Source organism: Streptomyces sp. NPDC043726, assembly GCF_056436565.1.
On record NZ_JBWKCI010000003.1, the window covers coordinates 509,207 to 702,674 of the forward strand.

The 193,468-nt window shown below is 70.8% G+C and carries 173 protein-coding genes, 13 tRNA genes, 1 other RNA gene and 2 pseudogenes (1 of these 189 only partly in view); 87 read left to right on the forward strand and 102 right to left on the reverse strand.

Features of this window, described 5'->3' with window-relative positions:
• Together AC068Z_RS11260 and AC068Z_RS11265 are read left to right on the forward strand one after the other, a co-directional pair.
• Window positions 1-586, forward strand: the 3' portion of a protein-coding gene (locus AC068Z_RS11260; RefSeq protein ID WP_478554366.1) for a ParB/RepB/Spo0J family partition protein. 503 nt of this gene lie to the left of the window's left edge; only the last 586 of its 1,089 coding nucleotides appear in the window; its start codon lies beyond the left edge, outside the window; it ends in the stop codon at window positions 584-586.
• Window positions 587-905: 319 nt separating this feature from the next.
• Window positions 906-1,523 (forward strand): GNAT family N-acetyltransferase, encoded by a 618-nt coding sequence (locus tag AC068Z_RS11265; RefSeq protein WP_478554367.1) that lies wholly within the window; start codon window positions 906-908, stop codon window positions 1,521-1,523.
• Between the two features lie 80 nt (window positions 1,524-1,603).
• Here AC068Z_RS11265 and trxA read toward each other — a convergent pair whose 3' ends face one another.
• From trxA to AC068Z_RS11300, 7 genes are all read right to left on the reverse strand, one after another.
• Window positions 1,604-1,936: a thioredoxin gene (gene trxA / locus AC068Z_RS11270; RefSeq protein WP_186287959.1), complete on the reverse strand. Its 333-nt coding sequence runs from the start codon at window positions 1,934-1,936 to the stop codon at window positions 1,604-1,606.
• 45 nt (window positions 1,937-1,981) lie between these two features.
• On the reverse strand, window positions 1,982-2,953 hold the full coding sequence (gene trxB / locus AC068Z_RS11275; RefSeq protein ID WP_478554368.1) for a thioredoxin-disulfide reductase: 972 nt from the start codon (window positions 2,951-2,953) through the stop codon (window positions 1,982-1,984).
• A 142-nt stretch (window positions 2,954-3,095) separates the two neighbouring features.
• Window positions 3,096-3,989: an anti-sigma factor gene (locus tag AC068Z_RS11280; protein ID WP_478554369.1), complete on the reverse strand. Its 894-nt coding sequence runs from the start codon at window positions 3,987-3,989 to the stop codon at window positions 3,096-3,098.
• On the reverse strand, window positions 3,986-4,711 hold the full coding sequence (sigM, locus tag AC068Z_RS11285) for an RNA polymerase sigma factor SigM (protein WP_478554370.1): 726 nt from the start codon (window positions 4,709-4,711) through the stop codon (window positions 3,986-3,988). The genes AC068Z_RS11280 and sigM overlap by 4 nt, the downstream gene beginning before the upstream one ends.
• Window positions 4,712-4,732: 21 nt before the next feature.
• Complete coding sequence (locus tag AC068Z_RS11290) at window positions 4,733-6,430, reverse strand: protein kinase family protein (RefSeq protein ID WP_478554371.1); 1,698 nt, start codon at window positions 6,428-6,430, stop codon at window positions 4,733-4,735.
• Window positions 6,431-6,548: 118 nt separating this feature from the next.
• Window positions 6,549-8,828, reverse strand: a complete 2,280-nt coding sequence (gene murJ / locus AC068Z_RS11295) for a murein biosynthesis integral membrane protein MurJ (RefSeq protein WP_478554372.1) — start codon at window positions 8,826-8,828, stop codon at window positions 6,549-6,551.
• 44 nt (window positions 8,829-8,872) lie between these two features.
• A complete protein-coding gene (locus AC068Z_RS11300; RefSeq protein ID WP_478554373.1) occupies window positions 8,873-11,242 on the reverse strand; it encodes a DUF6049 family protein in 2,370 nt (789 codons plus the stop codon).
• 212 nt (window positions 11,243-11,454) lie between these two features.
• On the opposite strand from AC068Z_RS11300, the gene AC068Z_RS11305 reads away from it, so the two are divergent.
• Window positions 11,455-12,900 carry a CCA tRNA nucleotidyltransferase gene (locus tag AC068Z_RS11305; protein ID WP_478554374.1) on the forward strand — a complete coding sequence of 482 codons (1,446 nt, stop codon included), beginning with the start codon at window positions 11,455-11,457 and terminating at the stop codon, window positions 12,898-12,900.
• A gap of 101 nt (window positions 12,901-13,001) precedes the next feature.
• Here AC068Z_RS11305 and AC068Z_RS11310 read toward each other — a convergent pair whose 3' ends face one another.
• The 4 genes from AC068Z_RS11310 to AC068Z_RS11325 form a co-directional block, all read right to left on the reverse strand.
• A complete protein-coding gene (locus AC068Z_RS11310; protein WP_478554375.1) occupies window positions 13,002-13,496 on the reverse strand; it encodes an LppU/SCO3897 family protein in 495 nt (164 codons plus the stop codon).
• 124 nt (window positions 13,497-13,620) lie between these two features.
• Complete coding sequence (locus AC068Z_RS11315; RefSeq protein WP_478554376.1) at window positions 13,621-14,883, reverse strand: MFS transporter; 1,263 nt, start codon at window positions 14,881-14,883, stop codon at window positions 13,621-13,623.
• Between the two features lie 93 nt (window positions 14,884-14,976).
• The gene (locus AC068Z_RS11320) at window positions 14,977-16,059 is read right to left on the reverse strand and encodes an inositol-3-phosphate synthase (protein WP_451718164.1); all 1,083 of its coding nucleotides are present in this window, start codon (window positions 16,057-16,059) and stop codon (window positions 14,977-14,979) included.
• Window positions 16,060-16,103: 44 nt separating this feature from the next.
• Window positions 16,104-16,787, reverse strand: a complete 684-nt coding sequence (locus AC068Z_RS11325) for a PadR family transcriptional regulator (RefSeq protein ID WP_478554377.1) — start codon at window positions 16,785-16,787, stop codon at window positions 16,104-16,106.
• A 356-nt stretch (window positions 16,788-17,143) separates the two neighbouring features.
• On the opposite strand from AC068Z_RS11325, the gene AC068Z_RS11330 reads away from it, so the two are divergent.
• Window positions 17,144-19,846 (forward strand): transglycosylase domain-containing protein, encoded by a 2,703-nt coding sequence (locus tag AC068Z_RS11330; RefSeq protein ID WP_478554378.1) that lies wholly within the window; start codon window positions 17,144-17,146, stop codon window positions 19,844-19,846.
• Window positions 19,847-19,990: 144 nt separating this feature from the next.
• Window positions 19,991-21,484 (forward strand): glycosyltransferase family 87 protein, encoded by a 1,494-nt coding sequence (locus tag AC068Z_RS11335; RefSeq protein WP_478554379.1) that lies wholly within the window; start codon window positions 19,991-19,993, stop codon window positions 21,482-21,484.
• Window positions 21,485-21,648: 164 nt separating this feature from the next.
• Here AC068Z_RS11335 and AC068Z_RS11340 read toward each other — a convergent pair whose 3' ends face one another.
• The 3 genes from AC068Z_RS11340 to AC068Z_RS11350 form a co-directional block, all read right to left on the reverse strand.
• Window positions 21,649-22,680, reverse strand: coding sequence for an alanine racemase (locus AC068Z_RS11340; protein ID WP_478554380.1), 1,032 nt, complete (start codon window positions 22,678-22,680; stop codon window positions 21,649-21,651).
• Window positions 22,681-22,772: 92 nt separating this feature from the next.
• Window positions 22,773-23,894 (reverse strand): peptidoglycan bridge formation glycyltransferase FemX, encoded by a 1,122-nt coding sequence (femX, locus tag AC068Z_RS11345; protein ID WP_451718152.1) that lies wholly within the window; start codon window positions 23,892-23,894, stop codon window positions 22,773-22,775.
• A 178-nt stretch (window positions 23,895-24,072) separates the two neighbouring features.
• Entirely contained in the window at window positions 24,073-24,387 is a 315-nt protein-coding gene (locus AC068Z_RS11350) for a hypothetical protein (RefSeq protein ID WP_478554381.1), read from the reverse strand.
• Window positions 24,388-24,651: 264 nt separating this feature from the next.
• Between AC068Z_RS11350 and rpsF the strand changes: the two genes are divergently transcribed.
• The 4 genes from rpsF (at window position 24,652) to rplI (ending at window position 26,386) form a co-directional block, all read left to right on the forward strand.
• Window positions 24,652-24,942, forward strand: coding sequence for a 30S ribosomal protein S6 (rpsF, locus tag AC068Z_RS11355; protein WP_003956532.1), 291 nt, complete (start codon window positions 24,652-24,654; stop codon window positions 24,940-24,942).
• 75 nt (window positions 24,943-25,017) lie between these two features.
• Window positions 25,018-25,611: a single-stranded DNA-binding protein gene (locus AC068Z_RS11360; RefSeq protein ID WP_478554382.1), complete on the forward strand. Its 594-nt coding sequence runs from the start codon at window positions 25,018-25,020 to the stop codon at window positions 25,609-25,611.
• A 73-nt stretch (window positions 25,612-25,684) separates the two neighbouring features.
• On the forward strand, window positions 25,685-25,921 hold the full coding sequence (gene rpsR, locus AC068Z_RS11365) for a 30S ribosomal protein S18 (RefSeq protein WP_003949403.1): 237 nt from the start codon (window positions 25,685-25,687) through the stop codon (window positions 25,919-25,921).
• A gap of 18 nt (window positions 25,922-25,939) precedes the next feature.
• Window positions 25,940-26,386: a 50S ribosomal protein L9 gene (gene rplI / locus AC068Z_RS11370; protein ID WP_478554383.1), complete on the forward strand. Its 447-nt coding sequence runs from the start codon at window positions 25,940-25,942 to the stop codon at window positions 26,384-26,386.
• 172 nt (window positions 26,387-26,558) lie between these two features.
• Here the strand turns inward: rplI and AC068Z_RS11375 are convergent, their stop codons facing one another.
• The gene (locus tag AC068Z_RS11375) at window positions 26,559-27,896 is read right to left on the reverse strand and encodes an MATE family efflux transporter (RefSeq protein ID WP_478554384.1); all 1,338 of its coding nucleotides are present in this window, start codon (window positions 27,894-27,896) and stop codon (window positions 26,559-26,561) included.
• A gap of 460 nt (window positions 27,897-28,356) precedes the next feature.
• On the opposite strand from AC068Z_RS11375, the gene dnaB reads away from it, so the two are divergent.
• Together dnaB and AC068Z_RS11385 are read left to right on the forward strand one after the other, a co-directional pair.
• The gene (gene dnaB, locus AC068Z_RS11380) at window positions 28,357-29,835 is read left to right on the forward strand and encodes a replicative DNA helicase (protein ID WP_015659280.1); all 1,479 of its coding nucleotides are present in this window, start codon (window positions 28,357-28,359) and stop codon (window positions 29,833-29,835) included.
• Between the two features lie 55 nt (window positions 29,836-29,890).
• Window positions 29,891-31,276, forward strand: a complete 1,386-nt coding sequence (locus AC068Z_RS11385; RefSeq protein WP_478554385.1) for a serine hydrolase domain-containing protein — start codon at window positions 29,891-29,893, stop codon at window positions 31,274-31,276.
• Between the two features lie 80 nt (window positions 31,277-31,356).
• Here the strand turns inward: AC068Z_RS11385 and AC068Z_RS11390 are convergent, their stop codons facing one another.
• On the reverse strand, window positions 31,357-31,809 hold the full coding sequence (locus AC068Z_RS11390; RefSeq protein ID WP_478554386.1) for an N-acetyltransferase family protein: 453 nt from the start codon (window positions 31,807-31,809) through the stop codon (window positions 31,357-31,359).
• Window positions 31,810-31,979: 170 nt separating this feature from the next.
• Here AC068Z_RS11390 and AC068Z_RS11395 point away from each other — a divergent pair, with 170 nt between their 5' ends.
• The gene (locus AC068Z_RS11395) at window positions 31,980-33,182 is read left to right on the forward strand and encodes an MFS transporter (protein WP_478554387.1); all 1,203 of its coding nucleotides are present in this window, start codon (window positions 31,980-31,982) and stop codon (window positions 33,180-33,182) included.
• Window positions 33,183-33,243: 61 nt separating this feature from the next.
• On the opposite strand, the gene AC068Z_RS11400 is transcribed toward AC068Z_RS11395, so the two are convergent.
• Window positions 33,244-34,110, reverse strand: a complete 867-nt coding sequence (locus AC068Z_RS11400; protein WP_478554388.1) for a GNAT family N-acetyltransferase — start codon at window positions 34,108-34,110, stop codon at window positions 33,244-33,246.
• 676 nt (window positions 34,111-34,786) lie between these two features.
• On the opposite strand from AC068Z_RS11400, the gene AC068Z_RS11405 reads away from it, so the two are divergent.
• On the forward strand, window positions 34,787-36,205 hold the full coding sequence (locus tag AC068Z_RS11405) for a globin domain-containing protein (RefSeq protein WP_478554389.1): 1,419 nt from the start codon (window positions 34,787-34,789) through the stop codon (window positions 36,203-36,205).
• A 2-nt stretch (window positions 36,206-36,207) separates the two neighbouring features.
• Here AC068Z_RS11405 and AC068Z_RS11410 read toward each other — a convergent pair whose 3' ends face one another.
• The 5 genes from AC068Z_RS11410 to AC068Z_RS11430 form a co-directional block, all read right to left on the reverse strand.
• Window positions 36,208-36,690 carry an NUDIX domain-containing protein gene (locus AC068Z_RS11410; RefSeq protein ID WP_478554390.1) on the reverse strand — a complete coding sequence of 161 codons (483 nt, stop codon included), beginning with the start codon at window positions 36,688-36,690 and terminating at the stop codon, window positions 36,208-36,210.
• 88 nt (window positions 36,691-36,778) lie between these two features.
• A complete protein-coding gene (locus AC068Z_RS11415) occupies window positions 36,779-37,684 on the reverse strand; it encodes a LysR family transcriptional regulator (RefSeq protein ID WP_478554391.1) in 906 nt (301 codons plus the stop codon).
• Window positions 37,685-37,890: 206 nt separating this feature from the next.
• Window positions 37,891-39,042: a cystathionine gamma-lyase gene (locus AC068Z_RS11420; protein ID WP_478554392.1), complete on the reverse strand. Its 1,152-nt coding sequence runs from the start codon at window positions 39,040-39,042 to the stop codon at window positions 37,891-37,893.
• Entirely contained in the window at window positions 39,039-39,530 is a 492-nt protein-coding gene (locus tag AC068Z_RS11425; protein WP_478554393.1) for a low molecular weight protein-tyrosine-phosphatase, read from the reverse strand. Before AC068Z_RS11425 ends, AC068Z_RS11420 begins: the two co-directional genes overlap by 4 nt.
• Window positions 39,531-39,536: 6 nt before the next feature.
• Window positions 39,537-39,914, reverse strand: coding sequence for a phage holin family protein (locus AC068Z_RS11430; protein WP_478554394.1), 378 nt, complete (start codon window positions 39,912-39,914; stop codon window positions 39,537-39,539).
• A gap of 60 nt (window positions 39,915-39,974) precedes the next feature.
• On the opposite strand from AC068Z_RS11430, the gene AC068Z_RS11435 reads away from it, so the two are divergent.
• The 4 genes from AC068Z_RS11435 to AC068Z_RS11450 all read left to right on the forward strand — a co-directional run bounded on the left by AC068Z_RS11435 (window position 39,975) and on the right by AC068Z_RS11450 (window position 42,329).
• Entirely contained in the window at window positions 39,975-40,292 is a 318-nt protein-coding gene (locus AC068Z_RS11435) for a cupin domain-containing protein (protein ID WP_478554395.1), read from the forward strand.
• A 182-nt stretch (window positions 40,293-40,474) separates the two neighbouring features.
• Complete coding sequence (locus AC068Z_RS11440) at window positions 40,475-40,687, forward strand: DUF5326 family protein (protein WP_451718111.1); 213 nt, start codon at window positions 40,475-40,477, stop codon at window positions 40,685-40,687.
• A gap of 254 nt (window positions 40,688-40,941) precedes the next feature.
• On the forward strand, window positions 40,942-41,790 hold the full coding sequence (locus AC068Z_RS11445; protein WP_478554396.1) for an IclR family transcriptional regulator: 849 nt from the start codon (window positions 40,942-40,944) through the stop codon (window positions 41,788-41,790).
• 101 nt (window positions 41,791-41,891) lie between these two features.
• The gene (locus AC068Z_RS11450; RefSeq protein ID WP_451718106.1) at window positions 41,892-42,329 is read left to right on the forward strand and encodes an SsgA family sporulation/cell division regulator; all 438 of its coding nucleotides are present in this window, start codon (window positions 41,892-41,894) and stop codon (window positions 42,327-42,329) included.
• Window positions 42,330-42,525: 196 nt separating this feature from the next.
• On the opposite strand, the gene AC068Z_RS11455 is transcribed toward AC068Z_RS11450, so the two are convergent.
• Complete coding sequence (locus AC068Z_RS11455) at window positions 42,526-43,920, reverse strand: YibE/F family protein (protein WP_478554397.1); 1,395 nt, start codon at window positions 43,918-43,920, stop codon at window positions 42,526-42,528.
• Window positions 43,921-44,170: 250 nt separating this feature from the next.
• Here AC068Z_RS11455 and thiC point away from each other — a divergent pair, with 250 nt between their 5' ends.
• Both thiC and AC068Z_RS11465 read left to right on the forward strand, forming a co-directional pair.
• Window positions 44,171-45,958, forward strand: coding sequence for a phosphomethylpyrimidine synthase ThiC (thiC, locus tag AC068Z_RS11460; RefSeq protein ID WP_478554398.1), 1,788 nt, complete (start codon window positions 44,171-44,173; stop codon window positions 45,956-45,958).
• Between the two features lie 147 nt (window positions 45,959-46,105).
• On the forward strand, window positions 46,106-47,548 hold the full coding sequence (locus tag AC068Z_RS11465) for a VWA domain-containing protein (RefSeq protein ID WP_478554399.1): 1,443 nt from the start codon (window positions 46,106-46,108) through the stop codon (window positions 47,546-47,548).
• Window positions 47,549-47,666: 118 nt separating this feature from the next.
• On the opposite strand, the gene AC068Z_RS11470 is transcribed toward AC068Z_RS11465, so the two are convergent.
• The 3 genes from AC068Z_RS11470 to AC068Z_RS11480 all read right to left on the reverse strand — a co-directional run bounded on the left by AC068Z_RS11470 (window position 47,667) and on the right by AC068Z_RS11480 (window position 51,121).
• Window positions 47,667-48,536: a hypothetical protein gene (locus AC068Z_RS11470; RefSeq protein WP_478554400.1), complete on the reverse strand. Its 870-nt coding sequence runs from the start codon at window positions 48,534-48,536 to the stop codon at window positions 47,667-47,669.
• Between the two features lie 194 nt (window positions 48,537-48,730).
• Window positions 48,731-49,807: a metallophosphoesterase gene (locus AC068Z_RS11475; RefSeq protein ID WP_478554401.1), complete on the reverse strand. Its 1,077-nt coding sequence runs from the start codon at window positions 49,805-49,807 to the stop codon at window positions 48,731-48,733.
• 201 nt (window positions 49,808-50,008) lie between these two features.
• Window positions 50,009-51,121 (reverse strand): LacI family DNA-binding transcriptional regulator, encoded by a 1,113-nt coding sequence (locus tag AC068Z_RS11480; protein WP_041819657.1) that lies wholly within the window; start codon window positions 51,119-51,121, stop codon window positions 50,009-50,011.
• Window positions 51,122-51,560: 439 nt separating this feature from the next.
• Here AC068Z_RS11480 and hisC point away from each other — a divergent pair, with 439 nt between their 5' ends.
• Window positions 51,561-52,640 (forward strand): histidinol-phosphate transaminase, encoded by a 1,080-nt coding sequence (gene hisC, locus AC068Z_RS11485; RefSeq protein WP_478554402.1) that lies wholly within the window; start codon window positions 51,561-51,563, stop codon window positions 52,638-52,640.
• Between the two features lie 37 nt (window positions 52,641-52,677).
• Here the strand turns inward: hisC and AC068Z_RS11490 are convergent, their stop codons facing one another.
• The gene (locus tag AC068Z_RS11490; RefSeq protein ID WP_478554403.1) at window positions 52,678-53,052 is read right to left on the reverse strand and encodes a cyclophilin-like fold protein; all 375 of its coding nucleotides are present in this window, start codon (window positions 53,050-53,052) and stop codon (window positions 52,678-52,680) included.
• Window positions 53,053-53,260: 208 nt separating this feature from the next.
• Here AC068Z_RS11490 and AC068Z_RS11495 point away from each other — a divergent pair, with 208 nt between their 5' ends.
• The 4 genes from AC068Z_RS11495 to AC068Z_RS11510 all read left to right on the forward strand — a co-directional run bounded on the left by AC068Z_RS11495 (window position 53,261) and on the right by AC068Z_RS11510 (window position 60,580).
• Window positions 53,261-54,769, forward strand: a complete 1,509-nt coding sequence (locus AC068Z_RS11495; RefSeq protein WP_478554404.1) for a cytochrome ubiquinol oxidase subunit I — start codon at window positions 53,261-53,263, stop codon at window positions 54,767-54,769.
• Window positions 54,770-54,789: 20 nt separating this feature from the next.
• Complete coding sequence (gene cydB, locus AC068Z_RS11500) at window positions 54,790-55,797, forward strand: cytochrome d ubiquinol oxidase subunit II (protein ID WP_478554405.1); 1,008 nt, start codon at window positions 54,790-54,792, stop codon at window positions 55,795-55,797.
• A gap of 12 nt (window positions 55,798-55,809) precedes the next feature.
• Window positions 55,810-59,301 carry a thiol reductant ABC exporter subunit CydD gene (gene cydD / locus AC068Z_RS11505; protein ID WP_478554406.1) on the forward strand — a complete coding sequence of 1,164 codons (3,492 nt, stop codon included), beginning with the start codon at window positions 55,810-55,812 and terminating at the stop codon, window positions 59,299-59,301.
• A gap of 208 nt (window positions 59,302-59,509) precedes the next feature.
• Window positions 59,510-60,580 (forward strand): M23 family metallopeptidase, encoded by a 1,071-nt coding sequence (locus tag AC068Z_RS11510; protein ID WP_478554407.1) that lies wholly within the window; start codon window positions 59,510-59,512, stop codon window positions 60,578-60,580.
• A 14-nt stretch (window positions 60,581-60,594) separates the two neighbouring features.
• Here the strand turns inward: AC068Z_RS11510 and AC068Z_RS11515 are convergent, their stop codons facing one another.
• The 5 genes from AC068Z_RS11515 to AC068Z_RS11535 form a co-directional block, all read right to left on the reverse strand.
• On the reverse strand, window positions 60,595-61,479 hold the full coding sequence (locus tag AC068Z_RS11515) for a Cof-type HAD-IIB family hydrolase (protein ID WP_478554408.1): 885 nt from the start codon (window positions 61,477-61,479) through the stop codon (window positions 60,595-60,597).
• A gap of 135 nt (window positions 61,480-61,614) precedes the next feature.
• Window positions 61,615-62,517: an LLM class flavin-dependent oxidoreductase gene (locus AC068Z_RS11520; protein ID WP_478554409.1), complete on the reverse strand. Its 903-nt coding sequence runs from the start codon at window positions 62,515-62,517 to the stop codon at window positions 61,615-61,617.
• A 41-nt stretch (window positions 62,518-62,558) separates the two neighbouring features.
• On the reverse strand, window positions 62,559-63,119 hold the full coding sequence (locus AC068Z_RS11525) for an RNA 2'-phosphotransferase (protein WP_478554542.1): 561 nt from the start codon (window positions 63,117-63,119) through the stop codon (window positions 62,559-62,561).
• 158 nt (window positions 63,120-63,277) lie between these two features.
• Complete coding sequence (locus AC068Z_RS11530) at window positions 63,278-65,035, reverse strand: SDR family oxidoreductase (RefSeq protein WP_478554410.1); 1,758 nt, start codon at window positions 65,033-65,035, stop codon at window positions 63,278-63,280.
• Window positions 65,035-65,877 (reverse strand): M24 family metallopeptidase, encoded by an 843-nt coding sequence (locus AC068Z_RS11535; protein WP_478554411.1) that lies wholly within the window; start codon window positions 65,875-65,877, stop codon window positions 65,035-65,037. The genes AC068Z_RS11530 and AC068Z_RS11535 overlap by 1 nt, the downstream gene beginning before the upstream one ends.
• 204 nt (window positions 65,878-66,081) lie before the next feature.
• Here AC068Z_RS11535 and AC068Z_RS11540 point away from each other — a divergent pair, with 204 nt between their 5' ends.
• From AC068Z_RS11540 to AC068Z_RS11565, 6 genes are all read left to right on the forward strand, one after another.
• Window positions 66,082-67,053 (forward strand): ABC transporter ATP-binding protein, encoded by a 972-nt coding sequence (locus AC068Z_RS11540; protein WP_478554543.1) that lies wholly within the window; start codon window positions 66,082-66,084, stop codon window positions 67,051-67,053.
• Window positions 67,043-67,951, forward strand: coding sequence for an ABC transporter permease (locus AC068Z_RS11545; protein WP_478554412.1), 909 nt, complete (start codon window positions 67,043-67,045; stop codon window positions 67,949-67,951). Before AC068Z_RS11540 ends, AC068Z_RS11545 begins: the two co-directional genes overlap by 11 nt.
• The gene (locus AC068Z_RS11550; protein WP_478554413.1) at window positions 67,948-68,859 is read left to right on the forward strand and encodes an ABC transporter ATP-binding protein; all 912 of its coding nucleotides are present in this window, start codon (window positions 67,948-67,950) and stop codon (window positions 68,857-68,859) included. The genes AC068Z_RS11545 and AC068Z_RS11550 overlap by 4 nt, the downstream gene beginning before the upstream one ends.
• A 10-nt stretch (window positions 68,860-68,869) precedes the next feature.
• Complete coding sequence (locus tag AC068Z_RS11555) at window positions 68,870-69,589, forward strand: ABC transporter permease (protein WP_451718053.1); 720 nt, start codon at window positions 68,870-68,872, stop codon at window positions 69,587-69,589.
• 87 nt (window positions 69,590-69,676) lie between these two features.
• Window positions 69,677-69,931 (forward strand): SGM_3592 family protein, encoded by a 255-nt coding sequence (locus tag AC068Z_RS11560; protein ID WP_478554544.1) that lies wholly within the window; start codon window positions 69,677-69,679, stop codon window positions 69,929-69,931.
• A gap of 256 nt (window positions 69,932-70,187) precedes the next feature.
• A tRNA-Ser gene (locus tag AC068Z_RS11565) sits at window positions 70,188-70,272 on the forward strand.
• A gap of 126 nt (window positions 70,273-70,398) precedes the next feature.
• On the opposite strand, the gene AC068Z_RS11570 is transcribed toward AC068Z_RS11565, so the two are convergent.
• From AC068Z_RS11570 to AC068Z_RS11610, 9 genes are all read right to left on the reverse strand, one after another.
• Window positions 70,399-71,202 (reverse strand): HAD family hydrolase, encoded by an 804-nt coding sequence (locus AC068Z_RS11570; protein ID WP_478554414.1) that lies wholly within the window; start codon window positions 71,200-71,202, stop codon window positions 70,399-70,401.
• Window positions 71,199-72,476, reverse strand: coding sequence for a serine--tRNA ligase (gene serS, locus AC068Z_RS11575; protein WP_478554415.1), 1,278 nt, complete (start codon window positions 72,474-72,476; stop codon window positions 71,199-71,201). Before serS ends, AC068Z_RS11570 begins: the two co-directional genes overlap by 4 nt.
• A 587-nt stretch (window positions 72,477-73,063) precedes the next feature.
• Window positions 73,064-73,996, reverse strand: a complete 933-nt coding sequence (gene pheA / locus AC068Z_RS11580) for a prephenate dehydratase (RefSeq protein WP_478554416.1) — start codon at window positions 73,994-73,996, stop codon at window positions 73,064-73,066.
• Between the two features lie 68 nt (window positions 73,997-74,064).
• Complete coding sequence (efeB, locus tag AC068Z_RS11585) at window positions 74,065-75,360, reverse strand: iron uptake transporter deferrochelatase/peroxidase subunit (RefSeq protein WP_478554417.1); 1,296 nt, start codon at window positions 75,358-75,360, stop codon at window positions 74,065-74,067.
• A 5-nt stretch (window positions 75,361-75,365) separates the two neighbouring features.
• Window positions 75,366-77,282 (reverse strand): copper resistance CopC/CopD family protein, encoded by a 1,917-nt coding sequence (locus AC068Z_RS11590; protein ID WP_478554418.1) that lies wholly within the window; start codon window positions 77,280-77,282, stop codon window positions 75,366-75,368.
• Between the two features lie 15 nt (window positions 77,283-77,297).
• On the reverse strand, window positions 77,298-77,750 hold the full coding sequence (locus tag AC068Z_RS11595; RefSeq protein ID WP_478554419.1) for a copper chaperone PCu(A)C: 453 nt from the start codon (window positions 77,748-77,750) through the stop codon (window positions 77,298-77,300).
• Window positions 77,747-78,397, reverse strand: a complete 651-nt coding sequence (locus AC068Z_RS11600) for an SCO family protein (protein WP_478554420.1) — start codon at window positions 78,395-78,397, stop codon at window positions 77,747-77,749. The genes AC068Z_RS11595 and AC068Z_RS11600 overlap by 4 nt, the downstream gene beginning before the upstream one ends.
• 81 nt (window positions 78,398-78,478) lie before the next feature.
• Window positions 78,479-79,219, reverse strand: a complete 741-nt coding sequence (locus tag AC068Z_RS11605; RefSeq protein ID WP_478554421.1) for a YcnI family copper-binding membrane protein — start codon at window positions 79,217-79,219, stop codon at window positions 78,479-78,481.
• A gap of 145 nt (window positions 79,220-79,364) precedes the next feature.
• Window positions 79,365-80,162, reverse strand: coding sequence for a hypothetical protein (locus AC068Z_RS11610; protein WP_478554422.1), 798 nt, complete (start codon window positions 80,160-80,162; stop codon window positions 79,365-79,367).
• A 251-nt stretch (window positions 80,163-80,413) separates the two neighbouring features.
• Between AC068Z_RS11610 and AC068Z_RS11615 the strand changes: the two genes are divergently transcribed.
• Both AC068Z_RS11615 and AC068Z_RS11620 read left to right on the forward strand, forming a co-directional pair.
• A complete protein-coding gene (locus tag AC068Z_RS11615; RefSeq protein WP_478554423.1) occupies window positions 80,414-80,872 on the forward strand; it encodes an ATP-binding protein in 459 nt (152 codons plus the stop codon).
• A 273-nt stretch (window positions 80,873-81,145) separates the two neighbouring features.
• A complete protein-coding gene (locus tag AC068Z_RS11620; RefSeq protein WP_478554424.1) occupies window positions 81,146-82,069 on the forward strand; it encodes a helix-turn-helix transcriptional regulator in 924 nt (307 codons plus the stop codon).
• On the opposite strand, the gene AC068Z_RS11625 is transcribed toward AC068Z_RS11620, so the two are convergent.
• The 9 genes from AC068Z_RS11625 to AC068Z_RS11665 form a co-directional block, all read right to left on the reverse strand.
• Window positions 82,036-82,437 (reverse strand): nuclear transport factor 2 family protein, encoded by a 402-nt coding sequence (locus tag AC068Z_RS11625; RefSeq protein ID WP_478554425.1) that lies wholly within the window; start codon window positions 82,435-82,437, stop codon window positions 82,036-82,038. The two genes, AC068Z_RS11620 and AC068Z_RS11625, sit on opposite strands and share 34 nt — an antisense overlap.
• On the reverse strand, window positions 82,434-83,945 hold the full coding sequence (locus tag AC068Z_RS11630; protein WP_478554426.1) for an FAD-dependent monooxygenase: 1,512 nt from the start codon (window positions 83,943-83,945) through the stop codon (window positions 82,434-82,436). The genes AC068Z_RS11625 and AC068Z_RS11630 overlap by 4 nt, the downstream gene beginning before the upstream one ends.
• The gene (locus AC068Z_RS11635; protein ID WP_478554427.1) at window positions 83,942-85,498 is read right to left on the reverse strand and encodes an MFS transporter; all 1,557 of its coding nucleotides are present in this window, start codon (window positions 85,496-85,498) and stop codon (window positions 83,942-83,944) included. The genes AC068Z_RS11630 and AC068Z_RS11635 overlap by 4 nt, the downstream gene beginning before the upstream one ends.
• A gap of 60 nt (window positions 85,499-85,558) precedes the next feature.
• Window positions 85,559-86,860 carry an MFS transporter gene (locus AC068Z_RS11640; protein WP_478554428.1) on the reverse strand — a complete coding sequence of 434 codons (1,302 nt, stop codon included), beginning with the start codon at window positions 86,858-86,860 and terminating at the stop codon, window positions 85,559-85,561.
• Complete coding sequence (locus tag AC068Z_RS11645; protein ID WP_478554429.1) at window positions 86,857-87,792, reverse strand: NADP-dependent oxidoreductase; 936 nt, start codon at window positions 87,790-87,792, stop codon at window positions 86,857-86,859. The genes AC068Z_RS11640 and AC068Z_RS11645 overlap by 4 nt, the downstream gene beginning before the upstream one ends.
• Window positions 87,789-88,028: an acyl carrier protein gene (locus AC068Z_RS11650; protein ID WP_451718011.1), complete on the reverse strand. Its 240-nt coding sequence runs from the start codon at window positions 88,026-88,028 to the stop codon at window positions 87,789-87,791. The genes AC068Z_RS11645 and AC068Z_RS11650 overlap by 4 nt, the downstream gene beginning before the upstream one ends.
• A 149-nt stretch (window positions 88,029-88,177) precedes the next feature.
• Window positions 88,178-89,299 carry a beta-ketoacyl-ACP synthase III gene (locus AC068Z_RS11655; protein WP_478554430.1) on the reverse strand — a complete coding sequence of 374 codons (1,122 nt, stop codon included), beginning with the start codon at window positions 89,297-89,299 and terminating at the stop codon, window positions 88,178-88,180.
• Window positions 89,300-89,328: 29 nt separating this feature from the next.
• Complete coding sequence (locus AC068Z_RS11660; protein ID WP_478554431.1) at window positions 89,329-90,042, reverse strand: AAA family ATPase; 714 nt, start codon at window positions 90,040-90,042, stop codon at window positions 89,329-89,331.
• Between the two features lie 34 nt (window positions 90,043-90,076).
• Window positions 90,077-91,090, reverse strand: a complete 1,014-nt coding sequence (locus AC068Z_RS11665) for an AvrD family protein (protein ID WP_478554545.1) — start codon at window positions 91,088-91,090, stop codon at window positions 90,077-90,079.
• Between the two features lie 229 nt (window positions 91,091-91,319).
• Between AC068Z_RS11665 and AC068Z_RS11670 the strand changes: the two genes are divergently transcribed.
• The 6 genes from AC068Z_RS11670 (at window position 91,320) to AC068Z_RS11695 (ending at window position 95,590) form a co-directional block, all read left to right on the forward strand.
• Window positions 91,320-91,766: a hotdog fold thioesterase gene (locus tag AC068Z_RS11670; protein WP_478554432.1), complete on the forward strand. Its 447-nt coding sequence runs from the start codon at window positions 91,320-91,322 to the stop codon at window positions 91,764-91,766.
• 57 nt (window positions 91,767-91,823) lie between these two features.
• Window positions 91,824-92,570, forward strand: a complete 747-nt coding sequence (locus AC068Z_RS11675; RefSeq protein ID WP_478554433.1) for a dienelactone hydrolase family protein — start codon at window positions 91,824-91,826, stop codon at window positions 92,568-92,570.
• Complete coding sequence (locus AC068Z_RS11680) at window positions 92,567-93,043, forward strand: carboxymuconolactone decarboxylase family protein (RefSeq protein ID WP_478554434.1); 477 nt, start codon at window positions 92,567-92,569, stop codon at window positions 93,041-93,043. Before AC068Z_RS11675 ends, AC068Z_RS11680 begins: the two co-directional genes overlap by 4 nt.
• A gap of 79 nt (window positions 93,044-93,122) precedes the next feature.
• Complete coding sequence (locus AC068Z_RS11685) at window positions 93,123-93,833, forward strand: HAD family hydrolase (RefSeq protein WP_478554435.1); 711 nt, start codon at window positions 93,123-93,125, stop codon at window positions 93,831-93,833.
• 26 nt (window positions 93,834-93,859) lie between these two features.
• The gene (locus tag AC068Z_RS11690; RefSeq protein ID WP_478554436.1) at window positions 93,860-94,771 is read left to right on the forward strand and encodes an intradiol ring-cleavage dioxygenase; all 912 of its coding nucleotides are present in this window, start codon (window positions 93,860-93,862) and stop codon (window positions 94,769-94,771) included.
• A 9-nt stretch (window positions 94,772-94,780) separates the two neighbouring features.
• Window positions 94,781-95,590: a triphosphoribosyl-dephospho-CoA synthase gene (locus AC068Z_RS11695; protein ID WP_478554437.1), complete on the forward strand. Its 810-nt coding sequence runs from the start codon at window positions 94,781-94,783 to the stop codon at window positions 95,588-95,590.
• Here the strand turns inward: AC068Z_RS11695 and AC068Z_RS11700 are convergent.
• The 4 genes from AC068Z_RS11700 to AC068Z_RS11715 all read right to left on the reverse strand — a co-directional run bounded on the left by AC068Z_RS11700 (window position 95,563) and on the right by AC068Z_RS11715 (window position 101,413).
• Complete coding sequence (locus AC068Z_RS11700) at window positions 95,563-96,783, reverse strand: MFS transporter (protein ID WP_478554438.1); 1,221 nt, start codon at window positions 96,781-96,783, stop codon at window positions 95,563-95,565. The two genes, AC068Z_RS11695 and AC068Z_RS11700, sit on opposite strands and share 28 nt — an antisense overlap.
• Before the next feature lie 68 nt (window positions 96,784-96,851).
• Window positions 96,852-98,195, reverse strand: coding sequence for a MocR-like pyridoxine biosynthesis transcription factor PdxR (gene pdxR / locus AC068Z_RS11705; RefSeq protein WP_478554439.1), 1,344 nt, complete (start codon window positions 98,193-98,195; stop codon window positions 96,852-96,854).
• A 110-nt stretch (window positions 98,196-98,305) separates the two neighbouring features.
• Complete coding sequence (locus AC068Z_RS11710) at window positions 98,306-99,763, reverse strand: aminopeptidase P family protein (protein ID WP_478554440.1); 1,458 nt, start codon at window positions 99,761-99,763, stop codon at window positions 98,306-98,308.
• Between the two features lie 111 nt (window positions 99,764-99,874).
• Window positions 99,875-101,413: a PP2C family protein-serine/threonine phosphatase gene (locus AC068Z_RS11715; protein WP_478554441.1), complete on the reverse strand. Its 1,539-nt coding sequence runs from the start codon at window positions 101,411-101,413 to the stop codon at window positions 99,875-99,877.
• A 504-nt stretch (window positions 101,414-101,917) separates the two neighbouring features.
• On the opposite strand from AC068Z_RS11715, the gene AC068Z_RS11720 reads away from it, so the two are divergent.
• Together AC068Z_RS11720 and AC068Z_RS11725 are read left to right on the forward strand one after the other, a co-directional pair.
• Window positions 101,918-102,583 carry a bifunctional DNA primase/polymerase gene (locus AC068Z_RS11720; protein ID WP_478554442.1) on the forward strand — a complete coding sequence of 222 codons (666 nt, stop codon included), beginning with the start codon at window positions 101,918-101,920 and terminating at the stop codon, window positions 102,581-102,583.
• Window positions 102,584-102,639: 56 nt separating this feature from the next.
• The gene (locus AC068Z_RS11725) at window positions 102,640-103,179 is read left to right on the forward strand and encodes a hypothetical protein (RefSeq protein ID WP_478554443.1); all 540 of its coding nucleotides are present in this window, start codon (window positions 102,640-102,642) and stop codon (window positions 103,177-103,179) included.
• A gap of 265 nt (window positions 103,180-103,444) precedes the next feature.
• Here the strand turns inward: AC068Z_RS11725 and AC068Z_RS11730 are convergent, their stop codons facing one another.
• From AC068Z_RS11730 to AC068Z_RS11740, 3 genes are all read right to left on the reverse strand, one after another.
• Window positions 103,445-104,410: a DUF5926 family protein gene (locus AC068Z_RS11730; RefSeq protein ID WP_478554444.1), complete on the reverse strand. Its 966-nt coding sequence runs from the start codon at window positions 104,408-104,410 to the stop codon at window positions 103,445-103,447.
• A gap of 111 nt (window positions 104,411-104,521) precedes the next feature.
• On the reverse strand, window positions 104,522-105,160 hold the full coding sequence (locus AC068Z_RS11735; protein ID WP_478554445.1) for an ATP-binding protein: 639 nt from the start codon (window positions 105,158-105,160) through the stop codon (window positions 104,522-104,524).
• Window positions 105,161-105,310: 150 nt separating this feature from the next.
• Complete coding sequence (locus AC068Z_RS11740; RefSeq protein ID WP_478554446.1) at window positions 105,311-106,120, reverse strand: glycerophosphodiester phosphodiesterase; 810 nt, start codon at window positions 106,118-106,120, stop codon at window positions 105,311-105,313.
• A gap of 255 nt (window positions 106,121-106,375) precedes the next feature.
• Between AC068Z_RS11740 and AC068Z_RS11745 the strand changes: the two genes are divergently transcribed.
• Complete coding sequence (locus tag AC068Z_RS11745; protein WP_478554447.1) at window positions 106,376-107,875, forward strand: S1C family serine protease; 1,500 nt, start codon at window positions 106,376-106,378, stop codon at window positions 107,873-107,875.
• Between the two features lie 52 nt (window positions 107,876-107,927).
• Window positions 107,928-108,014 (forward strand) — tRNA-Ser (locus AC068Z_RS11750).
• 458 nt (window positions 108,015-108,472) lie between these two features.
• Here AC068Z_RS11750 and AC068Z_RS11755 read toward each other — a convergent pair.
• Window positions 108,473-108,763 (reverse strand): annotated as a pseudogene (locus tag AC068Z_RS11755) (DinB family protein); the annotation flags it as partial.
• A 93-nt stretch (window positions 108,764-108,856) separates the two neighbouring features.
• Window positions 108,857-109,726, reverse strand: coding sequence for a bifunctional DNA primase/polymerase (locus tag AC068Z_RS11760; protein ID WP_478554448.1), 870 nt, complete (start codon window positions 109,724-109,726; stop codon window positions 108,857-108,859).
• 358 nt (window positions 109,727-110,084) lie between these two features.
• Here AC068Z_RS11760 and AC068Z_RS11765 point away from each other — a divergent pair, with 358 nt between their 5' ends.
• From AC068Z_RS11765 to AC068Z_RS11790, 6 genes are all read left to right on the forward strand, one after another.
• Window positions 110,085-110,411, forward strand: coding sequence for a hypothetical protein (locus tag AC068Z_RS11765; RefSeq protein WP_478554449.1), 327 nt, complete (start codon window positions 110,085-110,087; stop codon window positions 110,409-110,411).
• Window positions 110,412-110,592: 181 nt separating this feature from the next.
• Complete coding sequence (locus AC068Z_RS11770) at window positions 110,593-111,513, forward strand: bifunctional MaoC family dehydratase N-terminal/OB-fold nucleic acid binding domain-containing protein (RefSeq protein WP_478554450.1); 921 nt, start codon at window positions 110,593-110,595, stop codon at window positions 111,511-111,513.
• Window positions 111,510-111,899: a MaoC family dehydratase gene (locus tag AC068Z_RS11775; RefSeq protein ID WP_478554451.1), complete on the forward strand. Its 390-nt coding sequence runs from the start codon at window positions 111,510-111,512 to the stop codon at window positions 111,897-111,899. The genes AC068Z_RS11770 and AC068Z_RS11775 overlap by 4 nt, the downstream gene beginning before the upstream one ends.
• Window positions 111,896-113,035, forward strand: a complete 1,140-nt coding sequence (locus AC068Z_RS11780) for a lipid-transfer protein (RefSeq protein WP_478554452.1) — start codon at window positions 111,896-111,898, stop codon at window positions 113,033-113,035. Before AC068Z_RS11775 ends, AC068Z_RS11780 begins: the two co-directional genes overlap by 4 nt.
• A gap of 174 nt (window positions 113,036-113,209) precedes the next feature.
• The gene (locus tag AC068Z_RS11785) at window positions 113,210-113,767 is read left to right on the forward strand and encodes a SigE family RNA polymerase sigma factor (protein WP_478554453.1); all 558 of its coding nucleotides are present in this window, start codon (window positions 113,210-113,212) and stop codon (window positions 113,765-113,767) included.
• A gap of 128 nt (window positions 113,768-113,895) precedes the next feature.
• The gene (locus AC068Z_RS11790) at window positions 113,896-115,554 is read left to right on the forward strand and encodes a long-chain fatty acid--CoA ligase (protein WP_478554454.1); all 1,659 of its coding nucleotides are present in this window, start codon (window positions 113,896-113,898) and stop codon (window positions 115,552-115,554) included.
• A gap of 65 nt (window positions 115,555-115,619) precedes the next feature.
• On the opposite strand, the gene AC068Z_RS11795 is transcribed toward AC068Z_RS11790, so the two are convergent.
• Together AC068Z_RS11795 and AC068Z_RS11800 are read right to left on the reverse strand one after the other, a co-directional pair.
• A complete protein-coding gene (locus AC068Z_RS11795) occupies window positions 115,620-120,197 on the reverse strand; it encodes a PAS domain-containing protein (protein WP_478554455.1) in 4,578 nt (1,525 codons plus the stop codon).
• 246 nt (window positions 120,198-120,443) lie between these two features.
• Complete coding sequence (locus AC068Z_RS11800; RefSeq protein WP_478554456.1) at window positions 120,444-120,944, reverse strand: SSI family serine proteinase inhibitor; 501 nt, start codon at window positions 120,942-120,944, stop codon at window positions 120,444-120,446.
• A 172-nt stretch (window positions 120,945-121,116) separates the two neighbouring features.
• On the opposite strand from AC068Z_RS11800, the gene AC068Z_RS11805 reads away from it, so the two are divergent.
• From AC068Z_RS11805 to AC068Z_RS11815, 3 genes are all read left to right on the forward strand, one after another.
• A tRNA-Ser gene (locus tag AC068Z_RS11805) sits at window positions 121,117-121,207 on the forward strand.
• 175 nt (window positions 121,208-121,382) lie between these two features.
• Window positions 121,383-121,455, forward strand: a tRNA-Arg gene (locus tag AC068Z_RS11810).
• A gap of 74 nt (window positions 121,456-121,529) precedes the next feature.
• The gene (locus tag AC068Z_RS11815; protein ID WP_478554457.1) at window positions 121,530-122,183 is read left to right on the forward strand and encodes a signal protein; all 654 of its coding nucleotides are present in this window, start codon (window positions 121,530-121,532) and stop codon (window positions 122,181-122,183) included.
• On the opposite strand, the gene AC068Z_RS11820 is transcribed toward AC068Z_RS11815, so the two are convergent.
• Window positions 122,156-122,680, reverse strand: a complete 525-nt coding sequence (locus AC068Z_RS11820) for a GtrA family protein (protein WP_478554458.1) — start codon at window positions 122,678-122,680, stop codon at window positions 122,156-122,158. The two genes, AC068Z_RS11815 and AC068Z_RS11820, sit on opposite strands and share 28 nt — an antisense overlap.
• A 160-nt stretch (window positions 122,681-122,840) precedes the next feature.
• A complete protein-coding gene (locus AC068Z_RS11825) occupies window positions 122,841-123,674 on the reverse strand; it encodes an NAD(P)H-binding protein (protein ID WP_478554459.1) in 834 nt (277 codons plus the stop codon).
• Window positions 123,675-123,776: 102 nt separating this feature from the next.
• Between AC068Z_RS11825 and AC068Z_RS11830 the strand changes: the two genes are divergently transcribed.
• Window positions 123,777-124,187: a winged helix-turn-helix transcriptional regulator gene (locus AC068Z_RS11830; protein ID WP_478554460.1), complete on the forward strand. Its 411-nt coding sequence runs from the start codon at window positions 123,777-123,779 to the stop codon at window positions 124,185-124,187.
• 16 nt (window positions 124,188-124,203) lie between these two features.
• On the opposite strand, the gene AC068Z_RS11835 is transcribed toward AC068Z_RS11830, so the two are convergent.
• Complete coding sequence (locus AC068Z_RS11835) at window positions 124,204-124,683, reverse strand: MarR family winged helix-turn-helix transcriptional regulator (protein WP_478554461.1); 480 nt, start codon at window positions 124,681-124,683, stop codon at window positions 124,204-124,206.
• 108 nt (window positions 124,684-124,791) lie between these two features.
• Here AC068Z_RS11835 and AC068Z_RS11840 point away from each other — a divergent pair, with 108 nt between their 5' ends.
• The 9 genes from AC068Z_RS11840 (at window position 124,792) to AC068Z_RS11880 (ending at window position 135,671) form a co-directional block, all read left to right on the forward strand.
• Entirely contained in the window at window positions 124,792-125,163 is a 372-nt protein-coding gene (locus tag AC068Z_RS11840) for an HGxxPAAW family protein (RefSeq protein WP_478554546.1), read from the forward strand.
• Window positions 125,164-125,229: 66 nt separating this feature from the next.
• Window positions 125,230-126,168 (forward strand): BRO-N domain-containing protein, encoded by a 939-nt coding sequence (locus AC068Z_RS11845; RefSeq protein WP_478554462.1) that lies wholly within the window; start codon window positions 125,230-125,232, stop codon window positions 126,166-126,168.
• A gap of 128 nt (window positions 126,169-126,296) precedes the next feature.
• Entirely contained in the window at window positions 126,297-127,169 is an 873-nt protein-coding gene (locus AC068Z_RS11850; RefSeq protein ID WP_478554463.1) for a DUF2797 domain-containing protein, read from the forward strand.
• Window positions 127,170-127,305: 136 nt separating this feature from the next.
• Window positions 127,306-128,046: a response regulator transcription factor gene (locus tag AC068Z_RS11855; RefSeq protein ID WP_194078854.1), complete on the forward strand. Its 741-nt coding sequence runs from the start codon at window positions 127,306-127,308 to the stop codon at window positions 128,044-128,046.
• Complete coding sequence (locus tag AC068Z_RS11860) at window positions 128,043-129,677, forward strand: ATP-binding protein (RefSeq protein WP_478554464.1); 1,635 nt, start codon at window positions 128,043-128,045, stop codon at window positions 129,675-129,677. The genes AC068Z_RS11855 and AC068Z_RS11860 overlap by 4 nt, the downstream gene beginning before the upstream one ends.
• A gap of 14 nt (window positions 129,678-129,691) precedes the next feature.
• The gene (locus tag AC068Z_RS11865; RefSeq protein WP_478554465.1) at window positions 129,692-131,161 is read left to right on the forward strand and encodes a bifunctional glycosyltransferase family 2/GtrA family protein; all 1,470 of its coding nucleotides are present in this window, start codon (window positions 129,692-129,694) and stop codon (window positions 131,159-131,161) included.
• Entirely contained in the window at window positions 131,158-133,299 is a 2,142-nt protein-coding gene (locus AC068Z_RS11870) for an ArnT family glycosyltransferase (protein ID WP_478554466.1), read from the forward strand. The genes AC068Z_RS11865 and AC068Z_RS11870 overlap by 4 nt, the downstream gene beginning before the upstream one ends.
• 73 nt (window positions 133,300-133,372) lie before the next feature.
• The gene (locus AC068Z_RS11875) at window positions 133,373-134,881 is read left to right on the forward strand and encodes an MFS transporter (protein WP_478554467.1); all 1,509 of its coding nucleotides are present in this window, start codon (window positions 133,373-133,375) and stop codon (window positions 134,879-134,881) included.
• A 37-nt stretch (window positions 134,882-134,918) separates the two neighbouring features.
• Complete coding sequence (locus AC068Z_RS11880; protein ID WP_478554468.1) at window positions 134,919-135,671, forward strand: TetR/AcrR family transcriptional regulator; 753 nt, start codon at window positions 134,919-134,921, stop codon at window positions 135,669-135,671.
• Here the strand turns inward: AC068Z_RS11880 and AC068Z_RS11885 are convergent.
• From AC068Z_RS11885 to AC068Z_RS11900, 4 genes are all read right to left on the reverse strand, one after another.
• Window positions 135,668-136,138: a PPOX class F420-dependent oxidoreductase gene (locus AC068Z_RS11885; RefSeq protein ID WP_478554469.1), complete on the reverse strand. Its 471-nt coding sequence runs from the start codon at window positions 136,136-136,138 to the stop codon at window positions 135,668-135,670. The two genes, AC068Z_RS11880 and AC068Z_RS11885, sit on opposite strands and share 4 nt — an antisense overlap.
• Before the next feature lie 9 nt (window positions 136,139-136,147).
• Entirely contained in the window at window positions 136,148-136,978 is an 831-nt protein-coding gene (locus AC068Z_RS11890) for a YceI family protein (RefSeq protein WP_478554470.1), read from the reverse strand.
• Between the two features lie 84 nt (window positions 136,979-137,062).
• The gene (locus tag AC068Z_RS11895; RefSeq protein WP_478554471.1) at window positions 137,063-139,453 is read right to left on the reverse strand and encodes an MFS transporter; all 2,391 of its coding nucleotides are present in this window, start codon (window positions 139,451-139,453) and stop codon (window positions 137,063-137,065) included.
• Between the two features lie 92 nt (window positions 139,454-139,545).
• Window positions 139,546-140,007: a MarR family winged helix-turn-helix transcriptional regulator gene (locus AC068Z_RS11900; protein ID WP_478554472.1), complete on the reverse strand. Its 462-nt coding sequence runs from the start codon at window positions 140,005-140,007 to the stop codon at window positions 139,546-139,548.
• A 206-nt stretch (window positions 140,008-140,213) separates the two neighbouring features.
• Here AC068Z_RS11900 and AC068Z_RS11905 point away from each other — a divergent pair, with 206 nt between their 5' ends.
• Entirely contained in the window at window positions 140,214-140,408 is a 195-nt protein-coding gene (locus AC068Z_RS11905; protein ID WP_478554473.1) for a hypothetical protein, read from the forward strand.
• Window positions 140,409-140,412: 4 nt separating this feature from the next.
• Here AC068Z_RS11905 and AC068Z_RS11910 read toward each other — a convergent pair whose 3' ends face one another.
• The 9 genes from AC068Z_RS11910 to AC068Z_RS11950 form a co-directional block, all read right to left on the reverse strand.
• On the reverse strand, window positions 140,413-141,111 hold the full coding sequence (locus AC068Z_RS11910; RefSeq protein WP_478554474.1) for a hypothetical protein: 699 nt from the start codon (window positions 141,109-141,111) through the stop codon (window positions 140,413-140,415).
• A 38-nt stretch (window positions 141,112-141,149) separates the two neighbouring features.
• A complete protein-coding gene (locus AC068Z_RS11915; protein WP_478554475.1) occupies window positions 141,150-142,031 on the reverse strand; it encodes an RNA polymerase sigma factor SigF in 882 nt (293 codons plus the stop codon).
• A 317-nt stretch (window positions 142,032-142,348) separates the two neighbouring features.
• On the reverse strand, window positions 142,349-143,200 hold the full coding sequence (locus AC068Z_RS11920; RefSeq protein WP_478554476.1) for an RNA polymerase sigma factor SigF: 852 nt from the start codon (window positions 143,198-143,200) through the stop codon (window positions 142,349-142,351).
• Window positions 143,201-143,347: 147 nt separating this feature from the next.
• Entirely contained in the window at window positions 143,348-143,641 is a 294-nt protein-coding gene (locus AC068Z_RS11925; protein WP_478554547.1) for a Dabb family protein, read from the reverse strand.
• Window positions 143,641-143,817: a hypothetical protein gene (locus AC068Z_RS11930; protein WP_478554477.1), complete on the reverse strand. Its 177-nt coding sequence runs from the start codon at window positions 143,815-143,817 to the stop codon at window positions 143,641-143,643. Before AC068Z_RS11930 ends, AC068Z_RS11925 begins: the two co-directional genes overlap by 1 nt.
• Window positions 143,818-143,944: 127 nt before the next feature.
• Window positions 143,945-144,029 (reverse strand) — tRNA-Ser (locus tag AC068Z_RS11935).
• A gap of 56 nt (window positions 144,030-144,085) precedes the next feature.
• A complete protein-coding gene (gene tadA / locus AC068Z_RS11940; RefSeq protein WP_451717879.1) occupies window positions 144,086-144,517 on the reverse strand; it encodes a tRNA adenosine(34) deaminase TadA in 432 nt (143 codons plus the stop codon).
• Between the two features lie 56 nt (window positions 144,518-144,573).
• The gene (locus AC068Z_RS11945; protein ID WP_451718651.1) at window positions 144,574-145,101 is read right to left on the reverse strand and encodes a tRNA adenosine deaminase-associated protein; all 528 of its coding nucleotides are present in this window, start codon (window positions 145,099-145,101) and stop codon (window positions 144,574-144,576) included.
• A 231-nt stretch (window positions 145,102-145,332) separates the two neighbouring features.
• Window positions 145,333-145,518, reverse strand: a complete 186-nt coding sequence (locus AC068Z_RS11950; protein ID WP_478554478.1) for a hypothetical protein — start codon at window positions 145,516-145,518, stop codon at window positions 145,333-145,335.
• A gap of 93 nt (window positions 145,519-145,611) precedes the next feature.
• Between AC068Z_RS11950 and upp the strand changes: the two genes are divergently transcribed.
• On the forward strand, window positions 145,612-146,247 hold the full coding sequence (upp, locus tag AC068Z_RS11955; RefSeq protein WP_451717873.1) for a uracil phosphoribosyltransferase: 636 nt from the start codon (window positions 145,612-145,614) through the stop codon (window positions 146,245-146,247).
• A 113-nt stretch (window positions 146,248-146,360) separates the two neighbouring features.
• Here upp and AC068Z_RS11960 read toward each other — a convergent pair whose 3' ends face one another.
• Both AC068Z_RS11960 and AC068Z_RS11965 read right to left on the reverse strand, forming a co-directional pair.
• The gene (locus AC068Z_RS11960) at window positions 146,361-147,005 is read right to left on the reverse strand and encodes a LytR C-terminal domain-containing protein (protein ID WP_478554479.1); all 645 of its coding nucleotides are present in this window, start codon (window positions 147,003-147,005) and stop codon (window positions 146,361-146,363) included.
• 159 nt (window positions 147,006-147,164) lie between these two features.
• Entirely contained in the window at window positions 147,165-147,461 is a 297-nt protein-coding gene (locus AC068Z_RS11965; RefSeq protein WP_003999914.1) for a type II toxin-antitoxin system VapB family antitoxin, read from the reverse strand.
• A 104-nt stretch (window positions 147,462-147,565) separates the two neighbouring features.
• On the opposite strand from AC068Z_RS11965, the gene AC068Z_RS11970 reads away from it, so the two are divergent.
• A complete protein-coding gene (locus tag AC068Z_RS11970) occupies window positions 147,566-149,146 on the forward strand; it encodes a helicase HerA-like domain-containing protein (protein ID WP_478554480.1) in 1,581 nt (526 codons plus the stop codon).
• 187 nt (window positions 149,147-149,333) lie between these two features.
• On the opposite strand, the gene AC068Z_RS11975 is transcribed toward AC068Z_RS11970, so the two are convergent.
• The 4 genes from AC068Z_RS11975 to AC068Z_RS11990 form a co-directional block, all read right to left on the reverse strand.
• The gene (locus tag AC068Z_RS11975; protein ID WP_478554481.1) at window positions 149,334-149,633 is read right to left on the reverse strand and encodes a hypothetical protein; all 300 of its coding nucleotides are present in this window, start codon (window positions 149,631-149,633) and stop codon (window positions 149,334-149,336) included.
• 79 nt (window positions 149,634-149,712) lie between these two features.
• Window positions 149,713-150,381 (reverse strand): HdeD family acid-resistance protein, encoded by a 669-nt coding sequence (locus tag AC068Z_RS11980; RefSeq protein WP_478554482.1) that lies wholly within the window; start codon window positions 150,379-150,381, stop codon window positions 149,713-149,715.
• A 55-nt stretch (window positions 150,382-150,436) separates the two neighbouring features.
• Window positions 150,437-151,030 carry an HhH-GPD-type base excision DNA repair protein gene (locus tag AC068Z_RS11985; RefSeq protein WP_478554483.1) on the reverse strand — a complete coding sequence of 198 codons (594 nt, stop codon included), beginning with the start codon at window positions 151,028-151,030 and terminating at the stop codon, window positions 150,437-150,439.
• Window positions 151,031-151,054: 24 nt separating this feature from the next.
• On the reverse strand, window positions 151,055-151,765 hold the full coding sequence (locus AC068Z_RS11990) for a siderophore-interacting protein (RefSeq protein WP_478554484.1): 711 nt from the start codon (window positions 151,763-151,765) through the stop codon (window positions 151,055-151,057).
• A gap of 88 nt (window positions 151,766-151,853) precedes the next feature.
• Here AC068Z_RS11990 and AC068Z_RS11995 point away from each other — a divergent pair, with 88 nt between their 5' ends.
• The 5 genes from AC068Z_RS11995 (at window position 151,854) to AC068Z_RS12015 (ending at window position 157,460) form a co-directional block, all read left to right on the forward strand.
• Window positions 151,854-153,908 (forward strand): penicillin acylase family protein, encoded by a 2,055-nt coding sequence (locus AC068Z_RS11995; RefSeq protein WP_478554485.1) that lies wholly within the window; start codon window positions 151,854-151,856, stop codon window positions 153,906-153,908.
• The gene (locus AC068Z_RS12000) at window positions 153,901-154,500 is read left to right on the forward strand and encodes a GNAT family N-acetyltransferase (RefSeq protein ID WP_478554486.1); all 600 of its coding nucleotides are present in this window, start codon (window positions 153,901-153,903) and stop codon (window positions 154,498-154,500) included. The genes AC068Z_RS11995 and AC068Z_RS12000 overlap by 8 nt, the downstream gene beginning before the upstream one ends.
• A complete protein-coding gene (locus tag AC068Z_RS12005) occupies window positions 154,497-154,976 on the forward strand; it encodes a cupin domain-containing protein (RefSeq protein ID WP_478554487.1) in 480 nt (159 codons plus the stop codon). Before AC068Z_RS12000 ends, AC068Z_RS12005 begins: the two co-directional genes overlap by 4 nt.
• Entirely contained in the window at window positions 154,973-155,725 is a 753-nt protein-coding gene (locus AC068Z_RS12010; RefSeq protein WP_478554488.1) for an SDR family NAD(P)-dependent oxidoreductase, read from the forward strand. Before AC068Z_RS12005 ends, AC068Z_RS12010 begins: the two co-directional genes overlap by 4 nt.
• A gap of 124 nt (window positions 155,726-155,849) precedes the next feature.
• Window positions 155,850-157,460 carry a copper resistance CopC/CopD family protein gene (locus AC068Z_RS12015; protein WP_478554548.1) on the forward strand — a complete coding sequence of 537 codons (1,611 nt, stop codon included), beginning with the start codon at window positions 155,850-155,852 and terminating at the stop codon, window positions 157,458-157,460.
• A gap of 4 nt (window positions 157,461-157,464) precedes the next feature.
• On the opposite strand, the gene AC068Z_RS12020 is transcribed toward AC068Z_RS12015, so the two are convergent.
• Both AC068Z_RS12020 and AC068Z_RS12025 read right to left on the reverse strand, forming a co-directional pair.
• Complete coding sequence (locus tag AC068Z_RS12020) at window positions 157,465-157,983, reverse strand: DUF4396 domain-containing protein (RefSeq protein WP_478554489.1); 519 nt, start codon at window positions 157,981-157,983, stop codon at window positions 157,465-157,467.
• Window positions 157,984-158,396: 413 nt separating this feature from the next.
• Window positions 158,397-158,484, reverse strand: a tRNA-Ser gene (locus tag AC068Z_RS12025).
• A 72-nt stretch (window positions 158,485-158,556) separates the two neighbouring features.
• Here AC068Z_RS12025 and ffs point away from each other — a divergent pair.
• From ffs to AC068Z_RS12055, 6 genes are all read left to right on the forward strand, one after another.
• Window positions 158,557-158,655, forward strand: an RNA gene (gene ffs / locus AC068Z_RS12030) — signal recognition particle sRNA small type.
• Between the two features lie 43 nt (window positions 158,656-158,698).
• Window positions 158,699-160,981 (forward strand): DNA polymerase III subunit gamma and tau, encoded by a 2,283-nt coding sequence (locus AC068Z_RS12035; RefSeq protein ID WP_478554490.1) that lies wholly within the window; start codon window positions 158,699-158,701, stop codon window positions 160,979-160,981.
• A gap of 161 nt (window positions 160,982-161,142) precedes the next feature.
• Complete coding sequence (gene purD, locus AC068Z_RS12040) at window positions 161,143-162,393, forward strand: phosphoribosylamine--glycine ligase (protein WP_478554491.1); 1,251 nt, start codon at window positions 161,143-161,145, stop codon at window positions 162,391-162,393.
• Between the two features lie 314 nt (window positions 162,394-162,707).
• Window positions 162,708-164,501, forward strand: coding sequence for a hypothetical protein (locus AC068Z_RS12045; protein ID WP_478554549.1), 1,794 nt, complete (start codon window positions 162,708-162,710; stop codon window positions 164,499-164,501).
• Between the two features lie 245 nt (window positions 164,502-164,746).
• Complete coding sequence (locus AC068Z_RS12050; RefSeq protein ID WP_478554492.1) at window positions 164,747-166,252, forward strand: N,N-dimethylformamidase beta subunit family domain-containing protein; 1,506 nt, start codon at window positions 164,747-164,749, stop codon at window positions 166,250-166,252.
• Between the two features lie 104 nt (window positions 166,253-166,356).
• Complete coding sequence (locus AC068Z_RS12055) at window positions 166,357-167,256, forward strand: phosphoribosylaminoimidazolesuccinocarboxamide synthase (RefSeq protein WP_478554493.1); 900 nt, start codon at window positions 166,357-166,359, stop codon at window positions 167,254-167,256.
• A 56-nt stretch (window positions 167,257-167,312) separates the two neighbouring features.
• Here AC068Z_RS12055 and AC068Z_RS12060 read toward each other — a convergent pair.
• From AC068Z_RS12060 to AC068Z_RS12095, 8 genes are all read right to left on the reverse strand, one after another.
• Window positions 167,313-167,385 (reverse strand) — tRNA-Gly (locus AC068Z_RS12060).
• A gap of 23 nt (window positions 167,386-167,408) precedes the next feature.
• The gene (locus AC068Z_RS12065; RefSeq protein ID WP_478554494.1) at window positions 167,409-168,026 is read right to left on the reverse strand and encodes a response regulator; all 618 of its coding nucleotides are present in this window, start codon (window positions 168,024-168,026) and stop codon (window positions 167,409-167,411) included.
• Entirely contained in the window at window positions 168,023-169,270 is a 1,248-nt protein-coding gene (locus tag AC068Z_RS12070) for a sensor histidine kinase (protein ID WP_478554550.1), read from the reverse strand. The genes AC068Z_RS12065 and AC068Z_RS12070 overlap by 4 nt, the downstream gene beginning before the upstream one ends.
• Window positions 169,252-170,028, reverse strand: a complete 777-nt coding sequence (locus AC068Z_RS12075) for an ABC transporter permease (RefSeq protein WP_478554495.1) — start codon at window positions 170,026-170,028, stop codon at window positions 169,252-169,254. Before AC068Z_RS12075 ends, AC068Z_RS12070 begins: the two co-directional genes overlap by 19 nt.
• Window positions 170,025-170,981: an ABC transporter ATP-binding protein gene (locus AC068Z_RS12080; protein WP_478554496.1), complete on the reverse strand. Its 957-nt coding sequence runs from the start codon at window positions 170,979-170,981 to the stop codon at window positions 170,025-170,027. The genes AC068Z_RS12075 and AC068Z_RS12080 overlap by 4 nt, the downstream gene beginning before the upstream one ends.
• A gap of 136 nt (window positions 170,982-171,117) precedes the next feature.
• Window positions 171,118-171,190 (reverse strand) — tRNA-Gly (locus tag AC068Z_RS12085).
• An 80-nt stretch (window positions 171,191-171,270) separates the two neighbouring features.
• Window positions 171,271-171,342, reverse strand: a tRNA-Gly gene (locus AC068Z_RS12090).
• 137 nt (window positions 171,343-171,479) lie between these two features.
• Window positions 171,480-171,797, reverse strand: coding sequence for a histone-like nucleoid-structuring protein Lsr2 (locus AC068Z_RS12095; RefSeq protein WP_041821757.1), 318 nt, complete (start codon window positions 171,795-171,797; stop codon window positions 171,480-171,482).
• A 280-nt stretch (window positions 171,798-172,077) separates the two neighbouring features.
• Between AC068Z_RS12095 and purS the strand changes: the two genes are divergently transcribed.
• The 7 genes from purS (at window position 172,078) to purM (ending at window position 179,807) form a co-directional block, all read left to right on the forward strand.
• Window positions 172,078-172,341 carry a phosphoribosylformylglycinamidine synthase subunit PurS gene (purS, locus tag AC068Z_RS12100; protein ID WP_015659417.1) on the forward strand — a complete coding sequence of 88 codons (264 nt, stop codon included), beginning with the start codon at window positions 172,078-172,080 and terminating at the stop codon, window positions 172,339-172,341.
• Entirely contained in the window at window positions 172,338-173,018 is a 681-nt protein-coding gene (purQ, locus tag AC068Z_RS12105; RefSeq protein WP_451717814.1) for a phosphoribosylformylglycinamidine synthase subunit PurQ, read from the forward strand. The genes purS and purQ overlap by 4 nt, the downstream gene beginning before the upstream one ends.
• On the forward strand, window positions 173,015-175,273 hold the full coding sequence (gene purL / locus AC068Z_RS12110) for a phosphoribosylformylglycinamidine synthase subunit PurL (RefSeq protein ID WP_478554497.1): 2,259 nt from the start codon (window positions 173,015-173,017) through the stop codon (window positions 175,271-175,273). Before purQ ends, purL begins: the two co-directional genes overlap by 4 nt.
• 75 nt (window positions 175,274-175,348) lie before the next feature.
• On the forward strand, window positions 175,349-176,146 hold the full coding sequence (locus tag AC068Z_RS12115) for a maleylpyruvate isomerase family mycothiol-dependent enzyme (protein WP_478554498.1): 798 nt from the start codon (window positions 175,349-175,351) through the stop codon (window positions 176,144-176,146).
• Window positions 176,147-176,205: 59 nt separating this feature from the next.
• The gene (locus AC068Z_RS12120) at window positions 176,206-177,126 is read left to right on the forward strand and encodes an META domain-containing protein (RefSeq protein ID WP_478554499.1); all 921 of its coding nucleotides are present in this window, start codon (window positions 176,206-176,208) and stop codon (window positions 177,124-177,126) included.
• A gap of 57 nt (window positions 177,127-177,183) precedes the next feature.
• Window positions 177,184-178,710: an amidophosphoribosyltransferase gene (gene purF, locus AC068Z_RS12125; protein WP_478554500.1), complete on the forward strand. Its 1,527-nt coding sequence runs from the start codon at window positions 177,184-177,186 to the stop codon at window positions 178,708-178,710.
• A 32-nt stretch (window positions 178,711-178,742) separates the two neighbouring features.
• Window positions 178,743-179,807: a phosphoribosylformylglycinamidine cyclo-ligase gene (gene purM / locus AC068Z_RS12130; protein WP_478554501.1), complete on the forward strand. Its 1,065-nt coding sequence runs from the start codon at window positions 178,743-178,745 to the stop codon at window positions 179,805-179,807.
• Between the two features lie 83 nt (window positions 179,808-179,890).
• Here purM and AC068Z_RS12135 read toward each other — a convergent pair whose 3' ends face one another.
• Entirely contained in the window at window positions 179,891-180,145 is a 255-nt protein-coding gene (locus AC068Z_RS12135) for a DUF3073 domain-containing protein (protein ID WP_478554502.1), read from the reverse strand.
• A 297-nt stretch (window positions 180,146-180,442) separates the two neighbouring features.
• Entirely contained in the window at window positions 180,443-181,549 is a 1,107-nt protein-coding gene (locus tag AC068Z_RS12140; protein WP_478554503.1) for a Leu/Phe/Val dehydrogenase, read from the reverse strand.
• 221 nt (window positions 181,550-181,770) lie between these two features.
• On the opposite strand from AC068Z_RS12140, the gene AC068Z_RS12145 reads away from it, so the two are divergent.
• A complete protein-coding gene (locus tag AC068Z_RS12145) occupies window positions 181,771-182,613 on the forward strand; it encodes a DUF8083 family protein (RefSeq protein WP_478554504.1) in 843 nt (280 codons plus the stop codon).
• A gap of 548 nt (window positions 182,614-183,161) precedes the next feature.
• Window positions 183,162-183,368, forward strand: coding sequence for a developmental transcriptional regulator BldC (bldC, locus tag AC068Z_RS12150; RefSeq protein WP_003949541.1), 207 nt, complete (start codon window positions 183,162-183,164; stop codon window positions 183,366-183,368).
• A 451-nt stretch (window positions 183,369-183,819) separates the two neighbouring features.
• Here bldC and AC068Z_RS12155 read toward each other — a convergent pair whose 3' ends face one another.
• The 7 genes from AC068Z_RS12155 to AC068Z_RS12185 all read right to left on the reverse strand — a co-directional run bounded on the left by AC068Z_RS12155 (window position 183,820) and on the right by AC068Z_RS12185 (window position 190,417).
• Window positions 183,820-184,014, reverse strand: a complete 195-nt coding sequence (locus AC068Z_RS12155; protein WP_478554505.1) for a DUF6274 family protein — start codon at window positions 184,012-184,014, stop codon at window positions 183,820-183,822.
• Between the two features lie 220 nt (window positions 184,015-184,234).
• Window positions 184,235-184,309, reverse strand: a tRNA-Asp gene (locus AC068Z_RS12160).
• 95 nt (window positions 184,310-184,404) lie between these two features.
• Complete coding sequence (hrpA, locus tag AC068Z_RS12165; RefSeq protein ID WP_478554506.1) at window positions 184,405-188,349, reverse strand: ATP-dependent RNA helicase HrpA; 3,945 nt, start codon at window positions 188,347-188,349, stop codon at window positions 184,405-184,407.
• Window positions 188,350-188,499: 150 nt separating this feature from the next.
• Window positions 188,500-188,573: transfer RNA gene (locus AC068Z_RS12170), tRNA-Phe, on the reverse strand.
• Between the two features lie 24 nt (window positions 188,574-188,597).
• A tRNA-Asp gene (locus AC068Z_RS12175) sits at window positions 188,598-188,672 on the reverse strand.
• A 41-nt stretch (window positions 188,673-188,713) separates the two neighbouring features.
• Window positions 188,714-188,786 (reverse strand) — tRNA-Glu (locus tag AC068Z_RS12180).
• A gap of 80 nt (window positions 188,787-188,866) precedes the next feature.
• Window positions 188,867-190,417 carry a metallophosphoesterase family protein gene (locus AC068Z_RS12185; RefSeq protein ID WP_478554507.1) on the reverse strand — a complete coding sequence of 517 codons (1,551 nt, stop codon included), beginning with the start codon at window positions 190,415-190,417 and terminating at the stop codon, window positions 188,867-188,869.
• An 84-nt stretch (window positions 190,418-190,501) separates the two neighbouring features.
• On the opposite strand from AC068Z_RS12185, the gene AC068Z_RS12190 reads away from it, so the two are divergent.
• The 3 genes and pseudogenes from AC068Z_RS12190 to AC068Z_RS12200 all read left to right on the forward strand — a co-directional run.
• On the forward strand, window positions 190,502-190,852 hold the full coding sequence (locus AC068Z_RS12190) for a metallopeptidase family protein (RefSeq protein ID WP_359067165.1): 351 nt from the start codon (window positions 190,502-190,504) through the stop codon (window positions 190,850-190,852).
• Window positions 190,853-190,941: 89 nt separating this feature from the next.
• Window positions 190,942-191,484, forward strand: a complete 543-nt coding sequence (locus AC068Z_RS12195) for a hypothetical protein (protein ID WP_478554508.1) — start codon at window positions 190,942-190,944, stop codon at window positions 191,482-191,484.
• A 285-nt stretch (window positions 191,485-191,769) separates the two neighbouring features.
• Window positions 191,770-193,468 (forward strand): annotated as a pseudogene (locus AC068Z_RS12200) (DEAD/DEAH box helicase); the annotation flags it as partial.

Sequence of the window (193,468 nt, forward strand, 5' to 3'; positions counted from 1 at the left end):
GCTGGAGAACCTGCACCGCGCCCAGCTGAACCCACTGGAAGAGGCCGCCGCCTACGACCAGTTGCTGAAGGACTTCAACTGCACGCACGACCAGCTGGCGGACCGCATCGGCCGGTCCCGCCCGCAGGTCTCCAACACCCTGCGGCTGCTGAAGCTTTCGCCGAGGGTCCAGAACCGGGTGGCGGCGGGTGTGCTCTCCGCCGGGCACGCGCGGGCGCTGCTCTCCGTGGAGGACCCGGAGGAGCAGGAGCGGCTGGCTCACCGAGTCGTGGCCGAGGGCCTGTCCGTCCGGTCCATCGAGGAGATCGTGACCTTGATGGGCTCCCGGGTCCAGAAGGCCCCGAGGTCCAAGGGGCCGCGCGCCGGTGGCCGGGTCTCCCCGGCGCTGACCGACCTCGCGACCCGGCTCTCGGATCGGTTCGAGACGCGGGTGAAGGTCGAGCTCGGTCAGAAGAAGGGCAAGATCACCGTCGAGTTCGCCTCGCCGGACGATCTTGAGCGGATCCTCAACACGCTCGCCCCGGGCGAGCGGCTCGCTCTCCAGAAGAGCCTGATGGAGGACGGCGCGGAGGACACCGAGGACTGATCTCGGGGGCCATGTGCCGTGGTCGGCAGACGAAGGGCGGGTCGTGTCCGGTGAGTACCGGAAGACGGCCCGCCCTTTGCACTTTGGCGGTATCGAGGTAATCGCATCATGGATACGATGCGATCGGGTATGGCGCATCCACTTGGCGGCACCTCTCAGGGGAGGCAGGGGCCATGCGAACGGTGAGCCGGACCGGACTGGTGAGCGCGGGCCTGGGCCTGGGCGCGGTCGGCGGATTCGTCGGCAGCCTGCTCAGGGAAAGGAACGCCCTGACAGCCGCCCGTGACGCAGCGGGCGAGGGAAGCGAGGATCAGCCTTCATGGGGCGTCGGCTCGTACCGCTCACGCTGGACAACCTTCAGGACCTTCCCCAGCGTTGCCGGTCGTGTGTCTTCTGGGAGCTGGATCCCGTCAGTGGCAAAGCCGCGGTAGCCGCCGGCACCTCGGCGCTCGAGAAGGAATCCTGGATCTCCGCCGTCCTGCTGGACTGGGGTTCCTGCGGACGGGTCGTCTATGTCGACGACGCCCCGGTCGGGTTCGTGCTGTACGCGCCTCCGGCCTACGTCCCCCGCTCCACCGCGTTTCCCACGAGCCCGGTCTCGCCCGACGCCGTGCAGTTGATGACGGCGTTCATCCTGCCGGGGTACCAGGGACAAGGGCTGGGGCGGGTGATGGTCCAGACCGTCGCGAAGGATCTGCTGCGCCGGGGCTTCAAGGCGATCGAGGCCTTCGGGGACGCGCGCTGGAAGGAGCCCGCGTGTGTGCTCCCGGCCGACCACCTGTTGGCGGTGGGCTTCAAGACGGTACGGCCGCACCCGACTTATCCGCGGCTGAGGCTGGAGCTGCGGACGACGCTGTCCTGGAAGGAAGACGTGGAGATGGCACTGGACCGCTTGCTGGGGGCCGTGCAGAAGGAACCCGCGCTGCGACCGCTGTGACGTACGGCTGGTCCTCCCGGACAAGCGAATGGGCCAACCCTCGGGGGGTTGGCCCATTCGTGTTTCACGTGAAACAACGCCTACTCGGCGATGAAGTCCTCGAGGTCGCGGAGGATCGCGGCCTTCGGCTTCGCGCCGACGATGGTCTTGGCGACCTCGCCGTTCTGGTAGACGTTCAGCGTCGGGATGGACATGACGCCGTACTTGGCGGCCGTACCCGGGTTCTCGTCGATGTTCAGCTTGACGATCTCGATCTTGTCGCCGTACTCGGCGGCAATGGCCTCGAGAGACGGCGCGATCTGGCGGCACGGACCGCACCAGGCGGCCCAGAAGTCCACCAGGACGGGCTTGTCGCTCTTGATGACGTCCTGCTCGAAGGAGTCGTCGGTCACATTCTTCAGGGTGCCGGCCACGGCGGGCTCCTTAACTGGTTGGTGCGTGGGGCGGGTGGGTGAGGGTCAGACGGCGGCGGTCTTCTCGGGCTCGGCCTTCTCCTCGTCCGCCAGGGCGGCGAGGAAACGCTCCGCGTCGAGGGCGGCGGAGCAGCCGGTACCGGCCGCCGTGATCGCCTGGCGGTAGGTGTGGTCGACCACGTCGCCGGCGCCGAAGACGCCGGTCAGGTTGGTGCGAGTAGAGGGGGCGTCCACCTTGAGGTAGCCCTCCTCGTCCAGCTCCAGCTGGCCCTTGAAGAGCTCGGTGCGCGGGTCGTGGCCGATCGCGATGAACAGGCCGGTCACCGCGAGGTCGGAGAGCTCGCCCGTCTTGACGTTGCGCAGCTTCAGACCCGAGAGCTTCTGGTCGCCCTGGACCTCGGCGACCTCGCTGTCCCACACGAACTTGATCTTCGGGTCGGCGAAAGCGCGGTCCTGCATGGCCTTGGAGGCGCGCAGGGTGTCGCGGCGGTGGACGATCGTCACGGACTTGGCGAAGCGCGAGAGGAAGGTTGCCTCCTCCATCGCGGTGTCGCCGCCGCCGATCACGGCGATGTCCTGGTCCTTGAAGAAGAACCCGTCACAGGTGGCGCACCAGGAGACGCCGCGGCCGGACAGGGCGTCCTCGTTCGGCAGGCCGAGCTTGCGGTGCTGGGAGCCGGTGGTGACGATGACGGCCTTGGCGCGGTGAACGGTGCCCGCGGTGTCGGTGACGGTCTTGATCTCGCCGGAGAGGTCCACGGAGACGATGTCGTCCGGAATCAGCTCGGCGCCGAAGCGCTCGGCCTGGCCGCGCATGTTGTCCATGAGCTCGGGGCCCATGATGCCGTCCTGGAAGCCGGGGAAGTTCTCGACCTCGGTGGTGTTCATCAGCGCGCCACCGGCGGTGACGGCACCTTCGAACACCAGCGGCTTCAGCGACGCGCGCGCGGTGTAGAGCGCCGCCGTGTAGCCGGCGGGCCCGGAGCCGATGATGATCACGTTACGGACGTCGCTCACGGCTTGATTCCTCGTCTCTGGACTGCGTCATAGGTCCGGCGGGAGCCCCTTTCAGAGCTCTCACCCCACCCAACGGATCCTAAGGGGCGCGCATTCCCGCTGTGTCCGGGCACACGAAGGGGCGACGCCTGACAGACGTGGGTCAGCGGCTGTAGGTGTGGGTCAGCAGGACCTCGCCCTTGCCCACGGAAGGATCGCTCACGCAGGTCGCGTCCACGATGTAGGCGGTGACCTTGCCGGCGTCCTCGGAGTCGGACAGCACCACGAGCAGGGCCTCGGTGCCCTGATAGGTGCCTTCCTCCGTGGCGAGGGCGGGGTCGTCCCGCCCGATGCCTTCCTGGACGCAGCCGGGGACCGTCGGCTGCTTGAAGACGTGCGGTTCCTTGGAGGGGGGATGGGACTGCGTACCCATGCTGTGGTTGGGGGAGCGTCGGGTGCCCGTCGACGACTCGGCGAGGAGGTCGGTGACCTGTTTCTCCAGCGTGGTCGCGGCGAAGGTGTCCGCGGCGGTGGACTGGTCCCCGCCCGCCTCGCCGGGCGAGCCGTCGTTCAGTGACGCGAGCAGCGCGGAGCCGAGTCCGAGGGCGGCCACCGTGAAGACGGTGCCGAGGACGGCGACGCGACGGCGTCCGCCTCGGCGGTGCTCCTTGCGGCCGGGACCGGTGGAGGAGGTACGGGCGCGGCCCGCGGGACGGTCGGCGGTGACCGATGTTTCACGTGAAACACGCGTGCCGTCGTCGAGGTTCTGTGGGGCGGAGGGCGCGGTCTCCTCGGGAGCCGTGGCGTTCAGCAGCGCCTCGGCGGCCAGGGCGGCGTCGATCCGTCCCGCGACGTCGGCCGGCATGCGCGGCGGCCCCGGCAGTGTCCCGAGCAGCCCGCGGATCTCCTCCAGCGACGCGTAGACGTCCGCGCACAGCTCGCACTCGTCCAGGTGCCGTCGTACGTCGGTGCTCCGGCTCGTGGTCAGCAGGCCCTCGCTGAGGTCGGAGAGTTCGGTGACTTCCGGGTGCCCGGCCGTGTCTGTCGTCGACGTCACGCTCGCCCACCTCCGCCCTTCACAGCAGCTGAATCATTCGGCCCGGCCTCGCCCGGACGCCCGGCATGCGGTCCCGCTGCCGGTGGGACGGATGTCCCCTCCTCGCGGTTCCGCCCCTGACCCGCCCCTCTTCCGTCACCGGCGTTTTCCGGCCGCAGATGGGTGAGGAGCGGCAGCAGTCTGGCTCTGCCCCGGGCGCAGCGGCTCTTGACCGTCCCGGTGGGCACGTCGAGGATCCGGGCGGCCTCGGCGACGGGGTACCCCTGCATGTCGACCAGCACGAGGGCCGCCCGCTGATCGGGCGGAAGGGTGCCGAGGGCCTCCAGCAGCTGCCGGTGGAGGTCCTTGCGCTCCGCGGGGGCGGCGGCCGACTCGTGCGGCTCCAGGAGCTGCTCCAGCCGCTCGGTGTCGTCGACGGGAGAGGTCTTGCGGGAGGCCGCCTTGCGCGCCCGGTCCAGGCAGGCGTTCACCGTGATCCGGTGCAGCCAGGTCGTGACGGCCGACTGACCGCGGAAGGTGTGGGCGGCCCGGTAGGCGGAGACCAGCGCGTCCTGAACGGCGTCGGCGGCCTCCTCGCGGTCGCCCAGGGTGCGCAGGGCTACGGCCCAGAGGCGGTCACGATGACGGCGCACCAACTCGGCGAAGGCGTCGGGGTCCCCCTCCACATGGCGGGCCAGGAGGTCCTGATCGCTCGTGTCGCCGTATGCGATGCCGTCTGCCATCGGACCCCCTCCCTCGCAGCCTCAGCTGGTGACCTTGACGTCGAGCACCCGTCCGCGCCACTTGCCGTCGTCGGCCTGTATCGGCAGCTCGGTCAGCCACACCAGCAGATACCGGGACTTGAGCGCCTCGTCCGGCTTGAGCGTCACCGTCGTGCCGGAGCCGTCGGCGGCCTTGGTGTAGCCGTCCAGGGACGTCGGCATGGTGCCGGCGTCGCCGGAGGCGGCGAGCAGCTCGACGGAGGTGCTCCCCATGAAGCTGACGGTCACCTTGCCGACCTGCTGGACCTTGCCGAGGTCGAGGATGACACCGACGCCGGGCTTCAGGTTGCCGAACTTGGCACCCTCGTAATAGCTGGTCTGCCAGTACGAGTTCGGGTCGTCGTCGTAGACCTTGTACACGTCCTCCGGGTACTCGGAGCCGTCGGTGCCGTTCGGGTCGAAGTCGTGGGCGTCCTGGATCGCGATCGGCTTGCCGACGGTCGGCTTCTTCGGGCTCTTGTCGTCGCCGTCGGTCGTCTGCGTCTGGTTGGTGTCGTTGGACTTGCCCTGGTCCATGAGGGCGTCCGCGAGCTGCCAGCTGCCCAGGCCCAGGGCGGCGATGAGGAGCGCCGACACGGCCCACTTCAACGCCCTGCCCGTACGGCTCTGGAGCGGGGGCGGCGGGGTCGGGACGGGCTGGGTGGCGCCGGGGTGCGGGGCCTGGCGGCCGTACGTGCCCTGCTGGTACGTCGTGCGCTGGTACTCCGGGGGCGCGGTGAACGTCGGCTCCGGCGGGCGGATGCGGGGCATCTCGCTGATCGCCTTCACCAGCTCCTCCGGCGTGGTGCACGCGGACTCGTGGCGGGAGGCGGTCGCGCCGTCGTTGGCGAGCGCGCGCATGGACAGCTCGGACAGGCCCCGGTGGACTCCGGCCCGCACCTGGTCGGGGGCGATCAGGCCCACGTCCTTGGGCAGCCCGGAGAGGCCGTAGGCGTCGCTCTCGTACGGCCAGCGCTGGGTGAGCGCCGCGTACAGCAGGGCGCCGATGGCCTCGGTGTCGGTGCGTTGCGGGGTGTCCGAACTGATGCCGCGCAGCGCGGCGTTGACGGCGAGTCCGCGGATCCGCCACTGCCCGGAAGACGTCCGCAGCACCGCGTTGGGGTTCAGCCGCAGATGAGCGAGACCCTCCCGGTGTGCGGCGGCCATGGCGGCGGCGACCTGGGAGACCATCTGGTAGCCGTCGTACGGCTCCAGGGGGCCCGAGGAGAGCAGGGTGGTCAGCTCGGTGGCGTCGGGCAGCCACTCGTGGACGACGTAGACGAGGTCGTTCTCCTCGACGGCGTCCAGCACCTGGACGAAGCGGGGGTCGCCGAGCAGCGCGGAGGAACGGGCCGCGGCCAGCACGGAGCGGGCCCTTGTGTGGTCCGCGGGCAGGATGTGGACGCCCACGGCACGCCGCAGCTTCTCGTCCACCGCGCGCCAACTGCTGAAGCCGTCCAGACGGGTGACGCACTCCTCGAGGCGGTAGCGTCTGGCGAGCTTGTGACCGCTGTGCAGTTCGGGTGGTGAGGCTTTCCCGGAACCGTCGGTCCCGCCACTCCCCTGTGCCTCGTCGGTGTCCGTGTCCCGCTCCCGATTCTTGACCACCCCGTCGGACGTGGACTGGTCCGCCTGTGCGGTCAGCGACTTGTCGCCGCTGTTGTCTGCCACGTCGACGGCAGCCGTGCTCCGTTCCGCCACCGTCGCTCCTGCCTCCCCATCCGTTGCGCGCTCTGAGACGCCGAGACCAATTGTGCCCACAGTCCGCCGCTATGCACGACACGCGGTGGCGGACGATGGTTGTGCGCGTACCCCCGCTTCAGCGCCCCAGACGCCCCCGGACCATCCCGACCAGCGAGTTCAGCTCCTCGATTCGCATCTTGCGGGCGAACACGAAGAAGATCCCGAGCAGGACCGCTCCACCGACCACCAGGGCGGCCAACGAGCCGACCACGCCCTGGCCGAGGGCGTTGCCGATGCCGTAGCAGGCCGCGCCGCTGAGCAGGGCCGCGGGCACCGAGGCGATGCAGAGTCTGGCGTACGTCCGCAGCACGCGGGCGCCGTCGAGGTCGCCGCCGAGCCGCTTGCGTAGACGGCTCCAGGCGACGCCCACGCCGATGGCGTACGCGAGGCCGTACGAGGCGGCCATGCCGACCACGGCCCAGCGTGCGGGGAGGACGACGAAACAGGCGGCGGAGGCGGCGGCGTTGACCGCCGCCACGATGACCGTGTTGTAGAAGGGCGTGCGCGTGTCCTCGTAGGCGTAGAACGCGCGCAGGACGACGTACTGCACTGAGTACGGGACCAGGCCGAGGCCGAAGGCCATCAGCATGTACCCCATGTTGGTGGCCTCACTGGTGCCCGAGGAGCCGAAGATCAGCGTGCACATCGGGATGCCGAGGGCGACGAAGCCGAAGGCGATCGGCACGATCGCCACGGCCGTCGTGCGCAGGCCCTGCGAGATGTCGTCGCGGACGGCCCCGGCGTCCTCCTCGGCCGCCGAGCGGGACAGGCGCGGCAGCAGGGCGGCCATCAGCGAGACCGTGATGATCGCCTGCGGGAGCCCCCAGATGAGCTGGGCGTTGGCGTAGGCGGCGAAGCCGGTGCCGTCGACGGGCGATTCGGTGCCGGCCGCCGTGGAGAGCTGGGAGACGACGATGGCCCCGGCCTGGTTGGCGAGGACGAACAGCACGGTCCACTTGGCGAGCGTGACGGCCTTGCCGAGGCCGTGGCCCTTCCAGTCGAACCGCAGGCGCAGCCGGAACCCGGTCTCGCGCAGGTAGGGGATCATCGCCAGGGCCTGGACGACCAGGCCGAGGAGGACGCCGATGCCGAGCAGCCGCTGGCCCTCCGGCGGGATGTTCGTGACCGTCATGCCCGAGTCGGCGGCGGTGCCGTAGACCCACATGAACATGCCCAGGGTCACGATGATGACGATGTTGTTGAGGACCGGGGTCCACATCATCGCGCCGAACTTCCCGCGGGCGTTGAGGATCTGCCCCATCACCACGTGGATGCCCATGAAGAAGATCGAGGGCAGGAAGTACTGGACGAAGGTGATGCCGACCTCGTTGGCCGCCGGGTCGCTGGCGACCGAGTCGGACAGCATCCGGATCAGCAGCGGCGCGGCGAAGACCGAGAGCACGGTGAGCGCGCCGAGCGCCACCATGACGAGGGTCAGCAGCCGGTTGGCGTAGGCCTCGCCGCCGTCCTCGTCCTCCTTCATCGCGCGCACGAGCTGGGGCACGAAGACGGAGTTGAGACCGCCGCCGACGGTCAGGATGTAGATCATCGTCGGCAGCTGGTAGGCGACCTGGAAGGTGTCGCCGAGCAGTCCGACGCCGAGCGCCGAGACGATGAGCGCGGAGCGGATGAACCCGGTGAGCCGGGACACCATCGTGCCCGCCGCCATCACCGCGCTCGACTTCAGCAGTCCGCCCGCCCTGCCGGCCTTCTTCGCCGGAGCCGGGGAGGCCGCGGTCGCGGGTGCCGGTTCAGCCGGCGGTGGTACGGGGGCGGTGCCGAGGTTCATGGTCGCGTCGGTCGCGGGCACGGCGGCCGGCTGTGGCTGCTGGTACTGCCCGGGCGCCGCCGCGGGGCCCGGCACCGACGGGGGCTCGTAGGGCTGGCGTGCGCCGCCCTGCTGCTGGTCCCTGAACAGGTGCGCGAAGGCGTCCGGCTCGTGCCGCTCCTCGGCGGAGTGCGTGACCAGGTCGTCGACGCCCACGTACTGCGTGGTGCGCGGGTCGTCGCCGTACGGCAGGTACTGGGTCGCGCCGTCGGGCTCGGGCGCGGGGGTCTGGGCCCACACGTGCGGGTCGGGGGCGTACGGCGACTGCTGGGGCTGGGCGTAGAGCGGCTGCTGCGGGTAGGTACCGGGGGGCGGCGGGGGGTGCGCGGCGCGGTCGTAGAGGGCCTCGGCGACCGGGTCCTGGGCCGAGAGGTCCTGCGCGCGGTAGGGGTCCTGGTCGTAGGCGTCCTGGAGGTACATGTCCGCGGGGGGCTGCGGCGGTACCTGGCCGTGCTCGGGCGGCGGGCCCTCGGGGTGGCCCGAGCCGCCCGCGGCCTGGCCGCGGTCACCGTCGTACGGCGCGTTCATGGTTACCCCACCTCATCGTCCCGGGCCCACCGGCCACGACATCCTCAACGGTCCACTCTCTCACCCGTGCCGGACGGGTCCGCGCTTTCCGCTGGGGTGTCAGCTGTCGGGTCACTCGGCTGCTCCGGGTCGCCTGCCCCGGCACCGGATCCGGACTCCTCCGTAGGACGGGCGTCGGGGCCCTCGGGGTTCTCCGGGGTGTCCTCGGCCTCGCCGGAGGCGTCGGGACCGTGCTTCCGGGCGTCGCGGGCCGCGCGCTTGCGCTGCGTGTACATCCGGAAGCCGGCGAGGACGAGAAGGAGGAAGCCGCCGCCGATGACCAGCATGACCGTGGCGGTGAACTCGGTCACCTTCACGTTGAACTTGACCGGGTCGCCGTACTTCTGCCCGTCCTCCGTGTAGAGCTGGGCGATCACCTCGGCCTGGCCGTTGGCCTCGGCGGAGGTGGTGAACTTCACCGTCTGGCTGTGCCCGCCGGAGACCGCGACCGGCTGCTCGTCGTAGGCGGCGCCGCCGATCTTCAGGCGCCTCGGGCTGGTCGAGGTGAGCCGCAGTACCAGGTCGTCGACGCCCTGCACGAGGTTGTTCTGCACGGTCACGGGGATCGTGGCGCTGCGCCCGGAGAGCTTGGTCTCGGACTTCTCGATGAGGCTGACCTGTTCGGCCAGGGACTCCAGGTACCGCTCCATGCCGTCGCGGTACTCGGCCGCCTCGGTGGCCCGGCCCCGCCACGACGTGGACATCTCGCGGTTCATGGCGCGCCCGAAGGGGGTCACCACCCGGGACTCGTCGCTGAGGACGACCTTGAACCTGTCGAGCTTCTCCTCGGTGGCCGCGATCTGCTCGAAGGCGGACCGCTGCAGCTCCTGCTTGCGCAGACCGGAGGGGTACGCGGACCGCGACGGGATCTTCGTGGTGGCACCCGGGTCCGGCTTGGCCGCGGCGGCCGTCGTGAGGTCCTGAGACTCGGTCCAGCCACCGCCTTGAAGGGCCGTGACCGCCTCCGCCAGCGCCCGGGCCTGGCCGGCCGTGGGCATGCGCTGCGGGGCGACCACGATGCTGCGCTGGTCGTCCGTCTGGAGGTTCAGCGCCAGGCTCTGGGCCAGGAAGCGCTGCACGGCGAGGGTCGAGGTGGAGGCCCTCGCCATGTCGCCCTGGAAGGCCGTGGACAGCCGGGCGTCCGCGACCACCGCCGTCGTACCGCCGCCGATGGGGCGGGCCGCCGAGGGCGTGTATGTCAGACCGGCCGTCTCCTGGAGGCTGTCGCTGCGCGCGATCACCTTGTCCGCTCCGGCGGACGTGGCGACCTTGACGATCGAGGGGTCCACAGCGCCGTCCACGGGCCAGGCGAAGTCGGTCGTCGGCTCCACGTGCAGGATCGAGTCGACGGTGTCGGCGGCGACGTCGGTCGCCTCCTTCAGGTGGCCGAGCGATCCGGTGACGTTCGCGCCGTTGTGGGCGAGGGAGGCCAGGTCGGGGTCGGCGAAGGGCAGGGCGACGACCTCGTCGTCCGCCACCGCGTCCTGCACGTCGGCGAGCCACCGCTTGGCGAGCTCCTGGTCGGCGCGGGTGCCGGCGGTGGTGGTTCCGTCCTCGCCCTGGACGCGGTAGCTGCGGGTCATGGCGTCCACGGAGGCCAGCAGGTCCGGGTCGACCACCCAGGTGACGTCGAGGTCCTTGCCGAGGGAGACCAGCTGCCCCAGGCGGCCGCCCGGGGCGATCTCCTTGGCGAGGGCGTTGTCCCGGAAGACCGGCGTCTGCGACTCGTTCGACCCCGTCTGCGCCGTCATGTGGACGGTGGAGATCAGCGGCCACAGCACGGTCGTCTTCGTCTGGGTGTCGGCCTCGTCCGGCTGGTACGGCAGGAAGGTCCGCTGGACGCCGAGCACCTGGGACCAGGGCTGCGCGGGGGTCTCGCCGGACAGGGAGACGGCGAGCTGGTAGATGCCGTTGCCGCCGAGATCCAGTTCGTCGACCGGCACGGAGATGCTGAAGGGCTCCGAGACGCCCGGAGTGAGCTTGGGGAATTTCGCGACGTACTTGTCGCCCACCGGCAGCCCGTCGGTGCCCGGCTGGGAGCCGGTGGCCTTGGCGGCGGTGTCGATGCCGGAGCGCGTGGTCAGCTCCTGTCCCACCCGCAGATCCACCTGGGCGTCGCTGACGGCCTGCTTGCCCTTGTTGGTCACCGTGCCGGAGACGGTCAGCGTGTCGCCGTCCCCGGGGATGCTCGGGGTGAGCGAGTCCACAGCGACGGCGACCGTCTCGTCGGTCTCGGCGGCCTGGGCGGGGGACGCCGCGGGCAGCTGGAGGAGCCCCGCCAGCAGGGGGGCACCGGCGAGCATCGCCCCGGTGCGCCGCAGCCACCGGCGGGCAGGTGAGGCACTCGTCCCCTGGAAGTCTGCCGCCTCGGCCACGCGCTCGCCCGTCCCTCGTCGTCGTCAGTGGTCGTCGGAATGTGCGTCCACGCATGGTAACGATGCGCGCTGAGGGGAAGTGCCGCGGACTGCGCCACAAGATCGGCCCGCGACGGTGGCCTGTCCCGTATGTGCCCGTATAAAGGGGACCGGGTTTGTGCACGTTCAATGGAGGCGCTGGGGGCCGTTCCGGCCACGTACCCTCTTTTGTTGTGCCGAACGCCAACGAAGACAACCTCAGCGTCCTGAGCCAGGTGCAGCACCGCGCGGTGAGTGAACTGCTGCGGGTCGCGCCTGTCGCCGACGACCTCGCCCGCCGCTTCAAGGAGGCCGGGTTCTCCCTCGCCCTGGTCGGCGGGTCGGTCCGGGACGCGCTGCTCGGCCGGCTCGGCAACGACCTGGACTTCACGACCGACGCCCGGCCCGAGGACGTCCTCAAGATCGTGCGGCCGTGGGCGGACGCCGTCTGGGAGGTCGGGATCGCGTTCGGCACCGTCGGGGCACAGAAGGACGGCTACCAGATCGAGGTCACGACCTATCGGTCCGAGGCGTACGACAGGACCTCCCGCAAGCCGGAGGTCTCGTACGGCGACTCCATCGAGCAGGATCTGGTCCGCCGCGACTTCACGGTGAACGCGATGGCCGTCGCGCTGCCGGAGAAGGAGTTCATTGATCCGCACGGCGGGCTGGGTGACCTCGCGGAGCGGGTGCTGCGCACCCCGGGCACGCCCGAGGAGTCCTTCTCCGACGATCCGCTGCGGATGATGCGGGCGGCGCGGTTCGCGGCACAGCTCGACTTCGAGGTGGCTCCCGAGGTCGTCACGGCGATGAAGGAGATGTCGGAGCGCATCGAGATCGTCTCGGCGGAGCGGGTGCGCGACGAGCTGAACAAGCTGATCCTCTCGGCGCACCCCCGCAAGGGCCTGACGCTGCTCGTGGACACCGGGCTCGGTGAGCGGGTGCTGCCCGAGCTGCCGGCCCTGCGGCTGGAGAGCGACGAGCACCACCGGCACAAGGACGTCTACGAGCACACGCTGATCGTCCTGGAGCAGGCGATGGCGCTGGAGGAGAACGGTCCCGACCTGACCCTCCGGCTGGCCGCGCTGCTGCACGACATCGGCAAGCCGCGCACGCGCCGCTTCGAGCAGGACGGCCGGGTCTCGTTCCACCACCATGAGGTGGTCGGCGCGAAGATGACCAAGAAGCGGATGACGGCCCTGAAGTACTCCAACGAGCTGGTGAAGGACGTCTCGCGGTTGGTCGAACTCCACCTGCGCTTCCACGGCTACGGCACCGGGGAGTGGACGGACTCCGCGGTCCGCCGCTATGTGCGGGACGCGGGCCCGCTGCTCGACCGGCTGCACAAGCTGACCCGCTCGGACTGCACGACCCGCAACAAGCGCAAGGCCGCCGCCCTCTCCCGGGCGTACGACGGCCTGGAGGAGCGCATCGCCCAGCTCCAGGAGCAGGAGGAGCTCGACGCGATCCGCCCGGACCTCGACGGCAACGACATCATGCAGATCCTGGGCGTGGCCCCGGGCCCGCTCGTCGGCCGGGCCTACCAGCACATGCTGGAACTGCGCCTGGAGAACGGCCCGATGGAACACGACGCGGCGGTGTCGGCCCTGAAGGATTGGTGGGCCGAGCAGCAGGCCTGAGGACATGAAACGGGGTCATGTTTCACGTGAAACATGACCCCGGGCATGTGAGAGGGGGCGGTGTTTCACGTGAAACACCGCCCCCTCTCGCTGTCTGCCTACTACTTGTAGTCCTTCAGGCAGAGCAGGAAGTCGCTGCCGTCACCGGACTCGGTGTAGACGTACTGGAAGTCCTTCGCCTTGGACTCGCACTGCGTCTCCGCCGTCAGGCCGCTGAACGAGCCCTCGATCTTGGCGAGCACCTCGTACTCGGCCTCGGAGGAGCTGCACTCCACGACCTCGAGGTCCGGGTTGTTGTCGTCGGTGCTGCCGCGGTGCATGCAGTCGCCCACAGCGGCGGTGTTGGCGTCGTCCCGGCTCGCTATGAAGCCGCCGATGATGACGGAGACGACGGCCACGCCGATGACGATGTTCTTGATCGTCTTGAAGCTGAGCTTGCGGCGGGGCTGCTCCGGCGGGACCGGGGCGTACGGGGCCGCGCCCTGCTGCGGGAAGCCCGGCTGCTGCGGGTACGGGGCCTGGCCCTGGGGCTGCTGGGCGTAAGGGTTCTGGCCCTGAGCAAACGGGTTCTGGCCCTGGGGCGGCGGAGTGGTCACTTGGGGGTCCCCCTAGGAACATGAATGAGTGACGCGAACGGAGCGCGCATAAGACTCACGTAAGTTATCGGGCCCCACTGACACACCAGTAGTCAGGAGGGGCTCTGTGGCATTGATGTGACACTTACCGGCGCTCAAAGCGGGCCATAGCCACAGCAACCGCTCCGTAGATAACGGCGACCGTTACCACCAACGGCACCGAGCGGCCGTCCGGCGGCAGTATCAGGGCGGCCACTCCGGCGGCGCTGACGAAGGCGACGTTGAACAGGACGTCGTAGAAGGAGAAAACCCGGCCGCGGAAGCCGTCCTCGACTGAGGACTGGACGATGGTGTCCGTGGCGATCTTCGCGCCCTGCGTGCTCAGTCCCAGCACGAACGCGGCCGCCAGCATGGGGGCCGTGGCGAACGGCAGCCCCAACGCCGGTTCCAGCACGGCGGCGACGCCGGCGCACACCACGATCCAGCGCCCGGGACCGAGCCGTCGTGCCGCCCACGGCGTCAGCACGGCCGCCACGAAGAATCCGGCGCCGGAGATGCCCAACGCCAGCCCCAGCAGGGCGAGTCCCTCGTCCGTGGTGGTGGAGAAGGAGTACCGGCAGAGCATCAGCAGCATCACCAGCAGGGCGCCGTAGCAGAAGCGCATCAGGGTCATCGCGGCCAGCGCCCAGGTCGCCTCCCTGCGGGCCGGCGCCGCCAGATGACGTACCGCCGACCCCAGATCGCGCGCGGTCTCGGCCAGGGCCGTGCGCAGCCCGGGCCGCACCAACTCCCGGTCGGGGCCCAGCAGATCCCGTGACATCCGCAGCGAGGCCAGCGCCGCGCAGAGATACAGGGCCGCGCCGAGCAGCACGACGGCGGCGTCGGAGTCCGACACCAACAGTCGTACGACGAAGGCGAGACCGCCGCCCAGTGTCGCCGCGAGTGTTCCGGCTGTCGGGGAGAGGGAGTTGGCCATCACCAGTCGCTCCTCGTCGACCACGCGCGGGAGGGCCGCGGACAGGCCGGACAGGACGAAGCGGTTGACGGCGGTGACGCACAGGGCGGAGGCGTAGAACAGCCAGTCCGGGACCTGGCTGACCATCAGGACGGCTGTGGCGCAGGCCAGCAGGGCGCGCAGGAGGCTGCCGTAGAGGAAGACCTGGCGGCGTTCCCAGCGGTCGAGGAGGACACCGGCGAAGGGGCCGACGAGGGAGTACGGCAGGAGCAGGACCGCCATCGCGGAGGCGATCGCGGCGGGCGAGGTCTGCTTCTCGGGGGAGAAGACGACGTAGGTGGCGAGCGCGACCTGATAGACGCCGTCGGCGCCCTGGGAGAGCAGCCGGAGGGCGAGCAGGCGCCTGAAGTTCCGAAAACGCAGCAGGACGCGCAGGTCGCGGGCGACGGACATGGGGCTCAGCCTCACATACGGGAAGGTCCCCGGGCCGTATGACCCGGGGACCCTTCTCGGCCCTGGCAGGAGCAGATTCGAGGAGCGGCCTGCTTAGCGCTCGACCTCGCCCTTGATGAACTTCTCGACGTTCTCGAAGGCCTCGTCGTCGAAGTACTGCACCGGCGGGGACTTCATGAAGTACGAGGACGCCGACAGGATCGGGCCACCGATGCCACGGTCCTTGGCGATCTTCGCAGCGCGGAGGGCGTCGATGATGACACCCGCGGAGTTCGGGGAGTCCCAGACCTCGAGCTTGTACTCCAGGTTCAGGGGGACGTCACCGAACGCGCGGCCCTCGAGGCGGACGTAGGCCCACTTGCGGTCGTCGAGCCACGCGACGTAGTCGGACGGGCCGATGTGGACGTTCTTCTCGCCGAGGTCCCGGTCGGGGATCTGCGAGGTGACTGCCTGCGTCTTGGAGATCTTCTTGGACTCGAGGCGGTCCCGCTCGAGCATGTTCTTGAAGTCCATGTTGCCGCCGACGTTCAGCTGCATGGTGCGCTCCAGGCGCACGCCACGGTCCTCGAACAGCTTCGCCATGACGCGGTGCGTGATGGTGGCGCCGACCTGCGACTTGATGTCGTCACCGACGATCGGGACGCCCGCCTCGGTGAACTTGTCCGCCCACTCCTTGGTGCCGGCGATGAAGACCGGGAGGGCGTTGACGAAGGCGACCTTGGCGTCGATGGCGCACTGGGCGTAGAACTTCGCCGCGTCCTCGGAGCCGACGGGCAGGTAGCAGACGAGGACGTCGACCTGCTTGTCCTTGAGGATCTGGACGACGTCGACCGGCTCCTCGGCGGACTCCTCGATGGTCTGGCGGTAGTACTTGCCGAGACCGTCGAGGGTGTGGCCGCGCTGGACGGTCACACCGGAGTGCGGCACGTCGCAGATCTTGATGGTGTTGTTCTCGGAGGCGCCGATGGCGTCAGCGAGGTCGAGGCCGACCTTCTTCGCGTCGACGTCGAAGGCCGCGACGAACTCCACGTCACCGACGTGGTAGTCGCCGAACTGGACGTGCATGAGGCCCGGGACCTTGGACGCCGGGTCGGCGTCCTTGTAGTACTCGACGCCCTGCACCAGCGACGCGGCGCAGTTGCCCACGCCGACGATGGCTACGCGAACCGAACCCATTCCGGTTGCTCCCTGTGTGTACGAGTGAGGCTCTGAGTGAGCGCTCACGTGGCGGTGTCGTCGGGCGTATCCGTCCCGGGGTCGTCCCCGGGTCGGGGCAGGCCGCCCGTCGATCCATGTGTGGTGTCCTGCTGAGCGGGCCCCCCGGTGGCGGACCCCTTGAGGTCCCTCCCGGCCCGCTCGCTCTCGATGAGCTCGTTCAGCCAGCGCACTTCGCGCTCCACGGACTCCATGCCGTGGCGCTGGAGCTCAAGCGTGTAGTCGTCGAGGCGCTCCCGGGTGCGCGCCAGGGAGGCGCGCATCTTCTCCAGACGCTCCTCCAGGCGGCTGCGTCGGCCCTCCAGCACGCGCATGCGGACATCGCGCGAGGTCTGCCCGAAGAAGGCGAACCGGGCGGCGAAGTGCTCGTCCTCGTACGCGTCGGGGCCGGTCTGGGAGAGCAGATCCTCGAAGTGCTCCTTACCTTCCGCCGTCAACCTGTAGACGATCTTGGCGCGGCGGCCGGCGAGGGACGCTGCGAGGGCGTCCTCGGGGGCGTTCCCCGGCTCCTCGATCAACCAGCCGTTGGCGACCAGCGTCTTGAGGCAGGGGTAGAGGGTTCCGTAGCTGAACGCCCGGAACACGCCCAGTGACGTGTTGAGTCGTTTGCGCAGCTCATAGCCGTGCATCGGGGACTCGCGGAGCAGGCCGAGTACGGCGAACTCAAGGATCCCGGAACGCCGGCTCATCCTCTCGCCTCCTCGTGCTTATCTCGCGCTGATGTATCGACTCGATACATCAAGACGATAGAACGGCCTTCCGGATGCGACAAGAGGGAGGATGGTGAACGGGATCACATCACTGATTCATGGGATGCGATGTGCCTGATTTGGGGTGAACTTCGGGGCTAGGCAGGTTTTGACGGTGCGTAGTCTGTGCGCCATGCACACCACCGGGAACCAAGTGACGTCTGGGGGCGTCGTCGTCCTCGGTGCAGTACGGGTGAATGCGGAAGCGACCACATCCGTACTTCGGGGGGACCGGAAACCTGCCGCCGTTTCCAGGCGCGTCACACGGGTGCGCCTGCCCTAGGAGTAATCGTTCGATGAGCGAGCACCGTCGCAAACCGCCGCAGCCGCAGGAAGGCGGACGTGCCGCGGCCCGACGCGGCCAGCCCGGCCCGTCCTCCGGCCGCCGCGCGGCTCCGCGAGGCGCCACCGGGTCTCCCGCCGACTCCTATGGGACGAGTTCCCATGGGTCGGTCCCCCACGGGTCGGGTGGTGAGGAGCGTCCGTTCGGCGGCCGCGCCGAAGCCCGCCGTGCCGCCCAGCGAAGCGGGGGCGGACGCCGTAGAGCAGCCGAGCCCGGCGGGGGCGGCCGACGCGGCGCTCCGGGCGGCCCGACCGGTCCCGGCAGGGGCAGGGGACGGGCCACGGCTCCCGGCAAGAAGCGGATCATCGACTATCCGCGCGCGGGCAAGTACGGCTGGCGCCGCTGGATGCCCTCCTGGAAGCTCGTGTCCGGACTGTGCCTGGGCTTCTTCGGCAGCCTGGTGGCCATCGCGGGCATCGGCTACGCGATGGTGGGCGTTCCGGAGGTGGCCAAGACCGCCGAGGCCCAGAACAACGTCTTCTACTGGTCCGACGGCTCGCAGATGGTCGCCACGGGTGGTGAGACCAACCGCCAGATCGTGGAGCTCGACCAGATCCCCGAGGACATGCGCAACGCGGTCATCTCCCAGGAGAACAAGACCTTCTACACCGACAGCGGCATCGACCCCAAGGGCATCGCCCGGGCCGTGCTGAACATGGCACGGGGCGGCGAGACACAGGGTGGTTCCACCATCACCCAGCAGTTCGTCAAGAACGCGATGCTGGACGACCAGTCCCAGACGATCTCCCGCAAGTTCCAGGAGATCATGGTGTCGGTCAAGGTGGGCGCCAAGTTGTCCAAGGACGACATCCTGGCCGGCTACCTGAACTCCGCGTACTACGGCCGTGGCGCCTACGGCATCCAGGCCGCCTCGCGGGCGTACTTCAACAAGGACTCGATCGACCTCAACGCCGGGCAGTGCGCCTTCCTTTCGGCCATGCTCAAGGGCGCCACGTACTACGACCCCGCGGGCGCGACGTCCATCGACCAGGCCGCGACGCCCGAGGCGAACACCAAGCGGGCCACGATCCAGATGCAGGACACCCTGGACAAGATGGTCGAGTACGGCCACCTCAGCGCCTCCGAGCGGGACAAGTACACCGAGCTTCCGAGGGTCCAGAACCCCCGCTCCAACACCGCGCTGAGCGGCCAGGTCGGCTATCTCGTCGACCTCGCCAAGGCGTACGTGGTCAACAACACGAACATCACCCCCGAAGATCTGCAGCAGGGCGGCTACTCGATCTACACGACCTTCGACAAGAAGAAGGTCAAGGAACTCGAGTCCGCGGTGAAGAAGGTCGAGAAGGCCAACATCGATCCCAAGAAGCGCCCGAAGACGGACACGCACGTCCAGTTCGGCGGGGCTTCGGTGGACCCGGAGACGGGTGCCATCAGGGCGATCTACGGCGGTTCGGACGCGACCAAGCACTTCACCAACAACGCCGATGTCACCGGCGCCCAGGTCGGTTCGACGTTCAAGCCGTTCGTCCTCGCGGCGGCGATGAAGTGGGGCGTCCGTGACCCGGAGGGTGGTGAGACGCAGGCACAGGACGAGCGGACCAAGGTCTCCCCGAAGAGCCTGTACAGCGGCCAGAACGACCTCAAGATCAAGAACTACGACGGGTCGGTCTGGCAGGACGACAAGGGCAAGGAGTGGCTCCAGGCCAACGACGGCGACGAGTCGCTCGGCGACCCGCCGAACTACCAGATCGACCTGCGCACGGCGATGCAGTTCTCGGCGAACTCCGCCTTCGTGCAGCTCGGCATGGACGTCGGCCTGGACAAGGTGAAGGAGGCCGCGGTCGACGCGGGCATCAAGGAGGACACCCTGACGGGTACCACCTTCCCGTCCTTCTCCATCGGCATCTCCGAGCCCAGTGCGATCCGCATGGCGGGCTCGTACGCCACCTTCGCGGCCAGCGGCAAGCAGCGCGATCCGTACTCCGTGACCGAGGTCAAGAGCGCGGACGGCACGGTCTACAAGCACAAGGACGAGACGAAGCAGGCCTTCACCGCCCAGGTGGCCGACAACGTCACGGACGTCCTGAAGACCGTGGTCGAGAAGGGTACGGGTACCAACGCCCAGCTGACGGGCCGCGAGGTCGCCGGCAAGACCGGTACGACCGACGGCAACAAGTCGGCCTGGTTCGTCGGGTACACCCCGCAGCTGTCGACCGCGATCAGCATGTTCCGGTACCCGGACGACGAGACGGTCAAGAACCGCAAGTTCCTGGAGATGTACGGCACGGGTGACCAGGAATCGATCCACGGCGCCTCGTTCCCGGCCGAGATCTGGCACGACTACATGGAACAGGCGCTGAAGGGCGAGCCGGCGAAGGCCTTCCCCACCCCGGAGCCCATCGGCGAGGTCATCAACGACGTCCCGTCCCCGACGCCCACTCCCACGCCCACGGAGACGGAGGAGGCCAGTCCGACGCCGAGCCCGACGCCGACCAGGACCAAGCCCAATCCGAAGCCCTCGGAGACCGTGCCGGACTGCGGGTTCTTCGGCTGCGAGGAGACCGGCGGGACCGACACCGGCGGTACTGACGGAGGCGTGACGACGTCGCCGTCGCCGACGGAGACCGGGGACACCGGAGACAACAACGGCAACGGCAACGGCAATGGAGGCCTCTTCGGCGGCAATACCGGCTAGCCCGAGCGGCCGGGAACGCGGAGGGTGTCCGATTCGGCGCCCTATCGCCCGGCGCGGGTGTTTCACGTGAAACATGGGCCGTCGCACCGACCAGGTGCGGCGGCCCACGGCGTGTTCCCAGGCGCGTACGGCAGGATGTGCCCCATGCCCAGCGCAGAGACGACGCGAGCGAGCGTGCACGAGCCGGACCCGGTACGGCCCACCAAGGACGACGAGGTGGCCCGCAGCGGCAGTGAGCTGATCGGCGGCCCCGTCGGACGGTTCGCCCTGCTGGGGACGTCGTGGTGGACCCCCGTGCGGATCATCGCGCTCGTCGCGATCGGCATGTTCGCCCTCGGCCTGGTCCAGAAGGCGCCCTGCTACAACGGCGCCTGGTTCTTCGGCGCCAGCTCGCAGTACACGCACGCCTGCTACTCCGACATCCCGCACCTCTACCAGGGGCGTGGCTTCGCGGACGGTCTTGTGCCGTACTTCGACAAGCTCTCCGGCGATATGGAGTACCTCGAGTACCCGGTGCTCACCGGCGTGTTCATGGAGGTGGCGTCCTGGCTCACACCGGGCAGCGGCAGCATCCAGCACCAGGAGCAGTGGTACTGGATGGTCAACGCGGGGATGCTGATGGCCTGCGCGGCCGTCATCGCCGTCTGTGTGACCCGTACGCACGCCCGGCGCCCCTGGGACGGACTGCTGGTCGCGCTGGCACCGGCCTTCGCGCTGACCGCGACCATCAACTGGGACCTGCTGGCCGTCGCCCTGACGGCCGCCGCGATGCTGATGTGGTCGCGGGGCCGTTCCGTCGCCTTCGGCGTCCTCCTGGGGCTCGCCACGGCCGCCAAGCTCTATCCTGTCTTCCTGCTCGGCGCGCTGTTCGTGCTGTGCTGGCGCGCGGGCAAGTGGCGGGACTTCGGCAAGGCGCTGGGCGCCACAGTGATCGCCTGGGTCGTCGTGAACGGGCCGGTGATGCTGCTCGCCTTCGACGGCTGGTCGAAGTTCTACACGTTCAGCCAGGAGCGGGGAGTCGACTTCGGGTCCTTCTGGCTGATCCTGGCCCAGAACTCCAGCGACCCGCTGAGCACCGACACCGTCAACACCTTCGCCACGCTGCTGATGCTGCTGTGCTGTGCCGGGGTCGCCGCGCTCGCGCTCACCGCCCCGCGCCGGCCGCGTTTCGCCCAGCTCGCGTTCCTGATCGTCGCGGCGTTCATCCTCACCAACAAGGTCTACTCCCCGCAGTACGTCCTGTGGCTGATCCCGCTGGCCGCGCTGGCCCGTCCGAAGTGGCGTGACTTCCTGATCTGGCAGGCCTGCGAGGTGGCGTACTTCCTGGGGATCTGGATGTACCTCGCGTACACGACCAGCGGAGACGCCCACAAGGGACTGCCGACCGACGGCTACCACTGGGCCATCGGCGTGCACCTGCTCGGCACGCTGTACCTGTGCGCCGTGGTCGTCCGCGACATCCTCATGCCCGAGCGGGACGTGGTGCGCCGGGCGGGCGACGACGATCCCTCGGGCGGGGTGCTCGACGGGGCGGAGGACGCCTTCGTGTTCGGGGCCGCGGCCCATCCCCCCAAGCACGCGGCCCACTTCGACGGGCCGCAGGTGGAGTGGGGCGGCCCGGAGGACCGTTCGCTCTGAGCGAACGAGGGCTGGGGGGGCGTAGGAGAGGCGCTGGGGGACGCGAGAGGCCGTGCACGGGAGAACCGTGCACGGCCTTCTTGTTGCCTTGTGGAGGCGGCCTTGTGAGGGCGCGTTGTGGGGCGGCCTTGTGGGGGGCGGCCCTGTGCCTTTTGCGGTGACGCTCAGCGGTCGACGATGCGGTCGAACTGGGTGGTGGTGTGGCGCAGATGGGCCACCAGCTCGTCGCCGACCTTCGGCTCCGGGGCGTCCGACGGGACGAACAGGATGGAGACCTGCATGTGCGGCGGCTCGGCGAACCAGCGCTGCTTGCCGCCCCAGACGAACGGAGAAAGGTTCCGGTTGACCGTGGCGAGGCCGGCCCGGGCGACGCCCTTGGCGCGCGGCATGACGCCGTGCAGCGCCTTGGGGGCCTCCAGACCCACCCCGTGCGAGGTTCCGCCCGCCACGACGACCAGGAAGCCGTCGGAGGCCGCCTTCTGCTGCCGGTAGCCGAAGCGGTCGCCCTTGGAGACGCGGGTGACGTCCAGGACCGCGCCGCCGTACTGCGTGGCGTCGTGGTCCCCCAGCCACAGCCGGGTGCCGATACGGGCCCGGAAGCGGGTCTGCGGGAACTGCTGCTGCAGGCGGGCCAGTTCCTCGGCCTTGAGGTGGCTGACGAACATCGTGTGCAGCGGCAGGCGGGCCGCGCGCAGCCGGTCCATCCAGCCGATGACCTCCTCGACGGCGTCCGAGCCGTCGGTGCGGTCCAGGGGCAGGTGGATGGCGAAGCCCTCCAGCCGGACGTTCTCTATGGCGGCGTGCAACTGCGCCAGTTCCTGCTCGCTCACGCCGTGCCGCTTCATCGAGGACATCACCTCGATGACGACCCGGGCCCCCACGAGGCCGTACACGCCATCGATCGAGGACACCGAGCGGATGACCCGGTCGGGCAGCGGGACGGGCTCCTCGCCGCGCCGGTACGGCGTCAGCACCAGCAGGTCGCCGCCGAACCAGTCCTTGATGCGCGCGGCCTCGTACGTCGTGCCCACGGCGAGGACGTCCGAGCCCAGCCGGGTGGCCTCCTCCGCCAGACGTTCGTGTCCGAAGCCGTAGCCGTTGCCCTTGCAGACCGGGACGAGGCCCGGGAACTGCTCCTGCACGTGCTTGTGGTGCGCCCGCCAGCGCGCGGTGTCGACGTAGAGCGTGAGCGCCATGGCCGGACCTGGAACCTTTCTGGTGGCTGCGGTGTATCAGAGGTATGGAAGCTATCGAAGCAAATGCCCGTGGTTCGGCACCCGTCCGTGACTCAGCGGCGCGACATGTAGATGTCGAGCGCCTTGTGGAGCAGCTTGTTGAGCGGGAAGTCCCACTCGCCGAGGTACTCGGCCGCCTGGCCGCCGGTGCCCACCTTGAACTGGATCAGGCCGAAGAGGTGGTCGGACTCGTCCAGCGAGTCGGAGATGCCGCGCAGGTCGTAGACGGTCGCGCCGAGCGCGTAGGCGTCGCGCAGCATCCGCCACTGCATCGCGTTCGAGGGCCGGACCTCACGGCCGATGTTGTCGGAGGCGCCGTAGGAGTACCAGACGTGTCCGCCGACCACCAGCATCGTCGCGGCGGCCAGGTTCACGCCGTTGTGCCGGGCGAAGTACAGCCGCATGCGGTTGGGGTCCTCGGTGTTGAGGGCCGTCCACATGCGCTGGAAGTACCCCAGCGGGCGGGGCCGGAAGTGGTCGCGCACGGCCGTGATCTCGTACAGCCGCTGCCATTCCTCGAGGTCGTGGTAACCGCCCTGGACGACCTCGACGCCGGCCTTCTCGGCCTTCTTGATGTTGCGGCGCCACAGCTGGTTGAAGTTCTTGTGGACCTCTTCCAGGGACCGGTTGGCCAGCGGCACCTGGTAGACGTAGCGGGGCTGCACGTCGCCGAAGCCGGCGCCGCCGTCCTCGCCCTGCTGCCAGCCCATACGGCGGAGCTTGTCGGCGACCTCGAAGGCGCGCGGCTCGATGAAGTCGGCCTCGATGTCGCGCAGCCGCTTCACGTCCGGGTTCTGGATGCCGGCCTTGATGGAGCCCGCCTCCCAGCGCCGGATGATCACCGGCGGGCCCATCTTCACGGAGAAGGCGCCCTGCTGCTTCAGGTGCGCGAGCATCGGTTCCAGCCAGTCGGTCAGATTCGGCGCGAACCAGTTGATGACCGGGCCCTCGGGCAGATAGGCGAGGTAACGCTTGATCTTGGGCAGCTGCCGGTAGAGGACCAGGCCCGCGCCGACCATCTCGCCGGTACGGTCGTCGAACCACCCGAGGTTCTCGGAGCGCCACTCCGCCTTGACGTCAGCCCAGGCCGGAACCTGCATGTGGCTCGCCGCCGGCAGGCTCTGGATGTAGGCCAGATGCTGCTCGCGACTGATCGTCCTCAGGGTCAGGCTCATTCGGGGCGCTCCTCGGGCTGGTGTGTCCCCATGGGTTCAGGGGCTCCGGCTCTCGCGCCGAAGCCTACTGCGCCTCGCGAGCGGCCCGACCGGGCGTACGGAAGCTTCGCCCCGGCCTGTCGGCCGCCGGGGCGCTGTGGGATGGGGTCGGAGGGGTGCGGGGAGAGTGGCTACGGCCTCAGCCGACGACCCCGCCGAAGAGGCCTCCGTGCGCCATGCCCAGGAAGAAGCCGATGGCCGAGGCGCCCAGGCCCAGGATCAGGCCGAAGCGTTCCCGCGTCGTCTCCGAGACCCACTGGCCGTAGGCGCCGGTGGCGATTCCCACCAGGCCGGTCCAGGAGCTGAGCAGATGCAGGTCGTGGAACATCGCCGTGACGAAGGAAATGACGCCCAGCACCAGGGTCACCGCGAGCAGGGTGTCCTGGAGGGGGTGAGGTTTCCCGTCCGTGGCGAAGAGGCCTCCGACGGTGTTGGGTCGCATTGTCTGTGCCATAGGGCACCTCCTGCGGAAGGCGGCGCATCGTAGCGCCATACACACCCGATGTATCCAGATTGTCGGCGTTCACGGCCGGATTTCAACCGGAAGCGGGTGTGCGGGTACTCTGTACCGTCTGCAGCCGTGTCTGCCCATGCCACGACCAGGGACTTCCGAGAGGGACCCCGATTGTCAGTGGCGGCGGATACCGTTGCGTACGCATCACAACCCTCCTGCCACGGAACGACCGTGGCCGCTGAGTCCAAAGGAGGTGGGTTCCACATGCGTCACTACGAGGTGATGGTCATCCTCGACCCCGATCTGGAGGAGCGCGCTGTCGCCCCCCTGATCGAGAACTTCCTCTCCGTCGTCCGTGAGGGCAACGGCAAGGTGGAGAAGGTCGACACCTGGGGCCGTCGTCGTCTCGCGTACGAGATCAAGAAGAAGCCCGAGGGCATCTACTCGGTCATCGACCTGCAGGCCGAGCCTGCGGTCGTCAAGGAGCTCGACCGCCAGATGAACCTGAACGAGTCGGTCCTCCGGACCAAGGTCCTCCGCCCCGAGACCCACTGAGCTTCCGCTCAGCCGATCTCGGGATTCGAGTAGCAGCACAAGCAGCCAGCAGCAAACCCGCCGAGAGGTTCCCCCATGGCAGGCGAGACCGTCATCACGGTCGTCGGCAATCTTGTCGATGACCCCGAGCTGCGCTTCACCCCTTCCGGTGCGGCGGTCGCGAAGTTCCGTGTCGCGTCCACTCCCCGCACCTTCGACCGTCAGACCAACGAGTGGAAGGACGGCGAGAGCCTGTTCCTGACCTGCTCGGTCTGGCGTCAGGCGGCGGAGAACGTCGCCGAGTCGCTCCAGCGAGGCATGCGCGTCATCGTGCAGGGCCGGCTGAAGCAGCGGTCCTACGAGGACCGTGAGGGCGTCAAGCGCACGGTCTACGAGCTGGACGTCGAGGAAGTCGGCGCCAGCCTGCGCAACGCCACGGCCAAGGTCACCAAGACCGCCGGCCGCGGTGGCCAGGGCGGTGGCTTCGGCGGCGGTGGCGGTGGCGGCCAGGGTGGCGGCGGCTGGGGCGGTGGCCCCGGCGGCGGTCAGCAGGGCGGCGGCGCTCCCGCCGACGACCCGTGGGCGACCGGCGCTCCCGCCGGTGGCCAGCAGGGCGGCGGCGGTGGCTGGGGTGGAAACTCCGGCGGCGGTGGCGGCGGTGGCGGCTACTCGGACGAGCCCCCCTTCTAGATCCCCGGGCCTTGTGCCCGTTGATCGAGGGCGGGTCGTATCCCAAACTTCTTGATCACACAGGAGAAACACCATGGCGAAGCCGCCTGTGCGCAAGCCGAAGAAGAAGGTCTGCGCTTTCTGCAAGGACAAGGTCACGTACGTGGACTACAAGGACACGAACATGCTGCGGAAGTTCATTTCCGACCGCGGCAAGATCCGTGCCCGCCGCGTGACCGGCAACTGCACGCAGCACCAGCGTGACGTCGCCACGGCCGTGAAGAACAGCCGTGAGATGGCGCTGCTGCCCTACACGTCCACCGCGCGATAAGGGAAGGGTGACCGAAACATGAAGATCATCCTCACCCACGAGGTCTCCGGCCTCGGTGCCGCGGGCGACGTCGTCGACGTCAAGGACGGCTACGCTCGCAACTACCTGATCCCGCGGAACTTCGCGATCCGTTGGACCAAGGGTGGCGAGAAGGACGTCGAGCAGATCCGTCGTGCTCGCAAGATCCACGAGATCCAGACCATCGAGCAGGCCAACTCTGTGAAGGCCCAGCTCGAGGGCGTCAAGGTCCGTCTGGCCGTCCGCTCCGGCGACGCCGGTCGTCTCTTCGGTTCCGTCACCCCGGCCGACATCGCCTCGGCGATCAAGGCTTCCGGTGGCCCCGAGGTCGACAAGCGCCGCATCGAGCTGACCGCTCCGATCAAGACCCTGGGCGCCCACGAGACGTCCGTGCGTCTGCACCCCGAGGTTGCCGCCAAGGTCAACATCGAGGTCGTCGCGGCCTGACGCTGCGCTCGGTTCGAGCAGTCTGTGAGAAGGGGTCGTACCCGCAGGGGTGCGGCCCCTTCCGCCTGTCCGAGGGCGCGTTGCTCGGGGGCGTGGTGTTCGGGACGTGGTGTTCGGGGCGTGGTCCAGCGGGGCCATGTTTCACGTGAAACGTCGGTTTCACGTGAAACGGTCAGCGCGTCGCGCCGGTGACCAGCCAGCGGCCCGATCGGGTCCGCAGCCAGAGCGTCAGCATGCGTACCGTCATCATCAGTGTCATGGCGGCCCACAGGGCCGTGAGTCCACCGCCCAGGACGGGGACGAGCAGGGCGACCGGAGTGAAGACCGCCAAGGTGATCACCATCGCCCCTGCCAGATAGGGACCGTCCCCGGCGCCCATGAGGACTCCGTCCAGGGTGAACACCACACCGGAGATCGGCTGGGACAGGGCGACGATCACCAGAGCGGGCAGAGCGGCGTCCTTGACCATGGGGTCGCTGGTGAACAGGGGCAGGAACAGCGGGCGGGAGAGCAGGACCAGCAGGCCGAGCACGATTCCGACCGCTATGCCCCACTCCACCATGCGGCGGCACGCCTGACGGGCGCCCTCGGCGTCACCGGCTCCCAGATAGCGTCCGATGATGGCCTGGCCGGCGATCGCGATGGCGTCGAGGGCGAAGGCCAGCAGGCTCCACAGCGACAGGATGATCTGGTGCGCGGCGATGTCGGCATCGCCCAGGCGGGCGGCGACCGCGGTGGCGATCATCAGGATCGCCCGCAGCGACAGCGTGCGTACGAGCAGCGGGACACCGGCCTGGGCGGAGGCCTTGATGCCGGCCGCGTCGGGGCGCAGCGAGGCCTGGTGCTCGCGGGCTCCCCGGACGACGACCACGAGATAGGCCGCGGCCATGCCCCACTGGGCGAGGACGGTGCCCCAGGCGGAGCCCGCGATGCCGAGGTCGGCGCCGTAGACGAGGCCGACATTGAGGGCGGCGTTGGCGACGAAGCCCGCGCCGGCGACGTAGAGCGGTGTCCTCGTGTCCTGGAGGCCCCGCAGGACGCCGGTGGCGGCGAGCACGACGAGCATGGCCGGGATGCCGAGGGCCGAGATTCTCAGATAGGTGGTCGCGTAGGGGGCGGCTGTGTCGGAGGCGCCGAAGAGGTCCACGAGGAACGGGGCCGACGGCAGGACGAGGGCGATGACGGCGACGCCGAGGACGACGGCCAGCCAAATGCCGTCCATGCCCTGGCGGATGGCGGCCCGGAGATCGCCCGCTCCGACACGGCGGGCGACGGCCGCGGTGGTGGCGTAGGCCAGGAAGACGAAGATGCTCACGGCGGTCACCAGGAGCGCGGAGGCGATGCCGAGACCGGCGAGCTGGGCGGTGCCGAGGTGGCCGACGATCGCGCTGTCGGCGATGACGAACAGGGGCTCGGCGACCAGGGCACCGAAGGCCGGGACGGCCAGGGCGACGATCTCTCGATCGTGCCGACGGCGGATGGCCTTGGGGGTCGCGGGAGCCTGTGTCATGAGCACTAATCTAATCGTCCACAGGTAAGAGATGCAATCGGTCACTGACCCTTACTCGACGTCTGGGGATGTGTGCTTTCGCATACCGTTCGATGTGATCTTGGGCCGACTGGGGAAGTTTTTCTTCTGCACAGCCGGTGGACGGGAAAAGTGCAGGTCAGGGCCAGTGCTCCGGAAATGGGCGCAGCTTGTTCACAGGGCTGTCCACCGTGTCGTGCACAGGTTTTGCGGAGTTCTCCACAGCATCCGGGCCGTCGTCCACATGGCCTGTGGATAACCAGATTGGCTGACGGTGGCCGGGGGCCTACCGTGGTCCGGCGCCCGCTCCGTCCGTCGGCCGTGAAAACGGCACAAAACCGACGCGCTAGAAACGGAGTTGGGCTTCTCGTTTTGTCAGTGCCGTGCCGTAGAACAGAGAGGCACGGCGAGGTCCGCTCGGCGGACGGGAGGAGGTGGCTCGGTGAGCATTTCCGAGCCCTTGGACGACCCGTGGGCCGACAGCGGGCCCAGTGATCGTCTGCCCGCTTCCCGGCGCCGCGGTGACGGAGGCCGGGGCCGCGACGAGCAGCACGACCGCGGCCGGGAGAACGGCGAGTGGGACGGCGGCGGTTCGGCCTTCGAGCGGGTGCCGCCCCAGGACCTCGACGCGGAGCAGTCCGTCCTCGGCGGCATGCTCCTGTCCAAGGACGCCATCGCGGACGTGGTCGAGGTCCTCAAGGGCCACGACTTCTACAAGCCCGCACACGAGACGATCTTCCAGGCGATCCTCGACGTCTACGCCAAGGGCGAGCCGGCCGACCCGATCACCATCGCCGCCGAACTCACCAAACGGGGTGAGATCAACAAGGTCGGCGGCGCCTCCTATCTGCACACCCTGGTCCAGACGGTCCCGACGGCGGCGAACGCCGAGTACTACGCCGAGATCGTGCACGAGCGGGCCGTCCTGCGCCGCCTCGTCGAGGCCGGCACCCGCATCACCCAGATGGGATACGCGGCGGACGACGACGTCGACGAGATCGTCAATCGCGCCCAGGCCGAGATCTACGCGGTCACCGAGCAGCGCACCAGCGAGGACTACCTCCCGCTCGGCGACATCATGGAGGGCGCGCTCGACGAGATCGAGGCGATCGGCTCGCGCACCGGCGAGATGACCGGTGTGCCGACCGGCTTCACCGACCTCGACTCGCTCACCAACGGTCTGCACCCTGGCCAGATGATCGTCATCGCGGCCCGTCCCGCCATGGGTAAGTCCACACTCGCCCTGGACTTCGCGCGGGCGGCGTCGATCAAGCACAACCTCGCGAGCGTCATCTTCTCCCTCGAAATGGGGCGCAACGAGATCGCGATGCGTCTGCTGTCGGCCGAGGCGCGGGTCGCCCTGCACCACATGCGCTCCGGCACCATGACGGACGAGGACTGGACGCGCCTCGCGCGCCGGATGCCCGAGGTCTCGGCCGCACCCCTCTACATCGACGACTCCCCGAACCTGTCGATGATGGAGATCCGCGCGAAGTGCCGTCGGCTGAAGCAGCGAAACGACATCAAGCTCGTGATCATCGACTATCTGCAACTGATGCAGTCCGGTGGCTCCAAGCGATCCGAGAGCCGTCAGCAGGAGGTCTCGGACATGTCCCGAAACCTCAAGCTGCTGGCCAAGGAGCTGGAGGTCCCGGTGATCGCGCTCTCCCAGCTCAACCGTGGACCCGAGCAGCGCACGGACAAGAAGCCGATGGTGTCCGACCTGCGTGAGTCCGGCTCCATCGAGCAGGACGCGGACATGGTCATCCTGCTGCACCGTGAGGACGCCTACGAGAAGGAGTCCCCGCGCGCGGGCGAGGCGGACATCATCGTCGGCAAGCACCGTAACGGTCCGACGGCGACGATCACCGTGGCCTTCCAGGGCCACTACTCCCGCTTCGTCGACATGGCACAGACCTGATCCACCGGCACTTATGCGCTCGACTCCCCGAGGTCGCTCGGGGTGGACTGGGGGCATGACGACATCTCAGGAAGAGTTGCTGCCCGGTACGCGACGGGCGCTGCTGCACCGGATCGCCGTGGCCCAGTCCGAGGGGCGTGCGCCCTCGCTGGTCGCGACGGTCGTACGGGACGGGCGGGTGGTGTGGCACGGGGCCCGCACCTCGGTCGAGGGGCACGGGCCGGACGAGAACGTGCAGTACCGGATCGGCTCGATCACCAAGACCTTCACGGCCGTTCTGGTGCTGCGGCTGCGCGACGAGGGGCTGCTCGACCTCGGCGACCCGTTGGAGAAGCATCTGCCCGGGACGGGAGCGGGGGAGGCCACCGTCGCCGAACTCCTCGCCCATACGGGCGGCCTGGCCGCGGAGTCCCCGGGCCCCTGGTGGGAGCGGACGCCCGGTTCGTTGCGGCCCGAGCTCTCCGACGTGCTGGGCGAACAGCCCCTCCTGCATCCCGTCGGCCGCCGCCACCACTACTCCAACCCCGGCTACACCCTGCTGGGCGCGCTGGTGGAGAAGCTCCGCGGGGAGCCCTGGGAGGACGTGCTGCGGCGTGAAGTGCTCGAACCCCTGGGCCTGAACCGCACGAGCGGGCGGCCGCAGGCGCCGCACGCGGGTGGCTGGGCGGTGCACCCCTGGGCCGATGTGATGCTTCCGGAACCCTCGGAGGACCTCGGGCGGATGGCTCCGGCCGGGCAACTGTGGTCCACGACGGCCGACTTGGCGCGGTTCGCCGTGTTCCTGGCCAAGGGGGACGACCGGGTGCTGAGCGCGGCGACCGTACGGGAGATGCGCACGCCCGCCGCGCCCGGCGAGGCCGCGGACGTCACCGACGGGGCCGCGTACGGGCTGGGACTGCAGATCCAGCACCGGCACGGCCGCCTGCTCGCGGGGCACGCGGGATCGTTGCCCGGCTTCCTGGCGAGCCTGCTCTTCAGCGAGAGCGACGACGTCGCGGCGGTGGTGCTCGCCAACTGCACCTCGGGACCGCCGCTCTCCCTGGTCGCCGCCGACCTCGTACGCATCGTGGCCGAGGCGGAGCCGCGGATCCCCGAGCCCTGGCGGCCGCTGACCGAAGCCGATCCGGCCGTGCTGGAGTTGGCGGGGCAGTGGTACTGGGGGACGTACGGCTTCGCGCTGAGGGTGACGGCCGACGGGCTCGTCTCGCTGGAGCCGCTGTCCGGCACCGGCCGTCGTTCGCGGTTCCGGGCGAACGGCGACGGTACGTGGACCGGACTGGAGGGCTATTACGCCGGAGAGCGCCTGGAGGCCGTACGGCGGCCTGACGGGAGCGTGAGCCACCTCGACCTCGGGTCGTTCGTGTTCACGCGTCAGCCGTACGACGAGGGGGCTCCGGTGCCGGGTGGGGTGGACCCGGACGGGTGGAGCGGCATCAAGTAGTCAGGGGGCGCCCTGTTTCACGTGAAACAGGGCGCCGGTGTCCGTCACAGGGCCGGTGTCCGTCACAGGGCCGGTGTCCGTCACAGGGTGAGCTTGAAGCCCACGTGGGAGGCCGTGAATCCGAGCCGCTCGTAGAAGCGGTGGGCGTCGGTGCGGGAGGCGTCCGACGTCAGCTGGACCAGGCGGCAGTCCTGGCGCCGGGACTCCTCGACCGCCCATTCGATGAACTGCGTGCCCAGACCGCTGCCCCGCTCGTCGGCGTGGATGCGGACGGCCTCGATGATCGAGCGGGTCGCGCCCTTGCGGGAGAGCCCGGGGATGATCGTGAGCTGGAGGGTGCCGACCACCTGTCCTTCGCGCTCGGCCACCACGAGGTGCTGGTTGGGATCGCGGCGCAGGCGTTCCAGGGCCGGCAGGTAAGGGGTCAGATCGTCGGGTGACTCACGCTGGGCGCCCAGCGGGTCGTCGGCCAGCATCGCGACGATCGCCGGAAGGTCGTCGGCGACGGCGGGACGTATTTCGAGGTCTCCCATGGTGCTCAGCCTATGCGGGCGGCCGAACGCGGGCGGGGCCGGTCGGCCGGCCCTCCTCCGGGGGCTTCAGCTCAGGCCGCAATTGCCGTCGCTTGCAAATATAAGGCGCACGCAAGTATTGTGGGGTCACGTAAAGCTCTCCTGCAATCTTCTGGAAGGTGGCACCCCCCATGCCGCTCGCCCTCCTGGCCCTGGCGATCGGGGCCTTCGGAATCGGAACCACGGAGTTCGTGATCATGGGCCTGCTGCCCGAGGTCGCGGGTGACTTCGGGGTCTCCATCCCCACCGCCGGCCTGCTGGTGACCGGCTACGCGCTCGGTGTGGTGGCCGGAGCACCGCTGATGACCGTCCTCGGCACCAAGGTCTCCCGCAAGCGGATGCTGATGCTGCTGATGGGCCTGTTCATCGCCGGGAACCTGCTGTCCGCGCTCGCGCCCACCTTCTCCGTCATGCTGATCGGCCGGGTGGTCGCCTCGCTCGCCCACGGCGCCTTCTTCGGCATCGGTTCGGTCGTCGCCGCCGAGCTGGTCGCCCCGGACAAGAAGGCCGGCGCCATCGCGATGATGTTCACCGGCCTCACCGTCGCCAACGTGGTCGGTGTCCCGCTCGGCACCTTCGTCGGACAGTCCATCGGCTGGCGCGTCACCTTCGGGATCGTCGCCGCCCTCGGGGTGATCGGTCTCGCCGGGATCGCCCGGCTCGTCCCCGAGATGCCCAGGCCGGAAGGCGTACGGCTGCGTCATGAGCTGGCCGCCTTCAAGAACGCCCAGGTGTTGCTCGCGATGGCGATGACCGTCCTCGGCTTCGGCGGGGTCTTCGCCGCGATCACCTACATCGCGCCGATGATGACCCACGTCGCCGGTTTCGCCGACGGCTCGGTCACCTGGCTGCTGGTCCTCTTCGGGCTCGGGATGGTCGGCGGCAACCTCGTCGGCGGCAGGTTCGCCGACCGTGCCCTGATGCCCCTGCTGTACGTCTCGCTGGGCGCCCTCGCCGTCGTGCTGGCCCTGTTCACCCTCACCGCACACCACAAGGTCCTCGCGGCCGTCACGATCGCGCTCATCGGCGCCCTGGGCTTCGCCACCGTCCCGCCGCTGCAGAAGCGCGTCCTGGACCAGGCCCACGGTGCCCCGACCCTGGCCTCCGCGGTCAACATCGGCGCCTTCAACCTCGGCAACGCGCTCTCGGCGTGGCTCGGCGGCCTCGTCATCGCGGGCGGCCTCGGCTACACCTCCCCCAACTGGGTCGGAGCCGCTCTCGCCGCAGCCGCGCTGCTCCTGGCCGTCCTCTCGGCGGCCCTGGAGCGCAGGGACCGCGGGCCCAGCGCGGTCGTGGCCGGATCCGCGCCGGCCGAAGCCCTCGCCCACCACTGACCGACCTGGAAACGCCGGTTCCCGAACCCCACGGGAACCGGCGTCGTCGTGCCCGCGAGGCTCATCCCGCCGCCACCGTCAGCGGGGCGAACCGGCGCGTCCAGTCCCCGGGCAGCTCCGGGATGCCGTACGTCATCACCGAGTTGAAGGCGACCGAGGCCAGGCCCCGCTCCTTGGCCCAGCTCAGCAGCTCTTCGTGCCGTACGTCGATGTCGGTGCGCAGGGGGCGGTCGGTGTGGGTGGCCAGGGAGGCGATCAGGGCCTGAGCGGTCCTCGTGTCCTGGGCGATCAGCGGTCCCACGACATGGGTGTCCATGTTGGGCCAGGCGGCCGCGTACCCGGTGATCCGGCCGTCCTCCTCGGCGACCCTCAGATGGTCGGCGAAGGCGGGGAGCCGGGTGATGAGCGGGGTGCGGTCGGAGCCGAAGACCTCTTCGTCGAGCCGGAGGATCGCGGTGAGGTCCTCGGCGGTGGCCGCACGGGTGGGGATCGCCGACTCCGGTCCTCGGGGCGTGAAGTGCCCGCGCAGCATCTCCGCCCGGCCGGTGGCCTTGAAGCCGAGCTCCTCGTAGAGCGGGCGGCCGTTCGGCGTCGCGTGGAGGGTGAGAGGGGTGGTGCCGTACGCCGCCAGGACGTGCCGCATCAGTCGACGTCCGATGCCCTGACGGGCGTGCCGTTCGGCGACCAGCACCATGCCGACGGCCGCAAGATCGGGGGCGTCGTGAGGGCCGTAGCGGGTGACCACACAGGCACTCACGAGTCCGCCCTCGGGGTCGTCGATTCCGTACCCCCTGCCCGCGGTGAGGAGGAAGCCCCACTTGTGTTCCTCGCGGGGCCACCCCCGGTTCTCGGACAGGTCGGCGCAGGCGGTGAGGTCGCGCGGCGTCAGACGGCGGATGGGCAGAGCGGCGGGCGAAGGAGTCGGCACGCAGGTCAGGCTGTCCGACCGGCGGGCTCGCCGTCCACCTGTTTCCGAGGAGACGTGCGAGCTTTTGGCCACGTAGTACGGCAGCGACCGAGGCGGCCCGCGGGCGCGGGCCGTTTCACGTGAAACCTTCGCATCTGTACCGACCACCGTGCGGCGAACGCTGGTCGGTCTCCGACCGGTCACGCGACTCCCCGCTGCCTGGGCAGGGATCTGGGGGAAGCCTGTGAATTGGTGCGGCGCGCCCGGCAATTGAACGAGAACGCGGCTTCGCCCCTGGTCAATCGGTGACCGGGGAAGGGGGGACTTGTGTGCGCGGCGCTGGCCGGTAGGGTCGACTCCGGTTCGCATCCGGGACGGAACTCCGGGACCGGCACACACGAGTCGTGCGAACCGCGAGCAGGGCACGGCAGCCTAACGGGACGGAGAGATCGAAGACCCGCATTTACGCCTATGCGGCCGGGGTATGCGTGCCCGGTGGAATGCTGCGGAGAGAGAACTGCGGCCAATGTCACACTCTTCCCTTACTTGTCCGTACACGGTGTGGATACGGGTTGAATGTGGCCGCAGTGGCCAGGGCGACGAACGGGAAAGCAAGCCGTCCGCGGGGAAAGCAGGCAGCTTCCGGACGCGGAAGTGCGCAGACCGACCGAAAGATGTTCGAGGCGAGGCACACACCATGGACGCTCCGACGACCACGTCGGCCGACAACGGCACTTCCGGCGGGGGCGGCTGGTTCACGCCCCACCAGCAGCCGTCGCCGGACCAGGGCAGCGCGCCGGAGCCGGCCCGGCCCTCGGAGCCCGCGGCCTCCCCGACCGAACCCCGTGTCCCCGTCCAGCGCTCGGATCAGGCGCCCTCGGGCCGGCCGTTCCCGGGCCGTGCCCACTCGGACCAGCCCTTCCCGGGCCACGCCCCCTCGGGCCCGCAGCCCCCAAGCCCCGCACCCTCCGGCCCGGCACACTCGGCCCCGGCTCAGCAGGCCTCCCCGGACGCCGTCCTCGTGCGCCGGACGATGGCCGAGGTCGGCCCCGTCGCCGACAAGGTGACGTCGTACTTCTACGCGCTGCTCTTCGTGCGCCACCCCGACCTGCGCTCCCTCTTCCCGGCCGCGATGGACACCCAACGGGACCGGCTGCTCAAGGCGCTGCTCACGGCCGCCGAGCACATCGACAACACCGAGGTCCTGGTCGCGTATCTGCAGAACCTCGGCCGGGGCCACCGCAAGTACGGCACCCGCGCCGAGCACTACCCGGCGGTGGGCGAGTGCCTCATCGGCGCGCTGAGCAGGTACGCCTCGGCCGTCTGGGACGCGGAGACGGAGGCGGCCTGGGTCCGGACGTACACGACGATCTCGCAGGTGATGATCGACGCGGCGGCCGCGGACGGGCTGCGCGCTCCCGCCTGGTGGTACGCGGAGGTCGTCGCGCACGACCTGAGGACTCCGGACGTCGCGGTCGTCACCGTCCGCCCGGACCAGCCCTACCCCTTCCTCGCCGGGCAGTACACGAGCCTGGAGACGCCCTGGTGGCCGCGGATATGGCGGCACTACTCCTTCGCCTCGGCGCCCCGCTCCGACGGCCTGCTGTCGTTCCATGTGAAGGCGGTCCCGGCGGGGTGGGTGTCGAACGCGCTGGTGCACCGGGCCCGCCCCGGCGACATCGTCCGGCTCGGTCCGCCGGCCGGTTCGATGACCGTGGACCACACGACCGACAGCGGACTGCTCTGCCTGGGCGGCGGCACCGGCATAGCCCCCATCAAGGCGCTCGTCGAGGACGTGGCCGAGCACGGCGAGCGGCGCCCGGTCGAGGTGTTCTACGGCGCCCGCAGCGACCACGACCTGTACGACATCGACACGATGCTCAGGCTCCAGCAGTCCCACCCCTGGCTGGCGGTCCGCCCGGTGGTGGACCGGCACGGACTGGTCCAGCTTCCCGACGCCATCCGGGAGTTCGGTCCCTGGTACGAGTACGACGCCTATGTGTCGGGGCCACCTGGGATGATCCGCAGCGGTGTGGACGTCCTCAGGGACATCGGCGTCCCCTCGGAGCGCATACGCCATGACGCGCTGGAGGAACTCGCCGCCGTCGGGGGCTGAGCTCAGCCCAGGTCCGGTGCGTGCATCGCCCGTACGCCCTCGATGTTGCCGTCCAGATAGTGGCGCAGCGACAGCGGGACGAGGTGGACGGAGGCGATGCCGACGCGGGTGAACGGCACCCGCACGATCTCGTACTCGCCCACCGGCTCGTCGACCTCAGGGCCGTGCCGCAGGGACGGGTCCATGGACTCCAGACGGCAGACGAAGAAGTGCTGCACCTTCACTCCGGTCGCGCCGCCGTCCTCGCCGATGTGCTCGACGGTGTCGACGAAACAGGGCACCACATCGATGACCTTGGCGCCGAGCTCCTCGTACACCTCGCGGTGCAGAGCCTCCACCACGGTCGTGTCCGTGGGCTCGACCCCGCCGCCGGGAGTGAGCCAGTAAGGATCCATGCCCGGCTTGGTGCGCTTGATCAGGATCAGGTCGTCACCGTCCAGCAGAACGGCGCGGGCGGTGCGCTTGACCACGGGTCGGACGGTCATGGAGGAAATGTGGCCCGGCTGGTTCCACGTGAAACATCGCGAAACGTCACGAGGTGAGCTCTACGGGTGACGGCCGGGGGCGTGGGCCTCAGCACCACTCCGCCGCCGACTGCAACAGCCACTCATGGGCACGCGCGATGTGCGGCATCGCCAGCGTGCCGGTGCGCACCACCAGGAAGTACGTCCGCAGCGGCGGCACCGCGGGTTCGTGCAGGGCGACGACCTCACCGCGCTCCAGCGCGGGCGCGCAGAGATAGCGGGGCAGCACCGCGAGCCCGGCGCCCGCGACCGCGCAGGCCAGCACCGCGCGCAGATCGGGCACGATGACGGTTCCCGCGACGGCCGGGCGCGAGTCGAAGACAGAGGCCCAGTAGCGCGAGACGAAGGGCAGCGACTCGTGCACCTCGATCACCGGAACACCCTCCGGCGCGGGCGCGCCATTGCGGCGGGGCGCTCCGGAACCGATCTTCTCGGCCCAGCGCGGGGCCGCGAGCAGGACGTGCACTTCGTCGCAGAGCGGAGTCGCGGTGAGCAGAGCGCCCCGCGGACGGGCCGTGGTGATGGCCAGATCATGATGTCCGGCGGCCAACCCCTCCAGCGTCTCCTCGGCGTTGCCGAAGGAGGCCCGCAGCGCGAAGCCCCGGCCGTCCTCGCCGGTCAGCTCGGTGAGCGCGGGCAGCGCCCGTTCCGCGGTGAACTCGGGAGGCCCCGCGAGATGCAGGGTCCGCACCGAGGACTCGTCGTCCAGGCCGGTCTCGGTGATCTCGACCAGGGCGTCCAGGTGCGGCGCGGCCTTGTGCGCGAGTTCGTCGCCGATGGTCGTCGGGGTCACGCCCCTGGCCTGGCGGAGGAACAGCGGGCGGCCCAGCTGCCGTTCGAGGGTCCGGATCTGGGAGGTCACGGCGGGCTGGGAGAGGCCCAGCAGGGCGGCGGCGCGGGTGAAGGAGCCGGCCCGGTGCACCGTCACGAAGGTGCGCAGCAAGGCCAAGTCCATGGCACACCCTCCCCTTCTCCGCCCTCCCTCAGCCCCCCGGCCGCGCCCAACTATAAATAAGTCGATAGGTCTCTGTCGCTACTGTGATTGGACACTGACACAGAGTCAACTAGCCTTGTTCGCGCGGTTCTTCGCGCGCGGAACCGAGGACGGTCCGAGCCACGAGGGGGGAGGCTCGGACCGTCCGTCGAGCGTAGGCGTACCCCTCATCGAGCTGTCCGGTGCGCGGACTCGTCCAGCGCACGCAGCACGTCCGCCACCAGGTCCTCGGGGTCCTCCGCACCGACCGAGAGCCTGATGAAGCCCTCCGGTACCGCGTCCCCTCCCCAGCGCCCGCGCCGCTCCGCCGTGGACCGCACTCCGCCGAAGCTGGTCGCGTCGTCCACGAGCCGCAGCGCGTCGAGAAAACGGTCGGCACGCGCGCGTGAGGGGAGCGTGAAGGAGACCACGCACCCATGGCGGCGCATCTGCCGTACGGCGGTCGCGTGCGCCGGGTCGTCCGGCAGCCCCGGGTAGCGCACCCCGAGCTCCTCCGGCCAGTCCCGCAGCGCCTCGGCGACCGCGAGGGCGGTGGCGTTCTGCCGGTCCACCCGCAACTGGAGCGTGGCCAGGGACCGGTGCGCGAGCCACGCCTCCATGGGACCGGGGATGGCGCCGACGATCTTGCGCCAGCGGCGGACGGCGGCCATCGGCTCGCCGCCGCGTCCACAGACGTATCCGAGGAGGATGTCGCCGTGCCCGGTGAGCTGCTTGGTGCCGCTCGCCACCGAGAAGTCGGCGCCGAGCTCCAGCGGGCGCTGCCCGAGCGGTGTGGCGAGTGTGTTGTCCACGGCGACGAGAGCGCCACGCGCGTGCGCCGCCTCGACGAGCCGCCGGATGTCGCAGACGTCCAGGCCCGGGTTGGAGGGCGTCTCGATCCACAGCAGCCGTGCGCCGTCGAGGACGTCGAGCTGGGCGTCGCCGCCCGTCGGCGCGGTGCGCACCTCGACGCCGTACGCCTCCAGTTGCTCGCGCACCAGGGGCAGCGCCTGGTAGCCGTCGCTGGGCAGCACGACCGCCTCCCCGGCGCGCAGCTGCGAGAAGAGGACGGAGGAGACGGCGGCCATCCCGGAGGCGAAGACGAGCGTCTCGACGCCTTCCTCGTCCGGCGCCTCCAACTCGCCCACGGCCCGTTCCAGACGGGTCCAGGTCGGGTTCTCGTCGCGGCCGTAGGTGTACGGCCCGGTGGGGTCGCCCGGGAGATGGAAGTGGGCCGCGAACACCGGCCCCGGCAGCGTGGGCTCGTACTTGACCGGCTCGGGCAGACCGGCACGCACCGCGCGCGTGCCGTCGCCCGGGCCCCGCGCGGGCTCGCTCATGCCGCCCGCTCCTCCGCCTTCTCGCGCACCGCGGCGAGCAGCCCGGTGCTCGCCGCCTCGACCATCGCCAGACACTCCTCGAAGCCCTCCATGCCCCCGTAGTAGGGATCGGGGACGTCGAGATCGTCGTCGGCGGTGGGGTCGTACGAGCGCAACAGCCGTACCTTCGCCGCGTCCTGCTCGGTCGGGGCGAGCCGGCGCAGCGCCTTCAGGTGCCCCTCGTCGAGCGCCACGACCAGGTCCAGGCAGGCGAACCAGGAGGCCTGGAACTGCCGTGCGGTGTGCCCGCCCTCGTAGCCGTTCGCCTCCAGCACGGCGACCGTGCGCGGGTCGGCCGGGTCGCCCTCGTGCCAGCCGCCCGTGCCGGCGCTGTCGATCTCGACCAGGCCGTCGAGGCCGGCCTCCGCCACGCGCGCCCGGAAGACGGACTCGGCCATCGGGGAGCGGCAGATGTTGCCCGTGCAGACGAAGCAGACGCGGTACGACATCGGCGCTCAGTCCCCGTCGGGCAGGGCGACGTTGAGCGCCCAGGAGACGATCGAGATGATCAGGCCGCCGAGGACGGCGGTCCAGAAGCCCTCGACATGGAAGCTCAGGTCGAACACATCGGCGAGCCAGGAGGTCAGCAGCAGCATCAGCGCGTTCACGACCAGGGTGAACAGGCCGAGCGTGAGGATGAGCAGCGGCAGGCTCAGCAGGTTCACGACCGGCTTCACCAGGAAGTTGACCAGGCCGAAGATCAGTGCGACCAGCAGCAGGGTGCCGGCCTTCTTGCCCGTGCTGTCACCGGTGAGGGTGATCTTGTCCAGCAGCCATACGGCGACCGCCAGGGCGCCCGCGTTGGCGATCGTCTTGACTACGAAATTCTTCATGTGTCTGATCGTGGCAGACGAGATCGGAATCGAGCAGAGGGACGAGGGCGAACGACAGCGATGAAGGCATTCCGGCTGGATGAACTGGAGGCGGAGCGCGCCGCCAACGAGGGCGCCTACCTGCAGTTTCTGCGGGAGCGGAACATGTCGGTCGGTCTGTACGCGCTCGACGCGGGCGAGCACGATCCACAGAAGCCGCACAACCAGGACGAGGTCTACTTCGTTGTGAGCGGCCGCGCCGCGATCACCGTCGGCCTGGAGACGACGCAGGTGGCGCGGGGCAGCGTGGTGTACGTGCCCGCCGGTGTGGCCCACAAGTTCCATCACATCAGCGAGGATCTGCGGGTGCTCGTGGTGTTCTCTCCGCCCGAGAGCTGAGGGTCCGCCCCCGGATTCCCTAGGGGATCGATCAGGGGAGGACGGGGGGCGCGACGCGCCCGTCGGCCCCCTTCACGGCCCTAGCATCGAAGGCGGACAAGGACAGACGGGTCCGCGGACAGAGCGCGGGCCGTCCGATCGGACCCGGCACTGCGACGGGCGGAGAGGTAAGGACGAGGGCGATGGGTGAGATCTTCGCGGGACTTCCGTGGTGGGTGAAGTGGATCGCGGTGCCGGTCATCGCCCTGGTCGTGTTCGGCGGGCTGATAGCGAGCGTCGTCGGCTTCGTCATCGGGCTGCTGTTCAAGGTGCTGGTCTTCGTCGCGCTGGTGGGCGGACTGATCTACGTCGTACGGAAGTTCACCGCCAGTTCCTCTTCGCGGGGCGACTTCTGACGGAGCCGAGGGTGACCGGCGCGACCGGCGAGAGTAACCGGCGCGACCGGTCGGGGAATGCGAGGGGCAACCGCTGAGCGGTAACCAGAATCGTCGGTTCCCTCGGCCGAGGGAAGTTTTCCGGCAGGCCGTCTGCGAGCGGTGACGGACGAATAGAGTCCGGAAAATCGACGCGGGGACATCCCCCGTGAGCGGCGTACACCCCCACCCGTGTTCCCCGCACGGGCTGCCCCCTCGCGCTACGGGAGTGACCCTTGGCCACGGTTGACACCGCCTATCCCGCCACCGGAACCTGCGCCCGGCCTCCGACCCAGCCGACGGCCCAGGACTCCGCGAGCCCGCCCCACCCCGCCCAGTCGGCGACCCTCATCGGATCCGTCCAGCGCGCCATGCGCCTGCTGGAGTCCGTCGCCGAGCATGAGCACGGAGCCCCCGCCAAGCAACTGGCCAGGGAGAACGGTCTGGCGCTGCCGACCGCCTACCACCTGTTGCGCACCCTCGTCCACGAGGGCTATCTCCGGCGCGACAAGGGCCTGTTCTTCCTCGGGGAGGCGGCCGAACGGCTGGGCAGCAGCGGAGCACAGGAGAAACGTCGCACCACGGTGGCCGACGCGCTCGCGCACTGGCGGGACGCCATCGGCGTACCCGTGTACTACGCGTTGTACCGCGAGGGCGAGATCGAGGTCATGGGCGTCTCCGACACCCCGGGCAACCCGGCGGTAGAGGAGTGGGCCGACTTCCGCGAGACCGGGCACGCGCACGCCATCGGGCAGTGTCTGCTGGCCCAGGTGGACGAGGCCACGCGCCGGGACCACCTGGATCGCTATCCGGTGCAGCCCATCACCCCGTACACCGTGTGCGACGACCACACCCTGCTCCGGCGCCTCGACCGCATGCGGCGGATGGAGCTGGTGACCGAACGGCAGGAGTACGCGCTGGGGACGGTGTGCGCCGCCATTCCGATCACTGTCGGTAACACCGCTGCGACGCTGGCTCTTTCCCTGCCGGTCCACCAGGCGGGCCGACTGCTGGACGCGGCACGGCAGTTGCAGGCCGAGATCGCTCGGCACCTCGGGTCACTGGCGATCTCTATCAGTATCTGAAAACTCACTCCTTGTGATCTGCCGTGTACTTTCAGCAAGATGCCATCAAGTGCCAGGTGGATCATTCCTGGCCAAAACGACGGCAGATGACGGGGTAGGCGATGCGCGAGTCCGTACAGGCAGAGGTCATGATGAGCTTCCTCGTCTCCGAGGAGCTCTCCTTCCGCATCCCGGTGGAGTTGCGGTACGAGACCTACGATCCCTACGCCGTGCGGCTGACCTTCCATCTGCCCGGAGACGCCCCGGTGACCTGGGCGTTCGGGCGGGAGCTGATGATCGACGGGGTGGGACGGCCGTGCGGGGAGGGTGATGTGCGGGTCGCGCCCGCCGACCCCGACACCCTCGGCGATGTGCTGATCCGCCTTCAGGTCGGCGGCGATCACGCCCTGTTCCGTTCCTCCTCGGCGCCGCTGATCGCCTTCCTCGACCGCACCGACAAGCTGGTGCCGCTCGGCCAGGAGGGCGCGCTCTCCGACTTCGACGCGAGCCTGGACGAGGCCCTGGACCGCATCCTGGCGGAGGAGCAGAGCGCCGGCTGAAGCGTTACGGCTGGGCCGCGTGGGGTGCCGTAACGCTTCAGCGAGGGCTGTGGGGTTGTGCAGGAACGCTTCTTCTCCGAGCGGAAGCCTCCTGCCGCACAGCCCAGCGGGAGCCTCCAGCCCGCACAGCCCAGCGGAAGTCTCCAGCCCGCACAGTCCAGCGGAAGCCTCCTGCCGGCACAGCCGCGCGCCGGCGTCACCGCTTCCGTCGCCGCCCCCGCCCGCCACGCGCCGGAGGAGGCCCGCCGGTGGCCGTCGCGAGCTGCTTCTCGGGACGGTCCGTCGAGACCATGAGCGCCGCCAGGGCCGTCGTGACCGGAACCGAGGCGACCAGGCCGATCGAGCCGACCAGCGTGCGCACGATCTCCTCCGCCACCAACTCGCTGTTGGCGACCGTGCCCACGCTGCTCTCCGCGATCGAGAAGAGCAGCAGCAGCGGCAGCGCGGCGCCCGCGTAGGCGAGGACGAGGGTGTTGACGACGGAGGCGATGTGGTCGCGGCCGATGCGGATGCCGGCGCGGTACAGCCCGCGCCAGCCCATCGTGGGGTTGGCCTCGTGCAGCTCCCAGACCGCCGAGGTCTGGGTGACCGTCACATCGTCGAGGACACCGAGCGAGCCGATGATGATGCCCGCGAGCAGCAGACCGCTCATGTCGATCTCCGGGTACAGCCCGTGGATCAGACCGGTGTTGTCGTCGGTGTTGCCGGTGAGTGAGGCCCAGTCGATGAAGACGGAACCGAGGAGGCCGATCAGCAGCAGCGAGATCAGCGTGCCGAGCACCGCCACCGACGTACGGGCCGACAGGCCATGGCACATGTAGAGGGCGATCAGCATGATGGCGCTCGCCCCGACGACCGCCACGACCAGCGGGTTCGAGCCCTGGAGGATGGCGGGCAGGATGAACATGGTCAGCACCAGGAAGCTGATGGCCAGTGCGACCAGCGCCATGACCCCGCGCAGCCGGCCCACCACCACGACGGCGAGCGCGAAGATACCGGCGAGCACCGCCATGGGGACCCGGCGGTTGACGTCGGCGACGGCGTACTGGAGGTCCTTGGGCGCCGAGGGCTCGTAGGCCACCACGACCTTCTGGCCCTCGTGCAGCTGCCGGGACTGGTCCGGCTGCACGATCTCGGTGAAGGTACGGCCCTCGTCCTTGCCGGTGTCGACGCGGACCGTCGCCTTCTTGCAGGTGCCGTCGGCCTGTTGCTGGGCCGAGGAGCCCTCGGCCGTGGAGGTGTCGCCGGTCGGGGGGACTCCGGAGGCGTTCACCGACGAGCAGCTGACCTCCTCGACCTTGGTGACGGTCGCCTGCTCGGTCTGCCGGTCGAAGCCGACGCCGGTCCGCTCGTGCGGCGGTGCTCCGCCCGGCCACAGCACCACGAGCCCGACGACCACCGCGGCGGCGAACGGGATGAGGATCGCCGCGATCACCTTGCGCAGGTGCTGGGAGACCGGCGCCGCCGGACCGTGGGAGTGGCTGTGGGAGTGGCCGTGTCCGTGCCCCTGCCCGTCACCGCCGCCGGTGGAGCCGGAGCCGGGGCCGCGCGGCGGCTCGGGGGGGAACGGGGGTTCATGCGTCGAGGTCACCGACCGATCATCGCAAGAACGACAGGGGCCCCCTGTTCACCGCGCCCGAATTGACGCTAGCGTGGGGGCACCTTTGTACACGCGGGAGCTCGGAGCACCGGGCTGAGAGGGCGCTGACCTCCGTCCCAGCGATGTTTCACGTGGAACGTCACATGCGAGTGACTTTCCACACGGAGCATCGGCAGACGGATACGGCTGCGTCGACCGCCGAACCTGTTACCGGGTAATGCCGGCGTAGGGAGTAGGTCTCATGACCATCAAGGACGCACGCACGCCTGCCTCCGTTCAGGACGACACGTCCCAGGAGGCCGGGAAGTCCATCGGCTGGCACAAGGCGTACGTCGAGGGCTCGCGCCCCGACCTACGGGTGCCGGTCCGCCAGGTGCACCTCACCAACGGGCAGTCCGTCACGCTGTACGACACCTCCGGCCCGTACACCGATCCGCTCGTCGACACCGACGTCCGCCGGGGCCTGGCTCCGCTCCGGGAGAACTGGATCATCGCCCGCGGCGACACCGAGGAGTACGCGGGCCGTCCCGTCCGGCCCGAGGACGACGGGATCAAGCACACCTCGCCGCGAGGCGGCAATCTGCGCAACCTCGACGCGGTCTTCCCCGGCCGCCCCCGGCTGCCCCGCCGGGGCCGGGACGGACAGGCGGTCACCCAGCTCGCGTACGCGCGCCGGGGCGAGATCACGCCCGAGATGGAGTACGTGGCCATCCGGGAGAACGTCTCGCCCGAGGTGGTCCGCGAGGAGATCGCGGCCGGGCGTGCGGTGCTGCCCGCGAACGTCAACCACCCGGAGATCGAGCCGATGATCATCGGCAAGCGGTTCCTGGTGAAGGTCAACGCCAACATCGGCAACTCCGCGGTGACCTCCTCCATCGAGGAGGAGGTGGAGAAGATGACCTGGGCGACCCGCTGGGGCGCCGACACGGTCATGGACCTCTCCACCGGCCGCAACATCCACACCACCCGCGAGTGGGTGCTGCGCAACTCCCCCGTCCCCATCGGCACCGTGCCGCTCTACCAGGCGCTCGAGAAGGTCGACGGCAAGGCCGAGGAGCTGACCTGGGAGATCTACAAGGACACGGTCATCGAGCAGGCCGAACAGGGCGTGGACTACATGACGGTCCACGCGGGCGTCCGTCTGCCGTACGTACCGCTGACGGCCAACCGGAAGACCGGCATCGTCTCGCGCGGTGGCTCGATCATGGCCGCGTGGTGCCTCGCGCACCACAAGGAGAGCTTCCTGTACGAGAACTTCGAGGAGCTCTGCGAGATCCTCGCCGCCTACGACGTCACGTACTCGCTCGGTGACGGGCTGCGGCCCGGCTCGATCGCGGACGCCAACGACGAGGCGCAGTTCGCCGAGCTGCGCACGCTCGGGGAGCTCAACCGGATCGCGAAGCGGCACAACGTGCAGACCATGATCGAGGGCCCGGGCCATGTCCCGATGCACAAGATCAAGGAGAACATCGACCTCCAGCAGGAGATCTGCGAGGAGGCCCCGTTCTACACGCTCGGCCCGCTGACCACGGACGTCGCCCCGGCGTACGACCACATCACCTCCGGCATCGGTGCCGCGATGATCGCCTGGTGGGGCACGGCCATGCTCTGCTACGTCACGCCCAAGGAGCACCTGGGCCTGCCCAACCGGGACGACGTCAAGACCGGCGTCATCACCTACAAGATCGCCGCCCACGCGGCCGACCTCGCCAAGGGCCACCCCGGCGCCCAGGACTGGGACGACGCCCTGTCGGACGCCCGCTTCGAGTTCCGCTGGGAGGACCAGTTCAACCTGGCCCTCGACCCGGACACGGCCCGGGAGTTCCACGACGAGACCCTCCCGGCGGAGCCCGCCAAGACCGCGCACTTCTGCTCCATGTGCGGTCCGAAGTTCTGCTCGATGAAGATCTCCCAGGACATCCGCCGTCAGCACGGCAGTACGGCGGGGGAGATCGAGGAGGGCATGGCCCAGAAGTCCAAGGAGTTCGCGGCCGCGGGCAACCGCGTGTATCTGCCGCTCGCGGACTGACACCCCGAACTCGGGTCCACGTCAGCCGGGGCCGGGCGTTTCACGTGAAACACCCGGCCCCTCGGCCGCACCGACGCCCGCGTGCCCTTCGCCCCTCGCCGGCCGGAGCCCTTCCGGGGGCGGCGGATCAGTCGGCACACTGATCCCATGACAGCACTGAGCAAGGGCGCCAACCTTCCTGTAGACGCCACGGCGGTCCGCGTGGAGCTGACCTGGTCCGACGGGCCGGGTGTGCCCGACGTGGACGCGTCGGCGCTGCTGCTCACCGCGGCGGGGCGCGTGCGCGATGACGGGGACTTCGTCTTCTACAACCAGCCGCATCACGCGTCGAAGGCCGTGAGCCATCTGGGCAAGCAGCGGGGCGCGGGCACCACGACCGACACCGTAGGTGTGGAACTCGGGTCGCTGGAACCGGTCGTGGAGCGGATCGTGCTGTGCGCCTCGGCCGACGGCGGCACGTTCGGGCAGGTCCCGGGACTGAGGATGACGCTCGTCGACGAGCGCAGTGGCGCCGAGATCGCGCACTTCGTGATGGAGGCCGGGACGGAGACCGCCTTCATCGGCGGGGAGCTCTATCTGCGCCAGGGGAAGTGGAAGTTTCGGGCCGTGGGGCAGGGCTACGCCTCCGGACTGGCCGGGCTGGCCACGGACTTCGGCATCACGGTGGACGAGGAGGAGGCGGCCGCCCCGACGCCGGCACCCGCCCCGACGCCGGCACCCGCCCCCGCCGTACCGACGGCGCCGCCCATCCCCTCCGCACCGACGGCACCCCCCGTCGCGCCGCCCGCGCCCGCCCCGACTCCCGCCACCCCCTCCACCTCCCCCAACCTGACCAAGGGCGAGGAGCGGCTGCCGGTAGACATGCGCAAGCGGCTGGACCTGCGCAAGCAGCAGGTCGCGGTCAGTCTCACCAAGCACGGCGCGACCGGGGTCGTCGCCCGCGTCATCCTCGTCCTGGACGCCTCCGGCTCCATGTCGTTCCTGTACTCGCGGGGTGTCGTCGCGGACGTGGTGGAGCGCATGGCCGCGGTGGCCGCGCAGTTGGACGACGACGGCGAGATGCAGGCCTGGACGTTCGCCTCGAACCCGGCCCGGCTGCCCGACTTCCGGATCGGTGAGCTGCCGGAGTGGACGCGGCTGCACGTGCGGTGCGGTGAGTTGAGCCTCTTCGGCGGCAGGAAGAGGAAGAAGGGACTGGACGACAGCCAGGTCGACATGCGCGCGGTCGGCATCCAGAACGAGGAACAGAAGGTGATCGCCGAAGTCCGCGACTTCGTACGGCAGCACCCTGTATCCGTGCCCACCCTGGTGCTGTTCTTCTCCGACGGCGGCATCTACCGCAACGCCCAGATCGAGAAGGAGCTCAGGGCCGCGGTCGAGGAGCCGATCTTCTGGCAGTTCGTGGGCCTCGGCAAGTCCGATTACGGCGTCCTGGAGCGCTTCGACACCCTGCCCGGCCGCCGCGTCGACAACGTCGGCTTCTTCGCGGTGGACGACATCAGCTCGGTCCCGGACCCAGAGCTCTACGACCGTCTGCTGTCGGAGTTCCCGCGGTGGACGGTGGCCGCACGCAGCGCCGGCATCCTCTGAGCAGTCCGCGCGCGAACCGGACGACCCTGCGCGGGGCACCCCGGAAGAGCCGCCGCCGAGCACCCCGGACGTTCGGCTTGCGCTCCCCGCGACGGGGGCGCAAGCCGAGGGACCAGGGTCACTCCGGCTGGTGCTCCGGGCCCCCGAAATCCGGGCTGGTGTAGTCCGGACTGGTGAAGCTCGGGCGGGGGCCCGAGGTGGGACCCTCGCCGGGGCTGCTGAAGCCCGGGCGGTCGTAACCGAGGTTCGGGATACGGCTGGTCGGCGCCTTGGGTGCGGTGCGGTGCAGGGCCGCGGTCCCGGGGTCGGCCAGGGCGTCCCGCAGGAACGGCAGGATGCCGCGCTCCAGCAGGGCTTCTCGCCAGGCTTCCCTGGCCCGGGTCACCTCGGTGCCCAGCTCTCCGTAGGGGCCGGTGTCGAGCGCCGGCCGGTTGCGCAGAGCGGTGAGCAGCAGTCCGACGGCGGCGACGAGGATCGCTGCCGCCGTCACCGCGCCGAACACCCACCCGGTGGTGAGCATCGTCTGGGCGAACGCCGGCTCAGGGGTGAGCATCTTCAGGATGTACCCCACGAGCAGGAAGATCGCCGCGGCGATTCCGGCGAGGACGGGAGTGAGGACGGCCGCGACGGCGACGACACCCGCGCCGGCGGTCTCGGCGGTGGCCTCTCCCATGGTGGCGGCGAGCCCCATCGCGCCCGATCCCGACTCGCTGGAGCCGGACTCGCGGACGGACGACGGGGTGGACGGCGCCGGCTGGCGCAGTTCCTCGCGGACCTTCACGTAGTGCTGGTACTCGGTCGCCGCGGCCGCCGTGATGATCGCGGTGGCGTTGAGCGCCATGGTGCGCAGCTGTTCAGAGTTGAGCCGCTGTCCGACAGCGGCCAGTTCCGGTCGGGTCGGTGCGGAGCGCAGCGCCTCATCGAGGATCCGCTCGTACTCCTGGCGGTCCTCACTGTGCAGGTGCTGCGGAACGCTGTTCATGTGCATCCCCCGATGCTCCGTAGGGCTTGGGGCTCGCATGGCGACGAGCCGTCGGGCAGAAACGGAGGGGAGCCTGCTACGGATAAGCCGATGGTAGAGCGGTGACGGCACACGGTGACAGGGGGTTTCCAGAAATTGGCCCCTGGCCTGCGTTTCGTTCACGGTCGTTCCGGCCCGGGGGACACCTGCCCCCGGAACGGTCAGATATCCAGGGGGAGTTGCTGGACCAGCAGTTTTCCGGCCATGGTCACCCCGCCGTCCATCGCGATGGCCAGACCGTCGGCGTAGACGTGCGGTCCCTCGACCACCGGGCCGCCGTTGTCCTCGCCGTCCTCGGAACCGACCTCGCCCAGCAGATAGGGAATCGGGCTGTGCCCGTGAACGATGCGGGTACCCCCGTACGTATCGAGCAGGGAACGCACATGGTCGGCGCCGCCCTCGTCGCGGAAGGAGAAGCGCCTGGTGAACTTGCGGAACAGGTCCCAGCACTCGTCCGCGTCGTTACGGGTGAGCGTCTCGCGGACGGTGTCGTTGACCTCTTCGATGGAGTGGCCGTAGTCCAGGTAGGCGGTGGTGTCGGAGTGGACGAGCAGATGCCCGTCGACCTCCTCCATGGCGTCGAGCCGGGCCATCCACTGCAGATGGTGGTCCTGGAGACGGTCCATGTCGGTCTTCTGGCCGCCGTTGAGCAGCCAGGCCGCCTGGAAGGTGGCGGTGCCCGCGCCGGAGTTGACGGGGGTGTCGGAGAACCGCTTGGCACCGAGCAGCAGCAGCTCGTGGTTGCCCATCAGGGCTTTGCAGTAGCCGCCGGCCGCTGCCGCCTCGGCGGACAGCCGCATCACGAGGTCGATGACGCCGATGCCGTCCGGGCCGCGGTCGGTGAAGTCACCGAGGAACCAGAGCCGGGCCGTGCCCGCACACCAGTTGCCCGCGGAGTCGACCAGGCCCTTCTCCTGGAGAGCGGCCATCAGTTCGTCGAGGTAGCCGTGCACATCGCCCACGACGAAGAGCGGACCTGCGCCGCCGGACGGCTGCGGCACCGCCGCCGCCACCGGCTCGACGGTCACCTGAAGCGTGTCACCGCGGTTGATCACCGGCAGGTCGCGCTGGGTCGGGGTGTACCCCTCGGGGTAGGTCTCCTCCATCGGCGGCGCGATGTCGCCCGGGTGCATGCCGGGGGCGTACGGAGCGGTCTCGTGGACGTACGCGGGTACCCGGAAGTCGCGCAACGTCGCCGTCCGCTCCACCTCGGGTCCCTGACCGGCCCCCTGAGTCATCAGACCCCTCCACCATCGCGCCGCATCTGCACCGCATCGGACTGCCTGGTCGCAGCGGCCCGCGGTGTCGTGGGCCCATCATAGGAATGCCGATCGCGCCATGTGATGACCCAGGGGTGGTGAATCAGAGCAACGCTCCGGTTCACCGCGGCTTTCGCCCCGGTTGGGCAGGGCTTCTACCGTCTGCCTTCCGGTGCGGTTCTACTGCTCCTCGGGCGACCGGGGCGGACTGACGGTCGTCCTCGGCGGACGTCGCTGGGACGAGGTACGGACGATCAGCTCGGTCGGTATCACCTGCTCGACCGGTTGGTCCGATTCGACCCCCTCGATGGCGTCGATGAGGAGCTGCACCACCGCCGTGCCGATCCGGCGCGGTTTGAGCGAGAGCGTGGTGATGGGCGGCTCGGTGTTGGCGTACACGGTGGATTCGCTGCAACAGACCAGAAGCAGGTCGTCCGGTACGCGCAGTCCGTAGCGGCGGGCGGCGGCGAGCAGGTCGGTGCCGTTCGGGTCGAACAGGCCGTAGACGGCGTCCGGGCGGTCGGGGCGGGCCAGCAGCCGGTCGGCGGCCACGGCACCGGCACACGGGTCGTGGGCCGGGTACGCCTCGTACACCGGGTCCTGTCCGACCCGCTCGCACCAGCGGAGGTAGGCGGTGGTGGACAGATGGGTGTACGTGTCCGTCGTCGTCCCGGTCAGCAGGCCGATCCGGCGGGCGCCGGCGTCGGCCAGGTGGTCCAGGATGCCGAGGACGGCGGCCTCGTGGTCGTTGTCGACCCACGCGGTGACCGGCAGCGAGCCGACCGGTCGGCCGTCGGAGACGACCGGCAGCCCCTGTCGCACCAGCTCGCTGACCACCGGGTCCTGGTCGGACGGGTCGATGACGACCGTGCCGTCCAGGGCGACGTTCGACCACACGTCGTGGCGGGAGGTCGCGGGGAGGATCACGAGGGCGTAGCCGCGGGCGAGCGCGGCCGAGGTGGCGGCTCTGGCCATCTCGGCGAAGTACGCGAACTCGGTGAAGGTGAAAGGTTCATCCCCGTACGTCGTCACGGTCAGGCCGATGAGTCCTGACTTGCCGGTACGGAGGGTTCGGGCCGCGGCCGACGGGCGGTAGCCCAGCCGGTCGGCGACTTCGCGGACGTGGCGTCGGGTGGCGTCGGGGAGCCGGCCCTTGCCGTTGAGGGCGTCGGAAACGGTCGTGATGGACACTCCGGCGGCGGCGGCGACGTCTCTGATGCCTGCCCGGCCCGGCCGGTTGCCCCGGCGGGCGGTTTCCGCGCGGCTCACCTGGTGCTTCCCTGCTGCTGTCATGGCGAGCCGATAGTAGGGCTCATGCGGTGGGGTAGTGCGGACGCATATGCAGCGGTTGACAGGCACGTTTCTGCAAGGTCATGGACCGTCAATTACATTGGATTGAAAGGGAGTTAAGCGCTCCCATAGCAATGTGTAACTTGTCGGAGTGCGCACACCTGCCAAGGTTCCGATGTTTCGAAGAGGTCTCAACTCACCTTCACGGGTGATGCGCGCCACGGCGCGAGCCACCGGCGCATAGATATATGTGCGACGCGCCCCCGATTCGTACGGCTTCGCGCTGTGATGCCCCTGATGCCGGTGTGACGGACGGGGTCCGGAGCCCCGCGATACGAAGGTCTGCTCTCACCTGTACGCAGCCGGGCCGAATCCTCATAAGGTGAGAAGCATTGGAAGCCGGTGGTGACGATGGCCGCCGGTGGTCGCGAGGAGGACTGCGGTGAGCGAGACGAGCCCCAAGCTGCGCGCCGAGCTGGAGGGTATCCCCACCTACAAGCCGGGCAAGCCCGCCGCGGCCGGCGGCCCGGTCGCCTACAAGCTGTCCTCCAACGAGAACCCCTATCCGCCGCTGCCCGGGGTGATGGAGAGCGTGACGGCCGCGGCCGCCGCCTTCAACCGCTACCCGGACATGGCGTGCACGGGCCTGATGAACGAGCTCTCCGAGCGCTTCGGCGTCCCGCTCTCCCACCTGTCCACCGGCACCGGCTCGGTCGGCGTCGCCCAGCAGCTGCTCCAGGCCACCTCGGGCCCCGGCGACGAGGTCATCTACGCCTGGCGCTCCTTCGAGGCGTACCCGATCATCACGCAGATCAGCGGCGCGACCTCGGTGCGGGTGCCGCTGACCCCCGGTGACGTGCACGACCTGGACGCGATGGCCGACGCGATCACCGAGCGGACCCGGCTGATTTTCGTCTGCAACCCCAACAACCCCACCGGCACGGTCGTGAAGCGACCCGAGCTGGAGCGGTTCCTGGACCGGGTGCCCGGCGATGTGCTGGTGGTGCTGGACGAGGCCTACCGCGAGTTCATCCGCGACCCCGACGTGCCGGACGGCGTGGAGATCTACCGGGACCGGCCGAACGTCTGCGTCCTGCGCACCTTCTCCAAGGCGTACGGCCTCGCCGGGCTCCGGGTCGGCTTCGCCATCGCCCATGAGCCGGTCGCGGCGGCCCTGCGCAAGACCGCGGTGCCCTTCGGCGTCAGCCAGCTCGCACAGGACGCGGCGGTGGCCTCGCTGCGGGCGGAGGACGAACTGCTGGGCCGGGTGGGCTCGCTGGTGTGTGAGCGCAATCGCGTGGTCGACGCGCTGCGCGCTCAGGGCTGGACGGTGCCCGAGACCCAGGCGAACTTCGTGTGGCTGCGGCTGGGGGAGCGCACGGCCGACTTCGCGGCGGCGTGCGAGCGGCACGGTGTGGTGGTCCGGCCGTTCGCGGGCGAGGGTGTGCGGGTGACGATCGGCGAGACCGAGGCGAACGACATCTTCCTGAAGGTGACGGAAGGGTTCCGCAAGGAGCTGTAGCTCTCCCGCCGTCGGTCGGTCCGACCGGGCGGGAGCGCTAGTCCTCCACCGCTTCCACCCGGACGGGATCCCCGTTCCGTACGGTCGCCAGCAGTCGCGGGTCCCCGTCGAGGCGGCCCAGGACGTTGCACGGGCTCGCGAGGCGGCATTCGTCGCCTCGCGAGATCGGGGTGGGGCCGTAGGGGAAGGCGAGGGCGTCCCCGTCCGTCCAGAAGGCCACCGTGCCCGGCTCGACGACCTGCCGGGCGTCGGTTTCACGTGGAACCTGGACGCCGGTGTCGAAGTAGACCTCCTCGCCCCAGGTGCGGGCGGTGGAGGCGAGCGGCAGGGCCTTGGCGAGGGCCTGGGTGGTCGGGGTGTCGTCGAGTGTCGCGGTGAGGTGTCCCGCGGGCCAGGAGATCCGTATCTGCATGAGGGGCAATTCAACAAGATGTTGAATTCGCTGCCAAGACCCTGACGGTGAGGCGCTAGGGGGACCCCCCTGCGCATGTCGAAAATCAGTACGTCATAATTGCTTGTGAATGTGAACGCGTTCACAAGCGTGTCCGGATTGATCCCGTGATGAGCGGGACATCAGGGGCAAACTGCCGCTGTACCGGCGACGTAAGGAGACTGACGACGTGGACCTGGCTCTGGCGCCGGAGACACTGGCGCGATGGCAGTTCGGCATCACCACCGTCTACCACTTCCTCTTCGTCCCCCTGACGATCTCTCTCGCCGCCCTGACGGCCGGCCTGCAGACCGCCTGGGTGCGCACGGAGAAGGAGAAGTACCTCAGGGCCACCAAGTTCTGGGGCAAGCTCTTCCTGATCAACATCGCGATGGGTGTCGTCACCGGCATCGTGCAGGAGTTCCAGTTCGGCATGAACTGGTCCGACTACTCCCGCTTCGTCGGTGACGTCTTCGGCGCTCCGCTCGCCTTCGAGGCCCTGATCGCCTTCTTCTTCGAGTCCACCTTCATCGGTCTGTGGATCTTCGGCTGGGACAAGCTGCCGAAGAGGATCCACCTCGCCTGCATGTGGATGGTGTCGATCGGCACGATCCTGTCGGCCTACTTCATCCTCGCGGCCAACTCGTGGATGCAGCACCCGGTCGGCTACCGGATCAACGAGGCCAAGGGCCGGGCCGAGCTCACCGATTTCTGGCTGGTTCTGACCCAGAACACCGCGCTGGCCCAGGCCTTCCACACGCTCTCCGCCGCCTTCCTCACCGGTGGCGCGTTCATGGTCGGCATCTCCGCCTTCCACCTGCTGCGCAAGAAGCACATCCGCGAGATGAAGACCTCGCTGCGGCTCGGCCTGGTCACCGTCGCCGTCGGCGGTCTGCTCACGGCGGTCAGCGGTGACGTCCTCGGCAAGATCATGTACGAGCAGCAGCCGATGAAGATGGCCGCCGCCGAGGCCCTGTGGGACGGCGAGGCGCCGGCGCCCTTCTCGGTCTTCGCCTACGGCGACGTCGAAAAGGGCCACAACACGGTCGCCATAGAGATCCCGGGCCTGCTGTCCTTCCTGGCCAAGGACGACTTCAGCTCCTACGTCCCGGGCATCAACGACGTACAGAAGGCCGAGGAGGCGCAGTTCGGGCCCGGCGACTACCGGCCCAACATCCCCGTCGCCTACTGGGGCTTCCGCTGGATGATCGGCTTCGGCATGACGTCGTTCACCATCGGCCTCGCAGGACTCTGGCTGACCCGCAAGAAGTTCATGCTCCCGCAGCACCTGCGGGTCGGTGACGACGAGGTGCCGAACCTGGTCCTGTTCCGCAAGAAGGCACTCGGCCCGAAACTCACCCAGTGGTACTGGCGCATCGCGATCTGGACCCTGGCCTTCCCGCTGATCGCCAACTCCTGGGGCTGGATCTTCACCGAGATGGGCCGCCAGCCGTGGGTGGTCTACGGCGTCCTGCGCACCCGTGACGCGGTCTCCCCCGGGGTCTCCCAGGGCGAGGTGCTCACCTCGATGATCGTCTTCACGACGCTCTACGCGATCCTCGCCGTCGTCGAGGTCAAGCTGCTCGCCAAGTACGTCAAGGCCGGCCCGCCCGAGCTCACGGAGGCCGACCTCAACCCGCCCACGAAGATCGGCGGCGACTCGGCGGACGCCGACAAGCCGATGGCCTTCTCGTACTAGGCCGAGGGAGCTGAACAGTCATGGAACTGCACGACGTCTGGTTCGTCCTGATCGCCGTCCTGTGGACCGGCTACTTCTTCCTGGAGGGCTTCGACTTCGGGGTCGGCGTCCTCACCAAGCTGCTGGCCCGGAACCGGCCCGAGAAGCGGGTCCTGATCAACACCATCGGCCCGGTCTGGGACGGCAACGAGGTGTGGCTGCTCACCGCGGGCGGCGCGACCTTCGCCGCCTTCCCCGAGTGGTACGCGACCCTCTTCTCCGGCTTCTATCTGCCCCTGCTGGTCATCCTGGTCTCCCTGATCGTCCGGGGCGTGGCCTTCGAGTACCGGGCCAAGCGGCCGGAGGAGAACTGGCAGCGCAACTGGGAGACAGCGATCTTCTGGACCTCGCTGATCCCGGCGTTCCTGTGGGGTGTGGCCTTCGGCAACATCGTGCGGGGCGTGAAGCTCGACAGTAGCCACGAGTACGTCGGTGACGTCTGGGACCTGCTCAACCCGTACGCCCTCCTCGGCGGCCTGGTGACGCTGACGCTGTTCACCTTCCACGGCTCGGTGTTCGTGGCGCTGAAGACGGTCGGGGACATCCGGGAGCGGGCACGCAGGCTGGCCCTCCAGGTCGGTCTCGCCACGGCCGTACTGGCCCTGGTCTTCCTGCTGTGGACGCAGGTCGAGAACGGTGACGGGCAGAGCCTGGTCGCCCTCGTCGCCGCGGTGAGCGCGCTGGTGGCGGCGCTGGCGGCCAATCAGGCCGGGCGCGAGGGCTGGGCGTTCGCGCTGTCCGGTGTCACCATCGTGGCCGCCGTGGCGATGCTGTTCCTCACGCTCTTCCCGAACGTCATGCCCTCCTCGCTCAATGAGGAGTGGAGCCTGACGGTCACCAACGCCTCGTCGAGCCCGTACACCCTGAAGATCATGACCTGGTGCGCCGTGATCGCCACACCGATCGTCATGCTCTACCAGGGCTGGACGTACTGGGTGTTCCGCAAGCGGATCGGGACGCAGCACATCGCCGCCGACGTCACTCACTGAGGTGTGTTTCACGTGAAACCGATCGATCCGCGTCTCCTGCGCTACGCCCGGGCCACCCGCTTGTTCCTGACGGCCGTGGTCGGCCTGGGCGTCGTCGGGGCGCTGCTGGTCGTCGCGCAGGCGATGCTCATCGCCGAAGTGGTGGTGGGGGCCTTCCAGCACGGGCTGTCGGTGAGCGGACTCACCACTCCCCTGCTGCTGTTGGGGGCCGTCGCGGTCGGCCGGGCGGTGGTGGCCTGGCTGACCGAGCTGGCCGCGCACCGGGCGAGCGCGGCGGTGAAGTCGGAGCTGCGGGGGCGGCTGCTGGAGCGAGCCGCCGCCCTCGGACCGGGGTGGCTGAGCGGGCAGCGGACCGGTTCGCTGGTCGCCCTCGCCACGCGCGGTGTCGACGCCCTCGACGACTACTTCTCGCGCTATCTGCCGCAGTTGGGGCTCGCGGTGGTGGTGCCGGTGGCGGTGCTCGCGCGGATCGTCACCGAGGACTGGGTCTCGGCGGCCATCATCGTCGGGACCCTGCCCCTCATCCCGGTCTTCATGATGCTGATCGGCTGGGCCACGCAGTCCCGGATGGACCGCCAGTGGCGGCTGCTGTCCCGGCTGTCCGGGCACTTCCTGGACGTCGTCGCGGGACTGCCCACGCTGAAGGTGTTCGGCCGGGCCAAGGCGCAGGCCGACTCGATCCGCCGGATCACCGGCGAGTACCGGCAGGCGACGATGCGGACGCTGCGCATCGCGTTCCTGTCCTCCTTCGCGCTGGAACTGCTGGCCACGATCTCCGTCGCGCTGGTCGCGGTGACGATCGGCATGCGGCTCGTGCACGGCGAGATGCACCTGTACGACGGCCTCGTCATCCTCGTCCTGGCCCCCGAGGCGTATCTGCCGCTGCGGCAGGTGGGCGCGCAGTATCACGCCGCAGCGGAAGGACTCGCCGCCGCGGAGGAGATCTTCGAGGTGCTGGAGACGCCGGTCCCGGCGTCGGGGAGCGCGGCTGTCCCCACGGGCGCGGTGGCGTTCGAGGGGGTCACCGTCCGGTACCCCGGGCGCTCCGGGGACGCGGTGTCGGACATGTCCTTCGACGTCGAACCCGGCGAGACCGTGGCGCTGGTCGGGCCGAGCGGCGCGGGCAAGTCGACGCTGCTGAACGTCCTTCTGGGGTTCGTACGGCCGACCGAGGGGCGGGTGCGGATCGGGGGAGCCGATCTCGCCTCGGTGGACTTGGAGGCGTGGCGCTCGCGGATCGCGTGGGTGCCGCAGCGCCCGCACCTCTTCGCCGGGACGATCGCCGAGAACGTACGGCTGGCGCGGCCCGACGCGGACGACGCCGCCGTGACACGGGCGCTGGCGGACGCCGGGGCACTGGAGTTCGTGACCGCGCTGCCCGAAGGTGCGGACACCCTGCTGGGTGAGGACGGCACCGGGCTCTCCGCCGGGCAGCGGCAACGGCTCGCGCTGGCCCGGGCGTTCCTCGCGGACCGGCCCGTGCTGCTGCTCGACGAGCCGACGGCGGCGCTGGACGGAGCCACCGAGGCGGAGGTCGTGGCGGCCGTACGACGGCTGGCGGCCGGGCGGACGGTCCTGCTGGTGGTGCACCGGCCGGCACTGCTGGGGGTGGTGGACCGGGTGGTGCGGCTGACGGAGGCCGCCGCCGTACCGGCTCCGGTGGCACCGGTCGGAACCAAGCCGCCCGCGGCGCACGCCATCGAGGAAGCGGTGGCGGAGACCCCGGCCGCCGAGGTGACACCGGCACCGGCGACGGGCGGGGTTCTCACCCGCGTGCGGGCCATGTCCGGTGCCCGGCGCGGCAGGCTCGCGCTCGCTCTGCTGCTCGCCAGTCTCGCGCTCGGGAGTGCCGTCGGGCTGATGGCGACCTCCGGGTGGCTCATCTCGCGGGCCTCGCAGCAGCCGCCCGTGCTGTATCTCATGGTCGCCGTGACGGCGACACGTGCGTTCGGGATCGGGCGGGCCGTGTTCCGGTACGCCGAGCGGCTGGTGTCGCACGACGCCGTGCTGCGGATGCTCGCCGACACCCGGGTCGCCGTCTACCGGCGCCTGGAGCGGCTCGCGCCCGCCGGACTGCGCACGGCCCGGCGCGGCGACCTGCTCTCCCGGCTCGTCGCCGATGTGGACGCGCTTCAGGACTACTGGCTGCGCTGGCTGCTGCCCGCCGGTGCCGCGACCGTCGTCTCCGCCGTGTCCGTCGGTTTCACGGCCTGGCTCCTGCCCGAGGCGGGCGCGGTCCTCGCCGCGGGACTGCTCGCGGCCGGCGTCGGCGTCCCCCTTCTCACCGGTGCCGTCGCCCGACGCGCCGAGCGCCGACTGGCCCCCGCCCGGGGCGTGCTGGCGACCCGCGTCACCGATCTGCTCACCGGAACCGCCGAGCTGACCGTCGCCGGCGCCCTGCCCGCCCGTACCGCCGAGGCACGGCGGGCCGACGGGACCCTCACCCGGATCGCCTCCCGCGCCGCCACCGCCACCGCGCTCGGCGACGGACTCACCGCGCTGCTCTCGGGCCTCACCGTCGCCGCCACGGCCCTCGTGGGCGCCCAGGCGGTCGCCGACGGACGGCTGAGCGGGGTCGCCATGGCCGTGGTCGTCCTCACCCCGCTCGCCGCCTTCGAGGCCGTCCTCACGCTGCCGCTCGCCGTGCAGTACCGGCAGCGGGTGCGCAGGAGCGCCGAGCGGGTGTACGAGGTGCTCGACGCCCCGGAGCCCGTACGGGAACCGGAGCGGCCCCGGCAGGCCCCCGCTTCGCCCTTCCCTGTCGTCCTCGAGGGCCTGACCGCCCGTCACGCGGGGCAGGACCGGGACGCGCTGGCCGGGCTCGACCTGACCCTGCGGAAGGGCCGCCGGACCGCCGTCGTCGGGCCCTCCGGCTCCGGCAAGACCACGCTGGCCCAGGTGCTGCTGCGCTTCCTGGACCCGGGCTCGGGCGCGTACACGCTCGGCGGTGTCGACGCCCGTGCCGTGGCGAGCGACGACGTACGACGGCTGGTGGGGCTGTGCGCCCAGGACGCGCACCTCTTCGACAGCTCGGTGCGCGAGAACCTGCTGCTCGCCAAGAAGGACGCCGGCGACGGCGAACTGCGCGACGCCCTCCGGCGCGCCCGGCTGCTGGAGTGGGCCGAGAGACTGCCCGACGGGCTGGACACGCTCGTCGGCGAGCACGGGGCCCGGCTCTCCGGCGGGCAGCGGCAGCGGCTCGCGCTGGCCCGCGCCCTGCTCGCCGACTTCCCCGTGCTCGTGCTCGACGAGCCCGCCGAGCATCTCGACCTGCCCACCGCAGACGCCCTCACCGCCGATCTGCTGGCCGCCACCGAAGGCCGTACGACCTTGCTCATCACCCATCGGCTGGCCGGTCTCGAAGCCGTCGACGAGGTGGTCGTGCTGGACGCGGGACGGGTGGTGCAGCGTGGCTCGTACGCGGAACTGGCGGCGGTGGAGGGGCCGTTGCGTGCGATGGCGGAGCGGGAGGCGGAGGCTGACCGGCTGGTCTCCGTCGTCTGAGCGGCCGTTCGGCTCTCCGGGACACAAGCGGCTCATCACTCTCGGACACGGCGTCGGTGCGGCGGTGGGCGGGAGGCGGTGGGCGGGAGGCGGTGGGCGGGAGGCGATGGTGCGAGAGGCGCCGAACTGACCCGTCCGGGCCAACCGTTCCCCCGCCCGTACGACTTGAACAGGACCGGGTGCCCCCGCGCGGGTCACGATCGCTGACATGCGCTCATCTCGCCGTCATCCGCTGCTCGTTCCGGCGCTGCTCTGCGCGCTCGCCGTGCTCGCGGCCCGCCCCACCGACGCCGCCGAATCCGGCGAGGACCACGGGAACCACTCCGGGAGCGACTCCGGGCTCAGCGCCGAGGTCGCGCGGCTGTACGAGGAGGCGGCCGTCGCGACCCAGCAGTACGAGGCCGGGCGCGTGGAGGCCGAGGGGCAGCGGGCCCGGGCCCGGCATCTGGAGGGGCTGCTGGACCGCCAGCGGCGGGAGATCGGCGTCCTGCACGAGGACCTCGGGCGGATCGCGCGCTCCCAGTACCGCGACGGCGGCGGGATGCCGGTCACCGCACAGATCATCCTCGCGAACACGCCCGAGGAGCTGATGCGCGGTCAGCATGTCTTCTCACGGACGAACTTGGCGGTCAACAACGCCATCGAGAAGAGCCGCCGCGCCGAGGCCCGGCTCGCCGCCGACGAGGAGAAGGCCGCGGCGGCCTGGCGGGACCTCGACCGGCGGACCACCGAACTCGCGGCCCTGAAGAAGGACATCGAGGGCAAACTGGAAGAGGCCCGCTGGGAGCTGCAGGGCCGCGCGGACGCCTCGGTGGCGGCCGGTTCCTGCCGGGGCGCGGTACGGCTGGACCAGCCGGACATGAACTTCAGCAGCCGCTGGGTCGCGCCGGTGGAGACGTACGAGCTGTCCGCGTCCTACGGCAGCGGTGGTGAGCGCTGGGCACGCCGGCACACCGGACAGGACTTCGCGGTGCCGATCGGCACCCCGGTGCGCGCGGTCGGCGAGGGGCGCGTGGCGCGGGTGTCCTGTGGCGGCCCCTTCGGCATCGAGGTCGTGCTGGAGCACGGGGACGGCTACTACACGCAGTACGCCCATCTCGCCGCCGTCGCGGTCGACCAGGGCGAGCGGGTGACCACGGGCCAGTGGATCGGCCAGTCCGGCACCACCGGCAACTCCACCGGACCGCACCTGCACTTCGAGGCCCGCGTCACCCCGGAGACGGGCTCGGCGGTGGATCCGTCGGCCTGGCTGGCCGCCCGTGGCGTGCCCCTCGGGTGACCCGTGGCCGCAGGCTAACGCTCGGCCAGCAACTGTTCGATGACGACCGCCACACCGTCGTCGTTGTTGGCGACCGTCCGCCCGGAGGCCGCGGCGACGACGTCCGGGTGGGCGTTGCCCATCGCGTAGGACCGGCCGGCCCAGGTGAGCATCTCGACGTCGTTCGGCATGTCCCCGAAGGCGACGACCTCTTCGTGCGAGATCCCGCGCTCGGCGCAGCACAGAGCGAGCGTGCTGGCCTTGGAGACGTCGGGCCCGCTGATCTCCAGCAGGGCGCTGGGGCTGGAGCGGGTGACGTTGGCGCGGTCGCCGATGGCCAGCCGGGCCAGGGTGAGGAAGGCGTCGGGGTCGATGTCGGGGTGGTAGGCGAGGATCTTGAGCACGGGCTCGTCGGCGTGCGGGGCGTCGTCGGCGAGCAGCCGCTCGGCGGGCGCCAGGCTGTCCGGGATCTCCATGTGCAGCTTCGGATAGTCCGGCTCCTGGTGGAAGCCGTACGTCTGCTCGACCGCGTAGACCGTGCCGGGCGCCGCGTCCCGCAGGTTGCGTACGGCGTCCAGGGCGTTCTGCCGGGCCAGCTTGCGGACCTTCACGAACCGGTGGGCGCCGGGGCCGCCGTGCAGGTCGACCACGGCGGCGCCGTTGCCGCAGATCGCCAGGCCGTGGCCGTGGACATGCTCGCTGACGACGTCCATCCAGCGGGCGGGCCGGCCGGTGACGAAGAAGACCTCGATGCCCGCCTCCTCGGCGGCGGCGAGCGCCGCGACCGTGCGCGGGGAGACCGACTTGTCGTCCCGCAGCAGGGTGCCGTCGAGATCGGTGGCGATCAGCCGGGGCGGAAGGGCGGCGGCCGGGGTCTCGGGCTCTCGAGTCGCTGAGGTCACCGGGCCATTGTCCCGCATATGCCCGCACGGCCGTGCGGGACTGCGCACATGTGAGAAGGAACGCCCCGAACCCGTGCTGATGCCCCGCGCTCGTCCCCCTTGCCCCGTGCCCGCGCTCGTTCCCCGCTCCCCGCCCCCGGCCCGCGTCGCGGCTCAGTAAAGCTGGGCCAGAGCCTCCATCGCGATCTGCTCGAAGACCTTCTCGTCCGCGGCGAAGTCCGAGTCCGGGATCGGCCAGTGGATCACGATCTCGGTGAAGCCCAGTTCGCGGTGGCGGCCCGCGAAGTCGACGAACGCGTCGAGGGACTCGAGCGGACGGGCCCGGTCGGGAGTGAAGCCGGTGAGCAGGATCTTGTCCATCGCGGACACGTCCCGGCCGATCGCGGCACAGGCGTCGGCCAGCTTGTCGATCTGCCCGCGGATGGCCTGGACCGACTGCTCCGGGGTGCCGTTCTCGTACAGCTTCGGGTCACCCGTGGTCACCCAGGCCTGCCCGTGCCGGGCGGCGAGCCGCAGTCCGCGCGGACCGGTGGCGGCCACCGCGAACGGCAGCCGGGGCCGCTGGACGCAGCCGGGGATGTTGCGGGCCTCGTGGGCGGAGTAGAAGTCGCCCTCGTGGGAGACGGCGTCCTCGGTGAGCAGCCGGTCCAGGAGCGGCACGAACTCGGCGAACCGGTCGGCCCGCTCGCGGGGCGTCCAGGGGTCCTGGCCGAGCGCGGTGGCGTCGAAGCCGGTACCGCCGGCGCCGATACCGAGAGTGACGCGGCCCCCGGAGATGTCGTCGAGCGAGATCAGTTCCTTGGCCAGGGTCACCGGGTGCCGGAAGTTCGGCGAAGTCACCAGCGTGCCGAGGCGCAGCCGCTCGGTGACGGCCGCGGCGGCGGTCAGCGTGGGCACGGCACCGAACCACGGGCCGTCCCGGAAGCTGCGCCAGGACAGGTGGTCGTAGGTGTAGGCGGTGTGGAAGCCGAGCTGTTCCGCCCGCTGCCACGACGCACGGCTCCCCTCGTGCCAGCGGCGGTACGGGAGGATCACGGTGCTCAGACGCAGACTCATGGTTCGAGCGTATGCGGCCGATCGTGTTTCACGTGAAACAGTCACTCCGCGTGACCGCGCCCCGACGGGAAGCGCAGATATGCGGGCGGCACCGCCTTGGTCAGCCATACGCCGTTGGCGCTGACATGGAACACATGCCCGTCGCGATGCATGGCCCCGGCATCGACCGAGAGGACGACGGGACGGCCGCGCCGGGCCCCGACACGGGTGGCCGTCTCGCGGTCGGCCGACAGGTGCACGTCGTGCCGGTTCATCGGCCGCAGCCCTTCGGCCCGGATCGCGTCCAGCACGGGCGCCACCGTGCCGTGGTAGAGGTACGGCGGTGGCGTCGCCGCGGGCAGGCCCAGTTCGACCTCGACGCTGTGGCCCTGGCTGGCCCGGATCCGGGTGCCCTCGACCGCGAAGCGGCGTTTGTCGTTGGTGGCGACCACGTGGTCCAGCTCCTGCCTGGTGAACCGGAACCCGTGGGCCGCCGCCGCGGCGATCAGGGTGTCGATCTCCACCCAGCCGGCCTCGTCGAGCGTGAGGCCGATGCGCTCGGGCTGGTGGCGCAGATGCTTCGAGAGGTACTTCGACACCTTGACCGTGCGGCGGTCGTCCATCGGTCTTTCCTTCATGTCCTCAGCGTGCGGGCAGAGACGCGGATCACGCGAATGATTTTGCCGCCGAGGTTTGTTCCACAGCCAAGTCGGGTTATCCACAGGGGAATTGGCGGTTCTGTGGACAACGAGCCGTTGTTCCAAGGGGTTTCGCGCACCACCTACACCGGCGGTTTCACCCGCGCGATCCGTCGCAGCACCCCCGGCGCGTACCGGGAGAGCAGATGCACCCCGTGCGCCTCCGGCGTCACCGGGACTACGGCGGCGTTGGCGACGACGCCCCGCAGGATCGCCTCCGCCACCTTCTCCGGCGGGTAGTTGCGCAGTCCGTACAGCCGGGCCGACTTCTTCTGGCGGCGGGCCTCCTCCGCCGCGTCCACCCCCGCGAACCGGGCCGTCGCGGTGATGCTGGTGTTCACGATCCCGGGGCAGATCGCGGTGACGCCGATCCCCTGCTCCGCCAGCTCGGCGCGCAGACACTCGCTCAGCATCAGCACCGCCGCCTTGGTCGTGCTGTAGGCGGGCAGGACCCTCGACGGCTGGTAGGCCGCCGCCGACGCCGTATTGACGATGTGGCCGCCCTGCCCCCGCTCCGCCATCTGCCTGCCGAACAGGCGACAGCCGTGGATGACGCCCCACAGGTTGACGTCCAGGACCTTGCGCCAGTCGTCGGAGGTGGTGTCCAGGAACGAGCCCGACAGGCCTATCCCGGCGTTGTTCACCAGGACGTCCACCACGCCGTACTCGCCGGCGACCTTGTCCGCGAGCTTCTCCATGGCCTGCTCGTCGGAGACGTCGACCGTCTCCGCCCACGCGTCCGGCGCACCGACCAGACGGGACATCTCCGCCGTACGGGCCGCCGCCTCGCCGTCCCGGTCGACGGCGATCACGCGCGCGCCCGCCTCGGCGAAGGCGTACGCCGTCGCCCGGCCGATGCCGCTGCCCGCGCCCGTGATCAGGACCAGCTGGCCCGCGAAGTGTTCCGCGTGGCGGCCCCGCGCGGCCATCGGCTCCTGCCGGCCGCCCTCCACCGACGTGACGAACTCGGTGATCCAGGCCGCCAGCCGGTCGGGCCGGGTGCGCGGTACCCAGTGCTTCGCCGGGAGCGTCCGCCGCGTCAACTGCGGAGCCCACTGCTCCAGTTCGTCGTAGAGCCGCTCGGAGAGGAAGAAGTCGTCCTGGGGCGTGATCAGCTGCACCGGCGCGTGCGCGTAGGCGTCCGCGCGCGGGCGGCGCAGTCGCGGGCGGACGTTGTCCCGGTACAGCCAGGCCCCATGGGCCGCGTCCGAGGGCAGGGACGAGGTCGGGTAGGCGCCGGCCGGGACCTTCTCCATCCGCTGCAGGATGCGCGGCCAGGTCTTGCCCAGCGGTCCACGCCAGGCCAGCTCCGGCAGGACCGGGGTGTGCAGCAGGTAGACGTACCAGGACTTGGCGCCCTGGCCGAGGAGCTGGCCCACCCGGCGCGGGGTCGGCCGCTTCATCCGCTGCTGGATCCAGTGACCGAAGTGGTCCAGGGACGGTCCCGACATCGAGGTGAAGGAGGCGATCCTGCCCTCCGTGCGCTTGACCGTCACGAACTCCCAGGACTGCACCGAGCCCCAGTCGTGGCCCACCAGATGCACCGGACGGTCCGGGCTCACCGCGTCCAGGACCGCCAGGAAGTCGTCCGTCAGCTTCTCCAGCGTGAACCCGCCCCGCAGCGGCTGCGGGGCCGTCGAGCCGCCGTGGCCCCGGACGTCGTACAGCACGACGTGGAAACGCTCGGCCAGCCGTGCGGCGACCTCCGACCAGACCTCCTTGCTGTCCGGATAGCCGTGCACCAGCACCACCGCCGGCAGGCCGGGATCCCCCAGCTCCGCCACGCACAGCTCCACCCCGCCGGTGCGCACCCAGCGCTCCCGCGCGCCCTCGACCGTCATCAGCACCCCTCCGCCCAGCGCCGCACGTGCGGCAGATCGTCGTCCAGCCAGAAGGCGCTCTGCTCGGGATCCGCGGAGTCGGTGACGACCAGGATCTCCTCGAACTTCGCGCCCGTACCCCGGAAGCCGAGGTGCGGTTCGACCGCCCACAGCCCCGGCCGCGGCGGATGGTCGGAGAAGCGGTACGGCGACCACAGCGGCGACCAGCCCTCACGGTGCCCGTGCAGCGCGTCCGCGGCCAGGCCCTTCAGGGACTGCGAGCCGAACCCGAACAGCCGCGGGGACCAGCGGCGCTCGCGTACCCGGTCCACCTTGTGGGCGATCACGCCGAAGGGATACGCGCGATGCCGGTTGGCGTAGCCCTGGCGGACCATCAGCCGGTCCACGTCCTCGTAGATCTCGCGCAGCGACCGGCGCTCGCGCACCTCGCGCAGGATCAGCTCGCGATGCGCCCGGAGGTCGTCCATCAGCTTGTTCTGCACCTGGTTGACGCCCAGTGAGCCCGAGTAGCCGATATCGGCGGTGAAGCCCTCGTACACCGGGGCCATGTCCAGGATGAAGGGCATCCCCGGCTCGAGGCGGCGGTTCGTGGGGAAGAACTGCAACGGGACACGGAAGTTCACGAAGGCCGTGCGGTCGCCGAACCAGGCGAAGGGAAGGTGGAACCAGTCCCGCACGCCGCGCTCGCCCAGCCACTCCCGCTGCATCCGGGCCGCCTCACGTTCCGTCACACCCGGTTGCAGCCGGGCCGCCACGGCCTCCGCGCACTCGTAGGCAAGACGCTGCACCTTTCGGAAACCCTGCAGCTCCGTCGAGCGTTCATTGGTCACAGACGTCGCCATGGCACCCCGTCCCACCGGTTGCGGTACGCGCTCGTAACTTGACACCGGAAATCTCGCAGTTGTTAGAAGCAGCGTCAATAGGGAGGTCTCAAGTGACACCTCAGGGGGACCCCTAAGGACCCGTACGACTCCAGAGGGATCCCAAGACGGCTCCACGGTCTGACGACCGGCGTGGTGCGCGTCACTACCGTCGATGACGTGACTGTGATCGCGACCGAAAGCCTGAGCAAGCGGTACCCCCGGGTGACCGCGCTTGACCGGCTCTCCGTGGACGTCGGGCCCGGTGTGACCGGACTCGTCGGAGCCAATGGAGCCGGCAAGTCCACACTGATCAAGATCCTGCTGGGTCTGTCCCCCGCCACCGAGGGCCGCGCCGAGGTGCTCGGCCTCGACGTCGCCACCGAGGGCGCCGCCATCCGTGAGCGGGTCGGCTACATGCCGGAGCACGACTGTCTGCCGCCGGACGTCTCGGCCACCGAGTTCGTCGTCCACATGGCGCGCATGTCAGGGCTGCCCCCGACCGCCGCCCGCGAGCGCACCGCGGACACCCTGCGCCATGTCGGCCTGTACGAGGAGCGCTACCGCCCCATCGGCGGCTACTCCACCGGCATGAAGCAGCGCGTGAAGCTGGCCCAGGCCCTCGTCCACGACCCGGACCTGGTCTTCCTCGACGAGCCCACCAACGGCCTCGACCCCGTCGGCCGTGACGAGATGCTCGGTCTGATCCGCCGGATCCACACCGACTTCGGCATCTCGGTGCTGGTCACCTCGCACCTGCTGGGCGAGCTGGAGCGGACCTGCGACCACGTCGTCGTGGTGGACGGCGGCAAGCTGCTGCGCTCCAGCTCCACCACCGACTTCACCCAGACCACGACCACCCTCGCCGTCGAGGTCACCGACACCGACGAGCACCCCGACGGCACCCGCGCGGTCCGCGAGGCGCTCCACACGCGCGGGGTCGAGGTCCAGGACGGCAGCGGACTGCCCGGCGCCGGCCGCATCCTGCTGCTCACCGCGCAGGGCGAGGAGACCTACGACCTGGTCCGGGACGTCATCGCGGACCTCGGCCTCGGCCTGGTGCGCATGGAACAGCGCCGGCACCACATCGCCGAGGTCTTCTCCGGCGAGGCCGAGCAGCGGGACGAGCAGAAGGAGGCGGCCGTCCATGGCTCTTGAGCACCCCGTGGCCACCCCCGCGGGCGACCAGACCCGCATCCACGACATCGGCTACCGCAACTACGACGGCCCCCGCCTCGGCCGGAGCTACGCCACCCGCTCGCTCTACTCGCAGTCCCTGCGCGGCGCCTACGGCCTCGGCCGCTCGGTGAAGTCCAAGGTGCTGCCGATGCTGCTGTTCGTGGTGATGTGCGTGCCCGCGGCCATCATGGTCGCGGTGGCGGTCGCCACCAAGGCCAACGACCTGCCGGTCGACTACACCCGCTACGCCGTCGTCATGCAGGCGGTCATCAGCCTGTACGTCGCCTCCCAGGCCCCCCAGTCGGTCTCCCGCGACCTGCGCTTCAAGACCGTGCCGCTGTACTTCTCGCGGCCGATCGAGACCGCGGACTACGTCCGGGCGAAGTACGCGGCGCTGGCCTCGGCGATGTTCATCCTCACCGCCGCCCCGCTGCTCGTCCTCTACGTGGGCGCGCTGCTGGCCAAGCTCGACTTCACCGACCAGACCAAGGGATTCGCACAGGGACTCGTGTCCGTCGCACTGCTCTCACTGCTCTTCGCCGGCCTCGGCCTGGTCATCGCGTCGGTCACCCCGCGCCGCGGCTTCGGCATCGCCGCCGTGATCGCCGTACTGACCATCTCCTACGGCGCCGTCTCCACCCTCCAGGCCATCGCCGACGCCCAGGGCAGCTTCGACGCCATCGCCTGGATCGGCCTGTTCTCGCCGATCACACTGATCGACGGGGTGCAGTCCGCCTTCCTCGGCGCCTCCTCCGCCTTCCCCGGCGGCATCGGCCCGGACAACGGCGAAGGCGCGGTGTACGTCCTCGTCACGCTCGGCCTGATCGCCGCGTGCTACGGCCTCCTGATGCGCCGCTACAAGAAGGTGGGACTGTGACCACGCTCCAGATCGACCACGTCTCCCGCTGGTTCGGCAACGTGGTCGCCGTCAACGACATCACCATGACCATCGGCCCCGGCGTCACCGGCCTGCTCGGGCCCAACGGCGCCGGAAAGTCCACCCTCATCAACATGATGGGCGGCTTCCTGGCCCCCTCCAACGGCACCGTCACCCTCGACGGCCGGCAGGTCTGGCGCAACGAGTCGATCTACCAGGACATCGGCATCGTCCCCGAACGCGAGGCGATGTACGACTTCCTCACCGGCCGCGAATTCGTCGTCGCCAACGCCGAGTTGCACGGCCTGGGCGCCAAGGCGGCGCAGAAGGCGCTGGCCACGGTCGAGATGGAGTACGCCCAGGACCGCAAGATCCAGACGTACTCCAAGGGCATGCGGCAGCGGGTGAAGATGGCGAGCGCGCTCGTCCACGACCCCTCGCTGCTCCTGCTCGACGAGCCCTTCAACGGCATGGACCCGCGCCAGCGCATGCAGCTGATGGACCTGCTGCGGAAGATGGGCGACGAGGGCCGCACGGTCCTCTTCTCGTCCCACATCCTCGAAGAGGTCGAGCAGCTCGCCTGGCACATCGAGGTCGTCGTCGCCGGACGGCACGCGGCCAGCGGCGACTTCCGCAAGATCCGCCGCCTGATGACCGACCGGCCGCACCGCTATCTGGTGCGCTCCAGCGACGACCGCGCCCTCGCGGCCGCGCTGATCGCCGACCCGTCGACGTCCGGGATCGAGGTCGACCTGGCGGAAGGCGCGCTGCGCGTCCAGGCCGTCGACTTCGGCCGCTTCACGGCGCTGCTGCCCCGGGTGGCCAGGGACCACGGCATCCGGCTGCACACGGTCTCGCCGTCCGATGAGTCCCTCGAATCCGTGTTCTCGTATCTGGTCGCGGCGTAGGAGGCCGAAGATGTACGACCCCACAGTCGCCCGGCTCACCTATCGAGCCCTGCTCGGCCGCCGCCGGGCCCTCATCCTCGGCGCCCTGCCGATGCTGCTGATCGTGATCTCGGTGATCGTGCGGGCCCTCGCGGGCGCGGACGACCAGACGGCGTCCGATCTGCTCGGCGGGCTCGCGCTGGCCACCATGGTGCCGATCATCGGCGTGATCGCGGGCACCGGGGCGATCGGCCCCGAGATCGACGACGGCTCGGTGGTGTACCTGCTCTCCAAGCCGATCAAGCGCCCGACGATCATCTTCACCAAGCTGATCGTGGCCATCGCGGTGACCATGGTGTTCTCCGCGGTGCCGACGCTGATCTCCGGCTTCATCCTCAACGGCAACGGCCAGCAGATCGCCGTCGCCTACACGGTGGCCGCATTGGTCGCCTCCATCGCCTACGCGGCCCTCTTCCTGCTCCTCGGCACGGTGTCGCGGCACGCGGTGGTCTTCGGCCTCGTCTACGCCCTGGTCTGGGAGGCCCTGTTCGGCTCCCTGGTCTCGGGGGCGCGCACCCTGAGCGTCCAGCAGTGGTCGCTCGCGGTGGCGCACGAGGTGACCGGCGGCGACCTGGTGACCTCGGACGTGGGCATCGGCACGGCCACGGTCCTGCTGGTCGTGGTGACCGTCCTCGCCACCTGGTACGCGGGGCAGAAGCTGCGGTCGCTGACGCTGGCGGGCGAGGAGTAGAGGCGGCGCTTATTGACGGGGGCCTCACGCCCGGCGGCGCAGACTGGGCGGGATGCGGGATGCGGGATGCGGGATGCGGGATGCGGGATGCGGGACGCGGGACGCGGGACGCGGCACCGGCTGGACCGGGAGGACGGCATGGCAGACGACTGGGACGACGAGCTCGTCCTGGACGAGGACTTCATCCGGTCCGCCGAGACGGCCGAGCCGTCCGCCCGGGCCCGGATGCTCGCCGCGCGCTGGCGCGAGGAGGCCCCCGAGCCGCAGCCCTGGCGCTCCGACGAGCCGCCGGCGGGCTGGTTCTTCAGCAAGGGGCGCCGCCGCAAGTGGCGGCGGCGCTAGGGGGATTTATTCGGTGGCGTCCAACTTGGCCGACAGGCACGATGGTTGTGTCCAGGACGCCGGGGATCGTATCGGCGCCACCGACGGGGAGAGGAGCGGGGCGATGTCCATGCACGACAGTACGTCCAGCTCCCGACAGGGCAGTCCGCGGCGGACTCCGGTGTAGTTACCCCACCGTCGAGTCCCCCCGCGAGAGCACTGCCCGGGGCGGCCGCTTCGAGCACGCGAATCCCACTTCGCGTGAGGCCGCCCACCCGGAGGATTGGCCGAGTGGTAAGGCACCGGCTTGCTAAGCCGTGGTCGGGGGAAACCCCGCGCACGTTCGATCCGTGCATCCTCCGCGAGACGTTGTCACTGGGACTGAGCCGCCTTGGAGAGTGGGGGCGAGGTCGTGCGCGGCTGCCGGTCGGCTGTGGCTGGTCGCGCAGTTCCTCGCGCCCCCGGGTGGGTGCAGCTCAGCCCCCGGATCAGCCGAGCAGGCGCTCCAGGACCACCGCGATGCCGTCCTCGTCGTGCGACGTCGTCACCTCGTCCGCCACCGCCTTCAGTTCGGCGTGCGCGTTGGCCATGGCCACGCCGTACGACGCCCAGCCGAACATCGGCACGTCGTTCGGCATGTCGCCGAAGGCGATCGTGTCGGCGGCCTTCAGGCCCAGGCGGCGGGCCGCGATGGACAGTCCCGTCGCCTTGGACAGGCCCAGTGGGAGGAGTTCCACGATGCCCGCACCCGCCATCGCCACCGTGACGAAGCCGCCCGCCGACCTGCGGGCCGCCTCGGCCAGTTCGTCGTCCGTCAGCTCCGGGTGCTGTATGTAGATCTTGTTCAGCGGGGCCGACCACAGATCCGCCGCGTCCGTGAACGGCGTCGACGGGAGCCGGCCGGTGACCGAATAGCCCGGGCCGACCAGCACCTCGCCCTCCAGCCCGTCCCGGCTCGCCGCCAGGTGCAGCGGGCCGACCTCCGCCTCGATCTTCGCCAGCGCCACCCCGGCCAGCTGCCGGTCCAGCGTCACGGACGTCAGCAGGCGGTGCTCGCCGGCGTCGTACACCTGCGCGCCCTGCCCGCACACCGCGAGGCCCCGGTAGCCCAGGTCGTCGAGGATGTGCCGGGTCCAGGGCACCGCGCGGCCGGTGACCACGATGTGCGCGGCACCGGCCTCAGTCGCGGCGGCGAGGGCGTCACGGGTGCGCCGCGAGACCGTGTCGTCGGACCGCAGCAGCGTTCCGTCGAGGTCGGTCGCGACGAGCCGGTAGGGGAAGGCGGTGGTCACTTGACCACCGGCTCCAGGACCTCCCGGCCGCCCAGGTACGGACGGAGCACCTCGGGCACCCGCACCGAACCGTCGGCCAGCTGGTGGTTCTCCAGGATCGCCACGATCGTCCGCGGCACCGCGCACAGCGTGCCGTTGAGCGTCGCCAGCGGCTGCACCTTCTTGCCGTCGCGCATCCGGACGGACAGGCGCCGGGCCTGGAAGCTGTCGCAGTTCGAGGCCGAGGTCAGCTCGCGGTACTTGCCCTGGGTCGGGATCCACGCCTCGCAGTCGTACTTGCGGGAGGCGGAGGCACCGAGGTCGCCCGAGGCCACGTCGATGACCTGGAAGGGCAGTTCGAGGCCGGTGAGCCACTGCTTCTCCCAGTCCAGGAGCCGCTTGTGCTCGTTCTCCGCGTCGTCCGGGTGGACGTAGGAGAACATCTCGACCTTGTCGAACTGGTGCACCCGGAAGATGCCGCGGGTGTCCTTGCCGTAGGTGCCGGCCTCGCGGCGGAAGCAGGGCGAGAACCCGGCGTACCGCAGCGGCAGCTGGTCCGCGTCGACGATCTCGTCCATGTGGTACGCGGCGAGCGGGACCTCGGAGGTGCCGACCAGGTAGTAGTCGTCCTTCTCCAGGTGGTACACGTTCTCCGCGGCCTGGCCGAGGAAGCCGGTGCCCTCCATGGCGCGCGGGCGGACCAGCGCCGGGGTCAGCATCGGGATGAAGCCGGCCTCGGTGGCCTGCGCGATGGCGGCGTTGACCAGGGCCAGCTCCAGCAGGGCGCCGACACCGGTGAGGTAGTAGAAGCGCGAGCCGGAGACCTTGGCGCCGCGCTCGACGTCGATGGCGCCCAGCGCCTCGCCGAGCTCCAGGTGGTCCTTGGGCTCAAAGCCCTCGGCGCCGAAGTCGCGGATGGTGCCGTGCGTCTCCAGGACGACGAAGTCCTCCTCGCCGCCGACGGGCACGTCGGGGTGGACGAGGTTGCCGAGCCGGAGGGCGAGGCGCTTGGTCTCCTCGTCGGCCTCGTTCTGCGCGGCCTCGGCGGCCTTGACGTCCGTCTTCAGCTGCTCCGCCTTCTGCAGCAGCTCGGCGCGCTCCTCGGGCGTGGCCTTGGGGATGAGCTTGCCGAGGCTCTTCTGCTCGGAGCGCAGCTCGTCGAAGCGGACGCCGGACGACCTGCGCCGCTCGTCGGCAGACAGGAGAGCGTCGACGAGCGCGACGTCCTCTCCACGGGCACGCTGGGAGGCGCGCACACGGTCGGGGTCCTCACGGAGCAGGCGAAGGTCAATCACGCGCTCAAGGCTACCGGGGCGGAGTCCCCGCTCACGACTCGCATTTCCGGGGCGACCCGAACTGCGGCTTACGTTCTGTTATGGGTGAAATGCCCACCGTGTCAATAAAAGGCGTCTCACTCCCTGGGACGGGGCAAGCGGCGGGCGCCGTGTTGACCGGATTTCCTTGTGGAGAAAGGGACTTGGGGTCTCGTCATCCACAGCCGTCCACACCCCTCGAAGAGTTATCCACAGGCTGTGTGGAAGATCTGTGGACTGCGGAATTGATCACTCCGAATACTTCGGCCGCCCCTGAAGATTCCCGGGGCAAACCTCCTTTACGCCCACGTTCGAGTGGATATGAGTGGCCCCTCGTCGCTCCAAAGGATTGCCCGCGGGAAACGAGTGGACGAAGGGTGAACTGCGCGCCGGTGGACGCGGTGGGGTGCTGTAGGGCGATTTGTCGACTGAGTCGCGCTGTCGTGTCGACTTGTCCCCAGGTCGAGAGGCCGACCTGTGGATAACTTCTGTGGATAACGACAATCAGCAGGTACGACTGGCCGGAACCAGACGCCGGAGGGGCGGGGGAAGGGCACGCGATGGCCCTCTCAGAACCGCCCGTCCTGGCACCGCGCCACCCAGTCCGACGCGGACACGAACTCCTCGTCGGAGGTCCCGGCCCGCAGGGGCCGCGCGTCACCCGGGCGCACGCCGGCCCGCGGGTACGAGCCGAGGAAGCGCACCTCCAGGCAGATCCGCTTCAGCCCCATCAGGGCCTCCGCCACCCGCCGGTCGGAGATGTGGCCCTCGGCGTCGATGCAGAAGCAGTAGTTGCCGATGCCCTCGCCGGTCGGCCGGGACTGGAGCAGCATGAGGTTGATGCCCCGGGTCGCGAACTCGCCGAGCAGATCGCGCAGCCCACCGGGGTGGTCGTCGCGCTGCCACAGCACGACGGAGGTCTTGTCGGCACCGGTCGGCGCCGCGGGCCGGGCCGGGCGGCCGACCAGGACGAACCGGGTCTGGGCGTTCTCCGCGTCGTGGATCCCGCTCTCCAGGACCTCCAGGCCGTAGCGGGCGGCGGCGAACTCCCCGGCGAAGGCGGCGTCGTAGCGGCCCTCCTGGACCAGCCGGGCGGCGTCCGCGTTGGAGGCGGCGGACTCCCAGTCGGCGTCCGGGAGGTTGTCGCGCAGCCAGTTGCGCACCTGCGGCTGGGCGGCCGGATGGGCGGAGACCGTCTTGATGTCCGACAGCTTCGTGCCCGGGCGGACCAGCAGCGCGAAGGTGATCGACAGCAGCACCTCGCGGTAGATCATCAGCGGGGCACCGGCGACCAGCTCGTCCAGGGTGGTGGTGATTCCGCCCTCGACGGAGTTCTCGATCGGCACGAACGCGGCCTCGGCCTCGCCCACGCGGACCGCGTCCAGCGCGGACTGCACGGACACGTACGGGATCAGCTCCCGGGTGGCCGATTCGGGCAGCGTGCGCAGGGCGACTTCGGTGAAGGTGCCCTCGGGGCCGAGATACGCGTAGCTCGCTGGCATGACCTCACCCTAATGGCCTCGGCGCGGCGCCGGGGACGCGTCTCACGACCGGGTGATTCCGTCCCGCCTCACCCCTCCAGCAGCGGCTGCCCGACGTACTCTCCCTCCGCGGCCCCGCCCGGCACCGCGAACAGGCCGCTCGCCTCGTGGCGGATGAACGCCGACAGCGCGTCCCCCCGGTCGAGCTTGCGCTGCACGGTGACGAAGCCGCGCAAGGGGTCCGCCTGCCAGCAGACGAAGAGCAGGCCCGCGTCCGGGGTCCCGTCCGTGCCGATGCCGTCGTGGAAGGAGAACGGCCGCCGCAGCATCGCGGCCCCGCCGTTCTGGTCGGGCCGGGTGATCCGGGCGTGGGCGTTGATCGGGACGAGCAGATTGCCCTCGGCGTCGGTCTTCTCCAGGTCCATCTCGGTCGTCTCGGTGCCCCCGGACGACGCCGACAGCGGCGCCCCGTCCGCCTTGCGGCGCCCGATGACGTCCTCCTGCTCCTTCACCGACAGCTGCTCCCAGTCGTCGAGGAGCATGCGGATCCGCCGTACGACCGCGTAGGAGCCGTTCGCCATCCACGCCGGGTCCTTAGTCGGGGACGCGGGGACGAAGATCCGCTCGTCGAAGTCGGACTCGGCCGGCTTGGGGTTGCGGGTGCCGTCGATCTGGCCCATCAGATTGCGGGCCGTCATGGGGTGGGCGGTGGCGCCCGGCGAGCGGTTGAAGCCGTTCATCTGCCAGCGGACGCGGGCCGCGCTTCCGGCGTCCTTCTGGATCGCGCGCAGGGCGTGGAAGGCGACCAGGGCGTCGTCGGCGCCGATCTGCACCCACAGGTCGCCGTTGCTGCGGGACTTGTCGAGCCGGTCGGAGGAGAAGTCGGGCAGCGGGTCCAGCGCGACCGGGCGCTGCTTCTCCAGGCCGGTGCGGGCGAAGAAGCCGTGGCCGAAACCGAAGGTGACGGTGAGCGAGGAGGGCCCGGCGTCCCGCGCCACATCGGTGTCGCCGTTGCCGGCCGGCTCGCCCGCCATCAGCAGCCGTGCCGTTTCGGACCACCGGCGCATCAGGGCGGCGGCCTCCTTGCGGCCCGCGCCCGGCGCCAGGTCGAAGGCGACGAGATGGCCGCGGGCCTGCAGCCTCTGGAGGATGCCGGGCTGATGTTTCCCGTGAAACATCACCTCCTCGGCGCCCACCGAGCTGAGCGGGGTCGCCTGGGCGGGCGCGGCGGCATAGCCCACCACGCCGCCCGCAGCGCCGAGCACGAGTCCGGTGGCACCGGCGGTGCCGAGGAGGGCGCGGCGCGAGATGCCCGAGGGAGCCGTGGGGACGGCGATGTCCTCGCGTTCGGGAGTGCGGGCCTCCGGGAGGGACTGGTCAGCCATGGGGTTCAGCCGATCTGCGCGTTCTTGGAGACGGTGGTCTGGTCGATGTCGGAGGTCCGTACGGTCACGGCGATCTTCCAGTCGCCGGCCATCGGGATCTGCACGCCGTTCGCCGACCAGTGTCCGGTGGCGATGTGGTCCGGCACGACGGGCAGCGGCCCGATGTCCTCGGACTCGAGGGTGAAGGCGACCTTCACCTCGGGGACGTCGAAGCCCCGGCCGTTGGGCCGCGTGACGTAGACGTGCATGGCGTTGGCGCCCACACGCGCGGGGTCCAGTTCGACCCGTACGACGCCCTTGCCGTCCTCGCCGCCGGTGTCGAAGGACATGTCGAGGGTCAGCGCCCCGGAGACGCCCGCGGACGACGAGGAGGAGGCGGCGGCGGCCTTGGCGGCGTCCTGCTCGGTGCGGCCCGGTTCGGTGGACGTCAGCGCGGTGGTGACCGCCAGCAGCACGACGGCGACGCCCGCCTCGGCGAGCACCGAGCGGCGCAGCCCGAAGCGGTTCGGGTCAGCGTCCCGCAGCCGCTTCTGCCGGGCCGTGTCCATGGCCGCCCGCTGCCGGGCGAGTTGGGCGGCCCGCTTGGGGTCACCGGAACCGGTCGCCCGCTTGGCGTCACCTGAACCGGTCGCCCGCTTGGCGTCACCGGAGGTGGTGGCCGCCACCTTCTGCTTGCGCGGCGCGGCGCTCACCGTCTCCGCGAGCCGTGCCGTCCACCGCCGCGAGATCCAGGCGACGCCGACCAGCAGCGCGACCAGGCCGATCTTGACGAGGAGCAGCCGGCCGTAGCGGGTCTCGGTGAACGCCGACCAGGAACCGAGCTGCCGCCAGGACTGGTAGATCCCGGTGCCGACGAGTGTGACCACGCTGCCGAAGGCGAGCGCGGAGAACCGTCGTACGGCGGTGCCGTCCAGGGGGGTCTCGGGGGACCGGTACAGGGCGACGAGCAGGGTGGTGAGTCCGCCGAGCCAGGCGGCGACGGCCAGCAGGTGGAGGACGTCGACCGGCATCGCGATCCCGGGCTGCAGCCCGGTCGAGGCGTGCTCGGACATCGCCCAGCTCGCCGCGAGCCCGGCCGCGACGACGGTGCCGCCGATCGCCAGCCCGAAGGTGAGGTCCCGCTTCTCCTGTCCCTCCTCGCGCTTGTCGTACGCGCCGAAGAGCACGGCGATGAACAGCGCCGCCGCGGCGAGCAGCAGGAGCCGGGAGACCAGGGCCGCGCCGGTCTTGGTCTGCAGGACGTCGCCGAGGAGGTTCAGGTCGAAGATGTCGGCGACCTTGCCGGAGCCGGTGTAGGAGCCGCGCATCAGCAGCAGCGCGAGCGTGGCCGCGGTGAGCGCGAGCCACCCCGAGACGACGAGCCGCTGCACCGCCCGCACGCCCGTCCCGCGCTGCCAGCAGGCGAGCACGAAGGCGGCGCCGCCCGCCAGGACGACGAAGCCCGCGTAGGAGACATAGCGGCCGAAGCCGTAGAGGACGCCGACGATCCCGCCGCCCGCGCTCTGGTCGGAGACGGAGACGGAGGTCGCCGAGGGGGCGCCGACGGAGAAGGTGTAGGCGCCGGCGACCGGATGGCTGTCGGCCGAGACGACCTGGTAGGAGACGGTGTAGGTGCCGTCCGCCAGACCGCTGTTCAGTTCCACGGAGTACGTCGTGCCGGATACGTTCGCCGGCTTCGCGGTGTCGACGCGCTTGCCGTCGGGGGCGAGGACGCGCACCGAGTCGTCGGAGAGCGCGACCTCTTCGGAGAAGGTGAGCGAGACCCGGTCCGGGGCCTGTTCGACCACCGCCCCCTGCTGGGGGTCGCTGCCGGTCAGCGCGGCGTGCGCGGAGACCGGCCCGGCACCGGCGAGGAGCAGTCCGGCGGCGGCCAGGAGCAGCAGCACCAGGGTCCGGACGCGGGGAGCGATGGTCGGGGTCAAGGGTTGGTCCCTCCCTCAGTGTCCGGTCGCGGGGGTGTACGTGGCCGGCTTGACCGGCATCTCGACCGTGACGGGGTCGGCCTCGGCGAAGTGCAGCACCACGGACACCGTGTCGCCCTGCTTCGGCTTGCGCTTCAGCTTCTCGAACATCAGGTGGTTGCCGCCGCTCTTGAACACGACTTGCCCGTCGGCGGGCACGGGGAGGTTCGCGACCTCCTTCATCGCGGAGTCGACGGTCTCGTGGACGGTGACGGTCCCGGCGATGTCGCTCGTGACGGAGGTCAGTTCGGCCTCGGTGCCGCCGGTGTTCTCGATCGTCAGGAAACCCGCCGCCATGGAGTCGGAGACCGGCTGCGGCATGTAGGCGCCGCTGACGGACAGGTCGGGGCCGGAGTCGTCGGAGGAACCGCAGCCCGCGACGACGAGGCTCGCCGCCAGGACCGCCGCGGACGCCGCCGTGCGCCTCACGGGTTCTCCCCCTTGATGATCTTGGGGAGGTCCTTGGTGTAGTCGTCGACCGTGGCGTCCTCGCCGTAGAGGACATACCCGCCGTCGGTCTTCGGGGAGAAGGCGATGACCTGGGTGCCGTGCGTGGAGACCGTCTTGCCCTTCTCCTTGTGCGGCGGCTCGATGCTGATGCCGAGGGTGCGGGCGCCGGCCTGGATGGTGGCGAAGTCGCCGGTGAGGCCCACGACCTGGGTGTCGATGCCCTTGAGCCACTTGCCGAGCGCGGCGGCCGTGTCCCGCTCGGGGTCGGTGGTGACGAACACGACGCGCAGCTCGTCCTGTTCGGCCTTGGACAGCTGCTTCTTGGCGACGGCGATGTTGTTCATCGTCAGCGGGCAGATGTCGGGGCAGTTGGTGTAGCCGAAGTAGATCAGCGTCGGCTTGCCCGCGGTCTCCTCGCGGAAGTCGTACTTCTTGCCGTTGGTGTCGGTGAGGACCAGGTCCGGCTTCTCGAACGGCTTGTCGAGGACGGTCGCCGCCCGGTCGGAGCCTGCCTCCTCGGAGACCACGGTGACGGGCGAGGCCTCGTCGTCACCGCTGCCGCAGGCGGAGAGGGTCAGGGTGGCGGCGGCGAGCAGGGCGGCCGCCGCGTACTTCTTGGTGCGCATGGCGAGATTTCCCGGAGGTGAGGGGGCGCGCGCCGGGCCGTTCTCACAGGTGTACGGCCGGCGCGCGCCGGAGGGACGGACTCAGGCGTTGGTACGCCGACGGCCGGCGAGCACGCCGTAGGCCACGCCGATGGCGCCGACGACGATGCCCACCACGCCCAGGACGCGGGCGGTGGTGTCGCTGCTGTCGGACTCGGCGTCCTCGGCGGTGGTGGAGGCGGCGGCCTGGGAGGCGTCGTCGGACGGCTCCTCGCTCGCCTCGGAGCCGTGGTGGCCGTCCTCGGAGGCCTCGGACAGGGTCAGCACCGGAGCCGGCTTCTCCGGCTCGTCCTGACCCTCCTGCTGGACCTCGATCCAGCGCGCGACCTCGTCGTCGGAGTAGGTCTGGACGGCCTTGAAGACCAATTCGTCCGAGTCCTCGGGCAGGACGCCCATGGAGACCGGGAACTTCTGGAAGAAGCCGGGCTCGACGCCCTTGCCGGTGGCCGTCCAGGTGATCTTGCTGACGGCCTCGTTGATCTTCTGCCCGTGCAGCTCGATCGGCTTGTCCAGCTTGGCCTTGGTGACCTTCGCGGTCCACCCGGCGACCGGCTCGGGCATCGCGGAGGCGAGCGGCGTGTCCATCGGGAAGCTGACCTCCAGCTTCACGGTGGACGCGGTGTCGCTCTCGTTGGGGACCCGGAAGTCGACGACCGCGTAACCGCCCTTGGCGGCCTCGCCCTCGGGCTGCACGGTCACGTGGGCGAACGCGGGGGCGGACAGGGCGAGCACGGCGGTGCCGGCGAGGACGCAGGCGGCGGCGAGGCGGGAAGAGGCCTTCATTCGGGAGCACTCCACGGTGAGGGATTCGGTTGTTCCGGTGGTGAAGAGGCGCGCTGCGGCCAGGAGGTGGCAGCGCAGGCGCGGGCCGCACGACGGCGGCCCCGACCGGAATCCGTACGGATCTCCCAGCGGTGGGCGCGTCGCGTCAGGCGGCGAGCACGAGTGCGGGCGCGGCGGCGGGCGGGCCGCGCCGGACGACCGTGTGCTGGAGCGCGGCCTCGTGGAGCCGGGGCGGCGCGAGGTCGGCTGTGCGGGGCGGGCGCGGGCCCGTGCGGGGCGTGCCCGGGAGCCCGGCGCGCAGGGTGCGGACCAGGGCGAGGGCGGCGCGCAGGGAGCGTACGAGCGCCGCCTCGGCGAGCGAGTGGGCGGACAGTTCGACCAGTCGCCCGAGCGCGATGTCGCCGCGGCGCAGCAGGTATCCGGCGGCCGCGGCGGCGAGCAGGTGGCCCAGCAGCATCGGCAGGGACGGCAGCAGCGAGGCGGACTCGGTGACCGTCTCGGCCGGGTGCCGGGGGTGGGCGGAGGCGGGGCGGAGCCTGGCCTCGGTGAGTATCTTGTGCGCCTCGGCGGGGCTGATGGCCGCCGTCGTGGTGCCGCACAGGATCCGCGCGGCCTGCGCGACGAGCGTGGCGTCGGCGGAGGCGGCGGCCCGGGTGGCCTCGCCCCCGTGCTGGCCGAGACCGAACAGCGAGTGCAGCACGGTCTGCCCGAGCGCGAGCAGCGCCGCGATGCCGGGCAGGGTCCGCTCCCGTCCGGCGAGGGGTACGGCGACGGCGAGGACCGCGAGGAAGCCCGCGCCCAGCGTCCACAGCGGGATCGAGGCGCAGGAGCCGAGTGCGTGTCCGACCGCGGCCAGCACGACACAGACCGCGGCGAACACCGCGGCCCGCAGGATCCGGACGTCGCGTCCGGCGGGGGCCGGGCGCGGGTGGGGGGCACTCATGGCGGGCCAATCATCGCACTGGTCTTACGGCGCCCATACGGCAGGTCCGCAAGATGCCGTACGGGTGCTCGATGACCTGAAGAGCCGTACAGGCGGAACGTCCCACTCTGGTGTGAACCGGCCCCACATACACCGTTGACGGCCCGGCGCGCATCGCCCATATGGGCGGTATCACGTCAACGGTGTGCTTACAGACGGCCACTCCCGGCAATACGTAACGGTATGTCGAGCCGCGGCCGGGAGGCTGGAGCATGAGCATCTGGTGGTCACTCCATTTGCGGCGGGAAGCTGCGAGCGTGCCGCTCGCCCGGCGGCTGCTGCTCGGCACCATGGAGAGCGCGGGCGTGGACCCCGACGTCTCGTACGACCTCTCCGTCGCGCTGAGCGAGGCCTGCGCGAACGCCGTGGAGCACGGCGGGGACGGGGCGCTCGACGGCGGTTCGCAGGCCTATCGCGTCACCGCCTACCTGGACGGGGAGACCTGCCGGATCGAGGTCGCCGACTCGGGACCCGGCTTCGGGGGCCGGGATTCGCGCGGGACGGTCGTGGACTCCGGCGCGGACTCGGAGAACGGCCGGGGGCTGTACCTCATCCAGGAGCTCGCGGACCACGTCCACATCGCCAGCAAGCCGGGGCAGCGCGGCGCGGTGGTGAGCTTCGACAAGATTCTCAAGTGGCGGAAGGACGCCTCTCCTTTGTTGGCCGTGTAGTGGGCCTCGTCACAAAATCCGGGCGCCTTTTCCGGAAAGCGGCACCCGGGTATGTGAACGGCGAATCAGAAATCGCGCATGGCCGAAAGTGGAGGTCTTAAATCCGTCTTTATCGGCGGCCGATTTCAGCCACACAGGGAGCTCAAAGATTTCTTGAGGCTCCCTCAAGACCTGGTGTTCCGCGGCTCGGTGGCCCAAGGCTGACGGTTTCAAGCCATCCTTGACGAAGCTTTTGCTTGACTGGTTATTGCCCTTCGTACAGCCTCGTGATTCATGACGATAGGTCGCCGAAAGCGTCAACTTGAAGAGTTGTCTCACTTTCTACGGACCCGGCGAATGCGACTGTCCCCGGCGGAAGTCGGGCTCAGCGCGTCGGGTCGCCGGCGTACTCCCGGACTGCGCAGAGAGGAAGTGGCCGTCCTCGCCGGGGTCGGCACGTCCTGGTACACCTGGCTGGAACAAGGAAGGGACATCAACGTCTCGGAATCCGTCCTCGGCGCGATCAGCGGAGCGCTCCGGCTCAACCCCGCCGAGGAGATCTACCTGCACCGCCTGGCCGGCCTGAAGACACCGGACGTCGACCAGCGCGCCGACAGTGGTCCCGCCGACCCCGAGCGGCTGGCCGAGATCGTGAACCACTGGTTCCCCAACCCGGCGCTCGTCCGGGACCGCTGCTGGAACATCCTGGCCGCCAACTCGGCCGTACCGGAGTTCCTCGGCTTCCCGGGACCGGGCGGGAACATCCTGGTGGAGTTCTTCACCGACGAGAGCTGCCGCCGCCGATACGCGCACGCAGACGAACTCGCCCGCAGCACGGTCGCCCGCTTCCGCGCGGACGTCGCCGACTGGTTCGGCCGCCCCGAGGTCGACCGCGTCCTCGACGAGCTCCATGAGCGGAGCCCGGAGTTCGCGCGGCTGTGGGGCGGCCACGAGGTGCTGGAACCGTCCCGGAGCCGCACCAAGGGCATCACCCACGGCACCGTCGGAGCGCTGAGCTTCGACGTGCACGAGTGGGAGCTCGCCGCCGATCACGAGGTCCAGCTGGTCCTGCACATGCCGACGGTGCAGGAGACCCGGGACAAACTGGACGCCTTCTTCGCCGCGGCCGGTCCGGACGATCCGGACCGGCCGGGCGAGGACGAGGGACCCGACGAGGGGGACGATCAGCTGCCGTCGAACGCCGCAGCGGCGGCGTAGGAGTCCTCGAAGGTCTGATACCGCTGGATGAGGCCGTCGCGGACCGTGATCCGGATCGCGAACGGGCCCGAGAACGACTTGCCGGTCGACACCACCTTGTGGCTGAACTCCCCGAGGACGAAGGCGTCCTCGCCGTCCACGGCGATGCGCTCGACATCGAAGCGCTGGGTTTCCACAGCGGCCACGAACCGCTGGAAGTAGCCCTCCACCTCATGGCGGCCGACGAGGCGCCCCGTCCACGGGACGACGGGGGCGCCCGCCACCACCAGCTCCGCCCGGTCGGCGAACAGCTCCGGAAGACCGGGCAGATCGCCCACTCCGAAGCGCCCGAAGAACTCCTGGACCGTCTCCGCGGTACCGCGTGTCATGCGCTGTGTCCTTTCCTTGTTTCACGTGAAACGGCGCCGGCCGGCGCCAGTGCGGCCAGATGGCCGTGGATGCGTGCGAGGTCGGGGGTCTGGTCCTGGGCGGCGACATAGTGGTCAGGGCGGACCAGGACGGCGGAGAAACGACGGCCCGGCGCCGAGCGGACGGACACGAGATCGCCGTACGACTCCTCCAGCTCGGTCAGCCCCGGCGGGCGGGGCCCGGTGATCAGGAGGCTGTAGCGGTCGACGGGGAGGGAGTCGCGCAGGGCCGGGTCCGGGAGCAGCCGGCCGTTGCGGTGGCGGGGGCGTCGCAGCCGTCCGCTCGGGTCCTCGTCGACCGCGGGGCCCGCCGGATAGTGGTTGGTCAGACCGGCCAGCCACGGCGAGTAGAACCGGTCGAAGACGCCGGAGCGTTCGGCGAGCCGGGCGGAGACATCGCGCAGCGCGATCTGCCAGCGCTGGGACAGCATCCACGCCTTCGTCTGCACCTCGGCCTGCTTCACCACCCCCTGGGCGACCGCCGCGCGCTCGGCGCCGTAGCTGTCCAGCAGCCCGGCACCGGCCGCGCCGCGGTGCACCAGGGCCAGCTTCCAGGCGAGGTTGTGCGCGTCGGTCACCCCGGTGTTCAGGCCCTGGCCGCCGGCCGGGCTGTGGATGTGCGCGGCGTCGCCCGCCAGGAAGACCCGCCCGGCCCGGAACCGCTCGGCGTGCCGGGCGTGGATGCTGAACGTGGTCTGCCAGGAGACGTCGTACAGCCGCAGGCCCCCCGGACCCCGCTTGTCGACGAAGTCCTGGAGGACCTCCTGGTCGAGGTCCTCGGGGCGCATGCCGGGCGGTCCCGCGGTGAAGACGCGGAAGCGGCCGTTGTAGAGCGGGACCAGGACCATGATCCCGTTCTTGGTGCAGTAGTAGTGCACGGCGTCCCGCTGGAGGTCCCCGTCGATCGCGGTGTCCGCGAGGATGAAGGTGTTCGGGTAGGTGGCGCCCTTGAACTCGATGCCCAGCGACTTGCGGACGGTGCTGCCCGCTCCGTCGCCGCCGACGACGTAGGCGAACTCCTCGGTGGACTCGGTGCCGTCCGGGGTGCGCAGGGTCGCGAGCACCCCGTCCGGGTCCTGGCTCAGCCGGGTCAGCTCGGTGCGCCACTCGACCTTGCCGCCGGCGTCCGCGAAGGCCTCGCGCAGGAGTTCCTCGACGTCCGGCTGGATGATCACCATCGGGCGGGTGCGGTCGCCGAAGACGATGTCGCAGATCGGGTCGGTGCCGGAGTTGTAGCGGAAGGAGTGCACCGGCAGCCCGTGCTGGTCCATGTAGGCGGCGCCGCCGAGCCCGCGGAACACCTCCAGGGTGCGCGGCCACACCATCAGCGCCTTCGTCAGCGGGCTGGGCTCGGCCGCCCTGTCCACCAGGCGCACCGGGGTGCCCCGGCGGGCCAGTTCGGCGGCGGCGGTGAGACCCACGGGGCCCGCGCCGACGACCAGCACCGGCCGGTGATCGGGTGTGCTCATGTCGCTTCTCCCATCGTGATCGGTTCCCGGGTGTCGGCGGTCCGCGTCTCGGGTGCCGGGCGCAGCATCCGCATGATCAGCGGGGCGCCCAGGGCGCAGACCGCGGCGAGCAGCCACAGCACGGTGTGCAGGGCGGAGGTGTAGGCGCCGGAGACGTACGCGGTGAACTCGGCCCGCTGCTCGGCGGGCACCTGGGCGGCCACGTCGCCGATCTCGCCCTGCACCACCCGGTTGGCGAGCTCACCGACCCCGCCCTCCCAGCCCTGGGGGTTCTGGAGGTTGCCCTGGACGATGCTGACGAGCACGGATCCCATCCCGGCGATGGCGACGGCCTCACCGGTCAGCCGCATGGTGTTGAAGAGCCCGGCCGCCATGCCCGCCCGGCTCGCGTCCACCGCGCCGATGGCCGCGCCGTCGAGCAGGCCGAAGGAGATGCCCACCCCGGTGCCGATGACGAGCAGCGGACCGGCGATCGTGGCCGTGGTGGAGTGCTGGTCCAGCACGGTGAGCCAGGCCGCGCCGCCCGCCACCAGCAGCAGGCTCACGCCGAGCAGCACGGAGGTGCTGACCTTGCGCGCGAGCAGCCCGCTGACCACGGGCAGGGCCAGGACCGGGCCGCTGAGCAGCAGCATGGTCAGACCGGCGGCCCCCGAACTCATGCCGTTCACGCCGATGAAGAAGGACGGCAGGAAGACCAGCAGACACACGAACCCGAAGGCCAGCAGCACCGGCATCAGGCTGATCGCGGCGAACTTCGGCTCGCGCAGCAGCGACAGCTCCAGCATCGGCCGGGCCCGCCGCCTCTCGATCCGTACGAAGGACACCATCAGGCCGACCGCCAGCACCGCGAGCCCCAGCACCACCGGGTGCGCCCAGCCCAGTTGCGGACCCTCGACCAGGGCGAGGGTGAAGGCGAACAGGGCGCCGCTGAACGTGGTCGCGCCCGCGTAGTCCACCCCGGAGGCCTCCGGGTCCCGGGACTCGGCGAGCGCCGGGCGCAGCAGCAGGACGGCGGCGGCGACGGCGGCATGGGCGAGGAACACCGAGCGCCAGCCCCAGGCCCCGACGAGCAGTCCGGACAGGGAGGGGCCGAGGGCGAGTCCGAGCCCGAAGGAGGAGCCGAGGAAGCCGAACGCCCGCGCGCGGGCGGCGCCTTCGTAGGCCTGGGCGAGCAGTGCGGTGGCCGCGGTGAGCACCATCGCGGCGCCGACGCCGGCGGCGCCGCGCAGCACGTCGATCAGGACGACCTCGGAGACGAGGGCGGCACCGGCCGTGCACAGCACGAAGACGACGAGCCCGATCGTGAACATCCGGCGCCGGCCGAGCAGATCGGCGAGCGAGCCCGCGACCAGCATCACACTGGCGAAGGTGAGGTTGTAGGCGTTGACGACCCACTGCACCGTCACCAGCGAGGCGTCCAGGTCGCTGCCGAGATCGGGCAGCGCGACGGAGGTTCCGGTCAGGGAGGCGGGCAGCAGCCCGCAGGAGACACACACCGCGAGCAGCGTGAGAACGGGACGGGACCGTGAGGCACCCGTCGGGCGAGTGGACACGAGAACTCCAGAGTTGGGGAGGACTTCGGGGAAAAGAGGGACGCGCGAGAGGAGGTGCCGCTACGGCGCTTTCGGCACGGCCCGTGCCGCGCGCGCCTGTGCTGCCTGGGCTTGTGCGGCGCGCGCCTGGGCTGCACGGGCTTGTGCGGCGCGCGCCTGTTCGGCGCCCCACAGCACCAGCACCAGCGCGGCCAGGCCGCCCCCGGCCGCGCACACTCCGGCCCACCCGGCGGCGGAGTGCACGGCGCCCGAGAGCGCCGAACCCGCCGCGCCGCCCAGGAAGTAGGCGGTCATGTAGGCCATCGTGATCCGGCTGCGGGCCTCGGGCCGGAGTCGGTAGAGCACACCGAGGTTGGTCACCTGGGCGCCCTGCACACCGAAGTCGAGCAGCAGCACACCGAGCACCAGGCACACCAGCAGCCGGCCGCCGTCGAGGGCGAGCAGCCCCCAGGCGGCCAGGTTGGCGACGTACAGCAGAGTCGAGGCCGTCCGGTCCCGGCCCCGGTCCACCAGCGGCCCCATGAACCGCGCGGCCAGCGCCCCGGCGGCACCGAGCAGCCCGAACGCGCCGATCAGGGCTTCGCCGTACGCGTAGGGCGGCGCCGCCAGCAGGAAGGCCGCCGAGGTCCAGAAGACGCTGAAGGAGGCGAAGGTGAGGAATCCGTACAGACAGCGCAGCCGGAGCAGGGGCTCCTCGGCGACCACCCGCGCCACCGAGCGCAGGAGGGCCGGGTAGCCGAGCCGCTCGGCCGGTTCGAGGTCGGGCAGCAGCCGCCACAGCAGCGCCGCGAGCACCACCATCCCCACCGCGGCGACCGCGAACACCGAGCGCCAGCTGCCGGTCCACTGCGCGAGCAGGCCCGCGCCGGTGCGGGCGAGCAGGACGCCGAGGAGGACCCCGCTGAGCATCCGTCCGGTGACCCGGCCGCGCTGCTCGGGCCGGGCGAGGGCGGCGGCGAACGCCACCAGCAGCGGGGCGCCCACCGCCGTCACCGCCATCAGACCGGACAGCACGACCAGCGCGGCGGCCGAGGGCGCGGCGGCCGAGGCGGCCTGTCCGGCGGCGGTCACCAGCAGCAGCGCCACCAGCAGCTGGCGCCGGTTCACCGTGTCGCCGAGCGGCACCAGCAGGGCGAGGCCCACGGTGTACCCGGCGGTGGAGGCCGTGACCACCAGCGACGCTGCGGTGCTGCCGACGCCGAACGCCGAGGCGATCGAGGTGAGCAGCGGATGCGCGTAGTAGACGTTGGCCACGGCCATCCCGGCGGCCACCGCGAACACGGTGACCAGCCGGTCCGGCAGACCGCCCGCCGGACGCAGGGTCCTGGTGGTCGGCCGGACCGGCGCGGTGGGGGAGGTCATGGGACGAGGACGATCTTTCCGGTGGTGCGGCCCGCCTCGCCGTACTCGTGCGCCTTCGCGGCCTCCGCCAGCTTGAAGACCTGGTCCACCCGGACCCGGAGGCGTCCCGCCTCGACCAGTTCGGCCAGCGCCTCGAGGCCCGCGTGGTCGGGCTCGACCAGGAACCCCGTCACCCGGACGCCCAGGCTCGCGGCGAGCGTGGTGAGTTCGGGGCTGACGTGCCCGATCACCGTGATGAGCAGGCCGCCCGGGCGCAGCGTGCGCAACAGCTCGAAGCTCTGGTCGCCGCCCAGCAGGTCCAGGACGACGTCCTGTCCGGTGACCGAGTGGTGGAGCGGGCCGGTCGTGTAGTCGACGGGGTGGTCCACGCCGACCTCGCGCAGGAAGTCGTGCTTCTCCGCGCGGGCCGTGCCGGTGACCTCCGCGCCCCGGGCCCGTGCGATCTGCGCGGCCAGGTGGCCGACGCCGCCGGCCGCCGCGGTGATCAGCACCTTGTCGCCCCGCCCGGCGCGCGCGGTCTCCACCAGCGTCTGCCAGGCGGTGAGCCCCGCCAGCGGCAGCGCGGCCGCCTCCTCGAAGCTCAGCCCCGGGGGCTTGCGGGCGAACTGCCGGGAGGGAGCGGCCACGTACTCGGCGTACGTGCCGCCCGGGCGAGGGAAGCCGATGAGTCCGAACACCTCGTCGCCCGGCTCGAACCGGGTCACCCGGGGGCCCGACTCCACCACTCCGGCGACGTCCCAGCCCTGCACGAACGGCGGGGCGCCCAGGGCGCCGGGCGGGAACACCCCGGCGCGGATCTTCCAGTCGACGGGGTTGACCCCCGCCGCCGCCACCCGCACCAGCACCTCGGTGGGCAGGGGCCGGGGGCGCTCGACCTCGGTCAGGCGCAGGACGTCCGGGGCGCCGGCCTCCGTGGTCACGACGGCTTTCACCGGCCGCTCCGCTCGTCGAGGTAGGCGGCCCACTCCGACAGCTTCTGGGCCAGGACGAGGTCGCCGTCGGGCACCTGGATGCCGTACTCGCGCTGGATGAACAGGGCGATCTCGATCAGCGTGAGCGAGTCCAGCGAGAGGTCCTCCAGGGTCCTCTCCGGGTCGATCTCCTCGACCCCGATCTCGGCCTTCTCGGCTATGAACGCGACCAGTCCGGGATATGCCGTGACGGGCATCTCGTACTCCCTCCTCGGAGCCGTGCTCCGGGGCTTGCGTGGATCGGTGAGGCGGGGGTGTGAGCGGTGTGGGGGATCGGGCGGCCTTGCGGGGGTGTTGGGGGTGAGCGGGCTCAGCGAGCTCAGCCGGCTCGGCGGACTCAGCGGGCTCAGGCGGCCATGGCCGAGGGCCGGTCCAGGCCCTCGGGCCAGGTCAGGGTGATCGCGCCCCAGGTCGTACCGGCGCCGAAGGCGGTGAGGAGCACCTTGTCGCCGGGGCGCAGCCGGCCCTCGCCGTGCGCGTCGTCCAGGGCCAGCGGGATGGAGGCGGCGGCCGTGTTGCCGGTGTGGCCGATGTTGACGTAGGCCCGTTCCTGGCCGATGCCGAGCTGTTCGGCGACGGCGTGCAGGATGCGGACGTTGGCCTGGTGGCCGACGAGGAGGTCCACGTCGGCGGTGGACCAGCCGGTGCGCTCCAGGACCGTGCGGGAGGCCTCCGTCATCCGCAGCACCGCGTTCTTGAACACCTCGCCGCCGCGCATGGTCAGGTACTGGTCCTCGCGCAGCGCCGCGCTGTGGTGGCTGCGCTGGCGGGAGCCGCCGGCCGCGACCCGGATCAGGTCCGCCTGCAGCCCGTCGCTGGCGAGTTCGGTACGGCGCAGCGCGCCCGGCTCGTCGGCCCGTCCCGCCCGCAGCACCACCGCGCCGGCGCCGTCCGCGAAGATCGGCGCGGTGTTGCGGTCGTAGGGGTCGACGATCGTGGTGAACGCGTCGGCGCCGACCACCAGCACGCTGTCCGCCACCGAGGAGGCGATCAGCCCGGCGCCGGTGGCCAGGGCGTACAGGAAGCCCGAGCAGACGGCCCCGACGTCGAAGGCGGGGACCGTGCCGAGCCCGAGTCCGGCGGCGACGGTCGGACCGGTCGCCGGGCACGGGTGGTCCGGGGTAGCGGTGGCGAGCACCACGGCCCCGACGTCCGGTCCGCCCGCCGAGTCCAGGGCCCGCCGTCCGGCCTCGATGGCGAGGTCGCTGGTGGCGGTGCCGGGGTCGACGATCCGCCGCTCGGAGATACCGGTCCGGGTGCGGATCCAGTCGTCGGAGGTGTCCATCCGGGCGGCCAGGTCGTCGTTGGTCACGACCCGGGTCGGCACCGCGGAACCAAGGCCCGCGAGCACGGCGGCGGGCGCGACGGACCCGGGCTCGGGGGGTCCGGTCGGTGGCGTCGTCGCGCGGTCACCGGGGTCGGTTCGTGGTGTCGTCGCGCGGTCACCGAGGCCGGTCCGTGGCGTCATCGCACGATCACCGAGGCCGGTCCGTGGTGTCATCGCACGATCACCGACGCCCGGTCGGACTCGGTGCGCATGTCCAGGGCCTCGTACTCGGCCCGTGCCTTCGCGATGGCCTCCTCGGGCGACATCAGCGCCGGAAGCTCGAACAGCCGGGCGATCTCCACCAGCCGCTCCTCGACGGTGCCGCCCACCACGTGCGCGGGGATACCGAGTTCGGCGGCGACCTCCAGCAGCCGCTCGTCGGCCATGGAACGGAACCGCTCGTTGACCGGGCGGTGCCCGTCGGCGGCCAGCGCCAGCTCGTTGGGGAGGTGCACGAAGACGTCGTACGTCTGCTTCACGTGCTGCTTGAAGGCGATGCCCAGTTGCTCCATGACCGCGTCGAACACCCGGATGTCCGCGGTGCGTTCGACGCTCTCCAGTTCGCTGAGGTGCACGGAGTCGTTGGGGTTGATGCCGACGATCACCCGCACCGCGCCGTAGATCCACTCCTGGAGGGAGGAGCCGTCGGAGATGAACGAGCCCTCGAAGCGGCTCTCGTGCACGGCGCGGTCCACATGGCGGCGCACGATCAGCTGGACCAGTTCGGCCGCGGTGCACTGCTCCAGGGTCTTGCCGGGCACCGCCTCGGGCAGCAGCTCGCGCATCGTGCGGGCCCGGGTGCGCGGAATTCCGACGTAATGCGCGAGGGCGTACGAGGTGAGGGTCTTGCCGGAGGAATAGGTGCCGGATATGGCGATACGCATGACGGGCTCCAGTTGCAGTCGAGCGAAAGGGAATTCAGTCGGGAAGTCGATGCGCGACAGAACAGCGCACGGTGTTTCCGGCCAGCCGTCCGACGATGTCGGCAGCGCGCCAGATCTCTTCGTCCCGCCGAAGCAACGTGCTGTTTTCCAGCCGTACATCGAGCGGAGTCTCGTAGCGGATCGGATCGGGTTCGGCGCTCGCCCGGAGAGCGGTCGTGCGCATCCACAGCGTGTTGCTGGCGCCCCGGGAGATCCCGTCGGTCTCGTACAGCAGGATCTGGCCGAGCTGCAGGCTCGTCACGAAGGTGTCGATCAGCCCGACGAAGGGCTGGTACAGACCCTCGGTGCCCTCGGTGGCCAGCACGGTCCCGGGCTCCTGGGCCACGTCGACGACGGCGTGCGCGCGGGCCTCGGCGACCCGCACCGCGACCTTGCGCACGCTCTGCGTCCGGGCCGTGAACCCGGTGCCGTAGTACTGCCGTTCCACCGGCCCGAGCAGCTCGGCCGGCCCGGTGCAGGTGGCCGCGGCGAGCGGCCCGCCGGTGGGTCCGGGCCACGGATGGCGCAGGTCGGTGCGGACCCGCATCGCCCCGACCAGGGTCTGCAGCCGCGACACCGCCTCGTCCTCGCCGTCCGGCACCGGCACGCCGAGCACGGTGGTGCGCACCGGAAGACCGGTCAGCTCCTCGTCGGGCACGGTGCCCGCCTTGATCCGCACCGACAGCACACGCCCCGCGCGCCGGCTCTCCGGGCCGAGGCCGAGGCCGTAGGTGAGGGCGGCCTCGCTCAGGTGCACGGCGATGATCAGGCCGTCCACGGTGGACAGATGCGGGCGCAGATCGCCGCGCCTGGCCTTCTTCGACCAGTCGGCCGGGTACACCACATCGAGCCGGCTCGCCAGCTCGGTGGGCACGTCCCGGCCGCCGCTGAGCTCGACCTTGTCGTAGCGGTACTCCACGCGCCGGAATCCGGATCCGAAGAACCGCTTCTCGCCGGGCCCCAGATAGTCGTCGACCGAGTCGAGGAGTAATTCCTTAGCGGGCAGCATTCCAGTCAACGCCAACTCCTTTTCCGGGCCCTGCGGCCGCCGTGTGTTTCCCGGTCGGCTCGAAGCTAGCCGAAATGTTTCGCGGCAACGAGAGTCGGCTCATGCGGTTACTGCCAACACCACCCTGGACACCACCAGTTGCCGCCCTTTTCCGCACACCCCGGAATTGACTAGCGTCGTCGCTGTTCGCGGACACGGATTCCGGTGCCGCACACGGGGAGGCAAAGCCATGACCGCAACCACACTCGGCCCCTGGGCCGTGACACCCGAGTTCAGCCAGCAGCAACTCGTCGCGAAGATGGGGATCGAGCTGGTGCGCTGCGAGCCGGGACTGGTCATCGGCACCATGCCCGTGGACGGCAACCGCCAGCCGGTCGGCATCATGCACGGCGGCGCCAACGCCGTACTGGCCGAGACCCTGGGGTCCATCGCCGCGTTCCTGTACACCGGGCCCGGCGGACAGGCGGTCGGTCTGGACCTGTCCTGCACCCACCACCGCTGGGTGGCCGGCGGCACGGTGACCGGCGAGTGTCGGCCCCTGCACGAGGGCGTCACCACCGCCACCTACGAGATCGTCATCACCGACAGCTCCGGCAGACGCACCTGCACCGCCCGGCTGACCTGCGCCGTGAGCCGCCGCGCCGCCCGTTCCCGGGGCGTTCCGCGCCCGGCGTGACAGGCCCGGGCCGCCGGGCCTCCCCCCGCCATCACCATCGAAGAGAGGCCAACACCCATGTGCCACAGCACCGACAGCAGGCCCCCCGCCGTCGAGAACCCCGGCAGCGTGGCCGAGGAGGGGCTGATCGAGCTGACCTCCGCCGACGGGACGCCGTTCAGCGCCTTCCACGCGCGGCCGGGTGAGCCCAACGGCCGCGGTGTCGTGATCCTGCCGGACATCCGCGGCGTCCACGCCTACTACCAGGAGCTGGCCCGCCGGTTCGCCGAGGCCGGGTTCGCCGCCGTGGTGCTCGACTACTACGGGCGTACGGCCGGACTCGGGCCGCGCGACGACGAGTTCGAGTGGCAGCCGCACTTCAAGCAGCTGGTGCCGGACAGCGTGGCCGACGACGCCGGGGCCGCGGTCGCCTTCCTGACCGAGAACAACCCCGGCGTGACGGTCTTCTCGGTCGGCTTCTGCCTCGGCGGCGGCCACTCCTGGCGGCTCGCGGGCAGCGGCCTGGAACTCGCCGGGTCCATCGGCTTCTACGGCCTCCCCGGCCTCGCCGAGGACCGCCTGCCGGACATCTCCGCCCCGCTGCTGCTCCTCCTCGCGGGCGACGACGTCGCCACCACCCAGGAGGACTTCGCCGCCTTCCGCGGCAAGCTGGACGACGCGGGCAAGCCGTACGAGTACAAGGTCTACGACGGCGCCCCGCACTCCTTCTTCGACGGCGGCTCCCCGGAGTGGAAGGACATCAGCGCCGACGCCTGGCAGCGCCTGCTGGACTTCACCTCGCGCCACGCGGAGCCCGTCGCATGACCCGTGACATCCGCGACGAACAGCGCGGCAACCCCCGCTTCGAGCGCGGCCACGCCAAGCTGCTCGAACTCGGCGACTCGGGCGACGCGATCTTCACCACGCTGGCCGACGTGGCGCCCGACATGGGCCGCTACGTCGCCGAGTTCGTCTTCGGCGATCTGTACGGCCGGGAAGGACTCGACGACCGGCAGCGGCAGTTGGTGACCCTGGCGCTGCTCACCGCCCTCGGCGACACCGAGCGCCAGTTCGCCTTCCATCTCAACCTGGCCCTGAACGCGGGCGTCACCCCGCAGGAGGTGGTGGACTCCCTGGTCCACGGCCTGGCCTTCGTCGGCTTCCCGCGCACCTTCAACAGCCTGAGCACGGCGAAGCGGGTGTTCGCCGAGCGAGGGCTGCTGCCGGTGACCGAGCCGGTCGAGCCGGTCGAGATGGCCGAGATGGCCGAGATGGCCGAGCCGACCGCGGCCGGTTGAGAGCTCCCGTCCCGCGCGTGCCCTCAACCCCCCGTCGGCCGCGCGGGGCGGGCGCACACTCCTCGTGAAAGGCACCGCCTTGCGACGACGCACAGCCGCGTTCTTCGACGTCGACGGCACGGTCATCAACGTCACCAGCATGTTCCGGTTCCTGGAGTTCCGACTGGCCGCCGAGGGCCATCCGCCGTCGGCGTACCGCTACGAACGACAGCGCCTGAAGGCCATGACGGCCGCCGGGGTGCCGCGCACGGAGACCAACCGCGCCTACTTCGCGTCGTACGCGGGCGCCGGCGTCCGCGAGGTGGCGGCCCTGGCCGAGGAGTGGTTCCGCTCCGAGCTGGCCCGGGGTGCCTTCTTCAACGAGCAGGTGGTCACGGCCCTGCACCGGCACCAGCGGGAGGGCGACCTGGTGGTCCTGGTCTCGGGCTCGTTCCGGGCCTGCCTGGCCCCGGTCGCCCGGCATCTGAACGCGGACATCGTGATCTGCTCCGACCCGGAGACCGAGCGGGGCAGATACACGGGCGAGGTGCACCGCCCGATGATCGGCGAGGCGAAGGCGGAGGCGATCCGCGCCCTGACGACGACGGGCGCGCTGAACCTGGCCGAGTCCACGTCCTACGGCGACCACGTCTCCGACCTGCCCCTGCTCCGCACGACCGGCCGGGCGGTCGTGGTGGGCGACGACCCGGAACTACGGGAACAGGCCCGCCGGCACGGCTGGCAGGTCTGGCCCCGGCTTCAGCTTCCTCAGGACTCACAGCCCGCGCACAGCGTCACCCCACGCTCCTGACGGCTGCCGTTCCTACGTTCCTGTGCATGACGGGAAACCACAGCAACACCACGATCACCCGGCGCCGCGCCCTCGCGGTGACCGGCGGAACGGTGGCGGCGGGCGGCCTCGCGGTCGCCGGCTACCAGGCGGCGTTCGCGGACGGGACCGCCACGGCGACCGCCTCCGCCACCAGCACCGATGCCTGCATGACGCTGATGTCGAGTGTGACGGAGGGCCCGTACTACCTGGACGGCGCCCTGGTGCGGAAGGACATCACCGAGGGCAAGAGCGGAGTCCCGCTGACCCTGCGCCTCACCGTCGTGGACGCGACCGACGGCTGCACCCCGGTGCCGGGCGCGGCGGTCGAGATCTGGCACTGCGACGCCTGGGGCTACTACTCGGGCTACACGACGGCCAACCCCGGCGGCTCGGCGCCCGCGGAGTCGGAGGACGGCTCGACGGCGAACGACAAGACCTATCTGCGCGGCTACCAGATCGCGAACGGCAACGGCGTGGTGAAGTTCGAGACTATCTTCCCCGGCTGGTACACCCCGCGCACCTGCCACATCCACGTCAAGGTGCACACCGGCGGCGAGAAGGAGGACGGCACCTACGAGGGCGGCAAGGTCAACTTCACCGGCCAGCTGTTCTTCGACGACGAGACCGCCCAGCAGATCTTCACCCTCGATCCGTACGCGCGGCACACCGGCAGCTACACGACCCTCGACGACGACATGGTGTACGACGGCGGCGGCGCCTCCAGCGGCCTGCTCACCCTCGAGCCGGTGAAGAAGGCCGACCCGTCCAAGGGCTACAAGGGCTTCCTGACCCTGGGCATCGACCCGGATTCGGAGAACACGGGCGCGGGCTCCGGGGGCGGCGGCGAGGGGGGCGGCACCCCTCCGGAGGGCGGCACCCCGCCGAGCGACGCCCCGTCCGCCTCGGCTTCTTCGTAGCGTACGGCGATGGCGAGCCGCGAGGACGAGGCGTTGGCGCGGGCCGCGGTGGCCGCGCTGACGGGGCAACTGTCGCTGTGTCCCAAGCCGGGCCTGCCGGACCCCAGGGGCGGTGACCACCACACCCTGCGCTGGTCGGCGAAGGCGCTGGCCCCGGGCCTCGCGGCGATGGCGGCGGCGGCCCGGCGCACGGGGGAACCGACGCCGGGGCTGCGGGCGGAGCTGGGCGCGATCGGCCGGAACACCGAGCACGGTGTGGCCCTGGCGGGCGGCGGCCACCGGGGCGCCCTGTGGACCCTGGGCCTGCTGGTGGCAGGCACCGCCCTGGATCCCCGGGACCCCTTGGCGTCGGCCAGGCGCATCGCGTCCCACGCCGACAGACGTGCCCCGCGCAGACCGAGCCGGGGTTCGTCGATCTCGGCGAAGTACGGAGCGGCGGGAGCGAGGGGCGAGGCGAGGGCGGGCTTCCCGCACATACGCCGGGCCCTGACCCAACTGACCGCCTCCCGCACCGCGGGCACCCCCGAACCGCAGTCCCGCCTGAACGCCCTCCTCACCATCATGTCCACCCTCCAGGACACGGAACTGCTCCACACGGCAGGCCCCGAGGGACTGCGCCGCGTACAGACGGCGGCGAGAGAAGCCATGGACGCGGGCGGCACGGCGACAACGGCGGGCGCGGCGGCCTTGGCGGCCCTGGACAGCGACCTCCGGACCCGCGCCTGGAGCCCCCGCGGCAGCGCGGGGCTGCTGGCGGGGGCGTTGTTCCTGGACGCGCTGCCCGTGGTCGCTCACGCGGGGGTGGGCTCGGCCACGTAGCTCCGGGGCCGCTCCGACCGACGTACGACCGCCCCCATCGCATACGAGGCCACCACCGTCACCCCGCCCAGCAGTACCCACCCCACCGTCCCCCACTGGATCAGCAGCGTGGTGAGGACCAGGGGCCCGGCCGTGCGGGCCACCGTGACCCCCGTGCCGAAGAAGCCCTGGTACTCCCCGACCCGATCCGCCGGCGCGAGGTCGAAGGACAGTTGCCAGGAGCCCGCCGACTGGTCCATCTCCGCGACGACCTGAAGCACCGCACCGACCACCAGCACCCCGACCGCCACCCAGGGCGACACCTCCGCCGACAGCGCGAACACCGCACACGCCGCGAGCATCACCCACCCGGCCCGTCGCACCGCCCCGGAGGCCGACGCGACCCCGGTCACCCCGCGAGCCATCCGCACCTGGAACAGCATCACGGCCCCGGTGTTCAGCACGAACAGCGCCGACACCAGCCAGGTGGGCGCCTCGGTCCGTTCCGCGATCCACAGCGGCAGCCCGAGACTGAGCAACGGCATCCGCAGCAGCAACACGGTGTTGAGCGCGGCCAGTACCACGTACCGCCGGTCTTTCAGCACCGCGAGCCCGGGCCCCGCGGCCTTCGCCACCGGCGCCACCGAGGGCAGCCGCAGCAACACCCCCGCACAGAGCAGAAAGCTCACCGCGTCCAGCGCGAACACCCCGAGGTACGCCTCCCGCGTCCCCACGTGCAGCGCGAGACCGCCCAGCCCCGCCCCCACGGCCAGCCCCGCGTTGAGCGTCGACTGGAGATGCGCCAGCAGCCCCGTCCGCTCCCCGGCGGACACCAGCCCGGCCAGCAGCGCCTGCCGGGCCGCAGCCAGACCGGACTGCGCGGTGGCGTAGACGACGGCCGCCGCCACGAAGGGCCAGAACCCGCGCACGAAGAGGAAGGACGCCACCGCGAGCCCGGTCGCCAGCGCCAGCAGCACCGCCGCCCCGCGCGCCCCCCGCCGGTCGGCGAGCCGTCCCAGCGGCACCCCCGCCAGCGACCCGGCCGCCCACGCGACGGTCAGCCCGAGCCCCACCCGCCCCGCGTCGAGCCCGACGACGTGGGTGAAGTAGAGCGCCGAGGTGACATAGAAGGCGCCGTCCCCGACGGAGTTGGCCAACTGGGCCAGAGCCAGGACGCGTTGCGGACCGGCGGGCGGAACGAGGGAGTTCGTCATGGCTACGACATTAGGGACGAACTGGATCCATGAACAGCACCACTAGAACGCTGAAAACATGGCCCAATTCACCCGCCGTCGAGCACCTTGCCCAGCACGTCCAGGGCCTCCGGGTACACCCGCTCCCGAGGCGTCCCGTACCCCACGACCAGCCCTTGCGGCCGCCCCTCGCCCAGCAGCGCGTGCCAGTGCTCCCCGAGCGAGCCCACCGCGAGCCCCTCCGCCTCGGCCCGCGCCAGCACCTCGGCCTCGTCGTCCACCTCCACCAGCGCGTGCAGGCCGGCCGCGATCCCGCGCACCCCGCGCCGCGCCCCGATCCGGTCCACGAGCCGGTCCCGCCGCCGGCGGTACCGCAGCCGGCACGCGCGCACATGACGGTCGTAGGCATGACTGTCGATCAGCTCGGCGAGCGCCAACTGCCCGAGGGACTCGGTGTGATGGTCGCTGTGCAGCTTGGCGTCGGCGACCGCGTCGACCAGCTGCGGCGGCAGCACCATCCACCCGAGCCGCAACGCGGGCCCGAGCGTCTTGGAGGCGGTCCCCAGATAGACGACCTGCCCCGGCGCCATCCCCTGCAGCGCCCCGACCGGCTGCCGGTCGTAACGGAACTCCCCGTCGTAGTCGTCCTCGACGATCAGCCCGTCACGCGCGCGTGCCCAGTCGGTGAGCGCCCGCCGCCGCTCGGGATGGAGCGTCACGCCGGTCGGGTACTGGTGCGCGGGCGTGACCACGACAGCGGCGGGCTCCCCGAGTTCCCCGGCACACACCCCTCGCTCATCGACCCGCACGGGCACCACGGTGCCGCCATTGCGCCGTACGACATCACGGTGGAAGGGCAGCCCGGGGTCCTCCATGGCGAACTCGCCCCCGTCCAGCACCCGTGTGAGCAGCGCGAGTCCCTGCACATACCCGGAGGTCACGACGATCCGCTCCGGCGGCGCGATCACCCCCCGGGCGCGTCCCAGATACCCCGACAGGGCGTTCCGCAGCTCGATCCGCCCCCGGGGATCGCCGTAGTCGTACGCCAGCGAGGGCGCGGTCGCGATGGCCCGCCGCAGGGCCCGCAACCAGGCGGCGGCCGGAAAGGCCCCCACATCGGGAGACCCGGGCCGCAGATCGAACAAGGGCTCACGCGCGCGTGCGGCGGCGGCAGCGGGTTCGGAGCCGCTGGACGGCAGCGGCGCCACCTCGGTACCCGAGCCTTGCCGAGCGGTGAGATACCCCTCGGCGACGAGCTGGTCGTAGGCCCCCTTCACGGTGTTCCGCGAGATCCCCAGCTCATCGGCGAGCCGCCGGGTGGCGGGCAGCCGAGTCCCCGGAGCCAACCGCCCGTCCCGTACGGCATCCCGAAGAGCCCGCTCCAGCCCGGCACGGCGGCCGTCAGCAGCGAGAAGATCCAAATGCAGGTCCACCCAAACCCCCCTAAGGGGCGCGGGGAACTGCGCGATCAGCCCCCACACACCCGCCAGACCGCGACGATGGCCGGACACCCCCTTGGTGCCCGGCCATCAAACCGACAAGATCAGCCCTTCAGCGAAGCCATCCAGGACTCCACCTCATCGGACCGCCGAGGAAGCCCCGCCGAAAGATTACGGTTTCCGTCCTCCGTCACGAGGATGTCGTCCTCGATCCGCACACCGATCCCCCGGTACTCCTCCGGCACCGTCAGATCGTCGGCCTGGAAGTACAGCCCGGGCTCGACGGTCAGGCACATGCCCGGCTCGAGCACACCGTCCACGTACGTCTCCACCCGCGCGGCAGCGCAGTCGTGGACGTCCATGCCGAGCATGTGACCCGTCCCGTGCAGCGTCCACCGCCGCTGAAGCCCCAGCTCCAGCACCCGCTCGACGGGCCCCTCGACAAGACCCCACTCCACGAGCTTCTCGGTGAGCACCCGCTGCGCCGCGTCATGGAAGTCCCGGTACTTGGCACCCGGCTTCACCGCCGCGATCCCGGCCTCCTGGGCCTCGTACACGGCGTCGTAGATCTTCTTCTGGATCTCGGTGTACCGCCCGTTGACCGGCAGCGTCCGCGTGACGTCGGCGGTGTAGTACGTGTGCGTCTCGACGCCCGCGTCGAGCAGCAGCAGGTCACCCGAGCGCACCGGCCCGTCGTTGCGCACCCAGTGCAGCGTGCAGGCGTGCGGACCGGACGCGCAGATGGAGCCGTAGCCGACGTCGTTGCCCTCGACCCGGGCGCGGAGGAAGAAGGTCCCCTCGATGTACCGCTCGGACGTGGCCTCGGCCCGGTCGAGGACCTTCACCACGTCCTCGAAGCCGCGCACCGTCGAGTCGACGGCCTTCTGCAGCTCGCCGACCTCGAACGCGTCCTTCACCAGCCGCGCCTCGGACAGGAAGACCCGCAGCTCCTCGTCCCGCTCGGCGGTGACCTTGTCGGTGAGCGCGGCCTCGATGCCGGCGTCGTAACCGCGGACGACCCGGACCGGACCGGTGGCCTCGCGCAGCGCCCCGGCCAGCTCGCGCACGTCGGAGGCGGGGATGCCGTACAGCTTCCCGGCCTCGGTCAGCGAGTGCCGGCGGCCGACCCACAGCTCGCCCTGGCCGGAGAGCCAGAACTCGCCGTTCTCCCGGTCGGAGCGGGGCAGCAGGTAGATCGTGGCCTGGTGACCGTCGGCGACGGGCTCCATGACCAGGACGCCGTCCTCGGTCTGGTTGCCGGTGAGCCAGGCGTACTCGACCGACGCCCGGAAGGGGTACTCGGTGTCGTTCGAGCGGGTCTTCAGGTTGCCCGCGGGGATCACCAGACGCTCGCCCGGGAAGCGGGCGGACAGCGCGGCACGGCGGGCGGCCGTCTCGGCGGCCTGGGCGATCGGCTCCAGATCACGCAGCTCGGTGTCGGCCCAGCCGGACTTCATGTTCTCGGCGAGCTCGTCGGACACGCCCGGATACAGGCCGTTCTTGCGCTGCTCGATCGGCTCCTCAGACTCTTCCGGGGTCTCCGGCGTGAGCTCTTCCGCCACGGTCATCCTCCTAGATACGGCACTGGACCCCCTCCATCGTACGGTCGTGCGGAAGGGGTCCCAGGGCCGGAGGACCTGTTACCGAGGTCACCGAACGCGCTGGTGCCCGGGTCATTCGAAGCGCGCGGCGAGCAGCACCACGTCCTCCGCGCTGTCCGCCGCGTCCAGACCGTCGGGCAGCACCGTGCGCAGGACATGATCGGCGACGGCGTCCGGGTCGTGCCGGATCGCCCGGGGGACGCTCGCCGCCGCCGTGTGCAGCCGCGCGAAGGCCCGGTCCGTGGCGTCGCCGGTACGGTGCAGCAGCCCGTCCGTGTACAGCAGAACCGTCTCTCCGGCTTCCGCCTGGAGCTCCACGCTCGGCGCCTCCCAGCAGGCCAGCATGCCGAGCGGGGCGGAGACGGAGGTCTCCACGAACTCGGTGCGCCGCTCCCCGATCAGCAGCGGCGGGCAGTGCCCGGCCCCGGCGAGGGTGATCTTCCGCAGCGCGGGCTCGCAGTAGGCGAACAGGGCGGTGGCCGAGCGGGCCGGCTCGGTGAGCCGGAGCAGCAGCTCCAGGTCGGACAGGACCGCGACCGGGTCCTCGCCCTCCATCACGGCGTACGCCCGCAGCGAGGCGCGCAGCCGGCCCATCGCGGCGACCGCGCTCGGCCCGGAACCGGTGACCGAGCCGACGGCGAGGCCGAGTGCCGCGTCCGGCAGCGGCAGCGCGTCGTACCAGTCGCCGCCGCCGAGCGGTCCGGTGCGGTGCCGGGCGGCGAGCTGGACGCCGGGCACCCGCGGCAGCCGGGAGGGGAGCAGCTCCTCGGCCATCGTCGCCATGGCCGCGCGGGTGCGCTCGACCTCCAGCAGCCGGGCGAGGTGTTCGGCGGCGTGGCGCGTGTACAGCCCGACGAGGTGCCGCTGCCGCTCGGACGGCTCGGCGGGCTCGTCGTAGAGCCAGACGGCGACACCGAGACGGCCGGCCGACTCGGTGGACAGGGGGAGGGCGTAGCTGGCGGCGTAGCCGAGGCGGGCGGCCACCTCGCGGTGGCGGGGGTCGAGGCCGTCCTCGGCGAACAGGTCCGGGTGCGCGATCCCGCCGTCCCCGCCCGGCGCACCGGCCGTCGTGTCGAGGAGGTTCCCGTACGGCATCGAGCCGCGCGGCACGGTCTCGATGTGGCCGAGGTCCGCGCGGGCCAGACCCAGGCCGACGGTGGTGTCCGGACCCCGACCGTCGGCGGGCTCCAGCACGACGAGTCCGCGCCGGGCGCCGACGAGGGCGCACCCGGCGCGCAGCAGTTCCGTCAGTGCGTCGGACAGGGAGCCGGTGCGGACCAGGCGCTCGGTGAGTTCGTGGAGAGTGGTGAGGTCGGAGACCCAGCCGGCGAGGCGGTCCTGGAGGAGCAGTCCCGGGGCGCCGGGGGTTGTCGGCGTCGGTACGGGAGTTGTCGCTGTGGTTTCCGGGGCCACGGGCGCGGGCGCGACAGTGTGTGCGGGCGAGGGAACCGTTGAATCGATTCCGGCCACTTTCGGAGGGTGAGGGGCGTTCATGGCGTCCGGCTTTCCGACCGGTGCGTATTGCTCAAAAGCATCGCAAACCCCCATGTCATTCTGCGCCGCTAGCAGTGTCTCCACATGTACACGCACTCGTGAGGGGATGTCCAGCATTGTCCTGCCGGGATTCCTGGTGTCCGTGGGTAACGAGCGCACATCTCCCCGACCCCTTGCGGAAAGGCAAAGTTGGCTTAAAACTGCCTCAGGGAACGCCTTATTGCGGTCGACTGGCCTTGCTCCACGGAGCGTCACAGCGGTCGTGATGGGTACGTACTCGGAGAAGGCCAGGGGTGGTTGACAGTCACCCGGAACCTGGTGGCGGACCCGGGCGTCTTAGCCACCGACGACCGTGCCCCATCCTCCCGTGGCGGAGGCGAAGAGAAATACGCGCGACGGCAAAACGCCAGACTTCGCCACCCCACGCCAGGCCCATGCTTGTGACAGACGCAGGTGCGGACGAGGCTGCCGCGGACGCGGCCAACGCTCGGCCCATAGGGGTTCCCCTTGCTGCAGGCAGGGGTGTGATGCGCCAACAGGTACGCACAGTGAAGCGATCGACACATGATGTGATGTGGACCACGGTGTTGCCAGCGGTGCAACGGAAAGGAACGAGCGCTCATGCGCGAGATCCTCGGAAGGCGACGCAGGCTCCTGTCCCAGCGCAGCGACGGGCGGCCCGAGTTGCTTGAGCCGGCCCTGACCTTCGCGACTCAATGGCAGTGGCCCGTACTCCCGGGTGTGACGGCGGACCCGCAGGGGCGGTCCCGCTGCGGCTGCCCCGACCCCGAGTGCACGGTGCCCGGTGCGCACCCCTTCGACCCCGGCCTCCTCGCGGCCACCACCGACGAGCGCATGGTGCGCTGGTGGTGGACCAACCGCCCGACGGCGCCGATCGTGCTGGCCACCGGCGGCAAGGCGCCCTGCGCGGTCAGCCTGCCGGCCGTACCGGCGGCCCAGGCCCTCACCGCGCTCGACGACGCGGGCATGCGGCTCGGTCCCGTGATCGCCTCGCCCGACCGCTGGGCGCTGCTCGTCAAGCCGTACTCCATGGAGCAGTTGGGCGAACTGCTGTACGCCAAGGACTTCGTCCCCGGTTCGCTGCGCTTCCACGGCACGGGCGGCTATCTCGCCCTGCCCCCGTCCGAGACCGGCCAGGGCGCCATCCGCTGGGAGCGCGCGCCGCTGCCCGGCTCGGCCTCCCCGTGGGTGCCGGACGTGGAGGCCGTGGTGGACGCGGTGGTGGAGGCCCTCACTCGTACGGGTGTGAGCGCACCCGAGTTGTAGGGGTGTCGGGCGCGCGCCGGACGGGGCGCCCGCCCTCCCTCGTTATCTTCCGTCGTATGAACCTTCGTCTGCTCGCCCTGGCGGGCATCGCGGTGTGCGCGGTGGCGCTGCCGCTGGCCGTGGCGTCCGCGGGGCAGGTGGGCGACGAGGGCGGCCCCGCCGCGGTACGTCCGTCCGCCCCCGCCGACTCTTCCGCCGCCTCGGACGCGAAGCCGTCCGCCGCCCCCCTGAGGCTGGGCCTGGGCCTGGCCACCGCCGCCCGCTGCGGCCCCGAACTGACCTCCCCCGACGGCATCGAGGCGCAGACGTGTGTGCTCACCCAGGGGGAGGAGACATGGGCGCGCACCTACTACCGCAACACCACCGGCGCGGCGCTGGACTCGGTGCTCAGTCTCATGGGGCCGGGCGGGCGCACCGTCCAGACGCGCTGCGCGGTGGGCGCCGAGGACGAGCCCGGCAGCTGCGAGACACCCCGTGAGCGGACCCGGGACGAGCCGGCGGGCTACACGGCGGTCGCGGAGTTCGCGGCCCGGGCCGGACAGGGGCCGCTGCTGCTGCGTTCCGGCAGCAACTCCGGTGCGCCTACGGGCGATTGACGGAGGACGTCAGTCTGTGAAGCGCCGGACGCATGGAAAGACCCGGTTGCTGGCGACGGGGGATGCACCAGCAACCGGGCTACTGGAACGGTAACAAGAGATCGGCGGTTCGCAAATTCGATCCGGGCTTTCCGGTCACCGATTTCCGTGTCTCCACGGGGAGTTGTGATCGGAGTCACCTGTTCCGTGCGCCCCTCTCCGGCTGACCGGTCGGTCAGAAGCCCGTCAGCCCTCCGGCAGCCGGGGAGGATCGTCTTCCCGTGGGTCAGCTGAGCGTGACCTGGCGGTTGGTGAGACCGCCGCGGGCCCGCCGCTCGTCCGCGGTGAGCGGGGCGTCGGCCGCCAGGGCGGCGGTGAGCCGCTCGGCGAACTCGGCGGCCGGCTTCTCCACGTCCTGCGCGCCCACCTCGCTCGGCAGGTCCCAGACCGGCACGGTGAGGCCGTGAGCGCGGAAGGAACCCACGAGACGCGTGCCCTCGCCGAGGTTCGACCGGCCCGCCGCGTGCAGCCGCGCGAGCGCGTCCAGAAGCTGCTCCTCCGGGTACGGCATCACCCAGCGCAGGTGGTTCTTCTCCGGCGTCTCGCACCAGTACGCGGCGTCCACGCCGGTCAGCCGCACGGTCGGGATGGCGGCGGCGTTGGCCCGCTCCAGGGACGCGCTCACCTCCGGCGTGGCGTTCTCCGCGTCCGGCACCCAGAACTCGAAGCCCGCGTGCACAACTGGCTCGAACGCGCCTTCGGGGTCGAGCAGGTCCTGCAGTCGCGGACCGTCGGCCGGGGCGCGCCGCGCCTGCACCGGGGAGCCCGGCTCGGCCTCGAGGGCGCGCTGGAGGGTGTCGGCCAGGTCGCGGCTGATGTCACCGGACGCCGTGTCGTTCTGCAGCCCCAGCAGGACCGAGCCGTCGTCGCGGCGCAGGGCCGGCCAGGCCATCGGCAGCACCGTCGCCAGGGTGACGGACGGAACGCCCTCGGGCAGACCGCCCTTCAGGGGCAGGGCGACCGTGGCGGCGGGCACCAGCTCGCGCAGGGCCACCCAGTCGCACTCGCCGGGCACCCCTTCGAACGGGCGCTGCACCAGCTCGGTCACGGCCTCGGCCGCGGCCTTGCCGTGACAGGCCTTGTAGCGGCGGCCACTGCCGCACGGGCAGGGCTCGCGGGCGCCGACGACCGGGATCTCTCCGTCCGTGAGCTGCGGGCGCGTGGCCTTCGTCTGGGGTCGCTTCTTGGCCATGAGGGTGTCTCCCGGAAACGGCTCGTCTCGTACGGCGGGAGCCTAGCTGTTCACGCCATGGCCGACGCGACCCTGTGGACGACGAGTCCCGGACCCTCCGCCGGGCGGAGCTCAGTCCAGGTCGTCGAACGCGTCCGCGAAGTCCAGTTCGGGGAGCGCGGCGACCGACGGGGCCGCGACGCGCGTAGCGAAGTCGTGGCGGCGGTGTCCCGCATCAAGATCGCGTACGTCGTCGTGGACGACGACCCACACCGTGACCTCGCCGCGGGCGTCGTCCCTGACGCCCCAGTCGTCGGCCAGTGCCGTGATGATGTTCAGCCCCCGACCGCCGTGCGCGGTGACCGAGGGCGTGGCCGGAGCCGGGCGGGTGGGCCCGCCGCCGTCCGTCACCTCCACCGTGAGCCGCCCGGCCGCGTCCACCCGCCACGCTGCCCGGACGTCACCGTCCCCGGCCAGGGCGTCGCCCAGCGGCCGACCGTGTTTGCACGCGTTGCTCAAGAGTTCGGAAAGAATCAATACGGCGTCGTCGATGACCGATTCCGCCAGGCCGCCCATGCGCAGCTGATCGCGCATCCGGTGCCTCGCCTTCCCCACGCCCGCAGGGCCATGGGGTACGGCCATGCTCGACGACGTGGGCACCTCCTGTGCCACCACCAACGCCACCCCCGAGACCTCCTTCGCCCCACGCCACGGTGTGGATGCCCCATTGGCCTGTACCGGAAACCGGCCAATCCATGTCCGGTGACGCATTCGCAACGATCGAATACGGACCGAACGCGCCGGAGCACTCCCTGTAATTGCCTGGCTGGAAATCGACGGTGTGGCCGAGATGTGGGGAGAATGGGGCCGATGTGACCTTCGGGTCAAGAGGTCGTACCGGGGCAGATGGGTTCTCGCAGGTCAGCGGCCCAACTGGCGCAGCACCGCGCGCGGGCGGTTGGTGATGATGGCGTCGACGCCCAGTTCCACGCAGAGATCGACGTCCTCGGGCTCGTTCACGGTCCACACGTGCACCCGGTGACCGGCCCGCTTCAGCCGCTCCACGTACGCGGGGTGACTGCGCACGATCCGGATCGACGGGCCCGCGATCCGGACGCCCGCGGGAAGCCGTCCGTCGCGCAGCCGGGGCGAGACGAACTGCATCAGATACACCGTCGGCAGCGTCGGCGAGGCGGCACGCACGCGGTGCAGCGAACGCGCCGAGAAGCTCATCACGCGGACCGTCGACTCCGTCGCGGCGGCCGGGGAGTCCAGCCCGAACCGCTTCAGCAGGTGCAGCAGCCGCTCCTCGACCTGGCCCGCCCAGCGCGTGGGGTGCTTGGTCTCGATGGCGAGCTCCACCCGCCGCCCGGCGTCCGCGATGAGCTCCAGCAGGCGTTCGAGGGTCAGTACGGAGGTGTCCTCCCGGTCCTCCGGGCGGTGCTCCCAGTCAGGCTCCTCGTCCCGGCTCTTCCAGGAGCCGAAGTCCAGGGCGGCCAGATCGGCCAGCTCCAGGGCGGACACGGCGCCGCGACCGTTGGAGGTGCGGTTGACACGACGGTCGTGGACGCAGACCAGGTGGCCGTCCGCGGTGAGGCGTACATCGCACTCCAGGGCGTCCGCCCCGTCCTCGATCGCCTTCTTGTACGCGGCCAGGGTGTGCTCGGGGGCCTCCTCGGAGGCTCCGCGGTGGGCGACGACTTGAGGCGTGTGCTGCCGTGCGTGGGTCACCGCGTCATGGTGCCACCGAGCGGGGGTAGGCGTGTCGGCGGAGGCATGGACAATGCGCCCTTTTAGTCAGACATGACCTATATAAAGAATGGCCTCGGACCCACAGGCACCGCTTATGGTGCTCTGACGGCCCGTGGGAAAAGCTGACGGCATACAAAAAGACATGCACAGCTGAAGCGCACCGGGCCGTCGACACGTGAACGGGCGTGACCGAGTGCGACCGAAAACTACAGCCGTGGATCGAGGAGAGAAGCTGTGAGCACCGAGAACGAGGGCGCCGCGGTACCCCCGGCCCCGTCCGCACCCCCCGTGCCGGTGGACGCTCCCGCTGCTCCGGAGCCGCAGGCCCACCCGGCCCCCGACACCGGCGCGCCGACGACCCCGCTGCCGCCGGTGGCGCAGGCCCCGGCGCCGGGCCAGGAGCCGACGGCGCAACCGCAGGCGCCGCAGGGTCACGCACCCCGGCCCGACGCCGCCCACCCCCAGCCGCCCTACACCACCTCGGCCCCGGACGCCTCCTGGCCGCCCCCCGCGCCGGCCACCCCCACCTCCGCCGACGGCGGTTCGGGCTCGGGCTCGGGCTCGGGTTCCGGCTCGGGTACGGTCTGGGGCGCCTCCTACCAGCAGCCGGCCCCCGCGCCGAAGTCCGGCCGCGGCGGTCTGCTCGCCGCGGTCCTGATCGCCGCGCTGGTCGCGGGCGGCCTCGGCGGCGGCCTCGGCTACACCCTGGCCAAGGACGACCAGAACTCCTCCACCACGGTCTCCGCCTCCGACACCGGCGGCGACGTCAAGCGGGACGCGGGCACCATCGCGGGCGTGGCCAACCGGGCGCTGCCCAGCACGGTCACCATCGAGGCCGAGTCGAGCAGCGGCGAGGGCGGCACCGGCACCGGGTTCGTCTTCGACACCGAGGGCCACATCGTCACCAACAACCACGTGGTGGCCGACGCGGTCGACGGCGGCAAGCTGTCGGCGACCTTCCCGAACGGCAAGAAGTACGACGCCGAGGTGGTGGGCCACGCGCAGGGCTACGACGTGGCGGTGATCAAGCTCAAGAGCGCCCCGAGCGACCTGAAGCCGCTGACCCTCGGCAACTCCGACAAGGTCGCGGTCGGGGACTCCACGATCGCGATCGGCGCCCCCTTCGGCCTCTCCAACACGGTGACGACGGGCATCATCAGCGCCAAGAACCGCCCGGTGGCCTCCAGCGACGGCACGGGTTCGAACGCCTCGTACATGAGCGCCCTCCAGACGGACGCGTCGATCAACCCGGGCAACTCCGGCGGCCCGCTCCTGGACGCCCAGGGGAACGTGATCGGCATCAACTCCGCCATCCAGTCCGCCGGGAACGGCCTGGGCGGCACCAGCCAGTCCGGCTCCATCGGCCTGGGCTTCGCCATCCCGATCAACCAGGCCAAGTACGTCGCCCAGCAGCTGATCAAGACCGGCAAGCCGGTGTACGCCAAGATCGGCGCCTCCGTCTCGCTGGAGGAGGGCACGGGCGGCGCGAAGATCACCGAGCAGGGCGCGAGCGGCTCGGACGCGGTGGAGTCGGGCGGCCCGGCGGCGGACGCGGGCCTGAAGCCCGGCGACGTCATCACCAAGCTCGACGACCGGGTCATCGACTCCGGCCCCACCCTGATCGGCGAGATCTGGACCCACAAGCCCGGCGACAAGGTCAAGATCACCTACGAACGGAACGGCGAGACCCACACGGTCGACCTCACCCTCGGCTCCCGAGTGGGCGACAGCTGATCCCACCCACCCGTTACTCTTGTCCCCGCGCCGCCGATCAACGGCGACGCGGGGAGGCGTGCCCGAGCGGCCTAAGGGAACGGTCTTGAAAACCGTCGTGGCAGCGATGTCACCGTGAGTTCGAATCTCACCGCCTCCGCAGGGCTCAACACCAGAGAGGGGCCGCCGAAACACCGGCGGCCCCTCTTGCATGTGTGGGGCCGATGGAACACCAGGTCGCGTTGCGGCCACCTGTTCGTGTGAATGGGTGCCTGTTCGGGCTCCGGGGTGCTGATGACTGCATAGCGTTGCCCGGCGTGAAGTTGGTGACGCAGGTGAAACTCATGCCGACCCCTGAGCAGGCGGATGCTCTCGGGGCGACGGTGCGTGCCTGCGACGAAGCGGCGAACTGGTAGTCCGAGCAGGCCTTCGCTCGGCAGATCAGCTCGCGCGCGGGTCTGCAGGGACTGGCCTACGCGGACCTCCGGGCGCGGGGGCTGTCTGCGCAACCTGCCCTGCATGTGCTGCGCAAAGTCGCTGACGCCTACGCCGCTCTGAAGTCCAACCCCCGGGCTGGGAACCTCGGGAGCCCTGGTTCGCGGCAGTACCGCCGGGCCGGGCGACCCTGTCGGAGATCGTGTAGGTGGGGTCGTTCGGCACAGGGAAGGGTGCCGTCGTGTTCAGGTCGTCGTCGGTGAGTTCGGCCAGGGTGTCGCCCGGCCATGCGATTTCGGTTCGGGACCGTGGCTCCGCTCCCCGCGCATGGGCTGTGGCCGTCGACCACCACCAGCCGATGTGCCAGGTCAGCCAGGCGATGGTGGGGACCGGTACCGGGTCGGGTTCGGTTTCCGCCCAGCCGGGTTGCCAGGTGCCGTCGGGGGATCGGCGAACCGTCCAGCAATGCGCTGCGCGCATCGCCCTGCTCCGCACGCAGTTCGACCTGACCGTGGGTTCGGGCATGGCCGCACCCTAGGGGCCCGCCGCTTCACGCTCCCGCCGATTTCACGGCCGATGCCCCGTCATCCGTGCCGCCGACGCGATCGTCGCCCGTGCCTCCCGTTCTGTCAGGCCCGTGTTGAGGGCTGCCTCCACCAAGGGGGCGAGCAGGGCCGGGCCGATGCCGTTCTCGTAGGCACGGCAGGCTGCCCAGAAGAGGCGGGTGTTGCGTTGGCCCTCGTGGGCGGCGAGGACGAACTGGACCAGGCCCCTGCCGTGGTCGCCCGCCGAGGGAGGGAGCTGGTGCTGGGGGGCTCGGGGTGGGGGGAGCAGGAGGCGGAGCAGGGCCGGGGGGCAGGCTGCCGGGGCCAGGTGGGCGGTGCCGGGGGCCGTGCCGTAGACGCCGTGGTCGGTGCGGGAGCCGGGGCCGACCAGGTAGCCGCCGGCGCCGCGGATGTCGATGCCGGGGGCCAGGCGGCCGGCCGAGTTGGGGACGACGACGTCCGGGGGGCCGCTCAGCCACAGGTGGCGGCCGCCGGAAGGGGTCAGCACGACCACGGTGTCGGGGATCGTGAAGAGGTGGCGCAGGGCCAGTTCGCGCAGGGCCGCCGAGGAGTCCGTACCGGATTTGGTGTCGAGGTCGATGCCGATGAGCTGGTGGGGCGGCAGACCGCAGGCGATGCCGTAGCCGGTCGCCCAGGGGGCCGCCGTGAAGAGTTCGCGGATGCGGGCCGGGTCCGTCGAGGCGTCGTACACCCCGTGGCCGAAGCGGCCGCATTCGCCGTGGCACGGCGTCGGTGAGGGGTCGTCGCGGTGGGGGGAACGCAGGGCCGGGAGTTTCGTCCGGGACAGGGGGATGACGGCCAGTCCGCGTTCGGCGGCTGACAGGGCGTGTGCGAGGGCCAGCGTCGTGGCCTGCCGGTCGGTGGTGGCCATACTTCATGTTCGTACGTACGTTCGAAAAAGGGAAGAGGGGTCGAGCGCGACGCGCCCGTCGCTGTCGAATGGCTGGAAATGTGCCGGAACGCTTCACCTCTTGCGGTGCTTGGTCCGGGCTGTCCCACCTGTCCTGTGCTGGGGCTTCTGGTGAGGCAAGAGGGTTTATCGACTTGTCATCACGCTTGAGGGCGAATCACGGCTTCCGGGGTGGTTCGCCGGGGATTCGGTGGGCAACTCTGGATTCGCGACGTCGTGCACAACGCCGAGGCGGCAGGCCAACTGCCTTGGCAGAAGCCGTAGTTCACAGGCTTCGAAGCTTCACGTGCTTCACGTACTTCTCGTTCTGGAGGAACACATGGCAAGCATCCGTACCGCCCGCGTCATCGCCGCCGTCTCCGCTCTTCCGCTCGCCGCCGCTCTCTTCACCGGCGTCTCCACGGCGGACAACGGCGCCATCGCGGACGACGGATCGAGCGCCGCTGTCACCAATGCCTGGCAGGGCATCATCGGCAGTGGTGTGGGCGGCGACAACAACGGCAACTCCTCCACCACCCAGCAGCAGGCGATCGGCTCGGGTGCCTCGAACCAGTCCAACACCGCCCAGGTCGACGGCTCCGCGTTCACCGCGATCAACCAGGGCAACGACAACGTGGCGGTCAGCTTCACCCCGCTGTGGTGGTGACCACCGGCGGCTGAGGCGGCCGGTCACCGGTCCCTCGTGTGGTGTGCTCTGGGGTGTGACGCGTCTGCGCGGCGGTGCTACGGCATCGCCGCGCAGGCGTCTTTTGCCGTCGGCACAAAGGCGTCTTGACACTTCCTCGTATCTGACACACAGTCAGAAATCCTGATGGGGAAGGGGAGTCGTGGACACCGACGAAGACCTCACCGCACGGCTCAAGGCCTTCGAGGGCCGGTCCGCCGCCGTCGGCGGCACCGCCAAGGACCCCGTCAACCTGCCCATGATCCGGCACTGGTGCGAGGCCCTCGGCGACACGAACCCGGCGTACACCGGCCCGGACGCCATCGCCCCGCCCACCATGCTCCAGGCCTGGACGATGGGCGGCCTCTCCGGCCACACGGCCCGCTCGACGGCGTACGACGAACTGCTCGGCCTGCTCGACGCGGCGGGCTGCGCCTCCGTCGTCGCCACCGACTGCGAGCAGGAGTATCTGCGCCCCCTGCGCCCCGGAGACGAGGTCACCTTCGACACGGTCATCGAGTCGGTCTCGGACCGCAAGACCACCAAGCTCGGCACCGGCCACTTCGTCACCACCCGCACCGACCTGCGCGTCGGCCCCGACCTCGTCGGCACCCACCGCTTCCGCATCCTCAAGTACGCCCCCGCGCGCCGCCCGGACCGCCCCCCACGCCCCCGTCCGGTCGTCAACCGCGACAACGCCGGCTTCTGGGAGGGCGTCCGGCACCACCGGCTCCTCCTCCAGCGCTGCACCGCCTGCGCCACCCCGCGGCACCCCTGGCTGCCCGGCTGCAACGCCTGCGGCGGCCTCGACTGGGACACCGTGGAGGCTAGCGGCGAGGGGACGGTGTACTCGTACGTCGTCATGCACCACCCGCCCTTCCCGGCCTTCACTGCGTCCGATCATGCCGCTGACGCGGCGGGGCCGTACGCCGTCGCCCTGATCGAGCTGCCCGAGGGCGTGCGCATGCTCGGCAACGTGGTCGGGGTGCCGTACGACAAAGTGCGGATCGGGCTGCCGGTGCGGGTCGAGTTCCGGGCGTACGACGACGAGCTGACCCTTCCGGTGTGGCGGGTGGCCGCATGAGAGCCGGCGACGAACTGCCCCCGCTGACGATCCCCGTCACCCGCACCCTGATCGTCGCCGGAGCCATCGCCTCCCGCGACTACCAGGACGTGCACCACGACCCGGAACTCGCCCGGCAGAAAGGCTCCCCGGACATCTTCATGAACATCCTCACCACCAACGGCCTCGTCGGCCGCTACCTCACCGACCACTTCGGCCCCACGGCGACGATCCGCAGGCTCGCCATCCGCCTCGGCGCCCCCAACTACCCGGGGGACACCATGGTGCTGACCGGCACGGTCGAGGAGATCGACGGCGACACGGCGACCGTACGGATCGTGGGGCGCAACGGCATCGGAGCGCACGTGACCGGGACGGCCACTCTCCGCCTCGGAGGCAGGCCATGACGGCGGCCGTCGTCGGCATCGGGGCGACCGAGTTCTCCAAGGACTCCGGGCGCAGTGAGCTGCGGCTGGCCGTGGAGGCGGTGCGGGCGGCGTTGGACGACGCCGGTCTCGTGCCCGCCGACGTGGACGGGATGGTCACCTTCACCATGGACACCAGCCCGGAGATCACCGTCGCCCAGGCGGCCGGGATCGGAGAGCTGTCCTTCTTCTCCCGGGTCCACTACGGCGGCGGCGCCGCCTGCGCGACCGTGCAGCAGGCCGCGCTCGCGGTGGCGGCCGGGGCGGCGGAGGTCGTGGTCTGCTACCGCGCCTTCAACGAGCGCTCGGGCCGCCGTTTCGGTTCCGGGGTGCAGCAGCGGGAGCCGTCCGCGGAGGGCGCGGCCCTCGGCTGGGTGATGCCGTTCGGGCTGCTCACCCCGGCGTCCTGGGTGGCGATGGCGGCCCAGCGCTACCTCCACGCCTACGGCATCACCCCCGAGGATGCCTTCGGGCCCGTCGCCGTCACCGCCCGGCGGCACGCGGCGACCAACCCGGCCGCCTGGTTCCACGGCCGCCCCATCACCCTCGCCGACCATGCCGCCTCCCGCTGGATCGCCGAGCCGCTGCGGCTGCTGGACTGCTGCCAGGAGACGGACGGCGGCCAGGCGATCGTCGTCACCTCCCTGGAACGAGCCCGCGACCTGCCCCGCCCCCCGGTGGTGATCGCGGCGGCGGCCCAGGGCTCCGGGCGCGGCCAGGAGCAGATGACCGGCTTCCATACCGGCGACCTCACCGGCCTGTCCGAGTCGGCGGTCGTGGCCCGGCAGTTGTGGCGTACGACGGGACTGACGGCCGCCGACATCGACGTGGGGATCCTCTACGACCACTTCACGCCGTTCGTGCTGATGCAACTGGAGGAGTTCGGCTTCTGCGCCCGGGGCGAGGCGTCCTCCTTCGTGGCGGAGGACCGGCTGCCGCTGAACACCCACGGCGGCCAGCTCGGCGAGGCGTACCTCCACGGGATGAACGGCATCGCGGAGGGCGTACGCCAGATCCGCGGGACCTCGGTGAACCAGGTGCCCGGCGCCACCAGCGCACTGGTGACGGCGGGGACGGGGGTGCCGACGTCGGGCCTGGTCCTGACGGCGGACGGATGACGGCGGACGGACGACGGCGGACGGACGACCCCTGGGGGTCATCCCGTAGTAGAGGCCGCCCTCTCGTCCACCCTCAGGAGGTGGCGGCAGCCCCACCCCTACAACCTGAGGCGGACTCTGCTTCGGGACCTCCGGCCGATGAGCGACAGTGGTGCGCGCTCCTAGCGTGGAGCCATGACCACACCCGTCTGCACCAGCGCTTCGAAGGCCGCCGCACCCAGGGCGCAGACCCTTCCGTACCCGTCGTTCTCGTCGTACGTGCGGGCCCGCCAGCCGGTGCTGCTGCGCACCGCGAGGTCGCTGACCTCGAACCCGTGCGACGCGGAGGATCTGCTGCAGACCGCGCTCACCAAGACCTACGTGGCCTGGGAGCGCATCGAGGACCATCGGGCGCTCGACGGCTACGTCCGGCGCGCGCTGGTGAACACGCGCACCTCGCAGTGGCGCAAGCGCAAGGTCGACGAGTTCGCGACCGACGAGCTGCCCGAGCCCGAGCGCTGCCCGAGCGCCGACGACCCGGCCGAGCAGCAGGCGCTGCACGACGCCATGTGGCGGGCGATCATGAAGCTGCCGGCCCGGCAGCGGGCGATGGTCGTCCTCAGGTACTACGAGGACCTCAGCGAGGCCCAGACCGCCGAGGTGCTGGGGGTGTCCATCGGCACGGTGAAGTCGGCGGTGTCGCGGGCGCTCGGCAAGCTGCGGGAGGATCCCGAGCTTGTTCCCGTTCGCTGACCTTGTCAACGTGATGTGATCGATCACCCTCCCCTAGTGACATACCGCGCGGTATGCGCGCACAATCTGCGCAACCCTTACCAGCGCGTAGGCAGACGCGCAGGCAATGTCGCCCCGGGAGGACCACCGTGCTGAGCACCATGCAGGACGTACCGCTGCTGATCTCCAGGATCCTGACCCACGGGTCCACGATCCACGGCACCTCGCAGGTGACCACCTGGACCGGCGAGGCGGAACCGCACCGCCGCTCCTTCGCCGACATCGGCGCCCGCGCGTCCCAGCTGGCGCACGCGCTGCGGGACGACCTGGGCGTGACGGGCGACGAGCGGGTCGCCACCCTGATGTGGAACAACGCCGAGCACGTCGAGGCCTACTTCGCGATCCCGTCCATGGGCGCGGTCCTGCACACCCTCAACCTCCGCCTCCCCCCGGAGCAGCTGGCCTGGATCGTCAACCACGCGGCCGACCGTGTGATCATCGCCAACGGCTCCCTGCTGCCGCTGCTGGCCCCGCTGCTCCCGCACCTGAAGACGGTCGAGCACGTGGTGGTGTCGGGCCCGGGCGACCGCTCCGCGCTGGCGGACGCGGCCGTACGCGTGCACGAGTACGAGGAGCTGGTCGCCGGGAAGCCGACGACGTACGACTGGCCCGAGCTGGACGAGCGCCAGGCCGCTGCCATGTGCTACACCTCCGGCACCACCGGCGACCCCAAGGGCGTGGTGTACAGCCACCGTTCGGTCTACCTGCACTCGATGCAGGTCAACATGGCCCAGTCGATGGGCCTGACCGACGCGGACACCTCCCTGGTCGTGGTCCCGCAGTTCCACGTCAACGCCTGGGGCCTGCCGCACGCCACCTTCATGACCGGCGTCAACCTGCTGATGCCGGACCGCTTCCTGCAGCCCGCTCCGCTCGCGGAGATGATCGAACGCGAGAAGCCGACCCACGCGGCGGCGGTCCCGACGATCTGGCAGGGCCTGCTGGGCGAGCTGACGGCCCGCCCGCGTGACGTGTCCTCGCTCGGCCAGGTGACGATCGGCGGCTCGGCCTGCCCGCCCTCCCTCATGGAGGCCTTCGACCGGCTCGGCATGCGGGTCTGTCACGCCTGGGGCATGACGGAGACCTCCCCGCTCGGCACGATCGCCCGCCCGCCGGCCCACGCGGTGGGCACGGAGGACGAGTTGGGCTACCGCCTCACCCAGGGCCGCTTCCCCACCTCCGTGGAGGCCCGCCTCACCGGACCGGGCGGCGAGCGCCTGCCGTGGGACGGCGAGTCCGCGGGCGAGCTGGAGGTGCGCGGTCCGTGGATCGCGGGCGCCTACTACAACGGCCCCGACGCCGAACCGCTGCGCCCCGCCGACAAGTTCAGCGAGGACGGCTGGCTGAAGACGGGCGACGTCGGCACGATCAGCCCCGACGGCTTCCTCACCCTCACCGACCGCGCGAAGGACGTCATCAAGTCCGGCGGCGAGTGGATCTCGTCGGTGGAGCTGGAGAACGCCCTGATGTCGCACCCGGAGGTGGCGGAGGCGGCGGTCGTGGCGGTCCCGGACGAGAAGTGGGGCGAGCGCCCGCTGGCGACGGTGGTGCTGAAGGAGGGCTCGTCGGCGGACTTCGCCGCCCTGCGCACCTTCCTCGCCGACCAGGCCGGCATCGCCAAGTGGCAGCTCCCGGAGCGCTGGACGGTCATCGAGTCGGTGCCCAAGACGAGCGTCGGCAAGTTCGACAAGAAGGTCCTGCGCAGGCAGTACGCGGAGGGCACGCTGGACGTGACCCGGCTCAGCTGACACACGGCAGCGAAGAAAGCCCCCGGCCCGTCGGCCGGGGGCTTTCCCCTGTCGCTGGTTTGTCGCTAGTTGGTGCCGATCCGCGCCAGCAGGTCCACGATCCGGCTCTGCACCTCGGCGCTGGTGGACCGCTCCGCGAGGAACAGCACCGTCTCGCCCGACGCGAGCCGCGGCAGGTCGGCCTGGTCGACGGCGGCGGTGTAGACGACCAGCGGGGTGCGGTTGAGCTGGCCGTTGGCGCGCAGCCAGTCGACGATGCCGGACTGGCGCCGGTGCACCTGCATCAGGTCCATCACGACCAGGTTCGGCCGGAACTGGCCCGCCAGCGTCACCGCGTCGGTGTCGCTCGCGGCCCGTGCCACCTGCATCCCGCGCCGCTCCAGCGTCGCGGTCAGCGCCAGCGCGATCTCCGCGTGCTCCTCGATCAGCAGCACCCGCGGCGGATGCTGCTCACTGTCCCGGGGCGCCAGCGCCTTCAGCAGTACGGCCGGGTCGGCGCCGTACGCCGCCTCCCGCGAGGCCTGTCCGAGCCCCGCCGTCACCATCACCGGCACCTCGGCGGCCACCGCGGCCTGCCGCAGCGACTGCAGCGCGGTACGGGTGATCGGGCCGGTCAGCGGGTCCACGAAGAGCGCGGCCGGGAAGGCGGCGATCTGCGCGTCCACCTCTTCCCGCGAGTGCACGATGACGGGCCGGTAGCCGCGGTCGCTGAGCGCCTGCTGGGTCGTCACGTCCGGCGCGGGCCACACCAGCAGCCGCCGCGGATTGTCCAGCGGCTCCGGCGGCAGTTCGTCGTCCATCGGCTGCGGACGCGGGGTGTCGGCGATCTCGACGGCCCCGCCCGGGCCGTCCAGCGGCTCGGGGCCCTCAGCCGCGTTCTCGTCCGGCGCGCCTATGGCGTACGACCGTCCCGAGCCCTCGGTGCCCTGCGCCAGCCGGGACTGGCCGGCGAGGGACGGCTGGGGCTGCGGCTGCTCGCCCTGCGGGTGCGGGCGTGCGTCCACGTCGGGGCGCGTGCCCAGCTTGCGCCGCCTGCCGCCGCTGGTCTGATGCGGGGGAGGCGTCGGCGTCGGCTGCTGCACCTGCGCCGCCTGCCGGGTGAACGGCACGCCCTGGCCCAACGTCCGCACACTGATCGCCCGCCCCTGCGTGGAGTTCGGATCCACGGGCGCGGCGGCCTCGGCGGGCAGCGGCTGCGCGGCACGCGCGGGGGTCGCCTCGGGCGGGAGGGGGGTGCCCTGGGCGGGGGTGCCGGGGGCGGGCTGCGGCGCGGTCGGCGCCGCGACCGGGTTCGCCGGTACGGCCGTACCGGCGCCGGAGGTGTCGTCGGCGGCCGGGGCCTCGGCGGGGAGCGGGGTGCCGGGCGCCGGGAGCTGAGCCCCGGCCTGCTGGGCGGGCAGGGGGTGCCCGGCGGCGGGTGCCTGCGCGGCCTGTTCGGGGGCCGCCTGTTCCGGGGCGGGCTGTGCCACGGCACGGCGGCGACGGCCGGTCGGCGCGCTCGTCGGGTGCGGCTGGGGAGGCGTGTGGTCGTCGGCGTGGTCGTGCGGCACGGCGTCATGCCGCCCGTCATCGGCTACGGCACGCTCCGCGCCGGGTGCCTGCGGCTGCGCCTGCACGAGCCCGTGCGCGGGGGCCGGAGCCGGCCCGTGCGGCTGGCCTTGAGCCTGGGCCGGATCCTGTCCCGCACCTTGGACCTGCGGCTGGACAGGCGCCAGCCCGTTCCCGGGACCCTGCGGCTGAGGCTGGACCTGCGCCAAGTCCTGCGCGGGGCCTTGAGCCTGCGGGTGGACCTGCGCCAGCCCGTTCCCGGGGCTCTGCGGCTGAGACTGGACCTGCGCCAAGCCCTGCCCGGAGCCCTGAGCCTGCGGGTGGATCTGCGCCAAGCCCTGTCCCGGGACCTGCGGCTGAGGTTGAGCCTGGGCCAGTCCTTGTCCCGGCCCCTGCGCCTGCGGCTGGATCTGCGCCAGCCCGTGTCCCGGACCGTGCGCCTGGACCAGTCCGTGCCCCAGCCCCTGTCCCTGTCCCTGCGCCGGGCCTTGAGCCTGGGGCTGGATCTGCGCCAAGCCCTGCCCCGGACCTTGTGGCTGCGCCTGGACCAGTCCCTGTCCCTGCCCCGGGCCTTGAGCCTGCTGCTGCGGCTGGACCTCCGCCAGGCCCTGCGGCTGAACCTGGGCCTGTGCAGGTGCCTGCACCAAGCCCTCGGCCCGCACCAGGCCCTGGGCCTGCGCCTGCGCGGCGGCCTCCTGCGGGGTCGGCTCCGTGCGGTCCGCCTCGGCCGGCGGGAGGGCGAACACCGTGCGCGGGCCCGCCTCCTGCGCCGCCGCGCGCTCGTTCGCGGCCGCCAGTGCGCGGCGCCGACGCCCGGTCGGCCGACCGTCCTCGGCCGAGCCGCCCTGGGCCGGAACCGGACCGGCGGCCGGAGCCGCTCCGTCCGTGGGTGCCGCGGGCAGTGCCGGAGGCAGCGCGTGCTGCTCGCCGGAGTCCCGTCGGGCCCGTCGTCCCCCCGGCCCGGGAACGCCCTGCGGCGGCACGGTGCCGCCGAGACCGGTCCCCACGGCCGCGGTACCGGCGGCATGCTCGGCGGCCGTCATGACGGCGCCCTCGCTGACGCCCGCCCCGGCGCCCTCGGCCGGGTCGGCGCCCTCGGTCACACCGGCACCTTCGGCCGGACGCCCGCGCCGCCGTCCGGTCCCCCCGGAGGGCTCGGCCGGAGCCTGCGCCTGGGCCGGAACCGGCGCCGTCTCCGCCTGCGCCGCCCGGCGCCTGCGTCGCCCGGTGGGCGCTGACTCGATCTCGGCGGCACCCGAAGCGGCACCCGAGGCGGCACCAGCGGCGGAGCCGGACGCGGTGCCGGAGTCCCCGGCCACCTCGCTCTCCAGGAAGGCGTCCACCGAAGACCGCCGGGCCCGCCGCCTGCCACCGCCGGAGGTCTCCTCGGCGGGGGCGGCCGCGAGGGCGACCTCGGCGGCCGGAACCGCCCCGGCCCCGCCCCCGATCGGCACCTCCAGGACGTACGCGCTGCCGCTCATGCCCGGCACCTCGTGCGTCTGCAGTACACCGCCGTGCGCGCGCACGATCCCGCGCACGATCGGCTCGTGCACCGGGTCTCCCCCGGCGTACGGCCCGCGCACCTCGATCCGTACGACCTCACCGCGCTGGGCCGCCGCCACGACGACCGTGTTGTCCATGTAGCCGCCCGCCGACACGGGCGCGTTGCCGGTCGCGTCGACGCCCGCGACGTCGGCGACCAGATGCGCCAGCGCGGTCGCGAGCAACCGGGAGTCGACCTCCGCCTCGATGGGCGGCGCGTGCACGGCGAACTGCACCCGGCCCGGGCCGATCAGTTCGACGGCCCCGTCGACACCGGCGGCGACGACGGCGTCGAGCATCACCTTCGTACGCGAGACCGCCTCGGCCCCGGTGTCCAGCCGCTGATAGCCGAGGACGTTGTCGATGAGGGTGGTGATCCGCGAGTAGCCGGCCGAGAGATGGTGCAGCACCTGGTTGGCCTCGGGCCACAGCTGCCCGGCGTCGTCCGCGGCGAGCGCGGACAGTTCGCGCCGCAACTCGTCGAGGGGCCCGCGCAGCGAGGTCGCCAGCAGCGTCAGCAGCTGCTCGTGCCGCCCGGCCAGGGCCTCGTAGCGGTCCTTCTCCCGCTCGCCGAGCGCCGCGTAGCGCTCCTCACCGGCGGCGAGTTCCTCCTCGTGCCGCTCCTGGAGCTCCTCGACCTCGGTGACGTGCTTCTGCCGCAGCGCGGTCAGCTCGGAGGCGTGCTCCTCGGAGAGCCGCTCCAGCTCCTCCTCGTGCCGCTTCTCGGCGGCGGTCTTCTCCTTGACGACGGCGTCGTAGGGCCGCCGGTCGGTGAAGGTCATCACGGCGCCGACGAGCTGGTCGCCGTCGCGCACCGGCGCGGTCGTCAGGTCGACGGGCACGTGGTCGCCGTTCTTGGCGAACAGCACCTGCCCGCGCACCCGGTGCTTGCGCCCGGAGCGCAGGGTGTCGGCGAGCGGGGACTCGTCGTACGGGAAGGGCGAGCCGTCGGGCCGGGAGTGGAGCACGAGCGTGTGCAGCTCCTGCCCCCCGAGGTCGCTGGCCCGGTACCCCAGTATCTGGGCGGCGGCCGGGTTGACGAGGACGATCCGCCCGTCGGTGTCGGTGCCCACGACGCCCTCGGCGGCGGCCCGCAGGATCATCTCGGTCTGGCGCTGCGAACGGGCCAGCTCGGCCTCGGTGTCGATGGTCCCGGAGAGGTCCCGGACGACCAGCATCAGCAGCTCGTCGCTGGCGTAGCCGTAACCGTCGTAGGCCTGCTGGCCGTTCTCCAGGTTCGCGGAGGTGACCTCGACGGGGAACTCGCTGCCGTCGGTGCGCCGGGCCATCATGCGGGTCGGCTTGGTCCGCCCGCGCGGGTCCATGTGGTCGGGCCGCCGCATGGAGCCCGGGATGAGCTTGGAGTCGAACTGGGGCAGCAGATCGAGCAGCCCCCGGCCCACCAGAGCGGTCCCCGGGGCCTCGAAGGCCTCCAGGGCGATGGTGTTGGCGTTGACGACGGTCCCATTGGCGTTGACCAGCACCAACGCGTCGGGCAGAGCGTCGAGTATGGCTGCGAGGCGAGCAGCGCCTCGGGATGGCCTGCTGCTCACGAGACGCTTCCCTCCTGTTACCGCACCTTGCCGACCGCTCGGGCCATCTTGCCAACCGGCCCGCGACGTGTCACGCGAGGGAGTCTAAGGGCTGGGGTTGTGACGGCGACGCCGGATGAGAGCGAGGTCGCACGACGAAGTGACCCAGAACGTATGACCGCCTCGGTGAGCTGCGCGAGACCTTCGCGGGACGTTTACAGAGCAGTCGTCGTTCACCGAACCGTTGTAGTTCGCCGCCGCTGTGGTTCACCGCCGCCCGGCGGGCCGCAGATCGGGCAGGACGGGCACGAGCCGGTCCCAGCGGGCGATCTCGCAGCCGTTCCCGCGCTCGAACCGGGCGTCGACGGGCCGCCCGGCCCAGGTCCCGGTGACATGCGCGGTGGCGGCTCCGCCGTACTGCATGGTGCAGACACTGCCGTCCGGTACGGGCGCGAAGGAGTCCTTGCCCCAGCGGGACCCCCGGTCGAGGGCGGCGCAGGCACCGCGGACGTCGGGGTGGTCGCCGGCGCCGGGGTGGCAGTACAGCTCGTACGTGCCGTCCGCGCCCCCGCCCGCGTTCCGGACGGTGACGGTGAGGTGGTCACCACTGCGGGACAGCCCGAGCAGGCCGTCGACGGAGTGCGCCTCGACGGAGTGCGCCTCGGCGGGGACGGCGGAGGCGGCGACGAGGGGCCCGGCCGCGAGGGACCCGGCGGCGAGGGCGAGGAGCGGCCGGAGCCGGCGCGAACGCGGGATGACGTGAAACATGACCTGACTAACGCCGCGCGCGCCGGGACGTTGCGCGCCCCTGGCCCCACCAGCGCCAAGGGCTTTGCCCCACACCCCGCCTGCCTAGTACCGTGGGGGGCGATTGGTGACACCGCGCTCGACTGTGTCATCATCGGCACGCACCACTCGCGCTCGCGCGGGCGGCTGTGCTGGAGGCGTCGCCTAGTCCGGTCTATGGCGCCGCACTGCTAATGCGGTTTGGGCCTTAAAGCCCATCGAGGGTTCAAATCCCTCCGCCTCCGCCGAAGATCACCGAAGCCCCGGTCAGCAGACCGGGGCTTCGGTGCTTCTGGGGCGTTTTCCCAGGTCACAAGGGGTGCGCCTAATGGATTTCACATGGCGGCGGCAGTCATGTAATGTTCTTCCTGTCGCCGCGAGCGGCCCGGAAGGGCAAGGAGCGGCGAAAAAACAGAACAAGCACTCGTAGCTTAACGGATAGAGCATCTGACTACGGATCAGAAGGTTGCAGGTTCGAATCCTGCCGAGTGCACATGGACCGAGGGCCCCGGAGAGATCCGGGGCCCTCGGTGTTTCCGTGTGGGAGATTCAGGCATGGGGGGATTCATGCGTGCAGCATCCATGGGCGCCGTCGTCACCGGCGTCCTCGTGGTTCTGGTCGCCGGATGCGGTGGCGGGTCGGAGGACGGCTCCGGGGGAGGTCGTACGGCGAAGAAGCCGGCCGCGGCCGAGGACTCGTCCTCCGCCGCCGGGACCGCCCGGCTCACCTCTGGTGATCTTCAGGGCCGTTGGTGGACCTGGGCCGCCTCCGAGCCGGAGGCCACCAATCCGGTCGCCGATCCGGACGGCGGCGCGTGCGCGGCCAACCAGGCGGACGACGTCTGGTTCCTGGCCGGCACCTTCGGGGACCGGGCCGAGCGGTCGTGTCCGCTTCCGGCAGGAGTGCCGGTCGCGTTTCCGCTGGTGAATCGGATCGCCACGGAGGAGGACTGCGCCGCCTTCATGGCCGCGGCCGAGGGGTCGGCCGTACTCGACGGCGAGGCGGTGGAGGCGGAGCGGTACGCAGGAGAGACGATCACCGTCACCGGCGCCGCCGACAACCCCGTCACCGGGCAGGCCGGAACCTTCACCACCACAGGGTGCGGACTCTGGGTGCAGTTGCCCGCACTGGATCCGGGTACCCACACGCTCCAAATCCGGGGTGAGTCGGGGGACTTCTCCACAGGTGTGGATTACTCGCTGGCGGTAGCGAAGCGGTAGGGAGCCCTGTCGGTCAGCGCGGGCGTGAGCACCAGGGGCGTCAAGCGCTTCGTGCGGTTGCCGCGGGCGGGCGTCCGCGGGGCCGCGACCTCGCGCCGCACCTCTCCCTCGCCCGCGAAGACGAACAGCCGCAGCACCAGGAAGCGGCCGACGCCGGCCAGAGCGGAGGCGGTGAGGTAGACCGTCTGCTCCCACAGCAGCGTGGGGGAGGGTTCCACCCGGTGCAGGACCAGGATCGCGAGGGACGTCACCGCGTAGGCGACGGCCGCCGACCCCCCGGACTGCACATGTTGGCGCAGTCCGGGCCGGCGGCCGGTGCCGAAGGTGAACAGGGCGTGCAGCTCGGTGCAGAGGAGGGTGGAGGCCACGGTGATCAGCGCGTTGGCCAGCGCCCAGGGCATCGAGTACGCCAGCAGCGGCACCGTGGCCCCGGCGACGAGCCCGACGCCGCCACCGCACACCACGAACCGGGCGAAGGAGGCGAGCGGCGAGGGCATGGAACTTCCTTCCGGAGGAGGGTCGTCGACGGTGCTGGTCGGCTTGATCAGCCTTCGTCAACGATCCCGTGCCGGACCCGTCCGGACGAGGAGGCCTGTGCCCGAATCGGGGGTGGGGCCAGCCCTACCAAGGGAGTTGGGGCAGGCTCCGGGTGAGGGTCTACTTGAACGCCGCCGCGTTGCGAGCCGCCCACTCGGCGAAGTCGTACGGACGGCGGCCGAGGAGGCGCTCGACGTCGGGGCTCACCCGCCGCAGCGCCTCGGGCGGCTCGCCCAGCATGTCGAGCGTGCTCTCCACGACCGGCTCGGGCATGAACCCCAGCATCCGCGCCCGCGCCTCGGCCCGGGTCAGCTCCACGAACCGCACCGGCTCGCCCAACGCGGCCCCGATGTCCGCGGCTTGCTGACGCGGGGAGACGGGAGCGGGTCCGGTCAACTCGTAGATCTCGCCGCCGTGCCGGCCCGGCTCGCGCAGGGCCACGGCGGCGACCTCGGCGATGTCGACGGGGTCGACGATCGGCAGGGCCACACCTCCGAAGGGCGCCGCGACCTCACGGCCGCCGCGGACCGACTCCGCCCACTGCAGGGCGTTGGACTGGAAACCGGACGGGCGCAGCAGGGTCCACTCCACGCCGGACTCCCTGACGGCGTCCTCCAGATAGGAGGCGTGGTGCCCGGTCCCGACGCCCTGCGAGGAGAGCAGGACGACTCGCGGCACGCCGGCCTCCCGTACGGCGTCCATGACCGGGCCGAGGGCACCGCCCGAGCCGAGGAATTCCCCCGAGGTCAGCAGGAAGAGGGCGGAGGCACCGCGCAGGGCGGGTGCGAGTGCGGAGGGCTCCGCGAGGTCGGCCTGGTGATGGCGAACGCCGGCCGGTACGGCTCCCTGGTCCGGGACGCGCCGCGAGACGGCCGTGACCTGCTCCCCCGCCTCGGCCAACGCCCGCACCAACGGCCGCCCGACCGTCCCCGTCGCTCCGGTCACCACGATCATCGTCGTACTCCGTTCTGAGTGGTCAACTGCCTGTGCCAGAACGTTAATTTCGTGGGGTAAGTAGGTACCTAGAGGAAAGTATTGGCGAGAGGATGTTTTGTGATGCAGACCACACCTGAGGGCCCGGCCCTGGCTCCGGCTCCGGCTCCGGAGAATGCCTGCCCCATCGCCCCGGTCGTCGACATCGTCTTCAGCCGGTGGACGACTCCGATCCTGTGGGCTCTCAACGAGTACGGCCGGCAGCGCTTCGTCGAGCTGGAGCGCCGTATCGCCACGATCACCCCGAAGGTTCTGACGCAGCGGCTGCGGCAGTTGGAGCGGGACGGCCTGGTGGTCCGTGAGTACTACGCGGAGGTCCCGCCCCGAGTGGAGTACGAGATCAGCGACCTGGGCCGCAGCCTGGCCCCGCTCTTCGCCTCGCTGTCGGAGTGGTCGGTGAATCTGGGGCGGGTGGAGGAGGCGCGGGTGGCGTATGACGCGCGGGAGGAGCGGGAGGGTGCGCGCAGGCGTTGACTCGGTCCAGCCGCCGTCAGGCGTCCCCGGCGCGGAGTTCGTCGATGTACTGCTGCGCCAGGCCCGTCGTGCGGGTGAACCAGTCGGTCAGTACGGCGATCTCGTCGGGCGAGTAGTCGGCGAAGAGTGCTGTCAGGCGGCCGTAGTAGGGGCCGTACAGGGACTCCACGCGCGTGACGGCGGCCGGGACCGCGGCGACGCGGACGCGGCGGCGGTCGGTCGGGTCGGGGACGCGGGTGATGAAGCCGGCGCGTTCCAGGCGATTCAGGATGCCGGTCATCGCGCCGGTGGTGACGTGGGCGTGCTCGGCGAGGTCGCCCGCGGTGAGCAGGTTCTCGCCGGCCTTGAGGACGCAGCCGAAACAGAGCAGATCGGTGATGTTCAGGCCCAGCCGCTGGGCCATCTCCTGCTGGCCGAGCAGGTGGGCCGCGATGAGGGAGTCCATCGCCTCCAGTGCCTGGGCGGGAGTGGCGGTGGGGCGCGGCTTGGCTTGCATGTCGATGATTGCCTTAGCTCGTAAGAGATTTCCCTGCTAAATTGCTTAGCAGGTGAGAGATTCTCGCTTCGGTCTCGTTGTGGACGGGTTGTGGACGGGGGCATGTTCGTGAGCGCACACCAGTATGACGAGGGGCACACGGTCGCGGGGTGGACCGGTTTCGGCATCGCGACGGTCGGGTCGGCAGTGCTGGGACTGGGGGTGTGCATGGGGTCCGGCCCGCTGATCGTCGGTGGGTTGGCGATCGGGGTGGTGAGTCTTCTGGTCACCTGGGCCCTGCATCTAGGCGGCTGGGGCAAGGCGCCGGGACGGCGGCCCAGGGAGCAGTGGGGGATGAGGGTGCGCGATCCGCAGGCACGGGCGGGGCATCCGGAGTGCGTGGGGTGCCGGCTGGCGGGGCGGGGACGGCAGCGGGCGGTAAAACCCGAGGTCGTGGCGGTGCCGGGCGGCGAATCGATCCGGCTGTCACCTTTCGAGTGAACGTACTTTCTGCGTACGGGAGTTGGGGTCACACGCGGCTAGCGTCCGTGGCGGAGGTGATGCTCGATGTACGAGCAGAACGATGCGCCTACGGTGCCGAAGCAGGACGCGATCGACATCAACGACTTCGTGTTCGCCGCCACGGGGGCGCGGGTGCGGAGGCTGACTCTGCCGGGTGGGGAGCACTGGTTCCCGGCGGTGGATGTGGCCCGACATCTTGGCTACGCAAACACGCGTGATGCGCTGAGGCAGCATGTCGACGGCAGTTTGCAGAAGAGGCTGGACGAGATTACACAGGGTGTCGTCCCAGACGACACCCTGCGCAAACTTGCAGCTCACAGGCTGCAAAAGGCGATGAAGATGGTGAACCTCCAAGGGCTCGTCCAGCTTGTGAACGCTTGCATCAATCCGGAGTGCAAGCCCTTCAAGACCTGGGTCTCGGAAGTCATCGTCACCATCCAGCGAACCGGCTCCTACAGCCTCGAACCGGCCCCCGTGCAACCCGCCCCGACCGGCGCCACGGCGTACGTCATGCCCCAGGAAGTCGCCGACGCGATCGTTCGGCTCGAGGAACGGAACATCCGGGCGGACGAGTTGTTGGCGGTCGCGGAGGCGGAGCAGCTCGACTTGATGCGCCGCGGCAACGGCGTGCAGAGCTCCATGGCCGAAGCCCTGAACCGGATCGCGAACTCCCTCGACCTCATCGCCGACCGACTCCGCCCCACCACCCCCACCCCCGCCCCCCACTCCCTCACCCCCCAAGAACTCCTCACCCGTTGGCGCTCCAAGAACCTCGTCGTCACCGAGGACATTCACGCCGTCGCCGCCTGCCTCGCCCCCGCCCTGGTGCACGGCGAAGCCCGGTTCCGGCCGGAGGAGATCGCGAACCGTACCGGGCTGACGCTCGACCGCGTCCATGACTGCCTGCGCATGCTGATCAAGCGCGGCTGTATGCGGCAGGCCGGGTGTGCCGAGGACGGGGTGCCCGTGTACGTGCTGCCGTAGACCACGAGGCATGGAAAAGAAGGGCCCGAAGCCGCAAGAGGAATTTGCGGCTTCGGGCCTTCTCGCACCGTACCGGACCACGACCTCACCCGGGACCGATGTCAGTCCCTCCCCCTACCCTCGAAGTGATGGCACAGCTATGGACGTGTTCGGGGTTGCGGTGGTCCGGTGAGGGCCCCGAGTTGGTGTGGGGCGGTGGGCGGAGTAGTGCCTTGACCTGGGGAAAGCGGGTCGCCTTCCAGGTCCCGGAGGGAAGTGTGCGGAGCTGTGTGGGGGCCCGCCGCCACCCCTGTCCCACACGTACCGTCGTATCGGCGCGCAGCACCGGCGCCCGATGCGACGAATGCGCCCGTCTCGACCGCGCTCACTCCGTCGCCGCCGACACACTCGCCGACGATCCACGGCCGTACCGCGTCTACCTCGCCTGGTTCGGGCCCGGCATGGTCAAGGTCGGGATCACCGCCGAAGAGCGGGGCTCCGCGCGGCTGCTGGAGCAGGGTGCCGTCTGTTTCAGCTGGCTCGGCACCGGTCCGCTCATGGCCGCCCGGCGCACCGAGGAACTGCTGCGGGCCGCGCTCGGGGTGCCGGACCGGATTCCGTACGCCGACAAGCGTGCTGTGCGCGCCAGCCTCCCCCCGACACACGCAGAGCGAGCCGCGGAGGTGCGGGAGCTGCACGCCCGTGCCGTCGAACTCCCCGGCTGGCCCGAGTCCCTCGCCCCCGCGCCCTGCCTCCCCGTCGATCACCTCGACGCCTTCGGGCTCGCGGCGCCCGAACCCGCCGTCGCGGAGGTCGGCGAGCTGGTCGCGGGCGGAGGCATCGGCGGGACCCTCGTCGCCGCCGCCGGACCCGACCTCCATCTCCGGACGGCAAGCGGTGTCGTCGTACTCGACACCCGGCTGATGAGAGGCTGGGAGCTCATGGCCACGGCCCGCAGTGGAAACGACCTCCCCACCCGGCCGGTCAAAGCCGCCGTGACCTCCCAGGACGGGTTGTTCTGAGAGGGAGGGCCCCCACGCGAGGCCCCACCGGCGCCGCCCGGACCCAGGCATTCCCTGAGAGCCTCCTGTGTGTTTCTCAGGAAAATCACAGGTTCTAGAAAGCGTGTTCTCAGAGGCCCCCGACAGGGTGTCCAGCATGACCACGACCTCGCCCCAGGGGCGCACCGAACTGCTGAGGCCGGACGGGAGCCCCGTCCGAGTGCTTGTGGTGGACGACGAGTTGTCGATCACCGAGCTGCTGTCCATGGCTCTGCGATACGAAGGCTGGCAGATCCGCAGCGCGGGGGACGGCACGGGTGCCATCCAGACCGCCCGTGAGTTCCGCCCGGACGCCGTCGTCCTCGACATGATGCTGCCGGACATGGACGGGCTCACCGTTCTCGGGCGGCTTCGGCGGGAGCTCCCCGATGTTCCCGTCCTCTTCCTCACCGCCAAGGACGCCGTCGAGGACCGTATCGCCGGGCTCACCGCCGGGGGCGACGACTACGTCACCAAGCCGTTCAGCCTCGAAGAGGTCGTCGCCCGGCTGCGCGGACTCATCCGCCGCTCCGGCGCCGCCGACCGCCGCTCCGACTCCGTGCTCGTCGTCGGTGATCTCACCCTCGACGAGGACAGCCACGAGGTCAGCCGGGCCGGAGAGTCGATCCACCTCACCGCCACCGAGTTCGAGCTGCTGCGCTTCCTGATGCGCAACCCGCGGCGCGTGCTCAGCAAGGCGCAGATCCTCGACCGGGTGTGGTCCTACGACTTCGGCGGGCAGGCCAATGTGGTCGAGCTGTACATCTCGTACCTGCGGCGGAAGATCGACGCCGGGCGGGAGCCGATGATCCACACCCGGCGGGGTGCCGGGTATCTGATCAAGCCCGCGGCCTCATGAGCGGGCGACGACGGACGCGTCCGCAGAAGACGCGGGCGGGCAAGCCGCGCACCCTGCGGACGCGGCTCGTCGTCGCTTCCGTGGTCCTGATCGCCGTGGTGTGCGCGGTGATCGGCACGGTCACCACGCTGGCGCTGCGGTCCCACCTCTACGACCAGCTCGACCAGCGGCTGACCGAGGTCACCGGCCGGGCCGCCGGTTTCGGCGGGCCCCCCGGCGCCGACCCGAAGCAGGATCCCCAGCAGGACCCCACGCAGGACAACGCCGTCGACGACATACCCTTCACCCTCGAACAGTTCGTCACCCGCGGCGGTCCCCAGCCGCAGGGCACGGTCATCGCCGAGGTCCACAACGGCTCCGTCACGGACGCCAAGTACGGCGAGAAGGACGAGGACTCCACCGACTTCAGCGGGATGAAGGCCAAGGACCTCACCGAGGCCCAGATCCAGGCACTGAACTCCGTCGCCCAGGACGGCGAGAAGCACACCGTCGACCTCGGCGGCGGAATCGGCGAGTACCGGGTCGAGTTCAAGACGGGCGACAACGGCAGCTACTACGTCGCCATCCCCACCGAGGAAGTCAGCAGCACCCTCAACACGCTGATCCTCATCGAGGTCAGCGTCACCGCCGCCGGACTCATCGCCGCCTCCCTCGCCGGGACGGTCATCGTCGGTGTCGCCACCCGCCCCCTGCGCAGGGTCGCCGCCACCGCCACCCGGGTCTCCGAACTCCCGCTCCACACCGGCGAGGTGAACCTCAACGAGCGGGTCCCCGAGTCCGAGTGCGATCCGCACACCGAGGTCGGCCGGGTCGGCGCCGCCCTCAACCGGATGCTGGACCACGTCCATGGCGCCCTGCACTCCCGCCAGCAGAGCGAGACGCGGGTACGGCAGTTCGTGGCCGACGCCAGCCACGAGCTGAGAACCCCGCTCGCCTCCATCCGCGGGTACGCCGAGCTGACCCGGCGCGGCAGAGAGGACGTCGGCCCCGACACCCGGCACGCCCTCGGCCGTATCGAGTCCGAGGCCGGCCGGATGACCCTGCTGGTCGAGGACCTGCTGCTGCTCGCCCGACTCGACGCCGGGCGGCCCCTGCAGTTCGAGCAGACCGACCTCGTCCCGCTGGTCGTCGACACGATCAGCGACGCCCGAGCGGCCGGACGGGACCACAACTGGCGCCTGGACCTGCCCGACGAACCGGCGCTCGTCAGCGCGGACGCGGCCCGGCTGCAACAGGTGCTGGTCAACCTGCTGGCCAACGCCCGCACCCACACCCCACCCGGTACGACGGTCACCGCGCGGGTGCAGCGGCGCGGACCCTGGCTGTGCGTGGACGTCGAGGACGACGGTCAGGGCATCCCCGCCGATTTGCTGCCGCACGTCTTCGAACGGTTCGCGCGCGGTGACTCCTCGCGCTCCCGCGCCTCCGGTTCGACCGGTCTGGGCCTCGCCATCGTGCAGGCCGTGGCGACCGCGCACGGCGGTGCCGTGACCGTCGACAGCGTGCCCGGACGGACCGTCTTCACGGTCCATCTGCCCGCGCTCACGCCGCAGCCCGCGCCCGAAACGAACTGGCAATCGGCCTCACAGGCACAGCACAGCGCCACCACACGGGTGGAACAGGGCACTTGAGAAGAGTCGGTTCCATGCGAACCGACTCTTCTCCCGGCAACCTGCCGGCGCGGGAGCACCTCCCGGCCGGAGACGCCGGTACGCCTGTCCTGGACGTAGTGATCCCCGTCTACAACGAGGAGAAGGACCTCCAGCCCTGTGTGCTGAGACTGCACGATCACCTCAGGCGCACCTTCCCGTACGCGTTCCGCATCACGATCGCGGACAACGCGTCGACGGACACCACCCCCCTGGTGTCCCGGCGGCTGGAGGCGGAGATCCCGGAGGTCCGGGCCTTCCGGCTGGAGCAGAAGGGCCGCGGCCGGGCACTGCGGACCGTCTGGTCCGCCTCGGACGCCCCGATCCTCGCGTACATGGACGTGGACCTGTCCACCGACCTGAACGCCCTGCTGCCGCTGGTGGCCCCGCTGATCTCCGGCCACTCGGACCTCGCGATCGGCTCCCGGCTCGCCCGCTCCTCCCGGGTCGTGCGCGGCCCGAAGCGGGAGTTCATCAGCCGCTCGTACAACCTCATCCTGCGCGGTTCGCTCCAGGCCCGGTTCTCCGACGCCCAGTGCGGCTTCAAGGCGATCCGCCGTGATGTCGCCCAGGTGCTGATGCCCCTGGTCGAGGACACCGGCTGGTTCTTCGACACCGAGATGCTGGTGCTCGCCGAGCGCGCGGGGCTCAGGATCCACGAGGTGCCGGTCGACTGGGTGGACGACCCGGACTCCACCGTCCACATCGTCAGGACGGCGACCGAGGACCTCAAGGGCGTCTGGCGGGTCGGCAAGGCACTGGCCACGGGTTCGCTGCCGCTGGACCGCCTGGCGCGTCCCTTCGGCGACGACCCGCGCGACCGCGACATCAAGGACGTACCCAAGGGTTTGGCCCGTCAGCTCGTCGGCTTCTGCGTGGTCGGCGGTCTGTCCACCCTCTTCTACCTGCTGCTCTACAGCGGCTTCCGCCAGTTCACCGGTTCGCAGGTGGCCAACGCGCTGGCCCTGCTGGTCTCGGCGATCGCCAACACGGCCGCCAACCGCCGCCTCACCTTCGGGGTACGGGGGCCGGGCGGGGCCATCCGGCACCAGGCGCAGGGCCTGGTCGTGTTCGCCATCGGCCTCGCGCTGACCAGCGGTTCGCTGGCCGCCCTGAGCGCGGCCACCGACGAGCCCGCGCACTCCACCGAACTGGCGGTCCTGATCGCCGCCAACCTCGCGGCGACCGTCCTGCGCTTCCTGCTCTTCCGGGTGTGGGTGTTCTCGGACCGCAGGGACGCGACCCCCTCGACGGTGATCACGACCCACATCCCGCGACCGCCGCTCCAGCAGCCGCCGCTCGAGCAACCGTCGCTCCAGCAGCCTCCGCTTCCGCAACCGCCGCTCCCGCAGCGGCCGATGACACACTTCCGCGCCGGTGAAGCCGCGGACCAGACCTGGAGAGACGCCACCATGCGGCTTCAGCCGGTGCGCACCTCCGACACCGACCCGGGGGACTCCCGATGACCATCACCAGTGACACGGCCGCGCACGAGCCGCAGGCACCACCGGCGCCCGACGCCGGTGAGCCCAAGCAGCCCCTGGTCCGCAGAGTGTGGCGGGGCCGCCCCGAGGACCCGCGCTGGGTGCGCCCGGCCTTCCTCGGCCTGCTGCTCGCCACCGCGGTCCTCTACCTCTACAACCTCAGCGCCTCCGGCTACGCCAACTCCTTCTACTCCGCGGCCGTCCAGGCCGGCAGCCAGTCCTGGAAGGCGTTCTTCTTCGGCTCGCTGGACGCGGCCAACGCCATCACCGTCGACAAGCCCCCGGCCGCGCTGTGGCCGATGGCCCTGTCCGTCAAGATCTTCGGCCTGAGCTCCTGGGCGATCCTCGTCCCCGAGGTCCTCATGGGCGTCGGCACGGTCGCCGTCATCTACGCGGCCGTCCGCCGCCGGTTCAGCCCGGCCGCCGGTCTGATCTCGGGCGCGGTGCTCGCGCTCACCCCGGTCGCGGCGCTGATGTTCCGGTTCAACAACCCGGACGCGATGCTGGCCCTGCTGATGGCGGTGGCCTGCTACTTCGTCATCCGCGCCCTGGAGGACGGCCGCACGAAGTGGCTGCTGTGGGCGGGCGCCGCGATCGGCTTCGCCTTCCTCGCCAAGACCCTCCAGGCCTTCCTGATCCTGCCCGCGCTCGCCCTCGTCTACGGCGTCTGCGCCCCGGTGCCGGTGCGGAAGCGGATCGGACAGCTCGCGGCGGGCCTGGCCGCGATCGTGGTCTCCGGCGGCTGGTGGGTCGCGATCGTCGAGCTGTGGCCGGCGTCCTCGCGCCCCTACATCGGGGGCTCGCAGAACAACTCCTTCCTGGAACTGACCTTCGGCTACAACGGTCTCGGCCGCCTGAACGGCGAGGAGACCGGGAGCGTCGGCGGCGGTGGCGGCGGGGGCGGCACCGGACAGTGGGGCGAGACCGGCTGGGACCGGCTCTTCTCCTCCAGCATCGGCGGCCAGATCTCGTGGCTGATCCCGGCCGCGCTGATCCTGCTGACCGCGGGCCTGGTGGCGACGCGCAAGGCCCGCCGCACGTCGGTCACGCGCGGCTCGTTCCTGGTCTGGGGCGGCGCGCTGCTGATCACCATGGTGGTCTTCAGCTACATGCAGGGCATCTTCCACGAGTACTACACCGTGGCCCTCGCCCCCTACATCGCTCCCCTCATCGGTATGGGCTCGGCGCTGCTGTGGGAGAAGCGGGACAAGGCGTGGGCGTCGCTGACGCTGGCGGCGACCATGACCGCTACGGCCGCCTGGGGTTACGTCCTGCTCAACCGGTCCTCCGACTACCTGCCCTGGCTGAAGTGGCTGGTGCTGGTGGGCGGCCTGGTGGCGGCTCTCGGCCTGATCTTCGTGAACCGGCTCGGACGCCGACTGGCGCTGGGTGTCATGGGCTTGGGGCTGGCGGCGGCGCTGGCCGGGCCGACGGCGTACACCCTCACGACGGTGAGCGAGGCCCACACCGGGTCGATCGTGACCGCGGGCCCGTCCGTGCAGGGCGGCCGGGGCGGCGGTCCCGGCGGCGGTGGCTTCCCCGGAGGCGGTGGCGGTGGCGGAATGCCGGGCCAGCAGGGGGGTCAGCAGAACCAGCAGGGCGGCGGCACGGGCCAGCCCCCGACCGGCGGGACCGGCGGCAACGGCGGCTTCGGCGGAGGCATGCCGGGCCGGCAGGGTCAGCAGGGTCAGCAGAACCAGCAGAACGGTGACGGCGGCATGGCCGGTGGCGGCGGTGGCGGTATGGGCGGTCTGCTCAACGGCGCCACGGTCTCCGACGAGGCCAAGGAACTGCTGGAGAAGAACGCGGACGACTACACCTGGGCCGCCGCGGCCATCGGCGCCCAGAATGCCGCGAGTTACCAGCTCTCCACCGGCGAACCCGTGATGGCGATCGGCGGCTTCAACGGCACCGACCCGTCCCCGACGCTGGCCGAGTTCAAGGAGTACGTGGCGGACGGCAAGATCCACTACTTCATCTCCAGCGGCTCCGGCGGCGGCATGGGCGGCAGCGACAGCGGTACCTCCGCGCAGATCACGGAGTGGATCGAGGCCAACTTCAAGCAGGTGACGGTCGGTTCGGCCACCTTCTACGACCTGACGCAGAAGGCGAGCGGCTGAGACGGCAACCGGCGGCCCGGCTCCGGCAAGAACGTGCTGTACACCGTATGGGAGTCGCTATACGGTGTACAGCATGTCCGCTTCCACCCCCGCCTCCACCTCCACGCCCGCATCCCAGGGCCACCCCCAGCGCTGGCTGATCCTCGGCGTCATCTGCCTCGCCCAGCTCACCGTGCTGCTGGACAACACGATCCTGAACGTGGCGATCCCCACGCTCACCACGGAGATGGACGCGGCGACCTCCGACATCCAGTGGATGATCAACGCGTACTCGCTGGTGCAGTCCGGTCTGCTGCTCACCGCGGGCAGCGCCGCCGACCGCTACGGCCGCAAGAAGATGCTGATCACGGGCCTCGCCCTGTTCGGCATCGGCTCCCTGGTGGCCGGACTGGCCGAGACCACCGGCCAGTTGATCGCGGCCCGCGCCGGGATGGGCGTCGGAGGTGCGCTGCTGCTCACCACGACCCTCGCGGTGGCGATGCAGATCTTCGCGCCGGAGGAGCACCCGAAGGCGATCGGCATCTGGAGCGCGGTCAACGCGCTCGGGTTCGCCTGTGGCCCGCTGATCGGCGGCTTCATGCTGAACCACTTCTGGTGGGGCGCGATCTTCCTGATCAACCTGCCGGTGGCGGCACTGGGCCTGGTGGCCGTCGTGGCCCTGGTCCCCGAGTCCAAGAACCCCCAGGGCGACCGCCCCGACCTGCTCGGCGCCCTGCTCTCCACGATCGGCATGGCCTCCCTGGTCTACGCGATCATCTCCGGCCCCGAGCACGGCTGGACGTCCGGCCGGGTGCTGGCGACGGGCACGGTCGCGGTCGTGGTGCTGGCGGTCTTCGCGTACTGGGAGAGCCGGATCCCGTATCCCATGCTCGATCTGCACTTCTTCCGGGACCGCCGGTTCTCCGGCGCGGTCGCCGGTGCCGTCCTGATCACCTTCGGCATGGGCGGGGCGCTGTTCCTGCTCACGCAGCACCTCCAGTTCGTCCTGGGATACGGCCCCCTGGAGGCGGGTCTGCGGACCGCTCCGCTGGCGCTGACGGTCGTGGCCCTGAACTTCACGGGCGTCTCGGCCAAGTGGACGGCGAAGCTGGGGACGCCGATGTCGATCCTGCTCGGCATGGTCCTGATGTCCGGTGGGCTGGTGTCGATAGCGACGCTCGCCTCGGGCGGCTACACCGGGACGCTGCTGGGCCTGGTGCTCATCGGAGTGGGCTGCGCGATCGCCAACCCGGCCATGGCGCACGCGATCATGAGCGCGATCCCCCGGGAGAAGGCGGGGGTCGGCGCCGGAATCAACGGCACCCTGGCGGAGTTCGGCAACGGCCTGGGCGTAGCGGTGCTCGGAGCCGTCCTCAACTCCCGGTTCGCGGCGCTGATTCCGGTGGCGGCGAGCAGTCTGCCGGCGGCGCTGGCCTCGGCGGACGGGGAAGCACAGCGGACGGAGATCAAGGACGCGTTCGCCTCCGGCCTGGAGACCAGCCAGTTGGTGGGGGCGTTGGCCGTGTTGCTCGGGGGGTTGGTAGCGGCGGCGTTGCTGCGTAGGGCGGAGCGGGCAGACTCGGGGGTGGTGGTCGCCCACTAGCTCGGGATCGGTGTTGGGAAGTCCAGGAAGGTGCGCCATGGGTAAGGCAGCTGCGCGGGCCAGCGTCTGGCTGGAGGACAAGGGGCGCCGGAGCGGCCGCTCCGGAGGTCAGCCGGCCACGCTGGACCGCGGGCGGATCACCGACGTGTCCGTACGGCTGCTGGACGCGGAGGGGCTGGCGAAGTTCTCGATGCGCCGGCTCGCGGCCGAGCTGAACGTGACGGCGATGTCCGTCTACTGGTACGTCGACACCAAGGACGACCTCCTCGAACTCGCCCTGGACGCGGTGTACGGCGAGGTCCGGCTGCCCGATCCGGAGGCGGACGAGGACTGGCGCGACCAACTGCGCACGCTGGCCCGGGAGTACCGCGCCCTGCTGGTCCGCCACCCCTGGCTGTCCCCGCTGGCCGGGACCTACCTCAACATCGGCCCCAACTCGCTGGCCTTCTCCCGGGTGGTCCAGCGAGTGATCAGGAAGACGGGCCTGCCCGCCGAGGGCGTGACGGGCGCGATCTCGGCCGTCTTCCAGTTCGTGTACGGCTACGGCACGATCGAGGGCCACTTCTTCAGCCGCGTCGAGGACACCGGCATGACACCCGACGCCTACTTCCAGCACGCCATGACGACGGTGAGCGAGGTCCCGACGACCGCCGGGGTCATCGAGGAGGCCAAGGACATCATGGCGGCCCGGGGCGGGGACACGGTCGAGGAAATGCTGGAACGCGACTTCACCTTCGCGCTGGACCTGCTGGTGGCGGGCATCGAGGCCATGGTGGAGCGAGCCGGTTAGGACTCCTCCACGAGCCGCGCCGGGAAACCTCCGGTCGCCACCGGCCCCCACTTCTCCGGCGTGACCCGGATGATCGACTTGCCCTGCTTCACCATCGCCGCGCGGTACTCGTCCCAGTCCGGATGCTCCCCGGCGATGTTGCGGTAGTACTCCACCAGCGGCTCGACGGAGTCAGGGGAGTCGATCACCTCGGCGGTCCCCTCCACCTGCACCCACGGCCCGTTCCAGTCGTCGCTCAGCACGAGAAGACCCACCCGGGCGTCCCGCTTGGCGTTCCGCGTCTTCGCCCGCTCCGGATACGTGGAGACGACCAGCCGCCCGGAGTCGTCCACCCCACAGGTCAGCGGCGAGGCCTGCGTGCCGCCGTCCGCCCGCCGGGTCATCAGGATCGCGCGATGACGGGGCCGTACGAAGTCCAGCAACTCCTCGAGCGAGACACGGGTGTTCGTCGCAATGTTCGGTGCCATGGCCTCAGCCTAGGGCCGGTCTGGGGCCGGCGACTCGCCCTGCACGGCCTGGACATCCAGCTCCACCCTCAGCGTCGTCCCGATGGCGGCGATCCCCGCCTGGACGACCTGGTTGTAGTGCATGGCGAAGTCCTCCCGCCGCAGCTGGGCCGTCGCCCGGAACGCGGCCCGCGTACCGCCCCACGGATCGGCACCGGTCCCCAGATACGCGAGGTCCAGGTCGACCGGCCGTACGACACCGTGCAGCGCCAGCTCACCGTGCACCGTCCAGCGATCCGCGCCGACGCCCGCCGTCAGACCCGTCGACCGGTAGGTGATCTCCGGAAACCGCTCCACGTCCAGGAAGTCCGCCGACCGCAGATGTTCGTCCCGCGTGGAGTTCCCGGTGTCGATCGAGCCCGCCCGGATCACCGCCTCCACCCGCGACTTGGTGACGTCGTCCGGCGCGATCTCCACGGTCGCGGTGAAGTCGGTGAACCGCCCGCGCACGCTGGAGATCCCCAGATGCTGGGCCACCGCGCCGACCGTCGAGTGCGCCGGGTCCACCGTCCACGGCCCCGGCGGCGGCAGCTCGGTCCCGCCCTGCCGCGCCAGCGTCACCGTGCCGACCTCGGCCCGCCCGCTCGCGGTGACGATCGCGCCGGCCGCGGCGGGCGCGTACCCGACGGCGGTGACGATGACGGTGTAGGAGCCGGGGGCCAGCGGTGTGGCGTCCCGCACCGCCCCCTCCACGTCCGCCTCGGCCCGCAGCACCTGCGTACCGGTCATGTCCGTCACCGTGACGACCGCGTGCGACACGGCCCATCCGTCCCGGGTGCGGATCCTCGCGGTCAGTCCCATCTCACGTACTCCTCGAGCTCAAAGAAAAACCGGCCCGTGGAGCACACCTCCGCTCAGAGCGTGCTCCACGGGCCGGGGCCGGAACTACTCGCCGGGGTGGGCGAGTTCGATGTCGTGGTCGTCGACCCCACGGCCGCCGACCGTGAGCGCCGAGGCCACCGGCGGGTACCCGGTCGCGATGACGGTGTACTCGCCGCTGTCCAGGTCGGTGAAGGCGTACGCCCCGTCCGCCCCGGTCGTCGCCGTGCCGACGACGTTGCCCGCCGCGTCCACGAGCGTGACCCGCGCGTCGGCCAGCGGACCCCGCGGCGCCCGTACGACGCCCTGGACCTGTGCGCCGGAGTCGAGGTCGACCTCGACGCGGGTGACGCCCGTGCCGCCGATCTCGACCGGGACGGCACGCGGCCGGAACCCGGCGGCGTTCACCGCGACGGTCACCGTGCCCGGCACCAGCTCGCCGAAGGCGAACTCGCCCTGCTCCCCGGTGGCCGCGCTGGCCAGCAGGTCCCCGCGCACGTCGGTGACGATCACCATCGCGTCCTTGACCGGCAGCGCGCCCTCGGCGGCCCGCACCACACCGGTCAGCCCGCTGGTGCCGCTGAGCAGGATGTCGTACGTCAGCGGATCCTCGCCGACGACGACCGTGGACGCCTGCGGCTGGAAACCGTCGGCGGAGGCGATCAGGACGTACGAGCCCGTGCCGGGCGCGTCGATCCCGTAGGAGCCGTCGGCCTGGGCGACCGAGCGGCCCAGCTGCCGTCCGGACAGCGAGATCAGGGTGACCGCGGCCCGCGGGACGGGCACGCTCTCAGCGTCGCGGACATATCCCTGGACGGGGATGCCGCCAGAGGTGACCTGCACGGTGTTCTCCTCCTCCACGACAGGGGCCTCGGCCACGGCGACAGCCGCCGGGACCGGCGCCGGGACAACCGCCGGCGCCTCCCCCTTGGCGCCCTCCGCCGCCTGCGCCAGCGCGCCGGACGTCCGCAGCGGGACCTCCTTGATGAAGAGGGTCACGAGGAAGGCGAGGAACGCGATCGGGGCGACGTACAGGAAGATGTCGGCGATGCCGTGTCCGTAGGCGCTCTCCAGCCAGGTGCGGATGTGGGCGGGCAGCGCGTCCATGTCGGGCAGTTCGCCGGAGCCCACGGCCTTGGCGGCGGCCGCCTGCTCCTGCGGGCTGAGCGAGCCGATGGTGTCGGTGGCGTAGTGGCTGATCCGCGTCGACATCACGGAGCCGAGCGCCGAGACGCCCATCGCGCCGCCGAGGGACCGGAAGAAGGTGACGACCGAGCTGGCGGCACCGAGCTCGTGCGGGGCGACCTGGTTCTGCGTGGACAGCACGAGGTTCTGCATCATCATGCCGATGCCGAGGCCCATGACCGCCATGAAGACGGCGATGTGCCAGTACTCGGTGTCGTAGCGCATGGTGCCCAGCAGCCCGAGCCCCGCGGTCACCAGCACACCACCGGTGACCAGCCAGGCCTTCCACTTGCCGGTCTTGGTGATGACCGCGCCGGAGACGGTCGACGACACGAACAGACCGGCGATCATCGGGATGGTCATGACGCCCGACATGGTCGGGGACTCGTCCCGCGCCAGCTGGAAGTACTGGCTGAAGAAGACCGTGCCCGCGAACATCGCGACACCGACGAGCAGGGAGGCCAGCGAGGCCAGGGTGATCGTGCGGTTCTTGAACAGGCGCAGCGGGATGATCGGCTCGGCGGCCTTGGTCTCCACGAAGAGGAAGATCAGCACGAGCGCGAGGGCGCCGCCGACCATCGCGTACGTCTGCCAGGACAGCCAGGCGTACTTGTCGTCCGCGAAGGTGACCCAGACCAGCAGCAGACAGACGGCGGCCGTGATGAAGAAGGCACCGGTCCAGTCGACCTTGACCTTGCGCCTGCTCTCCGGCAGGTGCAGCGTCTTCTGCAGCACGAACAGGGCGATCAGCGCGAACGGGATGCCCACGTACAGGCACCAGCGCCAGCCCAGCCAGTCGGTGTCGGTGATAACGCCGCCGACCAGCGGACCGCCGACGGTCGCGACGGCGAAGGTCGCGCCGAGGTAGCCGGAGTACCGGCCGCGCTCCCGGGGGGAGATCATCGCGGCCATGATGATCTGCGCGAGCGCGGTCAGACCACCGGCGCCGAGGCCCTGGATGACCCGGGCGCCGATGAGCATCCCGGAGTTCTGGGACACACCGGCGACGACGGATCCGACGATGTAGATGACCAGGGCTATCTGGACGAGGGCCTTCTTGCTGACGAGGTCGGCGAGCTTGCCCCACAGCGGGGTCGAGGCCGTCATCGCCAGCAGTGCGGCGGTCACGACCCAGGTGTACGCGCTCTGTCCGCCGCCGAGGTCCTGGATGATCTCGGGCAGGGCGTTGGACACGATCGTGGAGGACAGGATGGCGGCGAACATGCCGAGCAGCAGCCCGGAGAGCGCCTCCATGATCTGCCGATGCGTCATGGGAGCCTCGCCGGAGCCTCCTGAGTGCTTGGCATGAGCCCGCACACCGGCTGGTGTGGTCGTAGCCATGGACTTCCTTCTCTTAAGCGCTTCTACGCGGTGATCGCGGGTGTACGGGGGGACTGGTCGTGCTGGTCGAAGCAACGCCGTAGCCGTGCCATGAGCCCGGTGAGCCGGGCGACGTCCTCGTCGCTCCAGTCGCTCAGCCGGTCGGCGAGCAGCTCGGTGGTCCGTCGGGACAGCTCGTCGACCTGCGCCCGCCCCGCGGGCGTGAGACGCAGGATGCGGCCGCGCTTGTCGGCGGGGTCCGGGGAGCGGTCGATCCAGCCGCGCTCGGCGAGATGCGCGACATGCCGGCTGGTGACGGACATGTCGACGGCGAGCAGCTCGGCGAGCTTGCTCATGCGCATGTCCCCATGACGGTCCAGCAGTGTCAGTACGGCGGCTGAACCACTGGGACAGTCGGACGGCAGCGTCCGCCCGATCTCCCGCTTCACGGCGCCGAAGGCGCTGAACTGGCGGACGAGCTCCTCGTACTGCGCCTGTTCGGCCATCGCACCTCCCGGATTTCGTTGCTTAGGGCAACCGTAGAAGCTGTTGGTTGCTACAGGCAAATAAATTCGGTGAGTGCGGCATAAAAACTTGGCAAAGGCAAGTATTGCGACCGTAAATGTGCAGGTGGGGCGGGTTCCGTGAGCGTCGGTGCAGGTGCCGGGCCCGCACTTGGGCGGCACCCCCGGATTCGCTAGGGTTTCGGGCCATGGCTAACACCCAGGGCCCCCAGGGCAACTACGACCCGGCCGGCAGCACCCAGATGTTCCGCGCGTTCGTGGACGAGGCGCCGCAGGGGCGCCAGCAGGCGGCCGCCTCCCGCGGTCCCCGCATCGGCCTGATCATCGGCGTCGTCGTCGCCGTCGCGGTCGTCGCCGCCGTGGCGTGGCTGGCGCTGAAGTAACCCCTCACCGATCCCACCGGACGGTCACGTCCCGCGTCTCCACGTGCATGCCCAAGGGTACGCGCCACGCGTCGACGCACACCGTCCAGGTCTTCTCCTTCCGCGCGCCGCCCTCGATCGGCGCCGGAAGCTCCTCGGCCGACTCAACGGTCCCCCAGTCGACCCCGAGCGCCCCGATGATGTGCGTCCCGAAGGTCACGGTGCCCGAACGGACCGGACCGCCACCCGAGTTGTGGAACTCCAGCGTCACCTTCTCGCACCACCGCTGCTCCGCCGCCGCCCGCTCCGGCTCGGACCAGGTGAGCGCGGCGGGCGTGGCGGGGGGTGCTGTCGTGGTGCCGCCGGGCGTCGGAGTCGGTGAACCGCCGGGCGTACGGCTGGGCTTGGCGCGGGCGCTCGACGGCACCGGGTCCGGGGGATCGCCGAGGCCCGGCGTCGGTCCCGGTGGCGAACCTTCCTGGCTCGCAGGGGAGTTGCCGGTCCCGGCCTTGCGTTCCCTCGGCTCCAAGGGGACCAGCGTCACCTCCCCGGTGGGCGCCACCGTCGTACGAGCCGCTCCCGGCGCCCCCACCGCGACGTGACCGTCACCGCCGCCTCCGTCGCCCGCGCACGCGGCCAGGAGGCCGCCCAGGCACACGGCGGCCGCGGAGGCGGTGAGCGGAACGCCTCTGCGGCCGTACGTCCATGTCGTTGACCGGAGCATCGAGCCATGGTGACTGACGCTCCGTCAGAACTGAACCCTCAGTCGGAGATGAGCCCTTCCCGCAGCTGGGCCAGCGTCCGGGTCAGCAGCCGGGAGACGTGCATCTGGGAGATGCCGACCTCCTCGCCGATCTGGGACTGGGTCATGTTGGCGAAGAAGCGCAGCATGATGATGCGGCGCTCGCGCGGCGGGAGCTTGGCCAGCAGCGGCTTCAGGGACTCGCGGTACTCCACGCCCTCCAGCGCGCTGTCCTCGTAGCCGAGGCGGTCGGCCAGGGAGCCCTCGCCGCCGTCGTCCTCGGGGGCGGGCGAGTCGAGGGAGGAGGCCGTGTAGGCGTTGCCGACCGCGAGGCCGTCGACCACGTCCTCCTCGGACACGCCCAGCACCGCGGCGAGTTCGGTGACCGTCGGGGAGCGGTCCAGCTTCTGGGAGAGCTCGTCGCTGGCCTTCGTCAGGGCCAGGCGCAGCTCCTGGAGCCGGCGCGGCACGCGCACGGACCACGAGGTGTCGCGGAAGAACCGCTTGATCTCGCCGACCACGGTCGGCATCGCGAACGTCGGGAACTCCACGCCCCGTTCGCAGTCGAACCGGTCGATCGCCTTGATCAGCCCGATCGTGCCGACCTGGACGATGTCCTCCATCGGCTCGTTGCGGGAGCGGAAGCGCGCGGCGGCGTACCGCACGAGCGGGAGGTTCAGCTCGATCAGGGTGTCGCGTACGTAGGCGCGCTCGGGGCTGTTCTCGTCCAGCGCGGCGAGCCGCAGGAACAGGGAGCGGGACAGGGTGCGGGTGTCGATGGCTCCTGAGGCCGCCGGGGCCGGCGCGGCCTCGACAAGGGCCGTTACGTCGTCGTCGAGCGCGGGCGCAGCCTCGCTCTTCGTGAGCGTGAGCACCTTGGAGCTGCCCTGGTCTGCGGACATGCCACCCCCTCTGGGTCGCGGGACGGTCGTGGCGAACGCCCCTGCGAGGAACGTCAGCCTTCACCTGAATACCGGAGCCGAAGCCACGGCAAACGCGCTTCCCGCAGAATGTCACATGTCGGCAACACGCTGTAGTGACATGTCGACATGTAAGACGTGAATCCGCCCTGGAAACAAGGGGTCTGACGGTTTTTCGGCGCGAAACTGTCGGGAACCGCCCTGGTGAGCGATTCGCTCTCCCCGGTTACTGTTCGCTCAGGCTTTCGGTCGACTGCCGGTCGAACTTCGCTCGGGCTCCGATGGCCACGAGCCGCTGCTCAGGCGTCGATCCGGTTCGCGGACCGCAACCGCTGGAAGCTACGGGCGAGTAGCCGCGAGACATGCATCTGGGAGACGCCGAGTTCCGCGCTGATCTGCGACTGGGTGAGATTGCTGTAGTAGCGCAGCAGCAGAATTCGCTGTTCCCGTTCGGGGAGTTGGACGAGCAGATGCCGCACCAGATCGCGGTGCTCCACACCGTCCAGCGCGGGGTCCTCGTAGCCGAGCCGGTCCAGCAGCCCCGGGAGCCCGTCGCCCTCCTGGGCCGCCTCCAGCGAGGTGGCGTGGTACGACCGTCCCGCCTCGATGCAGGACAGCACCTCGTCCTCGCTGATGCGCAGCCGCTCGGCGATCTCGGCGGTCGTCGGGGTCCGTCCGAAGGCGGTGGTCAGGTCCTCGCTCGCGCTGTTGACCTGCACCCACAGCTCGTGCAGCCGGCGCGGTACGTGGACCGTGCGGACGTTGTCCCGGAAGTACCGCTTGATCTCGCCGACGACGGTCGGCATGGCGAAGGTCGGGAACTGCACGCCCCGGTCCGGGTCGAAGCGGTCGATGGCGTTGATGAGCCCGATCGTGCCGACCTGGATCACGTCCTCCATCGGCTCGTTGCGGGAGCGGAAGCGGGCGGCCGCGTAGCGCACGAGCGGGAGGTTGGCCTCGATGAGCGCCCCGCGCACCCGGTTGTGCTCCGGCGTGCCCGGCCGAAGCTCCTTGAGCTGTCCGAAGAGCACCTGGGTGAGCGCTCGGGTGTCGGCGCCGCGGCTGCGCGGGGCGGCCGCTGCCGCTTCTGGAGCCGCTTCTTGGGGAGGCGCAGTACTGGCCGACACGGTCAACTCCACCTCGTGATCCATCAACTCATCCGTCAAAAGCGGTCATAGCATCACAAGACATGTGCACTGTGTGCAAGCACCGCATAACGCCGTGTTGAGGGAGAAGTTATGCCGAAGACGCACAAAAGCCCCCCGCCGTTCCGGCGGAGGGCTGCGGGGTTCCGCGGCTCAGTACTCGTAGTCCGCGATCACCCAGGTGGCGAACTCCTTCCAGAGGGCCACGCCCGCCTGGTGCTCGGGGTGCTCCACGTACCGGCGCAGGGCGTCGGCGTCGTCGAAGGCGGAGTTGATCGCGTAGTCGTAGGCGATGGGGCGGTCGCTGAGGTTCCAGCCGAGTTCCCAGTGGCGGATCTCGGAGATCTTGCCCTCCAGCGACTGGAAGGCCTTCTCGCCCTCCAGGACACGGGGGTCGTCCCGCTCGACACCCTCGTTGAGCTTGAAGAGGACCAGGTGGCGGATCATCATTCTCCTCCGTCGGCGAGCCAGGTCATGAAGTCGCCGATGGCCTTGGCGGCGTTGGATATGCCCTCGAACCCTATCTGCACGTAGTCGGCTGCCTTGGCCGGGTCCGTGATGATCACGTAGAGCACGAAGACCACGAGCACATAGACGGCGACCTTCTTCGAATTCACCGCCACTGCGGCCTCCCTGCGCGCGCCCCCTGTTGACGGCGGTGAGTGTAGCCTTCACGCCCTTTTCCAGGACCACGGCCCACACCCCCCGAACGCACGAAGGGCCCCGTCTCTCGACGGGGCCCTTCTCAAGCGGTAGCGGAGGGATTTGAACCCTCGGTGACTTGCGCCACACTCGCTTTCGAGGCGAGCTCCTTCGGCCGCTCGGACACGCTACCGAGGGAGACCTTACAGCACCGGGGCCCGTGCTCCGAAATCGGTATTCGCCGACCGTTCACCGATTCCGGAAGAACGCGGTGAGCAGCCCCGCGCACTCCTCGGCGAGCACGCCCTCGACGACCTCGGGGCGGTGGTTGAGCCGCCGGTCGCGGACGACGTCCCAGAGGGAGCCCGCCGCGCCGGCCTTCTCGTCCCGGGCGCCGTAGACGACCCGGTCCACGCGGGACTGCACCAGCGCGCCCGCGCACATCGTGCAGGGCTCCAGGGTGACGACCAGCGTGCAGCCCGTCAGCCGCCACTCCCCGACCTCGGCGGCGGCCCTGCGGATCGCCAGCACCTCCGCGTGCGCGGTCGGGTCGCCGGTGGCCTCGCGTTCGTTGTGCCCGGCGCCGAGCACCGTCTCGCCGTCCGCGGACAGCACGACGGCGCCGACGGGGACGTCCCCGCCCCGGACGGCGAGTTCGGCCTCGTCCAGGGCGAGCCGCATCGCGGCCCGCCAGCGGTCGCGTACCGGGTCCGGGGGACCCGTGGGGTCGGCCGGGATCAGCGGACGGTCTCCAGGACCTCCGCGGCGCCCAGCGCCTCGGCGATGGCGCCCAGCGCGTCGTCGGCGTCCAGGGCCTTCAGCTCCTTCTCGCTGACACCCAGGTCGTCGAGGATCTCGCTGTCGCCGACCGGGCTGTGCGGCACGGCGTCGGCGGCGGTGCCGTCCTCGTCGTCGGAGTCGCCGTCCGGCTCCTCCGTGCCGTCGAGGTCGAGGGCGTCCAGGTCGGCTTCGTCCTCGCCCGGCTCCTTTCCGAGCAGTTCGTCGGTGAGCAGGATCTCGCCGTAGCTGCTGCGGGCAGCGGCGGCGGCGTCCGAGACGTAGATACGAGGGTCGTCCTCGCCGTCGATGCGGACGACACCGAACCAGGCGTCCTCCTGCTCGATGAGCACCAGCACCGTGTCGTCCTCGGGAGAGGCTTCACGGGCCAGGTCGGCCAGATCCGACAAGGTCTCCACATCGTCGAGCTCTGTGTCGCTCGCTTCCCACCCGTCTTCGGTGCGCGCGAGCAGTGCGGCGAAGTACACCGTGACTCTCCCACTGGTCATAGGCGTGCCGGTTGGGGGTCCCCCCGGCGGAGGTTGCGGGCGGGGAGAGCGGTGCTCCGAGCCCCACCCACTCGGAATCGTGGCAGAAACGGAGCGTTCAGGGGACGTCTTCGGCTCCCTGTGTCCGCCCGTTTTGATCGTCCACCAGCGGGATCGTACGCGGCCCTCGGCGTGGATCACGCATCAGGCGGTCCACCGAGGCCCCGAGCGCTACCAGCGAAACGTGCGCATGCGCATGGCGTGGCGCAGCCGTGCGGCCTTGGCACGGCGGGGCTGGACGCGGTCGCGCAGCTCCCGGGCCTCGGCCAGTTCACGCAGGAACCGGGCCCGGCGTCGGCGCCGTTCCGCCTCGGTCTCGCGCGGCGCGTTGTTCCCCGGCGACTCACTGTCAGGCATGTGTGCACCCCCAGTACGTCCCTCCCACTTTCCCCCTGATGGGCGGTTTGATGCCAGCGCGAGGGGCGCGGTGGCACGGCTACTGTTAGGGACATGCGTCTCCACGTCGTCGACCACCCTCTGGTCGCCCACAAGCTCACCACGCTGCGCGACCAGCGCACCGACTCCGCGACGTTCCGGCGGCTCGCCGACGAGCTCGTCACCCTGCTCGCCTACGAGGCCACGCGGGACGTGCGCACCGAACAGGTCGACATCCAGACGCCGGTCTCGCGGACCACCGGCGTCAAGCTGTCCCACCCGCGGCCGCTGGTCGTGCCGATCCTGCGCGCCGGGCTCGGCATGCTCGAAGGCATGGTCCGGCTGCTCCCCACCGCCGAGGTGGGCTTCATGGGCATGATCCGCAACGAGGAGACGCTGCAGGCGTCCACATACGCCACGCGGATGCCGGAGGACCTCTCCGGGCGCCAGGTGTACGTCCTCGACCCGATGCTCGCCACGGGCGGCACGCTGGTCGCGGCGATCCAGGAGCTCATCAAGCGCGGCGCGGACGACGTGACGGCCGTGGTGCTGCTCGCCGCGCCCGAGGGCGTCGAGGTCATGGAGCGGGAGCTGGCCGGGGCGCCGGTGACCGTGGTGACGGCGTCGGTGGACGAGCGGCTCAACGAGCACGGGTACATCGTGCCGGGGCTGGGGGACGCGGGAGACCGTATGTACGGGGCCGCGGAGTAGGTGGCGTCGTAGCGCCGGAGTGGCCATCCGGAGTGCCGCGAGCCGTCGCGTCGGCGGCCGCGGCGCCGTCGGGGCGTGTCGCGCAGTTCCCCGCGCGCGCCCCTGGGTACGCCTCAGCAGCCCTTCTTCGACACTGCCGGCGTCTGCTTCGGTGATGCCAGTTTCGCCAGGGCCTTGTCCGCGTCCGCCTTCGTCGTCAGGTTCTTGAACGACGTGCCGATGATCAGGTCGATCTCGGTTCCCTTGCGGGCCTGGTCGGTGCGGCGCTCGGCGGTGGTGAGCTGGGTCGCGAGCACGGGCAGCGAGGTGTCCAGGGCCGAAGCCGGGCCGAGCAGTATCCCGGTGCCCTTGACCTTCTTGTCGTACTCCTTCGTCGCGTTGCCCACGTCGCCGATCTTGAAGCCGCGCTTCTTCAACTCGTCGGCGGTCTTCTTCGCGAGGCCGCTGACGGGCGTGGCGTTGAGCACGTTGACGGTGATCTGGCCCGGCTTCGGCAGGGCTGCGGCGCTCGCGCCGGCCGCCGGCGTCGCCCGGGTGGCGCAGTCCGCCTTGGGGCCGGCCGCCGAGGCCTTCTCTCCGCCGCCGGTGAAGACGTCGACGAGCTGGAGCGTGCCCCAGCCGACGACGCCGAGCACGGTGACGGAGGCGACGGCCAGAAGCACCAGCCTGCCGCGCCGCCGGGGACGGCGCATGCGCGGGTACTTGTCCCCCGTGATCCGGTATTGGCCGCCCATGCCGGGGGGAGTCAGCATGCTCATGGGCGCAGCGTAGTGCGCCGGGGCGGTGATTCCTACTAGATGATCATTCGACGCCGGGCAGGAGAACCCGAAAGGGCCAACCCTTCACCGGACGGCCACTCGATCGCACCGATCGGCCATGTGACAGGCCGGCCCGGACGGCCGGTCAGCAGCGCCGGGTCAGTCCAGTTCGAGCACGCGCGCGTGCAGCACCTGGCGCTGCTGTAGCGCGGCGCGCACGGCCCGGTGCAGCCCGTCCTCCAGGTACAGGTCGCCCTGCCACTTCACGACATGCGCGAACAGGTCGCCGTAGAAGGTGGAGTCCTCGGCGAGCAGGGTTTCCAGGTCGAGCTGGCCCTTGGTCGTCACGAGCTGATCGAGGCGGACCGGGCGCGGCGCGACGTCCGCCCACTGCCGGGTGCTCTCCCGGCCGTGGTCGGGGTACGGCCGGCCGTTTCCGATGCGCTTGAAGATCACACGGAAAGCCTACCGGTCCAGACGTTCCGGGCGCAGCCATGGCGACGGAGTGCGACGCTGGAAAAGATGCTGTAAACCGGGGCGAATCGGAACAGGTGCCTGAGATGAGTGAGCGCGAAACCATGCCGTCGGCCACCGCTCCGGAGAAGCCCGGGAGCGCACCGGCCCTTCCGAAGGAGGCCCTGGAGATCGCCTCCGGGTACGCCTTCGCCGGGCCCGCGCTCGATCTCGGCGCCCTGCTGTGGGACGGCCGGTGCCTGGCCGACGCGCAGAGCCGGGTGCCGCTGCCGATGCTCAACCGGCACGGCCTGGTCGCCGGCGCCACCGGCACCGGCAAGACCAAGACCCTCCAGCTGATCGCCGAGCAGCTCTCGGCGCAGGGCGTGCCGGTGTTCCTCGCCGACATCAAGGGGGACCTGTCCGGGATCTCGGCACCGGGGCAGCAGGGCGAGAAGGTCTCCGCGCGGGCCTCGGAGGTGCATCAGCGATGGACCCCGACCGGCTTCCCCGCCGAGTTCTACGCCCTCGGCGGCCTCGGTGACGGCATCCCGCTGCGGGCCACGATCACCAGCTTCGGTCCGGTCCTGCTCTCGAAGGTCCTCCAGCTGAACCAGACCCAGGAGCAGTCCCTCGGCCTGATCTTCCACTACGCCGACACCAAGGGCCTGGAGCTGATCGACCTCAAGGACCTCAGGGCGGTCGTCGCCTTCCTGACCTCGGACGAGGGCAAGGCCGAGCTGAAGGACATCGGCGGTCTGTCGACGGCCACGGCCGGGGTCATCCTGCGCTCGCTCACCGCCTTCGAGGCGCAGGGCATGGGCGGCTTCTTCGGGGAACCGGAGTTCGACACGGCCGAGTTCCTGCGGACGGCGCCGGACGGGCGGGGCATGGTGTCGGTGCTGGAGCTGGCCGCCGTACAGGACAGGCCGCAGCTGTTCTCCACCTTCCTGATGTGGCTGCTCGCCGATCTCTTCCACGATCTGCCCGAGGTCGGTGACGCCGACAAGCCGAAGCTGGTCTTCTTCTTCGACGAGGCGCATCTGCTGTTCAACGACGCCTCGAAGGCGTTCCTGGACTCCATCACGCAGACCGTGCGGCTCATTCGCTCGAAAGGGGTCGGCGTCTTCTTCGTCACGCAGACCCCGAAGGACGTACCCGGCGACGTCCTCGCCCAGCTCGGCAACCGCGTCCAGCACGCCCTGCGCGCCTTCACCCCCGACGACCAGAAGGCGCTGAAGGCCACGGTGAAGACCTTCCCGAACTCCGCGTACGACCTGGAGGAACTGCTCACCGGGCTCGGTACCGGCGAGGCGGTCGTCACTGTGCTCAGCGAGAAGGGCGCCCCGACCCCGGTCGCCGCGACCCGGCTGCGGGCGCCCGAGTCCCTGATGGGGCCGGCGCCGGTGGCGGAGGCGGTGCGCCGGTCGCCGCTCTACGAGCGGTACGCGCAGGCCGTCGACCGGGAGTCGGCGTACGAGAGGCTCCAGCGGCCCCCCGCGGGCAAGGGTCCCGACGAGATGCGGGCCCGCGCCCCGAAGGCAACCCCGAAGCCCGAGGACGAGCCCTCGATGGTCGAACAGGTCGTCGGCAGCGGCATGTTCAAGTCGCTCGCCCGCTCCATCGGCACCCAGATCGGGCGGGAGATCACCCGCTCGGTCTTCGGTACGGCGCGGCGGAGGCGGTAGGCCCGCCTCCGCCCGGCGCTCAGCGATTCTTCCCCTGCTGGGGCCGCTCGTCCCGCTTCACCTGTGGCTTCGGTGTGCTCCGCGCGGCCTCGGCACGCACCAGGGCGCGCAGGACGGCGTAGGGATCGATGGGCATGGGGTGCTCCTTGTGTCGTACTGACGGACGGACCGGTGGGGGCCGGTTCCGTCAGCAGCGCAGGACCACCGAGCGCCGGGCCGGCGGGGTGTGGGGGACCGGCTCCGGACGGGGCGCCGTCGTCCGGGGAGGCGCCGCCGGACGCGGGGCTACGGCGTCCGGGCGGTGCGCGCGGCGGGCGGCGGCCGGACGCGGGGCGGCGTCCAGGGCGTCGTACTCGACGATCTCGGTGGCGGCCGCGACCGGTGCCAGGGGTGTCGCGGCCGGGGCCGCCGGCATGCACAGGGCGAGCAGCAGGACGAAGGCCCGCAGCCAGGCGCGGCCGTGCGGGAGGCTTCGTGCAGTGCTCATGGAAGGTCACCTCCCCGGCGGGGCCGCGCCGTTCATCGCGCCGCGCCCGAGATCCGCCCGCTCGGGCTACCGGTGCCGGTCACAGCTCGCGCGGGACCTGTCGGGCACGGCTGCGGATGCCGACCGCGCTGACGATCTCGACGATGCCGACGACGACCAGCCAGACCCCGCCGACGATGGTCAGGACGAAGACCGACTCGAAGGGGGAGGCGATCAGCACGACGCCGCCGAGGAACGTGACGACGCCGAGGAAGATCTGCCAGCCGCGGGCGGGCATCGAGGAGTCGGAGGCGGCGGCCAGGGTCTGGGTGATGCCGCGGATCAGCCAGCCGATGCCGATCCACAGGGCGAGCAGCAGCAGCGACTGCATGGGGCCGCGGAAGCAGAACAGGCCGAGCAGGATCGACAGGGCGCCGCTGATGAATCCCAGGACCCGCAGCGAGGTCGTCCTGTGCGTGCCGAACGCGGAGACGAGCTGGAAGACCCCGCTGACCAGGAGGTAGAGCCCGAACAGCACGCCGGTCGCGCGCAGGGTCGAGCCCGGCCAGATCAGCACCAGCACGCCCAGGACCAGCGACGCGATGCCGGTGACCAGCACGACCTGCCAGGCGGCCTGGGACAGGGCGTGCAGGGGCCCTTCGAAGGGCGGCTCGGGTTCATGGCCGCCGCGCGGGGCGTGCTGCTGCGCGTGGACCTTGCGGTCGTCGTACTCCGGGCCCCACGTGGAGCCGGACGGTGCCTCGGTCATGGTTCATGGTTGGACCGGGCGAGCGACGACTGCCATTCGGGGACGGCCAGTCGGCTTACTTCTTGGCGGCCTTCGCCGCCTTGGCCGCAGCCTTCATCTCCTGCTTGTGTGCCCGTACCTTCGCCAGGGACTCCGGACCCGTGATGTCAGCGACCGAGCGGAAGGACTCGGCCTCGCCGTACGCGCCCGCCGCCTCGCGCCAGCCCTTGGGGGCCACGCCGAGCTGCTTGCCGAGCAGGGCGAGGAAGATCTGGGCCTTCTGCCTGCCGAAGCCGGGCAGTTCCTCCAGGCGCCGGAGCAACTCCTTGCCGTCGGTCACGCCCTTCCAGACCAGCTCGGCGTTGCCGTCGTAGTGCTCGACCAGGTACTGGCACAGCTGCTGGACGCGCTTGGCCATGGACCCCGGGTAGCGGTGCACGGCCGGCTTGTCCGACAGCACGGCGGCGAAGGCCTCCGGGTCCTGCGCGGCGATCTCGTGCGCGTCGAGATCGTCCGCGCCGAGCCGGTCAGCGATCGTGCGGGGACCCTTGAACGCCCACTCCATCGGGACCTGCTGATCCAGCAGCATCCCGACCAGCGCGGCGAGCGGACTGCGCCCGAGCAGCGCGTCGGCCTCGGGGTCCTGGGCGAGGTGAAGGGTGACGTCCATGGGTCGATGATCCCGCGTACCGGCTCAGGTCGCGCGCCAGTACCCCAGCGCGTGCAGCCGGTCCTTGGCGACGGACAGGTCCTTGCGGACGTACGCCGACAGGGTCCGGGTCGTCAGCGTGTCGCAGGCGATCCAGACGTACGGCTGCCGCGTGCCCTTCAGCAGGTCCGGGAGGTCGGCGCGGACGGCGTCGACGAGCTGGTGGCGGGCGACCGTGCGGACGTCGTGGCGCGAGGGGTCGCCGCGGAACGGCAGGCCGTCCAGGGAGCCCTCGAACCAGATGGTCGCCGGGGCCGAACCCAGCTCGTCGAGGAGGGAGTTGAGCGCGGGCAGCGAAGCCGGGTCGGCCATCGCGAAGACGTGCGAGGGCTCAGGCCGGGGATGCTGGAAGCCCGTGCCCTGGACCGTCGCCTCGATGGTGTTCCCGGCCTTCGCCGCCCGCGCCCAGTCACTGGCGCGCCCCTCGTGGAGCGCGAACTCGAGGCTGAAGGTGCCGGCCTCGGGGTCGGGGTCGACCAGCGTGTACGCCCGCTGGTGCGGCTTGCCCTCGTTCTCGAACCACAGCCGGACCCACATCGTCGGGTGGACCCCGGTGGCCGCGAGCATCCCGCCGTCGGTGAGGTGCAGCCGCCGGTAGTCGGAGGAGACGTCCTCGGCGCCGGTGACCGTGAACTCGAAGTCCTTGGCGCCCATCAGTTTCAGGACCGTGCCCTGCCAACCGTGCCCCTGCCCCATCGCCTCTTCACCCTTCGCGTACTATTCCGCCACGAATTACTTAGGCAAGGCTAACCTAAAACGCATCGCAAGCACAGGAGGGTGACAGGTGACCGCCGAGATCTACCGCGACGCCTGGGGCATCCCGCATCTTCGCGCGGACGACGTGGGCGAACTCGCCCGTGCCCAGGGCCGCGTCACCGCCCTCGACCGGGCCTGGCAACTGGAGGTGGAGCGGCGCCGCGCCCAGGGCACCTCGGCCGCCCTCCTCGGCCCGGACTCCCTGCCCTGGGACCGCTTCGTCCGCAGGGCCAGGCTCGACGACACCGCCCGCCGCTGCTGGGCCGGGCTGGAACGCCGGGACACCGAGACGGCCGACTGGATCCGGTCGTACGTCGAAGGCGTCAACGAAGGCCTGGCGGAGGCGACTCTGCCGCTCGGCGTCCCCGGCCGCTGGGAGCCCTGGACCCCGCTGGGCATCTGGCTCGGCATCCACATCCTGTTCGCGGGGTTCCCGGCCAAGCTCTGGCGTGAACAGGCGGTCCGGCACCTCGGCGAGGAGGCCGTCGGGCTCTTCGCCATCGACGGTCCCGGGACCTCCGGCAGCAACGGCTGGCTGGTGAGCGGCGAGCGGACGGTCTCCGGGCAGCCGATCATCGCGGGCGACCCGCACCGGTTCATCGAGGACGCCGGCGTCTACCAGCAGATCCACCTCTCCTGCCCCGAGTTCGACGTCGTCGGCCTCGCCGTCCCCGGTGTCCCCGGCATCGCCCACTTCGGGCACACCGGCTCGGTCGCCTGGGCCATCACCAACGCCATGGCCGACTACCAGGACCTGTACCGGGAGCGGCTGCGCCGCACCGGCGCGGGCGTGGAGGCCCTCGGCCCCGACGGCGTCTGGCACCGGGCCGCCCGGCACACCGAGACGATCGAGGTCGCGGGCGAGGACCCGGTCGAGGTGGAGGTCATCGAGACCGAGCGCGGCCCGGTGGTCATCGGCGGCCCCGAGGGCCTGTACGACGGCTCCGACGCCGAGTGCTCCGTCAGCCTCCGCTACCCGCCCCGCGTCACCGGCGACCTCGGCTTCGGCGCGCTCCTCCCGCTGCTCCGGGCCCGCCGGGTGGCCGACGTCGACCGGGCCTTCGACCACTGGACCGAGCCCGTCAACGTCGTCCAGGCCGCCGACACCGAGGGCGGCCTCCTGCACCGCGTCGCCGGAAAGGTGCCGCTGCGCGCCGAGGCCAACCGCACCCGTCTCGTCCCCGCCTGGGAACCCTGCCACGAGTGGCGGGGCTGGCACGGGACGCCGTACGGCGAACTCGCCGACGGAGTCGCGGTGATGGCCAACCAGCGCGGCCCCGCCGCACCCCTCGGCGTCGAGTTCGCCCCGCCGCACCGCGCCGACCGCATCGCCGAACTGCTCGCCGCCCGGCGCCAGTGGTCGCCCGGTGACATGCCCGCGATCCACACCGACACCCACCTCGCCTCCGCCGCCCCCCTGATGGACCACCTGGTCGCCCTCGACGGCCTCTCCCCCGAGGCGGCCCGCGTCCGCGCGACGCTCCTCGCGTGGGACCGCCGCATGGACGCGGACAGCGGGCCCGCCGCCCTCTACGCGGCGGTGCGCGGAGCCGTCGTACGCCACCTGGCGGCGCACCCCGCCTTCGCCGCGCTGACCAGGCTCCCCGCCTACCCCGAGGTCCTGCTCCCCTGGCTCGCCCTCGTCCCGCGCATCGGCTTCGCCCTCGAACACCTGCTGCGCGCGGAGGACTTGTACGGCGTCGACCGGCCGGAGGCCGTGCGGGCCGCGCTGGAGGAGGTGGCCGCCGATCCGCCGCGGGGCGTGTGGGGCGACACCCACGTCCTCGCCCCCTGGCGGGCCCTGCCCGCCGAGTACGACGAGCCCGGACTCTCCGGCGACCACGACTGCGTGCTGTGCACCTCCGCCGTCCCCGGCATCACCGACCGCGCCGCCCGCGGCCCCGCCGCCCGGTACGTCTGGGACCTGGCCGACCGCGAACAGAGCCTGTGGGTCGTGCCGTTCGGCGCCTCCGGGGTGCCGGGCACCCCTCATCACCGTGACCAACTGCCCTTGTGGACCCGGGGAGACCTGGTCCCCGTCGTCACGGACTTCGAACGACTGGAGAAAGAGACCGATGTCTGAGCCCCGCCCCACGGTGTACGAGCAGCCGGTCGACGGCTTCGGCACGGTCCGCGTCCTGCGCCTCGACCCGCGGGCCGACGCCGAGGTCGTCCACGGCTGGGTCAGCGAGGAACGCGCCTCCTTCTGGGGCATGAACGGCCTCAGCCGGGAGCAGGTCGCCGAGATCTACGCCCACCTGGACACCCTCGACACCCACCACGCCTTCCTGGTCGAGCGGGACGGCGAGCCCGTCGCCCTGCTCCAGACCTACGAGCCCGAGGCCGACCGGGTGAGCGAGTGCTACGAGGTGGAGCCCGGCGACATCGGCGTCCACCTGCTCCTCGCCCCCGCCGGACCGGAGGGCGGCCGCCCCGGCTGGACGTCCGCGCTGGTCGCGGCGATCTCCGCGTACCTCTTCCGCGGTCTCGACCGCCGGCGGATCGTCGTCGACCCGGACGCGGCCAACGACAAGGCCATCGCCCGCTTCCTGAAGCAGGGCTTCGAGCCCGGCCCGCTCGTCACCCTGCCCGAGATCGACATCCCGGACGTGTACCTGCCGGAGAAGAAGGCCCAACTCGCCTTCCTGCGCCGGGAGGTAGCCTTCCCCGGGTGACCCCCGAAGACCTCGTCGCCCACTACGGGCTGGAGCCCATACCGCGCGAGGGTGGGCTGTTCCGCCAGACCTGGGCGGGCGCCCCGCGCCCGGACGGCCGCCCGGCGGGCACCGCCATAGTCGCCCTGCTCACCGCCGAGCCGGGCGACTTCTCGGCGCTGCACCGGCTGACGGCCGACGAGGTCTGGCACTTCTACCTGGGCGATCCCCTGGAGATGCTCCTGCTGGAACCCGACGGCGGCTCCCGCACGGTGACCCTCGGCCCGGCGGTACTGACCGGCCAGCACCCGCAGTTGACGGTCCCCGCCGGCACCTGGATGGGCGCGCGGGTCGTGGCGGGCGGCTCGTGGTCGTTCTTCGGCACGACGATGGCGCCCGGCTTCACCTACCAGGACTACGAGCACGGCGACGCGGAGCGGCTGACCGCCCGCTATCCCCAGGAGGCCGCGCGGATCATGGAACTGTGCCGTCCATGAAGCTGCTCAAGGGCCAGGTCGCCCTGATCACGGGAGCCGGCGGCGGCATCGGCCGGGGCATCGCCCTGCGCTTCGCCGAGCAGGGTGCCGCGGTGGCCCTCCACTGCCGTACCTCCGTGGAGTCCGCGCGCGAAGTGGCCGCCGAGATCGGCGAGTCGGTCGTCCTGCGCGCGGACCTGACCGTCGAGGAGGAGTGCCGCCGGGTGGTGCGCGAGGCCGCCGAGTGGGGAGGCGGACGACTGACGGCGCTGGTCAACAACGCGGGCGTCCAGCCGGTGCGCGAGCTGGCGGACATGACGGCCGCCGACTGGCGCTCGGTCGTGGACGCCAACCTGACGAGCGTCTTCGCCTGCACCCAGGCGGCGGCGGAGATCATGCGCGGGCAGGACGGTGGCGGTTCGGTGACCCACATCGCCTCGGTGGAGGCCCGGCTCCCGGCCGAGGGGCACGCCCACTACGCCGCCTCGAAGGCGGCGGTGGTCATGCACGCCCGCTCGGCGGCCCTGGAGTACGGTCCCGAGGGCATCCGCGTCAACACGGTCTCGCCCGGCCTGATCGAACGGGACGGCCTGGCCGAGGCCTGGCCCGAGGGTGTACGACGATGGCGGCGGGCCTCGGCCCTGGGGCGGCTCGGCCGACCGGAGGACGTGGGCGACGCCTGCGTGTTCCTGGCGTCCTCCCTGGCCTCCTGGATCACCGGGCACGATCTGGTGGTGGACGGGGGAGCGACCGCCAGACCGACGTGGTGAGCGGTGCGCGGCCGTCAACCGACGTGGTGAGCGGTGCGCGGCCGCCGTACGTACGTATGCGCGTGGCGGAGACCGGGGAAGACGGAGAGACGACGTGGTCCGAGGGCGGGGAGTTCGAGGGCTGGTGCTGCTGGCGGCCCTGCTGGTCCTGCTCGTCCTCGGCGGCGCGGGAACGGCTTCGGCGCACGCGGCCCTCCGGGGCACCGACCCCGACGACGGAACCGTCCTGCGCACGGCCCCCCGTCACCTCACCCTGACCTTCACGGAGTCGGTCGGCCTGCTCGACGACTCCGTCCGCGTCCTGGGCCCGGACGGCAGACGCCTGGAGCTGGACGACGCGGACCACGCGGACTCCGCCGACACGGCCCGGGTGACCATGCCGGACCGGATGGCCGAGGGCACCTACACGGTGGCCTGGCGAGTGGTGTCCGCGGACAGCCACCCGGTCTCGGGCGCGTTCACCTTCTCGGTGGGCAAGCCCTCCGCGACGCCGGTCGCGGTGGACACGGGCCCGACCGAGAACCCGGCCACGGCGGCCCTCCACAAGATCGCCCGCTACCTGGCGTACCTGGCGGCCTGCCTGCTCATCGGTACGGCCGCCTTCATCGTGGTGTGCCGCCCGCCCGAGCCGCAGGCCCTGCGCAGGCCGCTCCGCATCGGCTGGTGGACCCTCCTGGCCACGACGGCGGCCTTGCTGGTGCTGAGGGCCCCGTACGAGTCGGGGGAGGGGCCGGCGGCGGCCCTGGACGCGGAGGCCTTCGAACGCACGCTGACGGGCAGGCCGGGATGGGCCCTGCTGGCGAGGATGGCGTTGCTGCTGCTGGCGGTGCCTCTGATCACGCGGCTCGGAGGTTCCGCCCAGGGGCGATGGCGACGCACCGTCCCACCGGCCCTGCTCGGCACCGCGCTGGCCCTCACCTGGGCCGCGTCGGACCACGCCTCCGCGGGAATCCAGGTCCCCCTGGCCATCGCCTCCACGACCCTGCACCTCCTCGCCACGGCGATATGGCTGGGCGGCCTCATAGCCCTCCTGATCAGCCTGCACCGCGCGAAGCCGACCGCCGCCACCGTCAACCGCTTCTCCCGCCTGGCCTTCGCCTCCGTGACCGTCCTCGTCGTCACCGGCACCTACCAGTCCTGGCGAGGCCTGGGCTCCTGGGACACCCTCACCGGCACGACGTACGGCAGACTCCTGATCCTCAAGCTGGCAGCGGTAGCCCTTCTGCTGGCAGCGGCAGCCGTGTCCCGCCGCTGGAAGGCCCGCCGCACGCTCCGCCGATCCGTCCTCGTGGAAGTCGCCACGGGCGTCGTCGTCCTGGTGATCACGACCGTCCTGACCAGCACCCTCCCCGGAAGGGCCGTGGCGGAGGCGGAGGAGTCCGCACCCCCCACCGGCGGCACCGTCTCGGTCACCGTCCCCTTCGACGTCGGCACCCCCGGTGGGACCGGCAAGGTCGAGCTCACCCTGGACCCCGGCCGGGTCGGCGACAACTCGCTCCAGGCCGTGGTGCTCGGACCGGACGGCGGTCTGTCCGCCGTTCCCGAACTGCGCGTCTCGTTCACGCTCCCCGCCCAGGACGTCGGCCCCCTCGACGCGGACCTGAAGGACCAGGGCGGCTACTGGGCGAACAGCTTCGTCAACCTCCCCCTGCCCGGCACCTGGACCATGAGGATCACGGTCCGCACCTCCGAGATCGACCAGGTGAGCATGGAGCGCCGCATCCAGGTCCGCTGAGACCTCAGTGGTACGCGTGGACGACGGCGTGCCCCTTGCCCCGGCCGATCATCCACTTGTTGACCGGCGTGGTGATCACGAAGGCGACGGCGAAGCCGCCCAGCAGGGCCGACCAGAACAGTCCGTCGTCGAGATGGGCGTCCATGGCCCCGGGGGTGAGGGCGATGATCAAGTTGTCCACGAGCTCCATCACGGCGATGGAGACGGTGTCGGCGGCCAGGGCGACCTTGATGGCGGACTTGAAGTCCAGCCCGGCCCGCCGGACCGCGAAGAGGGTGAACGAGTACCCGAAGAGGAACGCCAGGGTGATCGCCAGCACCATGGTCGGCGCGTTCGCCCACCCCAGCGCGGTGCCGATCACCATGCCGAGGATCTCGCCGATGGCACACCCGGTGAGGCAGTGGAGCGTGGCCTTGACGGCCATGGACCAGGAGGCACCGGAGGCGTGACCGCCGTGGCCACCGTGCCCGGCATGCGCCGCGTGGTCGTGCGCGGCTTCGGTGTGATGAGCGCTGTGATCCATGACCGCGTTCCCCGATCCCCTGTGAGGCACAAGCCCGAGTTCCTGGGCTCACTGCGCTCAACCATATACCCCCAGGGGGTATTCCGGAAGCGCAAGGGAATGACGGAGAGCCACCCCTCTTCACGACCCCGGCCTACTGAGGCGGGCGTAAGCGGGTGGCGCGAGGGCCGCGCGCCGCTGACACAGCGGGATCCCGCGGTCATGCTCCGCCTGGGGACCAGCGCCGCTGGACTGTGAGAGATGGGGGCGGGATGCGGTCCTGTTGGCCTATGACGGGTTCAGCACCCGAACGGGATCTTGTGGCGTTCTCCTCAGCCTGCTCGGCTGACCCCACGGGACGGAAAGCGGGGCGGACAACGTCGAAGGGCCCCCTGTTTCCAGGGGGCCCTTCGACATCGTGCCCGGTGAGGCACTGGCGGAGGATACGAGATTCGAACTCGTGAGGGGTTGCCCCCAACACGCTTTCCAAGCGTGCGCCCTAGGCCTCTAGGCGAATCCTCCGCTCGGAACATTACATGACCGAGGGGAGTGCTCGCGAACTCGTTCCCACCCCCTGACGTCGGGTACTCTGTGCGGAGCCCCTCACGCGGCGCTATCTGACTGAACTCCCCCAGGGCCGGAAGGCAGCAAGGGTAGGTTGGCTCTGGCGGGTGCGTGGGGGGCGCTTGCGTTCCCGTGGGCCGGGATGTCAGTGGGCGCCTATAACCTCGTATGCGTGTCGTCTCTCGCGCTGTACCGCCGCTATCGCCCGGAGTCGTTCGCCGAGGTCATCGGGCAGGAGCATGTCACCGACCCGTTGCAGCAGGCGCTGCGGAACAACCGGGTCAATCACGCGTACCTGTTCAGCGGTCCGCGCGGTTGCGGCAAGACGACCAGCGCCCGGATCCTCGCCCGCTGTCTGAACTGCGAGCAGGGTCCCACGCCCACCCCGTGCGGCGAGTGCCAGTCGTGCCGGGACCTGGCCCGGAACGGCCCCGGTTCCATCGACGTCATCGAGATCGACGCAGCCTCGCACGGTGGTGTGGACGACGCCCGTGAGCTGCGCGAGAAGGCCTTCTTCGGACCCGCGAGCAGCCGGTACAAGATCTACATCATCGACGAGGCCCACATGGTCACGTCGGCCGGCTTCAACGCCCTGCTGAAGGTCGTCGAGGAGCCCCCGGAGCACCTCAAGTTCATCTTCGCCACCACCGAGCCCGAGAAGGTCATCGGGACCATCCGGTCGCGGACCCACCACTACCCCTTCCGGCTCGTCCCCCCGGGCACCCTGCGGGAGTACCTCGGCGAGGTGTGCGGCAAGGAGAACATCCCGGTCGAGGAGGGTGTGCTGCCGCTCGTCGTGCGGGCCGGCCAGGGCTCCGTGCGTGACTCCATGTCCGTCATGGACCAGCTCCTCGCCGGAGCGCGGGAGGAGGGTGTGACGTATGCCATGGCCACCTCCCTCCTCGGCTACACCGACGGCTCGCTCCTCGACTCCGTCGTGGAGGCCTTCGCCACCGGTGACGGCGCCGCCGCCTTCGAGGTCGTCGACCGGGTCATCGAGGGGGGCAACGACCCCCGTCGCTTCGTCGCCGACCTGCTGGAGCGGCTCCGCGACCTCGTCATCCTCGCCGCCGTCCCGGACGCCGTGGAGAAGGGGCTCATCGACGCCCCCTCCGACGTCCTCGAGCGCATGCAGGCCCAGGCCGGCACCTTCGGCGCCGCCGAGCTCAGCCGCGCCGCCGACCTCGTCAACGAAGGCCTGACCGAGATGCGGGGCGCCACCTCGCCCCGGCTCCAGCTCGAACTGATCTGCGCGCGCGTCCTGCTGCCCGCCGCCTACGGCGACGAGCGGTCCGTCATGGCCCGGCTGGACCGGATCGAGCGTGGTGTGAACTTCTCCGGCGGCGGGGGAGCCCCAGCCATGGGGTACGTCCCCGGCCCGGAGGCCCATGGCCCGGGAGCCGTTCCCGCGGTTCCGCAGGGCGGCGGTCCGGCGGCGGCCCGCGCGGCGGTGCGCGGAGCGGGGGGCGGGGCGGGGAGCCCCGGGAGCCCCGGGAGCCCGAGTGGACAGCACGGGCAGCCTGCGCCGCCGTCCGTGCAGCCCATGCAGCCCGCCCCTGTCGCCGAGCAGCCCCCGGCCCCGGCCCCGGCTCCGCAGTCCGCTGAGCCGACCCCGGCCCCCCAGCCCACGCCTGCCGCACCCGCTGCACCTGCCCCCGCCGCCGCGCCCAGCCCCGCCCCCGGCGCCTGGCCCACCGCCACCACCGCCGGCAGCGGTCGCCGTCCCGGCGGCTGGCCCACCGCGACCCCGGCCGGCACCGGAGGCCAGCCCGCGCCCGCACCGAGCGCCCCGGCCCCCGCTCAGGCGCCCGCCGCCCAGGCGCCGGCGCCCCAGACCGCCCCCGCGCCCTCCGCCACCGCCCCCGCCGGCGGACTCGACCCCCGCATGCTCTGGCCGAACATCCTGGAGGCCGTCAAGAACCGCCGACGCTTCACCTGGATCCTGCTCAGCCAGAACGCCCAGGTGGCCGGCTTCGACGGCACGACCCTCCAGCTCGGCTTCGTCAACGCCGGCGCCCGTGACAACTTCGCGAGCAGCGGCAGCGAGGACGTCCTGCGCCAGGCACTCGCCGAGCAGTTCAACGTCCAGTGGAAGATCGAGGCGATCGTCGACCCCTCGGGCGGCGGCTCCGCACCCCCGCAGGGCGGCTCCCCCGGTTACGGCGGCGCAGGCGGCTACGGCGGTGGCGCCACGGCGTCCCCCGCGCGCCCGGCACCTCCCCAGCCCGCCCCGGCCCCGGCCCCGTCCGCCCCCGCGCCGACGCCCACCCCGTCCGCCCCCGCGGCACCGCCCCAGGCGGCCCCCGCCCCTGAGCCGTACCCGGTCCCCGTCGCCCCCGAGGACGACATCCCCGAGGACGACGACCCGGACCTCAACGAGTCGGCCCTCTCCGGCCACGACCTGATCGTCCGGGAGCTGGGCGCGACGGTGGTCGAGGAGTTCACGAACGAGTAGCGGGCCGCGAGCGACCAGCAGGGGGCGTGGCAGGCAACCGACGTACCCCCGTCCGCCCCGCCGTCGCTCCGCACGCTTCGTACGAAGACACAACCCCCGCCGCCCTCCCTCTTCAGCAGCCCGCACAATCCCGCCACCCCCGCTCCGGTTAGGCTGACCCCGTGAAGGTCCTCGTCATCGGCAGCGGCGCCCGCGAACACGCCCTGTGCCACTCCCTGTCCCTCGACCCCGACGTCACCGCGCTGCACTGCGCCCCCGGCAACGCCGGCATCGCCGAGGTCGCCGAGCTGCACCGGGTCGACGCCCTGGACGGCGCCGCCGTCGCCGCGCTGGCGACCGAGCTGGGCGCCGAACTGGTCGTCGTAGGGCCGGAGGCGCCGCTCGTCGCCGGTGTCGCCGACGCCGTGCGCGAGGCGGGCATCCCGGTCTTCGGCCCCTCCAAGGAGGCCGCGCAGCTCGAGGGCTCCAAGGCCTTCGCCAAGGACGTGATGGCCGGGGCCGGGGTCCCGACCGCGCGGTCGTACGTCTGCACGACGCCCGAGGAGGTCGACGAGGCCCTCGACGCCTTCGGCGCCCCCTACGTCGTCAAGGACGACGGTCTCGCCGCCGGCAAGGGCGTCGTCGTGACCGCCGACCTGGAGGCCGCGCGGGCGCACGCCAACGCCTGTGAGCGGGTCGTCATCGAGGAGTTCCTCGACGGCCCCGAGGTCTCCCTCTTCGCCATCACCGACGGCGAGACGGTCGTGCCCCTCCAGCCCGCGCAGGACTTCAAGCGGGCCCTCGACGGGGACGAGGGGCCGAACACCGGCGGCATGGGCGCGTACTCCCCGCTGCCCTGGGCCGACCCCAAGCTGGTCGACGAGGTCATGGAGACGGTGCTCCAGCCGACCGTCGACGAGATGCACCGCAGGGGCACCCCGTTCTCCGGGCTGCTGTACGCCGGTCTCGCCATCACCTCCCGCGGTGTGCGCGTGATCGAGTTCAACGCCCGCTTCGGCGACCCCGAGACCCAGGTCGTCCTCGCCCGGCTGAAGACGCCGCTCGCCGGGGTCCTGCTGGCCGCCGCCAAGGGTGACCTCGCCGATCTGGCGCCGCTGCGCTGGAGCTCCGACGCCGCGGTCACCGTGGTCGTCGCCTCGCACAACTACCCCGGCACCCCGCGCACCGGCGACCCGATCACCGGCCTCGACGAGGTCGCCGCCCAGGACGCCCCGCACGCGTACGTGCTGCACGCGGGCACCAAGTCCGACGGCGACGCCGTGGTCAGCGCCGGCGGTCGTGTCCTGTCGGTCACGGCGACCGGCGGTGACCTGGCGCAGGCCCGTGAGCGCGCCTACCGGGCCGTCGCCCGCATCGGCCTCGACGGCTCCCAGCACCGTACGGACATCGCGGCGAAGGCGGCCGCCGAGTAGGCCTCGGCAGCCGTCCCCGATGAACCCTCCAGGCCCCGGATCCGTCTCAGGAACCGGGGCCTGATGCTTGCTGTCCGTCATCCACCTTTCCCCAGAGCCATTCCATCGAGTGACCGCTGCCCCATCCGGCTGACGGGGCCCCGCACCCCAACTAGGGTGCGGCGCAAGCGTTCCGGCACTTGGCCCACCGGCATTGCGATGTCGGTGGCGGGTGCCACAGTGGGGGAGTGACCAACACCAGGACAGGTGGGACAGACAGTGCGGCCGGCACGTGCGGCGCATCGGGGAGGGGGTGAGGTCCGGTCGTGACCGGTATGGGTGTGGAGGCGGGCGCGCAGAGCGCGCGTGCGCGGGCGCTCGCGGTGCTGCGGATCCGCGGCCGGGCGCTGGCCGTGGCCCTGCTGCCCGCGGCGTTCGCCGTGGTGCTGCTGGCCGGCGGTTCGACCGGCCACCTCGTCGGTTCCGGCTGGGACGCCGCCCGCTGGGCGGTGACCTGTGTCGCCGTGCTCGTGCTGCTCGCCGCGGCCGGGATCGCGCTGGTCGTCGCCCGTTCGAGGCCGGCCGTCAGTCCGACGGTCGCGATCGCGGAGGACTCGGCCCCCGACCTGTACCGGATGGTGCGTGACCTGGCCGACCGGCTCGACGTACCGGCGCCCTCGGCGATAGCGCTCACGCCGGACTGCGACAGCTGGCTGGAGGACCGTACCCACCCGGCCCACGGTCCGCCCGCGCCGGAGGGCCGCGACGAGCTGACGGGCGGCCTGCGCGGCCCCCACCGCCGGGCCACCGCGGCGCCGGTCCTGGTCATCGGCTCGCCGTTCCTGTGGTGGATGCGGGTGGGAGAGCTTCGCGCGGTCCTGGCCCCGGTGGTGGCGGGCACGGGCCCGTCCGCCCACCCGGACATAGCCGCGGCCCGCCGTTTCGTACGGGGTCTGGACGCGGCGGTGGCGGTGACCTCGGCGCCCCACCACGGACCCGTGACCCGAATCGTCCTCTCCGGCGTCGGCCGAGTGTCGCGCCTGCTGCTGCGCAGCTGCCGGGAGCACGCGGCGGAGATGGAGCGAGGAGTGGCCGCCGCGGCCGCGGAGCGTGCACAGGCTGTGGATTACGGGCTGCGGATCGTCGCCCAGGAACAGGTGGGGCTGGCCTACGCGGGCTGGGACCGCCTGCTGACCCGGGTGGCCCTCCCGGCCTGGCGGATGGGCCGCTGGCCGTCCCGCCTGGACGCGGGCGTGGTGGCGGCCCTGACGGAACTGTCCCGCCGGGACCGCCTGGCCGAGGGCTTCGCCTCCCGCCTGGGGGAACGCCCGGCCTGCGACCTCCTGGAGGAACCGGGCACGGTGGACGAGGCGGCGTCGCTCCTGGCCGCCCGCCTGTTCCACGGCGGCCCCGCCGAATCGGGTGCGGACTGGTCCCCCGTGGGCTGGCAGGAGTACCCGGAGGAGGTGGTCGACCGCAAATGGCGTACGGACGCGGCCCGCCTCCACAAGGTGCTGGACACCCTGGGCGTCCGCCGCCCGACCCCCCACCCCGACGGCCCGACCCTCTCCCGAGTCCTGGACCACCTATCGGCCACGGACGCGCCCGCCGTCGAGAGGCCGACGGAAGGGGAGACGGCGAGTGCCACGGACGCACCCGCGCTCCCCGACCACGAAAGCGGTACGGGCGATGCGGACGCGGACCCGATGTGGGCCGAGGGCGAAGCCGAGGCCGAGAACGAGCGCGCGGCCACCCTCGCCGCGGGCCTGACCGCGGAACTCGCCCGCGAGGAAGCGAACACCGCCCCCAGCACCCCTCCCACCCCCGATCCGGCCTCCCTCTGGGACGACGGCTCCCTGCCCCTCTTCCCGCTCCAGCCCCCGCGCTCGGCGCGAGAGTTGCTCACCGACCACGTCACCGCGATGGTCTGCTGCGCCGCCATGGACACCGCGGGCGCCACCCCCGGCCTGGACTGGCTCGACGGCCCCACCCTCCTCGTCAACGGAGAACGCGCCGCCGACCTCACCCCCCGCGTCCTCAGCCTCATCGAGGACGGCGATGCGGCCCCCCTGAAGGCCTGGCTCGTCGAATCCGGCATACGCCCGGAGAAGCCGGTTCGCCTCGTCTGAGGGCCCCACGCCCCCACGCTCCCCCCAACGCCCCTCACGCCCAGCTCTTACCGGAGCCGCGAGTTCCACTTTCCGTCAATTCGCAACGAATAGTGACAGCATGCGTGCGCAATGTGATGTGCTGGGACCGATCGCGCACATGGCAAGGGCTTACGACATCCGGCCGTCACCATCACGCCATACGCGCCACGGCCAACAGGCGATCAGCACGCAGGACCACGGGGGCAAGAGGGAGGGGAGCGACCATGGAGTCGGAGCGGATCCGCCGCTGGGAGTCGGGAGCACTCGCGCACGCCGTCACGGACCCCTTCGGCCAGGGCCCCGTCCCCTGGCTCCGCGGCACGGAGACGTACTTCGACGACACGGGCCAGGTGGTCCCCTGGTACGTGGACACCCAGGACGCCCCGACGACGTCGTACGACCGCCGTGTCCCCCACCCCCGCGACGGCGCCCGCCGCACCGAGGGCCCCCGCTCCGCCGACGACGTCAACCGTCAGATCAAGGGCTTCACCTCCACCGGCGCGGTCGCCCCCGGCGAGGCCGTCGACTTCCACATCACCGTCGACCCGCCGCAGCAGTTCAGCGTCGACATCTACCGGATCGGCCACTACGGCGGGGACGGCGCCGCGAAGATCACCACCAGCCCTCGGCTCTCCGGCATCGTCCAGCCCCCACCCCTCACCGCCGACCGCACGGTCTCCTGCCACCACTGGTGGCTGTCCTGGCGGCTGCAGATCCCGTCGTACTGGAGCATCGGCGCGTACGTGGCGGTCCTCACCACCCTCGACGGCTACCGCTCCCACATCCCGTTCACCATTCGCGACGACCACCCCGCGGACCTGCTGCTGCTCCTGCCCGACGTCACGTGGCAGGCGTACAACCTCTACCCGGAGGACGGCCGCACCGGCGCCAGCCTCTACCACGCCTGGGACGACGACGGCCGGCTGCTCGGCGAGGCCGACGCCGCGACGACCGTCTCCTTCGACCGCCCGTACGCGGGCGCGGGCCTGCCCCTCCACGTGGGCCACGCCTACGACTTCATCCGCTTCGCCGAGCGCTACGGCTACGACCTCGCCTACGCCGACGCCCGCGACCTGCACGCGGGACACGTCGACCCCACCCGCTACCGCGGCCTGGTCTTCCCCGGCCACGACGAGTACTGGTCGCCCCACATGCGCCGCACGGCGGAGCTGGCCAGGGAGAACGGCACCTCGCTGGTCTTCCTCTCCGCCAACACCATGTACTGGCAGGTCGAGTTGGGCCCGTCCCCGTCCGGCGTCCCCGACCGTCTGCTGACCTGCCGCAAGCGCAGGGGCCCGGGCAAGCCGGTCCTGTGGCGCGAGATCGACCGCCCCGAGCAGCAGCTGGTCGGCATCCAGTACGCGGGCCGGGTCCCCGAGCCCCACCCCCTGATCGTCCGCAACGCCGACCACTGGCTGTGGGACGCCACCGGCGCCCACGACGGTGACGAGCTCGCCGGCCTGGTCGCGGGCGAGGCCGACCGCTACTTCCCGCGCACCGCGCTGCCCGAGCACGAGGAGCGCATCCTGCTGGCGCACTCCCCGTACGCCGACAGCGAGGGCGTCCTCCGCCACCAGGAGACGTCCCTCTACCGTGCCCCCTCCGGCGCCCTGGTCTTCGCGTCCGGCACCTTCGCCTGGTCCCCGGCCCTGGACCGCCCGGGTCACGTCGACGCCCGCGTCCAGCGCGCCACCGCCAACCTCCTGGACCGCATCTGCAAGCGTGACTGACCCCACGCCAAGGCCGCCGCGCAGACCCCAACAGGACCCCAAGTCCAAGGTCAGCGGCTCATACGGGACAATCGACCCGTTGGACAGAACCACGGGGAGGAACCGTGTCCGGATTCGTAGAAAAGCCCGAGCCGATCCAGGTTCCGGGCCTGGTACACCTCCACACCGGCAAGGTGCGCGACCTGTACCGGAACGAGGCGGGCGACCTCGTGATGGTCGCCAGCGACCGCATCTCGGCGTACGACTGGGTGCTGCCGACCGAGATCCCCGACAAGGGCCGGGTCCTCACCCAGCTCTCCCTGTGGTGGTTCGAGCAGCTCGCCGACCTGGCCCCCAACCACGTCCTGAGCACCGAGCTGCCGCCCGGCGCCCCCGCCGACTGGGCCGGCCGCACCCTGATCTGCAAGTCGCTCGACATGGTCCCGGTGGAGTGCGTGGCCCGCGGCTACCTCACCGGCTCGGGCCTGGTGGAGTACAACGACACCCGCACGGTCTGCGGCCTCGCCCTCCCCGAGGGCCTGGTCGACGGCAGCGAGCTCCCCGCCCCGATCTTCACCCCGGCCACCAAGGCCGCGGTCGGCGAGCACGACGAGAACGTCTCCTACGAGGAGGTCGCCCGGCAGGTCGGCGCGGACACCGCCGCCCAGCTGCGCCAGGCCACCATCGCCGTCTACTCCCGGGCCCGGGACATCGCCCGGGAGCGCGGGATCATCCTGGCGGACACCAAGTTCGAGTTCGGCTTCGAGAACGACACCCTCGTCATCGCCGACGAGGTCCTCACCCCGGACTCCTCCCGCTTCTGGCCGGTGGACCAGTGGGAGCCGGGCCGCGCGCAGCCGTCGTACGACAAGCAGTTCGTGCGCGACTGGCTGACCTCGCCGGCCTCCGGCTGGGACCGCAAGAGCGAGCAGCCCCCGCCGCCGCTGCCGCAGGAGGTCGTGGACGCGACCCGCGCGAAGTACGTGGAGGCGTACGAGCGTCTGACGGGCACGAGCTGGGCGTGACCGCCACAGGCCCGTAACGCCGAAGGCCCCCGGAGAACCGGGGGCCTTCGAAAGAGAGCGGACGACGAGGCTCGAACTCGCGACCTCAACCTTGGCAAGGTTGCGCTCTACCAACTGAGCTACGTCCGCACTGCGCCGTGGCGCGAGAGCAACTATACCCAACCTCGCTCGCGGGCGAGCCGCACCGCCGCGTGACGGTTCTCCGCCCCGAGCTTGGAGACGGCCGAGGAGAGATAGTTCCGCACGGTCCCCTGGGACAGCGCGGCCCGCTCCGCGATCTCCGCGACAGGGGCGCCGTCGGCGGCCAGTTCCAGCACCTCGGCCTCCCGGGCGGTCAGCGGGGAGTCCCCGGCGGAGATCGCGTCGGCGGCCAACTCGGGGTCCACGTAACGGTTTCCGGCCCGGACCGTCCGAATGATCTCGGCGAGCCGCTGGGCGCTGACGGTCTTGGGGACGAACCCGCGCACACCCGCCGCAAGCGCCCGCTTGAGGTGCCCCGGGCGGCCATGGCTGGTCACGATCATGACCTGGCAGGACGGCAGTTCCGCCCGCAGCGATGTGGCGACCTTCACACCGTCCGCCCCGGGCATCTGGAGATCCAGCACGGCGACGTCGGGCCGGTGGGCCCGTGCCATCGCCAGCGCCTCGGGTCCGGACGCGGCCTCGGCGACGACGAGCAGGTCGTCCTCCAGCGAGAGCAGCGCGGCCAGCGCCCCCCGGATCAGATGCTCGTCGTCGGCGAGCAGTACCCGCAACGGCTCGCCACTCACGCCACAACCACCCCCAACGGCACCTCGGCCACCACCCGGAACAGGGCCCCTTCGGCTCCCGCCTCCAAGGTCCCCTCCACGGCGGCGAGCCGCTCCCGAAGCCCCGCGAGCCCGGACCCGGACCCCTGGGCGGCGCCTCCCGCCACCCCGTCGTTCTCCACCGTCAGCACCACACGCCCCTCCCGTACCCGAACCGACACCGAACACCGCTCCGCGTTCCCGTGCCGCAGCACATTCGTGATCGCCTCCCGGACCACCCATGCGAGCACCGACTGCACCTCGGCCGGCAGCCCGTCGACCGGCCCGCTCACCTCGCAGGTGATCCCGGCCGCCGTCAACACGCCCTGTGCCCCGGCGAGTTCGGCTCCCAGGTCGGCCTCGCGGTAACCCCGTACGACGTCGCGCACCTCGCGCTGGGACTCCTGCGCGATGCGCTGCACCTCGATCATCTGCTCCACCGCCTCGGGCCGCCCGCGCCGGGCGAGCTGCACGGCCAGCTCGCTCTTGAGCGCGATGACCGCCAGATTCCGGCCCATCACATCGTGCAGATCCCGCCCGAACCGCAGCCGCTCCTCGGCCACGGCGAGCCGGGCCCGGGTCTCGCGGGCCTCGTCGAGCTCGAAGACGGCGTTGAGCAGCCAGACGGAGAAGGCGGAGGTGAAGGCGACGAACCCGGCGCCGAGGAGCACCACCAGCGCGGTGACGAGTCCGGCGCCGACCGGCAGCCCCAGGGGCCAGGTGACGACCCACGCCCCCGCCGCGAAGCCGCCGACGACGGCGAGCACCCGTCGGCGCTCCTTGACGCCGAGCGCGAGGGTGCCCGCCCCGAAGGCCGTCACCCCAGCGAAGACGACCCCGGCGGCGGACTCCTCGTCCTTCCCGCCGGGCCCGTGCTGCGCCAGCGCGAGCGCGGCCACGGCGATCACCGCGGTGACCGCTGCCAGCGTCCACAGCAGCCGCACCGGCTGCTCCCGCTGCCCGCGCGTCCAGTCCAGGGCACGGGAGGCGGTCAGCATGGTGAGCGCCGCGTGTCCGCACACCGCGAGCAGCAGCCAGAGCCCGACCGCCGTACCGGTCTGGCCCAGGGCGGCGAGGCCGATGGAGAGGATCTCGACCACTCCGAAGAAGTGGAACGACCAGCGGGTGTACGTCTCGACCTTCGCCGGCGTGCTCTTGCGCCGCCACCACCCCACGGCCACGTCGGACTCCCCGTTCTTCTCGTACGTCAGCGCCGTGGCTCCCAGCGGAACCACCGCCGTACAGCAAACACGGCCAGCGCGGTCCAGGCCAGGGCGATCAGCACCGGTCCGGCCGTCTCGGACACCGACAGCTCACCGGTCCAGCCACCACGCACCAGCGTGATCACCGGGGTGAGCGGCAGCAGCTCGCACACCGACGCCACCTTGCCGGGCAGCATCTCCAGCGGAAAGGTCATGCCGGAAGCGAGCATCGAGACCAGCAGCAGCGGCAGCGTGGTGACCTGGGCGCTCTCGGTGGTGCGGGTGAACGCCGAGGTGAGGGCGGCGAGCGCGGCACACAGCACCAGACCCAGCAGCAGGGCCAGGACGGCGAGATGGGGGGCGCGGGGCGCGGGGACGTCCAGGACGACCGTGCAGCCCGCCACCAGCAGGAGGGACTGTCCGAGGCCGGTGGTGACGGCGGGCAGGGCGGACCCGGCGAGGATCTCGCCGTCCCGCAGCTCACCGGTGCGCAACCGCTTCAGCACGAGTTCCTCGCGCCGGGCGGTGAACACGCCCACCAGCGAGCCGTACACCGCGAAGAGCAGGGAGAAGCCGACGGCGGCGGGCAGGACCACGGTGCCGGCGGTGAGGCCGTACTCGTCCAGGTCCATGTCCTTGGTCGCGGACCAGACGCTGAACGGCAGGACCAGCGGGACGAACAGGGCGGCGACCAGGGTGCCCCGGGTGCGGCCGAGCAGGGTCAGCTCGGCGCGGGCCAGGGCCTTCATCCGGCCGGCCGGGGTGGTGACGGTGCCGCTCATGCCGCGTACTCCTTCGTCTCGTGCGCGGAGGCCTCCCGCGCGATGCCCAGGAACGCCTCCTCCAGCGAGGCCGACCGCACGTCCAGCCGCCGCAGTTCGACCCCGGCCCGTCCGGCCCAGGTCAGCAGCTCTGTTGCGGCCCGCTGGAGCTCGTGGGTGCGCAGCCGTACGAGGCGGCCCTCGATCTCGTGTCCGGTGATCTCCAGCTCGTCCAGCGGGGGCAGGTCGCCCAGGAAGTAGTTCTCGGGCAGTTCGAAGGAGATCCGGGCGGGCTGGGCCGCGGTCACCTCGGCCGGGGTGCCGGCAGCGGCGATGCGTCCCTCGTGCAGGATGGCCAGCCGGTCGGCGAGGTCCTCGGCCTCCTCCAGGTAGTGCGTGGTCAGCAGCACGGTCGTGCCGGCGTCGCGCAGCTCCCGCACCAGCGCCCAGGTGTCCCGCCGCCCCTCGGCGTCGAGGCCGGTCGTCGGCTCGTCGAGGAACAGCACCTCGGGGTCGCCGAGCAGCGCGAGCGCGAGGTCCAGCCGCCGCCGCTCACCCCCGGACAGCTGCTTGACGCGTACGCCGGTCTTCCCGCCGAGCCCGACCCGCTCCAGTACCTCCCGCTCGGGCCGCGCCCCGCTCACACACCCCGCCCACATCCGCGCGGTCTCCGCGACGGTCAGCTCGGAAGGGAAGCCGCCCTCCTGGAGCATCACGCCGGTGCGCGGCCGGACGGCCTCCCGCTCGGCGAACGGGTCGTGCCCGAGCACCCGGACGTGCCCCCCGGCCGGACGGGCGAGCCCCTCCAGCAGTTCGACGGTGGAGGTCTTGCCCGCGCCATTGGTGCCGAGCAGCGCGAAGACCTCACCGCGGGCCACCGAGAAGGTGATTCCGCGCACCGCCTCGAACCCGCCCCCGTACACACGCCGCAGGTCGGTGACCTCAATCACGTGTTCGTGTTCGTTCCTGTCCATGACGTCAGCGTCCCGGCCTTCGGAGTCCGTCGGCAGTGCGCGCTGTCATCACCCGGCATGACAAATGTCAGAAGCAAGGGTGCGGGAGTCAGGGAAACGCGAAAGGCCCCCGGAGAACCGGGGGCCTTCGAAAGAGAGCGGACGACGAGGCTCGAACTCGCGACCTCAACCTTGGCAAGGTTGCGCTCTACCAACTGAGCTACGTCCGCATTGCCTCCGACCGGCTCTCACCGATCGGCGCGAGCACCAGCCTACCTGATCCAGAAGGATGCTCGGTACGGCGGTGCAGAGCGGGTGACAGGAATTGCACACTGCGCCTTCCCCCTGGAAGGGGGATGTTCTACTACTGAACTACACCCGCATGTACTCCGTGAGCTGGGCTTTTCGGCCCCGCCCTCGGCGTGCTCCAGACTCTAGCCGACCGACAGGGGTGCAGCGCAAGTCGGTTGTCCTCAGGGCCCGCTGACGCACCCTGAGGACGATGACCCCGGGGACGGGTCACTGCGCCGCGGCGAACGCCTCGTAGACCTTCTTGGGGATTCGGCCGCGGGCCGGTACGTCCATCTTGTTGGCCTGGGCCCAGGCCCGGACGGCCGCCGGGTCGGGGGCGACCTCGGTCTGCCGGTACGCCTTGCCGGAGCGCGAGCGCTTGCGGCCGGCCTCCACGTACGGCTCGAGTGCCTTACGCAGTTTCTCGGCATTCGTTTGGTTCAGGTCGATCTCGTACGACTTGCCGTCGAGTCCGAAGGCGATCGTTTCCGCCGCTTCCGAGCCGTCGATGTCGTCAAAGAGGGTGACCACGACCTTCTGCGCCACGAATATCGGTCCCTTCGTGCGGCCAGCTGACAATTCATTTGTACAGTGCCCGACATTGCATTGTGAAGTTCGACTAAATCCCCCCGCGTGTCCGAGCGCAATAGCTATCAGGTGTCGATCTGGGATCTTTTCCCGAAGTTTTCATGGACGGCCGTCGTCGCCCCCGCTCGTGACGGCCCTCACGTAGATTCCTACAAGTCGACGCGCGTAGAAATTTTGTGCAGGTAGTCTGAAACCACCTTGCAGGAACCAGCTCAGCACCACACCACCGGGAGTGCACGTGGCACGCGTCGTAGTCGACGTCATGCTCAAGCCGGAGATCCTCGACCCCCAGGGCCAGGCGGTGCAGCGCGCACTGCCGCGGCTGGGATTCGAAGGCATCTCGGACGTCCGTCAGGGAAAGCGATTCGAACTGGAAGTTGACGGGCCGGTCGACGAGGCCGCGCTCGCCCGCATCCACGATCTTGCGGAATCCTTCCTCGCCAACACCGTGATCGAGGACTTCACCGTCAAGGTGGAAGAAGTGGCGGAGGCGGCCAAGTGACCGCTCGTATTGGCGTCGTCACTTTCCCGGGAAGTCTCGACGACCGGGACACCCAGCGCGCGATCCGCCTCGCGGGCGCCGAACCGGTCGCCCTCTGGCACAAGGACAAGGACCTCCGTCAGGTCGACGCGGTCGTCCTCCCGGGCGGCTTCTCCTACGGCGACTATCTGCGCGCCGGGGCCATCTCCCGCTTCTCGCCGGTGATGGAGACCGTCATCGAGCAGGCGAAGGCCGGCCTTCCGGTCCTCGGCATCTGCAACGGCTTCCAGATCCTCACCGAGGCCCACCTGCTCCCCGGCGGGATGCTCGGCAACGACCACCTGCACTTCATCTGCCGTGACCAGAAGCTGCGGGTGGAGAACGCGTCCACGGCCTGGACCAGCGACTACGAGAGCGGGCAGGAGATCCACATCCCGCTCAAGAACATGGACGGCCGCTACGTGGCCGACCAGTACACGCTGGACAAGCTGGAGGCCGAGGGGCGGGTGGCCTTCCGCTACCTGGACTTCAACCCGAACGGCTCGCTCAACGACATCGCCGGCATCACCAACGAGGCCGGCAACGTCGTGGGCCTGATGCCGCACCCGGAGCACGCCACGGAGCCGCTCATCGGCACCGGCCGCACCGACGGTCTCCCCTTCTTCACCTCGATCCTCAAGAAGCTGGTCAACGCATGAGCCGGACGCCTCTGGACACGGTCGAGCACGCGGCCGAGACCCCCGACGTCGAGCTGCCCTGGGCCGAACTCGGCCTGAAGAAGGACGAGTACGAGCGGATCGTCGAGATCCTCGGCCGCCGCCCGACCGGCGCCGAGCTCGCCATGTACTCGGTCATGTGGTCCGAGCACTGCTCCTACAAGTCCTCCAAGGTCCACCTGCGCCAGTTCGGCGAGAAGGCCCCGCAGTCGGACGCCCTGCTCGTCGGCATCGGTGAGAACGCCGGTGTGGTCGACGTCGGTCAGGGCTACGCCGTGACCTTCAAGGTCGAGTCGCACAATCACCCCTCGTACGTGGAGCCCTACCAGGGCGCGGCCACGGGTGTCGGCGGCATCGTCCGCGACATCATCGCGATGGGCGCGCGGCCGGTGGCGGTCGTGGACCCGCTGCGCTTCGGCGCCGCCGACCACCCCGACACCAAGCGCGTGCTGCCCGGTGTCGTCGCCGGCATCGGCGGCTACGGCAACTGCCTGGGTCTGCCCAACATCGGCGGCGAGGTCGTCTTCGACTCCTGCTACCAGGGCAACCCGCTGGTCAACGCCGGTGCCATCGGTGTGATGCGGCACGAGGACATCCACCTCGCGAAGGCGTCCGGCGCGGGCAACAAGGTCATCCTCTACGGCGCCCGCACGGGTGGCGACGGCATCGGCGGCGCCTCGATCCTGGCCTCCGAGACCTTCGACGACGCCAAGCCGTCGAAGCGTCCTGCCGTCCAGGTCGGCGACCCCTTCCAGGAGAAGCTCCTCATCGAGTGCACCCTGGAGGCCTTCAAGGAGAAGCTGGTCGTCGGCATCCAGGACCTCGGCGCGGCGGGCCTGTCCTGCGCGACGAGCGAGCTGGCGTCCAACGGTTCCGGCGGCATGACGGTCGTACTCGACGACGTACCGCTGCGCGACTCCACGCTCTCGCCCGAGGAGATCCTCATGAGCGAGTCGCAGGAGCGCATGTGCGCGGTCGTGGAGCCGGCGAAGGTCGACCGGTTCCTGGAGATCTGCGAGAAGTGGGACGTCATCGCCACCGTGATCGGTGAGGTCACGGACGGCGACCGGCTGGAGATCTACTGGCACGGCGGCAAGATCGTCGACGTCGACCCGCGCACGGTCGCGCACGACGGCCCGGTCTACGAGCGCCCGTACGCCCGCCCGTCCTGGCAGGACGAGCTCCAGGCGGACGACGCGGGCAAGCTGCCGCGGCCCGCGACGGCCGAGGAGCTGAAGGACCAGGTCCTGAAGCTGGTCGGCTCCCCGAACCAGGCCTCCAAGAAGTGGATCACCTCGCAGTACGACCACTTCGTGCAGGGCAACACCGTGCTGGCCCAGCCGGAGGACTCCGGCATGATCCGCATCGACGAGGAGACCGGCCTCGGCGTCGCCATCGCGACGGACGGCAACGGCCGCTACGCCAAGCTCGACCCGTACGCGGGCGCGCAGCTGGCGCTGGCGGAGGCCTACCGGAACGTGGCGACGACCGGCGCCAAGCCGCTCGCCGTCTCGGACTGCCTGAACTTCGGCTCGCCCGAGGACCCGGCGGTGATGTGGCAGTTCGCGGAGGCCATCCGCGGTCTGGCGGACGCCTGCCAGCAGCTCGGCACCCCGGTGACCGGCGGCAACGTCTCCCTCTACAACCAGACCGGCGAGGTGGCCATCCACCCGACCCCGGTCGTGGCCGTGCTCGGCGTCATCGACGACGTCGCCCGCCGTACGCCCGTCGCCTTCCAGGAGGAGGGGCAGCTGCTCTACCTTCTCGGCGACACGCGTGAGGAGTTCGGCGGCTCGGCGTGGAGCCAGGTCGTCCACGACCACCTCGGCGGCCTGCCCCCGAAGGTCGACCTGGAGCGTGAGCGCCTGCTCGCCGAGATCCTGATCTCCGCCTCCCGCGACGGCATGATCGACTCCGCGCACGACCTGTCCGACGGCGGTCTGATCCAGGCGGTCGTGGAGTCGGCGCTGCTCGGCGGCAAGGGCGCCCGCCTGATCGTCCCCGACGGTCTGGACGCCTTCACCTTCCTCTTCTCGGAGTCGGCGGGCCGCGCGGTCGTCGCCGTCCCGCGCTCGGAGGAGGTCCGCTTCAACGACATGTGCGGCGCCCGGGGCCTCCCGGTCACCCGCATCGGCGTGGTCGACGGCGACACCGTCGACGTCCAGGGCGAGTTCGCCCTCACCCTGGAGGAGCTGCGCGAGGTGCACGAGGCGACGATCCCGTCGCTGCTGGCGTAACCGAGCCGTGCGAGGCCCCCGTCCGTTCCGCCGGGCGGGGGCCTCGCCATGTCCACCGCACCTACGCTTGACCGCATGCCTCCGGCCAAGAAGCGCACCCGCAGCTACGACCCAGCGAAGATCCGCACCGCGGTCCTGGGCCAGTTCACGCACGTCCAAGACGCCGTACGCGGGCTCACGCCCGACCAGTTGGCGCTGCCGACGCGGCTCGGGGAGTGGACCGTGCGGGAGTTGGTCGCGCACATCGGGATGGCGCTGACGGCCATCGGGCGGGCCCTCGACAAGCCCGAGCCGGCACGGCCGGACGCCGTGCTGCTGGACTGGCCGTTCGCGACCTCCGCCAGCTCCTCGGCCATCGACGAGTTCACCAGGACGCTCGTCCGGGACCATCCCGACCTCGACGGCTACCTCGCGGACATCGCGCGCGCCCTCGAGGAGCAGCTCGACACCCACCCGGGCACCCGGCTGCTGGACACCAACGCCGGTGCCCTGCCGCTCGCCGACTACCTCGTCACCCGTGCCGTCGAACTCGTCGTCCACACCGACGACCTGAACGCCGCCGTACCGGGTCTGGAGGTGCCGTACGACCGCCAGGCCCTGGCCGCCTGCACCCGGCTGCTCGCCGACGCGCTCGCCGTGAAGGCGCCCGGGGGCTCGACCGAGGTGCGGATCCCGCCGTACGCCGTGGTGCAGTGCGTCGAGGGCCCCCGGCACACCCGCGGCACCCCGCCGAACGTCGTCGAGACCGACCCGCTGACCTGGATCCGGCTCGCCACCGGGCGGCTGGAGTGGAAGGACGCCCTCCAGGAGGCGAAGGTCAGTTCGAGCGGGGAGCGGGCCGATCTCGGCGCGTTGCTGCCCCTGATGGCCTGACGACACAACGGACCGATAACGACCCCGAACCCAACACCCGCCTCGTGCGTCCAAGGGACATGAAGCGGACGACAAGTGTGAAGTACGCCGCCGCGGCCCTGGCCGGCACCGCCGTCCTGGCCGCCTGCGGCACGGAGTCGGGCAGTGACAGCGGCTCGGTCGGAGACGGCGGGAAGACCACCAGGAGCACCAAGGCCGCCGACATCGCGGACACCCGCTGGGTGCCCCGGAAGGTCACCGTCGACGGCAAGACGTACGAGCTGCCGACCGAGGACAAGCGGTTCCGGGTCGACCAGGCGCACATCGTCTTCAAGCCCGGCACCACCAAGCCGGACGAAGGCGGCGGAGAGTCCGGCGGCTCGGTGGGCTGCAACGACTTCGGCGCCGATGTCGAGATCGACGGCGACACCGTGAAGATCACCGACCTCTTCTCCACCGCTATGGGCTGCCCCGGACCCGTACAGGAGTTCGAGGAGCGCTTCCAGAGTGTCTTCACCGGCACCCTCAAGGCCGCGATCGAGGACCGCGACGGCACCAAGACCCTCACTCTGACCAGGGGCGACGGCGACTCCATGACCCTGACCGAGGGACCGGCGAAGGGCGCGGAGCCCGAGCCCGCCCTTCAGGGCACGAAGTGGACCGTCGACACCCTGCTCTCCGGCAAGGGCGACGACGCCACGGCCCAGTCCCTGCCCGAGGGCGCAAAGCCCCACCTCACCCTGTCCGAGGACGGCTCCGTGAGCGGCAACCTCGGCTGCAACAACTTCCGGGGCAAGGCGACCGTCAAGGACGGCACGATCCGGTTCGGGCCGCTGTCGACCACCCGCATGCTCTGCGAGGGCCCGGTGATGAAGGCGGAGCGGGAGCTGACCGAGATCCTGGCCGGCAAGGTGTCCTACCAGCAGAAAGACCAGGAGCTGACCCTCACGGCGGCCTCCGGGGACGGTCTCGTCGCCCGTGCGAAGCCATCGGCGAAGTAAGAAAGCCCACTCTCCACGAATTCGGACCAGTGGTCGATCTCGCCTACACTCGGAGCCGTGCCACGTGGTGACGGTCGACTCAATCACGATCTGCTCCCCGGCGAGAAAGGCCCCCAGGACGCGTGTGGCGTCTTCGGTGTCTGGGCTCCGGGCGAAGAGGTCGCAAAGCTCACGTACTTCGGGCTCTACGCCCTCCAGCATCGGGGCCAGGAATCCGCGGGAATCGCGGTCAGCAACGGCTCCCAGATCCTCGTCTTCAAGGACATGGGCCTTGTGTCCCAGGTCTTCGACGAGACCTCTCTCGGTTCGCTCCAGGGTCATATCGCGGTCGGACACGCCCGCTACTCGACCACCGGGGCCTCCGTGTGGGAGAACGCCCAGCCGACGTTCCGCGCCACCGCGCACGGCTCCATCGCGCTCGGCCACAACGGCAACCTCGTCAACACCGCCCAGCTCGCCGAGATGGTCGCCGACCTGCCCAAGCAGGAGGGCCGCAGCCCGCGTGTGGCGGCGACCAACGACACCGACCTGCTGACCGCGCTGCTCGCGGCCCAGGTCGACGAGGACGGCAAGCCGCTGACCATCGAGGAGGCCGCCCACCGGATCCTCCCGCAGGTCCGGGGCGCCTTCTCGCTGGTCTTCATGGACGAGCACACCCTCTACGCCGGCCGCGACCCGCAGGGCATCCGCCCGCTGGTCCTCGGCCGTCTGGAGCGCGGCTGGGTGGTCGCCTCGGAGTCCGCCGCCCTCGACATCTGCGGCGCCAGCTTCGTCCGCGAGATCGAGCCGGGCGAGTTCGTGGCCATCGACGAGAACGGCCTGCGCACCTCCCGATTCGCGGAAGCGAAGCCCAAGGGCTGTGTCTTCGAGTACGTCTATCTCGCCCGCCCGGACACCGACATCGCCGGCCGGAACGTGTACCTCTCCCGCGTGGAGATGGGCCGCAAGCTCGCGAAGGAAGCCCCGGTCGAGGCCGACCTGGTCATAGCGACCCCGGAATCCGGCACCCCGGCCGCGATCGGCTACGCGGAGGCCTCCGGCATCCCGTTCGGCGCCGGCCTGGTGAAGAACGCGTACGTCGGCCGTACGTTCATCCAGCCCTCGCAGACCATCCGGCAGCTCGGTATCCGCCTGAAGCTGAACCCGCTGAAGGAAGTCATCAAGGGCAAGCGCCTGGTCGTCGTCGACGACTCCATCGTGCGCGGCAACACCCAGCGGGCCCTGGTCCGCATGCTCCGCGAGGCCGGCGCGGCCGAGGTCCACATCCGGATCTCCTCGCCGCCCGTGAAGTGGCCCTGCTTCTTCGGCATCGACTTCGCGACCCGCGCGGAGCTCATCGCCAACGGCATGACGATCGACGAGATCGGCACCTCGCTGGGCGCCGACTCCCTGGCGTACATCTCCATCGACGGCATGATCGAGGCGACCACCATCGCCAAGCCGAACCTCTGCCGCGCCTGCTTCGACGGCGAGTACCCGATGGAGCTCCCGGACCCCGAGCTGCTCGGCAAGCAGCTCCTGGAGACCGAGCTGGCCGCAGGGCCCGCCGCCACGGCCGCGGCCGACGCGATCCGTCGCCCCTAAGTTCTGCCGTACGACACGAAAGTTCTCACCCCATGTCTGAGACCACTGGTGCCAGCTACGCAGCCGCGGGCGTCGACATCGAAGCGGGCGACCGCGCCGTCGAGCTGATGAAGGAGTGGGTGAAGAAGACGCAGCGCCCCGAGGTCCTCGGCGGCCTCGGCGGGTTCGCCGGCCTCTTCGACGCCTCCGCCCTCAAGGGCTACGAGCGCCCGCTGCTCGCCTCCGCCACGGACGGCGTCGGCACCAAGGTCGACATCGCGCGCCAGCTGGGCGTCTACGACACCATCGGCCACGACCTGGTCGCGATGGTGATGGACGACATCGTGGTGTGCGGCGCCGAGCCGCTGTTCATGACCGACTACATCTGCGTCGGCAAGGTCCACCCCGAGCGGGTCGCCGCCATCGTGAAGGGCATCGCCGAGGGCTGTGTGCTCGCCGGCTGCGCCCTGGTCGGCGGCGAGACGGCCGAGCACCCCGGCCTGCTGGGCCCGGACGACTTCGACGTCGCCGGCGCCGGTACGGGCGTCGTGGAGGCCGACCGGCTGCTCGGCCCGGATCGCATCCGTAAGGGTGACACCGTGATCGCCATGGCGGCCTCCGGTCTTCACTCGAACGGGTACTCGCTGGTCCGCCACGTCCTGCTGAACCAGGCCGGCCTGGCCCTGGACGCGCGGATCGAGGAGTTCGGCCGCACCCTCGGCGAGGAGCTGCTGGAGCCGACCAAGATCTACTCGCTGGACTGTCTGGCGCTGACCCGGACCACCGATGTGCACGCCTTCTCGCACATCACCGGCGGCGGACTCGCCGCCAACCTGGCCCGCGTGATCCCGGACGAGCTGCACGCGATCGTGGACCGCTCCACCTGGACCCCCGCTCCCGTGTTCGACCTCGTCGGGAAGACGGGATCGGTCGAGCGCCTGGAGCTGGAGAAGACCCTCAACATGGGCGTCGGCATGATCGCGATCGTGCCCGAGGAGTCCACGGACGTGGCTCTGGCGACCCTGGCCGACCGCGGGGTCGAGGCCTGGGTCGCGGGTGAGATCACGGACCGGGGTGAGCACACCGAAGGTGCCGCGCTGGTGAGTGACTACGCCTGACAGGCAGCACGAAACCCGGTCCAGTGCCGAGGCCCCGGACCGGGTGAAGTGCAGTCGTGACGGAAACCGCGAAGCGAGCTACGTCAAGCGCCGCGACGCTGCGACGTGGGACCGGACTCTTCGTCCTCGTCCTCGTCGTCGTCGTTGTAGAGATCCGCGTACTGGGCGTACGGGTCGTCTTCGTCCTCGTCGTCCTCGAACGGCTCGCCGTTCGGCGGCTGGCTCGAAGTCGAAGCGCCCAGCTCACTGGCCAGACGCGACAGGTCAGTCCCGCCGCTGTTGTACTTCAGCTGGCGGGCGACCTTCGTCTGCTTGGCCTTGGCCCGGCCGCGCCCCATGGCTCGACCCCCTCGGTGACGGGGCTCGACGGCCCCAGAGTCTCGACACGCGTTCATGATCTGAAACGGGCTCTCCGCAGAGAGACCGGTCCGTAGGGCTTCCACGGTACCTGAGCCCGCGCCCATACGGTACGTCGCCCGCAGCACGCGCGTGTGCACAGGACCTTCGAGGTGCCCCGTCCTCGCTGGTCAACGGCGATTTTAACCACTTATCGCCGGTCGACCCGCCGGTAGAAGTGAGAGTTCTCTCTAAGTGCCCACCAGCGGGTACCGGTCAAATTCGGGGCCCTTCGTGGATCAGTGCGCCCGGCGCGCCGCGGCGGCCTCGTGCATCCGCTGTTCGGCGATCCGGTCGGCGGCCGCGGCCGGAGGGATCCCGTCCGCCTTCGCACGTGCGAATATGGCCAGCGTGGTGTCGTAGATCCTGGCCGCCTTGGCCTTGCACCGCTCGAAGTCGAAGCCGTGCAGCTCGTCGGCGACCTGGATGACACCGCCGGCGTTCACCACGTAGTCGGGCGCGTAGAGGATCCCGCGGTCGGCGAGGTCCTTCTCCACGCCCGGGTGGGCGAGCTGGTTGTTGGCGGCACCGCAGACGATCTTCGCGGTGAGCGCGGGCACGGTGTCGTCGTTGAGGGCGCCACCGAGCGCGCAGGGGGCGTAGATGTCGAGGCCCTCGACGCGGATCAGGGTCGCGGTGTCGGCGACGGCCGTCACGCCCTCCGGGTGCGCCGCGAGGATCCGGCCTACGGCCTGCTCGCGCACGTCCGTGATGACGACCTCGGCGCCCTCGGCACGCAGGTGCTCCACCAGGTGGTGGCCGACCTTGCCGACGCCGGCGATGCCGACCTTGCGGCCGCGCAGCGACGGGTCGCCCCACAGGTGCTGGGCGGAGGCCCGCATGCCCTGGTAGACGCCGAAAGCGGTGAGCACGGAGGAGTCGCCGGCGCCGCCGTTCTCCGGGGAGCGGCCGGTGGTCCAGCGGCACTCGCGGGCGACGACGTCCATGTCGGCGACGTACGTGCCGACGTCGCAGGCGGTGACGTACCGGCCGCCGAGGGAGGCCACGAACCGGCCGTAGGCCAGCAGCAGCTCCTCGGTCTTGATCTTCTCCGGGTCGCCGATGATCACGGCCTTGCCGCCGCCGTGGTCGAGACCGGCCATGGCGTTCTTGTACGACATCCCGCGCGCGAGGTTCAGGGCGTCGGCGACGGCCTCCGCCTCGGTCGCGTACGGGTAGAAGCGCGTACCGCCGAGGGCGGGGCCCAGCGCGGTGTTGTGGATGGCGATGACGGCCTTGAGGCCGCTGGCGCGGTCCTGGCAGAGCACTACTTGCTCATGACCGCCCTGCTCCGTCTGGAACAGGGTGTGCAGTACATCAGCAGGTGCGCCGGTTACGTCGGTCACTGTGGTGACTCCTGGGTAAGTAGCGGCGGTTGGGAGCAGCTCCCGTGCGGGTGGCGGGAACTGTGAGCACGAGATTAGAGCCTGGGGCTCGCCGCCACCTCGACGTGCTCAGGATCACCTACTCCCGGAGTACCCCCGTGCGACGATTTGCATAGTTTTCCCGTGGCTTTGTGAGCGGGTTTCTCAGGTTTTCCTGGCAGACGGCGGGGGATGGAGCAGGCGTGCCCAAGGTGTCCTCGGTGATCGTCCCGTACGCGACCTACTTGCGCGTGTACGAGCCGCTGGCCGCCTTCCCCGAACCCGAGCGCAGCCACTGGGCGCGCTACGCCCGCCGCGCCGACCGGCCCTCGTACCAGGACGAACTGCGTCGTGCCCTCGCCGACTTGCTGCCCACCCCGCCGGTCCCGGTGCCCGTGCACGAGAGCCCGGACGCCTTCGTGCTGACGGTGGACGGCGTGGTCTGCGTCTGCCCGTGGCGTACCCGGCTGCGCGGCTGGCAGGCGCTCGGCGATCTGGCCGAGGAGCTTCCGGCGTCGGTCCTCGACGCGGTCCTGCCGCCCGTCGTACGGCGGCAGGCGACGCAGGACTACGAGCGGTGGCTGGAGCGCAATCCGGACGCCCGGCCCTGGATCCGCACCTCGACGTGGCAGGTGCCGCTGCACTGGTTCGTGCTGGTCTCGGACGAGGAGCGGCGCTACGAGAAGGGCACCGGCGAGGTCCCCCCGCTGCTGCGCTACCGGACGCCGATGGTGGAGGCGCGGCGCCGGGTGGCGCGGGCGCTGCGGACGCTGAAGGACACGATCGACGAAGGGCCGCTCATCGACGGCCTGGTGGACGTGGGGCGCTGGCTGGAGGAGTTCCATCCGCGGTCCCGGGTCGAGCTGGACTACGGCGGCCTGGTGCATGTCCTGCCGGCCGGTGAGCTGGAGGACGACCACTCGGCCGCGGACGTGGCCGAGGGCATCGCTGCGCTGCGCTCCGGGGACGGGACGGCGGCGGGTGTGGCGTACGGCCGGCTGGTGGAGCGCTGGCGGTCGGTCCGGGACCGGCGCTCGGCCAACTAGCCGCCATGTGGCGCGCGTCACTGTGGGTCAGGTCACGAACTGACGTTTGACCAGACGCCCGTTTTGGGGTTTCGTCCTCCTTCTGACACGCCTGACGTTCCTGAAGTTTCGTCAACATGGGACGTAGGACCCGATCCGGGCGTTCGCCCCAAGGTGTGTCAAGCGTGATGGACCGCACTTACGCGGCCCTTGCGTCTCTTGCCCTCCCTCATGCCAAAATAGGACAAGGAGTCCGGGGAGGACTCCGCTCGCATTGCACGCTTTGGGGGGTCTGGTGACTCCTGATCGCCCTGTGACTGATCGTCACAGTGGCGTGACTGTCCGCTATGGCATGGTCCATCGGCTTCCGTCGCTGATGAACACCTGGAGGGGCAATTCCATCGGTTTGGCCGACGCGGCTGGACAGATGGTGTAGTTGTAGTGCCGAGGACAAGCCGTTCGTCCTATAACCGACTCGACTCGCGTCCGCCATTTCGGGCAACGCGGGTCAAGGTGCAGAATTTAGAGGAAAGAACCGAGAAGGTTCGGTTCTCCCGAGGAGGCCGCTCATGACCGCTCGCACCCCTGATGCCGAGCCGCTGCTGACCCCGGCTGAGGTCGCCACCATGTTCCGCGTCGACCCCAAGACGGTCACGCGGTGGGCGAAGGCCGGAAAGCTCACGTCCATCCGTACGCTCGGCGGGCACCGCCGTTACCGCGAGGCCGAGGTCCGCGCTCTGCTCGCGGGCATCCCGCAGCAGCGCAGCGAGGCCTGAACAACTTCATAACCGGGCATTTCGGCAGGTCCCCCAACGTGCCGAGGCGTTCGGAACCCACAGCTCCAAGCGACGCGGGTCCTGCCCCAACAGGACCCACGCCCAAGGCTTCAGGCAACTGACAGGGTGTGTCGTGGATCGCGCTGGACTCCGCCGGGTCCAGCGCGATCTTTTTTGTGTGCGGAACCCATGCTTGGCGAGGGCTCTGTGTGTGGCCTTGTCGGAGCCTGGGGAGGGGTGTCGGATCTCCTGTGGACGCACCCTCATGGGGGGTGCAATTGCACATATTAAATTGACCAGTTGTAGGCGGGGTGTAAGTACCGCGGTTCCGGAAACTCATGCGGTGACACCCGTCACATGCCAGGGAGCTTGTTGCCCCTGGCGTATGTGCGCTAGTGGAAGCACGCGTTCCAGCGTCCCACGCGCGTACGGGTGTTGGGGCCGGCGAGGGTCACGCGGGCGAGGGACTCTCGTCCTGGGCGGACTCGTCCTCGGCGGGCTCCGTAGGGGGCGGCGCGGAGTCCATGGCGAGCCGCAGGAGCTGATGACAGATCGGACAGTGCCGAGTGAGATGCCGGTAGGAGGAAGCGGCCGCCAGATGCGCGCGGAGCAACGCCCGCGTCTCGTGCCTAGCCGAAGCCGCCATACGCCACCTCCAGGGCCCTACGGAGAAGGGGCCCTGGTTTCTGGGTACCGAGCGAATGTGACGCCGTCAAGACGGCGAGCGGCGCCGCCGGTTCGGCTGCCCCCTGGGGGTCTGCCGCCCCCTGGGGGCCTGCGGCCCCCAGACCCCCTCGCCTGGATGAAGCAGGCCCACACACGAAGAAGGCCCACACCGGATGGGTGCGGGCCTTCTTCGATCTATGCGGTCCTGACGGGATTTGAACCCGCGGCCTCCACCTTGACAGGGTGGCGAGCACTCCAAACTGCTCCACAGGACCAGGTTTCGCGGCGCTTATTGCTGCGTTGCGCTGCGAGAAGAGACTGTACAGGAGGGTGGGTGTCCTGGTCGAACTCACCCTCCGTACAGGATCCGTCACGGTGCCAGCGTGTCGATCGTCTTCACGATCCGCTTGTCCGAGACCGGGTACGCGGTGCCGAGCGCGTGCGCGAAATAGCTGACCCGGAGCTCCTCGATCATCCAGCGGACGTCGAGAACCTGCTGCGGGACCGGACGGCCCTGCGGCATCTGCTCCAGCAGCCAGGCGTACTCGTCCTGCATCTCATGGACCTTCTCCATACGGGTGGTGTCCCGCTGGACGTTCGTCGGCATCTGCTGGAGCCGCCGGTCCGCCGCCACCAGGTACCGCATCAGGTCCGGCAGCCGCCGAATGCCGGTGCCCGTGACGAAGCCGGGCTTCACCAGCGCGTTGAGCTGCTTGCGGACGTCCGTCAGGTTCGCCAGCAGCGCCGGGCTCTGTACGGCCTTCAGACGGCGCTCACAGGCCTGCCAGGCGGCCAGCACCTGCTGCACCTGCCCGACCGCACGGACCGTGGTGTCCACGATCTCGGCGCGCACCTTGTCGTACAGCTTCCGGTACGACTCCTCGTCCCACGCCGGTCCGCCGAAGTCACCGATCAGCTTGTCCGCCGCCGCCATCGCGCAGTCGTCGAACAGCGCCTGGATCGAACCGTGCGGGTTCGCCGACAGCGCCAGCTTCTGGGCGTTCGTCAGCTTCTCGGACGCGAACTTCGCGGGGTTGACCGGGATGTTCCGCAGGATCAGGCGGCGCGTGCCCTTCCACATCGCCTCCGCCTGCTCCGCCTCCGTGTCGAAGAGGCGTACGGAGACCGTGTCGCCGTCGTCCACCAGCGCCGGGTACGCCTTCACCGGCTGACCCGCCCGCCGCGTCTCGAAGACCCGCGTCAACGTGCCGATCGACCAGTCCGTCAGGCCCTTGCGCTCCAGGGACTCGCCGCCCTCCCGGGACGCGGTGGCCGCGGCGGCCTGGGACAGCGCCTGGCGCGCCTTCGGCTTCAGGCGGAGCTTCAGCGCCTCCAGGTCCTTGTCCTCGGCCAGCTTGCGTCGCCGCTCGTCGACGATCCGGAAGGTGATCCGCAGATGGTCCGGGACCTTCGTCCAGTCGAAGTCCTCGGCCTCGAAGGGCACGCCGACCATCCGCTTGAGCTCACGGGCCATGGTGACCGTCAGCGGCTCCTGGAGCGGGACGGCCGTGGCGAGGAACCGCTGCGCGAAGTTCGGCGCCGGCACGTAGTTGCGGCGGATCGGCTTGGGCAGCGAGCGGATCAGCTCGGTGACCACTTCTTCCCTGAGCCCCGGGATCTGCCAGTCGAAGCCCTCGTCCGTGACCTGGTTGAGCACCTGGAGGGGGACGTGGACCGTCACACCGTCCGCGTCCGCGCCCGGCTCGAACTGGTAGGTCACCCGGAACTTCAGCTGACCCTGCCGCCAGGAGTCGGGATAGTCGGCCTTGGTGACCGCCTCCGCCGACTCCCGGATGAGCATCTCCCGCTCGAAGTCCAGGAACTCCGGCCGCTCCTGCCGCTTCCGCTTCCACCAGGAGTCGAAGTGGGTGCCGGAGACGACGTGTTCGGGCACCCGCTGGTCGTAGAAGTCGAAGAGCGTGTCGTCGTCCACGACGATGTCCCGGCGCCGCGCGCGGTGTTCGAGCTCCTCGACCTCGCTCAGCAGCTTGCGGTTGTCGGCGAAGAACTTGTGGTGCGTGCGCCAGTCGCCCTCCACGAGGGCGTTGCGGATGAACAGCTCGCGGCTGACCTCCGGGTCGATCCGGCCGTAATTGACCTTCCGCTGGGCGACGATCGGGACGCCGTACAGCGTGACCTTCTCGTACGCCATCACCGCGGCCTGGTCCTTCTCCCAGTGCGGCTCGGAGTAGGTGCGCTTGATGAGGTGCCCGGCGAGCGGCTCGACCCACTCGGGCTCGATCTTCGCGTTGACGCGGGCCCAGAGCCGGGAGGTCTCCACCAGCTCGGCGGACATCACGAAGCGCGGGGTCTTCTTGAACAGGGAGGAGCCCGGGAAGATCGCGAACTTGGCGTTGCGGGCGCCGAGGTACTCGTTCTTGTTGCCGTCCTTGACGTCCTTCATCCCGATGTGGGAGAGCAGGCCGGCGAGGAGGGAGACATGGATGCGGTCGCCGGGGGCGTCCTCCTCGTTGAGGTGGATGCCCATCTGCTTGGCGACGGTCCTGAGCTGGACGTAGATGTCCTGCCACTCACGGATGCGCAGGAAGTTCAGGTACTCCTGCTTGCACATCCGGCGGAAGGAGCTGGACCCGCGTTCCTTCTGCTGCTCGCGGACATAGCGCCAGAGGTTGAGGTAGGCGAGGAAGTCGCTGGTCTCGTCCTTGAAGCGGGCGTGCTGCTGGTCAGCCTGGGCCTGCTTGTCGGCGGGGCGCTCGCGCGGGTCCTGGATGGAGAGCGCGGCGGCTATGACCATGACCTCGCGGACACAGCCGTTCCTGTCGGCCTCCAGGACCATCCGGGCGAGGCGGGGGTCGACGGGCAGCTGGGCGAGCTTGCGGCCGGTGTCGGTGAGCCGCTTGCGTACGTCCTTCTGCGTGGGGTCCAACGCGCCCAGTTCCTGCAGCAGTTGGACGCCGTCGCGGATGTTGCGGTGGTCCGGCGGGTCGATGAAGGGGAACTTCTCGATGTCGCCGAGGCCGGCCGCGGTCATCTGGAGGATGACGGAGGCGAGGTTGGTGCGCAGGATCTCGGCGTCGGTGAACTCGGGCCGGGCGAGGAAGTCGTCCTCGGAGTACAGCCGGATGCAGACACCGTCACTCGTACGACCGCAACGGCCCTTGCGCTGGTTGGCGCTGGCCTGCGAGATCGCCTCGATGGGGAGCCGCTGCACCTTGGTGCGGTGGCTGTACCGGCTGATCCGGGCGAAGCCGGGGTCGATGACGTACTTGATCCCGGGGACGGTCAGCGAGGTCTCGGCGACGTTGGTCGCCAGAACGATCCTGCGGCCGGTGTGGGGCTGGAAGACGCGGTGCTGCTCGGCGTGGGAGAGCCGGGCGTAGAGGGGCAGCACCTCGGTGAAGCGGTACCGCTTCTTCTCCAGCGCGTCGGCGGTGTCCCGGATCTCCCGCTCGCCGGAGAGGAAGACCAGGATGTCGCCCTTGCCCTCGGCCTGCAGTTCCTCCACGGCGTCGCAGATGGCGGTGATCTGGTCGCGGTCGGCGTCGTCGGAGTCCTCTTCGAGGAGCGGGCGGTAGCGCACCTCGACGGGGTACGTACGTCCGCTGACCTCGATGATCGGGGCGTCGCCGAAGTGCCGGGAGAACCGCTCGGGGTCGATGGTGGCGGAGGTGATGACGACCTTGAGGTCGGGCCGCTTGGGCAGCAACTGCGCCAGGTAGCCAAGCAGGAAGTCGATGTTGAGGGACCGCTCGTGGGCCTCGTCGATGATGATCGTGTCGTAGGCGCGCAGCTCGCGGTCGGTCTGGATCTCGGCGAGCAGGATGCCGTCGGTCATCAGCTTGATGAAGGTGGCGTCCGGGTTGACCTGGTCGGTGAACCGCACCTTCCAGCCGACGGCCTCGCCGAGGGGGGTGTTCATCTCGTCCGCCACCCGCTCCGCGACGGTGCGGGCGGCGATCCGGCGGGGCTGGGTGTGCCCGATCATGCCGCGCACACCACGGCCGAGCTCGAGGCAGATCTTCGGGATCTGGGTGGTTTTACCCGAACCGGTCTCACCGGCGACGATGACGACCTGGTGATCGCGGATGGCGGCCGCGATGTCGTCCTTCTTCTGGCTGACGGGCAGCTGCTCGGGATAGCTGACGGCCGGGACCCGAGCGCGCCGCTCCCCCATCCGCTCCTCGGCCCTGGCGACCTCGGCGTCGATCTCGCCGAGCACGGCCTCGCGGGCCTCCGGCTTACGGATCTTGCGCGCACCCTCGAGCCGCCGCCCGAGCCGGTGCGCGTCGCGCAACGACAACTCGGTCAGACGGGAGGCGAGGGCGCCGAGGGCGGGGGCAGAGTGCGTAGACATACGCGATCCAGGATCTCATCCCGGCCAAAATCCTGGCGAACGCTTTTGCCCGCGGCGCCGGAGCAGGTCAGAGCGTTGCACCGAGGTGCGCAGACGGAGTGGGGGAGAAAGATCAAAGGCCCCGACCGGGTGGTCGGGGCCTTTGGGTTGTGGCTGGGGCCGGGGTCGAACCGGCGACCTATCGCTTTTCAGGCGATCGCTCGTACCAACTGAGCTACCCAGCCACGAAGCTTCCGGGGAAGCTTCAGCGGTCCTGACGGGATTTGAACCCGCGGCCTCCACCTTGACAGGGTGGCGAGCACTCCAAACTGCTCCACAGGACCAAGCTTTGTGGGCGACCACTAGTGTCGCACACGGTTTTGCGTGCCCCCAACGGGATTCGAACCCGTGCTACCGCCTTGAAAGGGCGGCGTCCTAGGCCGCTAGACGATGAGGGCTATCGGCCCGCCTGGGCGCTTCTCAGCGCGTCGGGGACGTGAGAAGCATATGGGATGGCGGGAGGGATCGCCAAAACGGTTTACGGGGAGGGGGACGGGGGGCTGCTTCCGCCCGGTTGGTTCTCCTCCGGGATGTGGCGGCTGACCTCGGCCGTGGTGAGCCCCAGACCGCCCAGTTCGATCTCGTCCCAGGCCTGGAGGCGCTGGCTGTCGCGGTCGAAGTACAGGATCGAGGTCTCGATCGGGTCCGGGTACTTGCCCTCGATCGCCCGCAGGCCGCTGCCGCCCGTCGACCCCTCGATGCGCAGGCGCGTCCCCCGCTCCAGGACCTCCATCTCGTCGTGGTGCAGATGGCCCGACAGGACCAGCGGCACCTCGCCGTCCACCTCGCGCGCCGCCGACGGTTCATGGGCGATCGCCACGTCCACCGGGGTGCCCGCCGCCCGCTGGTCGCGCAGGGCCGAGGCGAGGCGTGCGCCGGCCAGCTCCTGGGAGGCCTCGGCGCCGTTCTTGTTCGTGCGGTCGGGGGTGAACTGCGGATCGCCGATCCCGGCGAAGCGCAGGCCGGCCACGGTCCGGGCCCGGCCCTCGTCCAGGACGTGCACGTTGTCGAGATCCTCCAGATACCGCTGGGTGATCATCGAGTCGTGGTTGCCCCGGACCCACACGTACGGCGCTCCCAGGTCCTCGATCGGGTCCAGGAAGCCGTTCTCCGCCGCCGTACCGTGGTCCATCGTGTCGCCGGAGTCGACGATCACATTGACCTGGTACTGCTCCACCAGCGAGGCGATGATCTTCCAGCTCGCCGGGTTGAGGTGGATGTCCGAGACGTGCAGGACCCGGATCGTCGTCGGGTCGGGCTGGTAGACCGGCAGCGTGGACGTGGCGTCGTAGAGCTTCGTCACGTTCGTCACCAGCCGCGCCAACTCCTTCTGGTAGACGTCGAATTCGGTGACGATGCTGCGCGCGTCGCCGACCAGGGAGGGCGCGGAGGACAGCAGGCCGGAGAACTTGGGTTCCAGGACGGAGTTCGGGTTCCAGGTCGCCGCTGCGGTGCCGCCGGAGGCCGCCAGCAGGGTCAGGGCCAGGCCGCCCGCCGCGAGGGCGCGCCGGGGTCGGCGGTAGACGGCGAGGCCGAGTGCCGTAGCCCCGGCGACGACGGCGACGCAGGAGCGTACGGCGAGGTCGAGGGTGCCGTCGGCGACGTCCTGGGCGACCTCCTCCTGGAGGCCGGAGAGGCGCTCGGGGTGGTCGACGAGGGCCTGGGCGCGCTCGGGGTCCAGCTGGTCGACGTTCACGTCGAGGCGGACCGGCGCGACATGGCTGTCCAGCTCGAGCGCGCCGAGCGGGGAGACGTTGATCTTCGTGCCGCCGCTGACCGACGGGCGCAGGGTCATCGTGGTGTTCATGGGGCCGACGGACACGCGCACGTTGCCCACGATCAGCAGGCCGAGCCAGGCGCCGAGCAGGACGACGGTGATCAGGCCGAGGGCGCGGCTCCACGGGTGCGGCTGCGGGACGAGCTGGATCGTGCTGGGCGCCTGGCGGGCGCGGTAGTGGCGGGCCAGGGTGCGCGGGGCCTTTCGTATCCGGTGGGCGACGGTCAGGACTGCGGCGGGGACGCGAGCCATTGGTCCCGTATGCCCAAGTGCGCGGGCGGATATGCCGGGTGCGGGCGGCTCTCGTACGGCCGTCCCGTGCCGGACAATGGGCCTGTGCTGGAGATGACGCGCGAGGAGTTCGAGGAACTGGTCGCCGAGGCGCTCGACCGGATCCCGCCGGAGCTGACGCGGCTCATGGACAACGTGGCGGTGTTCGTCGAGGACGAGCCGCCCGCCGACGATCCCGAGCTGCTCGGGCTGTACGAGGGGACGCCGCTGACGGAGCGCGGCGAGTGGTACGCGGGTGTGCTGCCGGACCGGATCACGATCTACCGGGGGCCGACGCTGCGGATGTGCGAGTCGCGGGAGGACGTGGTCGCGGAGACCGAGGTGACGGTGGTGCACGAGATCGCGCATCACTTCGGGATCGATGACGCGCGGCTGCACGCACTCGGGTACGGGTGAGCCCTGGCTGATGCGGGTCGCGTGTCCTCTTGTGGGCGGCGGGAGTTGGGCAGGTTGACTCCTTCATCCTCCACCGGAGGTGGCTGCCCGTGCGCCCCTTGCCCGTACCTGTCCGTCTGGCCGCCACGGTCGTGGCCGCCGCCGCAGCAGCCGGTTGTATGAGCGTGGGTGACGACGGTCCCGCCGGGGGCGCGAAGCCGTCGCACTCCGCCGGGCGGCACGGCGGGGAGGCGCCGGACGGGGGTTCGGCGGTGTCCGGCGGCGGCTCGGGGTACGGCGCCGCGGCGGCGGACGGCAAGCGCGGGAAGGACGGCAGGAAGGACGGGAAGGGCCGCAAGGGCAAGGACGGGAAGCCGGCGTCTCCGTCGGCGTCCGCGTCGGACGAGCCCAGCGGCGGTCCCGCTGCGCCCGGAAAGCCGGGGAAGACCGAGAAGCCGGGGGAGCAGCCCGAGCCGACGAAGGCCCCGCCGACCCCGACGCGCACCGAGGACCCCACTCCCACCCCGACCCCGCCCGAGCCCACGGTCACGCCCGAGCCGACGGTCGCGGAACCGTCCTCCTCGGCGCACGGGGAGGCGGAGCCGCAGATGTTCCAGCGGGAGCCGGCGCCGGAGGCGGGGGCTCAGGTGTGACCTACGTCTAGCCGATTCGGTTTGCCTTCACCGGGGCAGAGTGCGTATGGTGGTAGATCGTTTGATCCCATTTGCCCGGCGCCAACGCAGAGCGCGCCGTGTGGCGCGTTCTCTCCCTTGCCGTGGCTGACCGCATAGAGGCGGTCGTATTGCGAAATCACGGAGTTGACGGGCGCGTGCCGACGAGACTCCGGAAGGTTTCGCATACGCATGTCCATTTCCAGTACTGATCACGTCGTCGTGCCCGAGAACGACGAGACCAACGACGAGACCAGCACCCCCGAGATCACCTTCGCGGATCTCGGCCTCCCCGAGCCCGTGGTGCGCAAGCTCGCGCAGAACGGCGTCACGACCCCCTTCCCGATCCAGGCCGCGACCATCCCGGACGCCCTGGCCGGCAAGGACATCCTGGGCCGTGGCCGCACCGGCTCCGGCAAGACCCTCTCCTTCGGTCTGCCGACCCTCGCCCGCCTCTCCGGCGGTCGTACCGAGAAGCACCGCCCGCGCGCGGTCATCCTCACCCCGACCCGTGAGCTCGCGATGCAGGTCGCGGACGCGCTCCAGCCCTACGGCGACCAGCTCGGCCTGAAGATGAAGGTCGTCTGCGGCGGTACGTCCATGGGCAACCAGATCTACGCCCTCGAGCGCGGTGTCGACGTGCTGGTCGCCACCCCGGGCCGGCTGCGCGACATCATCAACCGCGGCGCCTGCTCCCTGGAGGACGTCCAGGTCGCCGTCCTCGACGAGGCCGACCAGATGTCCGACCTGGGCTTCCTGCCCGAGGTCACCGAGCTGCTGGACCAGGTTCCGGCGGGCGGTCAGCGGATGCTGTTCTCCGCGACGATGGAGAACGAGATCAAGACCCTCGTCGACCGGTACCTCACGGACCCGGTCCTGCACGAGGTCGACGCCGCCCAGGGCGCCGTCACGACCATGTCGCACCACATTCTGATCGTGAAGCCCAAGGACAAGGCGCCGGTCACGGCCGCGATCGCCTCCCGCAAGGGCCGCACGATCATCTTCGTCCGCACCCAGCTGGGCGCCGACCGCATCGCCGAGCAGCTGCAGGACGCCGGTGTGAAGGCCGACGCGCTGCACGGCGGCATGACGCAGGGCGCCCGTACCCGCGTGCTCGCCGACTTCAAGGACGGCTACGTCAACGCGCTGGTCGCCACCGACGTCGCCGCCCGCGGCATCCACGTCGACGGCATCGACCTGGTCCTCAACGTGGACCCGGCCGGTGACCACAAGGACTACCTGCACCGCTCCGGCCGTACCGCTCGCGCGGGCCGCTCCGGCACGGTCGTCTCGCTGTCCCTGCCGCACCAGCGCCGCCAGATCTTCCGGCTGATGGAGGACGCGGGCGTCGACGCCTCGCGCCACATCATCCAGGGCGGTGCCGCCTTCGACCCGGAGGTCGCCGAGATCACCGGCGCCCGTTCGATGACCGAGGTGCAGGCCGAGTCCGCGGGCAACGCCGCGCAGCAGGCCGAGCGTGAGGTCTCCCAGCTCACCAAGCAGCTGGAGCGGGCGCAGCGCCGCGCGGCCGAGCTGCGCGAGGAGGCCGACCGGCTGGTCGCCCGGGTCGCCCGCGAGCGCGGCGAGGACCCGGAGGCCGCGGTGGCCGAGGCGCAGGCGGCGGCGGTGGCCGAGGCCGCGGCGGAGATCGCCGTACCGGAGCAGCCGGTGGCGCGGGACGTCGAGAAGACGGAGCGCGCCGAGTCCTCCTCGTCGTACGAGCGCCGTGAGCGTCGTGACAACGACCGTGGTGGGTTCCGTCGGGACAACGACCGTGGTGGCCGTTCCTTCGAGCGTCGTGACAATGACCGTGGTGGGTTCCGTCGGGACAACGACCGCGGTGAGCGTTCCTTCGAGCGTCGTGACAATGACCGTGGTGGGTTCCGTCGGGACAACGACCGTGGTGGCCGTTCCTTCGAGCGTCGTGACAATGACCGTGGTGGGTTCCGTCGGGACAACGACCGAC

Bases quoted from the DNA above. Each gene is read 5' to 3' on its own strand.
- AC068Z_RS11625 (WP_478554425.1), bottom strand. From the start codon at position 82,437: ATGACACGCGGTACCGCGGAGACGGTCCAGGAGTTCTTCGGGCGCTTC.
- AC068Z_RS11920 (WP_478554476.1), bottom strand. From the start codon at position 143,200: ATGGATCACGAGGTGGAGTTGACCGTGTCGGCCAGTACTGCGCCTCCC.
- AC068Z_RS11900 (WP_478554472.1), bottom strand. From the start codon at position 140,007: ATGGCCGAACAGGCGCAGTACGAGGAGCTCGTCCGCCAGTTCAGCGCC.
- AC068Z_RS11875 (WP_478554467.1), top strand. From the start codon at position 133,373: ATGTCCGCTTCCACCCCCGCCTCCACCTCCACGCCCGCATCCCAGGGC.
- AC068Z_RS11690 (WP_478554436.1), top strand. From the start codon at position 93,860: ATGACGGGAAACCACAGCAACACCACGATCACCCGGCGCCGCGCCCTC.
- AC068Z_RS12080 (WP_478554496.1), bottom strand. From the start codon at position 170,981: ATGGACAGGAACGAACACGAACACGTGATTGAGGTCACCGACCTGCGG.
- AC068Z_RS11735 (WP_478554445.1), bottom strand. From the start codon at position 105,160: ATGCGTCACCGGACATGGATTGGCCGGTTTCCGGTACAGGCCAATGGG.
- AC068Z_RS12135 (WP_478554502.1), bottom strand. From the start codon at position 180,145: ATGGGGCGCGGCCGGGCCAAGGCCAAGCAGACGAAGGTCGCCCGCCAG.
- sigM (WP_478554370.1), bottom strand. From the start codon at position 4,711: ATGGCAGACGGCATCGCATACGGCGACACGAGCGATCAGGACCTCCTG.
- AC068Z_RS11465 (WP_478554399.1), top strand. From the start codon at position 46,106: ATGACAGCACTGAGCAAGGGCGCCAACCTTCCTGTAGACGCCACGGCG.
- AC068Z_RS11545 (WP_478554412.1), top strand. From the start codon at position 67,043: ATGGCTCTTGAGCACCCCGTGGCCACCCCCGCGGGCGACCAGACCCGC.
- AC068Z_RS12115 (WP_478554498.1), top strand. From the start codon at position 175,349: ATGCCTCCGGCCAAGAAGCGCACCCGCAGCTACGACCCAGCGAAGATC.
- AC068Z_RS11655 (WP_478554430.1), bottom strand. From the start codon at position 89,299: ATGACGCCACGGACCGGCCTCGGTGACCGCGCGACGACACCACGAACC.
- AC068Z_RS11780 (WP_478554452.1), top strand. From the start codon at position 111,896: ATGACGGCGGCCGTCGTCGGCATCGGGGCGACCGAGTTCTCCAAGGAC.
- AC068Z_RS11895 (WP_478554471.1), bottom strand. From the start codon at position 139,453: ATGACGCATCGGCAGATCATGGAGGCGCTCTCCGGGCTGCTGCTCGGC.
- thiC (WP_478554398.1), top strand. From the start codon at position 44,171: ATGACCATCAAGGACGCACGCACGCCTGCCTCCGTTCAGGACGACACG.
- AC068Z_RS11830 (WP_478554460.1), top strand. From the start codon at position 123,777: ATGCAGACCACACCTGAGGGCCCGGCCCTGGCTCCGGCTCCGGCTCCG.
- AC068Z_RS11675 (WP_478554433.1), top strand. From the start codon at position 91,824: ATGTGCCACAGCACCGACAGCAGGCCCCCCGCCGTCGAGAACCCCGGC.
- AC068Z_RS11410 (WP_478554390.1), bottom strand. From the start codon at position 36,690: ATGACCGTCCGACCCGTGGTCAAGCGCACCGCCCGCGCCGTTCTGCTG.
- AC068Z_RS12020 (WP_478554489.1), bottom strand. From the start codon at position 157,983: ATGGATCACAGCGCTCATCACACCGAAGCCGCGCACGACCACGCGGCG.
- AC068Z_RS11525 (WP_478554542.1), bottom strand. From the start codon at position 63,119: ATGGACGACCGCCGCACGGTCAAGGTGTCGAAGTACCTCTCGAAGCAT.
- AC068Z_RS11990 (WP_478554484.1), bottom strand. From the start codon at position 151,765: ATGGGGCAGGGGCACGGTTGGCAGGGCACGGTCCTGAAACTGATGGGC.
- upp (WP_451717873.1), top strand. From the start codon at position 145,612: ATGCGTCTCCACGTCGTCGACCACCCTCTGGTCGCCCACAAGCTCACC.
- AC068Z_RS11395 (WP_478554387.1), top strand. From the start codon at position 31,980: ATGCCGCTCGCCCTCCTGGCCCTGGCGATCGGGGCCTTCGGAATCGGA.
- rplI (WP_478554383.1), top strand. From the start codon at position 25,940: ATGAAGATCATCCTCACCCACGAGGTCTCCGGCCTCGGTGCCGCGGGC.
- AC068Z_RS11775 (WP_478554451.1), top strand. From the start codon at position 111,510: ATGAGAGCCGGCGACGAACTGCCCCCGCTGACGATCCCCGTCACCCGC.
- AC068Z_RS11630 (WP_478554426.1), bottom strand. From the start codon at position 83,945: ATGAGCACACCCGATCACCGGCCGGTGCTGGTCGTCGGCGCGGGCCCC.
- AC068Z_RS11450 (WP_451718106.1), top strand. From the start codon at position 41,892: ATGCGCGAGTCCGTACAGGCAGAGGTCATGATGAGCTTCCTCGTCTCC.
- AC068Z_RS11320 (WP_451718164.1), bottom strand. From the start codon at position 16,059: ATGGGTTCGGTTCGCGTAGCCATCGTCGGCGTGGGCAACTGCGCCGCG.
- efeB (WP_478554417.1), bottom strand. From the start codon at position 75,360: ATGGCTGACCAGTCCCTCCCGGAGGCCCGCACTCCCGAACGCGAGGAC.
- AC068Z_RS11700 (WP_478554438.1), bottom strand. From the start codon at position 96,783: ATGACGAACTCCCTCGTTCCGCCCGCCGGTCCGCAACGCGTCCTGGCT.
- AC068Z_RS12045 (WP_478554549.1), top strand. From the start codon at position 162,708: ATGGGTGTGGAGGCGGGCGCGCAGAGCGCGCGTGCGCGGGCGCTCGCG.
- femX (WP_451718152.1), bottom strand. From the start codon at position 23,894: ATGAGCCTGACCCTGAGGACGATCAGTCGCGAGCAGCATCTGGCCTAC.
- AC068Z_RS11660 (WP_478554431.1), bottom strand. From the start codon at position 90,042: ATGCGTATCGCCATATCCGGCACCTATTCCTCCGGCAAGACCCTCACC.
- AC068Z_RS11650 (WP_451718011.1), bottom strand. From the start codon at position 88,028: ATGCCCGTCACGGCATATCCCGGACTGGTCGCGTTCATAGCCGAGAAG.
- purL (WP_478554497.1), top strand. From the start codon at position 173,015: ATGAGCCGGACGCCTCTGGACACGGTCGAGCACGCGGCCGAGACCCCC.
- AC068Z_RS11555 (WP_451718053.1), top strand. From the start codon at position 68,870: ATGTACGACCCCACAGTCGCCCGGCTCACCTATCGAGCCCTGCTCGGC.
- AC068Z_RS11855 (WP_194078854.1), top strand. From the start codon at position 127,306: ATGACCACGACCTCGCCCCAGGGGCGCACCGAACTGCTGAGGCCGGAC.
- AC068Z_RS11515 (WP_478554408.1), bottom strand. From the start codon at position 61,479: ATGCGGGACAATGGCCCGGTGACCTCAGCGACTCGAGAGCCCGAGACC.
- AC068Z_RS11390 (WP_478554386.1), bottom strand. From the start codon at position 31,809: ATGGGAGACCTCGAAATACGTCCCGCCGTCGCCGACGACCTTCCGGCG.
- AC068Z_RS11610 (WP_478554422.1), bottom strand. From the start codon at position 80,162: ATGAGTGCCCCCCACCCGCGCCCGGCCCCCGCCGGACGCGACGTCCGG.
- AC068Z_RS11915 (WP_478554475.1), bottom strand. From the start codon at position 142,031: ATGTCCGCAGACCAGGGCAGCTCCAAGGTGCTCACGCTCACGAAGAGC.
- AC068Z_RS11845 (WP_478554462.1), top strand. From the start codon at position 125,230: ATGTACGAGCAGAACGATGCGCCTACGGTGCCGAAGCAGGACGCGATC.
- AC068Z_RS11435 (WP_478554395.1), top strand. From the start codon at position 39,975: ATGAAGGCATTCCGGCTGGATGAACTGGAGGCGGAGCGCGCCGCCAAC.
- AC068Z_RS11415 (WP_478554391.1), bottom strand. From the start codon at position 37,684: ATGGACTTGGCCTTGCTGCGCACCTTCGTGACGGTGCACCGGGCCGGC.
- AC068Z_RS11850 (WP_478554463.1), top strand. From the start codon at position 126,297: ATGGCACAGCTATGGACGTGTTCGGGGTTGCGGTGGTCCGGTGAGGGC.
- AC068Z_RS12155 (WP_478554505.1), bottom strand. From the start codon at position 184,014: ATGGCGGCTTCGGCTAGGCACGAGACGCGGGCGTTGCTCCGCGCGCAT.
- AC068Z_RS11360 (WP_478554382.1), top strand. From the start codon at position 25,018: ATGGCAGGCGAGACCGTCATCACGGTCGTCGGCAATCTTGTCGATGAC.
- AC068Z_RS11950 (WP_478554478.1), bottom strand. From the start codon at position 145,518: ATGCCTGACAGTGAGTCGCCGGGGAACAACGCGCCGCGCGAGACCGAG.
- AC068Z_RS12120 (WP_478554499.1), top strand. From the start codon at position 176,206: ATGAAGCGGACGACAAGTGTGAAGTACGCCGCCGCGGCCCTGGCCGGC.
- AC068Z_RS11960 (WP_478554479.1), bottom strand. From the start codon at position 147,005: ATGAGCATGCTGACTCCCCCCGGCATGGGCGGCCAATACCGGATCACG.
- AC068Z_RS11615 (WP_478554423.1), top strand. From the start codon at position 80,414: ATGAGCATCTGGTGGTCACTCCATTTGCGGCGGGAAGCTGCGAGCGTG.
- AC068Z_RS11800 (WP_478554456.1), bottom strand. From the start codon at position 120,944: ATGTTTCACGTCATCCCGCGTTCGCGCCGGCTCCGGCCGCTCCTCGCC.
- AC068Z_RS11820 (WP_478554458.1), bottom strand. From the start codon at position 122,680: ATGCCCTCGCCGCTCGCCTCCTTCGCCCGGTTCGTGGTGTGCGGTGGC.
- AC068Z_RS11315 (WP_478554376.1), bottom strand. From the start codon at position 14,883: ATGTCCGTCGCCCGCGACCTGCGCGTCCTGCTGCGTTTTCGGAACTTC.
- AC068Z_RS11980 (WP_478554482.1), bottom strand. From the start codon at position 150,381: ATGACCGAGGCACCGTCCGGCTCCACGTGGGGCCCGGAGTACGACGAC.
- AC068Z_RS12050 (WP_478554492.1), top strand. From the start codon at position 164,747: ATGGAGTCGGAGCGGATCCGCCGCTGGGAGTCGGGAGCACTCGCGCAC.
- AC068Z_RS11605 (WP_478554421.1), bottom strand. From the start codon at position 79,219: ATGAAGGCCTCTTCCCGCCTCGCCGCCGCCTGCGTCCTCGCCGGCACC.
- AC068Z_RS11970 (WP_478554480.1), top strand. From the start codon at position 147,566: ATGAGTGAGCGCGAAACCATGCCGTCGGCCACCGCTCCGGAGAAGCCC.
- AC068Z_RS11760 (WP_478554448.1), bottom strand. From the start codon at position 109,726: ATGGCCACCACCGACCGGCAGGCCACGACGCTGGCCCTCGCACACGCC.
- murJ (WP_478554372.1), bottom strand. From the start codon at position 8,828: ATGAACGCGCCGTACGACGGTGACCGCGGCCAGGCCGCGGGCGGCTCG.
- AC068Z_RS12075 (WP_478554495.1), bottom strand. From the start codon at position 170,028: ATGAGCGGCACCGTCACCACCCCGGCCGGCCGGATGAAGGCCCTGGCC.
- AC068Z_RS11880 (WP_478554468.1), top strand. From the start codon at position 134,919: ATGGGTAAGGCAGCTGCGCGGGCCAGCGTCTGGCTGGAGGACAAGGGG.
- AC068Z_RS11865 (WP_478554465.1), top strand. From the start codon at position 129,692: ATGCGAACCGACTCTTCTCCCGGCAACCTGCCGGCGCGGGAGCACCTC.
- AC068Z_RS11440 (WP_451718111.1), top strand. From the start codon at position 40,475: ATGGGTGAGATCTTCGCGGGACTTCCGTGGTGGGTGAAGTGGATCGCG.
- AC068Z_RS11860 (WP_478554464.1), top strand. From the start codon at position 128,043: ATGAGCGGGCGACGACGGACGCGTCCGCAGAAGACGCGGGCGGGCAAG.
- AC068Z_RS11665 (WP_478554545.1), bottom strand. From the start codon at position 91,090: ATGCTGCCCGCTAAGGAATTACTCCTCGACTCGGTCGACGACTATCTG.
- AC068Z_RS12010 (WP_478554488.1), top strand. From the start codon at position 154,973: ATGAAGCTGCTCAAGGGCCAGGTCGCCCTGATCACGGGAGCCGGCGGC.
- AC068Z_RS11530 (WP_478554410.1), bottom strand. From the start codon at position 65,035: ATGACGGTCGAGGGCGCGCGGGAGCGCTGGGTGCGCACCGGCGGGGTG.
- rpsF (WP_003956532.1), top strand. From the start codon at position 24,652: ATGCGTCACTACGAGGTGATGGTCATCCTCGACCCCGATCTGGAGGAG.
- AC068Z_RS11680 (WP_478554434.1), top strand. From the start codon at position 92,567: ATGACCCGTGACATCCGCGACGAACAGCGCGGCAACCCCCGCTTCGAG.
- AC068Z_RS11885 (WP_478554469.1), bottom strand. From the start codon at position 136,138: ATGGCACCGAACATTGCGACGAACACCCGTGTCTCGCTCGAGGAGTTG.
- AC068Z_RS12185 (WP_478554507.1), bottom strand. From the start codon at position 190,417: ATGGCTCGCGTCCCCGCCGCAGTCCTGACCGTCGCCCACCGGATACGA.
- AC068Z_RS11730 (WP_478554444.1), bottom strand. From the start codon at position 104,410: ATGGCCAAGAAGCGACCCCAGACGAAGGCCACGCGCCCGCAGCTCACG.
- AC068Z_RS11430 (WP_478554394.1), bottom strand. From the start codon at position 39,914: ATGAAGAATTTCGTAGTCAAGACGATCGCCAACGCGGGCGCCCTGGCG.
- AC068Z_RS11405 (WP_478554389.1), top strand. From the start codon at position 34,787: ATGGACGCTCCGACGACCACGTCGGCCGACAACGGCACTTCCGGCGGG.
- AC068Z_RS11720 (WP_478554442.1), top strand. From the start codon at position 101,918: ATGCGCGAGATCCTCGGAAGGCGACGCAGGCTCCTGTCCCAGCGCAGC.
- AC068Z_RS11420 (WP_478554392.1), bottom strand. From the start codon at position 39,042: ATGAGCGAGCCCGCGCGGGGCCCGGGCGACGGCACGCGCGCGGTGCGT.
- purM (WP_478554501.1), top strand. From the start codon at position 178,743: ATGTCTGAGACCACTGGTGCCAGCTACGCAGCCGCGGGCGTCGACATC.
- AC068Z_RS11560 (WP_478554544.1), top strand. From the start codon at position 69,677: ATGCGGGACGCGGGACGCGGGACGCGGCACCGGCTGGACCGGGAGGAC.
- AC068Z_RS11910 (WP_478554474.1), bottom strand. From the start codon at position 141,111: ATGCTCCGGTCAACGACATGGACGTACGGCCGCAGAGGCGTTCCGCTC.
- AC068Z_RS11600 (WP_478554420.1), bottom strand. From the start codon at position 78,397: ATGCGCACCAAGAAGTACGCGGCGGCCGCCCTGCTCGCCGCCGCCACC.
- AC068Z_RS11620 (WP_478554424.1), top strand. From the start codon at position 81,146: ATGACGATAGGTCGCCGAAAGCGTCAACTTGAAGAGTTGTCTCACTTT.
- AC068Z_RS11835 (WP_478554461.1), bottom strand. From the start codon at position 124,683: ATGCAAGCCAAGCCGCGCCCCACCGCCACTCCCGCCCAGGCACTGGAG.
- pheA (WP_478554416.1), bottom strand. From the start codon at position 73,996: ATGCCAGCGAGCTACGCGTATCTCGGCCCCGAGGGCACCTTCACCGAA.
- AC068Z_RS11330 (WP_478554378.1), top strand. From the start codon at position 17,144: ATGAGCGAGCACCGTCGCAAACCGCCGCAGCCGCAGGAAGGCGGACGT.
- AC068Z_RS11925 (WP_478554547.1), bottom strand. From the start codon at position 143,641: ATGATCCGCCACCTGGTCCTCTTCAAGCTCAACGAGGGTGTCGAGCGG.
- cydB (WP_478554405.1), top strand. From the start codon at position 54,790: ATGGAACTGCACGACGTCTGGTTCGTCCTGATCGCCGTCCTGTGGACC.
- AC068Z_RS11475 (WP_478554401.1), bottom strand. From the start codon at position 49,807: ATGACTCAGGGGGCCGGTCAGGGACCCGAGGTGGAGCGGACGGCGACG.
- AC068Z_RS11890 (WP_478554470.1), bottom strand. From the start codon at position 136,978: ATGGGACTGACCGCGAGGATCCGCACCCGGGACGGATGGGCCGTGTCG.
- AC068Z_RS11815 (WP_478554457.1), top strand. From the start codon at position 121,530: ATGCGTGCAGCATCCATGGGCGCCGTCGTCACCGGCGTCCTCGTGGTT.
- AC068Z_RS11325 (WP_478554377.1), bottom strand. From the start codon at position 16,787: ATGAGCCGGCGTTCCGGGATCCTTGAGTTCGCCGTACTCGGCCTGCTC.
- AC068Z_RS11905 (WP_478554473.1), top strand. From the start codon at position 140,214: ATGGCTAACACCCAGGGCCCCCAGGGCAACTACGACCCGGCCGGCAGC.
- AC068Z_RS11765 (WP_478554449.1), top strand. From the start codon at position 110,085: ATGGCAAGCATCCGTACCGCCCGCGTCATCGCCGCCGTCTCCGCTCTT.
- AC068Z_RS11825 (WP_478554459.1), bottom strand. From the start codon at position 123,674: ATGATCGTGGTGACCGGAGCGACGGGGACGGTCGGGCGGCCGTTGGTG.
- AC068Z_RS11985 (WP_478554483.1), bottom strand. From the start codon at position 151,030: ATGGACGTCACCCTTCACCTCGCCCAGGACCCCGAGGCCGACGCGCTG.
- AC068Z_RS11385 (WP_478554385.1), top strand. From the start codon at position 29,891: ATGACGACATCTCAGGAAGAGTTGCTGCCCGGTACGCGACGGGCGCTG.
- AC068Z_RS11350 (WP_478554381.1), bottom strand. From the start codon at position 24,387: ATGGCACAGACAATGCGACCCAACACCGTCGGAGGCCTCTTCGCCACG.
- rpsR (WP_003949403.1), top strand. From the start codon at position 25,685: ATGGCGAAGCCGCCTGTGCGCAAGCCGAAGAAGAAGGTCTGCGCTTTC.
- AC068Z_RS11520 (WP_478554409.1), bottom strand. From the start codon at position 62,517: ATGAGTCTGCGTCTGAGCACCGTGATCCTCCCGTACCGCCGCTGGCAC.
- AC068Z_RS11425 (WP_478554393.1), bottom strand. From the start codon at position 39,530: ATGTCGTACCGCGTCTGCTTCGTCTGCACGGGCAACATCTGCCGCTCC.
- AC068Z_RS11480 (WP_041819657.1), bottom strand. From the start codon at position 51,121: ATGACAGCAGCAGGGAAGCACCAGGTGAGCCGCGCGGAAACCGCCCGC.
- AC068Z_RS11975 (WP_478554481.1), bottom strand. From the start codon at position 149,633: ATGAGCACTGCACGAAGCCTCCCGCACGGCCGCGCCTGGCTGCGGGCC.
- AC068Z_RS11640 (WP_478554428.1), bottom strand. From the start codon at position 86,860: ATGACCTCCCCCACCGCGCCGGTCCGGCCGACCACCAGGACCCTGCGT.
- tadA (WP_451717879.1), bottom strand. From the start codon at position 144,517: ATGCGGCTCGCCCTGGACGAGGCCGAACTCGCCGTCCGGGGCGGGGAC.
- AC068Z_RS11375 (WP_478554384.1), bottom strand. From the start codon at position 27,896: ATGACACAGGCTCCCGCGACCCCCAAGGCCATCCGCCGTCGGCACGAT.
- AC068Z_RS11785 (WP_478554453.1), top strand. From the start codon at position 113,210: ATGACCACACCCGTCTGCACCAGCGCTTCGAAGGCCGCCGCACCCAGG.
- AC068Z_RS11340 (WP_478554380.1), bottom strand. From the start codon at position 22,680: ATGGCGCTCACGCTCTACGTCGACACCGCGCGCTGGCGGGCGCACCAC.
- AC068Z_RS11335 (WP_478554379.1), top strand. From the start codon at position 19,991: ATGCCCAGCGCAGAGACGACGCGAGCGAGCGTGCACGAGCCGGACCCG.
- AC068Z_RS11535 (WP_478554411.1), bottom strand. From the start codon at position 65,877: ATGGCGACGTCTGTGACCAATGAACGCTCGACGGAGCTGCAGGGTTTC.
- AC068Z_RS11470 (WP_478554400.1), bottom strand. From the start codon at position 48,536: ATGCACATGAACAGCGTTCCGCAGCACCTGCACAGTGAGGACCGCCAG.
- AC068Z_RS11670 (WP_478554432.1), top strand. From the start codon at position 91,320: ATGACCGCAACCACACTCGGCCCCTGGGCCGTGACACCCGAGTTCAGC.
- AC068Z_RS11695 (WP_478554437.1), top strand. From the start codon at position 94,781: ATGGCGAGCCGCGAGGACGAGGCGTTGGCGCGGGCCGCGGTGGCCGCG.
- AC068Z_RS11715 (WP_478554441.1), bottom strand. From the start codon at position 101,413: ATGCTGGACATCCCCTCACGAGTGCGTGTACATGTGGAGACACTGCTA.
- AC068Z_RS11510 (WP_478554407.1), top strand. From the start codon at position 59,510: ATGCGCTCATCTCGCCGTCATCCGCTGCTCGTTCCGGCGCTGCTCTGC.
- AC068Z_RS11870 (WP_478554466.1), top strand. From the start codon at position 131,158: ATGACCATCACCAGTGACACGGCCGCGCACGAGCCGCAGGCACCACCG.
- AC068Z_RS11490 (WP_478554403.1), bottom strand. From the start codon at position 53,052: ATGCAGATACGGATCTCCTGGCCCGCGGGACACCTCACCGCGACACTC.
- bldC (WP_003949541.1), top strand. From the start codon at position 183,162: ATGACCGCTCGCACCCCTGATGCCGAGCCGCTGCTGACCCCGGCTGAG.
- hrpA (WP_478554506.1), bottom strand. From the start codon at position 188,349: ATGTCTACGCACTCTGCCCCCGCCCTCGGCGCCCTCGCCTCCCGTCTG.
- AC068Z_RS11265 (WP_478554367.1), top strand. From the start codon at position 906: ATGGGGCGTCGGCTCGTACCGCTCACGCTGGACAACCTTCAGGACCTT.
- AC068Z_RS12000 (WP_478554486.1), top strand. From the start codon at position 153,901: ATGTCTGAGCCCCGCCCCACGGTGTACGAGCAGCCGGTCGACGGCTTC.
- AC068Z_RS11725 (WP_478554443.1), top strand. From the start codon at position 102,640: ATGAACCTTCGTCTGCTCGCCCTGGCGGGCATCGCGGTGTGCGCGGTG.